Annotated in this window: 206 protein-coding genes, 4 tRNA genes and 2 pseudogenes (2 of these 212 running past the window's edge); 124 read left to right on the forward strand and 88 right to left on the reverse strand. The window is 64.9% G+C overall.

The window, feature by feature from the left end; translation table 11 throughout:
* The 3 genes from lpdA to QA635_RS21485 form a co-directional block, all read left to right on the forward strand.
* A protein-coding gene (lpdA, locus tag QA635_RS21475) for a dihydrolipoyl dehydrogenase (protein WP_283061351.1) crosses the window boundary here: on the forward strand, nt 1-906 show its 3' portion. It extends 516 nt beyond the left edge of the window; only the last 906 of its 1,422 coding nucleotides appear in the window; its start codon lies beyond the left edge, outside the window; it ends in the stop codon at nt 904-906.
* A gap of 179 nt (nt 907-1,085) precedes the next feature.
* The gene (locus tag QA635_RS21480) at nt 1,086-2,327 is read left to right on the forward strand and encodes a threonine synthase (protein WP_283061352.1); all 1,242 of its coding nucleotides are present in this window, start codon (nt 1,086-1,088) and stop codon (nt 2,325-2,327) included.
* Nucleotides 2,328-2,406: 79 nt separating this feature from the next.
* A complete protein-coding gene (locus QA635_RS21485) occupies nt 2,407-3,375 on the forward strand; it encodes a tripartite tricarboxylate transporter substrate binding protein BugD (RefSeq protein WP_283061353.1) in 969 nt (322 codons plus the stop codon).
* A 48-nt stretch (nt 3,376-3,423) separates the two neighbouring features.
* Here QA635_RS21485 and QA635_RS21490 read toward each other — a convergent pair whose 3' ends face one another.
* Nucleotides 3,424-5,643 carry a lytic transglycosylase domain-containing protein gene (locus QA635_RS21490; RefSeq protein WP_283061354.1) on the reverse strand — a complete coding sequence of 740 codons (2,220 nt, stop codon included), beginning with the start codon at nt 5,641-5,643 and terminating at the stop codon, nt 3,424-3,426.
* 298 nt (nt 5,644-5,941) lie between these two features.
* On the opposite strand from QA635_RS21490, the gene QA635_RS21495 reads away from it, so the two are divergent.
* Nucleotides 5,942-6,790 (forward strand): SMP-30/gluconolactonase/LRE family protein, encoded by an 849-nt coding sequence (locus QA635_RS21495; RefSeq protein WP_283061355.1) that lies wholly within the window; start codon nt 5,942-5,944, stop codon nt 6,788-6,790.
* Between the two features lie 18 nt (nt 6,791-6,808).
* Here the strand turns inward: QA635_RS21495 and QA635_RS21500 are convergent, their stop codons facing one another.
* Nucleotides 6,809-7,009, reverse strand: coding sequence for a hypothetical protein (locus QA635_RS21500; RefSeq protein ID WP_283061356.1), 201 nt, complete (start codon nt 7,007-7,009; stop codon nt 6,809-6,811).
* 85 nt (nt 7,010-7,094) lie between these two features.
* Between QA635_RS21500 and QA635_RS21505 the strand changes: the two genes are divergently transcribed.
* Nucleotides 7,095-7,232: a hypothetical protein gene (locus tag QA635_RS21505; RefSeq protein ID WP_283061357.1), complete on the forward strand. Its 138-nt coding sequence runs from the start codon at nt 7,095-7,097 to the stop codon at nt 7,230-7,232.
* A gap of 39 nt (nt 7,233-7,271) precedes the next feature.
* Here the strand turns inward: QA635_RS21505 and QA635_RS21510 are convergent, their stop codons facing one another.
* The 3 genes from QA635_RS21510 to dctP are packed head-to-tail and all read right to left on the reverse strand — an operon-like array spanning nt 7,272 to nt 10,200.
* Entirely contained in the window at nt 7,272-8,630 is a 1,359-nt protein-coding gene (locus tag QA635_RS21510; protein WP_283061358.1) for a TRAP transporter large permease, read from the reverse strand.
* On the reverse strand, nt 8,627-9,181 hold the full coding sequence (locus QA635_RS21515; RefSeq protein WP_283061359.1) for a TRAP transporter small permease: 555 nt from the start codon (nt 9,179-9,181) through the stop codon (nt 8,627-8,629). The genes QA635_RS21510 and QA635_RS21515 overlap by 4 nt, the downstream gene beginning before the upstream one ends.
* Nucleotides 9,178-10,200 (reverse strand): TRAP transporter substrate-binding protein DctP, encoded by a 1,023-nt coding sequence (gene dctP / locus QA635_RS21520; RefSeq protein ID WP_057016540.1) that lies wholly within the window; start codon nt 10,198-10,200, stop codon nt 9,178-9,180. The genes QA635_RS21515 and dctP overlap by 4 nt, the downstream gene beginning before the upstream one ends.
* Nucleotides 10,201-10,570: 370 nt before the next feature.
* On the opposite strand from dctP, the gene QA635_RS21525 reads away from it, so the two are divergent.
* The gene (locus QA635_RS21525) at nt 10,571-10,804 is read left to right on the forward strand and encodes a pentapeptide MXKDX repeat protein (RefSeq protein ID WP_092083897.1); all 234 of its coding nucleotides are present in this window, start codon (nt 10,571-10,573) and stop codon (nt 10,802-10,804) included.
* Nucleotides 10,805-10,860: 56 nt separating this feature from the next.
* Here the strand turns inward: QA635_RS21525 and QA635_RS21530 are convergent, their stop codons facing one another.
* Both QA635_RS21530 and QA635_RS21535 read right to left on the reverse strand, forming a co-directional pair.
* Nucleotides 10,861-11,217, reverse strand: coding sequence for a DUF6481 family protein (locus tag QA635_RS21530; protein ID WP_225161949.1), 357 nt, complete (start codon nt 11,215-11,217; stop codon nt 10,861-10,863).
* Between the two features lie 208 nt (nt 11,218-11,425).
* Nucleotides 11,426-11,650: a hypothetical protein gene (locus QA635_RS21535; protein ID WP_225161950.1), complete on the reverse strand. Its 225-nt coding sequence runs from the start codon at nt 11,648-11,650 to the stop codon at nt 11,426-11,428.
* A 188-nt stretch (nt 11,651-11,838) separates the two neighbouring features.
* On the opposite strand from QA635_RS21535, the gene QA635_RS21540 reads away from it, so the two are divergent.
* Both QA635_RS21540 and QA635_RS21545 read left to right on the forward strand, forming a co-directional pair.
* A complete protein-coding gene (locus QA635_RS21540) occupies nt 11,839-12,015 on the forward strand; it encodes a hypothetical protein (protein WP_283061361.1) in 177 nt (58 codons plus the stop codon).
* Nucleotides 12,016-12,154: 139 nt separating this feature from the next.
* A complete protein-coding gene (locus tag QA635_RS21545; protein ID WP_283061362.1) occupies nt 12,155-12,436 on the forward strand; it encodes a hypothetical protein in 282 nt (93 codons plus the stop codon).
* Between the two features lie 15 nt (nt 12,437-12,451).
* Here QA635_RS21545 and QA635_RS21550 read toward each other — a convergent pair whose 3' ends face one another.
* Nucleotides 12,452-12,628, reverse strand: a complete 177-nt coding sequence (locus QA635_RS21550) for a hypothetical protein (RefSeq protein ID WP_166205288.1) — start codon at nt 12,626-12,628, stop codon at nt 12,452-12,454.
* Nucleotides 12,629-12,836: 208 nt separating this feature from the next.
* Here QA635_RS21550 and QA635_RS21555 point away from each other — a divergent pair, with 208 nt between their 5' ends.
* From QA635_RS21555 to QA635_RS21565, 3 genes are all read left to right on the forward strand, one after another.
* Nucleotides 12,837-13,052, forward strand: a complete 216-nt coding sequence (locus QA635_RS21555) for a hypothetical protein (RefSeq protein ID WP_026192800.1) — start codon at nt 12,837-12,839, stop codon at nt 13,050-13,052.
* 140 nt (nt 13,053-13,192) lie between these two features.
* The gene (locus tag QA635_RS21560; RefSeq protein ID WP_283061364.1) at nt 13,193-14,107 is read left to right on the forward strand and encodes a 2-dehydro-3-deoxygalactonokinase; all 915 of its coding nucleotides are present in this window, start codon (nt 13,193-13,195) and stop codon (nt 14,105-14,107) included.
* A gap of 11 nt (nt 14,108-14,118) precedes the next feature.
* On the forward strand, nt 14,119-14,754 hold the full coding sequence (locus QA635_RS21565; protein WP_283061365.1) for a 2-dehydro-3-deoxy-6-phosphogalactonate aldolase: 636 nt from the start codon (nt 14,119-14,121) through the stop codon (nt 14,752-14,754).
* Between the two features lie 16 nt (nt 14,755-14,770).
* Here QA635_RS21565 and QA635_RS21570 read toward each other — a convergent pair whose 3' ends face one another.
* Nucleotides 14,771-15,076: a hypothetical protein gene (locus tag QA635_RS21570; protein WP_026192799.1), complete on the reverse strand. Its 306-nt coding sequence runs from the start codon at nt 15,074-15,076 to the stop codon at nt 14,771-14,773.
* A 232-nt stretch (nt 15,077-15,308) separates the two neighbouring features.
* Between QA635_RS21570 and QA635_RS21575 the strand changes: the two genes are divergently transcribed.
* Nucleotides 15,309-15,722 carry an SRPBCC family protein gene (locus QA635_RS21575; RefSeq protein ID WP_283061367.1) on the forward strand — a complete coding sequence of 138 codons (414 nt, stop codon included), beginning with the start codon at nt 15,309-15,311 and terminating at the stop codon, nt 15,720-15,722.
* A gap of 26 nt (nt 15,723-15,748) precedes the next feature.
* Complete coding sequence (locus QA635_RS21580) at nt 15,749-15,982, forward strand: YdeI/OmpD-associated family protein (protein ID WP_341850442.1); 234 nt, start codon at nt 15,749-15,751, stop codon at nt 15,980-15,982.
* Nucleotides 15,983-16,642: 660 nt separating this feature from the next.
* On the opposite strand, the gene QA635_RS21585 is transcribed toward QA635_RS21580, so the two are convergent.
* Together QA635_RS21585 and QA635_RS21590 are read right to left on the reverse strand one after the other, a co-directional pair.
* The gene (locus QA635_RS21585) at nt 16,643-16,825 is read right to left on the reverse strand and encodes a hypothetical protein (protein WP_283072184.1); all 183 of its coding nucleotides are present in this window, start codon (nt 16,823-16,825) and stop codon (nt 16,643-16,645) included.
* A gap of 52 nt (nt 16,826-16,877) precedes the next feature.
* Nucleotides 16,878-17,105 (reverse strand): annotated as a pseudogene (locus tag QA635_RS21590) (DUF992 domain-containing protein); the annotation flags it as partial.
* Nucleotides 17,106-18,789: 1,684 nt separating this feature from the next.
* Here QA635_RS21590 and QA635_RS21595 point away from each other — a divergent pair.
* Nucleotides 18,790-19,308 carry a hypothetical protein gene (locus QA635_RS21595; RefSeq protein WP_253592013.1) on the forward strand — a complete coding sequence of 173 codons (519 nt, stop codon included), beginning with the start codon at nt 18,790-18,792 and terminating at the stop codon, nt 19,306-19,308.
* Nucleotides 19,309-19,448: 140 nt separating this feature from the next.
* Nucleotides 19,449-21,035 carry an alpha/beta hydrolase domain-containing protein gene (locus tag QA635_RS21600; RefSeq protein WP_283061370.1) on the forward strand — a complete coding sequence of 529 codons (1,587 nt, stop codon included), beginning with the start codon at nt 19,449-19,451 and terminating at the stop codon, nt 21,033-21,035.
* Nucleotides 21,036-21,286: 251 nt separating this feature from the next.
* Here the strand turns inward: QA635_RS21600 and QA635_RS21605 are convergent.
* Nucleotides 21,287-21,445 (reverse strand): annotated as a pseudogene (locus QA635_RS21605) (transposase); the annotation flags it as partial.
* 128 nt (nt 21,446-21,573) lie between these two features.
* Between QA635_RS21605 and acuR the strand changes: the two are divergent.
* Nucleotides 21,574-22,206 carry an acrylate utilization transcriptional regulator AcuR gene (gene acuR / locus QA635_RS21610; protein ID WP_283061371.1) on the forward strand — a complete coding sequence of 211 codons (633 nt, stop codon included), beginning with the start codon at nt 21,574-21,576 and terminating at the stop codon, nt 22,204-22,206.
* 191 nt (nt 22,207-22,397) lie between these two features.
* On the opposite strand, the gene QA635_RS21615 is transcribed toward acuR, so the two are convergent.
* Nucleotides 22,398-22,474, reverse strand: a tRNA-Arg gene (locus QA635_RS21615).
* Between the two features lie 287 nt (nt 22,475-22,761).
* Between QA635_RS21615 and QA635_RS21620 the strand changes: the two genes are divergently transcribed.
* The 7 genes from QA635_RS21620 to QA635_RS21650 all read left to right on the forward strand — a co-directional run bounded on the left by QA635_RS21620 (nt 22,762) and on the right by QA635_RS21650 (nt 36,022).
* Nucleotides 22,762-27,969, forward strand: a complete 5,208-nt coding sequence (locus tag QA635_RS21620; protein ID WP_283061372.1) for an alpha-2-macroglobulin family protein — start codon at nt 22,762-22,764, stop codon at nt 27,967-27,969.
* Between the two features lie 80 nt (nt 27,970-28,049).
* On the forward strand, nt 28,050-30,161 hold the full coding sequence (gene pbpC / locus QA635_RS21625; RefSeq protein WP_283061373.1) for a penicillin-binding protein 1C: 2,112 nt from the start codon (nt 28,050-28,052) through the stop codon (nt 30,159-30,161).
* 82 nt (nt 30,162-30,243) lie between these two features.
* Nucleotides 30,244-31,989 (forward strand): ArnT family glycosyltransferase, encoded by a 1,746-nt coding sequence (locus QA635_RS21630; RefSeq protein WP_425249043.1) that lies wholly within the window; start codon nt 30,244-30,246, stop codon nt 31,987-31,989.
* Between the two features lie 10 nt (nt 31,990-31,999).
* Nucleotides 32,000-32,836 carry a phosphatase PAP2 family protein gene (locus tag QA635_RS21635; RefSeq protein WP_425249199.1) on the forward strand — a complete coding sequence of 279 codons (837 nt, stop codon included), beginning with the start codon at nt 32,000-32,002 and terminating at the stop codon, nt 32,834-32,836.
* 84 nt (nt 32,837-32,920) lie between these two features.
* On the forward strand, nt 32,921-33,682 hold the full coding sequence (locus QA635_RS21640) for a glycosyltransferase family 2 protein (protein ID WP_283071743.1): 762 nt from the start codon (nt 32,921-32,923) through the stop codon (nt 33,680-33,682).
* Nucleotides 33,682-34,020, forward strand: coding sequence for a lipid-A-disaccharide synthase N-terminal domain-containing protein (locus QA635_RS21645; protein ID WP_016845896.1), 339 nt, complete (start codon nt 33,682-33,684; stop codon nt 34,018-34,020). Before QA635_RS21640 ends, QA635_RS21645 begins: the two co-directional genes overlap by 1 nt.
* Before the next feature lie 202 nt (nt 34,021-34,222).
* Nucleotides 34,223-36,022 carry a M23 family metallopeptidase gene (locus QA635_RS21650; RefSeq protein WP_283061378.1) on the forward strand — a complete coding sequence of 600 codons (1,800 nt, stop codon included), beginning with the start codon at nt 34,223-34,225 and terminating at the stop codon, nt 36,020-36,022.
* A 49-nt stretch (nt 36,023-36,071) separates the two neighbouring features.
* Here the strand turns inward: QA635_RS21650 and QA635_RS21655 are convergent, their stop codons facing one another.
* Entirely contained in the window at nt 36,072-37,772 is a 1,701-nt protein-coding gene (locus QA635_RS21655) for a Na/Pi cotransporter family protein (RefSeq protein WP_283061379.1), read from the reverse strand.
* Nucleotides 37,773-38,108: 336 nt separating this feature from the next.
* Between QA635_RS21655 and QA635_RS21660 the strand changes: the two genes are divergently transcribed.
* Together QA635_RS21660 and QA635_RS21665 are read left to right on the forward strand one after the other, a co-directional pair.
* Entirely contained in the window at nt 38,109-38,354 is a 246-nt protein-coding gene (locus QA635_RS21660; protein ID WP_076828746.1) for a PilZ domain-containing protein, read from the forward strand.
* 140 nt (nt 38,355-38,494) lie between these two features.
* The gene (locus QA635_RS21665; RefSeq protein ID WP_283061380.1) at nt 38,495-39,319 is read left to right on the forward strand and encodes a tetratricopeptide repeat protein; all 825 of its coding nucleotides are present in this window, start codon (nt 38,495-38,497) and stop codon (nt 39,317-39,319) included.
* 15 nt (nt 39,320-39,334) lie between these two features.
* On the opposite strand, the gene QA635_RS21670 is transcribed toward QA635_RS21665, so the two are convergent.
* The 5 genes from QA635_RS21670 to metC all read right to left on the reverse strand — a co-directional run bounded on the left by QA635_RS21670 (nt 39,335) and on the right by metC (nt 45,132).
* On the reverse strand, nt 39,335-40,603 hold the full coding sequence (locus QA635_RS21670) for a CpaE/TadZ family protein (RefSeq protein WP_283061381.1): 1,269 nt from the start codon (nt 40,601-40,603) through the stop codon (nt 39,335-39,337).
* Nucleotides 40,600-41,337, reverse strand: coding sequence for a CpaD family pilus assembly protein (locus QA635_RS21675; protein ID WP_283071746.1), 738 nt, complete (start codon nt 41,335-41,337; stop codon nt 40,600-40,602). The genes QA635_RS21670 and QA635_RS21675 overlap by 4 nt, the downstream gene beginning before the upstream one ends.
* 33 nt (nt 41,338-41,370) lie before the next feature.
* Entirely contained in the window at nt 41,371-42,819 is a 1,449-nt protein-coding gene (locus tag QA635_RS21680) for a type II and III secretion system protein family protein (protein WP_038386716.1), read from the reverse strand.
* 34 nt (nt 42,820-42,853) lie between these two features.
* The gene (cpaB, locus tag QA635_RS21685) at nt 42,854-43,654 is read right to left on the reverse strand and encodes a Flp pilus assembly protein CpaB (RefSeq protein WP_283061382.1); all 801 of its coding nucleotides are present in this window, start codon (nt 43,652-43,654) and stop codon (nt 42,854-42,856) included.
* Nucleotides 43,655-43,935: 281 nt separating this feature from the next.
* Nucleotides 43,936-45,132 carry a cystathionine beta-lyase gene (metC, locus tag QA635_RS21690; protein ID WP_283061383.1) on the reverse strand — a complete coding sequence of 399 codons (1,197 nt, stop codon included), beginning with the start codon at nt 45,130-45,132 and terminating at the stop codon, nt 43,936-43,938.
* A 328-nt stretch (nt 45,133-45,460) separates the two neighbouring features.
* On the opposite strand from metC, the gene QA635_RS21695 reads away from it, so the two are divergent.
* Genes QA635_RS21695 through QA635_RS21710 form a run of 4 tightly spaced genes read left to right on the forward strand, consistent with a single transcriptional unit; the run spans nt 45,461 to nt 49,975 of the window.
* Entirely contained in the window at nt 45,461-46,477 is a 1,017-nt protein-coding gene (locus QA635_RS21695; RefSeq protein WP_028339759.1) for an amino acid ABC transporter substrate-binding protein, read from the forward strand.
* Between the two features lie 23 nt (nt 46,478-46,500).
* Complete coding sequence (locus QA635_RS21700) at nt 46,501-47,706, forward strand: amino acid ABC transporter permease (RefSeq protein ID WP_283061384.1); 1,206 nt, start codon at nt 46,501-46,503, stop codon at nt 47,704-47,706.
* Complete coding sequence (locus tag QA635_RS21705; protein WP_283061385.1) at nt 47,703-49,223, forward strand: amino acid ABC transporter permease; 1,521 nt, start codon at nt 47,703-47,705, stop codon at nt 49,221-49,223. The genes QA635_RS21700 and QA635_RS21705 overlap by 4 nt, the downstream gene beginning before the upstream one ends.
* An 11-nt stretch (nt 49,224-49,234) precedes the next feature.
* Nucleotides 49,235-49,975 (forward strand): amino acid ABC transporter ATP-binding protein, encoded by a 741-nt coding sequence (locus QA635_RS21710; protein ID WP_028331915.1) that lies wholly within the window; start codon nt 49,235-49,237, stop codon nt 49,973-49,975.
* A gap of 149 nt (nt 49,976-50,124) precedes the next feature.
* Here the strand turns inward: QA635_RS21710 and QA635_RS21715 are convergent, their stop codons facing one another.
* Nucleotides 50,125-51,159 carry a cysteine synthase A gene (locus tag QA635_RS21715; RefSeq protein WP_076828754.1) on the reverse strand — a complete coding sequence of 345 codons (1,035 nt, stop codon included), beginning with the start codon at nt 51,157-51,159 and terminating at the stop codon, nt 50,125-50,127.
* 613 nt (nt 51,160-51,772) lie between these two features.
* On the opposite strand from QA635_RS21715, the gene QA635_RS21720 reads away from it, so the two are divergent.
* From QA635_RS21720 to QA635_RS21745, 6 genes are all read left to right on the forward strand, one after another.
* Complete coding sequence (locus QA635_RS21720; protein ID WP_283071750.1) at nt 51,773-53,242, forward strand: efflux transporter outer membrane subunit; 1,470 nt, start codon at nt 51,773-51,775, stop codon at nt 53,240-53,242.
* Nucleotides 53,232-54,677: an efflux RND transporter periplasmic adaptor subunit gene (locus tag QA635_RS21725; RefSeq protein ID WP_283061388.1), complete on the forward strand. Its 1,446-nt coding sequence runs from the start codon at nt 53,232-53,234 to the stop codon at nt 54,675-54,677. Before QA635_RS21720 ends, QA635_RS21725 begins: the two co-directional genes overlap by 11 nt.
* 51 nt (nt 54,678-54,728) lie before the next feature.
* Nucleotides 54,729-57,857 (forward strand): efflux RND transporter permease subunit, encoded by a 3,129-nt coding sequence (locus QA635_RS21730; RefSeq protein ID WP_283061389.1) that lies wholly within the window; start codon nt 54,729-54,731, stop codon nt 57,855-57,857.
* A complete protein-coding gene (locus tag QA635_RS21735) occupies nt 57,854-60,958 on the forward strand; it encodes an efflux RND transporter permease subunit (RefSeq protein ID WP_283061390.1) in 3,105 nt (1,034 codons plus the stop codon). The genes QA635_RS21730 and QA635_RS21735 overlap by 4 nt, the downstream gene beginning before the upstream one ends.
* 35 nt (nt 60,959-60,993) lie before the next feature.
* Nucleotides 60,994-61,719, forward strand: coding sequence for a tRNA-uridine aminocarboxypropyltransferase (locus QA635_RS21740; RefSeq protein WP_283061391.1), 726 nt, complete (start codon nt 60,994-60,996; stop codon nt 61,717-61,719).
* Between the two features lie 55 nt (nt 61,720-61,774).
* A tRNA-Cys gene (locus QA635_RS21745) sits at nt 61,775-61,848 on the forward strand.
* 43 nt (nt 61,849-61,891) lie between these two features.
* Here QA635_RS21745 and QA635_RS21750 read toward each other — a convergent pair.
* Both QA635_RS21750 and QA635_RS21755 read right to left on the reverse strand, forming a co-directional pair.
* Nucleotides 61,892-62,074, reverse strand: coding sequence for a hypothetical protein (locus QA635_RS21750; RefSeq protein WP_016842103.1), 183 nt, complete (start codon nt 62,072-62,074; stop codon nt 61,892-61,894).
* Between the two features lie 396 nt (nt 62,075-62,470).
* Nucleotides 62,471-63,115, reverse strand: coding sequence for a TetR/AcrR family transcriptional regulator (locus QA635_RS21755; protein ID WP_283061392.1), 645 nt, complete (start codon nt 63,113-63,115; stop codon nt 62,471-62,473).
* A 94-nt stretch (nt 63,116-63,209) separates the two neighbouring features.
* On the opposite strand from QA635_RS21755, the gene QA635_RS21760 reads away from it, so the two are divergent.
* The 7 genes from QA635_RS21760 (at nt 63,210) to QA635_RS21790 (ending at nt 70,874) form a co-directional block, all read left to right on the forward strand.
* Nucleotides 63,210-63,695, forward strand: coding sequence for an anthrone oxygenase family protein (locus QA635_RS21760; RefSeq protein WP_283061393.1), 486 nt, complete (start codon nt 63,210-63,212; stop codon nt 63,693-63,695).
* A 272-nt stretch (nt 63,696-63,967) separates the two neighbouring features.
* Nucleotides 63,968-64,042 (forward strand) — tRNA-Asn (locus QA635_RS21765).
* Nucleotides 64,043-64,177: 135 nt separating this feature from the next.
* On the forward strand, nt 64,178-64,357 hold the full coding sequence (locus QA635_RS21770; protein ID WP_016842100.1) for a hypothetical protein: 180 nt from the start codon (nt 64,178-64,180) through the stop codon (nt 64,355-64,357).
* 136 nt (nt 64,358-64,493) lie between these two features.
* Entirely contained in the window at nt 64,494-65,159 is a 666-nt protein-coding gene (locus QA635_RS21775) for a protein-L-isoaspartate O-methyltransferase family protein (protein WP_283061394.1), read from the forward strand.
* 216 nt (nt 65,160-65,375) lie between these two features.
* On the forward strand, nt 65,376-66,779 hold the full coding sequence (locus QA635_RS21780; RefSeq protein WP_283061395.1) for a TolC family outer membrane protein: 1,404 nt from the start codon (nt 65,376-65,378) through the stop codon (nt 66,777-66,779).
* A gap of 336 nt (nt 66,780-67,115) precedes the next feature.
* Nucleotides 67,116-67,850, forward strand: coding sequence for a PopZ family protein (locus QA635_RS21785; protein ID WP_225646695.1), 735 nt, complete (start codon nt 67,116-67,118; stop codon nt 67,848-67,850).
* Between the two features lie 156 nt (nt 67,851-68,006).
* Nucleotides 68,007-70,874, forward strand: coding sequence for a valine--tRNA ligase (locus QA635_RS21790; RefSeq protein ID WP_283061396.1), 2,868 nt, complete (start codon nt 68,007-68,009; stop codon nt 70,872-70,874).
* Nucleotides 70,875-70,892: 18 nt separating this feature from the next.
* Here the strand turns inward: QA635_RS21790 and QA635_RS21795 are convergent, their stop codons facing one another.
* A complete protein-coding gene (locus tag QA635_RS21795) occupies nt 70,893-71,498 on the reverse strand; it encodes a DNA-3-methyladenine glycosylase (protein WP_050385336.1) in 606 nt (201 codons plus the stop codon).
* Between the two features lie 165 nt (nt 71,499-71,663).
* On the opposite strand from QA635_RS21795, the gene lipA reads away from it, so the two are divergent.
* The 3 genes from lipA (at nt 71,664) to QA635_RS21810 (ending at nt 73,720) form a co-directional block, all read left to right on the forward strand.
* A complete protein-coding gene (gene lipA, locus QA635_RS21800; protein ID WP_283061397.1) occupies nt 71,664-72,623 on the forward strand; it encodes a lipoyl synthase in 960 nt (319 codons plus the stop codon).
* Nucleotides 72,624-72,713: 90 nt separating this feature from the next.
* Complete coding sequence (locus QA635_RS21805; RefSeq protein WP_092084131.1) at nt 72,714-73,253, forward strand: P-loop NTPase family protein; 540 nt, start codon at nt 72,714-72,716, stop codon at nt 73,251-73,253.
* Nucleotides 73,253-73,720, forward strand: a complete 468-nt coding sequence (locus QA635_RS21810; RefSeq protein ID WP_283061398.1) for a type II toxin-antitoxin system RatA family toxin — start codon at nt 73,253-73,255, stop codon at nt 73,718-73,720. Before QA635_RS21805 ends, QA635_RS21810 begins: the two co-directional genes overlap by 1 nt.
* A gap of 86 nt (nt 73,721-73,806) precedes the next feature.
* Here QA635_RS21810 and QA635_RS21815 read toward each other — a convergent pair whose 3' ends face one another.
* The 3 genes from QA635_RS21815 to QA635_RS21825 all read right to left on the reverse strand — a co-directional run bounded on the left by QA635_RS21815 (nt 73,807) and on the right by QA635_RS21825 (nt 76,203).
* Nucleotides 73,807-74,202, reverse strand: a complete 396-nt coding sequence (locus QA635_RS21815; RefSeq protein ID WP_283061399.1) for a BA14K family protein — start codon at nt 74,200-74,202, stop codon at nt 73,807-73,809.
* 173 nt (nt 74,203-74,375) lie between these two features.
* A complete protein-coding gene (locus QA635_RS21820; RefSeq protein WP_038386736.1) occupies nt 74,376-74,975 on the reverse strand; it encodes a CinA family protein in 600 nt (199 codons plus the stop codon).
* A 1-nt stretch (nt 74,976) separates the two neighbouring features.
* Nucleotides 74,977-76,203: a bifunctional 2-C-methyl-D-erythritol 4-phosphate cytidylyltransferase/2-C-methyl-D-erythritol 2,4-cyclodiphosphate synthase gene (locus QA635_RS21825; protein ID WP_283061400.1), complete on the reverse strand. Its 1,227-nt coding sequence runs from the start codon at nt 76,201-76,203 to the stop codon at nt 74,977-74,979.
* A gap of 333 nt (nt 76,204-76,536) precedes the next feature.
* Here QA635_RS21825 and dusB point away from each other — a divergent pair, with 333 nt between their 5' ends.
* From dusB to mgtE, 8 genes are all read left to right on the forward strand, one after another.
* Nucleotides 76,537-77,490 carry a tRNA dihydrouridine synthase DusB gene (gene dusB / locus QA635_RS21830; RefSeq protein WP_283061401.1) on the forward strand — a complete coding sequence of 318 codons (954 nt, stop codon included), beginning with the start codon at nt 76,537-76,539 and terminating at the stop codon, nt 77,488-77,490.
* Entirely contained in the window at nt 77,487-78,662 is a 1,176-nt protein-coding gene (locus QA635_RS21835) for a two-component system sensor histidine kinase NtrB (RefSeq protein ID WP_026192783.1), read from the forward strand. Before dusB ends, QA635_RS21835 begins: the two co-directional genes overlap by 4 nt.
* A 9-nt stretch (nt 78,663-78,671) precedes the next feature.
* Nucleotides 78,672-80,114: a nitrogen regulation protein NR(I) gene (gene ntrC, locus QA635_RS21840; protein WP_024584178.1), complete on the forward strand. Its 1,443-nt coding sequence runs from the start codon at nt 78,672-78,674 to the stop codon at nt 80,112-80,114.
* A gap of 188 nt (nt 80,115-80,302) precedes the next feature.
* Nucleotides 80,303-82,786 (forward strand): sensor histidine kinase NtrY-like, encoded by a 2,484-nt coding sequence (locus QA635_RS21845; RefSeq protein ID WP_283061402.1) that lies wholly within the window; start codon nt 80,303-80,305, stop codon nt 82,784-82,786.
* Nucleotides 82,787-82,803: 17 nt separating this feature from the next.
* Nucleotides 82,804-84,174, forward strand: coding sequence for a nitrogen assimilation response regulator NtrX (gene ntrX, locus QA635_RS21850; protein ID WP_028331957.1), 1,371 nt, complete (start codon nt 82,804-82,806; stop codon nt 84,172-84,174).
* Between the two features lie 375 nt (nt 84,175-84,549).
* Nucleotides 84,550-84,798 carry an RNA chaperone Hfq gene (gene hfq / locus QA635_RS21855; RefSeq protein ID WP_006020546.1) on the forward strand — a complete coding sequence of 83 codons (249 nt, stop codon included), beginning with the start codon at nt 84,550-84,552 and terminating at the stop codon, nt 84,796-84,798.
* 11 nt (nt 84,799-84,809) lie between these two features.
* Nucleotides 84,810-86,192, forward strand: a complete 1,383-nt coding sequence (gene hflX, locus QA635_RS21860; RefSeq protein WP_283061403.1) for a GTPase HflX — start codon at nt 84,810-84,812, stop codon at nt 86,190-86,192.
* 154 nt (nt 86,193-86,346) lie between these two features.
* Nucleotides 86,347-87,717 carry a magnesium transporter gene (mgtE, locus tag QA635_RS21865; RefSeq protein WP_283061404.1) on the forward strand — a complete coding sequence of 457 codons (1,371 nt, stop codon included), beginning with the start codon at nt 86,347-86,349 and terminating at the stop codon, nt 87,715-87,717.
* 147 nt (nt 87,718-87,864) lie between these two features.
* Here the strand turns inward: mgtE and mazG are convergent, their stop codons facing one another.
* Entirely contained in the window at nt 87,865-88,719 is an 855-nt protein-coding gene (gene mazG, locus QA635_RS21870; protein WP_283061405.1) for a nucleoside triphosphate pyrophosphohydrolase, read from the reverse strand.
* A 128-nt stretch (nt 88,720-88,847) separates the two neighbouring features.
* Between mazG and queC the strand changes: the two genes are divergently transcribed.
* Nucleotides 88,848-89,567: a 7-cyano-7-deazaguanine synthase QueC gene (gene queC / locus QA635_RS21875; RefSeq protein WP_283061406.1), complete on the forward strand. Its 720-nt coding sequence runs from the start codon at nt 88,848-88,850 to the stop codon at nt 89,565-89,567.
* 447 nt (nt 89,568-90,014) lie between these two features.
* On the opposite strand, the gene QA635_RS21880 is transcribed toward queC, so the two are convergent.
* From QA635_RS21880 to nthA, 3 genes are read right to left on the reverse strand one after another with little or no spacing between them, the layout of a single operon-like run.
* Nucleotides 90,015-90,392: a nitrile hydratase accessory protein gene (locus QA635_RS21880; RefSeq protein ID WP_283061407.1), complete on the reverse strand. Its 378-nt coding sequence runs from the start codon at nt 90,390-90,392 to the stop codon at nt 90,015-90,017.
* On the reverse strand, nt 90,392-91,051 hold the full coding sequence (gene nthB, locus QA635_RS21885) for a nitrile hydratase subunit beta (protein ID WP_283061408.1): 660 nt from the start codon (nt 91,049-91,051) through the stop codon (nt 90,392-90,394). Before nthB ends, QA635_RS21880 begins: the two co-directional genes overlap by 1 nt.
* Nucleotides 91,048-91,677 carry a nitrile hydratase subunit alpha gene (gene nthA / locus QA635_RS21890; RefSeq protein ID WP_283061409.1) on the reverse strand — a complete coding sequence of 210 codons (630 nt, stop codon included), beginning with the start codon at nt 91,675-91,677 and terminating at the stop codon, nt 91,048-91,050. The genes nthB and nthA overlap by 4 nt, the downstream gene beginning before the upstream one ends.
* Nucleotides 91,678-91,751: 74 nt before the next feature.
* On the opposite strand from nthA, the gene QA635_RS21895 reads away from it, so the two are divergent.
* Nucleotides 91,752-92,558, forward strand: coding sequence for an enoyl-CoA hydratase/isomerase family protein (locus QA635_RS21895; RefSeq protein WP_283061410.1), 807 nt, complete (start codon nt 91,752-91,754; stop codon nt 92,556-92,558).
* Nucleotides 92,559-92,785: 227 nt separating this feature from the next.
* On the opposite strand, the gene QA635_RS21900 is transcribed toward QA635_RS21895, so the two are convergent.
* Nucleotides 92,786-93,970, reverse strand: a complete 1,185-nt coding sequence (locus QA635_RS21900; RefSeq protein ID WP_283061411.1) for an acetate/propionate family kinase — start codon at nt 93,968-93,970, stop codon at nt 92,786-92,788.
* Between the two features lie 3 nt (nt 93,971-93,973).
* A complete protein-coding gene (locus QA635_RS21905) occupies nt 93,974-96,385 on the reverse strand; it encodes a phosphoketolase family protein (protein ID WP_283061412.1) in 2,412 nt (803 codons plus the stop codon).
* A 559-nt stretch (nt 96,386-96,944) separates the two neighbouring features.
* On the opposite strand from QA635_RS21905, the gene QA635_RS21910 reads away from it, so the two are divergent.
* From QA635_RS21910 to QA635_RS21925, 4 genes are all read left to right on the forward strand, one after another.
* A complete protein-coding gene (locus tag QA635_RS21910) occupies nt 96,945-97,397 on the forward strand; it encodes a response regulator (protein ID WP_283061413.1) in 453 nt (150 codons plus the stop codon).
* 376 nt (nt 97,398-97,773) lie between these two features.
* A complete protein-coding gene (locus tag QA635_RS21915; protein ID WP_283061414.1) occupies nt 97,774-97,962 on the forward strand; it encodes a hypothetical protein in 189 nt (62 codons plus the stop codon).
* A 37-nt stretch (nt 97,963-97,999) separates the two neighbouring features.
* Complete coding sequence (locus QA635_RS21920; protein WP_283061415.1) at nt 98,000-98,188, forward strand: hypothetical protein; 189 nt, start codon at nt 98,000-98,002, stop codon at nt 98,186-98,188.
* A 12-nt stretch (nt 98,189-98,200) separates the two neighbouring features.
* The gene (locus tag QA635_RS21925; protein WP_283061416.1) at nt 98,201-98,380 is read left to right on the forward strand and encodes a hypothetical protein; all 180 of its coding nucleotides are present in this window, start codon (nt 98,201-98,203) and stop codon (nt 98,378-98,380) included.
* A 54-nt stretch (nt 98,381-98,434) separates the two neighbouring features.
* Here QA635_RS21925 and QA635_RS21930 read toward each other — a convergent pair whose 3' ends face one another.
* From QA635_RS21930 to QA635_RS21940, 3 genes are all read right to left on the reverse strand, one after another.
* Nucleotides 98,435-98,623, reverse strand: coding sequence for a hypothetical protein (locus QA635_RS21930; protein WP_283061417.1), 189 nt, complete (start codon nt 98,621-98,623; stop codon nt 98,435-98,437).
* A 77-nt stretch (nt 98,624-98,700) separates the two neighbouring features.
* A complete protein-coding gene (locus tag QA635_RS21935; protein ID WP_283061419.1) occupies nt 98,701-98,880 on the reverse strand; it encodes a hypothetical protein in 180 nt (59 codons plus the stop codon).
* Nucleotides 98,881-99,001: 121 nt separating this feature from the next.
* On the reverse strand, nt 99,002-99,427 hold the full coding sequence (locus QA635_RS21940) for a response regulator (RefSeq protein ID WP_283061420.1): 426 nt from the start codon (nt 99,425-99,427) through the stop codon (nt 99,002-99,004).
* Between the two features lie 98 nt (nt 99,428-99,525).
* Here QA635_RS21940 and QA635_RS21945 point away from each other — a divergent pair, with 98 nt between their 5' ends.
* The 13 genes from QA635_RS21945 to QA635_RS22005 all read left to right on the forward strand — a co-directional run bounded on the left by QA635_RS21945 (nt 99,526) and on the right by QA635_RS22005 (nt 110,196).
* Nucleotides 99,526-100,536, forward strand: coding sequence for a chemotaxis protein CheB (locus QA635_RS21945; protein WP_283061421.1), 1,011 nt, complete (start codon nt 99,526-99,528; stop codon nt 100,534-100,536).
* Entirely contained in the window at nt 100,536-100,805 is a 270-nt protein-coding gene (locus tag QA635_RS21950) for a hypothetical protein (protein ID WP_283061423.1), read from the forward strand. The genes QA635_RS21945 and QA635_RS21950 overlap by 1 nt, the downstream gene beginning before the upstream one ends.
* Nucleotides 100,806-101,048: 243 nt before the next feature.
* The gene (locus QA635_RS21955) at nt 101,049-104,219 is read left to right on the forward strand and encodes a CheR family methyltransferase (protein ID WP_283061424.1); all 3,171 of its coding nucleotides are present in this window, start codon (nt 101,049-101,051) and stop codon (nt 104,217-104,219) included.
* The gene (locus QA635_RS21960) at nt 104,220-104,966 is read left to right on the forward strand and encodes a Crp/Fnr family transcriptional regulator (RefSeq protein WP_092084640.1); all 747 of its coding nucleotides are present in this window, start codon (nt 104,220-104,222) and stop codon (nt 104,964-104,966) included.
* 308 nt (nt 104,967-105,274) lie between these two features.
* A complete protein-coding gene (locus tag QA635_RS21965; RefSeq protein WP_028331978.1) occupies nt 105,275-105,475 on the forward strand; it encodes a hypothetical protein in 201 nt (66 codons plus the stop codon).
* A gap of 355 nt (nt 105,476-105,830) precedes the next feature.
* Nucleotides 105,831-106,085, forward strand: a complete 255-nt coding sequence (locus QA635_RS21970; RefSeq protein WP_283061425.1) for a hypothetical protein — start codon at nt 105,831-105,833, stop codon at nt 106,083-106,085.
* Between the two features lie 245 nt (nt 106,086-106,330).
* Nucleotides 106,331-107,179 carry a hypothetical protein gene (locus tag QA635_RS21975; RefSeq protein ID WP_283061426.1) on the forward strand — a complete coding sequence of 283 codons (849 nt, stop codon included), beginning with the start codon at nt 106,331-106,333 and terminating at the stop codon, nt 107,177-107,179.
* Between the two features lie 33 nt (nt 107,180-107,212).
* Nucleotides 107,213-107,434 (forward strand): hypothetical protein, encoded by a 222-nt coding sequence (locus QA635_RS21980; RefSeq protein WP_050385371.1) that lies wholly within the window; start codon nt 107,213-107,215, stop codon nt 107,432-107,434.
* A gap of 4 nt (nt 107,435-107,438) precedes the next feature.
* Nucleotides 107,439-107,882 (forward strand): hypothetical protein, encoded by a 444-nt coding sequence (locus QA635_RS21985; RefSeq protein ID WP_283061427.1) that lies wholly within the window; start codon nt 107,439-107,441, stop codon nt 107,880-107,882.
* Nucleotides 107,883-107,978: 96 nt separating this feature from the next.
* Nucleotides 107,979-108,491, forward strand: a complete 513-nt coding sequence (locus QA635_RS21990; RefSeq protein WP_283061428.1) for a hypothetical protein — start codon at nt 107,979-107,981, stop codon at nt 108,489-108,491.
* 2 nt (nt 108,492-108,493) lie between these two features.
* On the forward strand, nt 108,494-109,579 hold the full coding sequence (locus QA635_RS21995; protein ID WP_283061429.1) for a YihY/virulence factor BrkB family protein: 1,086 nt from the start codon (nt 108,494-108,496) through the stop codon (nt 109,577-109,579).
* Between the two features lie 53 nt (nt 109,580-109,632).
* The gene (locus tag QA635_RS22000) at nt 109,633-109,857 is read left to right on the forward strand and encodes a hypothetical protein (protein WP_028331984.1); all 225 of its coding nucleotides are present in this window, start codon (nt 109,633-109,635) and stop codon (nt 109,855-109,857) included.
* A gap of 9 nt (nt 109,858-109,866) precedes the next feature.
* Nucleotides 109,867-110,196, forward strand: coding sequence for a four-helix bundle copper-binding protein (locus QA635_RS22005; protein ID WP_283061431.1), 330 nt, complete (start codon nt 109,867-109,869; stop codon nt 110,194-110,196).
* A 192-nt stretch (nt 110,197-110,388) separates the two neighbouring features.
* On the opposite strand, the gene QA635_RS22010 is transcribed toward QA635_RS22005, so the two are convergent.
* The 3 genes from QA635_RS22010 to QA635_RS22020 form a co-directional block, all read right to left on the reverse strand.
* Nucleotides 110,389-110,820, reverse strand: coding sequence for a CBS domain-containing protein (locus QA635_RS22010; protein ID WP_283061432.1), 432 nt, complete (start codon nt 110,818-110,820; stop codon nt 110,389-110,391).
* A gap of 286 nt (nt 110,821-111,106) precedes the next feature.
* The gene (locus QA635_RS22015; RefSeq protein ID WP_283061433.1) at nt 111,107-112,354 is read right to left on the reverse strand and encodes a DUF763 domain-containing protein; all 1,248 of its coding nucleotides are present in this window, start codon (nt 112,352-112,354) and stop codon (nt 111,107-111,109) included.
* A gap of 87 nt (nt 112,355-112,441) precedes the next feature.
* On the reverse strand, nt 112,442-112,930 hold the full coding sequence (locus tag QA635_RS22020; RefSeq protein ID WP_283061435.1) for a YciE/YciF ferroxidase family protein: 489 nt from the start codon (nt 112,928-112,930) through the stop codon (nt 112,442-112,444).
* A 238-nt stretch (nt 112,931-113,168) separates the two neighbouring features.
* Here QA635_RS22020 and QA635_RS22025 point away from each other — a divergent pair, with 238 nt between their 5' ends.
* The 5 genes from QA635_RS22025 (at nt 113,169) to QA635_RS22045 (ending at nt 119,496) form a co-directional block, all read left to right on the forward strand.
* Nucleotides 113,169-113,372 carry a CsbD family protein gene (locus QA635_RS22025; RefSeq protein ID WP_028331989.1) on the forward strand — a complete coding sequence of 68 codons (204 nt, stop codon included), beginning with the start codon at nt 113,169-113,171 and terminating at the stop codon, nt 113,370-113,372.
* A gap of 101 nt (nt 113,373-113,473) precedes the next feature.
* A complete protein-coding gene (locus tag QA635_RS22030; protein WP_283061436.1) occupies nt 113,474-114,082 on the forward strand; it encodes a cysteine hydrolase family protein in 609 nt (202 codons plus the stop codon).
* Nucleotides 114,083-114,887: 805 nt separating this feature from the next.
* Nucleotides 114,888-115,907: a TRAP transporter substrate-binding protein gene (locus tag QA635_RS22035; protein WP_018271684.1), complete on the forward strand. Its 1,020-nt coding sequence runs from the start codon at nt 114,888-114,890 to the stop codon at nt 115,905-115,907.
* A 27-nt stretch (nt 115,908-115,934) separates the two neighbouring features.
* Entirely contained in the window at nt 115,935-117,821 is a 1,887-nt protein-coding gene (locus QA635_RS22040) for a TRAP transporter large permease (RefSeq protein ID WP_283061438.1), read from the forward strand.
* A 25-nt stretch (nt 117,822-117,846) separates the two neighbouring features.
* Nucleotides 117,847-119,496 carry an acyl-CoA synthetase gene (locus QA635_RS22045; RefSeq protein ID WP_283061440.1) on the forward strand — a complete coding sequence of 550 codons (1,650 nt, stop codon included), beginning with the start codon at nt 117,847-117,849 and terminating at the stop codon, nt 119,494-119,496.
* A 4-nt stretch (nt 119,497-119,500) separates the two neighbouring features.
* Here the strand turns inward: QA635_RS22045 and QA635_RS22050 are convergent, their stop codons facing one another.
* The 6 genes from QA635_RS22050 to QA635_RS22075 all read right to left on the reverse strand — a co-directional run bounded on the left by QA635_RS22050 (nt 119,501) and on the right by QA635_RS22075 (nt 126,117).
* Nucleotides 119,501-120,307, reverse strand: coding sequence for an MBL fold metallo-hydrolase (locus QA635_RS22050; RefSeq protein WP_092084660.1), 807 nt, complete (start codon nt 120,305-120,307; stop codon nt 119,501-119,503).
* Entirely contained in the window at nt 120,304-121,095 is a 792-nt protein-coding gene (locus tag QA635_RS22055; RefSeq protein WP_283071752.1) for a TatD family hydrolase, read from the reverse strand. Before QA635_RS22055 ends, QA635_RS22050 begins: the two co-directional genes overlap by 4 nt.
* Before the next feature lie 14 nt (nt 121,096-121,109).
* Complete coding sequence (gene metG, locus QA635_RS22060; protein ID WP_283061443.1) at nt 121,110-123,059, reverse strand: methionine--tRNA ligase; 1,950 nt, start codon at nt 123,057-123,059, stop codon at nt 121,110-121,112.
* A gap of 73 nt (nt 123,060-123,132) precedes the next feature.
* A complete protein-coding gene (locus QA635_RS22065; RefSeq protein WP_283061444.1) occupies nt 123,133-124,173 on the reverse strand; it encodes a DNA polymerase III subunit delta' in 1,041 nt (346 codons plus the stop codon).
* Nucleotides 124,170-124,856 (reverse strand): dTMP kinase, encoded by a 687-nt coding sequence (gene tmk, locus QA635_RS22070; RefSeq protein WP_283061445.1) that lies wholly within the window; start codon nt 124,854-124,856, stop codon nt 124,170-124,172. The genes QA635_RS22065 and tmk overlap by 4 nt, the downstream gene beginning before the upstream one ends.
* A 1-nt stretch (nt 124,857) precedes the next feature.
* Nucleotides 124,858-126,117, reverse strand: coding sequence for a D-alanyl-D-alanine carboxypeptidase family protein (locus QA635_RS22075; RefSeq protein WP_283061446.1), 1,260 nt, complete (start codon nt 126,115-126,117; stop codon nt 124,858-124,860).
* 162 nt (nt 126,118-126,279) lie between these two features.
* Between QA635_RS22075 and QA635_RS22080 the strand changes: the two genes are divergently transcribed.
* Nucleotides 126,280-127,215, forward strand: coding sequence for an alpha/beta fold hydrolase (locus QA635_RS22080; protein WP_076828838.1), 936 nt, complete (start codon nt 126,280-126,282; stop codon nt 127,213-127,215).
* Between the two features lie 33 nt (nt 127,216-127,248).
* Here the strand turns inward: QA635_RS22080 and QA635_RS22085 are convergent, their stop codons facing one another.
* Entirely contained in the window at nt 127,249-128,181 is a 933-nt protein-coding gene (locus QA635_RS22085) for a septal ring lytic transglycosylase RlpA family protein (RefSeq protein ID WP_425249044.1), read from the reverse strand.
* Nucleotides 128,182-128,876: 695 nt separating this feature from the next.
* Nucleotides 128,877-130,127, reverse strand: a complete 1,251-nt coding sequence (locus QA635_RS22090; protein WP_283061449.1) for a matrixin family metalloprotease — start codon at nt 130,125-130,127, stop codon at nt 128,877-128,879.
* Nucleotides 130,128-130,363: 236 nt separating this feature from the next.
* Between QA635_RS22090 and QA635_RS22095 the strand changes: the two genes are divergently transcribed.
* Nucleotides 130,364-130,798, forward strand: a complete 435-nt coding sequence (locus QA635_RS22095; protein ID WP_283061450.1) for an NUDIX domain-containing protein — start codon at nt 130,364-130,366, stop codon at nt 130,796-130,798.
* Here QA635_RS22095 and QA635_RS22100 read toward each other — a convergent pair.
* From QA635_RS22100 to QA635_RS22110, 3 genes are all read right to left on the reverse strand, one after another.
* Complete coding sequence (locus QA635_RS22100; RefSeq protein ID WP_283071754.1) at nt 130,752-131,231, reverse strand: arsenate-mycothiol transferase ArsC; 480 nt, start codon at nt 131,229-131,231, stop codon at nt 130,752-130,754. The genes QA635_RS22095 and QA635_RS22100 overlap by 47 nt on opposite strands.
* Nucleotides 131,232-131,846: 615 nt before the next feature.
* Nucleotides 131,847-132,092, reverse strand: a complete 246-nt coding sequence (locus QA635_RS22105; RefSeq protein ID WP_225162154.1) for a hypothetical protein — start codon at nt 132,090-132,092, stop codon at nt 131,847-131,849.
* Between the two features lie 432 nt (nt 132,093-132,524).
* Nucleotides 132,525-132,896: a hypothetical protein gene (locus tag QA635_RS22110; protein ID WP_225162153.1), complete on the reverse strand. Its 372-nt coding sequence runs from the start codon at nt 132,894-132,896 to the stop codon at nt 132,525-132,527.
* Nucleotides 132,897-133,340: 444 nt separating this feature from the next.
* Here QA635_RS22110 and QA635_RS22115 point away from each other — a divergent pair, with 444 nt between their 5' ends.
* The 4 genes from QA635_RS22115 (at nt 133,341) to QA635_RS22130 (ending at nt 135,386) form a co-directional block, all read left to right on the forward strand.
* A complete protein-coding gene (locus tag QA635_RS22115; protein WP_225162152.1) occupies nt 133,341-133,487 on the forward strand; it encodes a hypothetical protein in 147 nt (48 codons plus the stop codon).
* 662 nt (nt 133,488-134,149) lie between these two features.
* Nucleotides 134,150-134,389: a tyrosine-type recombinase/integrase gene (locus tag QA635_RS22120; protein WP_283061453.1), complete on the forward strand. Its 240-nt coding sequence runs from the start codon at nt 134,150-134,152 to the stop codon at nt 134,387-134,389.
* A gap of 68 nt (nt 134,390-134,457) precedes the next feature.
* A tRNA-Ser gene (locus QA635_RS22125) sits at nt 134,458-134,547 on the forward strand.
* A gap of 284 nt (nt 134,548-134,831) precedes the next feature.
* Nucleotides 134,832-135,386: an SGNH/GDSL hydrolase family protein gene (locus tag QA635_RS22130; protein ID WP_283061455.1), complete on the forward strand. Its 555-nt coding sequence runs from the start codon at nt 134,832-134,834 to the stop codon at nt 135,384-135,386.
* A gap of 7 nt (nt 135,387-135,393) precedes the next feature.
* On the opposite strand, the gene QA635_RS22135 is transcribed toward QA635_RS22130, so the two are convergent.
* A complete protein-coding gene (locus tag QA635_RS22135) occupies nt 135,394-136,185 on the reverse strand; it encodes an alpha/beta fold hydrolase (RefSeq protein ID WP_283061457.1) in 792 nt (263 codons plus the stop codon).
* Between the two features lie 268 nt (nt 136,186-136,453).
* Between QA635_RS22135 and QA635_RS22140 the strand changes: the two genes are divergently transcribed.
* Together QA635_RS22140 and QA635_RS22145 are read left to right on the forward strand one after the other, a co-directional pair.
* Nucleotides 136,454-136,912 (forward strand): winged helix-turn-helix transcriptional regulator, encoded by a 459-nt coding sequence (locus QA635_RS22140; protein ID WP_028340657.1) that lies wholly within the window; start codon nt 136,454-136,456, stop codon nt 136,910-136,912.
* 86 nt (nt 136,913-136,998) lie between these two features.
* The gene (locus QA635_RS22145) at nt 136,999-137,166 is read left to right on the forward strand and encodes a hypothetical protein (RefSeq protein ID WP_016847764.1); all 168 of its coding nucleotides are present in this window, start codon (nt 136,999-137,001) and stop codon (nt 137,164-137,166) included.
* Nucleotides 137,167-137,178: 12 nt separating this feature from the next.
* Here the strand turns inward: QA635_RS22145 and QA635_RS22150 are convergent, their stop codons facing one another.
* Complete coding sequence (locus QA635_RS22150) at nt 137,179-137,997, reverse strand: aminoglycoside phosphotransferase family protein (RefSeq protein ID WP_283061458.1); 819 nt, start codon at nt 137,995-137,997, stop codon at nt 137,179-137,181.
* A 200-nt stretch (nt 137,998-138,197) separates the two neighbouring features.
* Between QA635_RS22150 and QA635_RS22155 the strand changes: the two genes are divergently transcribed.
* Nucleotides 138,198-138,455 (forward strand): hypothetical protein, encoded by a 258-nt coding sequence (locus tag QA635_RS22155; RefSeq protein WP_028332011.1) that lies wholly within the window; start codon nt 138,198-138,200, stop codon nt 138,453-138,455.
* A gap of 18 nt (nt 138,456-138,473) precedes the next feature.
* Here QA635_RS22155 and QA635_RS22160 read toward each other — a convergent pair whose 3' ends face one another.
* The 5 genes from QA635_RS22160 to QA635_RS22180 form a co-directional block, all read right to left on the reverse strand.
* On the reverse strand, nt 138,474-139,817 hold the full coding sequence (locus QA635_RS22160) for a PQQ-dependent sugar dehydrogenase (RefSeq protein ID WP_283061459.1): 1,344 nt from the start codon (nt 139,815-139,817) through the stop codon (nt 138,474-138,476).
* An 80-nt stretch (nt 139,818-139,897) separates the two neighbouring features.
* A complete protein-coding gene (locus QA635_RS22165; RefSeq protein WP_283061460.1) occupies nt 139,898-141,511 on the reverse strand; it encodes a DHA2 family efflux MFS transporter permease subunit in 1,614 nt (537 codons plus the stop codon).
* Nucleotides 141,508-142,536, reverse strand: coding sequence for an HlyD family secretion protein (locus QA635_RS22170; protein ID WP_425249045.1), 1,029 nt, complete (start codon nt 142,534-142,536; stop codon nt 141,508-141,510). Before QA635_RS22170 ends, QA635_RS22165 begins: the two co-directional genes overlap by 4 nt.
* A 213-nt stretch (nt 142,537-142,749) precedes the next feature.
* Nucleotides 142,750-144,246, reverse strand: a complete 1,497-nt coding sequence (locus QA635_RS22175; protein ID WP_038377200.1) for a sensor histidine kinase — start codon at nt 144,244-144,246, stop codon at nt 142,750-142,752.
* Nucleotides 144,247-144,262: 16 nt separating this feature from the next.
* Nucleotides 144,263-150,445 carry a HAMP domain-containing protein gene (locus QA635_RS22180; RefSeq protein WP_425249201.1) on the reverse strand — a complete coding sequence of 2,061 codons (6,183 nt, stop codon included), beginning with the start codon at nt 150,443-150,445 and terminating at the stop codon, nt 144,263-144,265.
* Nucleotides 150,446-150,826: 381 nt separating this feature from the next.
* On the opposite strand from QA635_RS22180, the gene QA635_RS22190 reads away from it, so the two are divergent.
* Nucleotides 150,827-152,815, forward strand: a complete 1,989-nt coding sequence (locus QA635_RS22190; protein WP_341850379.1) for a hybrid sensor histidine kinase/response regulator — start codon at nt 150,827-150,829, stop codon at nt 152,813-152,815.
* A 176-nt stretch (nt 152,816-152,991) separates the two neighbouring features.
* Here QA635_RS22190 and QA635_RS22195 read toward each other — a convergent pair whose 3' ends face one another.
* Both QA635_RS22195 and QA635_RS22200 read right to left on the reverse strand, forming a co-directional pair.
* A complete protein-coding gene (locus tag QA635_RS22195; RefSeq protein WP_016845796.1) occupies nt 152,992-153,210 on the reverse strand; it encodes a hypothetical protein in 219 nt (72 codons plus the stop codon).
* 133 nt (nt 153,211-153,343) lie between these two features.
* On the reverse strand, nt 153,344-153,655 hold the full coding sequence (locus QA635_RS22200; protein WP_283061464.1) for a hypothetical protein: 312 nt from the start codon (nt 153,653-153,655) through the stop codon (nt 153,344-153,346).
* A 61-nt stretch (nt 153,656-153,716) separates the two neighbouring features.
* Here QA635_RS22200 and QA635_RS22205 point away from each other — a divergent pair, with 61 nt between their 5' ends.
* A complete protein-coding gene (locus QA635_RS22205) occupies nt 153,717-153,917 on the forward strand; it encodes a DUF3072 domain-containing protein (protein ID WP_026192767.1) in 201 nt (66 codons plus the stop codon).
* 118 nt (nt 153,918-154,035) lie between these two features.
* Nucleotides 154,036-154,290, forward strand: a complete 255-nt coding sequence (locus QA635_RS22210; protein WP_283061466.1) for a hypothetical protein — start codon at nt 154,036-154,038, stop codon at nt 154,288-154,290.
* Between the two features lie 173 nt (nt 154,291-154,463).
* On the opposite strand, the gene QA635_RS22215 is transcribed toward QA635_RS22210, so the two are convergent.
* Entirely contained in the window at nt 154,464-154,721 is a 258-nt protein-coding gene (locus tag QA635_RS22215; protein ID WP_057018676.1) for a hypothetical protein, read from the reverse strand.
* A 112-nt stretch (nt 154,722-154,833) separates the two neighbouring features.
* Here QA635_RS22215 and QA635_RS22220 point away from each other — a divergent pair, with 112 nt between their 5' ends.
* Nucleotides 154,834-156,903 (forward strand): ATP-dependent helicase, encoded by a 2,070-nt coding sequence (locus QA635_RS22220; protein WP_283061467.1) that lies wholly within the window; start codon nt 154,834-154,836, stop codon nt 156,901-156,903.
* Nucleotides 156,904-157,062: 159 nt separating this feature from the next.
* Here QA635_RS22220 and QA635_RS22225 read toward each other — a convergent pair whose 3' ends face one another.
* Both QA635_RS22225 and QA635_RS22230 read right to left on the reverse strand, forming a co-directional pair.
* Nucleotides 157,063-157,794, reverse strand: a complete 732-nt coding sequence (locus tag QA635_RS22225; protein WP_225646743.1) for an adenylate/guanylate cyclase domain-containing protein — start codon at nt 157,792-157,794, stop codon at nt 157,063-157,065.
* 85 nt (nt 157,795-157,879) lie between these two features.
* Nucleotides 157,880-158,176, reverse strand: coding sequence for a PilZ domain-containing protein (locus tag QA635_RS22230; RefSeq protein ID WP_249794477.1), 297 nt, complete (start codon nt 158,174-158,176; stop codon nt 157,880-157,882).
* Nucleotides 158,177-158,395: 219 nt separating this feature from the next.
* On the opposite strand from QA635_RS22230, the gene QA635_RS22235 reads away from it, so the two are divergent.
* Genes QA635_RS22235 through QA635_RS22245 form a run of 3 tightly spaced genes read left to right on the forward strand, consistent with a single transcriptional unit; the run spans nt 158,396 to nt 161,427 of the window.
* Nucleotides 158,396-159,802: an MFS transporter gene (locus QA635_RS22235; RefSeq protein ID WP_283061469.1), complete on the forward strand. Its 1,407-nt coding sequence runs from the start codon at nt 158,396-158,398 to the stop codon at nt 159,800-159,802.
* A gap of 11 nt (nt 159,803-159,813) precedes the next feature.
* The gene (locus tag QA635_RS22240; protein WP_283061471.1) at nt 159,814-161,001 is read left to right on the forward strand and encodes an acyl-CoA dehydrogenase family protein; all 1,188 of its coding nucleotides are present in this window, start codon (nt 159,814-159,816) and stop codon (nt 160,999-161,001) included.
* 24 nt (nt 161,002-161,025) lie between these two features.
* Nucleotides 161,026-161,427 carry a VOC family protein gene (locus tag QA635_RS22245; protein ID WP_283061472.1) on the forward strand — a complete coding sequence of 134 codons (402 nt, stop codon included), beginning with the start codon at nt 161,026-161,028 and terminating at the stop codon, nt 161,425-161,427.
* Between the two features lie 301 nt (nt 161,428-161,728).
* Here QA635_RS22245 and QA635_RS22250 read toward each other — a convergent pair whose 3' ends face one another.
* Complete coding sequence (locus QA635_RS22250) at nt 161,729-162,469, reverse strand: Spy/CpxP family protein refolding chaperone (protein WP_425249046.1); 741 nt, start codon at nt 162,467-162,469, stop codon at nt 161,729-161,731.
* Nucleotides 162,470-162,922: 453 nt separating this feature from the next.
* Here QA635_RS22250 and QA635_RS22255 point away from each other — a divergent pair, with 453 nt between their 5' ends.
* The 9 genes from QA635_RS22255 (at nt 162,923) to QA635_RS22295 (ending at nt 172,478) form a co-directional block, all read left to right on the forward strand.
* Nucleotides 162,923-164,263 carry an ABC transporter substrate-binding protein gene (locus tag QA635_RS22255; RefSeq protein ID WP_028340671.1) on the forward strand — a complete coding sequence of 447 codons (1,341 nt, stop codon included), beginning with the start codon at nt 162,923-162,925 and terminating at the stop codon, nt 164,261-164,263.
* A 116-nt stretch (nt 164,264-164,379) separates the two neighbouring features.
* Nucleotides 164,380-165,318, forward strand: a complete 939-nt coding sequence (locus QA635_RS22260; RefSeq protein WP_028340672.1) for a carbohydrate ABC transporter permease — start codon at nt 164,380-164,382, stop codon at nt 165,316-165,318.
* Nucleotides 165,318-166,229 (forward strand): carbohydrate ABC transporter permease, encoded by a 912-nt coding sequence (locus tag QA635_RS22265; protein ID WP_225164406.1) that lies wholly within the window; start codon nt 165,318-165,320, stop codon nt 166,227-166,229. Before QA635_RS22260 ends, QA635_RS22265 begins: the two co-directional genes overlap by 1 nt.
* A 4-nt stretch (nt 166,230-166,233) precedes the next feature.
* Complete coding sequence (locus QA635_RS22270) at nt 166,234-167,334, forward strand: ABC transporter ATP-binding protein (protein ID WP_253608630.1); 1,101 nt, start codon at nt 166,234-166,236, stop codon at nt 167,332-167,334.
* Between the two features lie 29 nt (nt 167,335-167,363).
* Nucleotides 167,364-168,353, forward strand: coding sequence for a hydroxyacid dehydrogenase (locus QA635_RS22275; RefSeq protein ID WP_283061473.1), 990 nt, complete (start codon nt 167,364-167,366; stop codon nt 168,351-168,353).
* Between the two features lie 69 nt (nt 168,354-168,422).
* Nucleotides 168,423-169,847, forward strand: coding sequence for an amidase (locus tag QA635_RS22280; RefSeq protein ID WP_168856371.1), 1,425 nt, complete (start codon nt 168,423-168,425; stop codon nt 169,845-169,847).
* 142 nt (nt 169,848-169,989) lie between these two features.
* Complete coding sequence (locus tag QA635_RS22285; RefSeq protein WP_283061475.1) at nt 169,990-170,640, forward strand: hypothetical protein; 651 nt, start codon at nt 169,990-169,992, stop codon at nt 170,638-170,640.
* 55 nt (nt 170,641-170,695) lie between these two features.
* A complete protein-coding gene (locus tag QA635_RS22290; RefSeq protein ID WP_283061477.1) occupies nt 170,696-171,469 on the forward strand; it encodes a transporter substrate-binding domain-containing protein in 774 nt (257 codons plus the stop codon).
* A gap of 172 nt (nt 171,470-171,641) precedes the next feature.
* Nucleotides 171,642-172,478, forward strand: a complete 837-nt coding sequence (locus tag QA635_RS22295; protein ID WP_283061478.1) for a DUF2147 domain-containing protein — start codon at nt 171,642-171,644, stop codon at nt 172,476-172,478.
* Between the two features lie 164 nt (nt 172,479-172,642).
* Here the strand turns inward: QA635_RS22295 and QA635_RS22300 are convergent, their stop codons facing one another.
* Together QA635_RS22300 and QA635_RS22305 are read right to left on the reverse strand one after the other, a co-directional pair.
* The gene (locus tag QA635_RS22300) at nt 172,643-173,047 is read right to left on the reverse strand and encodes a (R)-mandelonitrile lyase (RefSeq protein ID WP_016847553.1); all 405 of its coding nucleotides are present in this window, start codon (nt 173,045-173,047) and stop codon (nt 172,643-172,645) included.
* Between the two features lie 23 nt (nt 173,048-173,070).
* A complete protein-coding gene (locus QA635_RS22305) occupies nt 173,071-173,769 on the reverse strand; it encodes a ribonuclease activity regulator RraA (RefSeq protein WP_076828879.1) in 699 nt (232 codons plus the stop codon).
* A 212-nt stretch (nt 173,770-173,981) separates the two neighbouring features.
* Between QA635_RS22305 and pxpB the strand changes: the two genes are divergently transcribed.
* From pxpB to QA635_RS22325, 4 genes are all read left to right on the forward strand, one after another.
* The gene (pxpB, locus tag QA635_RS22310) at nt 173,982-174,713 is read left to right on the forward strand and encodes a 5-oxoprolinase subunit PxpB (RefSeq protein ID WP_283061483.1); all 732 of its coding nucleotides are present in this window, start codon (nt 173,982-173,984) and stop codon (nt 174,711-174,713) included.
* Nucleotides 174,710-175,744, forward strand: coding sequence for a 5-oxoprolinase subunit C family protein (locus QA635_RS22315; RefSeq protein WP_283061485.1), 1,035 nt, complete (start codon nt 174,710-174,712; stop codon nt 175,742-175,744). Before pxpB ends, QA635_RS22315 begins: the two co-directional genes overlap by 4 nt.
* 30 nt (nt 175,745-175,774) lie before the next feature.
* Complete coding sequence (locus QA635_RS22320) at nt 175,775-176,548, forward strand: LamB/YcsF family protein (protein ID WP_225161694.1); 774 nt, start codon at nt 175,775-175,777, stop codon at nt 176,546-176,548.
* A gap of 151 nt (nt 176,549-176,699) precedes the next feature.
* Nucleotides 176,700-177,116 (forward strand): hypothetical protein, encoded by a 417-nt coding sequence (locus QA635_RS22325; protein ID WP_283061487.1) that lies wholly within the window; start codon nt 176,700-176,702, stop codon nt 177,114-177,116.
* Nucleotides 177,117-177,190: 74 nt separating this feature from the next.
* Here QA635_RS22325 and QA635_RS22330 read toward each other — a convergent pair whose 3' ends face one another.
* The 3 genes from QA635_RS22330 to QA635_RS22340 form a co-directional block, all read right to left on the reverse strand.
* Nucleotides 177,191-177,343 (reverse strand): hypothetical protein, encoded by a 153-nt coding sequence (locus QA635_RS22330; protein WP_211986830.1) that lies wholly within the window; start codon nt 177,341-177,343, stop codon nt 177,191-177,193.
* Nucleotides 177,344-177,674: 331 nt separating this feature from the next.
* On the reverse strand, nt 177,675-178,832 hold the full coding sequence (locus tag QA635_RS22335) for a CmpA/NrtA family ABC transporter substrate-binding protein (protein ID WP_283061488.1): 1,158 nt from the start codon (nt 178,830-178,832) through the stop codon (nt 177,675-177,677).
* Nucleotides 178,829-179,419, reverse strand: a complete 591-nt coding sequence (locus tag QA635_RS22340; protein ID WP_028332037.1) for an ANTAR domain-containing response regulator — start codon at nt 179,417-179,419, stop codon at nt 178,829-178,831. The genes QA635_RS22335 and QA635_RS22340 overlap by 4 nt, the downstream gene beginning before the upstream one ends.
* Before the next feature lie 116 nt (nt 179,420-179,535).
* On the opposite strand from QA635_RS22340, the gene rimO reads away from it, so the two are divergent.
* The 3 genes from rimO to QA635_RS22355 all read left to right on the forward strand — a co-directional run bounded on the left by rimO (nt 179,536) and on the right by QA635_RS22355 (nt 182,644).
* A complete protein-coding gene (gene rimO / locus QA635_RS22345; RefSeq protein ID WP_283061490.1) occupies nt 179,536-180,861 on the forward strand; it encodes a 30S ribosomal protein S12 methylthiotransferase RimO in 1,326 nt (441 codons plus the stop codon).
* A gap of 62 nt (nt 180,862-180,923) precedes the next feature.
* Nucleotides 180,924-181,187, forward strand: coding sequence for a hypothetical protein (locus QA635_RS22350; protein ID WP_283061491.1), 264 nt, complete (start codon nt 180,924-180,926; stop codon nt 181,185-181,187).
* A gap of 260 nt (nt 181,188-181,447) precedes the next feature.
* The gene (locus tag QA635_RS22355) at nt 181,448-182,644 is read left to right on the forward strand and encodes an acetylornithine transaminase (protein ID WP_283061492.1); all 1,197 of its coding nucleotides are present in this window, start codon (nt 181,448-181,450) and stop codon (nt 182,642-182,644) included.
* A gap of 138 nt (nt 182,645-182,782) precedes the next feature.
* Here the strand turns inward: QA635_RS22355 and QA635_RS22360 are convergent, their stop codons facing one another.
* The 3 genes from QA635_RS22360 to pcsA all read right to left on the reverse strand — a co-directional run bounded on the left by QA635_RS22360 (nt 182,783) and on the right by pcsA (nt 185,366).
* A complete protein-coding gene (locus QA635_RS22360; protein ID WP_283061493.1) occupies nt 182,783-183,757 on the reverse strand; it encodes a quinone oxidoreductase family protein in 975 nt (324 codons plus the stop codon).
* Nucleotides 183,758-183,915: 158 nt separating this feature from the next.
* Complete coding sequence (locus QA635_RS22365; protein WP_283061494.1) at nt 183,916-184,641, reverse strand: TerC family protein; 726 nt, start codon at nt 184,639-184,641, stop codon at nt 183,916-183,918.
* Nucleotides 184,638-185,366, reverse strand: coding sequence for a phosphatidylcholine synthase (pcsA, locus tag QA635_RS22370; RefSeq protein WP_283061495.1), 729 nt, complete (start codon nt 185,364-185,366; stop codon nt 184,638-184,640). The genes QA635_RS22365 and pcsA overlap by 4 nt, the downstream gene beginning before the upstream one ends.
* A gap of 132 nt (nt 185,367-185,498) precedes the next feature.
* Between pcsA and QA635_RS22375 the strand changes: the two genes are divergently transcribed.
* Entirely contained in the window at nt 185,499-186,683 is a 1,185-nt protein-coding gene (locus QA635_RS22375) for a UbiH/UbiF family hydroxylase (RefSeq protein WP_283061496.1), read from the forward strand.
* Nucleotides 186,684-186,695: 12 nt separating this feature from the next.
* Here QA635_RS22375 and QA635_RS22380 read toward each other — a convergent pair whose 3' ends face one another.
* Entirely contained in the window at nt 186,696-187,649 is a 954-nt protein-coding gene (locus QA635_RS22380; RefSeq protein ID WP_016845765.1) for an AEC family transporter, read from the reverse strand.
* A 121-nt stretch (nt 187,650-187,770) separates the two neighbouring features.
* Here QA635_RS22380 and hspQ point away from each other — a divergent pair, with 121 nt between their 5' ends.
* Nucleotides 187,771-188,103, forward strand: coding sequence for a heat shock protein HspQ (gene hspQ / locus QA635_RS22385; RefSeq protein WP_021081543.1), 333 nt, complete (start codon nt 187,771-187,773; stop codon nt 188,101-188,103).
* 47 nt (nt 188,104-188,150) lie between these two features.
* On the opposite strand, the gene QA635_RS22390 is transcribed toward hspQ, so the two are convergent.
* Nucleotides 188,151-189,425 carry an MFS transporter gene (locus tag QA635_RS22390; RefSeq protein WP_283061497.1) on the reverse strand — a complete coding sequence of 425 codons (1,275 nt, stop codon included), beginning with the start codon at nt 189,423-189,425 and terminating at the stop codon, nt 188,151-188,153.
* Between the two features lie 339 nt (nt 189,426-189,764).
* Complete coding sequence (locus tag QA635_RS22395; protein WP_028340693.1) at nt 189,765-190,595, reverse strand: invasion associated locus B family protein; 831 nt, start codon at nt 190,593-190,595, stop codon at nt 189,765-189,767.
* A 385-nt stretch (nt 190,596-190,980) separates the two neighbouring features.
* Between QA635_RS22395 and QA635_RS22400 the strand changes: the two genes are divergently transcribed.
* The 3 genes from QA635_RS22400 to QA635_RS22410 all read left to right on the forward strand — a co-directional run bounded on the left by QA635_RS22400 (nt 190,981) and on the right by QA635_RS22410 (nt 195,629).
* Nucleotides 190,981-192,714: an extracellular solute-binding protein gene (locus QA635_RS22400; protein ID WP_283071759.1), complete on the forward strand. Its 1,734-nt coding sequence runs from the start codon at nt 190,981-190,983 to the stop codon at nt 192,712-192,714.
* A gap of 28 nt (nt 192,715-192,742) precedes the next feature.
* Entirely contained in the window at nt 192,743-194,296 is a 1,554-nt protein-coding gene (locus tag QA635_RS22405; RefSeq protein ID WP_283061498.1) for an AMP-binding protein, read from the forward strand.
* Between the two features lie 106 nt (nt 194,297-194,402).
* Nucleotides 194,403-195,629 (forward strand): GGDEF domain-containing protein, encoded by a 1,227-nt coding sequence (locus tag QA635_RS22410; RefSeq protein ID WP_283061499.1) that lies wholly within the window; start codon nt 194,403-194,405, stop codon nt 195,627-195,629.
* 63 nt (nt 195,630-195,692) lie between these two features.
* On the opposite strand, the gene QA635_RS22415 is transcribed toward QA635_RS22410, so the two are convergent.
* Genes QA635_RS22415 through QA635_RS22435 form a run of 5 tightly spaced genes read right to left on the reverse strand, consistent with a single transcriptional unit; the run spans nt 195,693 to nt 200,140 of the window.
* The gene (locus tag QA635_RS22415; RefSeq protein WP_197971312.1) at nt 195,693-196,628 is read right to left on the reverse strand and encodes an arginase family protein; all 936 of its coding nucleotides are present in this window, start codon (nt 196,626-196,628) and stop codon (nt 195,693-195,695) included.
* On the reverse strand, nt 196,625-197,881 hold the full coding sequence (locus QA635_RS22420) for a M20/M25/M40 family metallo-hydrolase (RefSeq protein WP_283061501.1): 1,257 nt from the start codon (nt 197,879-197,881) through the stop codon (nt 196,625-196,627). The genes QA635_RS22415 and QA635_RS22420 overlap by 4 nt, the downstream gene beginning before the upstream one ends.
* On the reverse strand, nt 197,868-198,533 hold the full coding sequence (locus tag QA635_RS22425; RefSeq protein WP_283061502.1) for an amino acid ABC transporter permease: 666 nt from the start codon (nt 198,531-198,533) through the stop codon (nt 197,868-197,870). The genes QA635_RS22420 and QA635_RS22425 overlap by 14 nt, the downstream gene beginning before the upstream one ends.
* Nucleotides 198,534-198,541: 8 nt before the next feature.
* Entirely contained in the window at nt 198,542-199,336 is a 795-nt protein-coding gene (locus tag QA635_RS22430; protein ID WP_283061503.1) for an ABC transporter substrate-binding protein, read from the reverse strand.
* 27 nt (nt 199,337-199,363) lie between these two features.
* A complete protein-coding gene (locus tag QA635_RS22435; protein WP_253608653.1) occupies nt 199,364-200,140 on the reverse strand; it encodes an amino acid ABC transporter ATP-binding protein in 777 nt (258 codons plus the stop codon).
* A 227-nt stretch (nt 200,141-200,367) separates the two neighbouring features.
* Between QA635_RS22435 and QA635_RS22440 the strand changes: the two genes are divergently transcribed.
* Complete coding sequence (locus tag QA635_RS22440) at nt 200,368-201,237, forward strand: LysR family transcriptional regulator (protein WP_057018709.1); 870 nt, start codon at nt 200,368-200,370, stop codon at nt 201,235-201,237.
* Between the two features lie 25 nt (nt 201,238-201,262).
* On the opposite strand, the gene mfd is transcribed toward QA635_RS22440, so the two are convergent.
* Together mfd and QA635_RS22450 are read right to left on the reverse strand one after the other, a co-directional pair.
* On the reverse strand, nt 201,263-204,781 hold the full coding sequence (mfd, locus tag QA635_RS22445) for a transcription-repair coupling factor (protein ID WP_283061506.1): 3,519 nt from the start codon (nt 204,779-204,781) through the stop codon (nt 201,263-201,265).
* Nucleotides 204,778-205,068, reverse strand: coding sequence for an FAD assembly factor SdhE (locus QA635_RS22450; RefSeq protein WP_283061507.1), 291 nt, complete (start codon nt 205,066-205,068; stop codon nt 204,778-204,780). Before QA635_RS22450 ends, mfd begins: the two co-directional genes overlap by 4 nt.
* Nucleotides 205,069-205,332: 264 nt before the next feature.
* Here QA635_RS22450 and recG point away from each other — a divergent pair, with 264 nt between their 5' ends.
* Together recG and QA635_RS22460 are read left to right on the forward strand one after the other, a co-directional pair.
* Nucleotides 205,333-207,441, forward strand: a complete 2,109-nt coding sequence (gene recG, locus QA635_RS22455) for an ATP-dependent DNA helicase RecG (protein WP_283061508.1) — start codon at nt 205,333-205,335, stop codon at nt 207,439-207,441.
* A 267-nt stretch (nt 207,442-207,708) separates the two neighbouring features.
* On the forward strand, nt 207,709-208,545 hold the full coding sequence (locus tag QA635_RS22460) for an IS5 family transposase (protein ID WP_225164260.1): 837 nt from the start codon (nt 207,709-207,711) through the stop codon (nt 208,543-208,545).
* A 78-nt stretch (nt 208,546-208,623) separates the two neighbouring features.
* Here QA635_RS22460 and QA635_RS22465 read toward each other — a convergent pair whose 3' ends face one another.
* From QA635_RS22465 to QA635_RS22490, 6 genes are all read right to left on the reverse strand, one after another.
* The gene (locus QA635_RS22465) at nt 208,624-209,421 is read right to left on the reverse strand and encodes a DUF502 domain-containing protein (protein ID WP_283061510.1); all 798 of its coding nucleotides are present in this window, start codon (nt 209,419-209,421) and stop codon (nt 208,624-208,626) included.
* A gap of 106 nt (nt 209,422-209,527) precedes the next feature.
* Nucleotides 209,528-211,354, reverse strand: a complete 1,827-nt coding sequence (gene glmS / locus QA635_RS22470; RefSeq protein ID WP_283061511.1) for a glutamine--fructose-6-phosphate transaminase (isomerizing) — start codon at nt 211,352-211,354, stop codon at nt 209,528-209,530.
* Nucleotides 211,355-211,529: 175 nt separating this feature from the next.
* Complete coding sequence (locus QA635_RS22475) at nt 211,530-212,177, reverse strand: hypothetical protein (protein WP_283061512.1); 648 nt, start codon at nt 212,175-212,177, stop codon at nt 211,530-211,532.
* The gene (locus QA635_RS22480) at nt 212,174-212,449 is read right to left on the reverse strand and encodes a hypothetical protein (protein ID WP_283061513.1); all 276 of its coding nucleotides are present in this window, start codon (nt 212,447-212,449) and stop codon (nt 212,174-212,176) included. Before QA635_RS22480 ends, QA635_RS22475 begins: the two co-directional genes overlap by 4 nt.
* 143 nt (nt 212,450-212,592) lie before the next feature.
* Complete coding sequence (locus QA635_RS22485; protein ID WP_038376465.1) at nt 212,593-213,387, reverse strand: adenylate/guanylate cyclase domain-containing protein; 795 nt, start codon at nt 213,385-213,387, stop codon at nt 212,593-212,595.
* A 174-nt stretch (nt 213,388-213,561) separates the two neighbouring features.
* The gene (locus QA635_RS22490) at nt 213,562-214,626 is read right to left on the reverse strand and encodes a carbon-nitrogen hydrolase family protein (RefSeq protein ID WP_283061516.1); all 1,065 of its coding nucleotides are present in this window, start codon (nt 214,624-214,626) and stop codon (nt 213,562-213,564) included.
* A gap of 175 nt (nt 214,627-214,801) precedes the next feature.
* Between QA635_RS22490 and QA635_RS22495 the strand changes: the two genes are divergently transcribed.
* The 3 genes from QA635_RS22495 (at nt 214,802) to QA635_RS22505 (ending at nt 217,740) form a co-directional block, all read left to right on the forward strand.
* On the forward strand, nt 214,802-215,752 hold the full coding sequence (locus QA635_RS22495; protein WP_028332060.1) for a LysR family transcriptional regulator: 951 nt from the start codon (nt 214,802-214,804) through the stop codon (nt 215,750-215,752).
* Between the two features lie 78 nt (nt 215,753-215,830).
* Nucleotides 215,831-216,145 carry a DUF485 domain-containing protein gene (locus QA635_RS22500; protein WP_283061518.1) on the forward strand — a complete coding sequence of 105 codons (315 nt, stop codon included), beginning with the start codon at nt 215,831-215,833 and terminating at the stop codon, nt 216,143-216,145.
* A gap of 11 nt (nt 216,146-216,156) precedes the next feature.
* A complete protein-coding gene (locus QA635_RS22505) occupies nt 216,157-217,740 on the forward strand; it encodes a solute symporter family protein (protein ID WP_283061519.1) in 1,584 nt (527 codons plus the stop codon).
* Between the two features lie 257 nt (nt 217,741-217,997).
* Here QA635_RS22505 and glmU read toward each other — a convergent pair whose 3' ends face one another.
* Nucleotides 217,998-219,356 (reverse strand): bifunctional UDP-N-acetylglucosamine diphosphorylase/glucosamine-1-phosphate N-acetyltransferase GlmU, encoded by a 1,359-nt coding sequence (gene glmU, locus QA635_RS22510; protein ID WP_283061520.1) that lies wholly within the window; start codon nt 219,354-219,356, stop codon nt 217,998-218,000.
* A 183-nt stretch (nt 219,357-219,539) separates the two neighbouring features.
* Between glmU and QA635_RS22515 the strand changes: the two genes are divergently transcribed.
* Nucleotides 219,540-220,910 (forward strand): hypothetical protein, encoded by a 1,371-nt coding sequence (locus tag QA635_RS22515; RefSeq protein WP_283061521.1) that lies wholly within the window; start codon nt 219,540-219,542, stop codon nt 220,908-220,910.
* Nucleotides 220,911-221,004: 94 nt separating this feature from the next.
* The gene (locus tag QA635_RS22520; RefSeq protein WP_016844836.1) at nt 221,005-221,385 is read left to right on the forward strand and encodes a hypothetical protein; all 381 of its coding nucleotides are present in this window, start codon (nt 221,005-221,007) and stop codon (nt 221,383-221,385) included.
* On the opposite strand, the gene QA635_RS22525 is transcribed toward QA635_RS22520, so the two are convergent.
* Entirely contained in the window at nt 221,345-222,973 is a 1,629-nt protein-coding gene (locus QA635_RS22525) for a glycoside hydrolase family 17 protein (protein WP_283061522.1), read from the reverse strand. The genes QA635_RS22520 and QA635_RS22525 overlap by 41 nt on opposite strands.
* 245 nt (nt 222,974-223,218) lie before the next feature.
* Between QA635_RS22525 and QA635_RS22530 the strand changes: the two genes are divergently transcribed.
* Together QA635_RS22530 and QA635_RS22535 are read left to right on the forward strand one after the other, a co-directional pair.
* Complete coding sequence (locus tag QA635_RS22530; RefSeq protein WP_283061523.1) at nt 223,219-223,830, forward strand: beta-1-3, beta-1-6-glucan biosynthesis protein; 612 nt, start codon at nt 223,219-223,221, stop codon at nt 223,828-223,830.
* A gap of 194 nt (nt 223,831-224,024) precedes the next feature.
* On the forward strand, nt 224,025-226,640 hold the 5' portion of the coding sequence (locus tag QA635_RS22535) for a glycosyltransferase (protein WP_283061524.1). The gene runs 234 nt beyond the window's last position; only the first 2,616 of its 2,850 coding nucleotides appear in the window; the start codon lies at nt 224,025-224,027; the stop codon falls past the right edge of the window.

Consider the following 226,640-nt stretch of genomic DNA (forward strand, 5'->3'; position numbering starts at 1 on the left):
GAGGCGATGGTGCCGGAGCGGATGCCGAAGTCGCTGCTGGTGGTCGGCTCCGGCGCGATCGGCATCGAGTTCGCCTCGTTCTTCCACACCATGGGCGCCGACGTCACCGTGGTCGAGGTGCTGCCGCAGATTCTCCCGGTCGAGGATGCGGAAATCGCAGGGCTCGCCCGCAAGCGGTTTGAGAAGATGGGGATCAAGATACTCACCTCGACCAAGGTGACAAAGCTCGAGAAGAAGGCCGACAGCGTGGTTGCGACCATCGACGACGGCAAGGAGAAGCCGCAAGCGGTGGAGTTCGAGCGCGTGATTTCGGCGGTCGGCGTGGTCGGCAATATCGAGAATCTTGGGCTGGAGAAGCTTGGCGTCAAAACCGATCGCGGCTGCATCGTGATCGACGGCCTCGGCAAGACCAACGTTCCCGGCATCTATGCGATCGGCGACGTCGCGGGACCGCCGATGCTCGCGCACAAGGCCGAGCATGAGGGCGTGATCTGCATCGAGGCGATCAAGGGCCTGCATCCGCATCCGATGGACAAGCTGATGATCCCGGGCTGCACCTACTGCAACCCGCAGGTCGCCTCCGTCGGCCTCACCGAGGCCAAGGCCAAGGAAGACGGCCGCGAGATCCGGGTCGGCCGCTTCCCGTTCGTCGGCAACGGCAAGGCGATCGCGCTCGGCGAGGACCAGGGCCTCGTCAAGGTGGTGTTCGACAAGAAGACCGGGCAGCTGCTCGGCGCGCACATGATCGGCGCCGAGGTCACCGAGCTGATCCAGGGCTATGTGGTGGCGATGAATCTGGAGACCACGGAAGAGGAATTGATGCACACTGTCTTCCCGCATCCGACCTTGTCGGAAATGATGAAGGAAGCAGTGCTCGATGCCTACGGGCGGGTGCTGAATATCTGAGGCTGAGGACGGCGGCCACGGTCCCGTCATCCTGAGGAGCGCGGAGCGCGTCTCGAAGGATGCACGGCCCGGAGCGAGCAGCGGGGCTCGTCGCCCTTCGCGACGGCCGCTGCGCGGCCTCCTCAGGGTGACGGGTCCGACAAAACGAATTCGCAAAGAAAAAGGAAAGAGCGCATCTCGTGAAAGACAACGACAACCTCACCATCGAACGCCCGACCTTTGTCACCCATCTCGAATGCGCGATGGAGGGCGATCACTATCCCGCGGACCAGGTGCACAACCTCTCCAAGGCCGGCAAGCCGCTGCTGGTCCGCTATGACCTCGCCGGGGTGAAGAAGGCGCTCACCAAAGACGCGCTGGCCGAGCGCCCCGCCGATCTGTGGCGCTACCGCGAGCTGCTGCCGGTGCGCAAATGCAAGGACATCGTCTCGCTCGGCGAGGTCACGACACCGCTGATCCGGCTGCCGCGGCTCGGCGCCAGGCTTGGCGGCGGCGAGATCATTGTGAAAGATGAGGGGCGGCTGCCGACCGGCTCGTTCAAGGCACGCGGCCTCGTGATGGCGGTGTCGATGGGCAAGGCGCTCGGCATCAAGCACATGGCGATGCCGACCAACGGCAATGCCGGCGCGGCGCTGGCGGCCTACGCGACCTCCTGCGGCATCAAGACCACGATCTTCTGCCCGGCGGACACGCCGGAGGTGAATGTCAGCGAGATCGAGCTGCAGGGCGCCACCGTCTATCGCGTCAACGGCTATATCGATGACTGCGGCAAGATCGTCGGCGAGGGCAAGGCGAAGGTCGGCTGGTTCGATACCTCGACCCTGAAGGAGCCGTACCGGATCGAGGGCAAGAAGACGATGGGGCTTGAACTTGCCGAGCAGCTCGGCTGGGACGTGCCCGACGTGATCTTCTACCCGACCGGCGGCGGCACCGGCCTGATCGGCATGTGGAAGGCGTTCGACGAGCTCGAGAAGATCGGCTTCATCGGTTCGAAGCGGCCGCGTATGGTCGCGGTGCAGGCCTCCGGCTGCGCGCCGATGGTGCGGGCCTATGAGGCCGGCACCGAACACGCCGCGCGCTGGGAGGACGCCCACACCATCGCCTCGGGCATCCGCGTACCGCAGGCGATCGGCGACTTCCTCATTTTGCGCGCGGTGCGCGAGAGCAAGGGCTTTGCGATCGCCGTCGACGACGACAAGATCAGCGTTGCCCTCAACGAGGTCGCGCGCGAGGAGGGGCTGCTGCTGTGCCCCGAGGGCGCCGCGACCTATGCCGCCTACAAGGAGAGCCTCGCCGACGGCCGCGTCAGCAAGAGCGACCGCGTGATGCTGTTCAACTGCGCCAGCGGCCTGAAATACCCGCTGCCGCCGATCACCCGCACGCTCGACCGGCACAAGCCGATCGACTTCTCGCAGTTCTGACGCCTCATCCGAAGGGCCATCTTGTCGAGAGGTGGCCCTTCAAAAATAATTGGAAACAAGAAAATTGAGGGAGAGCGTGATGCGGAAGCTGGTTCTGGCCGTATTGGCGATGTTGGCGTTGACGGGGATCGTTTCCGCGGAAACCTATCCCGCGCACCCGATCACCATCGTGGTGCCGTTTGCTGCCGGCGGCCCCTCGGATGCGATGGCGCGCATCCTCGGCGAGCGCATGAAGCAGTCGCTGGGCGAGGTGCTTCTGATCGAGAACGTGACCGGGGCGGGCGGCTCGATCGGCGTCGGCCGTGCGGTGCGCTCGGCGCCCGACGGCTACACCATCTCGTTCGGCCATCTCGGCACCCATGTCGCCAACGGCGCGATCTACAAGCTCGGCTACGACCTCGTCACCGATCTCGAGCCGGTGGTGCTGCTGCCGAGCAACCCGATGATCATCGTCAGCAAGAACGCCGTGCCGGCGAAATCGCTGAAGGAATTGCTGGAGTGGCTGAAGTCGCGGCCGGCGCCGCCGACCGCGGGCACCGCCGGCGCCGGCAGCGGCAGCCATATCGCCGGGCTCTATTTCGAGAACGTCTCCGGCATCAAGTTGCAATATGTGCCGTATCGCGGCACCGGGCCGGCGCTGAACGACCTCGTCGCCGGCCAGATCGACATCATCGTCGACCAGACCTCGAACTCGATCAACCAGGTCCGCGCCGGCAATATCCGCGCCTATGCGGTCACCGATTCCAAGCGGGTCGCGAATGCGCCCGACGTCCCGACGGTCGACGAGGCCGGCCTGCCGGGCTTCCACATGACGCTGTGGTCCGGTCTCTGGGTGCCGAAGGGTACCCCGAAGGAGATCGTGGCCAAGCTCAATGCCGCGGCGGTCGAGGCGATGGCCAATCCGGCCGTGCAGAAGCAGCTCGAAAATTTGGGCTTGCAGATGCCGCCGAAGGACCAGCTCACGCCGGATGCACTCGGCGCCTGGCAGAAGGCGGAAATCGCGAAGTGGTGGCCGATGATCAAGGCCGCCAACGTGAAGGTGGATTGAAACTTGTCATCCCGGCCGCGCGCAATTGCGCGCTAGGCCGGGACGACGTTATTGCGACGGCATTGCCTCAGCCGGCGCCGCGTTGCTCTCCTGCGTCACGACGCGCTCGCCGTTCTTGGCCACTGCCGTGTCGGCGTCCTCGAACCGCGCCTGGTAGACCGCGAAATTCTCCATCACGCGCTGCACGTAGTTGCGCGTCTCGGAGATCGGGATCCGCTCCACCCAGTCGACCGGATCGACCTTGGGATCGCGCGGGTCGCCGTAGGCCTTGATCCAGTCGCGGACGCGGCCGCGGCCGGCGTTGTAGCCGGCAAAGGTCATGATGTGGCAGTTGCGATATTCCGACAGCAGCGCGCTCAATTCGGCTGCGCCCATCTGGGTGTTGTAGACCGGATCGGACACCATCCGGCTCCAGTCATAGCTGACGCCGAAGCGCTTGGCGGTGTCGCGGCCGGCTTCCGGCGTCACCTGCATCAGGCCGACGGCGTTGGCCGCCGACTTGTCGCGCTGGTCGAACGCGCTTTCGGTCCGCGCGATCGAGTACGTCATGCTGCGCCCGATATCGGGCGCGATCGGCGTGTGCTTGGGAATGCCGATCACCGGGAAAGCATAATGGTCGAAGGCAAAGCCGCGCGCGAGCGCGATCTTGCCGATCTGCAGCATGGCGCGGGCATCGTTGCGGCGGCCGGTCAGCTCGCCGAGCGCCTCGAGCATCCCGACATCGGTGCTTTCCTCGGCGAGGTCGGCGGCGAAATAGAGTACGACGTCGGGCTCGCCGATCGCATAGAGCATATCGGCGGCGCGGACCCGCTCGTCGGCCGCCATGCTGCCGGCGCTGGCGGCCGGCGAGGGCGCGCGCAGCTCGACGCCACCATCACGGCCGAGCTTGGCCAGCGCGAGCTGACCGTAATAGGCCGTCGGGTAGCGCGCGGCGGCCTGGTAGTCGGCCTGCATCGCCGCGGAATTGCCGAGAGCCTCTGCGGCGCGGCCACGCCAATAGGCGGCGCGCGCCAGCACGGTCGGGTTGGTCTGGCCCTCGTCGATATGCGCGAAGTGCGCCGCGGCGGCCTTGGCGTCGTTGAGATAACGCAGCGCGATCCAGCCGCGCATGAAGTGCATGTCGGAGCGGTAATAAGGATTGTCCGGCGCAGCCGCGGGCCGGATCACGTCATAGGCCGCCTGGTACTCGCCCTGGTCGAGCAGCTTGCGGGACAGGATGCGGCGCTCGCGCCACCACTGGTCGGTGTCCTGCTGCGCCATCGTCTCGGGCTCAGCCGCGATCGTCACGCGCGCGGCTTCGTCGACCTTGTTCTTCGCAAGCAGCCACTGAATTCGGCACAGCGTGTAGCCGAGATCGCGGCGGGCATCGGCCGGCACATCGTTGAGTGTGTCCTCTGCCTTGCTGGATTGTCCGCGGACCGCGCCGCAGGCTTTCACGATCGCCAGATCGTCGCTGCCGAGTCGCTGCGCCGCGCGCCTCGCGCCGGCGAGATCCTTGGCGCCGATCCGCTTGTCCATGCGCGCGCGATGGTCGTCGCGCGTCAGCAGGTCCTTGAAGGCATCATAGGCGTCGCTCTCGGAGCGATCGGACAGATCCTCCGAGCGCCAGGCTTCGCGCACCAGCCGGGTGGCGCCGTCGCGGTCGCCTTCGGCCAGCAGCGTGCGGGCGAGCGCGAACTTGCCCTTGGCGCTGATCGGCTGATCGAGGGTGAAGCCGTGCACCGTGGCCGGATCGCTGCGCTCCTGCCAGATCCGCGCTTCGGCGCGCTTACGCAACAGCGTGACGCTAGGCCAATCCGGATTGGCCGTCACGAATGCCGCATAGCGGCTGAACGGCGCGCTCGATTCCGAGTGGCGCAGCAGATACCACTCGACGAGTTTTCGCCCGACCGGGTCGGTGATCCTGGCCTGGATGTCGGTCGCGTCGCTGGTCCTGCCTCTGCGCGCGGCGAGGATCGCATCCCTGATCGTGGCGAGATCGCCCGACAATTGCGGCCCGGCGGGTTTCTCCGGCTCGGGCGCCTTCTCGGCGGATTTGGAAGGAGCGGATTTGGCCTTCGCGGATTTGCGTTTATCGGCGCCATGTCTGGCGTGCCGCCGCTTGCCGGAGGCACTCTCGCGCGCGGCCTTGCCGCCATGCGCCTTCTTGTCCCCGTGGCCGCTTTTGGCCTGGTGCTGGTGATGCGGCTTGGCGGTCGCCTGGACCGGAAGCAGCGCGAGCGCGGCGGCTGTGGCGAAGCACGCCAGCGGACGTAGGCAACGGTTCATTCCCTGGTCCCCCCTGAGAAACCATGAGGCACAACAGAACGCGTCATACGGCGGCACAACCGCCGCAGATTATCACTACCCTCGATTCTCGAGTCTTAATGCAGCTGCAACTCAACAGGGAAAACGCGGCGAAATATGGAATATGGCGTGTGGAACCCGCGGGAACCGGGGTTTTTACGGCGGAAACGGACGGCCGCACCGTGCTTTGACCGGTTCCGCGTGAGTTGTATCGTCGTCGCGAGCGCACGTGGGGGCTGCCGATGTCACTGCCACATCACTTTTCTCGAGCCGGTGCGTCATGACGGCTCGCCTCAGAACGATCCTGGACGGCGGCCGCTATTTCGAAGGCCCGCGCTGGCATCGCGGGCGGCTCTGGTTCGTCGATTGCATGGCGCGGGCGCTTCTGAGCATCAGCTCGTCGGGCGAGTTGCAGGAGCATGCTGCGCTGACCGGCGACACGCCGTGTGGTCTCGGCGTCCTGCCTGATGGCGACATCGTCGTGCTGACGATGTTCAGGAAGCGGCTGCTGCGGCTTTCCGATGGAGCGCTGTCGATCTATGCCGATCTCTCCGAGGTCGCGACCGGCACGATCGACGACATGATCATCGACGGGCAGGGACGCGCCTATGTCGGCGATCTCGGCTTCGACCTGCCGCCGCCGGAGCGCCGCGGTGCGGTCGGCCGGATTATCCTCGTGACGCCCGACGGCAGTGCGCGCGTCGTCGCGGAAGGCTTGCGGTTTCCCAACGGCATTGCCGTTTCCTCCGACCATCGCCGGCTCGTCGTTGCCGAAATGGATGGCGCAGGTCTCGCCGAATACGACATCGCGCCGGACGGCGGCCTGAGCCTGCGCGGGCGGTTCGGCAGCATCAACGATCCCGACGGCATCTGCCTCGATACCGACGGGGCGACCTGGGTCGCGTCTTTCACGGAAGATGCTTTTGTCCGGATCGATCGCACCGGTGTGGAGCGCGAGCGCATCACGGTGTCCAGCCGCCGCGCACTTGCCTGCGCGCTCGGTGGCGCGGACCGCAGGACGCTGTTCTGCCTGAGCGCGGAGACGTCCTACGAGGAGCTACGCAAGGGCAGGTCCGCGTCGCGGATCGATGTGGTCGAGGTCGGTACGCCGGGTGATGGCTATCCCTGACCCGACCGCAGGCGCGTCTCACTTCTTCTTTTTCTTCTCTTTCTTCTTCAGGATATCGGCCTGGCTCCTGAAGGCGCGGGCGAGGGAGCGCATCTGGTTGGCGACAATTGTGTCGGCGGTCGTCAATGCAACCCGCTCCGCGGTCTGCGCCTGCCTGCGAATTGCCTTGGCCATTTTCATGAAGGAACCAATCGCGCCGCGTCGCTCTGGTTCCTGCACGCGCGACGGCGGCTTGAAGCCATCTCGCGGCCTTGAGTTCTGTTCTTGTTTCGTTCATATTGGCGCGCTCCGGGGGAGGGCCGCCATGGACGCCGAGCGAGACCGCGAAATCATCAGGCTGTGGAACGAGCTCCGCCGGCTGCAGCGCGAGGGGCGCCCGACGGCGTTGCTGGTCCGCCGGATCGAGAGGGCGCTCGCGGAACGCGAGCAGGAGGCCGCCTGAAGCTCCGGTCCTGCCGCGTCCCCTCTGCGCGACAACGGTCTAGCGCCCGCCGTCCGGCCCCATGATCAGATTCGGCAGCCAGGTCGAGATCTCCGGAAAGAAGCAGAGCAACAGCACTGCGAACATCATCAGCAGCACGAATGGCAGCGTGCCCCAGATCACCTCGCTCAGCGGGATGTCGGGCGCGACGTTGCGGATGACGAAGATGTTGAGGCCGACCGGCGGATGGATCAGGCCCATCTCCATCACGATGGTCATGACGACGCCGAACCAGATGATGTCGAACTCGGCCGCGCGCAGCGGCGGCAGGATGATCGGCGCGGTCATCAGGATGATCGAGACCGGCGGCAGGAAGAAGCCGAGCACGATCACCATCACGAGGATCGCAAACAAGAGCTCCCAGCGCGGCAGGTGCATCGCGACGATCGCCTCCGCCGCCGACTGCGAGATGTGCAGGTAGCTCATCACATAGGAATAGAGCAGCGACATGCCGATGATCAGCATCAGCATGGTGGACTCGCGGATGGTCGATTTCAGGATCGGCGACAGGTCGCTGGGTGTCCACACGCTGTAGATCACGGCGATCAGCCCGAGCGCCAGGAGGCCGCCGAGGCCGGCGGTTTCCGATGGCGTGGCGTAGCCGCCATAGAGCGCGATCATCACGCCGGTCAGCAGCAGCACGAACGGGATCACGCGCGGCAGCGCGCTGAAGCGCTCGGCCATGGTGAATTCATCGTGCTGCAGGATCGCCGCGTCCTTGCCGGTCGCGTCATAGACGGTGCGGGCCATGGCGTATTCCTTGCGGAAGCGGAACACGGCGTAGAGGCCGAACAGCGTCACCAGCAGCAGGCCGGGGCCGATGCCGGCGAGAAACAGCCGTCCCAGGGATTTCTCCGCTGCGACGGCGAACAGGATCATCGTGATCGAGGGCGGCAGCAGGATGCCGAGCGTGCCGCCGGCGGCGATGATCCCCGCGGCAAAGCCGCCGGAATAGCCGCGCTTGCGCATCTCCGGAATGCCGGCCGAACCGATCGCCGAGCAGGTCGCCGGCGAGGAGCCGGCCATCGCCGCGAACAGGGCGCAGGCGAACACATTGGCGACACCGAGGCCGCCAGGCACGCGGTGCAGCCAGGCGTGCAGCGCCGAATAGAGATCCTGGCCGGCGCGCGATTTGCCGATCGCCGCGCCCTTCAGGATGAACAGCGGGATCGACAGCAGCGTGATCGAGGCCATCTCCTCGTAGACGTTCTGCGTCACCGTATCGAGCGAGGCCGCCGGCATGAAGATCGCCATGAACACGACCGCGACCGCACCGAGCGCGAACGCGATCGGCATGCCGGAGAACATCGCAAACAGGGTGGCAAGTCCGTAGGAGATACCAATACCAAACACGGTCATCGGCGCGCGCCACCCGTCAGCGGAATGATGATTTGCAGGAGGATCTGCAGGCAGAGCAGCGTCATGCCCAGCGCCATCAGCACGTAGGGGATGGCGAGCGGCGGCGACCACATCGAGTTGGACACCTGGCCGTCGACATAGGCTTCATGCGCCAGGGTCCAGGACTTCCAGGCGAAGAAGGCACAGAACGCGAAGCTCGCGACATCGACCAGCCACAGCCTGATGGCGTTAGCGCGGGCCGAGAGCAGCCCGACGAACGCCTCGATGCTGACATGGCCGCGCTGGCTCTGCACATAGGCCGAGGTCATGAAGGTGGCGCCGACCAGGAGGAAGACGGCCGCCTCGTCCTGCCAGTAGTTCGGGCTGTGGAACAGGGCGCGGCCGAGCACGCTGTAGCTCAGGATCACGCAGGCCGCGACCAGGGCGAGCGCGGCGAACACCACGATGATGTTGTTGCAGATCGACAGCGCGCGCCCAAGCAAGGCCACGGGCGTGTTGCCCGCGGCGATGCTTGCGGTTTCTGCCTGATCCGCGACCGGACCATGGATCATGCGGCGACGTCGCTAGCGAGCTTCAGCAGGTTGGCGGCGGTGGCGGTCTTGGCGCCATAGTCCTTCCACGCGGTATCGCGCGCGATGTCGCGCCACTTGCCGACAATGGTCGCATCGAGGGCGCTGACCTTGGCACCGGCCTTCTCATAGACCTTGGCGACTTCGGTATCGTCGTCCTGCGCCCCCTTGCGGCCGAACGCCTCGAGCTCGGTGCCGACGGCGAGGATGATGTCCTGCTGGTTCTTCGGCAGCTTGTCGAAGATCGCCTTCGACATCATCAACGGCTCCAGCATGAACCAGTAGGAGGCGCCGGCGCCCGAGGTCAGCGACTTCGCGACCTCCTCGAGGCGGAACGAGATCAGGCTGGTGGAGGAGGTGATGCCGGCGTCGCAGGCGCCGGTCTGCATCGCGGCGTAGAGCTCGTTCGACGGCACCGAGAGCACGGCGGCGCCGGCGGTCTGCAGCACCATGTCCATCTCGCGCGAGCCGCCGCGCACCTTGAGGCCCTTGGCATCTTCAGGCGCCACGATCGCCCTGGAGCGGCTGGCGACGCCGCCGGCCTGCCAGACCCAGGAGATCAGCAGAATGCCCTTGTCGGCGAGGAAGTCGCTCAAGGCCTTGCCGACCGGCTCCTTCTTCCAGCGCAGGCCCTGATCGTAGGTGGTGACGAGGCCCGGCATCAGGCCGATATTGGTCTCCGGCAATTCGCCGCCGGCATAGGGCATCGGATACAGGCTGAGGTCGAGCGCGCCCTTGCGCATCGCCGAGAACTGCGCGTTGGTCTTGATCAGCGACGAGTTCGGATAGACCTCGGCGGTCAGCTCGCCGCCCGAGCGCTTGGCGACCTCGGCCGCGAACATCCTGCACAGCCGGTCGCGGAAGTCGCCCTTGTCGATGGTGCCGCCGGGGAACTGGTGCGAGATCTTCAGCGTGGTCGCGGCATGCGCGGTCCCGATGCCCATCCGCAGGACGGCGGGTGCGGCGAGGGCGGAAGCGAGGACGTGGCGGCGTGTAAGCATTGTTCTCCCCTGAGAGCTTCTTGAGTGGCTGTTAGGCCGGCGCGGAGCTTTAGCTTAGCCGGTCTTCGCGTGAATATTCTCTAGTCTGATAGTTCGAGGCGCCCTGATAGTGCGAGCCGATACGGGGCTGCAAGTCCTGACGTTCAAGTCCTGACGTTCAAGTCCTGACGTTCAAGCCTTGCCGTTGCTGCGGCGCACACAATCGTGCGCCGGCCCGTGGCTATTCAACCGTCGCGCGACCATCCGTCGGTGATCGCGCCGCGCCGCTTCAAGAATTTGTTATTGGAGGTAACGACGGCCGGCGCAAGTGCGTCGAGTAGAGAGCGGCAAGTCGTCGCGCTCACATTCGACCACACAAGGGATCATCACCATGACCACCAAGACCCGCCTCGGCCTTTCCGCCGCGCTGCTCTCGTTCAGCCTGGCGCTGGCGCCCGCCGCCTTCGCTCAGGACAAGATGGGCAAGGATGACGCGATGAAGAAGGAAGACTCGATGTCCAAGGATGCCATGAAGAAGGACGGTGGCATGATGAAGAAGGACGATGCCATGAAGAAGGACGGCGGCGCGATGATGAAGAAAGACGACGGCATGAAGAAGAACTGACTGCCGTCATCGCCCGCTGTCCGCAGGCCCGCCGCTCTGGCGGGCCTGGTTGCGCCTTAGCGCTTCTTCTTGCCGCGCTCCTTGCGTGCCGCGTAGCGGGCATCGCGTTTGGCCTTCTGCTCGGCGAGCAGCGCCTCCTCGCGGGCGGCTTCCTCTTCCTTCTCGCGCGCAATGCGGGCGGCGTCGGCGGCGGCGGCCTCTTCCTCGCGGCGCTTCTGCTCGGCCTTTTCGGCCTCACGGGCCTCCTTGGCCTTGGTGCGGCGTTCGGCGATCGCCGCGCGCTCCTCGGCACGTGCCTTCACAGCGGGATCGTCAGCTCCCGGCTGGGCGCGAAACTTGTTGAGGAGGTTTTGCCGCGCCTGCAGGGCCGCTTTCTGGCGGTCGGCAAAACCCGGTTCCTTGAAGCCACTCATAGAGGAAGCCTTGCTGCTTTCTGTTCGGGTGATGGATGGGGTTGGTTCGGCGTTTCAATAAGTGAATGGCGACGAAATTGCCAGTGGTGAACGGAGGGCTGTGGAGCAAGGGAGATATGAGCCAGCGTCAAGCGGCCATCGTTCGCCCCGCGGACGCGTGGTGAGTGGCTGGTCACCAAGGGCTGTTGAACAAGGGCTGTTGAAAAGTTCAGCCGCGCTGGAGGTGCTCGCGTCGTCCGTTACCCAGGACCTTGGCGACCGTCTCGGCGGTCATTGCGCTCCGGTCCGAGGCGCGCTGGGCTTCCAGCCTGTCGCGCGCCTTTTCGACGATCAGTAGGCTGATCAGCCGCTGCCTGCTGCTCTCATCGACAGCCTCCGAGAGCAACTGCCTGTAACGCTGATAGTCGTACGTCGTCGCTTCCTGTTCGCTCATCGGCACGCCCCGCATACGCGCTCCACTTCAACGAGTAGTCTTTCGCGAGTCGCCCCTGGCGCGCAACGGAATTGCGGTGCCGACGGCCGCGGCCGTGCATTTCGTTGCGCGACTGTTGCAGAATTGATCGCACGCAACCATGCAAAGGGTCATGATGCGGACCGTGGCAACCGGGAACCGAAGCGGGCATGAGCGAATCCGACGACGGAGGCAGCAGAAGGGGCGCGCTGATCGGACTGCTGGTCGCAGCGGTCATGCTCGCGGTCGGCCTCTGGCTCGCGCATGACCTGACGGCGGCGAGCAAGATGCAGGACTGCCTGATGTCGGGCCGGACCAACTGTAATGTGATCGAGCCGGCGCACTGACCCCGTCTTGCGGCAGTGCAATATCGATCCCACATCAAGCCCAAAGACTCGGGCTGAACTGTTTGATCCCGGTTGTGATTCCGATCACACGCGGACAGGCGGGCTGCCTCGTCTCCTGAAGATGGCGGGAACCAAGGCCATGATGTCCAAGCTGCGGTCCGGAAAGGGCGCGGCGCTGGCTGCCGCAGGCGCGGCGGGTGCCGTTTTGGTGGCGTATCTATCCCTGACACTGGCGTCGCCCGAGCCGGTGTCCAATGCGGCGCTCGGGCCGGAATGGCAATGCAGCCGGGTTGCTTTCGTGCTGACCACCTGCACCAGGGGGACCGAGGCGGAAGCTGAGGCTGAGGCTGAGGCCAAGCCGCAGGGCGAGGTCAGAGCGATCCCGGTGCGGGCGAAGGACGATTGTCCGCCAGAACTCTAGCGGCCGTATTTCAAGTCATTTCTTGGTGGTACTGCGCGGCTTGATCGACAGGCCGAGGCGCATCGCCATCTTCTTGATCCGCTCCGGCGAGCGGCCGGTCGCCTTGACGACCTCCTCCAGCGACTTCGAGGAGCGTGCCAGTTCCATCAGTCGTCGGTCCTCCTTGAACGACCACCGCGGCTTTCGGGCCATCTTGTTGGTTTCCTTGTGCATTGCTGGGCAACAAAGCCGCCAGGCGGGGTCGCCTGACGGCCTTGCCGGTGTGGGCCCGGACCTTGGGGAAATGTCCGGTGGATAAGCAATACTGCTTCCGAATAAGGCCGCAATTGAAACCGGAATTTAACCTAACCCATCAAGGTTACTTGCAACATTACTCGGATACGGCGTGGCAGGAGGCCTTATGCGCAAGGTCGCCATTTTGAGTGCCGCAGCATTTTTACTGTCCGGTTGCTGGTCCGACCCGGAGGTTACGGGATCGACCAACAGCTGTGCGGCCAATCTTTACAGTCAGTACAATCCCAAGGTCATGGATCAGTGCGTCAACGCCTGCATCAAATGTGACCGCGGCAACGTGACGACCTGCACGACCTCCTGCACGCTGAAGGGCGCGCGGTAATCGATCCGCGCGTCTGATGCCAGCGAGGCTTCGTGGCGTCACGCCACCGAGCCGCCTTGCGTGGCGCGATGATCGCCTTTATCGCGTCTGGCAGTGGCGCCGTCGGCGCGCGGGACACTGAGAGCGTGGAACAGGGCGCGATGAGCGGGCTTTCCTATGTCGCGGTCGACTGGGGCACCAGCAGCTTCCGGCTCTGGCTGACGGGCGCCGGTGGCAAGGTGCTCGGTGAGCGCCGCAGCGATGAAGGCATGACCGCGGCAGCCAGGACCGGCTTTGCGGCCGTGCTGCAATCGCATCTCGATGCGCTGGGCGCGGCGGCCGACCTGCCGGTCGTGATCTGCGGCATGGCCGGCGCGCGGCAGGGCTGGGTCGAGGCCGGCTATATCGATACGCCGGCGCATCTGATGGACATCCTCAACGGCGCCGTCGTGGTCGGCGGGCAGGCGCGCGAGATCCGTATCCTGCCTGGGATCGCGCAGCGTGATACCGCCGCGCCTGACGTCATGCGCGGCGAGGAGACTCAGCTGCTGGGGGCGCTCGGCTTGAACGCGCCGGGCGAGGCGCTCGTCTGCATGCCGGGAACGCATTCCAAATGGGTGAGGGTCCGCGGCGGAACGGTCGAGCGCTTTGCGACCTTCATGACCGGAGAGTTGTTCAGCGCGGTCGCGCGCGACACCATCCTGTCGCACGCCGTCGCCGGCGCCGAGGAAGCTGTTGACGGCGATGCGTTCCGAACGGCGGTCGCGGCGGCGTTCGCCGCGCCGGCGCTGGCGGCCAATCTGCTGTTTCGCGTGCGGTCGCGCCAACTGCTGTTCGGCGGCAACGCACAGGCTGCGCGCGAGACGATCTCGGGCACGTTGATCGGCGTCGAGCTCGCGGCGGGCCTTGCGGAACGGGAGCAGGGAGCGGCGGTTACGCTGATTGCCTCGGGCCGGTTGCAGCGGCTCTATCAGACGGCGCTCGAAGCCCTTTCGATTCCGCTCAATGTCATGGATGCGGAGGAGGCGGTTTGCCGCGGCCTCGCCGGCGCAGCGGCGGCGATCTGGAAGAAGTGAGGGATCAACGCATGAGTATTCCGTTTCCGCCGATGAAGCGGCCGCTGGTCGCGATCCTGCGCGGCGTCAAGCCGGACGAGGTGCTGGGCATCGTCGGCGCGCTGCTCGACGCCGGCATGACCGCGATCGAGATTCCGCTGAACTCGCCAGAGCCGTTCCGCTCGATCGAGATCGCGGCGAAGCGCGCGCCGGCCGATGTTCTGATCGGCGCGGGCACGGTGCTGACTGCAGCCGACGTCGATCGCCTGCACGACGTCGGCGGCCGCCTCATGGTGTCGCCGAATGTCGATGTCGAGGTGCTGGCGCGTGCCCGGGACCACGCGATGATCACGATGCCAGGCGTGTTCTCGCCGACGGAAGCGCTGCTCGCCGCGCGCGCGGGCGCGTCGAGCCTGAAATTCTTTCCGGCCAGCGTGCTCGGTGCCGCCGGCATCACCGCGATCCGCGCCGTGCTGCCGCCGGATGTGATGATCGCCGCGGTCGGCGGCGTCTCGGACCAGAATTTTGCCGAGTATGTGAAGGCGGGCATTCGCGCCTTCGGTCTCGGCAGCAGCCTCTACAAGCCGGGCATGACGGGTGCGGATATTGCGGTCAGGGCAAGAGTGACGATCGAGGCGTATGACAAGGCCGTGCAGGGTACCGGCTAGGCTCGGCGCAAGCGCGCTAATCGTCCCGCCTGCCGCCGTCGATCACCCTGAACAGCGGGGCCGCCTCGCGGGGATTCTCAAGCAGCTCTTCGACCATGGCGATCGCGGCCGCGACGTATTTCCCGGTCGCGGCGTCCAGCGGTCGTTCGGCTTCGTCCGAGAGTGCAAGCTTTGCGCCTTCGAGCAGCTTGCGGGTGCGGACGGCGGACTCGTCGCCGGCGGTGAGGGCGGCGCGCGCGATCGATCGCAGCACGAACAGTTCGCCCTCCAGCCGCAGCAGGCGGTCGTTCAGCTTGCTCAGGACGGTGTTCAGGTTCCGCATGACGGGCTCTCCGGGCATTGGACCCGTCTTGCATACACGGTCATTCCTGACGAAATTCTTGTGGCGACCACGCACCATTTGGTTGGTTGAATGGCATCTCGGATCTCCTCATGTTCCCGGTGGCCCGGGCATTGCCATTTGACGGAGGCGTCCATGGCCCTAATAGAATGGCCGCGGTCCGGCGCCGCCCGGAAGGCGCGTCAGCTTCACCCATCGCGACGAGGGAATTGATATGAGGATTGCTGTCGAAACGACCGTTGCCGCGCCGATCGCGGATGTCTGGCGCGCCTATACGACGCCCGACGACATCAAGCAGTGGAACGCGGCTTCCGACGATTGGCACACGACCGCCGCGACGGTCGACCTGCGCACCGGCGGCGCCTTTTCGTCGCGGATGGAAGCCAAGGACGGCAGCATGGGGTTCGATTTCGCCGGCACCTACACCAGGGTCGAGGAGCCCCGGCTGCTCGAATATTCGTTCGGCGATCGCAGCGCGCAGGTCGCATTCACGCCGGAGACCGGCGGCGTCAAGGTGCAAGTTAGCTTCGACAGCGAGGATACCCATTCGGTCGAGCAGCAGCGCGGCGGTTGGCAGGCGATCCTGGATAACTTCAAGTGTTACGTCGAAGCCAAGCGGCGGTCCTGATCCGGCGATCGGAGGGCGGCGTGACGATGAAGCGACCGCGCGCGGCGATGCCGGCGAGCATCCGTCGCGAGCTTGATGCGACCGGTCTGATGCAGGCGTTCAACGCGCGCCCGCCGTATCAGCGCAACGACTATCTGCACTGGATCGGCCGCAGCGTGCGAACTGCAACACGGCGCAAGCGGATCGACCAGATGCTGGCGGAATTGAAAGCCGGTGGGGTGTATATGGGAATGGCGCATCGGCCGAGTAAACCAAAGTGAGACTCTCGCGGCGTGATCGCTGCGCGTCCTCATCGCTCGCTTGATGTTTTGGTCGAGCGAATCCTCATCGAAGAAGAAGGACGATTTCGGAATCGTCCATCGCGGTCCTGAAAAATATCGACGACCGACGCGCGCGCTCACAATCTTCCAGAGAAACATTCTTGGATTAAGAAATTGCGAAACGCGCTGCCGGCGCTCACGGCAAGTGTTGGAACCTGCAATCGCACGAACGGAAAGCGATCAGTCCCTCAATCGCCGCCGGAACTTTGTTCACGCACGGAGAACTACGGAATCGTTTCGTGCGCTGAATGATAAAAACGGCGAGTGATCTCACGGCACACGGCAAACATCGAAAAAGAAAGGCCTCAGCGCGTGGGCCACGCTGAGGCCAAGTAGACACTTTGGTCGTGAGGCACCGTCGCCGGCGCCTCGCTGCCTAACCTATCTTTGTTTCTGTGTTTCCAAATGGCCCATTTGGGCCATGCCGCGTGATAGCCAATTTGGGACATGCGCCGCTGGCACAAAATGTGCAAACTTGGAGCTGTCAGGATTTTGCATCACCTTCCTGGGGCTAGGGCCAGCGCCGTCCGCATGTATTTCAAGCGGACGGCGTTGTGCATTCTGGCGACCGCGCGGGCCATCGCCTGGCTGCGCTCAGGGTCAGCGGTCCACCGGCCGAATCTCGAGGTTCTCGATTTTCAGGGGCGGCATTGAGGGGACGTTCTGCTCGTTCAACGGATGCAGCGTGATCGGCGTATTCGTGCCGCCGGCGAGAACGTTGACGCCGGCGCCGTCGGCATGGGCGTAGCCGCCGGCGAGATCGTCGCTTCCAAGCCACGGCACGGGCGCGCGCCATCACCTTCCAGGTCATGGCGACTTCTTGATCTCCGATCAAAACGCCGAGGTTGCGGATGGCCGCGACATAACGACTGTCCGGCGCGCTATCGACGTGCAGCACGCAATTGAGATTGGTCACCGGACCCACGACGAACCCGGTATCGGGGCCGCCACGACACTCAAGCGTTCCGGCCTGCACCTGCTGCGCATTGGCGGCTGCGAGCGGCGCAGCGAGAACCGCCGCACCACACACAGCAGAGGCGATCGCACGGCTTGTCATACGCATGGTGCCGGACAACGCGGATCGACGCGCGATCGGCCCATGCCCCCGCGTGCGGCCTTCGTTTGTGGTTAAGAGAGCCTTAGAGATGGGTTTGATTGCTGTCGACGGTCGACGTTCGCGAGCGATCGACCAGGAAGACGACGACCAACCAACGGCGATGCTTTTTCATCGCCGTCCCGGCTGACACCTCGATGGTGGATCTATCGACGTCGAACGAGCGTGCCCGATTTCCAGGCAGGAGAGGCCGCGGGCGAAGCAAGGGAGCGGTCCTGGCACTGACGCCGGGCCGTTCGGATCATGGCGGTGAGCCCGTCCCGAAAAATTACGCCGCCGGGCTAGAAATGCATTGTCCCGGCGGCGCCTGTTCCAATCTGGGCCCGCAATCCCAGTCATGTTTGTGTCTGCAAGACAGGCGCCAAGGTTCGAGCGCCCCCGTAATCATACGGGGACTGGGGGGCCCGCGATGGATTGGTGTTGGCGGCTTGTGCGATGGCGAAGGTCCGATTGTCCGGGTGATCCAAGCCGCGATACGAGAACGGCTGATCGCCACCGATGCTCCGCCCGATCAGCTATGGTGCTCCAGCTTCCGCATCTCCTGCAGGCGAGCGAGGCAAAAATCCCGATACAACTCGTTGATGAAATCCCACATGACCTAATCCCCTTGGTCCAATGCTGGCACGCTACGCCGGGTTTGTTTCCGGCCGGCTTCGCGGCTTCTGGAAAATGGTTTCATCGAGGAGGGAGGGTGGCGATCCCGGCAGGACATCCCGCAGCGAACAAAATCAATCGCTTATCGGCAAGTGGGTTGGGCGCGTCGGAAACTCTTCCTCAACCCGTAGATGTTGTAAATTTCTCAACCACCCAAGGAGCGGAATGTCCAGATGGGAGCCTCGATTAACGACACCGCCTCCACAATCCTGTCGATCACGCTCCTTGTTCTGGGGTTCGTCGCAACGGTCCTATGGGGCCGTCCTTCGAGCGGCTCGGCGACGACGTTGAGGCCCCGTATATCTTCAAGCTGGTCGGCATCGGGCTGATCGTGTTCTTCTTGATCGCAATCACCTTCAGGCTCATCTGAACAAAACCTCTGGAGGGCGGCTCCGGGGTTAGTGGGCGGCCCGAGGATGATGGTCACCGCCCGGGCGCGCGCCAGTTCTTTCGTTGGCGCTTGCGATCGCCGCCTGACAGCGGCATCGGGTGATGTATCGGGGCCATTGCCTATGATCGCGCTGAATCGCGCACGAGAGAAGCCGCTACACTTTGGGCCACTAGCGACTGCTGTGCGACCCTTTGGTCAACAAGCGACCTTTCAATCTGTCCGTCGAAGTCGCTCTCGCTGCAGCTCGCGCGTCCGCAGGTCAGGTGCCGTACCTGATCCGCGCGTGGCGCTCGCCTTCGTCGTTGACGTCGGGCATCGAGACGCTGCCTTCGCGGCAGGAAACGTGTCCCGACGCGTCGTCAATAAAGAGTGATTCGCGAAATCGCTCCCAGCCAAATACTAGACGATCGGTCTAATTTAATGGGTCTCGGTAAAATGCAGTGATATCGGCTTTGGCGGAGTTCGGTCGCTGCCGAGCGCCGACGGATTGATCGAGACATCTTCAATAAACAGCGTCCGCCGATCTTCAATAAACAGCGTCCGCCGACTCCTTCGCGGTTGGCTGGTTTCCAACAAGAGAGGTCACGTATGGTTCGCAAGATCGCACTTGGAATGACGATCGCTCTCGCAATGGCTCTGACCGCTCCGGTGGCCATGGCCCAGCAGAAGCACCATGTCAGCTATGATACCCCGGCAACTCAGACGACATACACCCAACAACATGTCATCGATGTTGGCGATATTCCGGGACATCAAGCTCGGCTCTTCGAAATTCGGCGGATCTATGGGAACGATGCCCCCATGATCAACGGGTCGAAGTTGAAGGAGCAGTGGACGCGCGGCATGTCGGACTACATCGATAACAATGGTCCGGCCCTCATCTACAACGTCTGGATACTGGAGAATGGCGACAAGTTTTTTGTCAGGACATCTCTGGTCGCCCAAAGCAGTGGAGACGGGAAGCTTACAAACATGACATCGGGCGTCATTACTGGAGGCACAGGTAGCCTCGCCAGGATTCGTGGCATCATTAGCAGCCATGGGCCGTCCGAGCCGAAGGCCGGCGTCAATGCCAATCAGACCGACATCGACTATTGGATGGAGTGAGAAGGTCTTCGCGACAGGCGATGGTCCGGTGAGAAATTGCCGGTCCATTATGTCCGTTTCCACGATGTCTCCCCCAGTGACGATATCTGGACAACGGCGACACCAAAAACGTCATGGCGATCAAGCCGGGAGGATTCCAAATGTTGCACCTGAACAGGCCCATCGTATCGTTTCTGCTCTGCCTGCTCAGCCTCATCGCTGTGACGCGATATGCGTCCGCGGAAGTCACCAAAATCGAATTCACCTCGAAGCAGCCGTACGGTACGTTTCGCACCGGCGACTATGTGATCTGGCAGGGCATGATCCATGGCGACCTGGCGCCGCAAGAGGCCATTCCGGGCATCGACAAGGCGGCGCGCAATGAACGCGGGCGCATCGACTACGCGGCAAAGATCATTCTCATGATGCCGGCGGCTCTGCGCGCCGGCAACGGCGCATTGCTGGTGGATGTGCCCAACCGCGGTCGCGTCTACGCCGAGGCGCTCTACAACTCGCCGCGCGACGCGCCGTTTCTCTCCGGCACGCTGGAGCAGGGCACCGGCTTTCTCCAGGACCACGGTTTTGCGATCGCCGAGGTGCATTGGGAGCTCGGACAGGGCGCGGAGCTACCTTCGTTCGCCGACAGCGACGGCAAAACGCGCTACGTCGAGGGGGTAGGCTTTGCGATCGTGCGCGATGCCGCGGATTTCCTCGCGCACGCAGCCGCTGACGCCGGAGGAACGCCGAACCCGCTCAAGGGCGCTATCAGCCGCGTGCTCGCGAGCGGCAAATCCCAGGACGGACGCTTCCTGAAGACCTTTCTCTTGAACGGCTTCAACATGGTGGGCAACCGGCGCGTCTTCGACGGCATGCATGTGTTCGTCTCGGCCGCTGGCCTTCTTCCGATCCTGCAGACCGGCCTTGGGCCGAAATCGAGCGGCGAAGAGGCTCCCACCTTCGCCAATCCGGACTTTCCCGGCGTGAATGACGGGCCGTTCACGATCGGCGAGATCACCGCCAAGGTCGCGGCGCGCAGCGAGGTGCCGCCGAAGATGATGCTGGTCAACTCGACCACGGATTACTACTCGCTGCGCGCTTCGCTCGGCCGCACCGGCGCGTCCGGTACCGCGGACCAGCCGCTCCCCGCCAATGTGCGGATGTACGATGTCGCCGGCGGCTCGCATGTGGTGGTTCTAAAGGCGCCCACGTGCGCGCAATCGCCCGGCCGTCTCGATTGGGCTCCCTTGTCGCGGGCCTTGTTGCTGCATCTCGATGACTGGGTGAGCCGCAACGCCGAGCCGCCCGCCAGCGAACTGATGCCGCTCGATACCGCGAGCGGCGATCCGCCCGCGCTGCGCGCACCAACCGCGCTTTCCGCTGCCGTGATCCAGGTGCCGAAGCGCGATCAGGACGGCAACGCGCTCGGCGGCGTCCGGCTGCCTGACATCGCGGTGCCGACCGGCACCAATGGCGGACAGAACCAGCCGCAGACGTTCACCTGCATGCTGGTTGGATCCTTCTCGCCCTTCGCTGCGACGAAAGCGGAACGTGAACGCACGCCCGACACCCGTCCGTCGATCGAGGAGCGCTATCGCACCCGCGACGATTACGTGAACCGGATCCGCATCGCCGCGCGGGACCTCGTGACGCGCGGCCTCATGCTGCCGGAAGATGCCGCGGTGATCGTTCAGGAAGCCGCGTCGAGCAAACTGTTCGCACCCGCCCCTGCGAATGACGCGCCACGCTGAGGGACGCCGGGTCACGTGCGCTATCTCGACGAGTATGACGATTGTTAGTGGCACTTTCGAACCTGAGCCGGCGAAAGATGTCCGTTTCCGGGGATAAAACGGATCTCCCTGTCACGCTGGTCGATGTCTGAAAAATAGCTCGGACTGGGCCGAACCCCAAGCCTAGCCTGAGTGTAGCTCATTATGCTCCTTTAGCGGACAACCGACCCAGCCCAGCGCTTGCGGTTTTCCTCTTCAAGGCCCTTCAGCTAACGGGTGTCGGAGATCTCCATCCCGCCATAGCGATCGCCACTTGTAGAACGTCGCATCACTGATGCCGTGCTTGCGACACAGATCACCTGGCGACGACCGGCAGCATGCTGCTTCAGCACCTTGATGATCTGCTCTTCCGAGAACCTGCTCTTACGCATGGTCGTCTCTTCACTGGAGAACAGAACCGTAACTTAAAACCGGGGCGTTTCAGGGGAGCAGGTCAATCCAAGCAGGCGCCGTCACTTGCTGCTTCCTTCTCCTAGACGATCGGTCTATTATAATCTGCGTGAGCAAGACGCTGCCTCTTCGCCGCCGCGGGCGACCATCGAAAGAACTTGCCGGCACTAGCGCGACCCGTGACGCGCTGGTCCGTGCTGGTGTCGTCATGCTGACGGAGAAGGGCTATTCCGCGACGGGAATCGAGGAAGTCTTGCGTAGCGTCGGCGTGCCAAAGGGTTCGTTCTACCACTACTTTCCGAGCAAGGAAGCATTTGGAGCGGAACTGATCGACAGCTACGCTGCCTATTTTTCGCGGAAGCTCGACAGCTTCTTCCTGAACGAGCAACACCCCCCGCTGGAGAGGCTTAGGGGTTTTACCGACGATGCTGCGTTTGCCATGAAGCGCTTCCGCTATACGCGCGGCTGTTTGGTCGGCAATCTTGGCCAGGAGATGGGCGCGCTTCCACAATCTTTTCGTCAGCAACTATTCGCTGTGTTCATCGACTGGCAGCAGCGCACAGCCAAGTGCTTGAGGTCTGCTCAAACCATGGGTGCGATCTCTTCCAGCCACGATTGCGATTGGCTTGCCGAATTCTTCTGGATCGGCTGGGAGGGCGCGGTCCTGCGCGCCAAACTCGAGCGCCGTTCCGAGCCGCTTCAGTCCTTCTCGAACGGTTTTTTCAAGCTCCTCAGTAAATGAGCCTTTTGTCATGGGTCGTTCAATATCAAACAATCGTTTCGCTATGCGGAATTGGTTCGGGGATTTGGTGCAACATTTGGCGTCAAACAGCTGCATTGATCGGCATCTGTTCTACACAAAGCATGAATTAGCTTTGCACCGCAAACCAGCTAAAAGCCTTTGATATCCAAGGAATTTTGGCCTCTGAAATCTGGCGATCCCGGCAGGATTCGAACCTGCAACCCGCGGAGTAGAAATCCGCTACTCTATCCAGTTGAGCTACGGGACCGTGGCGGCCTTGTAGCATCGCCAATATGAAAAATCCGCCTTTCCGCCAAGTCCGTCCGAACCGATTTTTGTGGTCGAACGACAAAGGCGAGCAGGGCGCCCGCCCTGCGTTGGCCTGTCCAGCCCGCCGAGCCGCACGACGCTGCCGCCGGGGCTGGTCAAAGGAATGTCGGCAATGCGATCTGCGACGTTTTCGTCCGTTCATGTCCGCGCCTTCACTCCGTCACCTTTTCGCGCACGTTTGGCCCCAACGCGGCGATCGACCGCGGGGCGTTCAGGAGCTCCATCATGATCGGATTGGTTCGTGCCGCCACGATATGCGCCACGCTGCTGCTCGCCCTGGTGGGCGCCCAGGCCGCGGACAAGGCCTTCAAGCGCGACGATCTCGCCGATTCCGCGATCAAGCTGGAAGGCCAGATCAAGAGCGAGGCCGGCGCGGTCAACAAATCGGCCGCGACCCTGCGCACCGACGCCGACACCGCCTTCAAGCGCAATGATTTCCGCGGCGGGCTGCAGATCCTCGGCCAGATCGCGGCGACCACGCCGGAGGACGGCGCCAACTGGCTGCGCCTCGCCAGGACGATCTTCCAGATCCGCTCGGCGAGCTCCAGCGAACAGACGTTCCTGATGGAGCGCGCCTCCACTGCCGCCTACATCGCCTATCAGCGCGCCGGCAATGCGGGCGAGGAGGCGGACGCGCTGGCCGTGCTCGGCAAAGCGCTTGCCGAGCGCAAGCTGTGGCGCCCGGCGCTGGACAGCTTGCGGCTGTCGCTCGACATGCGCGAGGTCGCCGATGTCCGCGGCCAGTACGAGAAGATGCGCGACGAGCACGGTTTCCGGCTGCTCGATTATACCGTCGATTCCGACGCCGCCTCGCCGCGGGCCTGCTTCCAGTTCTCGGAAGAGCTCGCCAAGCGCGTCGACTTCGCGCCGTATCTCGCGCTCGCCGGCACCGACAAGCCGGCCTTGTCGGCGGAAGGCCAGCAGCTCTGCGTCGACGGGCTGAAGCACGGCGAGCGCTACAACATCAATCTGCGCGCCGGCCTGCCGTCGACCGTCAAGGAGACCCTGCCGAAATCGGCCGAGTTCAACATCTATGTCCGCGACCGCAAGCCGTTCGTGCGGTTCACCGGGCGGGCCTATGTGCTGCCGCGGACCGGACAGCGCGGTATCCCGGTGGTCAGCGTCAACACGCCGGCGGTGAAGGTCGACGTCTTCCGGATCGGTGACCGCAACCTGATCAACACGGTGATCGACAGCGACTTCCAGAGCACGCTGAGCCGCTACCAGCTCTCCGATCTCGGTGACCAGCGCGGCGTCAAGGTGTGGTCCGGCGAGCTTGCGACAGCGACCACGCTGAACCAGGACGTCGTCACGGCGTTTCCGGTCGACCAGGCGCTCGGCGACCTGCAACCCGGTGTCTATGTCATGACCGCCGCGGCCAAGGGGCCGGGCACCGACGACGACGGCACGCTGGCGACGCAATGGTTCATCGTCTCGGACATGGGCCTGTCGGCCTTCTCCGGCAATGACGGTATCCACGTCTTCGTCAACTCGCTGGCTTCGACCGAACCGGTCGCTAACGCCGACGTGAAGCTGGTCGCCCGCAACAACGAGATCCTGGCCACCCGCAAGACCGATGCGGCCGGCCACGTGCTGTTCGAGCAAGGCCTGGCCCGCGGCGAGGGCGGGTTGTCGCCGGCGCTGCTGACGGTCACGGGCGAGAAGGCCGACTACGCCTTCCTGAGCCTGAAGACCAATGCGTTCGACCTCACCGACCGCGGCGTCGCGGGCCGGGCGATCCCGGCCGGCGCGGACGCCTTCGTCTACGCCGAGCGTGGCGTCTACCGCTCCAACGAGACCGTCTATCTGACCGCGCTGCTGCGCGACGGGCAGGGCAACGCCCTGACCGGGACGCCGCTGACCATGGTGATCGAGCGCCCCGACGGCGTCGAATTCCGCCGCGCCGTGCTACCCGACCAGGGGGCCGGCGGCCGGATGCTGGCGGTGGCGCTCAATTCGGCGGTGCCGACCGGTACCTGGCGCGCCCGGGTCTTCACCGACCCGAAGGGCTCGTCGGTCGGCGAGACCACCTTCATGGTCGAGGATTACATCCCCGAACGGGTCGAATTCGATCTGACCAGCAAGGAGACGGTGATCAAAGCTGAAGTTCCAGTGGAACTTCAGGTCTCCGGCCACTTCCTCTACGGCGCGCCGGCCTCGGGCCTGCAGCTCGAGGGCGATATGCTGGTGGCGCCCGCGACGAACGGCCGGCCCGGTTATGCCGGCTATCAGTTCGGCGTCGACGATGAGCAAACCGCGAGCAACGAGCGGACCCCGATCGAGGATCTGCCGGAGGCCGATGCCAACGGCGCCGCCACGTTCCCGGTGAAGCTTGAGAAGGTGCCGACTTCGACGCGGCCACAGGAAGCCCAGATCTACATCCGCATGGCCGAGACCGGCGGACGCTCGGTGGAGCGCAAGATCGTGCTGCCGGTGGCCCCTGGCGCCTCGCTGATCGGCGTCAAGCCGCTGTTCGGAGACAAGAGCGTGGCCGAGGGCGACAAGGCCGAGTTCGACGTCGTGTTCGTCGCGCCGGACGGCAAGCAGCTGCCGCGCAACGGGCTGCGCTACGAGCTGTTGAAGCTGGAGTCGCGCTACCAGTGGTACCGGCAGAATTCGTCCTGGCAGTATGAGCCGGTCAAGTCGACCCGCCGCGTTGCCGATGGCGACGTCAACCTTGCCGCCGACAAGCCGATGCGCCTGACCTTCCAGCCGCAGCCCGGTCGCTACCGGCTCGACGTGAAATCGACCGACGCCGACGGCCCCGTCACCTCGGTGCAGTTCGACGTCGGCTGGTATTCCGACGGCAGCGCCGACACGCCCGATCTATTGGAAACCTCGATCGACAAGCCGCAATATGCCTCGGGCGACACCATGACCGTGTCGGTCAATGCGCGCACATCAGGCAAGCTGACGGTCTATGTGCTCGGCGACCGGTTGTTGACCACCCAAAGCGTCGACGTCACGGAGGGCACCCAGCAGGTCAAGCTTGCGGTCGGCAAGGACTGGGGCACCGGCGCGTATGTCATGACGACGTTGCGCCGTCCGCTCGATGCCGCCGCCGGGCGCATGCCCGGCCGCGCGATCGGACTGAAATGGTTTGGCATCGACAAGAAGGCGCGCACGCTTGCCGTCGAGCTTTCGCCGCCCGCGTTGGTGCGGCCGGGCTCGACGCTGAAGATCCCGGTCAAGCTCGGCGGGCTCAATCCCGGCGAGGATGCCAAGGTGGTGCTGGCCGCGGTCGATGTCGGCATTCTCAATTTGACCAATTACAAGCCGCCGGCGCCGGATGATTACTATCTCGGCCAGCGCCGCCTGACCGCCGAGATCCGCGACCTCTACGGCCAGCTGATCGACGGCATGCAGGGCACCCGCGGCCAGATCCGCAGCGGCGGCGACTCCGCCGGCGCCGAGCTGCAGGGCTCGCCGCCGACGCAGAGGCCGCTCGCGCTCTATTCAGGCATCGTCACGGTCGGGGCTGACGGGACTGCCGAGGTGAGCTTCGACATCCCGGAATTCGCCGGCACCGCGCGGGTGATGGCGGTGGCGTGGAGCGCAACCAAGGTTGGCCGCGCGAATGTCGACGTGATCGTGCGCGATCCCGTGGTGGTGACCGCGACATTGCCGCGCTTCCTGCTGACCGGTGACAAGGGCACCATCAGCATGGATATCGACAATGTCGAAGGCGCAGCCGGCAACTACGCCATCAGCGTCAAGGCGAGCGGCCCGATCAAGGCTTCGGGCAATTCGACCACGACGGTGAAGCTCGCCGCCAAGCAGCGCTCCTCGCTGTCGCTGGGTCTTGAGGCCGGCGGCGCCGGACGTGCCGAGTTCGACGTCGACATCTCCGGGCCGAACGGGCTGACGCTGGCGCGGCATTATGCGCTCGACGTCAAGCCGGCGACGCAAGTCCTGGCGCGCCGCTCGATCCGCACGCTGGCGAAGGGCGAGAGCCTGACACTGACCTCGGACATGTTCTCCGATCTCGTGCCGGGCACCGGCAGCGTGTCGGTCTCGGCGAGCCTGTCGACCGCGCTCGATGCCGCGAGCATTCTGAAGGCGCTCGATCGCTATCCCTATGGCTGCTCCGAGCAGATCACGAGCCGCGCGCTGCCGCTGCTCTATGTCAATGATCTCGCCGCCGGCGCCCATCTCGCGATGGATACCGCGGTCGACCAGCGCATCCGCGACGCGATCGAACGGCTCCTCGCTCGACAAGGGTCCAACGGCTCGTTTGGTCTGTGGTCGGCGGGCGGCGACGATGCCTGGCTCGATGCCTACGTCACAGACTTCCTGACCCGGGCCCGCGAAAAGGGCTTTGCGGTGCCGGACGTGCTGTTCAAGAACGCGCTCGACCGCGTCAGGAACTCGGTGGTCAATGCCAACGAGCCGGAGAAGGACGGCGGCCGCGATCTGGCCTACGGCCTCTACGTGCTCGCGCGCAACGGCGCAGCACCGATCGGTGATCTGCGCTATCTCGCCGACACCAAGCTGAACAACCTGGCGACGCCGATCTCCAAGGCCCAGCTTGCCGCGGCGCTCGCGCTGGTCGGCGACAAGGCGAGGGCCGAGCGGGTCTATGGTGCCGCGCTCGATGCGCTGAACCCGAAACCCGTGATCGAGTTCGGCCGGGTCGACTACGGCTCGGCGCTGCGCGATGCGGCGGCGCTGGTCTCGCTCGCCGGCGAGGGCAATGCACCGCGCACCACGCTGACCCAGGCCGTGCTGCGGGTCGAGGCGGCGCGGGGACTGTCGCCCTACACCTCGACGCAGGAAAATGCGTGGATGGTGCTGGCGGCGCGGGCGCTCGCAAAGGAAACGCTGGCCCTCGACATCAATGGCCAGCCGGTCAAGACTGCGGTCTATCGCAGCTACAAGGCCGAGGAGATGACCGGCCAGCCGCTCAGGATCACCAATACCGGAGACGCACCGGTGCAGGCGGTGATCTCGGTGTCGGGCTCGCCGGTCACGCCGGAGCCGGCGGCCTCCAACGGTTTCAAGATCGAGCGCAGCTATTTCACGCTCGACGGCAAGCCGGCCGATGTCACCAAGGCGAAACAGAATGACCGCTTCGCGGTTGTCCTGAAGGTCACGGAAGCAAAACCGGAGTTTGGGCACATCATGGTGGCCGACTATCTGCCGGCCGGGCTCGAGATCGACAACCCGAACCTGGTGTCGTCGGGCGACTCCGGTACGCTCGCGTGGATCGAGGACGGCGTCGAGCCGAAGAACACCGAGTTCCGCGATGACCGCTTCACGGCGGCGATCGATCGGGGCGCCAACGACAAAGCGGTGTTTACGGTCGCCTATGTCGTGCGCGCGGTGTCGCCGGGCAAATATGTGCTGCCGCAGTCCTATGTCGAGGACATGTACAATCCCTCGCGCTATGGCCGCAGCGGAACCGGCGCGGTCGAGGTGAAGCCGGCGAAATGAGTGAGAGGGCGAACCAGCAACGATCGTCATGGCCGGGCTTGACCCGGCCATCCTTGCAAGTGTCCGCAGGAACGAAAGACGTGGATGCCCGGGTCAAGCCCGGGCATGACAAGCGCAGCGGGCGGCTGGCGCTCCGCGTCGCGGCCGCAATGGCCGTCGCGCTTATTGCGATCATCGGCGCCTTCGCCGCCTGGATCGTTTCGCTCGGGCCGCTGCCGCTCGACAAGGCCCGGCAGGTCTCAACCACGGTGATCGATCGCAACGGCAAGCTGCTCCGCGCCTATGCGATGGCGGACGGGCGCTGGCGGCTGCTGGTCGACGCGAAGGCGTCGGTCGATCCCACCTATCTGAAGCTGTTGTTCGCCTATGAGGACAAGCGCTTCTATGAGCATCACGGCATCGATCCGCTGGCGCTGTCGCGCGCCGCATTCCAGCTGCTCACCAGCGGCCATATCGTCTCGGGCGGTTCGACGATCACGATGCAACTGGCGCGGCTGATCGAGCCGCGTCACCAGCGCTCGGTCTACGCAAAACTGCGGCAGATGGTGCGCGCGGTCGAACTGGAGCGGCAGCTCTCGAAAGACCAGATCCTCGATCTCTATCTCGCGCTGGCACCGTTCGGCGGCAATCTCGAGGGCGTCCGCGCCGCCTCGATCGCCTATTTCGGCAAGGAGCCGAAGCGGCTGTCGCTCGCCGAAGCCGCGCTGCTGGTAGCGCTGCCGCAATCGCCGGAGCGGCGGCGGCTCGACCGTTACCCGGACGCGGCCCACGCCGCCCGCGACCGCGTGCTCGAGCGCATGGTCGAGGATGGCGTCGTGTCGAAGGACGATGCCGTGCAAGCCACGGCGACGGCGGTGCCGAAGATGCGCAAGCAGATTCCCATCCTGGCGCCGCATTCGTCCGATCAGGCGATCGCGACGATGAAGGATGCGCCCGTCATCAAGCTGACGCTCGACGCCACGCTGCAGCGGAATCTGGAGGCGCTGGCGCGCGACCGCGCCATTGCGCAGGGGCCCGATGTCTCGGTTGCGATCGTCGTGGTCGACAATGAGACGGGCGACGTGCTCGCGCGCGTCGGCTCGGCGGATTATTTCGACGAGCGGCGGGCCGGGCAGGTCGATATGACGCGCGCGGTGCGCTCGCCGGGCTCGACCTTGAAGCCGTTCATCTATGGCCTTGCCTTCGAGGATGGCTTTGTTCATCCCGACAGCCTGATCGAGGATCGGCCGATCCGCTTCGGCACCTACGCGCCGGAGAATTTCGACATGACGTTCCAGGGTACGGTGCCGATCCGCAAGGCGCTGCAATTGTCGCTGAACGTGCCGGCGATCGCGCTGCTCGACCGGGTCGGTGCCAGCCGGTTGTCGTCGCGGCTGAAGCAGGCCGGCACCAGTCTCGTGCTGCCGAAGGACGAGGCGCCGGGCCTTGCGATGGGTCTCGGCGGTGTCGGCATCACGTTGCAGGATCTCGCTCAGCTCTATTCCGGCCTGGCACGGCTCGGCGCGACTAAACCGTTGCGCGAGATCATGCAGGAGAATGACAGCCGCGACACGATGCGGCTGATGGATCAGGCTGCGGCCTGGCAGGTCGGCAACGTCCTGCTCGGCACGCCGCCGCCGGAGAACGGCGCGCACAACCGGATCGCGTTCAAGACCGGCACCAGCTACGGCTATCGCGATGCCTGGTCGGTCGGCTTCGACGGCCGCGTCACGATCGGCGTCTGGGTCGGCCGTCCCGACGGCGCGCCGGTGCCGGGTCTGGTTGGCCGCACCGCCGCGGCGCCGATCCTGTTCGACGCCTTTGCACGCACCGGCAAAATCCCGGCGGCATTGCCGAAGCCGCCACGCGGCGTGCTGGTCGCATCCAACGCGAAACTGCCGCCGCCGCTGCGCCGCTTCCGGCCGCTCGGCGAGCTGGTCCGTAGCGGCAACGACCAGGCCCCGCACATCCAGTTTCCGCTGAACGGCTCGCGCATCGACGTCGATCTATCCGACGGCGGCCGCAATGCCGCCCTGCCGGTCAAGGTCGCCGGCGGGGTGCTGCCGCTGACGGTGCTTGTGAATGGTGTCTCAGCCGGGGACATCGACAGCCGGCGCCAGCGCCTGATCGAGCCGCCCGGGCCGGGCTTTGCGCGGCTCACCGTGATCGACGCCACGGGGGCCGCGGATACCGTTGTGATCCGCGTGCAATGATCGCACGGGAAAGCGGATCGGCAGGGTCGGAAAGCGGAACAGCACAGTTGTTTGCGGTGCGGTTTCATCGTATGCGAAACCCATGGTGGATGGCCTCCAACCCCGGCGCTTCGGAGCAGGGCAACAGTCTGTAAAACCTGCGCATTCGAGCCGCAGGCTGTTCATGGCGTTCGAGTTCGCAACGGCCAGCCAATGGCGTTCGATCCTGTTCCTGACGCTGACCTGCCTGGTGCTGTTCCTGCCGGGGTTCTTCACCATCCCGCCGATCGACCGTGACGAGGTCCGCTTTGCCCAGGCGACCAAGCAGATGGTCGAGAGTGGCGATTTCGTCGACATCCGCTTCCAGGACGACGTCCGTTACAAGAAACCGGTTGGCATCTACTGGATGCAGGCGGCTGCGCTGAAGACCGTCTCCGCGCTCGGGGTGCCGCGCGCCCAGGTCCGCATCTGGGTGTACCGCCTGCCGTCCCTGATCGGCGCCATCGGCGCCGTTTTGCTGACCTATTGGACGGCGCTGGCCTTCGTGACGCGGCAGGGAGCCGTGCTGGCCGCCCTGATGATGGCAAGCTGCGTGTTGCTCGGGGTCGAAGCGCGGCTCGCCAAGACCGACGCGATGCTGCTGCTGACCGTCACCGCGGCGATGGGCGCGATGGCGCGAGTCTATCTGTCGTGGCAGCGCGGCGAGGATCCCGCACACCCGTCATGGGGCCCGCCCGCGGTCTTCTGGACAGCACTGGCGGTCGGCATCCTGCTCAAGGGGCCGCTGATCCTGATGTTCGTCGGCCTTGCGATGGCGGGGCTTGCGATTCTCGATCGGTCGGCGGCCTGGTTCTGGCGCATGCGCCCGGTCTGGGGCCTGATGTGGACCCTGGTGCTGGTGCTGCCGTGGTTCGTGCTGATCTTCCTGCGCGCCGGCGAGACCTTCTTTGCCGACTCGGTCGGCGGCGACATGCTGAGCAAGCTCGGTGCGCAGGAATCCCATGGCGCGCCGCCTGGAATCTATCTGCTGCTGTTCTGGATCACGTTCTGGCCCGGTGCGCCGCTCGCCGGCATGGCGGCGCCTGCGATCTGGCGGGCGCGGCGCGAGCCCGGTGCGCAGTTCCTGCTGGCCTGGCTGATCCCGTCCTGGATTGTGTTCGAGGCGGTGCTGACCAAGCTGCCGCACTACGTGCTGCCGCTTTATCCGGCAATCGCGATCCTGACCGTCGGCGCGCTGGAGCGGCGCGTGCTGTCGCGCTCGCCCTGGCTGTTGCGGGGCGCCGCCTGGTGGTTCGCCATCCCCGCATTCGGCGCGGTGCTGGTGATCGTCGGCGCCATCAAGGCGATCCATCAGCCGGTGTTTCCGGCCTGGCCGTTGTTCGCCGTCGCGATGGTGTTCGGCCTGATCGCGTGGTGGCTGTTCGAGGACAGCCGCGCCGAGCGCTCGCTGCTCAATGCGGTGATTGCCGCGGCGCTGATGGCAGCCGGCACCTATGGCGTGGTGCTGCCGCGGCTCACCACCGTATTTCCGAGCCAGGAGGTCGCACGCGCCTTGCGCAACGTGACCTGCGTCGGCCCGAAGGCGGCAGCCGCCGGCTTCCACGAGCCGAGCCTCGTGTTCATGACCGATACCTCGACGCTGCTCACCGACGGATCGGGCGCCGCGGATTTCCTCAGGCAGGGCTCCTGCCGCTTCGCGCTGGTCGAACAGCGCTCGGAGCGCGCCTTCGTGCAGCGCGCCGAGGCGATCGGCCTGCGCTACAACGCGCCGGTGCGCGTCGAGGGCTACAACATCTCGCAGGGCAAGGCGGTCTCGATCGCGATCTTCCGTTCCGAAGGGACGGAATGACATGCCGGCGCTGCCAGCCCCCCCGGAATCCGCCAACTATTTCGGACGATTGCTGACGCTGGTTTGGCTGTCCTTTGCCCAGCTCGTGCGGGCGCCGTCGCATTCGCGCCGCGCCGAGGCGGCGCGCCGCTCCGCGCGCCACGGACTTTTGCTCGTCGTCATCGTCGGCGCCGTGATCATCACGCTGATGTATGCGTTCGATGTCACCGAGATCAGTCTGATGCCGCCACGCGGCACGCCGGGTCTGTGGTGGGTGAAGACGCTCACCGATTTCGGCAAGGACGAGTATGTGCTGTGCGCGCTTGGCCTGCTGCTGATCGTGGTCGCGCTGGCGGCGCCTGCGCTGCGCGGCGTGCCGCGCGCCACCTTGCTTGGCTTCGGGACAAGGCTGCAATACCTGTTTCTGTCGGTCGTGCTCTCGGTCGCTGTCGGCGAATTGATCAAGTGGATCGTCGGCCGCGGGCGGCCCTTTGTCGGCGGCAAGGCCAATGCCTTCAACTTCCAGCATTTCGCCGGCACCGAGGCCTATTCGAGCTTTCCGTCGGGACATTCGATTACGGCGTTCGCACTTGCCTTTGCGGTTTCCGCGGTGTGGCCGGGCGCGCGGTTCGCGATGCTGGTCTATGCGCTGGTCATCGCCGCGACCCGGCTCGTGCTGCTGGCGCATCATCCGAGCGACGTGGTGGCCGGCGCGCTGGTCGGGGTGATCGGCGCAATGGTCGTGCGCTACTGGTTCGCCGCCCGCCGCCTTGGTTTTGCCATTCATCGCGACGGCACTGTGGTGGCGCTGTCAGGACCGTCGGACGGGCGTCTCAAAAGGGTTGCGAGGAGCGCCTTCGCCCCATAAAAGCGGTCGCCCGACGGCCGGATCGGGCTGGTTCCATCGCCGACAACACCAACCACGAGTGCCGATTTGCCTGCTCCCGACCAGATGCCGGTCGCCGTTTCCATCGTCGTGCCCGTGCGCAACGAGGCGGACAACATCGCGCCGTTGATCGCCGAGATCGCGGCCGCGCTCGACGGACGCTGGGCCTACGAGATCATCTATGTCAATGACGGTTCGACGGATGCCACCGGTGCGCGGCTGGACGCGATCATGGCCAAGCGGCGCAATCTCCGGCAGCTCCGCCACGCAGACTCGTCGGGCCAGTCGGCGGCCGTGCGCAGCGGCGTGCGCGCCGCGCGCGGCGCGATCGTGGCGACGCTCGACGGTGACGGGCAGAACAATCCCGCCTTCCTGCCGGACCTGATCGCGGCGGTCGAGAGCGGCAACGGCCGCGTCGGCCTCGCCGCGGGCCAGCGCGTCGGGCGCAAGGACACCGGCTTCAAGAAGCTGCAATCGCGCATCGCCAACGCGGTGCGCGGCATCATCCTGCGCGACGGCACCCGCGACACCGGATGCGGCCTGAAGGCGTTTCCGCGCGAGGTGTTTCTGGCGATGCCTTACTTCGACGGGCTGCATCGTTTTCTCCCGGCACTGGTCCGCCGCGAGGGGCTGGCGATTGCCTATGTCGACGTCGTCGATCGGCCGCGCCATTCCGGCGTGTCGAACTATGGATTTTTCGACCGGCTCTGGATCGGGATCATGGATCTCGCCGGCGTGTGGTGGCTGATCCGCCGCAAGAAGCCGACGCCGGTCGTCACTGAAGTGCCCGATGTCGCTGGCGTGCCAGGCGTGACCGAGGTGAAGTGATGCTGATTCAGTACGGTCAGGCGCTGAGCGCCTATCTCTACGACGTGTTCATCGCCAAGTTCGACTTCTGGCTGGCGTTCGGCCTGATCGCGCAACTGTTCTTCACCGCGCGCTTCCTCGTGCAGTGGATTTCCAGCGAACGCGCCGGCCAGAGCGTGGTGCCGATGGCGTTCTGGTTCTTTTCGATGGGCGGCGGCCTGATGACGCTGATCTACGGGCTTGCCAAGCGCGAGCCTGTCATCATCATCGGGCAGGGTCTCGCCACGCTGATCTACATCCGCAACATCATGCTGATCGTGAAGAACCGCGGCCGCGGGTCGAAGACACTCGATAGCTGATTGCCGTCATCGCCGGAGCGGCGAGCGGTATGCCGGGCCTTGTTCGGGCATCTCGATAGATTCCAGCATCGGCTCAGCCCGGCATCAATCGCGACCGAATCTGAACCAAGGTCAAACATTCGCCCCAAGCCGCATGGCATCTACGGCCTGCCGTGGGCGTGGCGGCATCTCGAGACCGTGCCCCAGGGGATGAGGGGCGTTGATGACCAGCCGTGACGAAGCGACGAAAGCGGGTGGTTATCTATCGAGCGTCCGCGATATTCCGTCGGTTGACGAGCCGCCGCTGACCGGCGAGCGCAAATTGCCTGACCGGCGCGCCGTCAGTCTCCGCTGGATGGCGGGGACGATTCTGATCGGATCCGCCGCTGTCGCTCTTCTGGCCGGCGCGCTTCGCGGGGCGTTTGGCGATGACGCGCGATTCGCAGCCGCGCCGGTCGTGTCACTTCCGCGCTTCGCAGGGCAGGTAGTTGACGAGGCGCGGCGCGGCGATCGTCTCGACCGGAGGCTCGGCCCGCAGGGCAATTCCGCTGCGCTCAAGATTGAGCAGCTGAGCGATGCCGGCGCGGTCCGTCGATTTACCCGCGTGTCAGCGCGGCTCGCGGAGATCGATCTCGAGCCACACCAGGAAGCGCGGGGAGACGAAAAGGACGACGCGCGAGCGGGCTCGCAGCGCGACCTGCTGTCGGAGCTGCCAGCCATCATACGGACAGGTCCATCGCGCCGCCCACTGCCGGGCGGCACCAGCGCCTATGCTGACGGTGAAGACGTGCCGCATCCGCCGGCTCCGATCGGTGAGGCTGTCAACGTCACCAACCTTCCGAAGTCGCCTTCGTCGTCGCGTCACCGTCGACATGTCATTATCGCGAGAAGCGGCGACACGCTGTCCGCTATTCTGCGGGCGCTGGCGGCGGCCGCGGAGGACGCGCCGGCGATCCTTGCCGCTTTCCCGTCGCCCAGCGCTCGAGAGACGCTGTCCGGTGGCGAGAAAATCACGGTCATCGAACGAGGCGAAGACTCCGGTTCGCCGCGCGGCCATGTCGCGAAGGTGTCGATCGAACGGGCCGGCTCCGATGTGTCGGCCGTCGGTCGCACCGATGGCGGCCAATACCAGCCGATCGTACCGGAACAGCCCGACATCGCCGTGCGGAGCGACAGCCCGCTGCGTGAGTCGATCGATACGCATTCTGTTCCGGGCGAAACGCTCCGTGACGGCCTTGACGCGCTTGCGCGTTCCAACCACGTCGACCAGGGGATCGTTGCTGAACTGATGCGGCTCTGTGGCCGCGATTTCGACCTCGACGAGCCGCTCGGCGACGCCGATGTGGCTGAGATCATTTACGCACCGAACGACATCGGTCAGCCGGAGTTGGTGTTCATCGATTTGACGGCGGGCGGACAGACCCGCAGGTACTATCGCTTCACGGCGCCGGACGATGGCAGCTCCGATTTCTATGATGAGACCGGCCAGTCGATTACCAAATTCCTGTTGCGCAAGCCGGTGGTGAGCGGGCGGCTCGGCGATGGCTTTGGTTGGCGGATTCATCCGATCCTTGGCGACCGCCGTTTCCATGAGGGCGTCGATTATGCGGCGCCCTATGGTTCGCCCATCGCGGCCGCGGGCGCCGGCGTGGTCGAGACCGAAGGGTACGAACGCGGGTACGGGAAATATATCCGCGTGCGGCACGACCGCGGCTATGAGACGACCTATGCCCACGTCGCGAGCTTCCCGCCCGGGCTGAAGATCGGAGACCGCGTTCGTCAGGGCGAGACGATCGCCTTTGTCGGATCGACCGGGCTCTCGACCGGACCGCACCTTTATTACGAGGTGCGGATCAACGGCCGCAACGTTGATCCGCTTCGGATGAAGCTGTCGGGCGGCCGGTTGCTGCAAGGCGATCTGCTCGGGGCCTTCGATCGCCAGCGTGACAGCATCGACCAACTCGCCGCTGTCTCCGCGCTTCCCCAGCGTCGTTTCGGTTCCGAGCATCGGCCGCCGACATAGCGAGCGCAGATCGCATCACGCCATGCCGGCGCGGCAGGCCTTGCCGGGGTCAGGAACCCGGAGAGCTCGAAGGCACGGGCGCCACAACGTCGGTCGCTTCCATGGTGGTGCTCTCGCGATCGGCGGCGGTCTCGCCGGCGGCATCGAGCACGGGATAGGCGACCGAGCAGATGTGCGAATGGATGCGGCGAAGGTCGCGCAGCACGTCGAGATGCAGCGAAGTGGTCTCGATGGTTTCGGGCCGGCCTTCGCGCAGGCGCTCCAGATGACGCTCGACGGCGGCCAATTCGGCCGCGCGCAGCGCCGCCTTTTCGGTGAGCAGCTTGCGCGCCTCGTTGGCGTCGCCCGACATGAACACGCCGAACGCGATCCGCAGCGAGTCGATCGTGCGCTTGTGGAATGCCGACAATTCCTCGGCGCCTTCGGTGGAGAATTGCAGGCGATGCTTGATCTTCTTGGTCGCGAGCTCGCTCAGGTTCTTGTCGACGATGTCGCCGATATGTTCGAGATTGATCGCGAACGCGACGATCTCCATCGCGCGCTGGCCCTCGCGCTCGTCCAGGCTGCCGCGGGTGAGTTTCGTGACGTAAAGCTTGATCGCCTCGTTCAGCCGGTCGACGGTGTTGTCCATCTTCGACACCTGGTCGACCAGGGCGCGATCGTTGGTCAGCATCGCCGCCATCACCTTGCGCAGCATGGCCTCGGTGTGATCACCCATATGCAGCACCTCGCGCGCCGCATCGGCCAGCGCCAGCGAAGGCGTCTCCAGCGCGCTCTCGTCGAGATAGCGCGGCCGTGAAGGATCGGTCTCCTGCGCTCGCTTCGGCAACAGACGCTCGAGCAGCCGCGCCATGTGATCGAGCACGCCGATGAACAGCAGCGCGGTCGCAACGTTGAAGGCGATGTGGAACAGCGCCGTCGCCTTGGCGAGATCGGGCTGCCAGGCGTAGATGATCTCGGTGATCGGGCGCAGGAACGGCACCACCAGCAGGATGCCGACGACGCGGTTGACGAGGTTGCCGACCGGCAGCCGGTAACTCGCCGGATTGTCGCGCCGGGCGCCCTCCAGCAACGGATTGATGGCGCTGCCGAGGTTGGCGCCGAGCACCAGCGCAAATGCGGCATAGGGCGAGATGAACTGGGAAAAGGCCAGCGACATCACCAGCAGCACGCTGGCGACACTGGAATGGACCAGCCAGGTGACGACGGCGCCGATCAGGATGCAGAGCACGGGATCGCCGGTGATCGCACCCAGGAACACGCGCACGCCCGGGGCATTCTCGGCGGGCGCCATCGTATCGAGCAGGATGTGCAGCGCCAGCAGCATCAGGCCGAGGCCGATCGAGACGCGGCCGAGATCCTTGATCCGGGAGCGCGGCCCGCTGCGGAACGCGACGAGGCCGACAATGAAAAGTACCGGCGCGATGGCGGCGACGTTGAACGACAGCACCTGCACGATCAGCGTGGTGCCGATATTGGCGCCGAGCATGATCGCGAGCGCCGGCACCAGGCTGACGATCTCTTCGGCGGCGAAGGAACTGGTAATCAGGGCAGTCGCGGTCGAACTCTGGAGCAGGGCGGTCAGGCCAAGGCCGGCGCCAAGGGCGGTAAAGCGATTGCGCAGCGCCCGGGCGAGCAGCAGCCGCAAATCCGGCCCGAAGGCGCGCAGAATCCCGCTATGGACCATGTGCAGGCCCCACAGCAGGAGCGCCACGCCCCCCATCAGATCGAGCAGAACAATGCTTCCCATGCTTCCTGGCATCCCGGCGAATTCGAGTCGAAAGAACATAGGTATCGTCTATCGACTGGCGATCAACCCCTTTTTGTTCTCATGCGACCACGGCGGGAACAACGCACGCGATCGAGTGGGGCGGCCCATCGGGGGGACGTCATTCGACCTGCAGCACAGATCATTCAACTATTCAATCTTTGATTGATCAAAGCTCGTGTCGCCGGGCGAGGCGCCGCCGGTAAACGAATCTCGAACGCGACCGCTCAATTGCGATGGGTTCCGCTAGGCAGTTTCCAATCTTTCCCCGCTATGACAATAGGCCAGGAAGTTGCCCAGAAAGGCTTGGGGATCAGAATGTTTATGAATCGCCGCAAGAGCGAACGCCGCCCGTGCCGGAGCGTCGCCAAAATTCAGCTGGGCACAGGGTCGCTGCCTCGCGACTGCATGATCACCGATATTTCGGCCGGCGGCGTCAAGGTGATCGCCGAATATTTGGAGATCCCGCCGGAATTCACCATCATCCTGTCGAGCGGCAGTCCGCGTCAGTGCCGGCTGGCCTGGCAAATCGGGCACGAGTTCGGCGCTCAGTTCGTCGACTGAAGCTGCCATTTGGCTCCTGTCTCGCCAGGCGTCCGGCACCGCATCTAGGCCGGATGACGGCGACATGATGGCATCCTTAACCGGACCTTAGGGTTAAGCTGTGAGCATCCCGGAACCTTCGCCGTTCCGAGTCTCGCTTTATGTTTGAGAAATTCCCCCGACCCTCAGGCCGCGCGCGCCGTCTCGCGGGCTCGGTATCTGCCGCGATCCTGCTGATCGGGTTGTCTGCCTGTCAAACCTCCGGCCCGTCTGACATCACCGGCTCATTGGGCGACACGGCGGAGGCCACGCCGGCGCCGGCCGATCCGCGGCGCGACATCGCGACCTACCACGAGCGCGTCCGCGCCAACCCGAAAGACACCGACGCCGCGCTGAAATATGCCCGGGCGTTGCGCGCCACCGGCCAGCGGGCCCAGGCGGTCGCGGTCATGGAGCAGGCGGTGCTGGCGCAGCCCAGCAACAAGGCACTTCTCGCAGGTTACGGACGGGCGCTCGCCGACAACGGCAATTTCCAGCAGGCATTCGACGTGCTCGGGCGCGCGCATACTCCGGAAGATCCCGACTGGCGCATCCTGTCGGCGCAGGGCGCCGTGCTCGACCAGCTCGATCGCCACGACGAGGCGCGGCAGTATTATGCGAGTGCGCTGAAGATCGTGCCTGACGATCCGTCAGTGCTCTCCAATATCGGGCTGTCCTATCTGCTGTCGAAGGACCTGCCGAAGGCCGAGGAGACGCTGCGCCGTGCCCGGGAGCGCGCCCCCGGCGACATGCGGGTGCGAACCAATCTCGCCGTCGTGGTTGGCTTGCAGGGCCGTCAGTCCGAGGCGGAAACCATCATGAAGGCCGATTTGCCGGCGGAGCAGGGCTCAGCCAACGTCGCCGCGCTGAAGCGGCTGTTGGCGCGCAGGGATGCGAGCCGCGCCGACGCCGAGAAGATCCCGGTCGCAGCCAGTCGCCGCGACTAGGGCGCTAGCGGGACACTAGCCGGCGGCCCGGCGCCCGTCGTTTCGGCGCGACTGCAGCTTCTTGAGGATCGGCGACAGGAACGACTCGCGGGCTTCGGCGAGATCGGGACGGCCGGTGAGGCGCTGCGCGATCTGCAGGAAAGTCCTTGTGGTGCGGTGACGCGCGGAGACTTCCGCGATCATCTGGCCGTTGTTGGCGGCTTCACCGAACAGCCTGCAGTCGAACGGGATCGCCGCGATCGGCTGGCTCTCGATTGTCTTGGCGAAATCCTTGACCTCGATCTCGGGGCGCTTCGACATGCCGACCTGGTTCAGGCAGTAGAGCGGCGGGCGGTCGTTCGGACGCGCGGTCCTCAACAGGTTCAGCATGTTCTTGGTGTTGCGCATGTTGGCGAGGTCGGGCTCGGCCACGATCAGGATATCGTCGGCACCGACCAGCACGCGTTTGGTCCAGGCGGTCCATTGATGCGGCACGTCGAGCACGATGCAGGACGTCGTCATGCGCATCGTATCGAAGATCGCATCGAACGCCTCGGCGCCGAAATCGTAGACCTGGTCGAGGGTGGCCGGCGCCGCCAGCAGGCTGAGATGATCGCCGCACTTTGCGAGCAGGCGTTCCATGAAGGCAGAGTCCGGACGTTCGGGCGAGAACACGGCGTTGGCGATGCCCTGCACCGGGTCCTGATTGTAGTCCAGGCCGGCGGTACCGAAGGCGAGGTCGAGATCGACGACGACCGAATCCAGCCCGAGGTCGCGCGCGATGGTCCAGGCGACATTGTGGGCAATGGTCGAGGCGCCGACGCCGCCCTTGGCGCCCGCGACCGCGATCAGGCGGCCGACCGAGACCGCTTCGGAAGCCGAGAACAGGCTGCAGATCGAGCGCACGATGTCGAGCACCTTGACCGGCCCGATGACGTAGTCGTTGACGCCGCGCCGGACCAGTTCGCGATACGGCGCAGTCTCGCCGGCCGTGCCGAGCACCACGACGCGGGTGCCGGGATCGCAGACGGTGGCGAGCTCGTCGAGACCGGCCAGGAAATCATGATCCGGCTCGGTCTCGAGCATGATGACGTTGGGCGTCGGCGCCTTGTGGTAGGCGTCGATCGCCGCGGCGATGCCGCCCATATGGACCGAGAGATGAGCCTTGGCGAGCCGGCGGTCGTCGGCAGCCGCGCGTGCGTTCGCGGCGGTCGCGACGCTGGCGCAGAAGGCCTGCACGGAAATCCGCGGCGCCGGCGCGATGTAATCGTTGGCGTGCTGCGGCTCGTCTTGTTGTTCGGTCATTTCGCGGCGTCGCTCAGCTTGGCTTTCTCGGCTTCGGGGTAGGCGGTCGCGGTCGACTCACCCTTGCGGTATTTATCGAACGCGATCGTACGGCGCGGCGTATAGGCGGCGGTCTCGGTTCGCGGCTGTTCGAGGTCGGACGGATTGGCGACCATGGCGGCAAGGTTACGCTGCGTTGCGCAGCCGAAATTGTCGTACTGCTTGTTCTCGTTGTAGCTCGGATTGTAGATCGAGGGACCGAGGTCGCTCGGCCACACTCCGCAGGGACCGGCGACGGCGGCCATCTTCGGATAGCTCAGCCGAATGGTCGGAAGCGCGCGCGGATCGTCGAGATGATAGGGACGCTTGGTGATGGCATGGGCGGGCACGCCCATCGACGCCAGCAGGCCGCGGATCTCCTGATACACTGCCTGTGCAGAGCGCGCGTTCGAGCTGTCGGCCGGCACGTCGATCGCAATCGCGCCGGTGCCTTCGCGGCGCCAGGTACGCGCCAGCCCCATGACGTCGTCGCGCTGCGTTTCGGTGAGGTTGCCGCGCGCGCGGCCGACGAAGACGACGATCGATTGCTCGCCTTCGGTGACGGCGATCGGATGCCGCTGCCGGTAGTCGTCGGGCACCGTGCCGGTGACAACATCGCCCGTCAGATTGCAGCCGCCGAGCGCGATCGCGCTGACGGCGAGGGCGCCGAACAGCGACAGCGTCCTGGCACGACCGGCTTGTGTGTTGCGTGTCATCATAGGATCCCCCAACCCCTTCAGGTCCGCGCCTCAGTCGATGATGAAGCCGAAATTGACCGGCGTGGCACCGATCGGCTCGCCGCGGGCGGCAACGCCGTAGATGCGATTGACGCGCGCCAGCAGTGCCGACTGCGCGTCGGAAGCCGGAGCAAATCCGTCGTCGGGACGGGACAGCTCCTTCTGCGCAACGGCGCGCACCACGTAGGGCGTCACGATGACCATGAGCTCGGTCTCGTTGTTGACGAAGTCCTGGCTCCGGAAGAGCTGGCCGAGGATAGGGATCTGATCGACGCCGGGCATGCCGTTGATGGCCTGCTTGGTCTGCTCCTGGATCAAACCGGCCATCGCGATCGAGCCACCGGAGGGCACCTCCAGCGTGGTATCGGCGCGGCGGGTCTTGATCGAGGGAATGGTCGTGCCGTTCTGGCCGCCGGTCAGGGCGTTTTCCATCGAGACTTCGGAGACCTCGGTCATCACCTTCAGGCTGATCCGGCCCTCGGTCAGCACCACAGGAGTGAAGTTGAGCGAGATGCCGAATTTCTTGAAGCTGACGGTCTGAACGCAATTGCCGATCGTGCCCGACGTCGTCGTCTGGCAGGTGACGCCGGTGGGAATCGGAAACTCGCCGCCTGAAATGAAAGTCGCCGACTCGCCGGAGATCGCGGTGAGGTTGGGTTCGGCCAGCGTCTTGACCACGCCGGCGCTCTCCATCGCGCGCAGCGTCGCGGTGACGGTCGGCACGCCGAGCTTGTTCAGGGCTGCGCCCGTCAGCCCGTTGTTGGGGGCGAGCGCACCGTTATTGGCGGTGAAGGCGTTGGCGTTGTTGAAGACCACCGCGGCGGTGCCGTAGTTCATGTTGGCGCTGAGATCGACGCCGAGCTGCTTGACGACGTCCCGGCGGACTTCGGCGACGGTGACTTTCAGCATCACCTGGTCGCGGCCGCGGACCACGATGGAATTGACGACCTTGTCGGCGCTGCCGACCAGTTTGGCGGCGATGTCGCCGGCCTGCTGGGCCTCGACCGGGCTTGCCACCGTGCCGGTCAGGACGACGCTGTCGCCGACGCCCTCGATCTGGACGCCGGGCAGCATCTGTTTCAGCGCGGCGCGCATGCCGTTGAGGTCGCGCTTGATCGCGATGTCGTAGGAAGCGACCTGGTTGCCGTCGGCGTCGAAGAACACCACGTTGGTCTGGCCGACCGCCGCGCCGATGATATAGGCGCGCTGCGCCGAGCGGATCACCGCGTTGGCGATCTTGGGATCCGCGACCAGAACGTCCTTGGCCTCGCGCGGCAGGTCGACCACGACCGACTTGCCAACGCCGAGCGAGACGGAGCGCGTCTTGGCGGCGATGCTGCTGGTCACCGCGACATCCGCGTTCTTGTCGGGATCGGTCGCGCTGGCAAGGGCAGGGATCAGCATCAGCGCGGTGATCGCCGAGAATGACAGCGCGCGGACCAGCGTGGTCGACGTCGCCATTTGTTTCGCACCCGTCGTCATATCGAAGCCCCCATCACTTCTGTGTCGTCAGAGAGCTCGGGATGCCGAAACGCACCACCTTGATGCTCTCGCCCCGCTTCGGGGCATGGTCTCTGGTCTCGTCGATCTGCTCGTTGACGTCGGCGATGCTGCGCAGCGCCAGCGCCAGCGTGCCGCTCTGCCGGGCGCGCGCCAGCGTCTCGGCCTGTTCGGGCTTGAGCTCGAGGGTCACGGTCTTGCCGACGAGGGAGTTGTTGCCGTCCTTCTCCTTCGGCGCCTGGTCGATCGCCAGCACGCGGACGTTGGACAGCAGGATTTCAGTGGTGACGATGTCGCGGCCGCCTTGCTGGTCGGGATTCTTGTCGCGACGCGACAGGATCACATCGACGCGGTCGTTCGGCAGAATGAAGCCGCCGGCGCCGGTCTCCGGCGAGATTTCGGTGGAGATCGCGCGCATGCCGGAGGGCAGGATCGCGGCCATGAAGCCGCTTCCGTTGGCCTTGACCAGCTTTTGCTCGCGGATCGGTTCGCCGACGATGAAGGGCGCGCGTGCGATCGAACCGATGACGTCGTTCATGGCATTGGCGTTGGCGTCGTGACGGATGAACGCGCTGCTTGCAGTTTCAGCCGGCCAGCGCTGCCACTGGATGTCTTCGGCCTTGACCGCTTGACCGAGCCCGATGTCGGACTTTGCGACCAGCACTTCGACGGTCGGCAGTTGCGCGACGGGCGGCGCGACGGGCGCCGGTTTGCGATCGCCAACGCTCGCGAGATACATGGCCGCGAGGCCTGCGACGCCGGCGATGCCGAGGACCACGATGCGTGCCGTTTTCATGCGATTGTCTGAATGCCCTTCACACAGGGCAATCGCGTCCTTGCGGCACTGACAGCCCTTCCCGAGGCATCACTACGGCCGCAAAAGTATAAGGGAACTTGATGGAAGGTCCGGACAATTAAGGGATTGGTGGGGATGGTGAACGGCGGGTTATCGGCGCCGTTGCATCTCCGCAGAATCCCGGAGATCGCGCGTGCTTAAGGCGTACGACGTTGGTCGCAACGCGGCGTCAGCGCCGGTGGAGCGTGGTTAATGTCGTCTAACGTGGCAGGGCGCGAGGATCAGAGCGCGGCCTTCAACGCCGCAAATCCACGGTCGAGATCGGCCTTGAGGTCGTCGAGATTCTCGAGCCCGATATGCAGCCGCAGCGTCGGCCCGCCCGGCGACCATTTGGTCGCGGTGCGATAGTCGCTGCAGTCGAACGGGATGGCGAGGCTTTCGAAGCCGCCCCAGGAAAAGCCCATGCCGAACAGGGTGAGCGCGTTCAGCATTGCATCGACCGCGGTCTGCGGCACCGGCTTCAGCACGATGCTGAACAGGCCGGAGGCGCCGGTGAAGTCGCGTTTCCAGATCGCGTGCCCGGGATCGGTGTCGAGGGCAGGGTGCAGCACGCGATCGACCTCGGGCCGCGCGCCGAGCCAGCGCGCGATCTCGAGTCCGGAGCGGTGGTGCTGCGCAAGCCGCACCGATAGCGTGCGAACCCCGCGCAGCGCGAGATAGACGTCGTCGGGGCCGGCGCAGACGCCGAGCAGGCGGATCGCCTCCTGGATCAGCGGCCAGGCTTTCGCATTGGCTGCGATGGTGCCGAACATGATGTCGGAGTGGCCGCCGACATATTTGGTGCCGGCCTGCATGCTGATGTCGACGCCCTGTTCGAGCGAGCGGTGATAGAGCGGCGTCGCCCAGGTGTTGTCGTCGATCATGAGCGCGCCGCGGGCGTGCGCCACGGCCGATATCGCCCGCACGTCCGGCATCTCGAACGTCTGCGAGCCGGGCGCTTCGATCAGCACCGCGCGGGTGTTCGGCCTGAACAGCGTCTCGATGCCGGCGCCGATCAGCGGATCGAAATAGCTGGTCTCGATGCCGTAGCGCTTGAGCATGTTGTCGCAGAAATTGCGGGTCGGCCGATAGGCATTGTCGCACACCAGGAGGTGATCGCCGGTTTTGAGCACGGCGAGCAGCGTGGTGCTGATCGCCGCCAGTCCCGACGGGGCAAGGCCGACGCCGGCGCATTGCGGGCCTTCCAGCGCCATCAGCACGTCCTGCAGCGCCCGCGTGGTCGGGCTGCCGTGGCGGCCATAGGTAAATTCGGCGCGATGGGCGTGGAGGTCCTCCGCGGTCGGATAGAGCACGGTCGAGCCGTGAAACACCGGCGGATTGACAAAGCCCTTCTGGGCCTTGGTGTCGCGGCCGGCCGTGACCAGGCGGGTGGCGGCCTGTTGCGGGTGGGAGGGCGTGGAGCCGTCGGAGGAGGTCATGGAGCGCTGCCGTTAAACTTTAGACTTTTTGCCGCAGCCGTACCGCGTCGGGAAGACGGGGCCGGGCCGGGAGGTGTTACTAACAAGAGGTAGAAGACATGCGTCAACCCCTTGACCCGGCTCGTCAGTCGCTATGTGATGCGGCGCAACTACCAGTCGCCGCACGTTGAGGGGCCTGCCGCGACCTACGATCCGTTGCCTGACCGGTTTGCACGTCAAACTGCCGGTCAAATCGGCATTTTTGCTGCAAGGGATCATTGGGATGGCCCGTGAACGCGAGGCGATCACAATGCAAACGTCCACCGGACGACCCTGAAAGGCCCCGCCCATGAAACGCGTATCCCTGGCTGTCACCCTTGCCGCTGCCGCCGCCCTGTCGGTCCAGGCCGCCTCGGCGCAAACCCTCAAGACGGTCAAGGACCGAGGCCAGCTGTCCTGCGGCGTCAGCGGCGGCCTGCCGGGCTTCTCGTCGCCGGACGACAAGGGGAACTGGACCGGCATCGACGTCGACATCTGCCGTGGCATCGCGGCGGCGATCTTCGACGATCCGTCCAAGGTCAAGTTCGTGCCCCTGTCGGCCAAGGACCGCTTCACCGCGCTGCAGTCGGGCGAGATCGACGTGCTGTCGCGCAACACCACCTGGACGCTGTCGCGCGATACCTCGCTCGGCGCCAACTTCACCGGCGTGACCTATTATGACGGGCAGGGCTTTCTGGTGAAGAAGTCGCTCAAGGTGAACTCGGCGCTGGAGCTGAACAGCGCGTCAGTCTGCGTGCAGACCGGCACCACGACCGAGCAGAACCTCGCCGACTACTTCAAGGGCAACAACATGAAGTACGAGGTGATCGCGTTCGCCGGCGCCGACGAGACCGTGAAGGCCTACGAGACCGGCCGCTGCGACGTGTTCACCTCCGACGTGTCCCAGCTCTATGCGCAGCGGCTGAAGCTCGCCAACCCGGCCGACCACGTCGTGCTGCCCGAGATCATCTCCAAGGAGCCGCTCGGCCCGATGGTTCGCCATGGCGACGACCAGTGGTTCGACATCGTGAAGTGGGCGCTGTTCGCCCAGATCAATGCCGAGGAACTCGGCGTCACCCAGAAGAACGTCGACGAGATGGCCAAGTCGGACAAGCCCGACCTCAAGCGCGCCTTCGGCACCGACGGCAATCTCGGTGAGCAGCTCGGCCTGACCAAGGACTGGTTCTCCCGCATCATCAAGGCCGTCGGCAATTACGGCGAGATGTACGATCGCAACGTCGGCGTCGGATCGAAGCTGCAGATCGCACGCGGGCTCAACAATCTCTGGAATAAGGGCGGCATCCAGTACGCGCCTCCGATCCGCTGATTGGCGACGAGGCGGCTGCGGCGATGACGACCGAGCCCCGAAAACCACCGCCGCAGTTCATCTTCCGCCTGAAGCGCGTGCTCGGCGGCCAGTCCGGCTGGACTGGCCTTGCCGTGCAGATCGTGTTCGCGGCGGTGTTGGCCTGGGTAGCCTATGAGATCGTGGCCAATGCCCGCGCCAACCTGGAGACGCAGCGCATTGCCTCCGGGTTCGGGTTTCTCAAGAACAATGCGGGCTTTGACGTCAGCCTGAACCTGATCCCGTATTCGGGATCGGACACCTATACGCGGGTGTTCTTTGTCGGCCTGTTCAACACGCTGCTGGTTGCGGGCATTGGCATCGTCTTCGCCACCATCATCGGCTTCATCATTGCGCTGTGCCGGCTGTCGCCGAACTGGCTGCTGGCGCGGCTCGGCGAGATCTATGTCGAGATCGTCCGCAATCTGCCGCTGCTGTTCCAGCTGTTATTCTGGTACCTCGCGGTGCTGGCGGCGCTGCCGGGGCCGCGCCAGAGCATCTCGCTGTTCAACGCCTTCTTCCTCTCCAATCGCGGGCTGGTGATCCCGCGGCCGATCGGCGAGCCCGGGCTTGATCCGTTTCTGATCGCGCTCGCGATCGCCGTCGCAGGCGCGCTGGCGCTGCGCGGCTACGCAAGGCGGGCGCTGTTTCAACGCGGGCAGGCGATACGAATCTGGCCCTATGTGCTCGGCCTGCTGGCTGGCTTGCCGCTGGTGACGATGCTGGTGTTCGGGCTGCCGGTGACCTTCGAGCTGCCGCAACTCAAGGGCTTCAACTTCGCCGGCGGTGCGCGGGTGATTCCGGAGCTGGTTGCGCTGGTGGTCGCGCTGTCGACCTATACGGCGGCCTTCATCGCCGAGATCGTCCGCGCCGGCATTCTGTCGGTCCATAAGGGACAGATGGAAGCCGGCTCGTCGCTCGGCCTGTCGCGCGGCACCACCTTGCGGCTGATCGTCGTGCCGCAGGCGATGCGCGTCATCGTTCCGCCGCTGACCAACCAGTACCTCAACCTGACCAAGAATTCGTCGCTGGCGGTCGCGATCGGCTATCCCGACCTGGTCTCGGTATTCGCCGGCACGACGCTGAGCCAGACCGGCCAGGCGATCGAGATCATCGCCATCACCATGGGCGTGTACCTCCTGATCTCGCTGGTCACCAGCGCGATCATGAGCGTCTATGGCTGGCGCATCAACCGGAGCCTTGGGGCATGACCGACGTCACCGCGTCATCCTTTGTCCGGCAAGACCTGGTGCCCGAACGCCGGGCGCCGGTGAAGACCACCGGCCTCGTCGGCTTCATCCGCACGCGGCTGTTGAATTCGCCGACCAACATCCTGCTGACGATCCTGGCGCTGGGGCTGCTCTGGTACACGATCGTACCCGCGTTCAAGTTCCTGCTGGTCGATGCGGTCTGGAGCGGCAAGGACCGCAATGCATGCCTCGCCGAGACCGCCGGCCGTCAGGTCGGCGCCTGCTGGCCCTACATCCAGGCCAAGCTCACCCAGCTGATCTACGGCTTCTACCCGGAAGCCGAGCGCTGGCGTGTCAACCTGACCTTCGTCCTCGCGGCCGTCCTGTTGCTGCCACTCCTTATTCCGCGCCTGCCGGCGAAGGGCCTGAATGCGAGCCTGTTCTTCTTCGCGTTCCCGGCGGTCGCCTTTTTCCTGCTGCGCGGCGGCGGACTAGCCGGTTTCGGCGTCAGCTGGGTCGCGAGCCTGTTGCAGCTGTTCGACGACAGCGTCGTCAATGCCGGCCAGGCGCTGGTCAATCTCAGCCGGAGTTCGGCGATCGGGCCGCTGCTGTGGGCCGTCGGCAACATCATCGTACTCGCCGGCAGCCTGATCGGCTGGCTGATCTTTCCGCTGACCTGGCTGCGCGAGCAGCTCCAGATGTCGGGCCAGCCGCTGTGGTTCGACTTCCTGCTGACCGCGGCGATCGTCTCGCTGATCCTGTTTTTCCTCGGCGGCGGCATGCGAACCGGACAACGGGCGCTGCTCGGGAGCCTCGCGAGCTTTGCCGGCATCGCGATCGTGATCAAGCTGATGGGGCTCGACCGCGGCGGACTGCCCATCGTCGACACCAGGCTGTGGGGCGGCCTCCTTGTGACGCTGGTGGTGTCGGTCACCGGCATCGTCACCTCGATGCCGATCGGGATCGCGCTGGCGCTGGGTCGCCGCTCGACCATTCCGCTGATCCGGATCTTCTCGATCGCCTTCATCGAGTTCTGGCGCGGCGTGCCGCTGATCACCGTGCTGTTCTTCGCAACCTATATGCTGCCGCTGTTCCTGCCGGGCAACTTCAACGTCGACGGGCTGGTCCGCGCGCTGATCGGCATTGCGCTGTTTGCCGGCGCCTACCAGGCCGAGGTGGTGCGCGGCGGCCTTGCCGCGATCCCGCGCGGGCAGGGCGAGGCGGCGAGCGCGCTCGGCCTGTCCTGGTGGAAGACCACGTCGCTGATCGTGATGCCGCAGGCGCTGCGCCACGTGATTCCGGGTCTCGTCAACAGCTTCATCGCGCTGTTCAAGGACACCTCGCTGGTCTCGATCGTCGCGCTGTTCGACCTCTTGGGATCGTTGCACGCGACGTTCTCCGATCCGACCTGGTCGACGCCGACCACGGCCTTTACCGGCTTCGCCTTCGCTGGAATGATCTACTTCGTGTTCTGCTTTGGAATGTCGCGCTACTCGCTGTTCGTCGAAAACCGGCTCAACGCTCACCGCCGCCACTGAACAAGGTCACCATGTCCACAACCCCGATCGTCAACATTTCCGCTCTCAACAAATGGTACGGCGACTTCCATGTGCTGCGCGACATCAACCTGGAGGTCGGCAAGGGCGAGCGCATCGTGATCTGCGGCCCATCCGGTTCGGGCAAGTCGACCCTGATCCGCTGCATCAACGCGCTGGAGGAGTTCCAGGAGGGCGAGATCGTGGTCGACGGCATCGACCTCGGCCCGAACCTTCGCCGTGTCGACGAAGTCCGCCGCGAGGTCGGCATGGTGTTCCAGAGCTTCAACCTGTTCCCGCATCTCACCGTGCTCGACAATTGCACGCTGGCGCCGATCTGGGTGCGCAACATCCCGAAGAAGGATGCCGAGGCCACCGCGATGAAGTTCCTCGAGCGGGTCAAGATCCCGCATCAGGCCAACAAGTTTCCCGGCCAGATGTCGGGCGGTCAACAGCAGCGCGTTGCGATCGCCCGCGCGCTGACCATGAACCCGAAGGTGATGCTGTTCGACGAGCCGACCTCGGCGCTCGACCCCGAGATGGTCAAGGAAGTGCTCGACACCATGGTCGATCTTGCCAAGGAGGGCATGACAATGCTGGTCGTCACCCATGAAATGGGCTTTGCCCGCGAGGTCGCCAACCGTGTCGTCTTCATGGACGCGGGCCAGATCATCGAATCGAACACGCCGCAGGAATTCTTCGCCAACCCGCAGCACGCGCGGTCGAAGCTGTTCCTAAGTCAGATTCTGCGGTGATTTCCGCCGTCATTGCGAGCCACCCGGTCGGCGCAAAGCGCCGCCGGATGACAGGCTCCGCGAAGCAATCCAATCTTCCGCATCGGAAGCATGGATTGCTTCGTCGCAATGGCTCCTCGCAATGACGTCTGCGGGACGCCATTCGCTCCCTAGACCAGCGGCAGCTCGATCTTGCTGCGCTTTTCCAGCCATTCCGGGACCGGCAGGTTCTTCGAGCGCATGAAGGCCGGGTTGAACAGCTTGGACTGATAGCGGTTGCCGGAGTCGCAGAGGATGGTGACGATGGTCTTGCCGGGGCCGAGCTGCTTGGCGAGCTGGATCGCGCCTGCGATGTTGACGCCGGTCGAGCCGCCGAGGCACAGGCCTTCGTGCTCCAAAAGCTCATAGATGATGGTCACGGCTTCCTCGTCGGAGATCAGGAACGCGGTGTCGACCTTCGCCGTCTCGACCACCGGCGTCACGCGTCCGAGCCCGATGCCTTCCGTGATCGAATCGCCCGGCGTCGATTTGACCTGCCCATTTTTGAACAGTTCGTACATCCCGAAGCCGTGCGGATCGGCACAGGCGGTGACGATGGCCGGGTTCTTTTCCTTCAGGTAACGGCTGATGCCGGCAAGCGTGCCGCCGGTGCCGACCGAGCAGATGAAGCCGTCGACCTTGCCGTCGGTCTGCTGCCAGATTTCAGGTCCGGTCGAGTCGTAATGCGCCTTGGGGTTATCGAGGTTGTTCCACTGGTCGGCGAACAGCACGCCGTTCGGTTCGGTCTTGCGCAGCTGTTCGGCGAGACGCCTGCCGAGATGCTGATAGTTGTTCGGATTGGCGAAGGGCAGCGCGGGCGCCTCGACCAGCTCGGCGCCGCACAGCCGCAGCATGTCCTTCTTTTCCTGGCTCTGCGTCTCCGGAATGACGATCAGGGTGCGGTAGCCGCGCGCACTCGCCACGACAGCAAGCCCGATCCCGGTATTGCCGGCGGTCGACTCCACCACGAGGCCGCCGGGCTTCAGCGTGCCGCGCCTCTCGGCCTCCAGGATCATCCATTTGCCGGCACGATCCTTCACCGACTGGCCCGGGTTCATGAATTCGGCCTTGCCGAGAATGGTGCAGCCGGTCAGTTCGGACGCCCGTTTCAGCTTGATGAGGGGGGTGTTGCCGATCGCTTCGATGACGTCTTTGTTGAATATCATGTCGGGGAATTTCTTTGCCGGTCTGTGTCTTGCTTGGCGAACCTAGTGTGCTGATCGAAAAAGGGAAGGGCTTTTGCACTGCGGCAAAAGGCGGGTCCAACGCGCTTGACCTCGCACGCGCGGATGTCTCGGGCGTGGGGAGAACGTCGTTTTGCGGCGGTCGGGTCGGCCAGAAGAATCATCCTGTGGTCCGCGGTTTCGCATGAGGTGCGCGCTCTCGGCCAATCGAGACCTGACGGCGCGGTGCGCGGTGGCGCGAGTCTGGCGCCGCGCCGGCACATCTTGCGGATTCAATGCAACAGCAGCCGAGAAATCCCCATGAAATCTTTGTAAGAATCGTGACTTCCGGCACGGGTCCGAAACGCGCGGAAATGCCTTAAAAAATAGGGAAAGTCGGCATTCAAGGTAGCCACGAATCGCTTGCGATGCGACGCCACACAATCGTGACGGGGCTGTCCGCCCCATTGTCCCAAGGGTAGGATGGGACAGGCAGGTTCCATTGAAAGCATACCCCCGTGAACGTCACCCAGACCGTCGCTGAACGCGTCATTCGTGCGCCACGGGCGAAGTCTGGCTTCGGCGGAGAACGGGTGTGACCCAGCCGGTGTCCGTGATGGTGCCTGGAGGCCGGTTCGGCCTCGCCGTCCGCGCGCGCCGCCTCGCGGCACGCTCGCTTGTTGCGCTCGGCCTGGCCGCCGGCTGCGCCGGCTGCATTCTGACCCAGGACCTTCCTGATCCGGCGCTCGACGTGCCGCAGGGCTACAAGGCCGCACGTCTCGGCCGGCCGGGCGACGCGCTTCCGACGCTCGATTGGTGGCGGGGCTTCCGCTCCAAGGAGCTGACGCAGCTGATGGAAGAGGCGCAGACCGTCAACCTCGACATCGCCGCTGCGGTTGCGCGCTTCCGCCAGGCCGACGCGCTGGCGCGGCAGGCCGGCGCGGCGCTGCTGCCGACCCTCAATCTCAACGGATCGGAAACCTACTCGCGCACCTCCGGCTCCAGCGCTAGCGGCCTCACCAATGGTGGGCGCGAGGTGGTGAACTACAACGCCTCGCTGAGCGCCAGCTATCAGCTCGACTTCTGGGGCCAGAACCGCGACGCCGCGCAGGCGGCGGAGGAGACCGCCGTTGCCAACCGGTTCGACCGCGAGGTGGTGGCGCTGACCACGCTGGCGAGCGTCGCCAATGCTTATTTCACCGTGCTGGCGACGCAGGACCGGCTTCGCACCGCGCAGCGCAACATCGCCAGCGCCGAGCGCATCCTCAATGCGATCATGGAGCGCTTCAAGGCCGGCACCGGCTCAGATCTCGACGTCGCGCAGCAGGAGAGCGTGCTCGCCAACCAGCGCGCGCTGGTGCCGCCGCTGCGGCAGACGCTCGCCCAGAATATCAACGCGCTCGCGGTGCTGGTGTCGCGCCCGCCGGAAAGCGTGCGCGTCTCCGGCGGCTCGCTCAACGCCGTTGCGATCCCGCGCGTCACGCCGGGCCTGCCGTCTGAATTGCTGACCCAGCGTCCCGATATCCGCCGGCAGGAGGCGCAGCTTGCATCCGCCACCGCCAATGTCGGCAGCGCGCGGGCGCAGTTCTTCCCGAGCATCCAGCTGACCGGGACGGGTGGCTACCAGAGCCAGGCGCTGGTCTCGCTGTTCCAACCGCATGCCGCCTTCTTCAACCTGGTCGGCAGCATGACCCAGCCGATCTTCGACGGCGGCCGGATCCTCGGCAATTTCGAATACACCAAGGCCAAGCAGGACGAGTTGCTGCAGACCTACCGCAAGACGGTGGTGCAGTCGTTCACCGACGTCGACAATGCGCTGGTCGCGATCCGCGAGACCACGCGCCGGCTGCAGCTGCAGCGCGACGTGCTGTCGTCGTCGCGGCGCGCCTTCGACCTCGCCGAGCAGCAGCTCAAGGCCGGCACCGCCGATATCGTAACTGTGCTAAACACGCAGCTGACCCTGTTCCAGGCGGAAGATGCCTATTCGCAGGCCCAACTGGCCCGGCTATTGGCGATCGTGAGCCTATATCAAGCATTAGGGGGCGGCTGGGAACCGAAGATGGAAAGACCGGTCGATGCTCTTTAAGCCCGACTCGACGGACGACGAGAAACGCACGGCGCCGCGCAAGCGGAGCCTTCTCTCGCGCGTGCTGGGGCGCATGGTGTCCTTGCTCATCACGCTCGTGATCCTCGGCGGGCTCGGCTATCTCGGCTGGCTCGCCTTCCAGCCCAAGCAAAATGGCGGCGGCGGGCGCGGCGCGGGCGCGCGGCCCGATCTGCCGGTGCCGGTGCTGGCGGCCACGCCGCAGGTGCATGACGTGCCTGTCTATCTCGACGGCGTCGGTTCGGTGAGGGCGCTGAATACCGTGACCGTGCGCTCACAGGTCGACGGCAAGCTGCTCAAGGTGAATTTCGTCGAGGGCCAGGACGTCAAGAAGGACGACGTTCTGGGCGAGATCGATCCTGCGATCTATCAGGCGCAATACGACCAGGCGGTGGCCACGAAGGCCAAGGACGAAGCGCTGCTCGCCAATCAGAAGATAGACCTTGCCCGCTATGAGCAGCTCGCTGCCACCAACGCGGGCTCCAAGCAGCAGGCCGATACGCAGCGTGCGCTGGTCGCGCAGCAGGAGGCCATCATCAAGGCCGACCAGGCCCAGATCGACAATGCGCGCACCACGCTCGGCTACACCAAGATCGTCGCGCCGATCGCGGGGCGCGCGGGCCTGCGCCAGGTCGACCAGGGCAACATCATCCACGCCGCCGATACCACGGGGCTCGTGATCCTGACCCAGTTGCGGCCGATCGCGGTGTGGTTCAGTTTGCCGCAGCAGCAGATCATGCGCGTCAACGCCGCGTCGGCGAAGGGCCAGCTTGCGGTCGATGTGTTCGGCAATGACGGCGTCACCGTGATCGATACCGGCAAGCTGACCGGCATCGACAACCAGGTCGATCCGACCACCGGCACGCTGAAGCTGAAGGCCGAATTGCCGAATGCCAGCTACCAGCTCTGGCCCGGCCAGTTCGTCAATGTCCGCCTCAAGGTCGAGACCTTGCCGCAGGCGATCGTGGTGCCGACCTCCGCGGTGCAGCGCGGTCCCGCTGGCACGTTCAGCTACGTGATCGGTGAGGGCGATATCGTCACCGCCAAGCCGGTCACGGTCACGCAGCAGAATGAGCATGAGGCCGTGATCGCCAGCGGCCTGACCACGTCGGACCGCGTCGTGACGACCGGCTTTGCCAATCTCGCCGATGGCGCGAAGGTCGTGGTCGGCAAGGACGACGGGCCGCCGGCCGCCGATCTCGCGCCGCGCAAGCGCAGCCGCAACCCTGACGGCAAGCGCGGGGCGCAAGGCGAAGGTCAAGGCAAGGACGGTAAGAAAGACTGGCAGGGCAAGGACGGCGAGCATCGCGGCCGGCACGAGCATAGCGAAGGCGATCAGAAAGGGCAGACCGGACCGGCGCCCGCGCCGGCAGCAGGGGGCGAACAGTCGGGCAGCGCGCCGAAGGCGCAGCCATGACTACTAGCATCCTGACTTCGTAATGTCCGATCTTACAGCGAGTACGCAGCCATGAGCGTCTCCGAACCGTTCATCCGCCGGCCGATCGCCACCTCCCTGCTCGGCATCGCCCTGATGATCGGCGGTGCGCTCGGCTATTGGGCGCTGCCGGTCTCCGCGCTGCCGCAGGTCGACTTCCCGACCGTGCAGGTGACGACGCAACTGCCGGGCGCCAGCCCCGACGTGGTGGCCTCGCTGATCACGGCGCCGCTGGAGCGGCAGCTCGGGCAGATCCCGTCGCTGTCGTCGATGAACTCGACCAGTTCGTTCGGCGTCAGCCAGATCTCGCTGCAGTTCGACCTCAACCGCGACATCGACGGCGCCACGCAGGATGTGCAGGCCGCGATCAACGCCGCCGCCGGCATTTTGCCGAAGACGCTGCCGTATCCACCTGTCTACGCCAAGGTGAACCCGGCGGACGCGCCGGTGATGACGCTGGCGCTGACCTCGGAGACGATCTCGCTGCGGGCGATGAGCGATCTCGCCGACACCATCCTGGGCCAACGGCTGAGCCAGATTTCCGGCGTCGGCAGGGTCTCGATCCTCGGCGGCCTGAAGCCGGCGGTGCGCGTGCAGGCCGATCTGGCCCGGCTTGCGGCCTACGGCATCGCGATGGAGGATCTCCGCAACGCGATCGCCGGCGCCAACGTGTCGGGGCCGAAGGGTTCGCTCGACGGCGCCCAGCAATCCTACACCATCGCCGCCAACGACCAGATCGCCGCCGCCGACGCCTACCGGCCGATCATTATCGCCTATCGCAACGGCTCGCCGGTCACGATCGGCGACGTCGCCCAGATCGTCGATGGGCTGGAGAACGACCGCACCGGCGGCTGGTACCAGGGCACACCGGCCGTCATCATCGACATCCAGCGCCAGCCGGGCGCCAATGTCATCGACGTCGTCAAGCAGATCCGCGGCGAAATCCCGCGGCTGCAGCGGGCGGTCCCGGCCGGCGTCAAGCTGACCATCGTCTCCGACCGTACCGTGACGATCCGCGCCTCGGTGCGCGACGTGCAGTTCACGCTGATCCTGAGCGTCGTGCTGGTGACGCTGGTGGTGCTCCTGTTCCTGCGGTCGCTGCGCGCGACCCTGATCGCCGGCGTCGCGTTGCCGCTGTCGCTGATCACGAGCTTCGGTATCATGTATTTCGCCGGCTTCAGCCTCGACAATCTTTCGCTGATGGCGCTGACCATCGGAACCGGGTTTGTGGTCGACGACGCCATCGTCATGATCGAGAACATCGTCCGCCACATGGAAGGCGGCGAGACGGTGATGGAGGCCTCGCTGAAGGGGGCCAGCGAGATCGGCTTCACCGTGATCTCGCTGACGGTGTCGCTGATCGCCGTGTTCATCCCGCTGCTGTTCATGTCCGGCCTGGTTGGCCGCATGTTCCGCGAATTCGCGCTCACCTTGACGATCGCGGTCGTGACCTCGGCGATCGTCTCGCTGACGCTGACGCCGATGATGTGCTCGCGGCTGCTCAAGAACATCCATGAGGAGATGGCGGTCCCGGGCCTTGCCGCGGTCAGCCATTTCATCGACCGCATGGTGGAGTTCTACCATCGGACGCTGCTCTGGGTGCTGCGGCGCCAGCGCGCGACGCTGCTGGTGACGTTCGCGACCATCGCGCTGACGCTGATCATGTATGTGCTGGCGCCGAAGGGTTTTCTGCCGCTGCAGGACACCTCATCGATCACGGCGGTGACTGAGGCCGGGCCCGACGTCTCGTTCGCCGAGATGCAGCGGCGGCAGAGCGCGGTCTCAAACATCATCAAGGCCGATCCTGATGTGGTCGGCGTTGTCTCGGTGATCGGTTCGGGTTCGGTCAATCCGACCACCAATGTCGGCCGTCTGGTGATGACGCTGAAGCCGCTCGACCAGCGGCGCGAGGGCGTCGTCAAGGTGATCGAGCGGCTGAAGGAGAAGATCGCGACGGTGCCCGGCATGACGGTCTACTTCCAGCCGGTGCAGGACGTGCAGATCTCGACCCAGTCGAGCCGCTCGCAATACCAGTACACGCTGACCGCGACCGACGCCGCCGAGGTCTCGCAATGGGCGCAAAAGCTCGTCGCCGAGATGCGGCGCGACCCGATCTTCCGCGATGTCTCCTCGGAGGCGCAGGAGGGCGGCCTGCGCGCGGCGCTCGACGTCAACCGCCAGCGCGCCGGCCAGCTCGGCGTCAGTCTGCAGGGCGTCACCGACACGCTGAACGACGCCTTCGCACAGCGGCAGATCTCGACGATCTACGGCCAAGCCAACCAGTACCGTGTCGTGCTCGAAGCGCTGCCGATGTATCAGCGCGACCCGTCGATTCTCGACAAGCTCTATCTGCCCGGCGCCAACGGCGCGCAGGTGCCGCTGTCGGCGGTGGCGACGCTGGTCCGGACAACGGCGCCGCTCGCGATCTCGCACCAGGCGCAATTCCCGTCGGTCTCGCTCAGCTTCAACCTGGCGCCGGGCGAGGCGCTGGGCGACGCGGTCGCGGCCGTGAAGGCGATCGAGAGCAGGATCGGAATGCCCGGCAGCATCGTCGGGATCTATTCCGGCGACGCCGCCGAATTCTCGCGCTCGCTCGCCGGCCAGCCGTGGCTGATCCTGGCGGCGATCATCACGATCTACATCGTGCTCGGCGTGCTCTATGAGAGCTATATCCATCCGATCACCATCCTCTCGACGCTGCCCTCCGCCGGCGTCGGCGCCATCCTCGCCTTGATGCTGTGCGGGCAGGATCTCTCGGTGATCGGCCTGATCGGCATCATCCTGTTGATGGGTATCGTCAAGAAGAACGCGATCATGATGATCGACTTCGCGCTGGAGGCCGAGCGTCACCAGGGCATGTCGTCCTATGACGCGATCGTGCAGGCCTGCCTGCTGCGCTTCCGCCCGATCATGATGACGACGCTGGCGGCGTTGTTCGGCGCGCTGCCGCTCGCGATCGAAAGCGGCACCGGCGCCGAACTGCGCTTCCCGCTCGGCATCTCGATCATCGGCGGCCTGCTGCTGAGCCAGCTGCTGACGCTCTACACCACGCCGGTGATCTATCTGGCGCTCGACCGCCTCAACCGCCGGATCGAGCGGGCCGTGCCGGAGCCGGGTCCCAGCGGCCCGCCGATCGCGGGCGCCACCGAGGGCATGCAGTGATCTCGATCTCCGAGCCCTTCATCCGCAGGCCGGTGGGCACCACACTGCTTGCGATCGGGCTGTTCCTGGTCGGGATCGTCGCCTACCAGTTCCTGCCGGTGTCGTCGGTTCCGAATGTCGATTTCCCGACCATTCGGGTGTCGGCGTCCAGGCCGGGGGCCGATCCCTCGGTGATGGCCGCGACCGTCGCCGCACCGCTGGAGCGCAAGCTCGGCACCATTTCGGGCGTCGACCAGATCACCTCGACGAGCTCGCTCGGCATCACCAGCATCCAGGTGCAGTTCTCGATCGGCCGCAATATCGACCGCGCCGCGCGCGACGTGCAGGCCGCGATCAACGCCTCGCTCGCCGATTTGCCGAGCGACCTGCCGTCGCTGCCCAAGTTCCGCAAGGCCAACCCGGCCGCGTCGCCGGTATTCGTGCTGGCGCTGACCTCGAAGACGATCTCGACCAGCGCGATGTACGACGTCGCCGACACGGTGCTGGCGCAGCGCATCTCGCAGGTGCCGGGAGTGGGCGAGGTGACCGTGAGCGGCGCCGACCAGCCGGCGGTGCGCATCGCGCTCAACCCGGTGTCGCTGGCGAACGCCGGAATCGCGACCGACGACGTCCGGCTCGCGATCATCAATGCCAACCCGCTGGGACCGGTCGGCATCTTCAATGGCGGCCGGCTGAGCGAAACGCTCTCGATCAACAAGCAGATGCGCACCGCGGCCGAATTCCGCGACATTGTCATCAAAAGCTCGAACGGCAATTACGTCCGCCTCGCCGACGTCGCCGAGGTCGAGGATTCCGTGCGTAACTCGCGCTCGATCGCCTGGTTCAACAAGCAGCCGGCGGTGCTGATCCAGATCACCAAGCAGGGCGACGCCAACGTCATCGACACCGTCGACGGCGTTCGCAGGATGCTGCCGGAACTGAGGAAATGGATTCCGGCGGGCGTCGAGATCTCCACCCTGGTCGATCGCACCGGAACGATCCGCGCCAGCGTCGAGGACATGCAGTTCACGCTGCTGGCGACCGCCGTGCTTGTGATGATCGTGGTGTTCGTGTTCCTGCGCCGGGTGGTGCCGACGATCGCCGCCGGCGTGTCGGTGCCGCTGGCGCTGGCCGGCACCTGCGCCGGGATGTGGCTCGCCGGCTTCTCGATCGACAATCTGTCGCTGATGGCGCTGGCGATCTCCGTCGGCTTCGTGGTCGACGACGCCATCGTGATGATCGAGAACATGTACCGCAATCTCGAGCAGGGCATGGCGCCATATCCGGCTGCCGTCGAAGGCGCCAAGCAGATCGGCTTCACGGTGCTGTCGATCTCGCTGTCGCTGATCGCGGCCTTCACGCCGCTGATCTTCATGGATGGCATCGTCGGGCGGCTGCTGCGCGAATTCTCGCTGACGCTGGTGTTTGCGATCGCGGTCTCGACCGTGGTGTCGCTGACCATCACGCCGATGATCTGCGCGCATTACATCAGGGAGGCGACCTCGGATCATGCCACCTGGTACGATCGCGTCATCGAGGGCACGCTGTCCCGTGTCGTGGCGTTCTACGCAGCGACGCTGCGGATCGTGCTCGGCTATCCCTTCCTGACCCTGGTGGTGTTCTTCGCCACCGTCGCGCTGACGGTGACGCTCTACATCAAGACGCCGAAGGGCTATTTCCCGACCGACGACAGCGGCTTCGTGATCGGCTCGACGCGGGCGTCGGCGGATATCTCGTTCCAGGCGATGCTTCAGCTGCAGCAGCGGCTCGCCGACATCGTGATGGCCGACCCCGCTGTCGCCGGCATCGGCTCGTCGGTCGGCTCCGGCGGCGGCCCGGGCGGCGCCACCTCCAACCGCGGCACCATGTTCATCAGCCTGAAGCCGCCGGAGGAGCGGGGCGGCCTGTCGACCGCGCAGGTGATCGACCGGCTGCGCCGCAACCTGTTCATGGTGCCGGGCATCCGCCTGTTCATGTTCGCCGCCCAGGATATCCGAACCGGCGGCCGGCAGAGCGATTCCGACTACCAGTACACGCTCGCCTCGACCGACCTCGAGCTGTTGCAGAAATGGGCGCCGATCGTGGCCAAGCGCATGGAGACGGTGGAGGGCATCACGGACGTCTCCTCCGACCGCGATCCCGGCGGCCTGCAGCTCAACCTCGTGATCGACCGCAAGACCGCCTCCAGCCTCGGCGTCCGCGTGCAGGACATCGACAACGCGCTTAACAACGCCTTCTCGCAGCGGCAGATCTCGTACATCTACACCCAGCGCAACCAGTACGTGGTGGTGCTCGAGATCGATCCGAAATTCCAGAGCGATCCGTCGAACCTCGAGCGCATCTACGTTGCCGGCGCCAACGACGTGCAGGTGCCGCTGTCGGCGCTGGTGCACTACCAGCGTGGATTATCGGCGCTCGCGGTCTATCACTCCGGCGGCTTCCCCTCGACCACGGTGTCGTTCAACCTGCTGCCGGACGTGCCGCTGGAGGTCGCGACGACGAACATCCAGCAGGCGGTCAACGAGTTGCACATGCCCGAGGGCATCCGCGGCAGCTTCGACGGCAATGCCGGCGATTTCAACAAGACCAGCGGGCGGCAGCCGCTGCTGATCCTCGGCGCGCTGGTCGCGATGTATATCGTGCTCGGCGTGCTCTATGAGAGCCTGGCGCATCCGATCACGATCATCTCGACACTGCCGTCGGCCGGCCTCGGCGCCTTGCTCGCCTTGCAGGTGACCAACACGCCGCTGACCGTGATCGCCTTCGTCGGCATCATCCTGTTGATCGGCATCGTCAAGAAGAACGGCATCATGATGGTCGACTTCGCGCTCGAGGCCGAGCGGCATCAGGGCCTGTCGTCGCGGGACGCGATCTTCGAGGCCTGCCGCGCGCGCTTCCGCCCCATCCTGATGACGACAATGGCCGCGCTGTTCGCCGGCATTCCGCTGGTCATCGCGACCGGCCCGGGCACCGAGCTTCGCCGGCCGCTCGGCATCACCATCATCGGCGGCCTGTTCGTGTCGCAGATCCTGACGCTCTACACGACACCGGTGATCTATCTGTTGATCGACCGGTTGCGCCAGCGCCGCGAGCCGTCAGGCGTGCACGCACCCGCGGAATAGTTTGAATTGCACGATTGCAAGCGTATAGCGGAGCGATGTCCGAACCGACCGAAGCAAAAACCACCATTGTCGCCGAGATCGAGGAGTGCGCGCATTGCGGCAAGCCGTTGCCGCTGTGCATCTGCGACAGCGTCACGCCGATCGAGAGCCGCATCCAGCTCCTGATCCTGATCCATCCGCAGGAGCAGGACAGGGCGCTCGGCACCGCGCGACTGTTGGCACAGCATTTCGAAAACGCCGTAGTGCGGATCGGGCTGTCCTGGCCGAGCCTGGCCAAGGCGCTCGGCCGGCCGGTACCCGATCCGTCACGCTGGGCGGTGCTCTATCTCGGCTCCGCCAAGGTCGAAGACCTCGATACCGATGCCGAGATCGTTGCGATCAACCGCAAGGGTGAGCTCGAGCCGCATCAGCGCGGGATCCTCGCCGACATCGAGGGCATCGTGCTGCTCGACGGCACCTGGAGCCAGGCCAAGGCGCTGTGGTGGCGCAATGCCTGGATGCTGAAGTGCCAGCGGGTGATTCTCGGGCCGAAACGGCCCTCGCTCTACGGCAGGCTGCGCCGGGAACCGCGGCGCGACGGCCTTTCCACCATCGAGGCGGCGGCGATCCTGCTGGCTGGGCTGGAGAAGCGGCCGGATATTGCCGCAACGTTAACTAATAGTTTCGAGCGGATGCTGGCGAGATTCCGCGAAGTGCAGGCCAAAATGCCGGAATTGGCGCCAAAACCGAAGAAGCGGGACTTTCGCAGACGCCGGCGTTAGCCGTCCGGCTTGGTTGCCTATCGCAGAGAGGGCGTATATGAAGTGCGCCGCAAGGGGCCACGTGGCGGAGTGGTTACGCAACGGTCTGCAAAACCGTGTACACCAGTTCAATTCTGGTCGTGGCCTCCACTCATCTCATCAATGGCTTGCAGCCAGTCAATGAGAAGTCGCATTAACTCGCGGCGTACCAACCTTCAGGAAACGGAATCAGCGGCCACGGCGCCTGGTTGTCATTGGCCGCGCGCGGTGGCGGCTGAATGCGGGGCGAGGGCTGAGCCACGAGATCCTCCTGAGCAATGGGCGCGATCGCCGTTCGCACGGCGTCCAGCAGCAGATCAAATTCGACTTCGCTCATCACGCTCTCCGAGGTTCGAGAGCGCCATGGTCGCAAAACTGTCTTCGGTCCGGATTGAGCGATTCGTTCGAATTTTATGAAAAGAACGATGGCGCCCGCTTTGGTTAATGAATCGTTGGTGATCCCTTCGGGAACCTAGGTCGGCATGGCCGCACCTCGTGTGAAACAAATCACAACTTTCTAAAAACTCTTGCCGGGATTCCCGGCGGTATTCATAGCCGTCAAATATCGCAGGAATTTTAGGGAGACGTGACAATGGAGGCAAGTATCGCACGGTGGGGACCAGTCGCATGCCGCACGATCCTCGGCTCCTGCTGACGCGAACGGCGTAAGCCGTATGCGCCTGTATCTATCGTTTCTGTACAGGGAATATTCCCAACGCTCGTGCCGGAGTCGTTACGTCAGCCCAGCGAGGTCGTGCGGCAGCATGGTCTTGAACTGCGTCAGCGCCTGCCGCGCCTTCCGCGGTGGCAGCGTGATCGCGTGACGCACGGCGGCTGCGATCAGCGTCATGGTCAGTGCTGAAAAGGTGGCGAGGGCCGCAGTCGGCACGTCGGGCGCAATCCGCCTGACCGCGTCGGACAGCAAGCCGGAGAGCACGGCCATGTCGTCCGCATCGAGCTTCTGCAGGGCGCGGTCGGCTTGCGTCGCCTGCCAGATGTCGCGCATGACGGGCTCACGCATGAACATCTCGTAGTAGCTGTCGACGATCCGGCAAAGCGCCGGGTGCAGGTCGCGCGCGGTCGTCACCGCGGCAAGATCGCGCCTGACGCAATCGCGCCCGACCGCGTTATGGCGTTCGGCCAGGGTGCCGATGATCGCGGCCTTGTCCGGGAAATATTGATAGAGCGAGCCGAATGCGACGCCGCTGCGCGCGACGACGTCGCTCATGCGGAAGGCCTCGCTGCCCTTTTCCGCCATGATCTCGGTCGCGCAGGCGAGGATGCGCTCGAAGCGCTCGCGGCTGCGCTGCTGGGTCGGGGCAAGCCGCGCCAGCCCGGGCAGGGGAACGTCCACGGGCGCGGCCTTTCGTCTCGACATCTCTCTCTTCCCTGCGATCGGGGTTGACGGCTCTAATACGAGAATTTATCGCATTTTATAAATACGAGTATATCTCGCATTTGGAGGCCGGACGATGCGCCAGATCCTGACCTCGGCCTTGCTGTGGTTTTCCGCGCTCGGCTGCGGCCTGCTCGCAGGGCTCTATTTCGCGTTCTCGGCTTTCGTCATGACCGCGCTCGGCCGCATCGATCAGGCCGCCGGCATCTCGGCGATGAACGCGATCAATGTCGATATCGTCCGCTCGTCGTTCATGCCGGTGTTCCTCGGCACCACGCTGTCCTGCGCCGTGCTGGTCGTGCTCGGCGGGCTCAGATGGCAGGAGCCTGGCGCGATTGCGATGATTTGCGGCGGCGCCCTCTACGTGGTCGGCATGTTCGTCGTGACCATCGTCTTCAATGTGCCGCTGAACGATCAGCTTGCGGCCTCTGACCCGGCGGGTACATCGGCGGCATCGGTCTGGGCGCGCTATCTGACCGACTGGACCTTCTGGAACCACGTGCGGACCATCGCCTCGCTGGCCGCGACCGCGCTGTTCATCGTTGCCATCGCCGGGCGGTAGCCAACCCCGTTTGCGCGAGGAGCTGGGCCGTGGCGCCCCTGACAGAATCGCGGGCGCCGCGTGGCCGCTGCGCTGGCGGTGGTTTCCAGGCGCCCGCAGGAGCGCGGCGGGGCCGGCGTGCTGGGCATGTTGCACGCCGGGCGATAGGTAAGCCCTTGTATCGCAGAGGCTTACCGTGCGCGCTAAAGTTTCGCCGGAGGGGCCATTTGGTTCTTTGCAAGGCCGAAAGGCTTTGTTATACGCTGCCCGCTCGCGAACAGATGTTCGCCTATTCCTCGGTAGCTCAGCGGTAGAGCATTCGACTGTTAATCGAATGGTCGCTGGTTCGAATCCAGCCCGGGGAGCCAGTTTGATCTGGCCCCATCGATCCCCCAAATCGCCATCACAAGCCCGTGGTCCGCAGCGGACAGGCCGAAAACGTCGTCAAATCGACTCAATAGCCGTCGACACTTGCTCCCGCCGGGTCTTGAGAGGTGATTTCGATGGCTATTAACCTGATCGACCTGTCGATGCCGCAGCCGACGCTCGTTCCGAATGATGCGCCCGACATCAGTGACGATGAGTGCGTCCGCCGGCTCGCGAGGGCCGTCGAGGAGCATGATTCCGAGCATCTCGATGAAGTGGCCCGCCTGATCGGCCGACTCGCCGTCACGATCGAATAGACCGCGCCTTGGAGCGCGTTTTGGGAGCGCGTTTTGCACGCCAGCGGCGTGTTGCGTTTTGGCAGAGCTTGTTCCAAAAGATGGCCCTGTTCTAGCTTCTCCAGCGGCAATGCCGCGACTTGCAGGGTCTCCGCCAATGACCGGTTTTTCGACCGCGCGCCAGTATATGGTCGATGGTCAGGTGCGTCCGAGCGACGTGACCGATGATCGTATTCTCGATGCCATGCTGACCGTGCCGCGCGAGGTTTTCGTGCCGGCCAGCAAGCAGGCGTTGGCCTATCTCGACCTCGACCTCGATGTCGCCGAGGGCGGTGCGACGAGGCGCTGCCTGATCACGCCGGCGCTGCTCGCCCGGATGCTCCAGGCCGCCGAGATCAAGGCCACCGACCGCGTCCTGGTGGTCGGCTGCGCGACCGGCTACGCCGCCGCCGTGGTGGCGCGCTTTGCCGCAGACGTCAGCGCGACCGAAAGCGATCCGGCCCTTGCTGCAAAGGCGACCACGACTTTCGCCGAACTCGGGATCCAGAATATCACCGTCAAAGCGGCCGCGGCCGCCGATGGCGATGCCGCGGGCGCCCCGTTTGACGTCATTTTCCTCAATGGTGCCACGGAGATCGTCCCGACCGGGCTGTTCGGCCAACTCAAGGAGGGGGGCCGGCTGGTCGGGGTGTTCGGCCTGCTGCCGCCGCCGCGCGCCACCCTGGTGACGCACTCCCACGGGGATTTCGGCCATCGCGAGCTGTTCGACGCCTCGGCCCCCGTTTTACCCGGATTCGAGCGAGTTCCCGCCTTCGTCTTCTGACCCTCTCCTGCGGCGCACGGGCTGATAAAATCCCGTTCCGAATCAGAAGTGTGGCCCGTTTGCCCCATGTGAAGAGTTTCGACCGTGTTCCGTTGCGGGGTAGTTCCGTTGGCCCTAGCTGCGGACTAAGGTGAGGCGGGACTCACTTCGACTGAAGCGACCGCCGGACTGATTTGCGTGTGGGAGACGGCGACTACAATGATTGGATTTCCGGGGATGCGTGGGGTGAAGGTTGTCACCGCGGCTGCGACTGCCGTCCTTCTGTTGGCGGAGATGGGCCCTGTGCCCGCACTCGCCGATACAATCGAGGCCGCGCTGGTGCGGTCCTACCAAAACAATCCCCAGCTGAACGCGCAACGCGCGCAGGTGCGGTCAACTGACGAGAACGTTCCGCAGGCACTGTCGGGCTACCGCCCGAAAGTCGCGCTGACGGCAAGCGCGGGGTACCAGTACACCGATACGCTGACGACACAGGGTGGCGACTCGAACAATCTTGTCCGCACCCAAATCCATGGCGCCAACGCGCCGCGCAGCGCAGGCCTCACGGTCAACCAATCGCTGTTCAACGCGCAGACCGCGCCCAGGGTGCGCGCGGCGGAAAGCCAGGTCTCGGCGGCCCGCGAGGGCCTTCGTGTGCTCGAGCAAACCGTGATCCTGAGCGCGGCCACGATCTACATGGACTATCTCCGCGACTCCGCCATCGTCGAAGTTCAGCGCAGCAACACGCGCGTGCTGGAACAAACGCTGAAGCAGACCCAGGACCGCTTCAACGTCGGCGAAGTGACGCGCACCGACGTCGCGCAATCCGAAGCGCAGCTCGCGGCAGGTAAGACCCAGCAGCTCACCGCCGAATCGAACCTGACGACGACGCGATCGAATTTCCGCCGCATCATCGGCAACGAGCCGCAGAATCTCGCGCCGGGCTCGCCGGTCGACCGCTTTCTGCCAACGACGCTAGCGTCCGCCGTCGATCTCAGCCTGACCCAGAATCCGAACGTCACCTCGGCGATGTACGGCGTCGACGTCAACTTCCTGCAGGTCAAGGTCAGCGAGGGGGCGCTGTTCCCGTCGGTCAACCTGCAAACGTCCGTGCAGCAGCAGTACGAGCAGACCCTGATCAGCCAGCGCGCATTCAGCGCGGGAACGGCGGTCCAGCTGTCGGTTCCGCTCTACCAGGGCGGTGCGGAATACTCGCTGATCCGCCAGTCCAAGGAATCGCTGGCGCAGCAGCGCCTCGTGCTCGAACAGACCCGCGATCAGGCGCGCGCCAACGTCGTCACCGCGTGGGGCCAACTGGTCGCCGGCAAGTCGCAGGTGGCATCGGCACAGGCGCAGGTGACCGCGTCCGAGATCGCCCTGAACGGCGTGCGCGAAGAGGCCAAGGCCGGTCAGCGCACCACGCTCGACGTGCTCAACGCGCAGCAGGCGCTCGTCAACGCGCGCAACGCGCTGGTGACCGCGCAGCATGACCGCGTCGTCGCGTCCTATAACGTGCTGAGCGCGGTTGGCCGCTTGTCGCCGCAGGTGCTCGGCCTTTCGACCAACGTCTACGATCCGAGCGTGCATTACCAGCAGGTTCGTGACAACTGGGCCGGCGTACGCACGCCCGACGGCCGCTAAACACCTTCGCATCATCATCGCTTGTCGCGTCATGTTTGTGGTTCTGAGTTAATCAGGATCACAAACAGGCGCGTTTGCTTGCATTCGATAATTGGCCTGACATACCGTTTTGTCGGGCAGCAAGGCGATTCGCGGCGCGCCGGCGTGGCGTGATGACAGGTGCGACGCCACACCTGTGATCACGCTGCATTGGACGACACGAAGCTTGCACAAAGCCTCGGGCGGGCTTGATCTGGGGACAAGTCGGGCGGGAGCAGTCAAAATCTCCGCCCGCATCATCGGAACCGGCGAATCCTCTCGGGCTTGATGTAAAATCGTTTCGATGTGGAGTCGGAGATGACGCAACCTGCGAAGGTCCAAGAGCCCTCGATGGAGGAGATCCTGGCGTCGATCCGTCGCATCATTGCCGACGACGAGGCGAAGCCGGCCGCCGCCGAGAAGCCTGCGGCTGCCGCTGCAGCGCCGGCGCCGAAGGTCGAGCCAGCACCAGCGGCCAAGCCCGCGATGAAGAGCCCGCCGCCCGCAGCGCCACCGGCCGCGAAGGCCGCCGCGCCCGCGCCGAAATCACCGCCGCCTGCGCCGGCACCGGCGGCCAGCAACAGTCAGGACGACATCGACTCGCTGCTCGCCAGCCTCGACGAGGCGACGCCCGCAGCCGAGATCAGGCCGTCGCCGCAGCCCGCGGCCCAGCCCGAAGCCGACGTGTTCGAACTCACCGACGAGATGGCGCTGCCGGACTCGGCCGCCGCGCCGTCGTTCCGCAAGGTCGAGCCGCAGGACGACCTCGAGTTCACGGAAGCGCGGAGCCGGGCGCCGGAACCGGCCCGGGAGCCGCCGGCAATCGAGACCGCGCCCATGCAGCAGATCATCTCGGGAACCACGATGCGGGCCGTCGAGTCGGCCTTCAACTCGTTGGCCAACACCGTGCTGAGCAACAATGCGCGGACGCTCGAGGATCTCGTCAAGGAGATGCTGCGGCCGATGCTGAAGTCCTGGCTGGACGACAATCTGCCCGGGCTGGTCGAGCGGATCGTCAAGGCCGAGATCGAGCGGGTATCCCGCGGGCGCTAGCACCGCAGCCGGCGCGAGGCTGGCTCCTGCCGTTGGGCCTGGCGGCCCTCAATCAGCTCCCCAAATGCCCTAAACGTCGATTTGACGTGCCGGTCCGGTTGACTTGGTGCGCTCCGGCGGCTTTCTAACGCTTTCCATGGCCCACAGCGCATTGTCATGATCGAGAAAAACTACCAGCCCGCCGATATCGAGCACCGGATGGCCCGGATCTGGGAGGAGAGCGGTGCGTTCAAGGCCGGCCGGCCTGAACGCAAGGACGCCGCGCCTTTCACCATTGTGATTCCGCCGCCGAACGTGACCGGCTCGCTGCACATGGGCCACGCGCTCAACAACACGCTGCAGGACATCCTGTGCCGCTTCGAGCGGATGCGCGGCCGTGACGTGCTGTGGCAGCCCGGCACCGATCACGCCGGCATCGCCACCCAGATGGTGGTCGAGCGTCAGCTGATGGAACGGCAGGAGCCGGGCCGGCGCGACATGGGCCGCGCCAAGTTCCTCGAGCGGGTCTGGCAGTGGAAGGCCGAGAGCGGCGGCACCATCGTCAACCAGCTCAAGCGCCTCGGCGCCTCCTGCGACTGGTCGCGCGAGCGCTTCACCATGGATGAGGGCCTGTCGCGCGCCGTCGTCAAGGTGTTCGTCGAGCTGCATCGCGATGGCCTGATCTACAAGGACAAGCGCCTGGTCAATTGGGACCCGAAGCTGCTCACCGCGATCTCCGACCTCGAAGTGCAGCAGGTCGAGGTCAGGGGCCATCTTTGGTACCTGCGCTACCCGATCGAGGGCCGCAGCTTCAGCCCGGAGGATCCGAAATCGTTCATCGTGGTCGCCACGACGCGCCCCGAAACGATGCTCGGCGACACCGCGGTCGCGGTGCATCCGGACGACGAGCGCTACACCGATCTGGTGGGCCAGCACGTCATCCTGCCGCTGGTCGGCCGCAGGATTCCGATCGTCGCCGACGACTATTCCGATCCGGAGAAGGGCTCGGGCGCGGTCAAAGTGACGCCTGCGCACGACTTCAACGACTTCGAGATCGGCAAGCGTCACGGCCTGCCGCAGATCAGCGTGCTCGACCAGGAAGGCAGCCTCAGCCTGGTGGGCAACGAGGATTATCTGCGCGGCCTGCCGATGGGCGCCGACGAGTTCGCCGCCGAGTTTGACAAGATCGAGCGCTTCGCGGCGCGCAAGAAGATCGTCGCAAGGCTGGAGGAGTTCGGCTTCCTCGAGCGGATCGAGCCCAACATCCACATGGTGCCGCATGGCGACCGCTCCGGTGTCGTGATCGAGCCGTATCTGACCGACCAGTGGTATGTCGACGCCAAGACGCTGGCACAGCCGGCGATCGCGGCGGTGCGCTCCGGCGAGACCACGTTCGTGCCGAAGAACTGGGAAAAGACCTATTTCGAGTGGATGGAGAACATCCAGCCCTGGTGCATCTCGCGCCAGCTCTGGTGGGGCCATCAGATCCCGGCGTGGTACGGACCCGACGGCAAGGTGTTCGTCGCCGAGACCGAGGAAGAGGCGGTCGGCCACGCGCTCGGCTATTACGTCGAGCAGGAAGTCATCACGCCGGAGCAGGGCCACGACATGGCGGTCGACCCCGCCAAGCGCGAGGGCTTCATCACGCGTGACGAGGACGTGCTCGACACCTGGTTCTCGTCGGCCCTGTGGCCGTTCTCGACGCTGGGCTGGCCGGACGACACGCCGGAGGTCGCGCGCTACTACCCGACCAATACGCTGGTTACCGGCTTCGACATCATTTTCTTCTGGGTCGCCCGCATGATGATGATGGGCCTCCATTTCATGAAGGAGGCGCCGTTCTCGACCGTCTACATCCACCGTCTCGTCCGCGACGAGAAGGGCGCCAAGATGTCGAAGTCGAAGGGCAACGTCATCGACCCGCTCGGCGTGATCGACGAATACGGCGCTGACGCGCTGCGCTTCGCGCTGACCCGCGAGGCGGCGCAAGGCCATGACATCCGCCTGTCGCCGCATCTGGTCGAGACCAACCGCAATTTCGCGACCAAGTTCTGGAACGCCTGCCGCTTCGCGGAGATGAACGAGTGCGTCAAGCCGGACGGTTTCGATCCGAAGGGCGCAAGGGAGACGTTGAACCGCTGGATCGCGCACGAAACCTCGCGCGTCACCCGCGAGGTGACCGAGACGATCGAGGATCATCGCTTCAACGATGCCGCGGGCGCGATCTACCGCTTCGTCTGGAACGTGTTCTGCGACTGGTATCTTGAGCTCGCGAAACCCGTGCTGATGGGCGAGGAGGGCGCGGCCAAGGCCGAGACCCGCGCCATGATCGCCTGGACCCGCGACGAGATCCTCAAGCTGCTGCATCCGTTCATGCCCTTCATCACGGAGGAGCTGTGGGCGGTGACCGCAAAGCGCGCCGGCCTGCTGGTGCTGGCGTCGTGGCCGCGCAAGTCGGGCGTGACCGGCGAGCAGCTGGCCGCGATTGCGACCGCCGGTCCGGTGGTCGATCCGATCATTCCGCCGGTCATTGCCGCGCTCGACGCCGACGAGTTCAGCGATCCCGCGGCCGAGGCCGAGATCGGCTGGGTGGTCGATCTCGTCACCGCGATGCGGTCGGTGAAGGCGGAAATGAACATCCCGCCGTCGACACTGACGCCGCTGGTGATCGCGGGCGCCTCCGACGAGACGCGGGACCGCGCGCAGCGCTGGAACGACACCATCAAGCGGCTCGCGCGATTGTCGGATATCTCGTTCGCCGATCACTCGCCGGAAGGCGCGGTGCAGCTCCTTGTCCGCGGCGAGGCGGTCGCGCTGCCGCTGAAGGGCGTGATCGATCTCGCGGCTGAACGCACGCGGCTGGAGAAGGAACTCGGCAAGGCCGACGCCGACATCAAGCGGGTCGATGCCAAGCTCGCCAACGAGAAGTTCGTCGCCAACGCGCCGGAAGAGCTCGTCGAGGAAGAGAAGGAAAAGCGTGCGGCAGCAGCGGAGCGCCGCGCCAAGATTCTCGAGGCGATCGAGCGGTTGAAGAAGGCGTCATAGCTGATAACGCCGTGGCGCTCAAAACCGCTTGCTGAGGAATTTCGATCCCTTCAGCCCGTAGCGCCAGGGCAGGTCGACCGCCTTGGTGATGCCGATCCGCACCCCGGTGATGATTTCGGGGGCTTCAGTCCGCGCATGGAGCGCGATCGGGGCGCGGTCGAGTGGCAATTCGCTGTGCGCGATGGTGATGCCGAGCGCCTCGCAGAGCTTGCCGGGCCCCGAGCACAGCGCGCGCTCGTCTTCCAGCCCGCGCCGCCTGCGCATCGCCGCGAGCCCATGGGTCGGCTCGATCGCGCGGATCAGCACGGCGCTGGCCGAGCCCGCTTCCTCGCAGACGAAGTTGACGCACCAATGGATGCCGTAGGAGCGGTAGACGTAGGAGAAGCCCGGCGGGCCGAACATCACCTGGTTGCGCGGGGTCGGCCCGCGGTAGGAATGCGCCGCCGGGTCGGTGTGATGATAGGCCTCGACCTCGGTGATGATGCCGCCGGCGCCGCCGACCAGGAAGGTCGCGCCGATCAGGTCGGGGGCGACCTCGTGGACGCTGCGATCGAAGAAGGAGCGTTTCAGCGCCTTGCCGAGGCGCGGCGCGGTCGCGCGGATGGATCGGGGTTTTTGAGCCATTTTGAGGTGGGAATCGGCATGGAACGGGCCGCAAGACTGCCAATATATGGGCAGGTCTGCTAGGGTCGCGGGGCGGGTTGCGAGCCGCGTCAACACCGATTAGGTAAGTTCCTTGGTTCGGAGCATGATCTGCCTGGATCATGCTCCCGCGACTTGCAGGCATCCATGGTCACCATCGTCGATACCATCTCCACCACTCAGCTCCGCCCGCGGCACCCCGAAAAGGTCAACCGGCCGGATGCCGTGTCGCCGCCGAAGCCGGACTGGATCCGCGTTCGTGCGCCGAACACGCGCGGCTATGCAGATACGCGCCGGATCGTGAAGGAGAACGGCCTCGTCACGGTGTGCGAGGAGGCGGGCTGCCCCAATATCGGTGAGTGCTGGGACAAGAAGCACGCCACCTTCATGATCATGGGCGACACCTGCACGCGCGCCTGCGCGTTCTGCAACGTCAAGACCGGCATGCCCGGCGCGCTCGAGGCAAGCGAGCCGGAATACGTCGCGGAGGCAACCGCCAAGCTCGGGCTCAGTCATGTCGTGGTCACTTCGGTCGACCGCGACGATCTCGCCGACGGCGGCGCCGAACATTTTGCCGAGACCATCCGCGCCATCCGCGCGCGCTGCCCGACCACCACGATCGAGATCCTGACACCGGACTTCCTGCGCAAGGACGGCGCGCTGGAGCGCGTGGTCGCGGCCAAGCCCGACGTCTTCAACCACAATCTGGAAACCGTGCCGTCGCGCTATCTGACGGTCCGTCCCGGCGCCCGCTATTTCCATTCGATTCGGCTGCTGCAGCGGGTCAAGGAGATCGATCCGACCATCTTCACCAAGTCGGGCATCATGGTCGGCCTCGGCGAGGAACGGCACGAGGTGCTGCAGGTGATGGACGATCTGCGCTCGGCCGAAGTCGATTTCCTCACCATCGGCCAGTACCTGCAGCCGACCCGCAAGCATCACGCCGTGATGCGCTACGTGACGCCGGACGAGTTCGCAGGCTACGAGCGGGTCGCCTATACCAAGGGCTTTTTGATGGTGTCGGCGAGCCCGTTGACGCGCTCGTCGCACCACGCCGGCGAGGATTTCGCCAAACTGCAGGCGGCATGTACGGCCCGCGGCCGCTAGATTTTTGCAAACGGCGGTAGGCCGGCGCCGTCGCGCGCCGTTGCTTGATCGGGCCTTGACCGAACCTTGAGCGAACCTTGGACTGGACCAATGCAGCGCGTTCTGGTGATGGGATCGTCGGGATCCGGCAAGTCGACCTTTGCGCGGCGGCTGTCCGCCATGACAGGGATTCCGACCGTGTCGATCGATGCACTGTTCTGGAAACCGGGCTGGGTCGAGTCGGGCAGGGACGAATTCGAGCGCCGCATGACCGAAGCAGCCCAGGAGCCGCGCTGGATCATGGATGGGAACTACATGAGGCATGGTGCAGGGCAATTGCGCCGGGAGCTCTCCGATACGATCATCTGGTTCGACCTGCCGCGGTCGACCTGCATGCTCGGTATCTTCAGGCGGATAGCCGGGAGCTATGGCGAGGTCCGCCCGGAGATGGCGGAAGGCTGCCCTGAGAAGATCGATCTCGAATTCTTCCGCTACGTCTGGACCTATCGCCGGCAGCAGCGGCCGAAGCTGATCGAGTATTTTGCCGGCTTGCGGCCCGATCAATCGCTGGTCTGCTTCACCGATCGGGCGCAGGCGGATGATTATCTGAAGCGCCTCGCACTCGGGCAAAACCGTGCGAGTATCCACTGATGCCACGATTCTCAAGCAAGCGGCGGGTCCGGCACACCGCACCTCAGATGTTCGATCTGGTCGCCGACGTCGAGCGTTATCCCGAATTCGTGCCGCTATGCCATTCGCTCAAGATCCGCCAGCGCACGCCCAAGGACCACGGCACCGAGGTCGTGGTGGCGGACATGACGGTGTCCTTCAAGCTGGTGCGGGAAACCTTCACCAGCAAGGTGACGCTCGACCGGCCCAATCTGACGATCCTGGTCGAATATCTGCGCGGCCCGTTCAGCAATCTTGAGAACCGCTGGAGTTTTGAGCCGAAGTCGGAAACCGAATGCGATGTCGGCTTCTTCCTGAACTACGAATTCAAGAGCCGGATGCTGGCGATGCTGATGGGCTCGATGTTCGACGCCGCATTCTCGCGCTTTGCCGCGGCGTTCGAGAAGCGCGCGGATCAGGTCTACGGCAAGCCTCAACTGTCGACGTAGCGAAGCCGTCTCGTCTACATCTCTGGAACGCAAATGCCCGGCACGAGGCCGGGCACGACGGATGATGCGGGAGACCGTTCGCCGACTTACGGGCAGGATCGCCGCACGCCGCCGGAAGCGATGTAGGTGCCGGAAGCGGGGTCGTAGGTACGGAAGCGCTGGGAGCAATAGGCGTCGTTATTGGCCTTCGCCTGGCTCGCCGCGATCGCGCCGCCGATGATCGCGCCGGCCGCCAGCCCGCCGATGATCGCCGCGCCGTTACTGCCGCGATCGCGATAGTAACCACCGCGGTAGCCGTATCCGTCGCGATAACCGTAACGCGGACCACCGTGCCAATGACGATACTGCACATGCTCGACGGAGGTAGGCTGGTCCTGCAATCGCGCGGGAGCGAGTGGTGCGGCGGACGAAGGCGCGACAGTCGACAGCGTCATGGCGCCAGCGCTGATGGCGGCCACGACCAAAGTTCCCAACTTCATCATTTTCTCCTTGTTGTGGGATTTTGCTGTTGGACGAACAATCGAAACAGCAGAGTTGGAACAACATAAAGCGGCGAAGCCGCTTCAAAGTTCCATTTCAGGTAAGCGTCACCGGGCCGCAGTTGACACAAGCCCGTGTAAGGTGGGCCGCGGCGCGACTCGACTTTGGGTTGGGCCTATCCGCGCGGCGGCCGGCGGCGTTTCGCAGCGTGGCTCCGCGGCGACCGGGCCACCCTTGGCCGCAACCGGCTGGCGGCCTCGCGGCGCGGCTTGGCGGCCTGCGGCGGGCGCGCGAGCTCCATCAGCATGCGCAAGGCTTCGACCACGGAGCGCTGCCGCACCGTGCTGCGGCCGATTGCGCCAAATCGCTGCTCACGATGAATGATGCGGCCGTCGCGCGCGGCGACGGCGAAATGCACCAGGCCGACCGGCTTGCCCGGTGTCGCACCGCCAGGGCCCGCGATGCCGGTGATCGAGACCGCAAGATCGACGCCGGCCTTTTCCAGCGCGCCGATCGCCATCGCGGTCGCGGTTTCCTTGCTCACCGCGCCGAACGTTTCCAGGGTGGCCGCCTTGACGCCGAGCATGACCCGCTTGGCCTCGTTCGAATAGGTCACGAAGCCGCGGTCGATTACGTCGGAAGAGCCGGGGATGTCGGTGAGCGCACCCGCGACCAGACCGCCGGTGCAGGATTCGGCGGTCGCGATGGTCAGCTTGCGCATCCGGCACAGGTCGAGCAGCGAGCGGGAGAGGGCACGAGCGTCGCTGCCGCCCATGTCAGGCACTCCGGCCTTTATCGTCCCAACCTTTATCGTCCCAGCCTTTATCATCCCACGGGAGACGGACCGTGGCGCTCGCGGTTGCCGCGATGCCTTCCTCGCGGCCGGTGAAGCCGAGCCGCTCGCTGGTGGTGGCCTTGACTGCCACGCGCGAGATGTGGACGCCGGAGATCTCCGCGATCTTCGCCCGCATGGTGTCGCGCAACGGCCCGATCTTCGGCCGCTCGCAGATCAGCGTCACTTCGAGATTGGCGATCCGTCCGCCACGCGCGGTGACGCGCTCGACCGCGTATTTCAGGAACTGGTCGGAGGAGGCGCCCTTCCACTTGGCGTCGCTCGGCGGAAAATGCGAGCCGATATCGCCGTCGGCCAGCGCGCCGAGGATCGCGTCGACCAGCGCATGCAGCCCGACATCGCCGTCGGAATGGGCCAGGAATCCTTTCGTGTGCGGCACGCGCACGCCGCAGATCATCACATGGTCACCGTCGCCAAAGGCATGCACGTCGTAGCCGGTGCCGGTTCTGATGTCGCCGAGCTGGCTCGCGAGCCGCGCTTCCTCGCGCGCGAAGTCCTCGGGTGTGGTGAGTTTCATGTTGGCAGCATCACCTTCAAACGTCGCAACCGTCAATCCCGCCCACTCGGCAAGCGCCGCATCGTCGGTGAAATCGGAGCGGCCATCGCGCGCTGCGCGACGATGCGCCTCCAATATTACGTCGAAACGAAAAGCCTGTGGCGTCTGCGCGATCCGCAGGCGCGCGCGCTCCGGCGTCGCCTCGACGTCACCGGCATCGCCGGTGAGCTTGATCGTGTCGGTGACGGGAATCACGGGGATCGCAGCGCCGGTCCGGCCGGCCGCGGCGATCGCGCGCGAGATCACGGCTGCGGTGACGAAGGGGCGCGCGGCATCGTGGATCAGCACGATATCCGGCTTCTCGCTTGCAAGCGCCTCGAGCCCGGCATGGACCGAGGCCTGCCGGGTCGCGCCGCCCGGCGTCGGCGGCCAATGGCGAAGGCCTGCGACTGCTTCATCGAACAGCGCGGTGTCGTCAGGATTGACCACAGGCTGCACTGCAAACACGTCCGGATGTCCGGAGAACGCCTCCATGGCGCGGTAGATCACCGTCTGTCCGCCGATCGTCCGGTATTGCTTCGGCCCGCCTGCGCCGGCGCGCAGTCCACGGCCGGCTGCGACAAGGATGGCTGCGGTACGCTCAGGCTTCGGCATTTTGAACCAGTGGCAGACGAATCGGGGATGAGGGGGACGGCGAGGATCGCCGCGCACAGCCCTTAGCATGACCGCTGCGCAAAAACAGAGCGTTTGCCGATGACTGTGGGAAAAGCAGATTTTGTTGCAGTGCACCTGCACTGATGATAGGAATGTCTAAACCGTAGGCATGAGCCTTGACTGCACAAGAATTGTGCGCAGAATAGGCGACGTCAGCTGCAATGGCGTGGCTGACAGAACGACGAGACGGCTGTGACCGGCGTGCAAAGTACTCCTCGTAACCCATTGAAGATCGGCGATATTGCTGTCGCCAACCGGGTTCTCCTCGCGCCCATGTCCGGCATTACCGATGCGCCCTTCCGGCGACTCGCTGCCGCTTTGGGCGCCGGCCTGGTGGTCTCCGAGATGACCGCCAGCAACGATCTGGTGAACGGCAAGCCGATGTCGAAGCTGCGTTGCGAGGCAGCCGGGGTCGGGCCGCATGTGGTCCAGCTGGCGGGCTGCGAGACCCACTGGATGGCGGAGGGCGCACGGATCGCCGAAGGCGCCGGCGCCGACGTCATCGACATCAACATGGGCTGTCCGGCCCGCCACGTGACCGGGGGCCAGTCGGGCTCGGCCCTGATGCGCGACCTCGACCATGCGATCACGCTGATCGAGGCGACGCTGTCGGCGGTCAAGGTGCCGGTGACGCTGAAGATGCGGCTCGGCTGGGATGACCGCTCGCTCAATGCGCCGGAACTGGCGCGCCGCGCCGAGGACGCCGGCGTGCAGATGATCACCGTGCATGGCCGGACCCGCTGCCAGTTCTACAAGGGCGACGCAAACTGGAACGCGGTGCGCGCCGTCAAGGACGCCGTCACCGTGCCGGTCGTGGTCAATGGCGACATCACCTCGTTCGACAAGGCTGTCAGCGCGCTCGAGATGTCGGGTGCCGACGCCGTCATGATCGGCCGCGGCGCGCAGGGGCAGCCCTGGCTGCCGGGACAGATCGGCCGCCGCCTCGAGACCGGGGTCGCCGAGGCCGCGCCGTCGCTCGCCGAGCAGCTCAAACACATTCGCGCGCTCTATGACGAGGTTTGCAGCCACTATGGCCTGCGCATCGGGCTCAAGCATGCACGCAAGCATCTCGGCTGGGCGCTGGAAGCTGCTGCAGCCTATAGCTGCGCGCCGGCCGCGACATTGAAGACCTGGCGGCAGACGATCCTGACCGCGGAAGAGCCGTCCAGCGTGCATCGCTCGCTCGCCGACGCCTACGACGATTTTGCCTGGAGTGCTGCCGCATGACGTCAGCCATGGAATTCCGCCGGCCGGTGCCGACTGACGGGGAGGCTATCCTCAATGCGCTGCCCAATCCGGTGCTGCTGGTCGCACCCGACGGGCGGATCGTCGACGCCAACATCGCAGCCGAATCCTTCTTCGAGATCTCGACCCAGTTCCTGCGCCGGCAGTCGCTGAAGGAGCTGGTGCCGTTCGGCAGCCCGCTGCTGGCGCTGATCGAGCAGGTGCGGACGAGCGGCTCGCCGGTCAACGAATACAAGGTCGATCTCGGCACGCCGCGGATCGGCGGCGATCGCCAGGTCGATCTGCACGTTGCGCCGCTGACCGAGCGGCCCGGGCATATCGTGGTGATGCTGCAGGAGCGCACCATCGCCGACAAAATGGATCGGCAGCTCACCCACCGCAGCGCGGCGCGCTCGGTGATCGCGCTGGCGGCGATGCTCGCCCACGAGATCAAGAACCCGCTGTCGGGCATCCGCGGCGCGGCGCAGCTTTTGGAGCAGCAGGCCTCCTCCGAGGACCGGCTCTTGACGCGGCTGATCTGCGACGAGGCGGACCGCATCGTGACGCTGGTCGACCGCATGGAAGTGTTCGGCGACGACCGCCCGGTGGCGCGCGGCCCGGTCAACATCCATTCCGTGCTCGATCATGTGAAGCGCCTGGCGCAGTCCGGTTTTGCCCGCAATGTCCGCTTCATCGAGGACTACGATCCGTCGCTGCCGCCGGTGCTGGCCAACCAGGACCAGCTGATCCAGGTGTTCCTCAACCTCGTGAAGAACGCGGCCGAAGCGGTGGCCGATCTCGGCACCGATGCCGAGATCCAGCTCACCACGGCGTTCCGGCCAGGCGTGCGGCTGTCGGTGCCCGGGAAGAAATCGCGGGTCTCGCTGCCGCTGGAATTCTGCGTCAAGGACAACGGCTCTGGCGTTCCGGAAGACCTGCTGCCGAACCTGTTCGATCCCTTCGTCACCACCAAGCAGACCGGCAGCGGGCTCGGCCTCGCGCTGGTCGCCAAGATCGTCGGCGATCACGGCGGCATCATCGAATGCGAGTCGCAGCCGCGCAAAACCACTTTCCGCGTGCTGATGCCGATGTACAGCGCCGCCAAGCAACTCGACCAAAGCAACCGCGATGACGTTCCGGGTACGTCATCGCCTGCCTCTCAGGATGCACGATGAGGAACACCAATGCCTGCAGGTAGCATACTTGTCGCTGACGACGACACCGCCATCCGGACCGTCCTGAACCAGGCGCTGTCGCGCGCCGGCTATGAGGTGCGCCTCACCGGCAACGCCGCAACGCTGTGGCGCTGGGTCAGCCAGGGCGAGGGCGATCTCGTCATCACCGACGTGGTGATGCCCGACGAGAACGCGTTCGATCTCCTGCCGCGGATCAAGAAGATGCGGCCGAATTTGCCGGTCATCGTGATGAGCGCGCAGAACACCTTCATGACCGCGATCCGCGCCTCCGAGCGCGGCGCCTACGAATATCTGCCGAAGCCGTTCGACCTGAAGGAGCTGATCACCATCGTCGGCCGCGCGCTGGCCGAGCCGAAGGAGCGGGTCGCCAGCCCCGCCGATGACGGTGAATTCGACTCGATCCCGCTGGTCGGCCGCTCGCCGGCGATGCAGGAAATCTACCGCGTGCTGGCGCGGCTGATGCAGACCGACCTCACCGTGATGATCTCGGGCGAATCAGGCACCGGCAAGGAGCTGGTCGCGCGTGCGCTGCACGACTACGGGCGGCGCCGCAACGGCCCGTTCGTCGCGGTCAACATGGCGGCGATCCCGCGCGACCTGATCGAATCGGAGCTGTTCGGCCATGAGCGCGGCGCCTTCACCGGCGCCAACACCCGCGCCTCCGGCCGCTTCGAGCAGGCCGAGGGCGGCACGCTGTTCCTCGACGAGATCGGCGACATGCCGATGGAGGCGCAGACCCGGCTGCTCCGCGTGCTGCAGCAGGGCGAATACACCACGGTCGGCGGCCGCACCCCGATCAAGACCGACGTCCGCATCGTTGCCGCCTCCAACAAGGACCTGCGCATCCTGATCCAGCAGGGGCTGTTCCGCGAAGACCTGTTCTTCCGCCTCAACGTGGTGCCGCTGCGGCTGCCGCCGCTGCGCGAGCGCATCGAGGATCTGCCCGACCTGATCAGGCACTTCTTCTCGCTCGCCGAGAAGGACGGCCTGCCGCCGAAGAAGCTCGACGCCCAGGCGCTGGAGCGGCTCAAGCAGCACCGCTGGCCGGGCAACGTTCGCGAGCTGGAAAACCTCGCCCGGCGGCTCGCCGCCCTCTATCCGCAGGACGTCATCACTTCTTCCGTCATCGACGGCGAACTGGCGCCGCCGGCGGTCACCTCGGGCAGCACGGCGACCGTCGGCGTCGACAATCTCGGCGGCGCGGTCGAGGCCTATCTGTCCTCGCACTTCTCCGGCTTCCCGAACGGCGTGCCGCCGCCGGGCCTCTACCACCGCATCCTCAAGGAGATCGAGATCCCGCTGTTGACCGCCGCGCTGGCGGCGACCCGCGGCAACCAGATCCGGGCCGCCGACCTGCTCGGGCTGAACCGCAATACGCTGCGCAAGAAGATTCGCGACCTCGATATCCAGGTCTACCGGAGCGGCGGGTAGGCTGCCGGGGCGGGGCGCAAGCCTCGCTTCAAGCCCGCTACCGTTATTGAGTAGTCACAAATGGTTTTGGGGACACGGCGCCGCAGCAGGGGTTTGCGCCGCGGAAATGTCGCAATTCGGCAACATTGTGATATGATTGCATCAGTTCGCAATTCCCGCGGGCGATCGCTCTCAGCTCAATTGCCGGTATGACCAGCGCAGAGACCACCGCTTCAACATTACGCGCCCCGTCGGCCGAGCCCAATGCAGAGGCGCGGGGCTTCCCGCTGCGGCGATGGCTGGCGCCATTTGCCGTGGCCATCGCGCTGCTGTCCGCCTTCCTGACCTTCGTGGTGCTGACCGGGCTGACCCCGATCGAGCCCACGTCCGAGGTGGTCCGCTCCTTCCTGATGATCAATGCCGGCACCATCCTGCTGCTGGTCGGCATCATCGTCCGGGAAGTCTGGCAGATGGTGCAGGCGAGGCGGCGCGGCCGGGCCGCGGCGCGGCTGCATGTCCAGATCGTCGGCCTGTTCTCGGTGATCGCGGTGCTGCCCGCCGTGCTGGTGTCGATCGTCGCCAACGTCACTATCGAGCGCGGCCTCGACCGGCTGTTCTCCGGCCCCACCAAGCAGGTGATCCAGAATTCGCTGACCATCGCCAGCGCCTACATGCAGGAGCACGCCCAGCTCATCAACGGCGACACGCTGGCGATGGCCAATGACCTCGCCCATGCCCGGCCGCTCTACGACCAGGATCGCATGACGTTCCTGCAGCTGATGACGGCCGGCGCCGAGTCGCGCAATCTTCCGGTCGCGGTGCTGATGGACAAGGACGGCAAGATCGTCGCCAGCGCCGAGACCGGCGTTCGCCTGAACTACGAGGCGCCGCCGCCCGACATCCTGAAGGACATCAACGAGATCGAGCCGAAGATCTCGGTCTTTCCGGAGAACTACGTCGCCTCCGTGGTCCGCCTGCGGGCCTATGACGACATGTTCCTGTATGTGGCGCGGCTGCTCGATCCGGCGGTGGTGGCCCAGCTCAAGCAGACCCAGACCAGCGCGGCCGAATATGCCCAGCTCGAGACCCGCAGGCTCGGCATCCAGGTCGCGTTCGCGCTGATGTTCGCGGTGATCGCGCTGACCATCCTGATGGCCTCGGTGCTGATCGGCCTGAACTTCGCCAACGGGCTGGTGTCGCCGATCCGCCAGCTGATGGGTGCGGCGAGCGAGGTCTCGACCGGCAATCTCAATGTCCAGGTGCCGGTCAACAAGTCGGAAAGCGACCTCGCGCTGCTCGGCGAAATCTTCAACAAGATGACCCAGGAGCTGCGCACCCAGCGCAACGAGCTGGTCGATGCCAGCGAAACCATCGACAGCCGCCGCCGCTTCATCGAAGCGGTGTTGTCGTCGGCCTCTGCCGGCATCATCGGGGTCGACGCCTCAGGCACCATCGGCGTTCTCAACCGCTCGGCGGAGAAGCTGATCGGGCACGCCGAGTCGGAGACGCTCGGCCATCCGCTCTCGGACGTGCTGCCCGAGCTCGACGAGATGATGAAGACCGCGCGCGAGGGAACGCAGCGCCTGGTGCAGGGACAGGTCACGATCCTGCGCGACGGCCATGAGCGCAATCTGTCGGTCCGCGTCTCGGCCGAGCAGACCAGCCAGTCGCGCGACAGCTACATCATCACACTCGACGACATCACCGAGCTGGTGTCGGCGCAGCGCACCTCGGCCTGGGGCGACGTCGCCCGCCGCATCGCCCACGAGATCAAGAACCCGCTGACCCCGATCCAGCTCTCCGCCGAGCGCATCCGCCGCAAGTTCGGCAAGACCATCACCGAGGAGAAGGACAAGTCGATCTTCGAGCAGTGCACCGACACCATCGTGCGCCAGGTCGACGACATCAGGCGGATGGTCGACGAGTTCTCGCGCTTTGCGCGGATGCCGAAGCCGGTGATGGAAGGTGAAGACGTCGCCGACGTGGTGCGCCAGGCGGTGTTCCTGATGAAGGTCGCCCATCCCGATCTCGACATCGAGGCCGACATCAAGCAGTCGCCGCTGCCAGCCCAGTTCGACCGCCGGCTGATCTCGCAGGCGCTGACCAACATCATCAAGAACGCCACCGAGGCGATCGAGCAGGTGCCGCGCGAGGAACTCGGCAAGGGCCGCATCGACGTCGTGGCGCAGCGCGAGAACGACGACATCCTGATCGACGTGGTCGACAACGGCATCGGCCTGCCCAAGGTCGCCCGCGCGCGCCTGCTCGAGCCCTATGTCACGACCCGGGCGAAGGGCACCGGCCTCGGCCTGGCGATCGTCGGCCGCGTTCTGGAGGACCATGGCGGCCGCATCGAGCTCAAGGATGCCTCCGATTTCCGCGACGGCCAGCGCGGCGCCTGGATGCGGCTGCGCTTTGCCGTCACGGGTCAGGCGGCCAAGCCGGAGAACAAGCCCGAAAGCAAGGACCAAAAACCGGACGTCAAACCGGACAAGACCGAACCGGACAGTGAAAAAAAACCGCCGGAGGAGCCGACCAACGGCCCGGCACAAGCGACCAACAATGAACCAAAAATCCAAGAACCGACCCAAGAACCAACCCAAGAACCTATCCGAGATCCCGCTGATCAGGGGCCAAACAATCAAGAGCCAAATGCGCAAAAGCCAAAATTCAAAGCCGCGACGAGCGACTGACAAGGCAGGTGTAACCCATGGCAAGTGACATTCTGATTGTCGACGACGAAGCTGACATTCGCGACCTCGTTGCGGGTATTCTGGACGATGAGGGCTTTTCCACGCGCACCGCGCGCGACAGCGACTCGGCGCTCGCCGAGATCGCCAACCGCCGGCCCAACCTGGTCTTCCTCGACATCTGGCTGCAGGGCTCCAAGCTCGACGGCCTGCAGTTGCTCGAGCAGATCAAGAAGGACAATGCCGATCTGCCCGTCGTGATGATCTCGGGCCACGGCAACATCGAGACCGCGGTCGCCGCGATCAAGCGCGGCGCCTACGACTTCATCGAGAAGCCGTTCAAGTCGGACCGGCTGATCCTGGTCGCGACCCGGGCGCTGGAGACCTCGCGGCTCAAGCGCGAGGTGAAGGAGCTCAAGCAGCTGGCTCCGGCGGCGAGCGTCCTGACCGGCCGCTCGGCTTGCATGAACCAGCTGCGCCAGACCATCGACCGCGCCGCCAAGGCCAACAGCCGCATCCTGATCGTCGGTCCCTCCGGCGCCGGCAAGGAGCTGGCCGCGCGCACGCTGCACCATGCCTCCGGGCGCGCGGAGGGGCCGTTCGTGGTGATCAATGCGGCCGCGATCACGCCGGAGCGCATGGAGATCGAGCTGTTCGGCATCGAGGGATCGAACGGCGAGCAGCAGCGCAAGGCCGGCGCGCTCGAGGAGGCGCACGGCGGCACGCTGTTCATCGACGAGATCGCGGACATGCCGCGCGAGACCCAGAACAAGATTCTGCGCGTGCTGGTCGATCAGACCTTCCAGCGCCAGGGCGGCACCGGCAAGGTTCATGTCGACGTCCGCATCATCTCCTCGACCGCGCGCAATCTCGAGGAGGAGATCGCCGCGGGCCGCTTCCGCGAGGACCTCTATCATCGCCTCTCGGTGGTGCCGATCCGCGTACCGCCGCTGTCGGAGCGCCGCGAGGACATCCCCGAGCTGATCGACTATTTCATGGACCAGATCTCGGCCGCCACCGGCCTGCCGAAGCGGCAGATCGGGCAGGACGCGATGGCGGTCCTGCAGTCGCACGTCTGGCCGGGTAACGTCCGCCAGCTCCGCAACAATGTCGAGCGCGTGATGATCCTGGCCGGCGGCGGGCCGGAGGCGATCATCACCGCCGACATGCTGCCGCAGGACGTCGGCTCGATGGTGCCGGCGATGCCGACCTCCAACAATGGCGAGCACATCATGGGTCTGCCGCTACGCGAGGCGCGCGAGGTGTTCGAGCGCGACTATCTGATCGCCCAGATCAGCCGCTTCTCCGGCAATATCTCGCGCACCGCGGAGTTCGTCGGCATGGAGCGCTCGGCGCTGCATCGCAAGCTGAAGGCGCTCGGGGTCGGCTGACCCCGGCGCGGCAGGCCGGCAGTCCGCTGGCGGCTCGGAGCGAAGCCCCGGCGGTCAGCCGCCGGGGAGCCCACAGGCGGCTCTCGGGGGTGGTTTGGATCGATCGGCGGGGCGAGGGCGGGGCCGGTGCAACCGGGGATTTATCCACTCTCCACGAGAATATTCGTCTCTTTCCCCGCACTTTCTTAGAATTGCCACCGTGTTCCTACCGACTGCACCGCGAACTGGCTTGCCTAAAAACCGCGCGTAGCCTCTAATCCTACCGCTATGCCTGCCGGAGGGGGATCTCGTGGCAGGTGGGCAGCCGGAGGAGGCTCCGTCAGAGAGCAACAACCGGTTCAATAAAAAGAAGCACAAGCTTGCGGGACAAAAACAATGGCGGCAGACCGCGCACAAAATCTACAAGACACCTTCCTTAATCACGTTCGTAAAACCAAGACGCCACTGACGATATTTCTGGTCAACGGAGTAAAGCTGCAGGGCATTGTCACATGGTTCGACAATTTCTGCTTGCTGCTGCGGCGCGATGGTCACTCGCAGCTGGTCTACAAGCACGCGATCTCGACCATCATGCCCGGAGCTCCGATTCAGTTGTTCGAAGGTGGTGAGGACGCACCGGCTTGAGAGTGAACTGATTGGAACCCTTCAATCGTGAAGGGGGCGCCGACCGTGCACGGTCGGCGGGGGACGGCAGCACCGGGCGGGTGATCGTCATCGGCCCGTACCTGCGCACGCGCCGTGGCGACGGCGATGCGCAAACGGATTCCTCTGTCCGCGATTATGAAGCGCGGATCGAGGAAGCCGCCGGCCTCGCTGCTGCGATCGACCTCACGGTGGTGGACTCCGTGATCGCGCCGATCAGCCAGATCCGGCCGGCGACCTATCTCGGCAAAGGCAAGGTCGAGGAGATCAACGGCCTCGTCGCCAGCAACCAGGTCGAGCTCGTGGTGATGGATTGCGCGCTGTCGCCAATCCAGCAGCGCAATCTCGAGAAGGCCTGGAGCACCAAGGTGCTCGACCGCACCGGCCTGATCCTGGAAATCTTCGGCCGCCGCGCCAAGACCAAGGAAGGCGCGCTGCAGGTCGAGCTCGCCCATCTCAACTACCAGCGCAGCCGTCTGGTGCGGTCCTGGACCCATCTCGAGCGCCAGCGCGGCGGGTTCGGCTTCATGGGTGGCCCCGGCGAAACTCAGATCGAGGCCGACCGCCGCCTGATCAGCGAGCGCATCACTAAGCTCGAAGGCGAGTTGAAGAAGGTGCAGGCGACGCGGCGGCTGCATCGCGCTGGCCGTCAGCGCGTGCCGTATCGCGTGGTGGCGCTGGTCGGCTACACCAATGCCGGCAAATCGACGCTGTTCAACCGCCTGACCCGCGCTGACGTGCAGGCCGCGGACATGCTGTTTGCGACGCTCGACCCGACCCTGCGCGCGCTCAACCTGCCGCATGGCGGCAAGGCGATGCTGTCGGACACGGTCGGCTTCATCTCCAATTTGCCGACCCAGCTGGTGGCCGCGTTCCGCGCCACGCTGGAAGAGGTGCTGGAAGCCGACATCATCCTGCATGTCCGCGACATCTCCCATGAGGACGCGGAGGCGCAGGAGCGCGACGTCGAGGCGGTGTTGCGCCAGCTCGGCATCGATCCCGATGCCGACGGTGGCCAGCGCATCATCGAGGTCTGGAACAAGATCGACCGCTTCGATCCCGAGGAGCGGGACAATTTGCGCAATATCGCCGCGCGCCGTCCGCCGGAGCGGCCATGCTTCCTGGTTTCGGCCGCGACAGGCGAGGGGATCGATGCGCTGCTCGCCGCGATCGAGGATCGCCTCGCGGCCAAGCGCTCGACGCTCAATCTTTCGATCGACGCCTCCGATGGCGCCGGCATCAGCTGGCTGCACCGCAATGCCGAGGTTCTGAACAAGGAGCTGCATGGCGAGCGCTTCGACATGACGGTGCGCGTCGACGAGACCAAGCGCGACATCGTGATGAGCCGGTTCGCCGCCGTCCCCTACGAGGCGTAAGCCCTCGAATACGGGCCCTGCAATCTTCCGAAATATGACGATGCCGTGACGTTGCAGGGCGCCGATGCGCCTGCGACGCAGCGTCGCACTTTCTGTTTGAAATCCGCGCCGCCTTGGTTCATTGCGCTGCAGAACGCAAAGCCGAGGCGGATCGATGCAGGACACCAGCGAAACCATCACGAAAGCGACGCTCGCCGGCCAGAGCGGTGATCTTGCCCAGGAGCGGGCGCCCGAAATCGTCGAGGCGCTCAATGCCCGGGAGCCCGCGGATGCCGCGAAGCTGCTGCGATCGCTGCCGGCCGAGAAGGCGATCGAGGTGCTTGACCTGCCTGGGCTCGACAACACCTGCGAGATCCTCGCCGAGCTGCCGAAAGATACCGCGGTCTCGCTGCTGTCGGGCGTCTCCGACGACCGTGCCGCCGATATCTTCAAGGAGCTGGTCGAGCCGCTGCGTACCACGCTGCTGAACGGGCTCAATCCGGAGACCCGCAATGTCATCTCGGGGCTATTGGCCTATCCCGAGCGCAGCGCCGGCAGCATCATGACGACCGAGTTCGTCAGCGTGCCCTCGAGCTGGACCATCGCCGAGGTCCTGCATCACATCCGGATGGTCGAGCGCACCCGCGAGACCGTCTACTCGATCTTCGTGATCGACCCCGTCAAGAAGACCCTGATCCAGGCCGTGCCGCTGCGCCGCCTGATCTCGGGCGATCCGCACGCCAATGTGCTGACCGCGGCGCCGGCGCGGAAGCCGCTGATGATCTCGCCGGAGGCCGACCGCATGGAGGCGGCGCGGCTGATCTCGCGCTACGACCTGCTCGCCGTCGCCGTCGTCGATGGCCCCGGCCATATCCTTGGCATCGTCACAGTCGACGACGTCATCGATGCCATCGTCGAGGAATCGACCGAGGACGCCCAGAAGTTCGGCGGCATGGAAGCGATCGACGAGCCGTATTTGCGGATCGGTTTCGGCGAGATGATCAAGAAGCGCGCCGGCTGGCTGTGCGCGCTGTTCCTGTCGGAAATGCTGACCGCGACCGCAATGCAGTCGTACCAGAGCGAGCTCGAGAGGGCGATCGTCCTGACGCTGTTCATCCCGTTGATCATGAGCTCGGGCGGCAATTCCGGCTCGCAGGCAACCTCGCTGCTGATCCGCTCGCTGGCGCTGCACGAGGTGCGGCTGCGCGACTGGTGGCGTGTCGCCGTGCGGGAATTGCCGACAGGCATCGTGCTCGGCGCCATTCTCGGCCTGATCGGCGTCGTCAGGATCACGCTCTGGCAGACGCTCGGCCTGTTCGACTACGGCCCGCATTGGGTGCTCGTCGCCGCGACCGTCGGCACCGCGCTGATCGGCATCGTCACCTTCGGATCGCTGTGCGGCTCGATGCTGCCCTTCATCCTCAAACGCATCGGCTTCGACCCGGCCAGCGCCTCCGCGCCATTCGTCGCGACACTGGTCGACGTCACCGGTCTCGTGATCTATTTCGGCGTTGCCGCGGTCATATTGCGTGGGACGCTGTTGTAGCAGACTGCGTGGGCAGAGCGCCGCGCTGCGTCCACAAACTCACCGTCGTCCCGGCGAAGGCCGGGACCCATAACCACAGGCCGTCGTGATTGAGCCGGTCGCAGTTCCACGTTTGCGTGCGACTGGCAGTCTCGATGAACCGTTAGATCACGCGGTATGGGTCCCTGCTTTCGCAGGGACAACAGCCAGGGTTGCGCTCTTCGCTTCATTCCACAACGCGTCCATCTCCTCCAGCGACGCACCATCGAGCGAACGCCCCTTCGCCGCCAGCGCCTTCTCGATATAGGCAAAGCGCCGCTCGAACTTGGCGTTGGTCGCGCGCAGCGCCGCTTCCGGATCGGCGTCGACGTGGCGGGCGAGGTTGACCAGCGCGAACATCAGGTCGCCGGTTTCCTCCGCGATCTCCGCCTTGTCGTTGCGGTCGAGCGCGGCCTCGATCTCGTCGGCCTCCTCGCGGATCTTGACGAGCACCGCGCGCGGGTCGTTCCAGTCGAAGCCGACGGTGGACGCCTTGCGCTGCAACTCCATCGCGCGCGTCAGGGCAGGCAGGCCCGCCTTCACGCTCGCCAGCAGCGATTTGTGCGCGGTCTCTTCGGGCGGCCGCCGCGCGGCGCGCTCGGCCTTCTCCTCGGCCTTGATCCGTTCCCAGGCGCTCTTGACGCCGGCCGGCTGGATACTGCCGTCCTTGTCGGCGAAGACGTGCGGGTGACGGCGGATCATCTTCCTGGTGATCGCCTCGACCACATCGCCGAACGCGAACGCGTTCTGCTCCTCGGCCATCCTGGCGTGATAGACCACCTGCAACAGCAGGTCGCCGAGCTCCTCGCGCAAATCGTCGAGATCGCCGCGCGTGATCGCATCCGCAACCTCATAGGCCTCCTCGATCGTGTAGGGCGCGATGGTCTCGAAATTCTGCACGAGGTCCCATGGGCAGCCGGTCACCGGCGTGCGCAGCGCAGCCATGATCTCGATCAGGCGGGAAATGTCGCGGGATGGGGTCATGGGGCACCGGCATCAAAGAGGTATTGGCTTTATGCCAAAACACCCCTCCCGATCCCAGTAAAACACGCCGGAATCGCGACGCTGTCCACGGATTGGCCACAGCGCCGTCAGGTGCTAAATCGCGTTCCATGACCGATCAGAACACTTCCGAGACCGCGCTGGTGCTGTTTTCCGGCGGTCAGGATTCCACCACCTGCCTTGCCTGGGCCTTGTCGCGCTTTGCCCGCGTCGAGATGCTCGGCTTCACCTACGGCCAACGCCACGCGATCGAGCTCGATTGCCGGGACCAGCTGCTGGCCGGGATCAGGCGGGTCCGGCCGGAATGGTCTGCGAAACTCGGCGACAGCCACACGCTTGATATTCCGACGCTGTCGGAGATTTCCGACACCGCGCTGACCCGCGACGTCGCGATCGAAATGGGCGCGGACGGCTTGCCGAACACCTTCGTGCCCGGCCGCAACCTCGTGTTCCTCACCTTCGCGGGGGCGCTGGCCTATCGGCGCGGCATCCGCCACATCATCGGCGGCATGTGCGAGACCGACTATTCCGGCTACCCGGATTGCCGCGACGAGACCATCAAGGCATTGCAGTCCGCGCTCAATCTCGGCATGGCCAGGGATTTCGAGCTGCACACGCCACTGATGTGGCTCGACAAGGCCGCGACCTGGCGGCTCGCGCACGAGCTCGGCGGAGCAGGGCTGGTCGACCTGATCCGCGAGCACTCGCACACCTGCTATCTCGGCGAGCGCGGCGCGCAGCACGATTGGGGCTATGGGTGCGGCGAATGCCCGGCCTGCAGCCTGCGGGCCAAGGGCTGGCGGGAGTACGTCGCGCAGGGTGGCCCGTAACCGTGGGCTGATGGCCCGGCAGGGGCGCGCGGCCAAAATATCGAAAACAACCCCATGCAAAGGAGTCGGCGGCTGCCGGCGTTCGACACCGCAACTTGACACGTCGGGCAACTCAGCGGTATTCTTCTCTTATCCAGAAATCTCGCAGGGCGACCCGACCGGGCGATCCGGTATGCTGCGGCTTCTCGGCTCCAGCACTCCCGTCTCTGGAATCCGTGCGCGCGGTTCTCTCCCCGTCGTCGTCCCGGCGAAGGCCGGGACCCATACGCCGCGGCAGGCGTTGTAGGTGGGACTCGTCGTTCCAGCATCGCGTAACAATTTGCATTTGGGGTTATGGGTCCCGGCCTTCGCCGGGACGACGATGAGGATGAGTTCGCGATTCAAGGCGACCCACCACGCGATGACATCACCCGCGCATGCGCATGTAGGTAATCATGGCATTCGAGGCTACGCGAAATCCCCGGCCGTCAGCACGATCGGCTGGCCGTGCGGGGTGCGGTCGGCGGCGTGGTCCCAGGCGTCGCGGTAGCGGTGCAGCGTCTCCGGTGTCGTGACGCCTTTGGCGGCCACGAGATGTTCGAGCGTCGCAAGCCAGTGCTGGTAATAGGTCTCGCCGGTGTCGGGATCGCCGGCGGCCTGCGCGCGCTTGATCTGGTCGGCGAGCGCAGCCGCCCATTCGGTCCAGGTGAACACGCCGCGGTCATGCAGCGTCAAGGCCATGGCGAACGCCTGCGCTTCCCAGGGGGCGCGGAATACCGGGCCGTCCTGGTCGCGGGGAATGCTGGACACGGCGCTGGTGGCGCGTGCGGCGGCACCTGCATCCATCACACGGCCTCCAGATACGGCTCGAACGCGTCGATCGAGATCTTGATGGTCGGATCGGAGTCCGGTCCCCACAGCTCGCGTCCGTCGAATACGACGGTGTACAGCCATTGCGGATGCTCGCCGGCGTCGTTGGCCACCGTATCGGGAAACACGTGACAGCCATGATCGCGCTCGACCACGCCGACGTGACCGCGCACGTAGCGCGGCAGCCGCGTGTGCGTGGCGGGATGGATATTCTTCGCACGCACCCGATCGCCGGCCTTGAATTTCGCAGGCCCCGGCGCGGCGCGGCCGAACTTGCCGCGCACCATGATGCGCTCGATGTCGGCCACCGAGAACTTGCCGTGCTTGAGCGATTTCGCCGGCGCGACCGAATGTCCGGCGGCGACGTCGTCCTTGGAGATATAGCCCTTGTCGAGCAGCAGGGCTTCCAGCCCGAGCAGCCACTTCCTGTAGTAGGAGCTCGACAGATAGACCTGCGGGGGCAGGGTCTCGCGATAGAAGCGCGACGCGTCGATGTTGAAGGCGCCGGCCGCGCCCATTGCGCGGACCATGGCGAGCACCCGGGATTCCCATTCCTCATGGAACATCGGCTCGTTCGGCTCGGGCTCGACCTTGCCGAACCCGTCCATGCCGCCCATGTCGTGGACGCCGTTCATGACGGCGCTCCCGGTTTTTTGGGAAAGCCGGTGCCGATCATGGAATCGCGCGTCACCAGCTCGGCGAGCTGGTCTTCGCTCCAGCCCTCGGTGCCTTCGGGCCGCATCGGCAGCACCAGGAAGCGCGTTTCCGCGGTCGAATCCCAGACCCGGATTTCCGTCTCCTTCGGCAGGCTGACGCCGAAATCGGCGAGCACGCCGCGCGGATCCTTGACCGCGCGCGAGCGATACGGCGAGGCCTTGTACCAGACCGGCGGCAGCCCGAGCATTTCCCAAGGATAACAGGAGCACAATGTGCAGACGACCATGTTGTGGCGGCCAGGCGTGTTCTCGATCGCGACCAGATGGTCGCCGACCCGGCTCACATGGCCGAGGGTGCCGACCGCTTTACTGGCGTCCTCGAGCAGCGCCTTCTTGAAGGGGGGATCGCTCCAGGCCTTGGCGACGACCCGGGCGCCGTTATGCGGGCCGATCTTGGTCTCATAGGCCTGCACGATGGCGTCGAGCGCGGCAGCCTCGACATAGCCCTTCTCGGTCAGGATCGATTCCAGCGCGCGGACGCGTAGTTCGGTCTCCGACAGTTCGGAATGGTCGTGATCGTGGTGGTGATGATCATGTTCGCTCATGCCCACAGAATAGGCGAAACCGTCGTGCTATGTCGAGGCAGGCAGTACACAAGAATGCGAGCGGGGAGGTATGCGTGGTTGACTATGTGACGATCGAGAAAGGCCTCGGGCCGGAGGGCCGCATCGCCGTGGTGCGGTTCGACCGCGGCGACGGTATCAACGCGCTGTCGCCGGAGGCGCTGCGGCAGCTGACTGACGCGGCGCGCAGTTTCGAGGACGATGGCGAGACCTCGGTAGTGGTGCTGACCGGCGGCGCCAAATCGTTCAGCGCCGGCTTCGACCTCAAGGATGCCGAAGGACGTTCGCGCCAGACCATGGATATGGGCACGCTGCGCCGGCACCTGAAGCTCGGGCCGCGGCTGACGCGCGCCTGGCAGGACATGGAGCAGGTCACGATCGGCGCGATCGAGGGCTTTTGCGTCGGCGGCGGCGTGGCACTCGCGGTCGCGCTGGATTTCCGCGTCATGGCGCGCGACGCGCATATGCGGGTGCCGGAAATCGCGCTCGGCATGAACATGAGCTGGCAGAGCGTGCCGCGCATGCTGCATCTGATGGGACCGGCGCGCACCAAGCAGGCGGTGATCCTGGCCGACGACCGGATCTCGGCCGAGGAGGCCTACGAGTGGGGCCTGGTGGAGCAGCTGACCGATCCTGGAAAGTCATATGACGTCGCGATGGCGCTCGCGGCCAAGGTCGCCGCCCAGCCGCCGATCTCGGTCGCGATGACCAAGCTGACGGTCAACCGGCTCGCGCATGCGCTCGACGATCTTGCCAGCCATATGGACCTCGACCAGTTCGCGCTGGCGAGCCTGACCGAGGATCACAAGGAAGGCGTCGCGGCCTTCCTCGGACGGCGGAAGCCGCGCTTCAAGGGGCGCTGATGCGTGTCGTTCAAGAGCCTTTCCAGGCTTCGGAATGGCGAAGGCCCTGACGCCGGGCCGGTGCGTCAGGGCCTTTGCGGTGCGGAGACGACCCCAGCACCTTTGCGGGCCCTGGGGCCGACGCTGGGGTCATCCGCCTGCACCGTTGTCGAGACCGAGCAGGCAGCGCGCACCATGCGCCCATCACCGGCATCCGCATTTGCCTATGTGAATCGCGCCTCTCGATCCTAGGTTCCCGAGATCAAGGCTGCGCAGTGGCGAGCGATCGTTGCTTCCTCGTTTGTCGCCATGACGAGCACGTCCACCGAACTGTCCTCGCCAGCAATGTGCAGCTGTGCCGCGGCGTTGGCGGATGGATCGAGCTGGACACCCAGCCATCGCAGTCGTTCGCAGACCTGGCTGCGAACTTCGCCCGCGTGCTCGCCGATACCGCCGGTGAACACCAGGCATTCCAATCCACCCAGCGTGCCAGCCATCGCGGCGACCTGTTGCGCGATGCGGAACGTGAAGAGATCAACCGCTTCCTTCGCGGCGGGCTCCTGGCTTGCGAGCAGAACACGCATGTCGGAGGAGATGCCCGAAACGCCGAGCAGCCCCGATTGGTGATAAAGCAGCTGCTCAAGGTCGCCGACCGACATGCCGTTCTGCTGCTGGAGGTAAAGCAGAACGCCCGGATCGATCGTGCCGCAACGGGTCCCCATGACCAGGCCGTCGAGAGGCGTCAGACCCATCGTGGTGTCGATGCTCCGGCCGTTGCGCATGGCGCACAGGCTCGCGCCATTGCCGAGATGCGCCACCACGGTGCGCTTCGAGGAAAACTCCGGCGAGATGTCGGCGAGGCGCCCTGCGACATATTCAAAGGAGAGGCCGTGAAAGCCGTAGCGCCGAATGCCGGCGCGTTCGAGATGTCTCGGGATCGCAAGCCGATTGACGGGCGGCGCGAGGCCATGATGGAACGACGTGTCGAAGCATGCGACCTGCATCAGTTCCGGCCGGATCGCGCTGATTGCCCGGATTGGCGTCAGGCAGCGAGGCTGATGCAGCGGCGCCAGCGGGGTGAGGGCGTCGAGGACGGCAAGCACCGTCCGATTGACTTCGACCGGTCGCGGAAATTCGCGGCCGCCGTGTACGACGCGATGCCCGACGGCACGCAGCCGCCCGCCAAGATGATGTTCGATCCGTGCCAGGACATCGGCGAACAGCCGATCGGGCGACGCATCTGGTTCGGCTTGCTCCAACGCGAACGACGCGCGGCCGGCCGGATCGGTGAAGACCAAGCGCGACGCGCCCTCGTGCTCGTCGATCTGTGCCTTGCAGATCAGCGCGGGATCGGCATGCGACGCATCGAAAACGCCGAACTTGATGCTCGACGAGCCGGAGTTGACGACCAGAACCGCATCGGACGTCGGCATGGCTCAACCGCCGGATTTGGCAGGTGTGGCGCCGCCGGTGCCGTTCGGCCAGACCCAGTCTCGAACCTCCGGCATGTCCTCGCCATGTTCGCGCACATATCGCGCATGCGCGATCAGGGCATCCCGGTATCCTTGCTTGATCTGTGCGGCCTTGGCGGCGAGCCCCGGCACGCGCTCGATCACCTCGATTGCGAGATGATAGCGGTCGAGCCCATTGAGAACGACCATGTCGAAAGGTGTGGTCGTCGTGCCTTCCTCTACAAAGCCGCGCACATGCATGTTGTGGTGATTGGCCCGGCCATAGGTGAGCCGATGGATGAGATACGGGTAGCCGTGGTAGGCGAAGATGACGGGGCGATCGCGCGTGAACAGGCTGTCGAAGTCGCGGTCGCTGAGGCCATGAGGGTGCTGTTGCCTCGGCTGCAGCGTCATCAGGTCGACGACGTTGACCACGCGGATCTTGAGGTCGGGGAGGGCCTTGTGCAGCAGATCAACGGCGGCGAGCGTCTCCAGCGTTGGGACGTCACCCGCGCAAGCCATCACGACATCGGGCTCGCTTGTGGCATCCTCGGTTCCGGCCCACGTCCAGATGCCGATGCCGGCATCGCAATGGGTGGCGGCGTCCTGCATCGAAAGCCATTGCGCGGACGGTTGTTTGCCGGCGACGATGACATTGATCCGATCGTAGGTCCGCAGGCAGTGATCGGCGACCCACAGCAGCGTGTTGGCGTCGGGCGGGAAATAGACACGGACGATGTCGGCTTTCTTGTTGGTGACCAGATCGACAAAGCCGGGATCCTGGTGGCTGAAACCGTTGTGATCCTGGCGCCAGACATGCGACGTCAGCAGATAATTGAGCGAGGCGATCGGACGCCGCCACGACAATTGGCGCGAGACCTTCAGCCATTTTGCGTGCTGGTTGAACATTGAATCCACGATGTGGATGAACGCTTCATAGCAGGAGAACAAGCCGTGGCGTCCGGTCAATAGATAGCCCTCCAGCCAGCCCTGGCAGAGGTGCTCGCTGAGGACTTCCATGACGCGGCCGTCTTGAGCGAGATGGACATCATACGGCTCGGTCGGCTCCATCCAGACCCGGTCTGTGGCATCGAATACGGCATCCAGCCGGTTCGAGGCGGTTTCGTCGGGGCCCATGATGCGGAAATTGCCGGCATCGGCATTCAGCTTGAGGACATCGCGCAGATATTTTCCAAGCTCGTGGGTCGCTGCGGCGATCGCCTGACCTGGCTGCTTTACCTCGACGGCAAATGCGCGGTAGTCCGGCAGCCGGAGCTCGCGTTTCAGAAGGCCGCCGTTGGCGTGCGGATTGGCGCCCATCCGGCGGTTCGCGGTCAGGGCCAGGGCCTGGAGCTCCGGGATCAGCGCACCATCCTTGTCGAACAGATCCTCGGGATGGTAGCTGCGCATCCAGTCTTCAAGCAGCTTCAGATGCGCTGGGTTGTCGCGGACTTGCGCGATCGGCACCTGGTGCGCGCGCCAAAAGCCCTCGACTTTGAGCCCGTCGACCTCCTTCGGACCGGTCCAACCCTTTGGACTGCGCAGCACGATCATCGGCCAGCGCGGCCGCTCCGATCGTTTGCCGCCGCGCGCCTCGGTTTGGATCTTGTGAATGGCTGCAAGCGCCTCATCCAGGGCAGCGGCCATGGCGCGATGCATCGGCATCGGATCGTCGCCCTCGACGAAAAGCGGCTCATGTCCGTAGCCGCGAAACAGGTTGCGGATTTCCTCGTCGCCCATCCGCCCGAGCACCGTCGGATTGGCGATCTTGTAGCCGTTGAGATGCAGGATCGGGAGTACCGCGCCGTCGCGCGCGGGATTCAAGAACTTGTTCGAGTGCCACGATGCAGCCAGCGGACCGGTTTCCGCCTCGCCATCGCCGACGACGCAGGCCACGATCAGATCCGGATTGTCGAACGCCGCGCCATAGGCGTGGACCAGCGAATAGCCGAGTTCGCCACCCTCATGAATGGAGCCGGGCGTTTCCGGTGCCGCGTGGCTTGGAATGCCGCCGGGGAAGGAAAACTGCCGGAACAGTTTGCGCAGACCGTCGGTGTCTCGGCCGACATCGGGATAGATCTCGCTATAGGTGCCTTCGAGATAAGTGTTCGCCACCATGCCCGGACCGCCGTGCCCGGGACCGCAAATGTAGATGACGTTCAGATCGCGCGCGCGAATGACACGGTTGAGATGGGCATAGACGAAATTCAGGCCCGGCGTGGTGCCCCAATGGCCGAGCAGGCGGGGCTTGATGTGTTCCTTGCGCAGCGGCTCGCTGAGCAGCGGATTGTCGAGAAGATAGATCTGGCCGACCGAAAGGTAATTGGCGGCGCGCCAGTAGCGGTCGAGCAGGTCGAGATTGCCGGCGGTCGTTCTTTGTTCGATCGTTGCTTTCATGGAGCCAACTCCTCCCCAAAACTATGACAACAGCTACAGGTTGATCCGTCCGGTGATGATCGTGCTCGACTGATGGCGAGGCCGGGCGGGACGTCGGGCCGCGATAGCGGCGGCGGTTCTGGGCTGCGGTTCTTGGCTGATGCATTGCGTTCGTTGGCTCCAACCGCAGGCGCCGATCCTCGTTCCCTCGTTTGCCGTCCTGGAGCGGCGCACCCGCACAGCCTAGCGGTGAGGGCGACTGGTGTGTTCTTCGACATCGGCAAGCAAGGCATCTCCGGGCGGGATCACCGATCACTCATATGTAAATGCCGGAACCGGGCAGAGAGATGACAAGCGGCAGCGACTGATGTTTCGACCGCGATTCGATATCCGCCATAGTCAGCCGAAGGTGCAGTTGATGAATCTCATCGACCGCTACTTTTTCGCCGCAACGATTACAGTGACAATTGTGCTCTGGCTGTACCTTGGGTTGCTGGTGGCCGGTAGCTGACGGCGCGTGCCTGGAAAACGGGACCAACCCCACCTTGGCATCGAAATTCCCCGCTGGTTGAAATAGGTCATGGCCGCTGTCCTGAAGGTGGGCGGAACGACGCGCCTTGGGAAACCCAACCGGCGGAACAACGTTAACACCTCGATCATCCGCGCAACTGGCAGAGGTGCTGCTATGCGTACGATCTTGATCGTGGAAGACGAATATTTCATTGCCGATGACTGTGCCACGCTGGCACGACAGGCCGGCTATCACGTCGTCGGCCCGTTTGCTTCGATCGATGAAGCCCGCCCGCATGCTTCCGCGGCCTCTGGCGCGCTGATCGACGTCAACGTCAATGGAACCTCGTCCTACAAGTTGATCGATGCCCTGCTTGAGATGGGAACACCGGTCACCCTGTACACCGGCTACGACGCCAGCACGCTGCCCGACAAGTATGCGCATCTCCCCGTGGTGACCAAGCCGCGCGGGTGTGCGGAAGCTCTCGGGATACTGTGCAAGCAGATGAGCTTCGCTGAATAGCTGGCGAGCTGAACGCAGATCAGTGAGCGCGCCGCGATGCGCAGCGGTGGTTATGGATCCTGGCCTCCGCGAGCGCTCGCTGCTCTTTCCACACGTCGTCCCTGCGAAACCAGGGACCCATAACCACAGGGCTGCGTTGTTGAAACAGGCTGTGGCTCCAGCGAAGCAAGCCAACTGACGTCGGCGGCAATGGGTCCTTGCTTTCGCAGAGACGACACCGCATGTATTGCGCTGTGGTTCCCTGCACGGCACCTTGTTGGCAACTTTCCTGGCCGAGGTTTATTGTCTTGTCATCACCGGCCGAGGCTCTGCCCGTAGGCGTCGGTGGCTGAGAGACCGATCTGTGCTCCCGCCTGCATAACCGGGGAGCGCGCCTATGCCCAACGAGCGGCGCATCTATCGCCTTGCCAATTTCCATGATCTCGACGACGCCGAGCGGACCATCCGGGTCGTCGGCCACGCACGCAAACTCCTCGCCGAAAGCCCCGCCAGCACGTTTCTGGGCCGCAAAACGCAGGAACCCTTTCCGCAAGAGGAAAGTCAGTACGGGAACCTGAAATCCTGACTTGCGTTGAGCTTTCGCAGCTTGCGGAGGCGGAACCATGCGGGATGGCGATTACGGGGACCAGTTCGCCAACTATCAGGCCATGAAACGGCGCATGGATGCAGGCCACGCACGCACGCTCGAACAATTTTCGAAGTCTCATGAACTGATCCGTTGGTCGTACCGCCTGCTGGGCAAGCCTGCCCCAGACTTATCCCATGACAGGGCGGACGCGGCGATCGAGTGACATGTTTCGTCGATGATCGACCCCCTGTTCGCTCGCGCTCAGCTTGCCATCGAAGAAAGTCACACTTTGCGCGCACAAAAGAAGTCGCTCGCCGATCAGCGAGACGATCAGCTCGCGGAGCTGCGGCAATCGGTGCGTAACTCCGCGAGCGCGCGGATGGAGATCAAGGCTCACCGCGACAACAGCAAGTAGGCTTTCGCTGGTGGGGGCGGGCATGGGCAATGTCTCGATCGGCCGGTCGGCCGACTAGCGGGCTTTGATGAAGCGTTCGAGATGCATAGAGAGTTCGTAGCTCAGCGCCAATCGTCGCCAGGATCGCGCCAGCAATTCGTAATCCTTGCGCGTCGTTTCGACGCTGGATGTCGAGGCCATGCGGTCGGCTTCGTCGGCCAGTTGCCGGCATTCCGCGATCCGATCCGTTGAATCGTGCGGCATCGCTGTGCTTCCTGAGGACGATGCGCCGGGAGGATGCATCACGCTGCCGGTTCGCCGGAGATCGCGGGCCGGGACAATCAGACAATATGAACGCCACCCGGCTTCAAGGTCCTGAGCTGCGCGACGGCGAGGCGCAACTCGTCGGCCAATTGGGCGTTACGGATGCGGGTTTCCGTGACGGTTGAGAGGTCGGCGATCAGCGTGCGTTCTGCGGCCGTCTGCTCAAGCTGCTCGATACGTCTTTCGATCTCGGTCATGACGCACCCCCGTCCGATATCCTCACTGGAGCATCGTGAGGCTCTCCGCAGATCTCCGCACTAACATTTGCAAATGCTCGAGCGGACTATTCGTGCGCGGCAGCGTCGTTGAGACAGGTGCTCAAGCCTGCGGATCAATCTGCTTCATAAGATCGCCGCGCAGGATCATGCCGGCGAGCCCTTGCGCCATGGCGCGATGGTCGAACGGCTTCTCCCAGAGCGGGACGTCCGCGAACTCGGTGCCGAGCACGATCTTGTCGTATCCCGAGGTGAACACGATCGGTACGCCGCGCGCCTGGAGCTCGCGCGCGACCGGATAGATCATCTGCTTGCGGATGTTCACATCGAGCACCGCACCATCGATCACGCCGCCGTCCTGCAGGATGCGAAGCGCATCGTCGATGTCGCCGGCCGGCCCGGCGATATCGGCACCAAGCGCGCGCAGCGCGCTGCGCATGTCGTCGGCAAGGAAATATTCGTCTTCGACGATCAGGACGCGCCGTCCTGTCAGGAGTGGGGGTTCGCGCAAATGTGCAAATTCGGACATTTCAATTCCGGCCGCGCCCGGCGTGATATCATCGCAAAATTGGAACATAGGACGAATGCTCGCCTTGTTGCAAACAATGTTAGAAAAAGGCGGGTTCCATGTCCAATCGGGACATCATCGTCATCGGCGGTTCGGCCGGGGCGACTGCGCCGTTGAAGGAGATTCTGGGCCGGCTGCCGACGGACTTGCCGGCCGCGGTCTTCATCGTGTTGCACATACCGTCTCACGGCATCGGCATTCTCTCCACCGTGGCGAGCGCGGCCGGCAAGCTGCCGGTCCGGCAGGCGGAAAGCGGCATGGTCATCGAGAATGGTCACGTCTATCTGGCGGCGCCGGACCGCCATCTCCTGATCCAGAACGGCCACCTGATGCTCGGCCGCGGGCCGCGCGAAAATCTGGTGCGGCCGGCGATCGACGCGCTATTTCGCTCGGCCGCACTGCACTACGGACCGCGGGTGATCGGCGTCGTGCTCAGCGGCCTGCTGTCCGACGGCGCGGCAGGCCTGAACGCGATCAAGCGCTGCGGTGGGGTCGCGCTGGTTCAGGACCCGCAGGATGCGATGTCCGACGAAATGCCGCTCCGGGCATTGGAAGCGACCACGGTCGATCTCTGTATCTCGGGCGCACAGCTTGGCGATGTGCTGTCCGAACTGGCCCGGGAACGGGCCGGCGCGGTGCTGCCGATCCCGCCCGAGATCGTGCTGGAGGTGAAGATCGCGGCAGGCGAGCGCATCGGCAGCGATACGCTGGTCGATATTGCCGATCCCGCGCCGCTGACCTGTCCGGGGTGCGGCGGCGTCCTTTCCGAGCTCAAGGTCGGGCGTCCGCTGCGATTTCGCTGCCAGGTCGGCCACGCCTATACCGCCGATGCCCTCGCCAAGGAGCAGGAAGGCCGGGTCGACGAAGCGCTTCGGGTCGCGCTACGCATCATCGAGGAGCGCGCCGAACTGGTGCACCGGATGGCCGAGGACGGCCGCCAGAGCGGGCGCCCGGCGATCGCACAAATGTACGACGCGCGCGCCGCTGAATACCGCGAATATGCCGATATGATCCGGCGTGTCGTGCTACAATCACTCGATCCGAAGCGACCGGTCCGGAAGGAACCGTGATGGTCAGCGCCGAGCATGCGAACTGGGCCGAACAGTTGCGGTCCGAGCGCGAGCTGCTGTCCAAGGCCGACATCGACATCGAGGAGGGCTGGCAGCGCGTCCGTAACCAGCAGGATTTGCTGGATTGGCTCCAGCGGGCCGGTCACGACACCGAGCAGGCCGAACGTCTCATCAGTCTGCTCAAGCGGACCCTGATCGAGTGGGAACGACACCGGACCCTGATTGAGCAGCGGGTCGCCTACCTGGAGGAGCAGGTCGCATCCCATTAGCGCTCGGGAAGAGCACGGGTCCGCGTTCGAGCATGCGGTTGGCCTGCCGCGGAAATCGCCGACGCCGGAGGTCATTTTCCGCCGAGGCGCCAACCACTCGTTCCCGCCGCAGCTGCCTTGGCGCCCGCATCAAGGTTCCCGGGGAGGTGGAGATTCCCTACTCATCCCATCGGGATAGGACTAAACTCTGCTATCAGCAGACGCAGGCGTGACGCCCGCAGGAAAGTGAGAGCCGCTGCAATCATGGATGACGTTGGCCAACCCGAGAGCGGAGACGAAGGGCGCCAGTCCAAGGCGCCGCTGATCGTAGGTGTGGGCGCGTCCGCCGGCGCCCTCGATAGCATCGAGCGGTTCTTCTCGAAACTGAGGCTCAATCCGGACCAGGCCGTCGTGCTCGTGTTGCAGTACCGGGATGCCATCGAGGACACCCGGTTGCGCGAAGCGTTGCAGCGATCGGAAGGTGCCCGACTGTCCGAGATCAGTGACGGACAGCGCGTCGAGGGCGGCGTGATCCATCTGTGTCCGTCCGACATGATCACCACCGTTCATGGCGACCGGTTCGCCGTCCGGCGCGCCGAGCAGGCGCGCGCCGAGCGGGCCACCATCGACAGCTTCCTGGTGTCGCTGGCGGAGGAGCGCGCCGAGGAATCGATCGGCGTGGTGCTGGCCGGCACGGGTGGCGACGGCACGCTCGGGGTCGGGACCTTGAAGGATCATGGCGGCCTGGCGATCGCCGAACGCATTGGCGGCGGTCAGTCCAACCCCCACGACGAAGGCAGTTCGGCCGCGGCGATCGCCGATTTTGTGCTGCCGCCGGAGGACATCCCGGAGCATATCGATGTCTATGCCCGCCACTTGCGCCGGCTCGAGGAGAAACAGGGCTTCGACGAGGTGCTGGCCGCGGCTGCAACCTCGCTTGCGCGCATTGCGGATATCCTTCGCAACAAGACCGGCAACGATTTCCACGGCTACAAGCAGAACACCTTCCTGCGCCGCGTCCAGCGCCGGATGCAGGTGGTGCAGATCGACGATATTTCCGCCTATGTCGATTTCCTGAGAAACGACAAGGACGAGGCGCAACATCTGTTCAACGACCTCCTGATCGGCGTCACGGAATTCTTCCGCGACAAGAAGGAGTTCGATGTCCTGGAAACCCAGGTCATCCCGAAGATATTCGAAGGGAAGGGCGCCGGCCGGCAGGTGCGTGTCTGGGTGCTCGGCTGCGCGACCGGCGAAGAGGCCTATTCGATCGGCATCCTGCTGCGCGAGCATATGGCCGGTCTCGACTCGGTGCCGCAGGTGCAGATCTTCGCGACCGACATCGACGGGCGCGCGCTCGCCGCCGCGCGGGTCGGGCGCTATCGCACCAGCATCGAGACTGACATGACGCCGGAGCGGCTGGCGCGCTGGTTCGTGCGCGAAGGCGACACTTACTGCGTCGTCAAGGAGCTGCGCGAGATGTGCATCTTCTCGCAGCACAACGTCATCAAGGACGCGCCGTTCTCCAAGCTCGACCTGATCTCGTGCCGCAACCTCCTGATCTACCTCAATGCCGAGCTGCAGAACCGCGTCATCCCGCTGTTCCATTTCGCGCTGCTGCCGGACCGGTTCCTGTTTCTCGGCAATTCCGAGAACGTCACCCGGCATCCGAAGCTGTTCGCGCCGGTCGACCGGCGCGCGCGCATCTTCAAGAAACTCGAGACCGGAACGCGGCTGCCGCCGGAATTTCCGATCACGACGGCGACCGGGCGGGCCGCGATCGACGTGCCGCCGGTGCGCTCCGTTGGCCACGATGTCGGCCTCGAGCGCCGCGCCCAGCGCATCGCCGAGCGCTATGCGCCGGCCTATGTGATCACCGACGACCACTTTCACATCCTGCATTTCTCCGGCCGCACCGGCCGCTATATCGAACCGACCGCAGGCACTGCGACGCTCGATCTGCTGCAGCTCGTGCATCGCGATCTCAGGCTGGAGCTGCGCACCGCGCTCAGCCGTGCCGCGGAAACCAACGAGGCCGCGCAAGCCGAGCAGGTGCAGCTCGGCGTCAACGGGCATCGCGTGCTGGTCGATATCACGGTCGAGCCGATCCAGGACGGTCCCGCCGGCCATCGCAACTTCGTCGTCTTGTTCAAGGATGGCCCGATCCGGCAGGCGGAGCAGGCCGAGACCAATCCCAACATTCTGGTCAGGACCGAGCATGTCGAGCGGCTGGAAAGCGAGCTGCGCGCCACCCGCGAGCGGCTGCAAGCCACGATCGAGGAGCTCGAAAGCACCAACGAGGAATTGAAATCCTCCAACGAGGAATATCAGTCGCTCAACGAGGAGCTGCAATCCGCCAACGAGGAACTGGAGACCTCGCGCGAGGAATTGCAGTCGGTCAATGAGGAGCTGACCACCGTCAATGGCGAGCTGGCGCACCGCGTGCAGGAATTGACCCGCGCCACCAGTGACCTGAAGAATTTCCTCGAGAGCACCCAGATCGCGACCGTGTTCCTGGACAACGATCTGAAGGTGATGAACTTCACGCCGGCGATCACGCATTTGCTGCATCTGGTCGAGACCGATGTCGGCCGCCCGATCGCGCATATCAAGGCGCGGATTCCGATCGAGGAGCTCTACGACGATGTGCGGCGCGTGCTGCGGACGCTGGCCAGCGCCGAGCGCGAGCTGACCGCGCCCGACAGCGGCACGCGCTATATCGTGCGCATCCTGCCGTACCGCAGCATCGATAATTTCATCGCCGGCGTCGTGATCACCTTCATCGACGTCACCGCAATCACGCGGGCCGAGGAACGGCAGCGGCTGCTGCTCGCCGAGCTGCAGCATCGCGTCCGCAACACGCTCGGCGTGGTCCGCTCGATCGCGCGCCGCTCGGCCGAGACAAGCGCGAACGTCGAGGACTATGCGTCGCATCTCGACGGCCGGCTCAACGCCTTCGCGCGGACCCAGTCGCTGGTGACCCGCGATCCGGAAGGCGGGGTCGACCTCGAATACCTCGTGGTCGAGGAATTGCTGGCGTACAACGCGCGGGAAGGCGAGCAACTGAGAGTGTCCGGCCCCGGGATCCGCCTGCAACCCAAGGCCGCGGAGACCTTCGCGCTGGCGATCCACGAGCTCGCAACCAACGCCTTGAAATATGGCGCGCTGAGCCAACGCGCCGGGCGCATCGACGTCTCATGGCGGGTCGATGACGCCGCCGAGCCACGGCAACTGGTGTTCGACTGGCGCGAGCGCAACGGGCCTGAAGTGACGCCGCCGAGCCGCAGGGGATTTGGATCCGATCTCCTGGAGCGGACGCTGGCGTTCGAGTTCAAGGGCAAGAGCACGCTTGAGTTCAATCCGTCGGGACTGCACTGCACGATCGCCATACCGATGAAACCGCAAGCCATCCATACGCCGAGCATGGGGAGCTAGATGCATCCCCCGATCCTCGAGGGAAATCTGGCGCAGCCGGTGATCCGGCGGCTCAATGCCCTGCGCCAATTGTCCGAACGCGGGATCGCGTTGCTGCAACAGGCGATCCAGGACGGGCTGCACCGCGCCCGCCCGGGCGAAGACCTCGCGACCGAGGGCGATCCGGTCGAGAGCGTCAGGATCATCCTGTCGGGCTGGCTCTGCCGCTACAAGACGCTGCCGGACGGCCGCCGCCAGATCGTCAATTTCATCCTGCCGGGCGACAGCTGCGACGCCTGCGTTTATCTGCTGTCGGTGATGGATCATTCGATCGGCGCACTGACCCCCGTCACCTATGCCGACATCAAGCGTCCGGCGTTCGAGCAGCTGCTGGCGAGCGACCGTTCGCTGGAGGAAGCGCTGTGGTGCGAAACCATGGTGAACAGCGCGATCCAGCGGGAATGGACGGTCAATATCGGACGGCGCGTGGCGCTGGAGCGGGTCGCACACTTGTTGTGCGAACTCCATGAGCGCCTGCTGCCGGTTGGAATGATCGACGGCGATTCCTGCCTGTTCCCGGTCACGCAGATGGATCTCGCCGATGCCACCGGCCTGTCGGTGGTCCATGTCAACAGGACGCTGCAGGAGCTGCGCGGCGCCGGCCTGATCGTGCTGCGCGACCGCATGCTGACGATCAACGACCTGAAGCTGCTCAAGGACACGGCGCTGTTTTCGGCCGACTATCTGCACACCAAGCGGCGCGGCTGAGACGCGGCAAGGCGGCTCTATGCTGCTCCCGTGAAATCGCGACGGATGCCGGCGCGGCTGGTGCGCGAGGCGCCGCAGGCGTTCGCTGATGCGATCCTTGAAATGTCGCAGCGAGACTGATGCTGATGCAGGCGCGTGTCATTTTGCAGAGCGTACTGACGATCTGAACGTGACAGTGATTTGTCACGACGAAGACAGCGCAACGGTCGGCCGCGCAAGATTTGGATACGGCTGTAAACATACTTGAACGCCTCTCGCGCGGTGTCGCGCTACGATGCGGTTCGATCCACGAGGGCAGGGAGGCAATCATGCTCGATGGAGAGACGGCGGCAGTGCTTCGCGCGGTGCTCGACGAGGTCTGCGGAGGCGTGCCGCGCTCGGATACGACGAAGCGGACCAACGTCGCCTCTGGATTGCTGCAAGCCATCCGCGAGGGACGCTCGTCAATCGATGAGCTGCGCATCGCAGGCCAGGCCGCGTTGCGCACCGCCCCGAGCATGTGGCGCTAAGCGGTCCGATCGGGCAATCGCAACGGCACGATTGTGCGTCGCACATTTGCAGACGTTAGTGCCGGAACTGATTGCGGCGCGCATGCTCTCGCGAGCTGACGCGCCGACCGGCCGTCAGCGCAACCAGGAGAACCCCGCTAAGACCCCAGCTCTCCATCCCTGAGCTGGGGTCACTTGTGTCGAACAGAGAGTGGAGCCACGCGATCGAGTAGAGCGTCGAGGGCTCCTCGATCTCGTGCGCCGGTCACGTCCAGCCGCCATGATGGTGAAGGAACGTTCAGGAAAGTTCCGATCCTGTTCCTGCAACATGCGCGGACGCCAGTCGTTATCACGGCGTACTAGAAAGGAGGCTGCCATGACGAAGCTTACTTACGCTCTTGCCGCGGTTGCGGCACTCTCGATAGCGGCACCGACCGTTGCGAGCGCGCAGGGTGTGGGCATCTATGTCGGCAGGGACCACGGGTACTACGGTGATCGATATTATGGTGGTCCGCGCGTCGACGTATACCGGCATGACCGGGGCTGGCACCACGGCTGGTACAAGCATCATCGCGACTACTACCGCGACCGCGGCTTCGTGATCCGTGGTCATGACTGGGACGACGACTAACGGTGTTGGTCGCACGTCGCGATCAGCAGATCGCGACGACCAATGAGGGCCTCGCTTCGGCGGGGCCCTTTTTATTGGCCTGCCGCATCGCGCCGGTTCGTCCGCGTAGGAACCTTGGCTTCTCCACCAGATTGTCAGGACGGGAAGGACGGAGGAGGTTTTCATGAACCAGTTGATTTATCTGGTCGGACTGATCGTGGTCATTTTGGCGATATTGTCGTTCTTCGGGCTGCGGTAGGCGCGTCATGGATAACGAGCGAGGGCTTGCCGTGTCCGCCGCCAACAGGATCGGGCTTCGGCTGCAATGGAGTCCGGTCATCGCCGGCGCGCTGGCTGCGGCGGCGCTGTCGGTGATCCTGATCGGCTTCGGCGCGGCGGTCGGGTTGGGTGTCAGTTCAAGCTCGCCGTCATGGCGCGACGCATCAGCCGCGCTCGCGTTGCTGTCGGGGCTGTATCTGATCCTGCAGGCATTGGTGAGCTTCGGCGTCGGCGGCTACATCGCCGGCCGGGCCCAGCGCGTGATCGGCGCGACGCCATCCGACGAGATCGACAGCCGCGACGGGCTTCACGGCCTGACCGCCTGGGCGCTCGCCGTCATCCTCGGTGCTACGATCGTCGCGCTGGTTGGCCTGTCAACCGCGCGGCCGGTGGTTCAGAACCGGCCATCTGCGACGGCCGCGGAGCCGTTGCTGAGCGCCGAGCTCGACCGCCTGTACCGGTCGCTGCGGCGTCCGACCAATATCGATATCGGCTATGAGCGGGCGGAGGCGGGCCGCATCCTGCTGACGAGTTCCGGCCGCAGCGGCGTCAGCGCCGACGATCGCAGCTATCTGATCCAGCAGGTCGCGGCCGCGACCGGTCTGCCTGCTGCGGAGGCGGAGAAGCGCGTCGACAGCGTGATGGGCGATGCCAGGACCGCCATCCAGGGGTCGCGGCGCAGCGCAGTGATTTTGGCGTTCTCGGTTGCGGCGGCACTGCTGTTCGGTGCGGTCGCTGCGTGGGCCGCGGCCGGCGCGGGCGGCCGTCACCGCGACGGCGCCGCGGTGCCGGAGTGGATGGGCGGCAGGCCGACGACGGCCGTGCCGATTGTCTGATGCAGTTGTGAATGTCCTTCAAGGGAGACGATGATGGCAACGATCTTGGTGATGGATCACTCCGGCGACACGCGGCAGCAGTTCGATCCCGACAACAGTGAGCAGTTGGCCTGGGCGAATGCTCGCTTCACCCAGCTCACGTCGGATGGCTACACCGCCGCAATCCGGCAAGCGACCGGAGAGGCGAAGTTGGTCCGCGCGCTTGATCCGACCGCCGAGGAAACCCTGTTCTATCCGAGGCTGGTCGGCGGCTGACGCCATGCTCGCCCGTCTGCGCGAGATGTCCCTGCGGTCCGTGCTCCGGCGCGCCGCCAGCACGCTGGGTGCGACGCTGGCCGCGATCTGGGATCGCTGGCAGGCCTATGAGCGAATTGAGGCGCGCGGACTTGCGCTGCTGTCCGCGTGGCTGTCACCCGAGCAGCGGGCGCAGTTCGAAAAGTATAAGCGCTTCGACGTCATCGGCTCGGAGTCCGGCAAGCGATACCGGATTTGCTACGGCACCTCGACCAACGTCTATGAGATGGACGGCGGTGACCGCATCGTGCTGGGCTGGTGCTTCCGGCCCGTCGGCGCGCTGGCGGCGGGCGACGTGATGCTGGCTCAGAAGATCGCGCTCGAAACCGACGAGCGCGGGACGCTCTTGGTCGCGAAGCCATTCCCGAGCTCCATGCCACCACGCACAAATCTCCCTCCGGTCAGTTAGCGCTCGGTCCGCGCTGTCCCGCATGGCGCGAACTGTTGCGCGTTGCCGGGGGAGGAACGTCGATCTTCCCGCCGGGTTGTCGGATGCCGACTTGCAATGGACCTCGTCATGCGCGTCAACACGTCGTCTTCGCTGAGCCTGATCTTCCGCTCCTACCTTGCGGACTTGCGACAATGGATGACGCGCCTCGTGACCGGCTACGCGTTTGCATGCAGCTTCATGCTGGCGGGTGCGGTCTCGCTTCTGATCGCGATCGGGATCGGGGTTGGCGCGGCTTTCCACGCCCTTGAAGTGCATTACGGCATCTGGATCGCATATGCCGCGATCGGGGGCGTCTTTGTCCTCCTCGGGATCCTGGGGTTGATCATGGGTCGCGTGCTGCTCGCGCGTCCTGGGCCGGCCGTGCCGCGCCCGGGCCGACAGGCCGACATGCTCAAGCGGGCGATCGCAGTGCCCGTCGCCGCGCGGCTGATCGCCACCACCCGGACGGGAGCAGGGGCGAGCGTAGATCCCACCACCCGCGCGCTGGCTGCCGGGGCTGCAATCATGCTTGTCGGCTGGTTTGCTGCATCGCGCGCCCGGCGTCAGCGCGACGCGATCCAGGACTAGCGATGGCTACGCTGCGCAACTGGCCGAACGACTTGATGCTCGCCGGTGCAACGGCTCTGGCGACGTTGGCGATCTCTCGCCAGCTGTCCCGATCGGAGCGGCCGTCCGCTCGGGAGCAGGGCGTCGAACCCGTGCTGGCGGAAACGCAAGATCGTGGACGGCTCGCCGACACGCCGCTCGAGATTCCGACTGCCGGCTGGAAGGACATCCTGCTGCGCACCTATCAGCAGATCGACGAGGACCGCCTGCTGGCAACCGCGGCCGGCGTCGTGTTCTACGGCCTGCTGGCGATCTTCCCGGCGATCACCGCGCTGGTCTCGAGCTACGGCCTGTTCGCCGATCCGTCCACGATCTCATCGAACCTGCAGAGCCTGGCGCTGATGCTGCCGGAAGGCTCGTTTGCGATTGTCCAGGACCAGATCGCCCGTGTGCTCGCGAAGGGGACCTCGACGCTCGGCCTGACCTTTGCCGCCGGCCTGCTGATCGCGATCTGGAGCGCCAATGCCGGCATGAAGGCGATCTTCGATGCGCTCAACGTCGTCTATGACGAGAAGGAAAAGCGCAGCTTCGTCAAACTCAATCTGATGTCCCTCTCGTTCACGATCGCCGGGCTGATTTCCATCATGCTGATGGTCGGAGCGGTGGTCGTCGTCCCGCTTTTGCTGCAGCAGGTCGGACTGGGCACGACGGCGGAACTCGTCATCCGGTTCGGACGGTGGCCGATCCTGGTGCTCCTGCTCCTCACCGCGCTCGCGGTGCTGTACCGCTATGGTCCGAGCCGAACCAGGCCGCGCTGGCAGTGGCTCAGCGTCGGCGCCGTCGCAGCGGCCGTGCTGTGGCTGGCCGGTTCGGTGCTGCTCTCCTGGTATCTGGCGAACTTCGGCGATTACAACGCGACCTATGGCTCGCTGGGAGCCGCCATCGGTCTGATGACGTGGATGTGGATGTCCGCCATCATCGTGCTGTGCGGGGCAGAGCTGAATTCAGAGATCGAGCATCAGACAATGCTCGATTCGACCGAGGGCCGCCGCAAGCCGCTCGGAGCGCGTGGCGCAACCATGGCCGACACGGTCGGCACGGCGTCTTAGCCGGCGCAGACCCCGCCGCAGCGCACCCGACAATGAGCATAGGAACCAATGGCATGACCCGGGCTTATGCCAAAATGGTTGAGATCAACGTGCTGGAAAAACCGATCGAGCGGATCAAGCAAACCTGCGAGTTGATGGGCATCGCGGACAGGTTCGACCGCGCGCTTCCCGAACTCGAGACCTTCCTCGAAGCCGAGATCGCGCAGGGCGAAGTCCGCGAGTCGAAGCTGACCCTTGACGGGCTCTGCTACCTGCGCCAGCTGCTGGCGCAGGCGTGAGGTATCGACATGGCATTCTCTGAGGAAATGAACCGAGGCGTCGAGACCTGTCTGTCCTGCTATAGGACCTGCCTCGGCACGGCCATGAACCATTGTCTCGTCACCGGCGGCAAGCATGTCGAGCCGGCGCATTTCCGATTGATGATGGCCTGTGCGGAAATGTGCCGGACGGCGGCGCATTTCATGCTGATCAACACCCCGCACCATAAGCACACCTGCCGGGAATGCGCGGAGATCTGCGGTGAATGCGCAGAGGATTGCGAGCGCGTCGGCGGCATGGACGAATGCGTAGCGATGTGCCGTGCCTGCGCGGAATCCTGCCGCAAGATGGCGGCCTGACGGCGCGAGCTCCCCGTTCGGTCAATCGGAGCTGACGTAATGGGCGCGCCAGAGCAGCGCCGTGACGATCAGGGCAATGACCCCGGCGGCAATCACAATCCACGGTACATAGTCGGCCATGGGCCCGCCTGACGCTCCGCTTCGCGAGCCGAGCCTTTGCGAGCCAGGGCCGCGAAGCGGAGCCGTGTAAGTCTAGAGTTGCGCGTGTTGGGTGGTCGGGCGTGAGATCTGGCTGAGCGCCATGCCCGTACCATCGCTGGCCTGGATCAGGGCGATATCCCCGAGAGCGATGATTCCGACCAGGCGCTTGTCCCGGTTCAGCACCGGCAGGCGCCGAACCTGGATCGCACCCATGTTCTGCGCGATGTCGTCGAGCTCCTGATCCTCGAAACAATACTTCACCTCGGCCGTCATGACGTCGCCGACCCGCGAGTCGGGGCCGCGCCCCATTCCGATGCCGCGAAGCGCGATGTCGCGGTCCGTGATCATGCCGACCAGGCGCTCGCTATCGGTAACCGGCAGCAGGCCGACACCGAGCGCTGCCATCGCTTCTGCGGCATCGCGGAGCGTATCGTCGGGGGTGCACAGCTGGACGTCAGGTGTCATCGCGTCGCAAACCTTCATGATAGCCTCTCCATTTGGCTGGTTGCGTCAACGGCCTAACGATGCCGCCCGGAACGGCGTTCCTAACATTGTCGCCGCGGCCAGGTCGCAGGCGTCCTCCGGGAACGAAGCGTCGGCGCCGGCCGGCCGCGGTGCTACTTGCCGCTCTCGGTGGTCACCTCGAAGGACCTGACGACGAAGTGCTTCTCGAGGACACGCAAAAGATCGCGGCATGGCCGCGAGCACCGCGGTCAAAGCCGATGATGGCATCGGCGAGAATGGTCAGGAGTTGGCTCAAGCCCTCGCTTTAGGGCTTGGTGATCCCGTCGCGCTCGGCAAGGTCGGCTTCCCAGCCGAACACCGAGCGACCGTCGAGCGCGGGCGAACGGGCGCGCTCGTTCGCGACAAACGCCTCGAAGGAGGGGCCGGTGGCGGTTCGTTCCATTCTGCGGGCCTGATCGTCGAGCCGCTTCAGGGCCTGCATCTCCTCATCGCGGCCGAGCTTTGCCTGCTGCACGGCCGACTTCAGCACGCGGATGGTCTCGTCATAGACCTTGATCGGGACCGGGAAGGGATGACGGTCCTTGCCGCCATGGGCGAGCGAGAAGCGCGCCGGGTCGCGGAAGCGGTAGGGCGTCCCGTGAACGACCTCGGCGACCATCGCGAGCGACTGCACCGTGCGGGCGCCGACGCCGGGCGTCAGCAGCAGTTCGGGAAAATCCAGCGGCCCGCGATCGGCAGCCGCGGCCAGGGTGCCGTGCAGGCGTCGGACGAACACGTCGCTCGAGCGCACGTCGTGATGCGCGGGCATGATCAGGTGCAGGAGATCCGGTTGCGCGGTCGCGCTCTGCGTCAGCTCGGCATATTCGCGCGTGATGCCGTCCGGCCCCAGCGCAGCGAGCAGATCGAGCTGCGCCTGGCGTGAGCCTTCGGCGCGGTGATCGGTGAGATTGACGATCTCGCCCTGCGTCGGGCCGTCGATCGCGCTGTGCGGCTCGTCGACGAAGCTACGCAGGCCTTCGGAGTGCCAGTGATAGCGGCGGGCCTGCCGCTTGTCGCCGTTCATGCCTTGCTGAACGACGGTCCATTTGCCGTCGTCGGTGACGAAGAAGCCGTGCAGGTAGAGCTCGAATCCGTCCTGCACCGCGGCGCTGTCGACCTTGGCCACCAGCCGGCTCGCGCGGGTCAGGGCGGCACCATCGAATCCGACGCGGTCGCCGAGGGCGGACAGTTCATCGGGCGTGCGGCGCGAATGCTTGCCGCGGCCGCCGCAGACGTGGATTCCGAGTTCGCCTTGCAGCGGCGCCAGACCTCGCTTCAACGCGCCGATGACGCTGGTGGTGATTCCGGACGAGTGCCAGTCCATACCCATCACGGCACCGAACGACTGGAACCAGAATGGATGCGACAGTCGCTGCAAAAAGGCGTCGCGGCCGTACTGGTGGACGATGGCCTGGGTGATGATGCCGCCCAGCACCGCCATGCGCGTCGCCAGCCATGGCGGCACGCGGCCACCATGGAGCGGAAGATCGGCGCTGCCGGTGCGTCGGGCCATTGGGCTCCCGGATGCTGAATCGGCGTCCAATCTACCAGCAAATGCGAGGGCGTGCACAAAGCGGACGTCGCTTCATCGCGCGTCTCGTCAGGCGGCTTCGGCGTTGATGCCGCCGACGGCGAGCTTGGTGAGCGCTTCATCCGTCTTCTTTTCCTCGGCCAGGGTCTGGTCGATGAGCTTGACCGCATCCTTCATGCTGAGCCGGTTCGCCCAGGCTTTCAGGGTGCCGTAGCGGGCGATCTCGTAATGCTCGACCGCCTGGGCCGCCGAGAGCAGGCCCGCGTCGAGCGCCGGCGTGTCGGCATACTCCTCCATGATCTCCTTGCCCTCGTCGATAATCCCCTCGATGGCGTCGCACTTCTTGCCGCGCGCCGGCTTGCCCATCAGGTCGAAGATCTGCTCGAGCCGCTCGATTTGTCCTTCGGTCTCGTCATGATGCTTCTCGAACGCCGCACGCAGATCGTCGGACTCGGCGGCCTTGGCCATCCGCGGCAACGCCTTCAGGATCTGCTTTTCCGCGTAGTAAATGTCCTTGAGGGTATCGAGGAAGAGGGCGCTGAGATCCTTGTCCGGCATTGGTCGCTCCGTGTGTTGGGTGATTAGTCCGGAGTGCCAACACGAGTGCGGAAAGCAAGTTCCTATCCTTGATCGATGCGCGGCAAAGCACATTCTCGGCTGTCGCGCATTCAAGCGCGTCACGATAGAGCTTGGTCGGATTGCGAAGTCTGGATTGCGAAGTCTTGCCGCAACGCGGCTTCGGAACGAAGCCTCGACCGGCCCGTTGGTCGGTCTCATCGTTCAAGGGAGAACCGCGATGGATTGGAATCGTGTCGAAGGCAACTGGAAGCAGGTCAAGGGTAAGGTCAAGGAGCAGTGGGGCAAGCTCACCGATGACGATCTCGATGTGATCGACGGCAAGCAGGACCAGCTCGAGGGCCGTCTGCAGCAGCGCTACGGCTATGCCAAGGATCAAGCCGCCAAGGAAGTAAACGACTGGTACGGCCGGCAGAAATGGTGAACGCGACCACGTCAGGGGCCCCGCTTCGGCGGGGCCTTTCGCGGCCTGGGCGGCTGAGCCTGCGTGTGACGGCATCCGGCCGGCGCGCGCAGGAGTGAACGATGGGACAGCTTCTGAGCCCGCCGGGTCCGCGCGCGGCGCACCTTTGCATCGACATGCAGCGGCTGTTCGAGCCGGGAGCACCCTGGGCGACGCCCTGGATGGACCGCGTGCTGCCGCGCATCATCAAGCTGGCGCAGCATGCGCCTGAACGTACCGTATTCACCCGCTTTATTCCGCCGCGCTCGAAGCGCGACGCGCGAGGGATTTGGCGGGCCTATTACGAGAAATGGGAATGCGTGACCCGCGAGCGGCTCGATCCGGAGTTGATCGAGCTCGTGCCGACGCTCGCCGCCTGTGTGCCGCCGGCCGCCATCGTCGACCGGCCGATCTACAACGCGTTCGGCAACGGGCGCCTGCAAGCTCATCTGGATGCGCATGGGACCGATACGGCCATCGTGTCGGGCGGCGAGACCGACGTGTGCGTGCTCGCCACCGTGCTGGCTGCGATCGATATCGGCTATCGAGTGATCGTGGCCGAGGACGCGCTGTGCAGCTCTTCCGATCAAAGCCATGATAGGCTGCTGCAGCTCTATGCCGAACGCTTCAGCATCCAGATCGAGGTGGCATCCACGGCCGATATCCTCCGGATGTGGACCCTCGACGACTGAAGCGACAACGCGCCGAAACGAGGTACAGGTATCAGGGCGGTCGGAGCAGGGGTGGCAATACCCGCTTCCTGGGGCTGAGCCGACGCTGGCGATCGGTAGCCGTAACCGGACCGCACAAGGTCTCGCAGTCCGCGGCATTCCAGACCGTCGGGACCCCGCCGAGAGCCAGGTCTTCAATGGCGCGGTCTCGTCGCGGTCTCCGCGGTCGGCATTTGCGCGCGCCTGGACGCGGCACGATCGCGGCTTGTGGTCCGGCTGCGACCGGCTGATGGCCATCGCGGGCACCGAGCAAGCCAAGTGCGCGCGCCAATCTTGCGAGCCCGGAGCGCGTGCCTGGCTGATACGGCTCATCGCTCACCGCTGGAAGGTAGGACTGGGCCGTCGATCTGCCCGACGGTGCCAAGGTTCCTGATTCTCGGCGTTGCGGCGAAGGTGAGCGGAGCTATGGGATAGCTGCCGGCAATCGCGGCCACGCCCGCATCCGTAATTCGCATAAGGTATATTATGGAATATTTATATCTACAATTAGATCAGATATTTAGTGGGAAATCTTCGCACTGGAGTGGGAAATCTTCGCACTGGTCCGCAAGTTGGCGTGTGTGCTGATATGCCCAAGCCGGTCGTCCCGCCGGTGCCGATGCCGCAGCGATCGACGCGCGCGCATCTCGTCTGAAAGCCGATATTGCCGCCGCGAACGGACGCTGCAATAAGCCCCAGCTGTGCAGAGATCGCTGGTGACCCCGCGGCATCAGGTCCGTATAGGATGGCATCTCAGAACAACAACAAGCCTCTTGAGGAGCAACCAATGAGCTTTTCACGACGCACGCTGCTGAAGGTTTCCGCCGCTTCCGCCGTCCTCGGCGGGATCGGCGCGCCCTATGTCGCGCGCGCCCAGTCGGCCGAATTCTCTTACAAGTTCGCCAACAATCTGCCGGAGTCGCATCCGTTCGTGGCGCGCGCCCGGGAGATGGCCGCGGCGATCAAGACCGAGACCAACGGCCGGTTTGATCTGCAGGTGTTCCCGAACAGCCAGCTTGGTTCCGATACCGACATGCTGAGCCAGGTGCGCTCCGGCGGCGTCGAGTTCTTCACGCTGTCCGGCCTGATCCTCGCGACCCTGGTGCCGGCCGCCTCGATCAACGGCATCGGCTTCGCATTCCCGGACTATCCCACGGTCTGGAAGGCCATGGACGGCGAGCTCGGCGCCTATGTGCGCGGCGAGATCAACAAGGCCGGCCTCGAGGTCATGGAAAAGATCTGGGACAACGGCTTCCGCCAGACCACGTCGTCGACCAAGCCGATCACCGGTCCCGACGACCTCAAGGGCTTCAAGATCCGCGTGCCGGTGTCGCCGCTGTGGACCTCGATGTTCAAGGCGTTCGATGCATCGCCCGCCTCGATCAATTTCAGCGAGGTCTATTCGGCGCTGCAGACCAAGATCGTCGAGGGCCAGGAGAACCCGCTGGCACTGATCTCGGCGGCGAAGCTCTACGAGGTGCAGAAATACTGCTCGATGACCAACCACATGTGGGACGGCTTCTGGTTCCTGATGAACCGCCGGGCCTGGGCGGCGCTGCCGGACGATATCAAGACCATCGTCGCCAAGAACGTCAACGCGGCGGCCGTCAAGGAGCGTGAGGATACCGAGAAGCTGAACGCCACCGTGAAGCAGGAGCTCACGGGCAAGGGGCTCGTCTTCAACCAGCCTGAGGTCGGGCCGTTCCGCGACAAGCTCCGCGCCGCCGGCTTCTACGCCGAGTGGAAGGGCAAGTACGGCGAGAAGGCCTGGGATCTGCTCGAGAAGTCCGTCGGCAAACTGTCCTGATCGATCAAATCAAGCAGGAGGCTTGCCATGGCTCATGTCGAGATGACGCCGGCCGTGGCCGGCGAGGCGGCGTCGCAGCCCCCTCGCCGCCGCTCCGTTCTCGGTTCCATCGATTCGGCGCTCGGGATGCTGGTCGAAATCCCGGCGGCGATCCTTGTGGTCGCCGAGGTCGTGATCCTGTTCGCCGGCGTGGTGTCGCGCTACGTGCTCCATGCGCCGCTGATCTGGTCCGACGAACTGGCGTCGATCCTGTTCCTGTGGCTCGCGATGCTGGGCTCGGCGGTGGCGTTCCGCCGCGGCGAGCACATGCGGATGACGGCGCTGGTCGCAAGCGCGGGACCGCGGCTGTGGGCCTATCTCGATGTGATCGCAACCTGCGCCGCACTGGCGTTCCTGATCCTGATCGTGCGGCCGGCGTATGAATATGCCTACGAGGAAAGCTTCATCACCACGCCGGCGCTGCAGATATCCAACACCTGGCGCGCGGCGGCGCTGCCGGTCGGCACCTGCCTGATGGCGCTGTTCGCGCTGCTGCGGCTGGCCCGGGTCGGCGATTTCAAGACCTTCCTGCTGGCCGCGCTCACCGTGGCGGCCTTGATCGGGCTGTTCTGGCTGGCGCAGCCGATGCTGCGGCCGCTCGGCAACCTCAACCTGGTCATCTTCTTCGTCGGCGTGGTCGGCTTTTGCGTGTTCGCCGGCGTGCCGATCGGCTTTGCCTTCGGCATGGCGATCTTCGGCTATCTGGCGCTGACCACCCGAACGCCGCTGATGGTGCTGGTCGGCCGGATGGACGAGGGCATGAGCCATCTGATCCTGCTGTCGGTGCCGCTGTTCGTCTTCCTCGGCCTCCTGATCGAGATGACCGGCATGGCGCGGGCCATGGTGGCGTTCCTGGCGAGCCTGCTCGGCCATGTCCGCGGCGGCCTGCATTACGTGCTGGTCGGCGCCATGTATCTGGTCTCCGGCATCTCCGGATCGAAGGCCGCCGACATGGCCGCGGTCGCGCCCGTGCTGTTCCCGGAAATGAAGCAGCGCGGCGCCAAGCCGGGCGATCTGGTCGCCCTGCTCGCCGCCACCGGCGCGCAGACCGAAACCATTCCGCCGAGCCTCGTGCTGATCACGATCGGCTCGGTGACCGGCGTCTCGATCTCGGCGCTGTTCACCGGCGGCCTGCTGCCCGGCGTGGTGCTGGCGATCACGCTGTCGGGGCTGGTGTGGTGGCGCTACCGCGGCGAAGACCGCAGCCACGTCCAGCGCGCCACCGGCAGCGAGATCGGCAAGGCGTTGGTGTTCGCCCTGCCCGCATTGGCCCTGCCCTTCGTGATCCGCTACGCCGTGGTCGAAGGCATCGCCACCGCCACCGAAGTGTCGACCATCGGCATCGTCTACGCCTTCGTCATCGGCCTCTTGATCTACCGCCAGTTCAACTGGCGACGTCTGTTGCCGATGCTGATCGACACGGCATGCCTGTCGGGGGCGATCCTGTTCATCATCGGTACCGCGACCGGCATGGCCTGGGGCCTGACGCAGTCCGGCTTCTCGCGGGCGCTGGCGGCGGCGATGACCGGGCTGCCCGGCGGGTCGGCGACCTTCATTGCGGTCTCGATCCTGGCCTTCGTGATCCTCGGCAGCGTGCTCGAGGGCATCCCGGCCATCGTGCTGTTCGGGCCGCTGCTGTTTCCGATTGCGCACCAGGTCGGCGTCCACGAGGTGCACTACGCCATGATCATCATCCTGGCGATGGGCATCGGCCTGTTCGCGCCGCCGTTCGGGGTCGGCTATTATGCCGCCTGCGCCATCGGGCGCGTCGATCCGGCCGAGGGTATCCGGCCGATCTGGGGTTACATGCTGGCGCTGTTGATCGGCCTGATCATCGTCGCCATCTTCCCCTGGATATCGATCGGCTTCCTGTAAAGCACCTTGCGGATGGGATAGGGCCATGAGTGCAGCTCAGAACCAGTACTCGATCGGGTTGGACAAGACGCCGGCCAATTACGTGCCGCTCTCGCCTTTGAGCTTCCTGGCGCGCTCGGCCGCCGTCTATCCCGACCATCTCAGCGCGGTCTATGAGGGCCGCAGCTTCACCTGGAAGGAGACCTACGAGCGCTGCAGGCGCTTTGCGTCCTATCTCGCGGGCCATGGCATCGGCCATGGCGACACGGTCGCGGCGATGCTGCCGAACATCCCGGCGATGAACGAATTGCACTTCGCGGTGCCGATGACCGGCGCGGTGCTCAATGCGCTCAACATCCGCCTCGACGCGGCATCGATCGCGTTCCAGCTCGAGCATGGCGGCGCAAAGATCATTCTGGTCGATCCCGAATTCTCCGGCGTGATCGCGGAGGCCCTGACCCTGATGAAGGGCGCAAAGCCGTTCGTGATCGACGTCGATGACGCGGCCTTCGGCGGCGGCAAGCGGATCGGCGAGATCGAGTATGAGGCGGCGGTCGCGGCGGGCGATCCCGGCTTCGTGGAACGGCCGCCGGCCGACGAATGGGATGCGATCGCGCTGAGCTACACGTCGGGCACGACGGGCAATCCCAAGGGCGTCGTGACGCATCACCGCGGCGCCTATCTCAACGCGGTCAGCAACATCCTCGCCGGCAATCTCGGCCAGCATCCGGTCTATCTCTGGACGCTGCCGATGTTTCATTGCAACGGCTGGTGCTTCCCCTGGACGATCGCGGCGGCCGCCGGCGTCAATGTCTGCCTGCGCAAGGTCGACCCGGCCAAGATCTTCCAACTGATCCCGAGGCACGGCGTCACCCACATGTGCGGCGCGCCGATCGTCTACAACACGCTGATCAACGCGCCCGATGCGCCAAAGGGCGGCAAGGCAAAGCCCGTCGTCGGCCTGATCGCCGGCGCGGCGCCGCCGGTTGCGGTGCTCGAGGGTGGCGAGCGCATCGGCATCAAGCTGACCCACGTCTACGGGCTGACCGAGGTCTATGGCCCCGCCTCGGTCTGCGCCGAGCAGCCGGGCTGGGACGAGCTGTCGGCTGATGCGCGCGCGCAGCTGAAGCGGCGCCAGGGCGTGTCCTATCCGCTGCAGGAAGGCGTCACGGTGCTCGATCCCGAGACCATGCGCGAGGTGCCGCGCGACGGCGAGACCATCGGCGAGGTCATGTTCCGCGGCAACATCGTGATGAAGGGCTATTTGAAGAACGCGAAGGCGACGCAGGAAGCCTTTGCCGGCGGCTGGTTTCACACCGGCGATCTCGGCGTGCTCGACGAGCACGGCTATGTGATCATCAAGGACCGCTCCAAGGACATCATCATCTCCGGCGGCGAGAACGTCTCCTCCGTCGAGGTCGAGGACATCCTCTACAAGCACCCGGCCGTGCTGTTCGCGGCGGTCGTAGCCAAGCCCGACCCGAAATGGGGTGAAGTGCCCTGCGCCTTCATCGAGCTGAAGGACGGCGCCAAGGCGACCGAGGCCGAGATCATCGCCTATTGCCGCGAGCACTTGTCGGGGTTCAAGACGCCGAAATCCGTGGTGTTCGGCGTGATCCCGAAGACCTCGACCGGCAAGATCCAGAAATTCCTGCTGCGCAACCAGGTCGGATCGGCCAAGGCGATCTCGGCCTGAGCCTTCAGCCTGCCCGGTCGAGCGTCAGCCGCATGCCGTCATGGGCCGGGATGACGTCGGCCGGCAGGCTCTGCCGCAGCACCTCGTAGTCGAGGTCGGAATGCATGTTGGTGATGACGGCGCGCTTCGGCTTGAAGCGCTCGATCCACGACAGCGCGTCCGCAACGCTGAAATGGCTGGGATGCTGCGCATAGCGCAAGCCGTCGACGATCCAGAGATCGAGACCTTCCAGCGCCGGCCAGCTCTCCTGGGGGATGTCGTGCAGATCGGGCGTGTAGGCGGCGCCGCCGATGCGGTAGCCTAGCGCCGGGATCTTGCCATGATGCACCAGGAAGGCCGCGAGCTTCAGCGGACCGCCCTTCCCCTGGACCGTATGGCTCTCGCCGGCCTCGATCGAATGCCGCGTCAGGATCGGCGGATAGTCGCTGCCTTCCGGCGAGATGAAGCAATAGGAGAACCGCGCCATCATGTCCTTGGCGGTCGACTGGTTGAAGTAGACCGGGATGCGGCGGCGCTGATGCAGCACGACCGAGCGCAAATCGTCGATGCCGTGGGTCTGGTCGGCATGCTCATGCGTCAGGAACACCGCGTCGATGTGCTCGACATTGCTGTCGATCAGCTGCTCGCGCAGATCGGGCGAAGTGTCGATCACGACCCGCGTGGTGCCGTGCTCCATGGTGCGCTCGGCCATGATCGAGCAGCGGCGGCGGCGGTTCTTGGGATTGCCGGGATCGCAGGCGCCCCAGCCGAGTGCCGGGCGCGGCACGCCGGCGGACGAGCCGCAGCCCAGAATGGTCAGTGTCAGCGTCATGCAGCAACCTTCGGCGCCGGCACCTTGGAGAACAGCCGGAAGAAGTTTTCGGTGGTCTGCCGCGAGATCTCCTCCAGGGAGACGCCGCGGGTTTCCGCGAGCACCCTGGCGACCTCGACGACATAGGACGGCTCGTTGCGCTTGCCGCGGAATTTGCCGGGCGCAAGATATGGCGCGTCGGTCTCGACCATGATGCGGTCGGCCGGCAGCTCGGCTGCCAGCGCGCGCAGCGCGTCCGACTTCTTGAAGGTCAGGATGCCCGTGAACGAGATCGACAGCCCAAGCGCGATCGCCTTCATCGCAAGCTCGCGCCCGCCGGTGTAGCAGTGCAGGACCGCCTTGAACGGGCCCTTCGCAACCTCGTCCTCCAGGATGCGGCCGCAATCCTCATCGGCCTCCCGGGTGTGAATGACGAGCGGCAGGCCGGTTTCGCGCGCCGCCGCGATGTGCGCGCGAAAGCCGCGCTCCTGGGCGTCGCGCGAACCGTGCTCGTAGAAATAGTCGAGCCCCGCCTCGCCGAGCGCCACGACCTTCGGATGCTTCGTCAACTCGATCAGTTCGCTGGCCGGGATGCCGTCCTCTTCGTCGGCATGATGCGGATGGGTGCCGACCGAGCAGTAGACGTCGGGAAAGCGCTCCGTGATCGCGAGCAGGCCGCCGAGCCGCCTCACCCGGGTCGAGATCGTGACCATGCGGCCAATGCCGGCCGCCTCGGCGCGCCCGACGATCCCGTCGAGATCGTCGGCAAAGTCGGGAAAATCCAGATGGCAATGACTGTCGACCAGCATGAATTTCGAACCACTCACTCGGTCTTCGGTTCCACATAGCGCGGAAAGACGCCGACAGGCGCCGGCAGGACGGTACCCGGTTTGATGCGCCCGGCGACCGCGGCAAAGCTGCGGGCGTCAGCAGCGATACCGAGGCTGTCGAGCATCTTGCCGCAGGACTCCGGCATCACGGCCTGCGCCATGATCGCGATCTGGCGCACGACCTCGGCGGTGACATACAGCACCGTCTTCTGGCGCGCGGGATCCGTCTTCGCCAGCGCCCACGGCGCTTCGCCGGCAAAATAGCGGTTGGCCTCGGCGACCACAGCCCAGACCGTGTTGAGCCATTGATGGATCTGCTGCGTCGCCATCGCGGTCCGCGACGTCTCCAGCATGGCGTCGGCCTGCGCCAGAATCGCCTTGTCGTTGTCGCTGAATTCGCCGGGCTCCGGCAGCACGCCGCCGAGTTGCTTGGCGATCATCGACAATGAACGCTGCGCCAGATTGCCGAAATCATTGGCGAGGTCGGCGTTGATGCGCGCGACGATGGCCTCGTGGTTGTAGTTGCCGTCCTGGCCGAACGGCACTTCGCGCAGAAAGAAGTAGCGCATCTGGTCGACGCCGTACTGCTCGGCGAGATTGAAGGGGTCGACCACGTTGCCGACCGACTTCGACATCTTCTCGCCCCTGTTGAACAGGAAGCCGTGCGCATAGACCCGCTTCTGCACGGGAATGCCTGCCGACATCAGGAAGGCCGGCCAGTACACGGCGTGGAAGCGGATGATGTCCTTGCCGATGATGTGCACGTCGGCTGGCCAGTAGCGCCAATGCTTGTCGTTCTCATCGGGATAGCCGACGCCGGTGATGTAGTTGGTCAGCGCGTCGACCCAGACATACATCACGTGCTCGGGATCGTCCGGGACCTTGACGCCCCAGTCGAACGTGGTGCGCGAGATCGAGAGGTCCTTGAGCCCGCCGCGCACGAAACTCATCACTTCGTTGCGGCGTGAATCCGGGCCGATGAAATCGGGCTGGCTCTCATAAAGGTGCAGCAGCTTGTCCTGGTAGGCCGACAGCTTGAAGAAATAGCTCTTCTCCTCGACCCATTCGACCGGCGTGCCCTGCGGGCCGCGGCGGACATTGTCCTCGCCGACGACGGTCTCCTCCTCGGCGTAATAGGCCTCGTCGCGCACCGAGTACCAGCCGGCATAGGTGTCGATATAGATGTCGCCATTGTCCTGCATACCGCGCCAGATCGCCTGCACCGACTCGTGATGCGCAGGCTCCGAGGTGCGGATGAAGCGGTCGAACGAAACGTTGAGACGCTCGTCCATCTCTTTGAACCGCGCCGCATTGCGGGTTGCGAGATCGTACGGCGTCATGCCCTCGCCGGCCGCAGTCTGGATCATCTTCTGTCCGTGCTCGTCGGTGCCGGTCAGGAAGAACACGTCCTTGCCGTCGAGCCGCTGGAAGCGCGCCAGCGCATCGGTGGCGATCGCCTCATAGGCGTGGCCGATATGCGGCTGACCGTTCGGATAAGCGATCGCGGTCGTGATGTAGAAGACGTTGCCGCGGTCCGCGGCGGGCACCGGAACGGAAGCGGCCGCAGGAGCCGCCGCTACGGGTTTGGGCTGCTTCGGCGCGCGAACCTTTGCCGGTCTCGGCGCCTTCTCGGTAACAGGAGCCATCGGCCGAGCGGGCTTCTTTGCCGCCGGTGCGGCTGCTGCTGCGGCAGCTTTCTTCGGCGGAGCCTTGGTGGCCTTCGCAGCAGCCTTCTTGGCCGTGCTCTTGGCCGTCTTCTTCACAGTCTTCTTCGCCGCCGATTTCCTGGCGCCCTTGGCTCCGGTCTTGGATTTGGACTTGGCGGCCTTCTTCGCTTTCTTGGCCGCGCGCGATTTCGCCGTGGCTTTGCTGGTCGCGCGAGCGGGCGATGCCTTCTTCGTCTTCTTGGCTTTTTTCGACGATTTCTTCTTAGCGGTCGCCACCACGGAATCCTTTGCAGATCGAAACGAGATTGTCGGGAGTGTTGTCAGACGGATGTGTTGTCAGACGCGGTGTCTATCGGGTTGCATCCGCGAGCATCGAAAACACCGAGAAAACCAGCGGCTTGCGCTCCAGATTGTAGGCTTCGGTATCGCGCGCGGCGCGGACGATCTTTTCCCATACCTCCGCCAGCCGTGCAAGGCGCGGCAGATTGGCATTGGCATCGCCCATGCGCATGCGCTCGCTCATCCAGCGATCGATGCCGTCGATGAAGGCAGCGAGCGCGACGCGGTCGCTGGTGCCGAGCGCTTCGCCCAGCGCATGCAGCTCACGCGGATCGACGCTCGGAAGCGTCGCGAGCAGCGCGGCGGTGCGTTGCTGCAGTTTCAGCGCATCGCCGCCGAGCAGCGACAGCGCCCGCCCGACGCTGCCTTCGGATGCTGCGGCGGCTTCCAGTAGCGCCGGATCGTCGGCTTCGATATCGGTTGCTGCCGCGGCCGCACGCACCACATCGTCCGTCTCCAGCGGCCGCAGCAGCAATTTGCGGCAGCGGGACAGAATGGTCGGCAGCACCCGTGACGGTGCGTGGCTGACTAGGAGGAACAGCGATTGCTGCGGCGGCTCCTCGAGGATTTTCAGCAGCGCGTTCGCGGCGTTGGGATTGAGCTCGTCGACGGTATCGACGATGCAGACGCGCCAGCCGTCGACCGCAGCGGTCGAGCCGAAGAACGAGATGGTCTCGCGCGTCTCGTCGACCGTGATGACGGTGCGCATCACGCCGCGATCGTTGAGGCCGCGCTCGAGCACAAGGAGCCCGCCATGAGCGCCTGCCGCGACCTGCCGCGCCACGGGGTCGGCCGGATCGACCCGCAGCGTCGGCGCCTGCTGCACCTGGGACGATTTCGGATTGCGAAACGCCAGCACGAGCCGCGCCATGCGGTAGGCCAGCGTCGCCTTGCCGATGCCCTGCGCCCCGCCGATCAGCCAGGCGTGCGGAATTCGCCCGCTGCGATAGGCATCGAGCAGCGCGGTCTCCGCCTCGCGATGCCCGAACAAATCCGGCGTTTCGCGCGGATGGCGGGCGGCGCTCTCCTGTTCGACCTTGCGCGCGCTCATGCGATGCTGTCCGCCGCAGCCGTTGCGCGCAGATGTTCGCGCAGCGCGGTCCATATCCTGGCCGTCACCGTGTCCGGATCGGCCGTCGCGTCGATCAGGACGCAGCGCTCCGGATCCTCGGCCGCGATCCGGCGGTACGCGTCACGCAAATCCTGATGGAACTTGATGCCTTCGGCTTCGAAGCGATCGGCGGTGGCGTCGCCGCGTCGCGCAGCGGCGCGTTGCAGTCCCACTTCGACCGGCACATCGAGGATGAAGGTCAGATCGGGCTTGAGATCGCCGATGGTCACGCGCTGCATGGCGTTGACGAGTTCGGGCGACACCTGCCCGAGCTGGCCCTGATAGGCACGCGTGGAATCGAAGAAGCGATCGCACAGCACCCAGATGCCCTGGTTGAGCGCCGGCAGGATTACGGTGCGGACATGGTCGTCGCGCGCAGCGGCAAACAGCAGCGTCTCGGCCTCCGGCCCGAGCAGCTTGCCCATCCCCGACAGCACGAGGTGACGGATGATCTCCGCCCCCGGCGAGCCGCCGGGCTCGCGGGTCACGATCGCGCGCAGCTTGGCGGCATCGAGCCGTTCAGCGAGCTTGCGGATCTGGGTCGATTTCCCCGACCCCTCGCCGCCCTCAAAGGTGATGAAGCGACCGCGCAAGCTCGGCCGTTGGACTGCTGCTTCCGCCATGTCAGAGCTTCTCGACCCCTGCGCGGAACATACCGATGACCAGCTCCTGGGCGCCATCGAGCGCGCGACGCATCGTCGATCCGGTGCCGACGGCGTCCGCTGCGAAGACCGGAGCCTCCATTGCGACATTGGCGCCGCGCCACACCCGCACCACCCCGATCTTCTGGCCGGCGGTGATCGGCGCCTTGACCGGGCCGCTATAGATGATGCGCGCGAGCAGCTTGTCGTTGCCGTTCTTCGACACCATCACCTTGATCGGATCGGGACTGACGAGCTTGACCGAACGGCTCTCGCCGCCGAACACCCGGGCATAGCCGACCGGCTGATTGGCCGCGATCAGGATCCGGGTCTCGAAGCTGCGGAACCCCCATTCCAGCATCTTCTTGGCTTCGGTCGCGCGGTCCTCGGAATCCTCGAGGCCATTGACCACGACGATCAGCCGCGTGTCGTTCTGCACCGCCGAGCCGACCATGCCGTAGCCGCCTTCCTTGGTGTAGCCGGTCTTCAGGCCGTCGGCACCGGGCAAGGCGTTCAGCAGCGGATTGCGGTTCTGCTGGCGGATCTTGTTCCAGGTGAATTCCTTCTCGCCGAACAGCTTGTACCTGTCCGGGTAGGTCAGGATGATGTGGCGCGCCAGCGTTGCGAGCTCCCGCACCGTCATCTTGTTGGCCGGGTCGGGCAGCCCGTTGGAATTGCCGAAGGTCGACTTGGTCATGCCGAGTTCGCGGGCGCGCTTGGTCATGACGTCGGTCGCAAAGCTATGCTCGTTGCCGGCAAGGCCTTCGGCGAGCGCGATGCAGGCATCGTTGCCGCTCGGGATGATCGCGCCATGCAGGAGATCGTCGATCGAGACCTTGCTGTTGATCGCCGCGAACATCGTCGAGGTGCCGGACGGCGCCCCGCCCCGTCGCCAGGCGTTCTCGCTGATCCGGTACTCGTCCGTGAGCTTGATGTCGCCCTTCTTGATGGCGTTGAACACCACCTCGGCCGTCATCAGCTTCATCATGCTGGAGGGCGCGCGGAGTTCATCGGCGTTCTTCTCGAACAGCACGCTGCCGCTACTGGCCTCGACCAGGATCGCGGTCGGCGCATCGCCGTCGAACCCGCCCTCTTCCTTCTTGGCGCCCTGGACGCTGTTGTTGGCGGCATAGACCATTCCGCCGCAACCGATCGCCAGCGCGACCGCGGCCGCGACCAGGCCGCGCCAGCAACGCCCGGCGCGAGCTGACAACGTGCGGGGAACTGCGGTCTGGGCTGCCATCGGCGATGTCCTGAAAGACTGCGTTCTAACAGCTGGAAGTATCGCAAACAACTGAGGTTTCTGCGCTTGTGCACGGCCGGCCGGATTGCCGGTTGCGTTGAACGTCCGTATCCTTGGAACCAGCTAACGTCAGCAGAACCGGCAAACAAGGCGGAAACGCGAATGTCATCCTCCCGCACCATTTCCGCCAACGGCATCGACATGTTCGTGCGCGAGGCCGGGCAAGGCCCGCTGGTCGTGCTCTGTCATGGCTGGCCGGAACTGTCCTATTCATGGCGGCACCAGATCGCGGCGCTGGCGGCGGCAGGCTTTCGGGTCGTCGCGCCTGACATGCGCGGCTTCGGCCGCACCGGAGCGCCGGCCGAGGTCGGCGCCTACACGATCTTCGATACGGTCGGAGACATGGTGGCGCTGGTTGCCGCGCTCGGCGAGACACGCGCGATGATCGTCGGCCATGACTGGGGCGCGCCGGTGGCCTGGCACGCGGCCCTGTTCCGTCCCGACATCTTCACGAAAGTCGCCGGCCTCAGCGTGCCGCCGCCGTTCCGCGGCCGTGGTCGCCCGCTCGAGACCCTGCGCGACAGCGGCATCACCAATTTCTATTGGCAGTACTTCCAGCCGCCCGGCGTGGCCGAGGCTGAGTTCGAGCGCGACATCGCCCACACCATGCGGCTGGTGCTCGGGCGTGGTGTCTCCGATCCGAGCTCGATGTTCGTCGACGAGGCCAAGGGCTTCCTCGGCAAGCTGCCGGCCGGAATGCCATTGCCGGCCTGGCTGACCGAGGCCGACATTGCCGAATTCGCCGAAGGCTATCGGCACTCCGGCTTCCGCGGCGGCCTGAACTGGTACCGCAATCTCGACCGCAACTGGGAGCTGACCGCGCCCTGGCAGGACGCGCAGATCCATCAGCCGTCGCTGTTCATCGCCGGCTCGAATGATTCGGTGATCACCGGGCTGATCGGCGCCAAGCGGGTCGCGGACATGGAGCGCGTGCTGCCGAATCTCAAGCAGAAGCTGATCATCGAGGGGGCCGGCCACTGGATCCAGCAGGAACGCCCCGACGAGGTCAACGCGGCGCTGATCGCGTTTCTGAAATGATCAGGCCAACAACCTGATCTGTAAGCGCATGGCTCAGTAGAGGCCGCGCCCGCTCAGGACTTCGGCCGGTCCGCGCGCGTCGATCGGGACATAGGCGGCCGCCGGGCTCGGGCTTGCGGCGTAGCGCGCATCACCTTCATAGGAGACTTCGCGCGGATTGTTCTGGGCGCGGCGGTGCGACCGGCTCGAGGCCGACATTTCCGAGGTGGCGCTCACCGAGGCGTAGTCGGCTTGGGTGTTGCCGAGGCTGTAGGGCCGCCCCTCCGGCAACGGAACGTCGCCACGGACCCGGCCCGAGGAGGACGACATCTCCGGCACGAACGGCCGTGCGGAGGCGACGCGGACCATCGACGGGGACGGCGCTGGAGTACCGGTGCGCAAGGTCGCCATCAGCTGGCGGTCGTCGGACCCTTCGAGCGGCGCCCGCCCGACATATTCGACGCGGACGCGTGCCACGCCATTGCCTTTGAATTCAAGCAGTTCTGCGGCTTTGTTCGAGACGTCTATGAGGCGATTGCCGTGGTACGGGCCGCGGTCATTGACCCGAACGACGAGCGATCGGCCATTGCTCAAATTGGTGACGCGGGCGTAGCTCGGCATCGGCAAGGTCGGATGGGCGGCCGTGAGCGAGCCCATGTCGAACACCTCGCCATTGGCGGTCAGGCGGCCATGGAAATCGTCGCCGTACCAGGACGCCATGCCCTCCGCGCGGTAGTTCTCATTCTCCTCCGGCACATAGGTGCGGCCGGCGACAACGTACGGCTTGCCGATGCGATAGGTGCCGCCGCCTTTCGGCACGGGATCACCCAGCGCCACCACGCGCGGGCTCGACGACACCCCGTATTTGGGGTCGACCCGGCTGGCGAACTTGTTCGAGGAGGCACAATTGGCGAGGACGAGGCACGTCGCCACCGCAACGGCGCCGCGTGCCGTCCGGATCATCGAATCTGGCCGTCTAATCCCCATCTGCCCCAAGTACCATTCTGCCGGACCAGCGCCCACTCCGAGGCGTCGAAGTCCCTTGCCGTCGCTGTGCGGCCCACCTCCGCACCAGAGCGTGACGATATCGCAACCGGAACACGGCGGAAATGGGGAGAGCCGGCTGGCGGTGGCGTCTTGGTGAATGGTCTGTTGCGCCGCCTCCGTCGTTCTACTGACCTTCGCCCCCGCCAAACCCCCTCGCCTGTCCCGCGATCAGACACACTGTTGCAGCAAATCATCAGTCGGGGGGCATCTTGGATTCCAACAATTGAATCTTTTTGACTGTGCAAGGCTGCAATCGTTTTCTCGTTCGCGTGGGGCGCAAAGGAAGTTTGCGATGATCGAGACGGTTACAGCGGTGATGGGCCTGGTGAGTGCGGCGATCTTCTTGGCGCACGCCGTGGAAGGCTATCGGTACCGGGCCTGACAGTCCGTTGAAGGCGGAAAGACGCGTCACCTCTTTCCAGGAGTGAATGTTCGGAAAGCTTTAATCAATTCGGATGAGCATCGAAGAAGGCAGGTGTATCATGCGTAATCACGATTTGGTCTCCGACGGGTTTCTGACCCTGACCGCAGCAAGCCTCGTGCTGCTGTGCTCGAGCCTGCTGGCGTTCGCTTTCGGCTGAACGTTTTTGAGGCGCGCCCAAGGGCCGGCTTTCGTCGTCGCCGCCCATGAACTCTCAGGTGAACAAGTGGCCGGCCGCACCTGCGGCATGAACAAGTGAAAGGCCGACCGCATCCAGTAGATGCGTACTTGTGACGTGGTTGCCGTCGAATACCAGTTCGGTCGTTGTTCCCGATGCGCTCTCAGTCAGAAAAACCGCTGAGCCGTTCTTCATATCGATGACATCGAGAACAGGGTCGTAGTTGCCCGGCAGCAAATTACTTGCAACGAACTTGAAGTTCTCGAAGTAGAGCAGATCGATCTCGCCCGACGAAGACTGCGTCACGATGTCGGCGTGCCCGTCTCCATTGACATCCGCAACCCCGACGACATTCCAGAATGCCAGGCTCGTTAGCGCACTCGTGGTGAGCTTGCCCGCACTATTGAAACCCAGGAAATCAATCTGCCCACTCGACGACTGAGTGACGAATTCGGCGTTCGCGGCTCCGCTGAACAGACCGGCGCCTTTAACGTCCCAATAGCTCCCCGTCATCAGCAGCGAGCTCGATAGCTGCCCCGCACTGAAGTTAAGCAAGTCAATTTGGCCGTTGGACTGGGTAATGACGGCAGGATTTCCGTTCGAAGCAAAGTCGACGTTGCCGACGACCTTCCAGAACGATTGCTGCGTCAGGGATGAAGCCGCGAGATGGCCGGACGAGTTGTATTGCAAAAAATCCAGACGTCCATCGGCGAGCTGGACGGCGGTCGAAACGGCGATGCCGGGAAGCACGCCGTAAAGGGCTCGCACGCCGTCGATGTCCGATTGGGTGAGATCTATGACTGCGGGATTGGTGACCGCATTCATGACCGCCGGACTGACATTGTAATGGTCTAGTCCGAGGCTATGTCCGATCTCGTGGAGCGCTACGACGTAGAAAGAAACTCCGCCGTTGCTGACAAGCTCACCATTGACGAGATGCCAGCCCTCATCCATGTCGAACGTAATATCAGCTGTAATCTCCGAACCGCCTGCATAGGAGTTCTGTTCCTTGCCGACGATGTTGTTCAGGCCGTCGATGTGACTTAGTCCAAGGCGTATTTGATTTCCGGCGGCGTCGGAGACTTCATGAAAGTCGATATTGGCCGCCGATTCCCACCGGTCGAATGCCTCCCTGATCTCGGTCTGGAACATCCCGGTCAGGAAGCTGTCGAACTGAATGAATTGGCCAGTGAAGTTAGCTGCGGCGAAGCTCCAATCAATTTCGCCGGAAGCGGTTCCAAGTGCGCTGGAGCCCCACTTGAAGCCCTCGAGGACGTAGTCAGCCATCAAACAATGCCCTTGGCTCGATGATGCCCCATGGCAGAGGGGAAGTCCCAGTCGTTGCGAGACGTCCCACATCACTGTCTGCACAATGCATAACTTTACCAGCGATTGTCGATTCTGGCCACGTTGGCCTTGGTTATCTTGACAGCACTACCCGGACTTTCCAGCTTGAGCCGGCGTCCTATCGCGGCAGAGAGTCTGGACCGCGCAGGACCATGATCGCAAGAGAGGAAACACGGATGAGGGACCGCCTGAGAGAGGGAACATCCGCGCTTCTCATCAGCACCGACGGTCGGTTGCTCATGCAGCTGCGCGATGATCTTCCACACGTCTCCGATCCCGGAAAGATCAGTCTCTTTGGCGGCCGGCGAGAGGGTGCCGAGTCGTTCCTGGAGTGCGTCGTTCGCGAAATCCACGAGGAGATTGGCTACTACTTGCCGCCCGAGCGTTTTGAGTTGATCGGCCGCTATTCCGGGCCCGATCATGCAACGCTAAACGGCACGCTTCGCGGCGAGATGTTCCTCGCGCGCGACGTGCCCATCGACCAATTGACGGTGACCGAAGGCCGCCTCGAGATCGTCGCCATCGACGACCTCGAACGCATCAGCGGCAGGCTCGCGCGCCCGGCTACGTTTGCGCTGGAGATCTTCCTGAAGCGCGAACCGATGAGCTGAGCGCCGAAACCAGCGTGCGGATGTGATCGTCGATCATGGCCAACGCGACTGACGGATGAGCAAAGTCGATATCGTCCACGTGCCAGTAAGTCACCCTGTCGGCGACCTCCGGGAACCGGCGCTCGATCAGCGGACGGTGCTCGGCCTCCTTGAGCGCGATCACGAGGTCGGCGTCGTCGAAGTCGGCCAATGAACAGGGCTGCGGAAAGCGCGCTGCGCCTTCCGGCACGATGCCGCTCGCGCGAAGACGATCGTCGGTGAAGACTGACATCGGCCCGACATTGTCGGGCGATCCCCGCTCGGCCGCGCCTCTGGAAGATGCGCGCCACGCCAGTTGTTCGGCTCTTGCAAGATGATTGAACAGTTCCTCGGCGTATCGACTGCGATAATAGTTGCCGGTGCAGAGAAAGAGGACACGCTTCATGGGCGTCATGATGGCCAAGGTGGGCCCTCGCGGTCAACGGCGTTGCGAGCATGGGCCCTTGCTAATCCTCATCCCTGCCCGTCCCGTTGAGTTGGGTGCCAATTGCGGTTCCAATTTTGAGCGGCGGGCGGCAACCGAAAACGGCCTCAGCGTGGGGTTGCTGAGGCCGTCATTCCATCTGCTGGGGGCGCGGGCGCCAGTGAGCAGGCCGCCTCAGGTTCAGCAGATCGCGCCGGTACATCCGCGGCAGCCTGAATTGTACTCGACGTCGCAGCGCACTTGCCGAGATCTCACGGGGTACCCCACAGGGCGCATCCGGAAATTGGGGTTCGTTAGCAAATCAACAACCCCATTGGCGCAGGCTTCTCTGAGGGACGGGACCGTTGGGGACGCAGCACGGTCACGTTTCGGAGGAGTTGGCGCGCCGGCCCTGAGCCGTCGGCTCCTCTTTTTGACCTTATGTGAGTAGGCAACAGCCGACACTCCGTGTACCTGCTAAGGAATTGGCATTGGGAATTTCAGGGCCCAAGCGCTGGGAATGACAGGGCGCCGCCGGGACAAACCATTTCGGTCCCGGCGGCTTAGTCTCCTTCGGAGATTGGGCACTGTCGCTTTAGGCTGGCGTCATTCGAGCGGTAGAGAAAGCGCCGGCAGCGGCTTATTGCCCTGCTCGCAGCCTGTTCGCCCCTTGAGCGGTAGAACCGGCGTCGAGGCATCCGGGGCAGTCCGGCCCATGAACTGGGTCAGATTAACGCCCGATGACCACTCCACATAACCAACAGCCGCAAAGGCAACCGCTCCCACGATGACAATACTGGGAACTGAAGCCGCGGCTGCTGACGACAAGCTTTGGCTGCTGAAATACGGCATCACAATTCTCCGAGCTGCCACCCGCCCGTGCGTTAGGCCAGCTCGCGATGATCGAGTGTGAACGGCCTCACATTTCACGGACACTTGATGCCGAGACCAGGACCGCCGACGCCGGTTCGCGCCCGGCGGGCCGATTTCGCTAATTCAGATTCAGGCCGTGGCCCAGTCGGGCAGACGATCTGGAAGTGGCTTGTCGAGTAGGCCGGCCGCGAACGCCGCGCCTTCGATAGCGCCTCGGCGTACTCGACGTGCCATTCCATTCGAAATGAAGGACCGTTGAGGCGATGGCTCGCATTCCCTCGGCAGTATTGGGGCGCATTGCGATCATTCGAGCGATTGATCGCAGCTGATCCACGGCGTCGTTAAATGCATCTTCGGCCGCGGCCTGGCCTGCTGCTCGTCAGCCCCGAGCATTTGAGCCGACGGGCACGCCTAAAATTTGCGTCCGGACGATTCCATTTTTTTGCATTCCCCGCTGACTGTGAGGGATTTCCCTTCCGACCTCAGCGTTTTGGTAGCTTTGCCTGACTGTCGGGAAATAATGATCGAAAGCGAAGCTGCGCTATCCTTTCCACCGATAGTAATTTTTGTCGGACCATCGAAGGAGAAGGAATCTTCGTTCACTCTCCAACCTCCTGCTGTATCGATATAGTACTGGAGGGTCGATGCGGCCATGTTCCAATCACCCGTTGAAGCTCGCGGAAAATCGCACTCCAATGCTGCGACCACAGTTTGCGCGTGACCTTCCAGGGTCAACGCTCCCAAGGCCAGCAGCGATAAAAATCCAATCCGTATGACTTGCACGTAAAAACTCCTCGTGGCGCTCATCGCATATCGATTGGCGATCTCACCAAAGCTGCATTTTAGCCTATTCTCCTCACCCGAAAGTCCCGTGTTTCTACGGCCATCGTCGCCATTTCGCAAAGCGCGGAACGCTTATCTTCGAGCCGTGCTCAAACGAAGGCCTCTCGAGACCCGTCCGAAAGCGCTCGGCAATTTGCCGCCGATATGCGGGCGTTCCACGCCGGGCGCGACCGATGAAGCGTGACGAGTTAGCGGCTAATACCCGGGCATCCTCCTGCAATATATGCCTAAAGGCACGACGCTCCGGCTTGCCGATGTCATCGAGCTGTTCAAGCTGATGCGATCACAGTCCCAAAGACAATGACTGACGGGAAACTTTGTCCTTGATAGCAGCCTGCGGTTGACTCAGAATCTCGGAAGAAGATCACCGGGAGCAAGACTACGATGGCAACCATCGGCACCGTGACTTTTCTCGTAATTGTGGGCATTCCGATCGCGCTGATCATTGCCGCCCGTTTCAGCGTGCGCGCGGCCTATCAGAAGCAAATGACAGACAACGCGATGCGCTCCATGGGCAACCAGAGCACATGAAACTTGTCTGGGCGGTCGCAGTTTCGCTCATGCCTTGCGTACTTGCCGCGAATGCCAATGCCCAAAACTGTTTCACCGGCCCCATCAAAACGAAGGACGGCTCTTTGCAGACTTGGACTGTCGTCAATCGCTGTGGCGCACCGGTAACGATGCAATATTCGCTAAAGCGACCCGACGGCAACAGCACAAAAAGCGCAGTCGTCCCAGCCTGCAGCAGACAGCGAATCATTCAGACTTTCGAGGCAGATCAGATCGAATTTCTAGGCACAGCCTATGGTGTAGGCTGGGAGAAGATATGCCCATCATCGAACGATGAGATTCGTTTCGAGAAACGACTAGAGAAATCAATCAATGGAGCGGATCAAATCCCCTTTCCGTCCATGAGCCCTCCACCCCTAGCCGGCCCCAAGCCAATAGGCCCTGCGGGGCGGAAATCCATTCCCTAACAAGCCGCCGTTGGCGACTCCCTCGAAAGGGTACCCGGCGAGGCTCCGGCTTGCTGATGCCTTCCAGCACAGAGCAGACCATGGCGGTCGAAGTCCTGCGCCGTTGGCGCGCGGCTCAGGCTGAGGAATTGCTTCGCCTTTGAGTTGGACCGCCGAGCTTCACGTCGTCACCCAGCGGACGACAGCCGGCTCCAGCCGCAAAGCCTGACGCACGTCGTGTCCGACTTCCTGAGGGGATGGGACGTCACCCTGCATAGCCTACGGCACAGACACGCCAGCCACATGCTGGCATCCAACATCTACCCCAAGGTGGTGCAGAAACGGCTCGGACATTCGTCCGTCGCGATCACGATGGATCTCAGCCACCTGATGCCGAATATGCAGGATGAAGCTGCCCCGGCGGTTGACGGGGTACTGCGCGCGGCCATAAACAAGCGCGCCGACGACGTTGGGTAGCAAGACGGTAGCAAAGTCCTAGCTTTGTTCTCACCTGCCAGCTAGAAACCTCAACGATTACAAGGCCTGGAAGGGTGGCCGAGTGGTTTAAGGCACCGGTCTTGAAAACCGGCGTGCCCGCAAGGGTACCGTGGGTTCGAATCCCACCCCTTCCGCCACTGCTTTCGATTGGGCGACGTCCTGCCGGGCTCGGAGCTGCAGCGATAGCCAACCACCAGATGGGCAGCGGAGGTAACGGGTTGCGCGCCGCCGTATCCGGCCACCTCCCGCAGGGCGTGATCCGCAGAAAGTGATCGCTTCGGCGTTGTGCGGTTGTTTCCGAATATTGCTCGGGCTGGAGCCGCGATGATAGCTCTGAGGAGCAATGCGTCGCGCACTACCTTGGGTTTTGGCCGTTACTTTTCTGATTAGTTTTGTCGCTTCCTTTGCGGAGCTGCAGAGGATGCGCAACCGCTTCGGCGAAGTGTCTCAGCACGCCTTTCACGATCATGCGGCTGTGCGCGAATTCATGATACGCGCTGCGCTCGCCGACGCGCCGGCGCCGATCGTCGTGCTTGGCGACAGCATCACCGAAATGGCTCCGCTGCCCCGGCAGCTCTGCGGACGTCCGGTCGTCAATGCCGGCGTTGGCGGTCAGACCATCGCGAAGGCAAAGCAGCTCGCCGGGCGCGTGCTGCAGGACCAGGGCGCGTTCTTGCTCGTCCTCGCGGTCGGCGCGAACGACGCCGGATCGCCAACGGCGCAACGCGACTTCACCAACCTCATCGAGACCGTCAAGTCGCTGTCGACGCGGCCAATGGTGGCCATCGCCGTCGCAGTTGACGAATCGACCAACCGGGCGATCGAAGCCGCCGCAGTTGCGCGTGGCGTTCGGTTCATCGATGCGCATCTGCCGCCCGGCGCGAAAATGGCCGACGGCATTCACTTCACCGCGGCCGCCTACAAGGCCTGGGTGCCGGCACTTGAGGCTGCGATCTCGGCGGAATGCACGATGTGACGCGCAGTCACGTTTGTTGGATGAACTCCGCGATCAAGCCGGTGATTTCCCCAGGCGCATCCTCGAAGCAGTAATGCCCGACACCGGCAAGGCGCCTGACCGACGCCGTCGGGAAGATTGCGGAAAACAGCGGCAGGAAATGCTCCGCGCGCAGCGTGCGGTCCGCCTCGCCCCAGATCGCGAGAGCAGGCTTGCTGCGGATCAAGCGGTCGGCGGCGGGATCGGGCGTCTGGAATTGATGCGCGCCGGTCGCAAAGCCCTTGGCCCAGCCGATCGCACCGAGGCAGTCCGCCGGACGGGCGAAGTGCGGGCCGTAGGCGGCGAGCCAGGCGTCCGTGATGACGGCGTTGTTCTCGAATCCGTTGAGCTTCAGCGTGCTCAAAATGTTGAAACCGAGCTGTCCGAGAACCGGCTCAAGGTCGCCGCTCGCCTCGGCCTTTGCGATCCATTGAAACCACGGCGAGACCTGCGCGTTGGCGGCGACGCGATCGAACAGATCGCTCTGCCCGAACGGCGTTGGCCCATTGGCGGAGACGATGCGGCGGATCCGGCCCGGATGCCGGGCCGCCAGCCCCATGCCGACCGGGCCGCCGAAATCATGCATGACGAGCGTGATGTCGGTGAGATCGAGCGCGCGGACCAGCGCTTCGAGATTGACGACATGATCCTGCAGCCAATAGCTGCGGTGCGCCGGCGTCGCGCTCTTGCCAAAACCCATGTGATCCGGAACGACCACCCGGTGCGTCGCGCTGAGGCCCGGCACGAGGTGGCGGAACAGATTGGTTCGCCGTGCAGGCAATGCACCACCTCGCCGTCCCGCGGACCTTCGTCGACATAATGCATCTGAAAGCCCGGCGCCGCGCTGAAATGCGGTGCGAATGGAAAGGTGCCGTCGAACGCGGCGTCGGCTTGGATCATGGTGGACCTCGGGAGGTTTTAATTTGAAACCATCATGTATCGCTTGAGGTTTTACTTTGCAACCAATATATCGAACCTACGATCGGGTGGTTTTCCGGCCGCGGCTCTAAGCGCCGATCATCCCTAGGGAATGAGTGTTGAGGATCACGATGGCCAAGCGAGTGAGCCACAGGGACTCGATGTGCGGCGTTGCCCGGCCGCTGGATGCGATCGGCGACTGGTGGTCGCTGCTGATCGTCCGCGATGCGTTCGACGGGCTGCGCCGCTTCGGCGAGTTTCAGAAGAGCCTCGGGCTTGCCAAGAACATCCTCTCGGCCCGGCTCCGCAATCTTCTGGCGCACGGCATCATGGAGACGGTGCCCGCAAGCGACGGCAGCCCCTACCAGGAATATGTGCTGACCGAAAAGGGACGCGGCCTCTTTCCCCTCCTCGTTGCGCTCCGGCAGTGGGGTGAGGATTTCTTCTTTGAGCCCGATGAGGCGCATGTGCTGCTGGTCGACCGCAAGAACGGGCTGCCGGTGCGACGGCTCGAGTTGCGCGCGCAAGATGGACGCGTCGTTGGCGCGGAGGACACGATGGTGCGGCTGCCGCCGGCTTCACCTGAGTGAGAGAAGCGACCGTGTCGCGCGCGCCGTCAACGGCAACCGGATGTTAACCCCCCGTGCCGCAGCATCCGCGCGTGGAGGTTAGACCAATGCAGACATTCCGGATTTCGCTGAGCGATGGGACGCGGCAATTCCACACCGCGATTCAGGCGCCGGACCCTGCTTCCGCGCGCATCAAGGCCGCCTACTTCTTCGATATCTCGAAGTGGCGGATTCTGAGCGTGTCGCTGAGTGGAGCCAGTGCCGCTGCGGCGTAGTCGCTGCGCGCTCTACGCCATCCGGTCGAGCTCGGCGGCGGCGAGCTGCGCGATCGTAAGGTCGATTTCGGCGAGCGGATCGCCATCCCCCAGAAACCATGCGGCCGACAAGCCGGTCCAGGCCACGATCCATGACAGCAGGCGCCGGCGATCCAGCCGAGCCGCTTCGACGACGATGTCGAGCCGCCGCGCAAAGCGTCCGGGTTCGGTCGCGACCGGCCGTGTCGGATCCGCAAGATCCGGATTGGTGAAGATGTTGGCGAAGTCGAAGCTGCGCTCGCCGACGAGATGCTTCGGATCGATCGCAAGCCAGCCGCGCGCGCCGAAGTCGAGCACGTTGTCATGGTGCAGGTCGCCATGCAGGACCACGATCTCGCGCTGACTGCCGAGCAGAGCTTCGGCAACTTCCGCCGATCGGTTCAGAATGCCGCTATGCGCCCTCGCCGCGGGCCACAACTCACGAAACCAGTGCGTCAGCGGCGTCAGATCCGGCCGCGGCTTCGCTCTCTCGGCGTGAAGCCGATCAGCCGTTGCGCAGAGAATCCTGCAGGCCTCGTCGTCCCGGCCGGTTCGCGCCATTTCGCTGAGCGAAGCCGATCCCGTCGCCCTCTCGAGCAGAAGGGCGTCGCCGTCACGAGCAAGAACCCGCGCCGCACCTTCGCCGTCCCACCACTCCATCACGACGGCACCGAGGCGTTCGTCCGGCTCGTGCGAGAGCTTGAGCATGGCCGGCTCCCCATGCCGGCGCACCGGCAGCAACCGTGCGGCGTGCGTCACGATCGGGTCGCCGTCGGGGACAAGACTCCAGGCCGAGAGATAGGGAGCGAACATTTGGGTGGACTGACCGGGGACGAAGAAACGAGCCTCGTGGTTCTAATCATTGCTTCCGCGCGCTGCCACGCCGGTTCCCTGCGGCGCATCGTGGCAGGGTCACGCGAACCGGTTCCCCGCTGCCTGCCCATGTTGGCTGATGACAGCCCCCACCCATCTCGCGCTACAATGTCGCAGCCGGTGCTACGGAGGGTGTGGCGATGCCGCGAAAGGGAATTACCGGACACGACGAATGGGTGGTCACGGAGGCCCTGGCCACAGCGCTGGTGGCACTCGAACAGCTGCCGACAAAGCATCAGCCGCGCGCGCATATGGAGGATGTCCGAAAAATCCTGACCGCCAGATGTGAGGCCGGCGCCGTCACGCTGCATCTTGCGCAGGCCAAGTGCCGGTTGTTTCCCGACACCGATCCCCTGACCATCTACGAGGAGTATGGCCTCAAGGACGGGCTCGGCTAGCGCGCGCCGCCTGCAGTATTAGTCGCGGCTGACGCGCCAGATCGTGCCGTTGCCGTCTTCGGAGACCAGCAGTGCGCCGTCGCGCGCGACCGTCACACCGACCGGACGGCCCCAGACCTCATTGTCGCCGATGACGAAGCCGGTGACGAAATCCTCGTACTCGCCGGTCGGCACGCCATCCTTCAGCCTGATGCGAATGACCTTGTAGCCGGTGCGCTTCGACCGATTCCACGAGCCGTGTTCGGCGGCAAACGCATCGCCGCGATATTCCGGCGGAAAACTGCTGCCGGTGTAGAAGGTCAGGCCGAGCGACGCCGAGTGGGCCTGCAACAGCACGTCGGGGACCGTCACCTTGTCCTTCAGGTCGGGCCGCGCGCCGGCATGCGCCGGGTCTTCGTTGCCGCCGATGTAGTACCAGGGCCAGCCATAGAACGCGCCCTCGCGGACCCGTGTCACATAGTCGGGCACGAGGTTGTCGCCGCGGCCGTCGCGCTCGTTGGTCGAGCACCACGGCGTGCCGCTTCCGGGCTGGATCGCAAGTCCGACGCAGTTGCGGATCCCGGTGGCAAACAGCTTCTGGTTCTTGCCGTCGGAATCGAAGGCGAGCACGGCGGCGCGATCGGTCTCGTCGCCCCAGGCAGCGCCGAGCGCATGGTCGCGGCTCCAGGCCTGGATGCCCTTCGGCGGGCGACCCAGCCCCTCGCCTGCGTTGCCGGCGGAGCCGACCGACACCAGCATCCGCTTGTCGTCCGGCGTGAACACGATATCACGCGTGGAATGGCCGTAGCCGGGCGGCAGCCGGGCGACGATCGTCTCGGGCATTCCCGACGCCTTGAGATCGCCGTTACGGTAGGCAAAGCGCACGATGCTGTCGGTGTTGGCGACATAGAGCCATTGCGGATTGTCACCGCTCGGGAAGAATGCGATGCCGAACGGCTGGTTCAAGCCGGTTGCGTAGACTTCATTGGTCGCAGGCCTGGTGGCGCCGTCGGCGCTGCGCAGGATACGAATGCGGCCGGAGCCGGTTTCCACCACGAAGATATCGCCATTGGGCGCGGTCCGGATGATCCGCGGGCCGCTGAGCCCGCTCGCAAACAGTTCGACCTTGAACCCTGCCGGCACCTGCGGCGTGGCCGATGCAGGTCTCGGCATGACGCGCGGAAACTTGCTGCTCGACGCCGTTGCCCCGGGCTTGGGCAAGTCCTGCGGCGTGATCAGGCGCACCGTGCCCGGCTTGTCGCGTTGCCAGTCGCCAAAGGCTTCCGCGCCTTTCAGCACGGGCTCGGCGCCCGACCGCGTGATGCTGATCGCCGCGAGGAAGACGACCGACAGACCCGCACCGGCAAGACTCGTCCTGGGCATATGCTCCTCGCGCGATTTCCCTTCGGCCACGCCGTTCATAGCGCGGTTCGGCCGCTCCCGCGTTCACAATGTCGTCTGCTCTAATGTCCCTTGGGTGGTGCCGTCAGATCGACCGGTTTGATGATCAGCGCCAGCGGGATCATCACGAGGCCGATGATCGAGAGCATCCAGAACACGTCGATATAAGCGAGCAGGTCGACCTGCCGCTGCAAGGTCTGGCCGACCCAGGCGACCGCCTGGGACGCGGCGTCCGATGCGTTCGACCCCTGCGCCTGAAAGAAGCGCGTCATCGTGTCGATGGTCTGCTGATACCCGATGTCGGACGGCGCGGCATGTTCGACCAGCCGGCTCTGGTGGAATTGCTGGCGTTGCGCCAGTGCGGTCTGGGCGAGTGCGACGCCCATCGACCCGCCGATATTGCGCGCGACGTTGATCAGTGCCGAGGCCTGGTTGGTCTTGTCCGGCGGCACGCCGTCATATGACGCTGTCGTGACCGGCAAGAACAGGAACGGAAGGCCGGCGGAGAGAAAGATGCGTGCGAGCGCGGCATAGCCATAGGTGATGTCGCCGTTCAGTCCCGTCAGGTGCCACATCGAGAATGCGACGATGCAGCCGCCGATCGCGATCAGATATTTCGGCTGGACGCGGCTGACGAGATGGCCGACCACCGGCATCAAGATCAGCGTGACGATGCCGCCGGGCGACAGTGCGAGCCCTGCCAGCAGCGCGGTATAGTTCAGCTCGGTCTGCAACAGCTGCGGCAGGAGCTGCGTCGACGAGATCAGCACCGCGCCGGTGCACAGCATCACCAGGAAACACGATCCGAACTGGCGGCGTCCCAGCAGGCGGAGATCGACGATCGGCTCCTTGCGCGTCAGCTCCCAGGGAACCAGCGCGATCAGGCAAATCGCCGAGGCCAGCGCGAAGCCGACGATCATGTTGGAGCCGAACCAGTCCTTGCGCTGACCTTCGTCGAGCACGAATTCGAGCGAACCGAGCCCGATCGCGACCAGCACGAAGCCGATGTAGTCGACGCGCAAACCGTCCTTGAGGAGCTCCCTGCGCTCCCGCTCGGCGCCGGACGGCTCCTTGACCAGCGCCCCGACCAGGAACAGCGAGAGCAAGCCCATCGGCACGTTGATGAGAAAGATCCAGTGCCAGCTATAGGTATCGGTGATCCAGCCGCCGAGCGTCGGCCCGACCACGGGAGCGACCACCACCGCGACGCCGTAGATCGCGAACGCCTGGCCACGCTTGGGCGGCGGAAAGGAGTCGGCGAGGATCGCCTGCTCGCTCGTCGCCATCCCGCCGCCGCCGAGGCCCTGGATGATCCGGAACAGAACCAGCGCCTCCAGGCTCCAGGCAAGCCCGCACAGCAGGGACGCGAACGCGAAGGTGCCGACGCAGATCATGTAGAAGCGCTTGCGGCCGATCACGGTCGAGAGCCAGCCCGAGATCGACAGCACGATCGCGTTGGCGACCAGATAGCTGGTGATGACATAGGTGCTCTCGTCGATGCCGACCGCCAGGCCGCCCGCGATATGGCGCAAGGCCACATTGGCGATCGTGGTGTCCAGCACCTCCATGAACGTCGCGATCGAGACGACGAAGGCAATCAGGTAGGGATTATGTCCGCCGGCAGCCGAACGCTCCGGCGACCAGGCTGCGCCGCCGCCTGCCGCAACGTCGCTCATCGCACCCTGGTCCAGGGCACGACCGACATGCCCGGCCCGATCGGAAGGTCATTCGGCCAATTGTCGATCACGATCTTCACGGGAACGCGCTGCACGACCTTGACGAAATTGCCGGTCGCGTTCTCCGCCGGCAGCAAACTGAACGCAGTGCCCGAGCCCGGCTGAACCGAAGCCACGCGGCCGGTGAGCTTGCGCCCCGGATACGCATCGATCCTGATCTCGACCGGCTGGCCCGGGCGCATGTCCGTCAGCTGCGTTTCCTTGTAGTTGGCGGTGATCCAGACCTCGTCAGGAACGAACATCATGACGCTCTGGGCCGGCGCCACATAAGTGCCGACCGCGCCGCTCAGCTTGACGACGCGTCCGGATTGCGCTGCGACGATGCTTGTATATTGCAGGTTCAATTTGGCCTGATCGAGCTGGGCCTGCGCCTGCTCCAGCGATGCCTTGCTGCTCTTGAGCTGAGCCTCGAGCGTCTTGACGCCGAGCTCTGCGGCAGTCACTGCCGTTCTGGCGCGGCTGGCATTGGCCTGCTGGGCGTCGAGATCCGAGCGGGTCTGCTGCTGCCGCTGCACCGTGCCCGCGCCCTTTTCGACGAGGTTCTGGGCGCGCTCCGCCTCCTCCCGCGCGAACTTCAATTGCGCCTCGGCCTGTTGCTGCTGCGCCTTGGCTTCCTTGATCTGCTCCTGCTGGCTGTCGATCTGGGCCTCGACATTGGCGATATTGGCCTCTGCGACCGCGACCTGTGCGCTGGCCTGATCGACGGCGATCTTGTAGTCGCGCTCGTCGATCCTCGCGAGGAGATCGCCGGCATTGACGTGCTGGTTGTCGGTGACGGGGACCTCGACGACATAGCCGCCGACCTTCGCCGCCACCGCAAAGCTGCGTGCGGCCACGAACGCGTCATCGGTCGATTCATAGTGACGCGCGTTGAGCCAATAGCTCACGCCACCGATGATCGCGAGCAGGAGCAGACAGGCGCCGACTGTGGCAAGCAGCCAGTGCTCGCGGAGCCGGTCGCGCATCGATGGCTTGCGCTCGGTTTCCTGCTCTGGCGAGGATGCGCGTTCAGGTCGCGATTCTTGCTTGGGATTGCGCTCGGGCTGCCGCGGCTCCTCCCCGGACGGCCCGCGCTCTTGGGTTTGGGCATCCACGGTAGCACCTCAAGCCACGAATGGAGCGATCAAGCCCCGTTAACCGCAGCGTCCGGCGCTTGGTTCCTGTTCGGGTGGGATGCGCTACACGGCCCTGGAACTGACCATGGGCTGGCGCTGCTCGGCCGTCGACAAATCGCGGTAGGCCGCGGGCTCTCCAGCCAGCGCCTTGAGCGGAACCGTGAGCCGGCACACCAGGCCCTCGGTGCGCCAATCGAAGTCGGCGCGGCCGCCGAGTTGGGTCTCGATGCTGGCGATGACGCTTCTCGTGCCGAACCCCCTCTGCTTCGGCTTGGTCACGGGAGGTCCGCCGGATTCCACCCAGGCCAGGATCAACGTTTCGTCGTGCAGTTCCCAGGTGATCGCAAGCCGGCCCGACAGCACCGACAGGCTACCGTATTTGGCGGAGTTGGTGACGAGCTCATGCAGCGCCAGCGCCAAGGTCTGCGCGGTCGCGGGCTGCAACTGCACCTCTTCGCCATCGATCTGGATCTGTCCGGCTTCCGAATACGGCGCGATCTCCTCGGTGACCAGCCGCCGGATTTCGGCGCCCTGCCAGCTCGACAGCGACAGCACGGTGTGAACGCGTGCCAGCGCCGTGATGCGGCCCTCGACCGCCCGCACATAGGCGGTCACGTTCTGCGCGCGCGTCAGCCGCACGATCGATTGCGCCAGCGCGAGCGCGTTCTTGGCGCGATGGTCGACCTCGCGGGTCAGCAGGCTCTGCCGCTCCTCGGCCTTCTTGCGATCGGTGATGTCGACGGTGACGCCGCTCACCCGTACCACCTTGCCGTTGCGGTCGCTGGTGGCCGCGGCTGTGCCGACGCACCAGCGCACTTCACCGTCCGGCCGCATGACGCGGAATTCGGTTTCATAGGACGTCTGGCCCTTGCCGAAGCCGGTCCAGGCTTGCCGGAGGTGTTCGACATCGTCGGGATGAAACAGCGCCTGTATATTGTCGGAGGTCAGCTTGAAGGATTTCGGGTCGACGCCGAAGATCTTGTATTGCCCCTCGTCCCACATCCAGTCGCCATTGACCCAATCCCAGTCCCACGAGCCCATCTTGCCGGCCGCAATCGCCATGCTGCGGCGCGCCTCGCTTTCGACCAGCCGCGTGGTCGACTGCTCGAGCTCGGCAGTGCGTGCGCGCACGCGGTCCTCGAGCTCCGCGTTGAGGCGTTCGAGCTGCCGTGTCTTGCGGTAGAGCTCGGCGAACACGCGGATCTTTGCCCGCAGCACCTCGGGCACGACGGGCACCGGCACGTAATCGACCGCGCCCATCTCGTAGCCGCGGAGCCGGTCGATATCGCTGACCTGGATTGCCGAGATGAAGATCATCGCGGTCTTCTGGAAGCGTGGATGCTCGCGGATCATCGCCGCGAGCTCGAAGCCGTCGAGCTCTGGCATGCAGACGTCGACCAGGATGACCGCGACTTCGTTCTTGAGGAGGAACTCCAGCGCCTCGCGACCCGACGACGCGGCGACCAGCGTCTCGCCGAGCTCCTTCAGGATGACCTCATAGGCCAGCAGCTTCGCCGGCTGGTCATCGACCAGAAGGATATTTACCTTTTCGTGGTCCATCATGTTCGATCGCCGATCAGCGGTGCAGCCACATGCGGATCGCCAGCAGCAGTTGCTCGGTGTTCACGGGTTTCGCCAGATAGTCGGACGCGCCTGCCTCCAGGCATTTCTCTCGATCGCCTTTCATCGCCTTCGCGGTCAGCGCGATGATCGGCAGCCGCGCGAAGGCGGAGTTTTGCCGGATGGCGCCGATGGTCTGGTAACCGTCCATCTGCGGCATCATGATGTCCATCAGCACGATCGCAATCTTGGGATTGGATTCGACCAGCGAGATGGCCTCGTGACCGGTTGTCGCAGTCAACACCTTCATACCTCGCCGCTCCAACACGCTCGAGAGCGCGAAGATGTTGCGGGCATCGTCGTCGACCAGCAGTGCGGTCTTGCCAATAAGATCCTCGTCGGAACTATTGAGCTTCTCCAGCATCCTCTGTTTTTCGACGGGCAATTCCGTGATCACACGGTGCAGGAACAGTGACGTTTCGTCGAGCAGACGCTCCGGCGATTCCACGCCCTTGACGACGATGCTGCGCGCCATCGTATGCAGTTCCGCGTCTTCTTCCGCTGAGAGTTCCCGGCCGGTAAACACGACAACGGGAATATTGGAGAGCGTCTCGTCCTTGCGGATCTGGTCCAGCACTTCGAAACCGCTCATGTCGGGCAGGCGCAGGTCGAGCACGACGCAGTCGCACGGATTTTCGCGCATCGTTGAGAGCGCTCCTGCCCCGGTGCCGCTGGTCACGATCTCGATATCCTCGTGCCCGAGCAGTTCGGTAATGCTGAGCTGCTCCGCCGCATTGTCCTCCACGATCAGCAGGCGCTTGCGGCGTGGTCTGGCGTATTCCTTGATCTGCGACAGCGCAGCGCTGACGCCTTCCGTCGTCGTCGGCTTGTTGACGAAGGAGAACGCGCCGCGCGCCAGCGCGTGCTGCCGGTCCTCGTCGAGCGTGATGATCTGAACCGGAATGTGACGGGTCAGCGGATTGTGCTTGAGCTGGCTCAGCACCGTCCAACCCAGCATGTCGGGCAGGAAGACGTCGAGCGACACCGCGCTCGGCTGGAACTGCTTGGCCAGATCCAGAGCTTCGGCACCGCGGCTTGCGACCAGCACCTTGAAGCCCTTGTCGCGCGCCAGATCGATCAGCACCCGTGCGTAATGCGGATCGTCCTCGACGATCAGCAGGATGGTGTCGCCGGGCTCGAGATTGAGCCGGTCGTCCGGAAGCTGCTCGATCACACGCTCCTGCGCGCCTGACACCTGCAGCGCCGGAGCCGGTGTATGCGGCATCGCTATCGGCTGAGCCTGCTGACGCAGTGCCACCGAGGGGCCGGCATATTTCAGCGGCAGATAGAGCGTGAAGGTCGAGCCCTTGCCCGTCGCACTGCGCAGATGGATCTCGCCGCCGAGCAGACCCGCGAGCTCACGGCTGATCGCCAGTCCAAGACCGGTGCCGCCATATTTGCGGCTGGTGCCGGCGTCGGCTTGCTGGAACGCCTCGAAGATCAGCTTCTGCTTGTCCTGTGGAATGCCGATGCCGGTATCCGACACCTCGAACGCAACGACCGCGGGCGCCGCATTGAGGATCGGATGCTCCACACTCCAGCCGCCGAGCGCGGCCGACACGGTCAGGCTGACGCCGCCTTCCGCGGTGAACTTGAACGCATTCGACAACAGGTTCTTGAGCACCTGCTGCAGCCGCTTGGAGTCGGTCACCATGCTGCGCGCAAGATTGGCATCGACATCGATGCTGAACGAGAGATGCCGGTTCTCCGCCTCGTGCCGGAACGGCCGTCCGACGGTCTCGAGCAGGCTCGATGTCAGAATTTCCTCGGCGTCGACCGTCACCGTGCCGGACTCGATCTTGGAGAGATCGAGGATGTCGCTGATCAGGTTCAACAGGTCGGTGCCGGCGCCGTGAATGGTGCGGGCAAACTCGACCTGCTTGCCGGTCAGATTGCCGTCGGGATTTTCGGTGAGCTGCTGGCCCAGGATCAGGATCGAGTTCAGCGGCGTCCGCAACTCGTGCGACATGTTGGCGAGGAATTCGGATTTGTACTTCGAAGTCAGCGACAGCTCGGTCGCCTTCTCTTCCAGCGCGCGCCGCGCCTGCTCGATTTCCTGGTTCTTGCGCTCGACGTCGACATTGCGTTCGGCCAGCTGCTGGGCCTTCTGCTCCAGCTGATCGTTGGTCTGCTGCAATTCCTTCTGCTGGGTCTGCAACTCGCCGGCGAGCTGTTGCGACTGCTTGAGCAGCGCCTCGGTCTGCATCGTCGCCTCGATGCTATTGAGCACGATGCCGATGCTGTCGGTCAACTGTTCGAGGAAGGTGATCTGCGAGGTCGTGAACGAGGAGATCGAGGACAGCTCGATCACCGCCTTGACCTGGTTCTCGAACTGCACCGGAAACACGACGAGGTTCTTCGGCATGATCCGCATCAAGGCCGAATTGATCGGCACCGCATCGCCGGGAATCTCGGAGACTAGACGCTGGCGCTTGTCGAGCGCGCATTGGCCGATCAATCCCTCCCCGAACTGGACGATCTGCGGATGCGGATTACTGCTGTCGCTGGCATAGGCCGACAACAGGCGCAACTGCGCATTCTCGGGATTGTCGACCTGGTAGATCACGCCCATATGCGCGTTGATCAGCGGTGCAAGCTCGGTCAGCAGCAGCCGGCCGACGGTCGCAAGATCGCGCTGGCCCTGCAGCATGTTGGTGAAGCGCGCCAGATTGGTCTTCAGCCAGTCCTGTTCGGTGTTGCGCTCCGTGGTGAGACGGAGGTTGCCGATCATCGTGTTGATGTTGTCCTTGAGCTCGGCGACCTCGCCGCGGACGTCGACCTGGATCGAGCGCGTCAGGTCGCCCTTGGTCACCGCGGTCGCCACTTCCGCGATCGCGCGCACCTGCGAGGTCAGGTTGGCCGCGAGCAGGTTGACGTTGCCGGTGAGATCCTTCCAGGTGCCGGCCGTGCCGGGCACGTTGGCCTGACCGCCGAGCCGTCCCTCGACGCCGACCTCGCGCGCCACGCTGGTGACCTGTTCGGCAAAGGTCGCAAGCGTCTCGGTCATGTTGTTGATGGTGTCGGCGAGCGCGGCCACCTCGCCCTTCGACTTCACCGTCAGGTTCTGCTTCAGATCGCCGTTGGCGACCGCGGTCACCACCTTGACGATGCCGCGCACCTGCTCGGTCAGGTTGACCGCCATGACGTTGACGGTGTCGGTGAGGTCCTTCCAGGTGCCGGCAACGCCGCGCACCTCGGCCTGGCCGCCAAGCTTACCCTCGGTGCCGACCTCGCGCGCCACGCGCGTCACCTCGCCGGCGAAGGCGTTGAGCTGGTCGACCATGGTGTTGATGGTGTTCTTGAGCTCGAGGATTTCGCCCTTCACGTCGACCGTGATCTTGCGCGACAGGTCGCCGCGCGCCACCGCGGTGGTGACTTCGGCGATGTTGCGCACCTGGGTGGTCAGGTTCGCGGCCAGCAGGTTGACGTTGTCGGTGAGATCCTTCCAGGTGCCGCCGACGCCGGGCACCACGGCCTGGCCGCCGAGCCGTCCCTCGGTGCCGACCTCGCGCGCCACGCGTGTCACTTCGGCGGCGAACGAGCGCAGCTGCTCGACCATCGTGTTCAGGGTGTCCTTGAGCAGCAGGATCTCGCCGCGCACGTCCACGGTGATCTTCTTCGACAAGTCACCGCCGGCGATCGCGCTCGCGACCTCGGCGATGTTGCGGACCTGCGCGGTCAGGTTCGACGCCATGAAGTTGACGTTGTCGGTCAGATCCTTCCAGGTGCCGGCGACGCCGGGCACTTCGGCCTGGCCGCCGAGCTTGCCCTCGGTGCCGACCTCGCGCGCCACGCGCGTCACCTCGCCTGCAAACGCATTGAGCTGGTCCACCATCGTGTTGATGGTGTTCTTGAGCTCGAGGATTTCGCCCTTCACGTCGACCGTGATCTTGCGCGACAGGTCGCCGCGCGCCACGGCGGTCGTCACCTCGGCGATGTTGCGGACCTGCGCGGTCAGGTTGCCGGCCATCGAGTTGACGTTGTCGGTCAAGTCCTTCCAGGTGCCGGCGACGCCGGGCACGTTGGCCTGGCCGCCGAGGCTGCCGTCAGTGCCGACCTCGCGCGCCACGCGCGTCACCTCGCCCGCGAAGCGGTTGAGCTGGTCCACCATCGTGTTCAGCGTTTGCTTCAGCTGAAGAATCTCGCCGCGCACGTCGACCGTGATCTTGCGCGACAGGTCGCCGCCGGCGATCGCGGTCGCGACCTCGGCGATGTTACGCACCTGCGCCGTGAGATTGCCGGCCATCGAGTTGACGCTGTCCGTCAGGTCCTTCCAGGTGCCGGCGACGCCGGGCACCTCGGCCTGGCCGCCGAGCTTGCCGTCGGTGCCGACCTCGCGCGCCACGCGCGTCACCTCGCCGGCGAACGCGTTGAGCTGGTCCACCATCGTGTTCAGCGTTTCCTTCAGCTGAAGGATTTCGCCCGACACGTTCACCGTGATCTTCTTCGACAGGTCGCCCTTCGCCACCGCGGTCGCGACCTCAGCGATGTTGCGCACCTGCGCGGTCAAGTTCGAGGCCATCGAGTTGACGCTGTCGGTGAGATCCTTCCAGGTGCCGGCGACGCCGCGCACCTCGGCCTGGCCGCCGAGCTTGCCTTCGGTGCCGACCTCGCGCGCCACGCGCGTCACCTCGCCGGCGAAGGCGTTGAGCTGGTCGACCATCGTGTTGATGGTGTCCTTCAGCTCGAGGATTTCGCCGCGCACGTCGACCGTGATCTTCTTGGAGAGGTCGCCGCCCGCGACCGCCGTCGTCACCGCGGCGATGTTGCGCACCTGCGCGGTCAGGTTCGACGCCATGAAGTTGACGTTGTCGGTCAGATCCTTCCAGGTGCCGGCGACGCCGAGCACGTTAGCCTGGCCGCCGAGCTTGCCTTCGGTGCCGACCTCGCGCGCCACGCGCGTCACTTCCGACGCAAACGCGTTGAGCTGGTCCACCATCGTGTTCAGCGTTTCCTTCAGCTGAAGGATCTCGCCCGACACGTTGACCGTGATCTTCTTCGAGAGGTCGCCGCCGGCGATCGCGGTCGCGACGTCGGCGATGTTGCGCACCTGCGCGGTCAGGTTCGACGCCATGAAGTTGACGTTGTCGGTCAGATCCTTCCAGGTGCCGGCAACGCCGGGCACCTGGGCCTGGCCGCCGAGCTTGCCCTCGGTGCCGACCTCGCGCGCCACGCGCGTCACTTCCGAGGCGAACGAGTTGAGCTGGTCCACCATCGTGTTGATGGTGTCCTTCAGCTCCAAAATCTCGCCGCTGACGTCGACCGTGATCTTGCGCGACAGGTCGCCGCGCGCCACGGCCGTGGTCACGTTGGCGATGTTGCGCACCTGGGCGGTCAGGTTGCCGCACATCGCGTTCACCGAGTCGGTGAGGTCCTTCCAGGTACCGGCGACGCCGGGCACGATTGCCTGGCCGCCGAGCTTGCCGTCGGTGCCGACCTCGCGCGCCACGCGCGTCACTTCGGAAGCGAACGAACGCAGCTGATCGACCATCGTGTTGATGGCTTCCTTCAGCTGCAGGATCTCGCCGCGAACGTCGACCGTGATCTTCTTGGACAGGTCGCCGTTGGCGACCGCGATCGTCACCTCGGCGATGTTGCGGACCTGGCCGGTCAAATTGTTGGCCATCGAGTTGACGCTCTCGGTCAGGTCCTTCCAGACGCCGGTCACTTCCGGGACCTGGGCCTGGCCGCCGAGCTTGCCCTCGGTGCCGACTTCGCGCGCCACGCGCGTGACCTCCGAGGTGAACACCGAGAGCTGCTTGATCATCGTGTTGACGATGTTCGCCGACTGCAGGAATTCGCCGCGCAGCGGCCGGCCCTCGACGTCGAGCTGCACGGTCTGCAGCAGGTCGCCTTGCGCCACCGCAGCGACCGCGCGGGTGACCTCGCGGGTCGGCCACAGCAGATCGTCGATCAGCGTATTGACCGAGCTCTCCATATCGGCCCAGGCGCCGCTGGCGAGGCCGAAATTGACGCGCTGGCGGGTCTGTCCCTCGCGGCCGACGACCTGGCCGACGCGCGCCAATTGCTGCGCCATGCGCTCGTTGGCGGCTGCGATTTCGTTGAAGGCGTCCGCGATCTTGCCGTCGATGCCGAGATAGTCGCCACGCATCCGGACCGAGAAGTCGCCGGCGCGCATCGCCTGCAGCGATTGCAGCAGGTCATGCGAGGAATCGAGGCTTCCGTTTGATTGCTGGCTGCGGCGTGTATCAGCACGGGGACGAGGCGACGAACCGACATCGGTCATGTAATTTCCCCTACGCGCTGGCCGCGAATCCAGAGACTCGGAAAAGCCAGTGTGACCATAAGAATGACTGCCCTTGATCTATTCAAGCGGGAAAACGCCAAAACCGCAATTTGTGACGCAAACCGAGTACCTTAATCGCGATTGGAACCAAAAGTTCCGACCGTTGGCCGAACTTTTCCGAAGAACGACGGAGCCGGCCCTGATCGCCCGGTCCTCGTGCTCGCATGGAACATTGACCATCCCCGCGCGTTTCGGGCGGGGGCAGGATCGGTGATGGTTAAGAAATCAGAACAACTCAAACGGGGCATCGTCGAGAGCCGGCACGATCGTCGGCCGGTGGCTGGCGGCGTGGTCGACTACGCCATTTGCACGCTCGGCCCCGATGGCCGGGTCATCGACTGGAACAAGGGCGCCGAGCGCATCACGGGCTATCCGGCCAAGACGATCCTCGGCCAGCACTTCTCGGTCTTCTATCCTGCCGAGGACCGCGCATCCGGCGTTCCGGCGAGAGCGCTGCAGTTGGCGCGGAAGGAAAAGCACTCGGCGGCCGACGGCTGGTCTGTCCGCAAGGACGGGTCGCAATTCTACGCCGCTGTGGTCATCGATCCGATCTACGAGAAGCGCAAGCTCGTCGGCTACGCAATGGTTACCCGCGACATCACCGAGCGGCATCAGGCGCGCGCGGATCTCGAGGCCAGCGAAAGCCAGTTCCGCCTGCTGGTGAGCAATGTCACCGACTACGCGCTCTATATGCTGACGCCGGCCGGCATCGTCGCCAATTGGAACGCCGGCGGCGAGCGCATCAAGGGCTATTCGCCCGGCGAAATCATCGGCCAGCACTTCTCGCGGTTCTATACGCCGGCCGACCAGGCTGCCGGCAAGCCCGCCCATGCGCTCAAGATCGCGGAAGAGACCGGGCATTACGTGGAGGAAGGCTGGCGGGTCCGCAAGGACGGTTCGTTCTTCTGGGCGAGCGTCGTGATCGATCCGATCCGCGATACCGACGGCAGCCTGGTCGGCTTCGCCAAGATCACCCGGGATATTTCCGAGCGGCGCGACGCGCATCAGAAGCTCGAACAGGTGCAGCGTCAGCTTGCGGAATCGCAAAAGATGGATGCGCTCGGCCAACTGACCGGCGGCGTCGCGCACGACTTCAACAACCTGCTGATGATCATCTCCGGCAATCTGCACCGGATCAAGCGCGAGGTGACGAGCGAACGGGGCACGCTTGCACTCGGCGCGATCGAAACCGCATCCGAGCGTGCCGCGTCCCTCACCAGGCAGCTCCTCACCTTCGCGCGTCGGCAGAGTGTCAATCCGCAGACCATCAACGTCGCCGACAGGATCGCCGCGGTGCGAGAGGTTTTGACCAGCGCGCTCGGCGGCGCGATCAAGCTGAACATGGAGATCGGACCGGATCTCTGGCCGATCTTCGTCGATCCGACGGAATTTGAGACCGCGCTGATCAACCTCGTGGTCAATGCCCGGGATGCGATGACCGGCGGCGGCACGCTGACCGTCGCGGCGCGCAATGTCCCGGAAGCCGCCCAGGTGGTCGTCAGCATTACCGACACCGGCGAAGGCATTCCAGACGATGTCATGAACAAGGTCTTTGATCCCTTCTTTACCACCAAGCCGGTCGGCAAAGGGACCGGCCTTGGGCTGTCCCAGGTTCACGGTTTCGCGCACCAGGCGGATGGCCGGGTCGAGATTACAAGCGCGCTCGGCAAGGGCACGACGGTCAGCATCTATCTCCCGCGCGGGACTGCGGCCGCAAAGCGCACGGCTACGGGGCACAGCACGCCCGGCTTGGCCACGATCCTGCTGATCGAGGACAATCCTGCCGTCGCCGATGCGAGTACGGGCCTGCTCGAACAGCTCGGCTACACCGTGCGCTGGGCCTCGAACGCGGAGGCCGCCTTGTCGGAAATCGACGCCAACGGGATCGATGTGGTGTTCAGCGACATCGTCATGCCCGGCAGGATCGATGGACTGAAGCTGGCGCGCACGATCCGGGACAGAAAGCCCGAGCTGCCGATCCTGCTGACGACAGGCTACAGCGCGAGCGCACGCGACGTGAGGTCCGACTTTCCGGTGTTACGCAAGCCGTACCACATCCACGACCTCAGCCGCGAACTCGCAAAGTTGACGGGGCACGGCGTCGGCAGCACGACGAGCGGGCCATCCGGCAACGCTTCGAGCGAGTTCGATGCCACCGCGCAAGACGTCGCGGCAAGACCAAAGGCGAACGCCCGCTCCTAGTGTGCTGAATGCGAAGTTCGTGCGATTTCGCGGCAGCCACTTTCACGAACTTCGCATTCATAAAGCACACTAGAATCATAAGTTTGCTAGTGTCCTTATCGAATCCGAAGTTCGCTCCGAAGGTGCGGCAAATGATGCGAACTTCGGATTCGGGACACTAGTTCAAAATCGACAGGCTAGCGTTCCGCCGGCCAGCTTCGCCGCACCAACTGCACCCGCTCGATGCGGCTGCATTGCTCGCAGCGGTACTGAAGAATATCCCTGCCCTCGCTGCCCGGATGGCTGCTCTCGAGCCGCATCGTCCTGATGCAGCTGATGCAGGAGATCAGCGTCAGCAGTGGACTGCGATCGTCATTCATCGATGCCCGCGGTGGCGCGGTCGGATCGGCGATCATGGCGTTGGGCGATGCTATGGTATTGGCTCTCACCACAAGAAAATGCAGATCCTGCGGTCCGGGTTCCGTCCTTGAAACCTGATTTGGGCCTGAGCCGGTGTTCGAGGCTCCCTTCTTTGGACAAACCCCCGGATCACACCCGAGCGTTGCTGTGACCGGGCGTAGGCTTCGCCTTGTCCTTGTCCACCTTGACCTTCGTGCCGGCGCGGTCCTCGAAGCTCCGACTGAGCCGCTCCCGGACCGTGGGGAGACGCTCGCCGCCGCCGGCGGCCTTCCACCGGCCGACCAGTTGGGCCACTTCGGCTCGCATCGCCATCAACCGGTACGACGCTTCACTGCAATCGAGGTCGCGGTTGACCTGATCCCGGATCGACGCCTCGATCAGGGTCATCTCAGCTCGCAACGTGCTGATCTTGCGCCGAATTTCATTGATCTTGTTGTCCATGGCCTGTTAGAACAAAAATAGAACATATTGTCAAGTCACGATCCAGCAAGCGAGGCAAGCAATGAGCGTGGCAGCGGTAAGATATGGTGGGGTTGCGGAGCGGCTTGGCGGGCTGATGACCCGTGCCCAGGCGCTGCGGTTGAGGAGCCTCGCCGAGGAGGCCTATCAGCCGAACCAGTACGCACGCGACCTGACGTCCGAGGAAGCCGAACGGCGCATCGATGCGCTGAAGGCGGAGATCGCGCTGGCGGATTCTTTCTGAACCGTCCGCTCCAGCCAGGCCGGACGTCCCCTTAAGGCTTTGATATAGCGGCGCAGCTAGGTCTGTTCCTGTTATTGCTGCTTTGTCTTATTGCTGCTTGGTCCTGGGGGAGCCTGACGTGCTGGAGCTGGAGAAGCGGTCGCCGCTTGCGTTCCCGATTGCGCTGAAGGACGGGCGAACGCTCGCGACGGTCGGCGACGCCGCGGACTACCTGTCCGCGCTGAACCTGGATCAGCGCGAGCGCGGCTACTGGAAGACGGCGATCATGATGTTCAACAACGCCATGCGCGAGCCGAGCTATCTGAAGATCGCAACCATGAACCTCCGGTCTGCGCTCGTGTATGACCGCCTGGTCGACGACGTTGGCTCCTGATTGTGGTGCGGCGGCTACAGCCGAATCGGCCGTGGTTGCGTAAGGCCCTGCTCGTTATGGCCGCAAACAAGGTAACGGCGGTACACGCGACGGCCGGGTGCGTGATGCGCTTCAGCCGCACTCTCGGGCCGCCTTGGAGGGCCAAGGGAACACCAAGGCGGCTCATTTTCTTTTCAAAGCAATTTCGCGCGGACGAACAGCATCCGCAAAGCGTTGGTCGCTTGCACCGTCAGCATGGCGTTACCGGCCGCTCTCTCGAGCGCAACCAATGCCTCGTCATGCAGCGAGCGGAACTCCATCCATTCGACGGCGCTGAGATTGCTGATGAAGCTATAGGCCTGGCCCACGGTCGCGAGCGTCACCGTCTCGCCGTTCAGCCGCACCTTGAACGTCGCCTTCAGCGGCGTGTCGGATTTGGATACGTCACCCATGGCGGGGTTGTGCGCCGCGCCGCGTTAATGTCAATCTAATTTCTCTGCGTCCGCCTCGGCGCGTCGGCCCCAATGAATCGCAATGTCTGTTAGCGTTTCGTGGGGGTGATTCGTGACTGATCTTGCCAACACAGCCTATCTCGATGCGCTCAATGCCGAGCAGCGCCGCGCTGTCGAGCACGGGGTCGGCAAGGATTGCATCGTCGGCGCGCCGCTGTTGGTGATTGCGGGCGCGGGGTCCGGCAAGACCAACACCCTCGCTCATCGCGTCGCGCATCTGATCGTCGCTGGCGCCGATCCGCGCCGCATCCTGTTGATGACCTTTTCGCGACGCGCCGCCGCCGAGATGGCCGGCCGCGTCGAGCGCATTGCGCGCCGCGTGCTCGGCGATCGCGCCTCGGTCATGACCGATGCACTGAGCTGGGCCGGCACGTTCCACGGCATCGGCGCGCGGCTGCTGCGCGAATTCGCCGAGCGTATCGGCCTCGACCCGGCCTTCACGATCCATGACCGCGAGGATTCCGCCGACCTGATCAATCTGGTCCGCCACGATCTCGGGTTCTCCCGCACCGAAAGCCGGTTCCCCACCAAGGGCACCTGCCTTGCGATCTATTCGCGCTGCGTGAACGCGGAAATGCCGGTCGAAGCCGTGCTCGGCCAGTTCTTCCCGTGGTGCTCCGGCTGGGCCAGTGAATTGAAACAGCTGTTCGGGGCCTATGTCGAAGCCAAGCAGCGGCAGAACGTGCTCGATTACGACGACCTCCTGCTCTACTGGGCCCAGATGGTGACGGACACTGCGCTGGCCGAGGAGATCGGCGGCCGCTTCAACCATGTGATGGTCGACGAATATCAGGACACCAACCGCCTGCAGTCCTCGATCCTGCTCGCACTCAAGCCCGCGGGCCGCGGGCTCACCGTGGTCGGTGACGACGCGCAGTCGATCTATTCGTTCCGCGCCGCCACCGTGCGCAACATCCTCGACTTTCCGGCCCAGTTCAGCCCGGCCGCCGAGATCGTCACGCTAGACCGCAACTATCGCTCGACGCAGCCGATCCTGTCGGCCGCCAATGGCGTGATCTCGCTCGCCAAGGAACGCTTCACCAAGAACCTGTGGACCGACCGGACCTCGACCCGCAAGCCGCTACTCGTCACGATCCGCGACGAGGCCGATCAGGCCCGTTACATCGTCGAGCAGGTGCTGGCCAATCGTGAGGAAGGCACCCTGTTGAAGCACCAGGCGGTGCTGTTCCGCACCTCCTCGCACAGCGGACCGCTGGAGGTCGAACTGACCCGCCGCAACATTCCGTTCGTGAAATTCGGCGGCCTCAAATTCCTCGACGCCGCGCATGTCAAGGACATGCTGGCGCTGCTGCGCTTCGCCGCCAATCCACGCGACCGGGTTGCAGGTTTCCGCATCCTGCATCTGTTGCCCGGCGTCGGACCGGCCTCGGCGCAGCGGGTGCTCGACCGCATGACCGAGGCCGCCGATCCGATTGCTGCGCTCGTCGCACTGCCCGCCCCGCCCCGCGCCGGTGCAGACTGGCGGCTGTTCGTGGAGGCCATCGAGAACCTCCGCTACTCGGAATGGCCCGTCGACATCGAACGCGCCCGCCTCTGGTACGAACCGCATCTCGATCGCATCCACGAGGACAGCGAGGTGCGCCGCGCCGATCTCATTCAGCTCGAGCAGATCGCCGCCGGCTACCCGTCACGCGAGCGTTTTCTCACCGAACTCACGCTCGATCCACCCGATGCGACCAGCGACCAGGCTGGCGTGCCGCTGCTCGATGAGGATTATCTGATCCTGTCGACGATTCATTCCGCCAAAGGGCAGGAGTGGAAATCCGTCTATGTGCTCAATGTTGTCGACGGCTGCATGCCCTCCGACCTCGGCGCCGGCACGTCGGCCGAACTCGAGGAGGAGCGCCGCCTGCTCTATGTCGCGATGACCCGCGCCAAGGACGATCTGCATCTGCTGGTGCCGCAGCGCTTCTTCGTCCACGGCCAGGCCGCCAAGGGCGACCGCCACATGTATGCCTCGCGCACCCGCTTCATCCCGGAACGACTGCTGCCGATGTTCGAACGGACCACCTGGCCGCGCGCCGCGACCGCGCAGGCATCCGCGGCCAATCGCGCGCCGCCGATCGACATCGGCGCCCGGATGCGTGGCATGTGGCGCTGATGCCGGTTCGAAGCTTTTCATCCGGGCTGGAACCAAGCCGCCGACCTTGCGTTGAGGCGGCGTTCGTAATCGGCAAACGACCATCCCCGACGGCTTCGGCGCGCAGTTGCACGCTGGAGCCGTCTTTTTTGCGCCGCGTCAATTCACGCGAAAGCCGATTCACGCAGGAAACAATGTGACGGGCTGGTCGAAGCCCTTCAGGGTGTAATCGGCACCAGCTGCCGTGATCATGTCGCGGGTTCGATCCCGCACGGCCGTCGTCACAAGGATCTCGCCTGACCTGGCGGCCGCCTGCGCGCGTGCCGCGCGATTGACCACCGTGCCGACTGCCGTCAGGTCGCGGTGGGCCTGGCCGAACTCACCGAAATTGGTGTCACCGCTATCCATTCCGATTCCGATGCCGATCTCGATGTCGCCGGCGCCGATCGCCCGCACCAGCGCATCGTGCCTGTCGCGAAAACTGCGCTGGATCTGGCGCGCAGCGAGCAAGGCCTGCACGGCATGATCGTCGCGCCGCACCGGGAAATTGAAGATTGCGAACACGGCGTCGCCGATGGTCTTGTTGAGGATGCCGTCATAGCGCCAGATCGCGGCGGCGCAGTCGTCGTAGAACGCGTCGAGCAGCGAGGTCAGCCCGTCCTGCGCGATGGTCTGCGTCAGCGTGGTGTAGCCGCGCAGATCGGCGAACAGGATGGTGGCGTCGATGGTCACGGCGCGCGCCTTCATGATCTTCGAGAAGGCCATCTCGCAGAGCGTGCATGTGTTCGGGTTCATGCGGCTCGGCCGGACGCCGAACAGACGGAACGGCGCCGCCAAAGGACCGCGCAACGGGATCGGCATATGCAGATTTTGCCAGCAGCCAAGGCAGATCGTTGCAGGTTCCGGAGTCATCGGCGGATCACCTGCTGTTCCAGCAACGAAACCCGGGCTCCTTGGCATGCTGGTTCATGGGCGTCCCCAATCGAGATTGCCGCGCTCAGGCGGTCGCCACGAAACTCACTCCAATTCGCGTCTTCTTGCTCCAGATCACCTGACACTCATAGACGACAGAGGCGTCGCGGGCCATCACCAGGCGGAATCTATGCGGGACGAAGGCCGGATTCTCGACCTCGATGGCCGCCCCTTCCGGCGAGATGTTCACGATCGTGCAATGCATGACCGAACCGCCCGACGAGACATAGCCGGGTTCATTGACCTCGGTTCGCGGATGCTTACGCTTTTCGTCCACCCGGCCTCCCCAAATGTTCTTCACGCAAACGTGGGCGATCGGCATTGCAGGAGTCAACGGCTCCGGCGGCTCGCATCGGGCTTTCGCACCACCATTTGTGCGCAGCAGTACGCCGAACCGCTTATCGCGACAATGCAGATGAGCCCCGCGTCGGCGCGGGCTTGTCGTTCGCGCTGGCGCGAGGATAGCCTCATCCTATGGGCGATGCGCTGGCGCGACGCACGCTCCGGGGAATAATGAACAGGCGCCATGGGGAGACGCGCCATGTTCGAGATTCTCGATCGCCGGACGACTCTGACCGGCAACCAGATCAAGATCCTTGCGGCGGCCATCATCGGCGATGCGCTGGAATTCTTCGACTACTTCCTGATCGGCTTCGTGCTCGCGTTCCTGATCGGACCGTGGAAGCTCACCTTCGGCCAGTCGGCCACCGTGCTGATGAGTTCCGGTATCGGCGCCATCCTCGGCGCCTACCTCTGGGGCTGGCTCGCCGACCGGGTCGGGCGGCGTATCGTCTTCATCGGCACGGTGCTGAACTTCTCGATCGCGACCGGCCTGCTCTATTTCACGCCCGATAACGGCTGGGTCTATCTGGCGATCCTGCGCTTCTTCGTCGGCACCGGCGTCGGCGGTCTTTATTGTGTCGACCTGCCGCTGGTGCAGGAGTTCATGCCGTCGCACAAGCGCGGCTGGGTCGGCGGCCTCGTCACCTGCGTGATCCCGCTCGGCGTCGGCCTCGGCGCGGTGCTGGGGGCTGTCATGGGAACCGATCAATGGCGGCTGCTGTTTGCGATCGGCGTGCTGCCGTCGGTCCTGGTGCTGCTGGTTCGGATCTGGGTCCCGGAGTCGCCGCGCTGGCTGTGCCGGCAAGGACGCTATGACGAAGCCCGCAAGTCGCTGGCCTGGGCGCTGCAAGTGCCGCCGTCGGAGCTGCCGCTGCCGAGCGCAGCCGACGCCGGTCCGGTCGTCACGACGAGCTGGTTCGATCTGTTCAAATATCCGCGCAGCCTGATCGTCTCCTGGCTCGGCAATGCCGGCGCGCAAACCGGCGTCTACGGCATCACGCTATGGGCCCCCGCGCTGTTCGTGCTGCTCCTGAAGGTGACGCCGCAGGAAGCCGCCAAGATGATGATCCTGCTCAGCGTCACCGGCTTCCTCGGCCGCATCTCGTTCTCCTGGTTCTCTGAGCTGCTCGGACGGCGTGTTGCCGGCGGCCTGCTCGGCCTCGGCGCCGGCGCGCTGACCATCATTGCCGGCTACCACTACGACGCGACTTTGTTCGGCATGTCGGCGTTCTGGCTGCTGCTGGCCGCCGCCTTCTTCTTCGCCGACGGCGGCTTTGCGATCGTCGGTCCCTACGCGGCGGAGGTCTGGCCGTCGCATCTGCGTACCACGGGGATGGGCTCTGCCTATGGCTTCGGCGGGATCGGCAAGATCATCGGGCCGGTCGGGCTTGCGCTGATCGTCGGTTCGAACAACTACCTCAAGCCCGACGTGCCACTGACCCAGATCCCGACCGCCTTTGTCTATCTCGGCTGCTGGTTCCTGATGGCGGGTGCCGTCTATTTGTTCTTCGGGCTCGAGACCCGGGGCAAATCGATCGAGCAGATCGACAAGGAGCTCAACGCGACGGTCGACGTCGCGGCCTCCGCAACGATCCGGCGCGCCTGAGGGAGGCGAACATGAATGTGACTTCTGCGGACCTCATCGGCGATCGCGACGTGATCACCCGCGCCGAGGCGATCAGGGACGCGGTGGCGGCCGCCTCCAACGATATCGAAACGACGCGCCGCCTGCCGCCCGACCTGCTCGACCGGCTGCATGAGGCGCGGCTGTTCCGCCTGCTGCTGCCGCGTTCAACCAACGGGATCGAAACCGATCCCGTCACCTTTTTCCATGCCATCGAGACCATCGCCAAGGCGGATGCCTCGACGGCGTGGTGCCTGAGCCAGGCCGGCGGTTGCGCGATGTCGGCGGCCTATCTCGACCTGCCGGTCGCGCAGGAAGTGTTTGCCGACCCGCGTGCCGTGCTCGCCTGGGGCCCCGGCCCGAAGGTCAAGGCCATTGAGTGCGAGGGCGGCTACCGCGTCACCGGGGTCTGGTCGTTTGCCTCGGGCGGACGGCACGCCACCTGGCTCGGCGCGCACTGCCCGGTCTATGCCGCGGACGGCTCGCCGCGCCGGGATGCCAATGGCGAGCAGGTCGAGCGCACCATGCTGGTGCGGACCGAGGACGTCGCATGGACCGACATCTGGAACACGGTCGGATTGCGCGGTACCGCCAGCGACCAGTTCGCGCTCGATGACTTCTTCGTCCGCGCGGACCATTCGATCACCCGCGAATTCGACCGCGAGTGTCGCGAGGATGGCCCGCTGTATCGGATGAGCAACCACACCTGCTACCAGATCGGCTTTGCCGGGGTCGCCTGCGGCATTGCCCGCAGCGCGCTCGACAATTTCGTCGACGTCGCCCGCAACAAGGTGCCGCGCGGCATGAAGAAGACGCTGCGGGACAATGCCGTGGTGCAGTCCGGCCTCGCCCAGGCCGAGGTCAATCTGCGCGCCGCCCGCGCTTTCCTGCTGCAGTCGATGGCCGACATCTGGAAGGACCTGGTTGCCGGCCACAGCATCACGGTCGCACAGCGCATGACGATCCGGATGGCGGCCACGCACGCCATCCACAAAGCGCGGGAGGCCGTCGATTTCGCCTACAACACCGCCGGTGCCACCGCGATCTTCGACGGTCATCCGCTGGAGCGGCGCTTCCGCGACATCCACACCGTGACGCAGCAATTGCAGGGCCGCTTCAGCCATTTCGAGACGGTCGGCGCCTGGATGCTGGGCGTCGATGCCGACCTCAGCTTCGTTTAACCCGATTTCTCAAGGAGAAGAACCATGCCATTGGGTGGACTACAGCATTACACCATCGAGCCGCAGGATCTGGAGAAGACCAAGGCGTTCTATTGTGATGTGCTCGGGCTCGAGAACGGCGAACGGCCGCCGCTCGATTTCCCCGGCTACTGGCTCTATTCGGGCGGCCAGGCCACAGTCCATCTGATGGGCACGCGCAAGCCGCGCGACGGCATCGTGGTGCGCGGCACCGCGAAGAAATATGAGGACACCGGCCGCCTCGACCATATCGCCTTTGCCGCCAGCGACGTCGAAGCCGTGCGCAAGCGCCTGCAGTCGAAGAACGTCACCTTCCGTGAGCAGATCGTGCCGCGCACCGGCGACATCCAGATATTCCTCTACGATCCGGACGGCGTCGGCGTGGAGCTGAACTTCCCGAAGAGCTAAGCGCCGGCTTTTCCGGATCGCTGGTTGCCGGCATAGAATCCGAAGGACATCGCCGCTTTTGCGCGCCGATGTCCCGACCGTTGACGGCTCAATCCGCGCTGGCCTCAGGCGCTGTGGATGGTTCCCGACAAGGCCCTGACTCGGCCATCACTCGGGCGTGATCCGGTCCGTTTTTCTTCAACATTGAATGACGAATTAACCGGGCCGCGCCGCTGCGGCAGAATAGCCGGGTGCTGCGCCTTTAACCTACCCCAGGGCTTGGTGGCCCGGCTATTCGTCCCCACTTGGCCGGCGAGACCTCTCAGTCGAGGCCGCGTTCGTGGCTCAGGCGGACCATTTCGTTGATGAAGATTTGTTTCTGCTTGTCGTCAAGGCTGGCAAACAGCGGCTCGGCGGCGTCGGCAACGCCGCGCTGATCGACCGCCCTGTCATTGAGGAACTGGGCCTCGTTGCGCATCTGCTCGATGATGTCATCCGGCGGATCGCGCTGCGCCCGCGCGATGCGCAGGTTGAGGCGGTCGGCGCCGTTGTGGCCGAGATAGTGCATCGCACTGTTGAAGCCGGCCCAGTTCTTCTCCTGCTCCGGCGTCAGGTTGAGCTCCTTCTTGATCCGTTCGATGTTGGCGTCGCTGTTGGCGACGATCTGTTCGGCCGTCAGCTGCGGCGCGCCGGCCTGGGTCAGCACGGTCGGCGCTTGCTTCGCGCCCTTGTCCTTGGCGGCGGCCTTGGCCGACTTGGAGGCCTTGGCGCCGGCCGCCGCGCCCTGGGCGTTCTTGCCGCTGCCGGCATTGGCGTTGTTGCCATTGTTGCCGGTGAACACCCCGGTTACGCCGGTCACCACCCCGACAACGCCGCCGATGGCTCCGCCGAGAACGCCGCCGACCGGCCCGGCGGCCTTGTTGCCCTCGCGCGCACCCTTTTCGACGCCCTGCACGATCTGCGCATCGACCATATGAGGCACCGCGAGCAACGTGACGGTGGCGGCCCCAACCGCGGCGCACAATCTCCATTGCGCTCGCAGCTTCGCTACCGGGATGAGCATGATCGGGTCTCCGTGATCGGTGGTGGATTGCGGAATTGATGCGGGGTTAGGTTCGACGAATCCGGACTTTAGCGTTTCCGGCTTCGGCAAGTCTATCGGCCGCGCCGGGCATCACCATGGCGGAACAGAGTTCGCTGAGGCTTGACCGGAAAGCTGCGGCTCAACCGCGCACCGTCTGCTTCCTTGTCTGCGTCACCCTCCGCGTGCGTCGCAACATGATCGCAAGACGCGCGGCAAACCGCCGGCAACTGCAATGATGCGAACGACACTGCCTGCTATTTGACCACAACGTTAGTTCTAGTTGGCATCAGCATCTCGTTTCTCGACAGATGCCGGCAATTCTGTTCTGATCGGTGTCAACGCAATCCCGCGACGTCGCGCAAACGCGACGCACAAAAACAACAACGGGATTCAAAAAGTCTTTTGTCCGTTGGCTACCAGGGAGGGAATGCCATGTCACGGAAGAAGCTCTCGCGCCGAGAATTCGTCGCAGCGACAGCGCTGTCATCGGCCGCGCTGATTACAGCCCCCTACGTGCGTGGCGCCTACGCAGCCGGAAAGCTCTCGATGGGCTTCTGGGATCACTGGGTGCCCGGCGCGAACAGTGCGTCCACCGAGCTGGTCAATGAATGGGCTGCCAAGGAGAAGGTCGAGGTCCAGATCGACTACATCACCAGCCAGGGCAACAAGAACATCGTCACCATCGCCGCCGAGGCGCAGGCGAAATCCGGTCACGATATTTTCCAGATGCCGACATGGTGGCCGCAGGCCAACGCCGAGTTGCTCGAGCCGGTCAACGACATCATGGATCCGCTCCTCAAGCTGAACGGCGATGTCAACGGCACGGTGAAATATCTCGGCCAGGCCGGCGGCAAATGGCTCGGCGTTCCCGCCAGCGTCGGGAGCCAGATCAAGGGTCCCTGCTCACGCATCGACCTGATGAAGAAACACGCCAACATCGACGTGCAGGAGATGTATCCGGTCGGAAGCGAGCCGAAAGCCGATAACTGGACCCTCGATACGTTCCTCAAGGCGGCTGAAGCCTGCCACAAGGCCGGATTCCCGTTCGGTATCGGCCTCGGCGAAACCAGCGACAGCGTCGACACCGCCGGCGCGATCTTCCAGTCGTTCGGCGCGCAGCTGGTCGATGCGAAGGGCAATCTCACCGTCAAGACCGACGCGGTGCGCCAGGCCCTCGACTACTACAAGAAGCTGCTCGCCTTCCTGCCGCCCGATGTGGCGGCATGGGACGACGCGTCCAACAACAAGTGGCTGGTCGCCGGCAAGGGCGCGATGATCCTGAATCCGCCGAGCGCGTGGGCGGTCGCCAAGCGCGATGCTCCGCAAGTCGCGGAGCAGTGCTGGACGCACGGGTTCCCGGCGGGGCCGAAGGGACGCTTCGCGCCCTATCTGCCGTTCTTCTGGTCGATCTGGTCGTTCTCGAAGAACAAGGAGGCGGCCAAGAGCCTGCTGTCCCACCTGTCGCAACCCGCATCGATCGAGAAGATGGTGGTCGCAAGCGGTGGCTATGACCTGCCGGCCTACGAAAAGCTCACGACCTTGAAGGTCTGGGCGGAGCAAGCGCCGCCAAAGGGGACGCTCTACCACTATCCGAACCCCTACAAGCACCAGACGCTGTCGATTGCGGCCTCGCCCGCGCCGCCCAAGATCGCGCAGCAGATCTACTTCCAGGCCACGCTGACCAAGATGTGCCTGCGGTACTACCAGGGTGAAAGCATGGAAAAGACACTCGCCTGGGCCGAGGGCGAGTGCGAAGGCTTCATGCGAAGCTGACGACAAGCGAGGTCTCGCGCGACCACCCGTAATGTTGGCCGCGCGAGGTCCCGTCTTCACATCCCAGCCGTCGGACCGGCGAGCTGTGCAACCAACCCGCGCGAGGGACCTGCGTTATGGTTGATGTCGCATTCCAATCCAACCGCGCAGCCGCTGCCCAGACGGGACGAAGGCGCGTCGGCCTGCGCAACGCGCTGCGGCGCAAGTCGATGGCCGCGTTCCTGATGACCTTGCCGCTGATCCTCCTGATCGCGATCCTGGTGCTCTACCCGGCCCTCTACTCCTTGCACCTTGCAACGCTGAACAAGGCGATGACGAAGTTCGTCGGGTTCGGCAATTTCGAGTTCCTGTTCAAGCGCGACACCTTCTGGCTGGTGGTCAAGCAATCCTGCATTTTCGCGATCTCGGCGGTGATCTTCAAAGCCCTGATCGGCTTCATCGTCGCGCATTTCGTGCACAACGTACCCGCCAACAAGCAGCGCAAGTGGCGCGGCATGCTGCTGGTGCCATGGGTAATCCCGCCGGCGATGAGCACGCTGGCGTGGCTCTGGCTGTTCGACCCCTCCTACAGCGCCTTCAACTACACGCTTTCCTTCTTCGGCATCGGGCCGATCCCGTGGACCGGCGATGCGATGTGGGCGCGCTTCTCGGTGATCCTGGTCAACGTCTGGTACGGCGCGCCATTCTTCATGATCATGTATCTGGCGGCGTTGAAATCGGTACCCGACCAGCTTTATGAGGCGGCCGCGATCGACGGCGCCAATTGGTGGCAGCGCATCTGGTACGTGACCCTGCCGATGATGCGCAACATCATCGCGATCACGACGCTGTTCTCGCTGATCGTGACCTTCGCCAATTTCGACATCGTGCGCATCCTGACCGCGGGCGGGCCGCTCGACCACACCCATATCTTCGCCACCTGGGCGTTCCGCGTCGGCATCGAGGGCAGCGATGTGCCGCTCGGCGCCAGCGTTTCGCTGTTCATGGTGCCGATCCTCGCGGTCGCGGCGATCTTCATCCTGCGCGACATCACCAAACGCGGGAACGAAGCCTGATGAGCTCCCTGACGATCGACAAGTCCGGACCGACCCGCAAGGTCAAGTACGGCAGCATGAGCCGCGACCGCGCCTGGGCGCTACGCTGGTCTTATTTTTTCCTGGTGCTGTTTGCGATCTTCTCGCTGACGCCGCCGATCTACATGCTGATCACCTCGCTGAAGAGCAGCGCCGAGATCTCGGCCGCGACCAATCCGTGGTGGGTCTATCACCCGACACTCAGCAACTACACCGAGCTCCTGACCTCGAACCAGTTCCTGCGCTTCTTCTGGAACTCGGCCTGGGTCTCGATCATCGTGGTCACCATCACGATGCTGATCAGCGTGCCGGCGGCCTTTGCGCTGGCGCGGATGAAATTCTGGGGTTCGGCGACGCTCGCGACCGGCGTGTTCCTCACCTATCTCATTCCGGACAGCCTGCTGTTCATTCCGCTGTTCAAGATGTTCGCCGTGTTCGGCGACTGGACCGGCATCCAGCTGGTCAATCGCTGGTACGTGCTGCTGTTCATCTACCCGACGCTGACGGTGCCGTTCTGCACCTGGATCATGATCGGCTATTTCGCCTCGATCCCGAAGGAGCTCGACGAGGCGGCGATCATCGACGGCGCGAGCTGGTTCCAGACGCTGACCCGGATCTTCATCCCGGTCGCGCTGCCCGGCCTGATCGCGGCCACGATCTTTGCCTTCACCGTCTCCTGGGCTCAGTTCCTCTATCCGCTGGTGTTCACGACATCGACCGATCAGCTGGTGCTGCCGGTCGGCATCATCACGACCCTGATCAAGGGTGACGTCTTCAACTGGGGACAGATCATGACCGGCGCCCTGCTCGGCGCCGCGCCGCCGCTGATCATCTATGCCTTCCTGATGGACTACTACATTGCCGGCCTGACCGCCGGTGCGACAAAGGGTTGAACTTATGGCTGATGTCAGTTTGCGGAAGGTTGTGAAGCGTTACGACGAGGTCGAGGCGGTGCGCGGCATCGACCTTGATATCGCCGACCATGAGTTCGTGGTGCTGGTCGGGCCGAGCGGCTGCGGCAAGTCGACGACGCTGCGGATGATCGCCGGCCTCGAGGACATTTCCGACGGCGACATCATGATCGGCGGCGACGTCGTCAACGACGTGCCGCCGAAGGACCGCGACATCGCGATGGTGTTCCAGAACTATGCGCTCTATCCGCATATGACCGTTGCCGAGAACATGTCGTTCGGTCTGCGGCTGAAGCACTATCCCAAGGCGGAGATCAAGAGCCGGGTCACCGAGGCCGCCCGCATGCTCGACATCACCGATCTGATCGACCGCAAGCCGAAGCAGCTCTCCGGCGGCCAGCGCCAGCGCGTCGCGATGGGACGGGCGATCGTGCGCAATCCGAAGGTGTTTCTGTTCGACGAGCCGCTGTCCAACCTCGACGCCAAGCTGCGCGTGCAGATGCGGATCGAGATCAAGAAGGTGCATCAGAAGGTCCGCACCACGACCGTCTACGTCACCCACGACCAGGTCGAGGCGATGACGCTCGCCGACCGCGTGGTGGTGATGAATCACGGCAGGATCGAGCAGATCGGCACGCCCAACGAGCTCTATCACAAGCCGGCGACCCGGTTCGTCGCAAGCTTCATCGGCTCGCCCGCGATGAATTTCGTGCCCTGTCGGCTCGAGGACACCGGCGGCAAGCTCAACGTGCGGCTGACCGATCGCCTCGCCTTCGCGCTGCCGCCGGCACGCGCCGCCCGCTACCAGGCTCTCCCCCGCACCGACAAGCTGTTGCTGGGCATTCGGCCCGAGCACGTCATGGAGGCGCGGCCGCATGCCGAACCCGGCATCGAGCCGTTCGACGCGATGCTCGACGTCACCGAGCCGATGGGGATGGAGACCCTGGTCTATTTCACGCTCGAGGGCACCCAGGTCTGCGGCCGGGTCAATCCCAATGCCGGTGCGCAGGATGGCAGCCCGCTCCGATTGGCTGTGGACCTCAACAATATGCATTTGCTAAACGAGGTGACCGGCGTCGTCCTTTGACGGCGCACAAGAAACCTCAAGGGCAGGAAATGGCCACCAACAAGAAGAAGATTTTCGTCACCCAGACTTTGTCACCGGGGGCACGGGTGCTCCTCAACGAGCGGGATGACGTAGAACTCATCGAATTTCCCAACCTGATCTCCGCCAAGGACTTTCAGACCATGCTCGAGCAGCATGCGCCGGTCCATGGCGTGGCGCTGGGCGCAACCCGCTTCGGCGAGGCGGAGCTGGAGGCGTCCAAGGGCATGATGGTGGTGACCCGGATCGGTGTCGGCTATGACGCCGTCGACGTTCCGGCGCTGTCGCGCCGCAAGGTGCCGCTGATGGTCGCTGGCACGGCGAACTCGCCGTCGGTCGCCGAACAAGCTGTGTTCATGATGCTGACGCTGGCCAAGCGCGCGCAGGAAATGCACACGATGGTCAAGGACGGCACCTGGGCGAGCCGGCTCGGCGTGCTGCCGTTCGATCTCTACGGCAAGACCGTCCTGATCGTTGGCTTCGGCCGCATCGGCACCCGCACCGCCAAGCGCTGCCTCGCCATGGAAATGAACGTGCTGGTCTACGATCCCTACAAGCCCGCCAGCGAGATCACGGCAGCCGGCTGCGAGGCCGTGTCGAGCCTCGAAGCGGCGCTGCCGCGGGCGGACTTCGTCACGATCCATTGCCCGAAGAATCCCGAAACCGTCGGGCTGTTCAACGCCGCGCGGATCAGGCTGATGAAGCCGACCGCCTATCTCATCAACACCGCCCGCGGCGGCATCGTCGACGAGACGGCGCTGCACGACGCGCTGGTGTCGGGCAAGCTCGCCGGCGCCGGCCTCGACGTGTTCGAGGTCGAACCGCCGCCGGTCGGCCAGCCCCTGCACGCTTTGCCCAACGTGATCATGGCGCCGCACGTGGCAGGCGTCACGGTCGAGGCCGTCGACCGCATGAGCGAGCAGACCGCACGCAATATCCTGAGCGTGCTGGATGGCAATCCGCTGCGCCAGAACGTGATCAACCAGGACGTCCTCGGCTGAGCTTTCAGCCTTCCTCGTTTGCGCCGCGGCCGATCCGAAAGGATCGGCCCGGCGATGCGGAGTACCCACATGGCTTTCAAGGAATTCGGCAACTACGATGCGGTCGGTCTCGCCGAACTCGTCCGCAACAAGGACGTGACGCCGAAGGAACTGCTCGACGAGGCGATCGCGCGCACCGCCGCCGTCGATCCGAAGATCAACGCTGTGGTCGTCAAGCACTACGACTATGCCGAGCGCCAGATCGCCAAGGGGCTGCCTGACGGTCCCTTCACCGGCGTGCCGTTCCTGCTGAAGGACCTAGATCTGCTCGAGGGCACACGCACCACGTCGGGCGCCAGCCTGCTGAAGGACTTCGTCGCCGATCACAACGGCACCCTGGCCCAGCGTTTCCTCGATGCCGGGCTTGCAATCTTCGGCAAGAGCTCGAGCCCGGAATTCGGCCTGATGCCGACGACTGAATCCCGTCTGTTCGGCCCCACCCGCAATCCCTGGAATCTCGACCATTCCTCCGGCGGCTCGTCCGGCGGCGCTGGGGCTGCGGTCGCGGCCCGCATCCTGCCCGTCGCGCATGCCAGCGACGGCGGCGGGTCGATTCGGATCCCCGCCTCCGCCTCCGGCGTGTTCGGCATGAAGCCGACGCGTGCCCGCAACCCCTGCGGGCCCGATCGCGGCGAAGGCTGGGGCGGCTTCTCCGTCGGCCATGTGCTCAGCATCAGCGTCCGCGACAGCGCGGTGATGATGGATGCGATCCACGGTCCGGAGCCGTCGAGCCTCTATGTCGCGCCGCCGCCGGAGCGACCGTTCTCGCAGGAAGTCGGCCGCGATCCCGGCCATTTGCGCATCAGCTTCACCGACAAGTCGCCCTACGGCGATGCCATCGATCCCGAGATCGCCGCGGCGGTCCGCGACGTAGCCAAGCTGCTGGCGGGGCTCGGCCATCATGTCGAGGAGCGTGCGCCGCCGCTGGCGGCCGATCCCGCCGCGGTCATGACGACCATCGTCGGCGGCAACACGGCGCTGACGATCCGTCTACTCGAGCAGCGCGTCGGGCGCACCCTGACGTCGGACGATGTCGAGCGGCTGACGCTCGCCAGCGCCCAGAATGCGACCAAGATGAACCCGGCCGACTACGTCGCCGCGCAGCTTGCGGCGTTCCAGATCTCGCGCGCGCTTGCGACCTTCTTCGAAGGTTGCGACATCTTCCTCAGCCCGACGCTGTGCGCACCGCCGCTCCGCCTCGGCGAGCTGAACACGATGTCCGAAGACCTCGGCCACATCGCGCCGGTGCTGCGCCGCTACATGCCGGGCACCTCGATGTTCAACATGTCCGGACAGCCGGCAATGTCGGTGCCGCTGGCCTGGAACAAGGCCGGTCTGCCGCTCGGCATGATGTTCGCGGCCAAGCTCGGCGAAGAAGGACTGCTGTTCCGCCTGGCCGGCCAGCTCGAGCAGGTTCGCCCTTGGAAGGACCGACGTCCGCCGGTTTGTGCCTAGCGACGCTTTCAGGCGAAACGGATCCCGCTTCGCCTCAAGACTGCGCGCCAGAACCGCCGGGGCTGACAAACGATAGTTAGATCAGGTAGATAGGGAGAGCGTCGCCACGATTCCGCGCGCCGTCAGCCTGGGAGACCAAACCGTGAATGACCCGACCGACAATGCGCTGGCCGCAATCGCGAGCATTCTCGACCAGACGACCACACCTCCCGAGACCTCCAAGTCGACCGACAAGACGGCGGGCAAGCCAGTTGAGCCCGCCGCGGAGCCGCCGGCGTCCATAGCGATGCCGCCGCCTTTGCCGCCGTCCATCCAGGTCGAGTCCATCGCGGCCGTGTCCGTCGATGCCGCGCCTGCCGAGCCGACGGCGGTCGAGCCGCCTCCGATCGAGGCGCCCGAGCCGGTCGAACAGCCTGAGCCAAGTAAAGCTGAGGCAAGTGAACCGGAGCCAACCGAACCGGAGCCGAGCGAGCCGGAAGTGGAGCCGGAGTCGATCCAGCCGCCGCCCCAATCGATCGAGGCCAATGGCTATTCCAAGTCCGGCCCGGGCCCGATGGCCGCGCTGCGCTTCCGCTGGACGGTGCGCCAGGACGGCGCCGAATATTATGTCGACGAGACCGTCGGCGAGGCATCGACCCCGCTCGTCAACGGCCCGATGGAGCGGGACGCCGCGATCAAATTCGTCGACGATCGCGAGGCCCACGCGCGGCGGCGTTTCGAGCATTTCAAGCACGAGATGCTCAGCCGCACTGCGACCATCAATCAGGCGAGCAAGGACAGCAACGAGGCCTGAGACGCGATACGTGCCCTTCGGGCATCGCAATCAAATGCGGATGGAGAAGACCCCGATGTTTCGCGCGCTGGCCGGCCTCGCCTTCGCCTTGCTCCTGTCCACCGCGCACGCGCAGCAGGCACCGTCTCGGCTCGATGAGATCGTCAAGCGCGGTATCCTGCGCGTCGGCATGACCGGCGACTATTTGCCCTTCACCTATCTCGACAAGGAGACCAAGGCTTTCCGCGGCTTCGACGTCGACATGGCGCAGTCACTCGGCAAGGCGCTCGGCGTCAAGGTCGAGTTCGTGCCGACATCGTGGCCGCAGATGACCAGGGATTTCGAGGCCGACGATTTCGACATCGCGATGGGTGGCGTATCCATCACCTTCGATCGGCAGAAGAAGGGTCTGTTCTCGACGCCGATCATGCGCGAGGGCAAGACGCCAATCGCGCGCTGCGCCGACAAGGGCAAGTTTGAGACGATCGCCGAAATCGACAAACCCGGCACCCGAATCATCGTCAATCCCGGCGGCACCAATGAGCGCTTCGCGCGCGCCCATGTGAAAACCGCTGAGATCCGCGTCTTCAACGACAACACCAAGATCTTCGACGAGATCGCCAAGGGCGACGCCGACCTGATGATGACCGATGCATCCGAGACGCGCTATCAGCAGAAGCTGCATCCCGGCGTGCTGTGCGCCGTGCATCCCGACAAGCCGTTCGACTTCGCGGAAAAGGCCTATTGGATGCAGCGCGACGTCGCCTTGAAAGCGTTCGTCGACCAATGGCTTCACATCGCGCGCGAAGATGGCAGCTACGCGAAGATCTACGCCACGTGGTTCGAATAGCCCGCGCCACGCTCAGAATTTGAAGCGCACGGCCTGAAACCAGACCGCAATCCAGCGATTTGAACCTAGACCGCGAGGCTACGACTCATGTTCTGACCGTGATCTGGAACACGTTCAACGGGGTGGTCACCGGATAGCCTTGCGAACGAGGCTCCCTGCACCGGAGGTCGGGATGAGAAAGCTTCTGGCGATCGCCACGCTCGTGCTGGCAAGCACGGCCGCAGCGCAGGCGCAGTACACATTCGATTACGGCGGCCGCACTATTCGCATCGATCCCGATCGCGGCACGGTTTCGATCCCCGGCGTCTACGACAATACTCCCCGCCGCACCAAACGCGCCAAAAGCGAGGACACCGAGCAGAAGCGCAAGGCTCCGAAGGAAGCCAACACGGACGCCAAGTCGGACACTAAGACGGACGCTAAGACGAATTCCCAGGCCGCGCCGCCCAGCGCGCCAGCAGCGGCTGCTCCGCCTGCCGTCGATCAGGCCGCCGTCCCGCCGGCGCCTGCCGCAACAACGACAGATCCGGCCAGCACGGGCGTTGCGGCCACGCCGCCTTCAGCTACAGCCGCGACCACACCGCCGCCGCCCGCGGCGCCAGCCGTCCAGCAAACTGCGCCGGCTGCAAAGCCCACCACCGCTCCAACGGTTGGCGCCGCCTCGCCGAGCGCTCCAGCGCCCAAGCCGCTCGCCAATCCCGTGCAAGCAGCGAACTCGCCGCTCGGCGTCTGGCTCACCGAAGAGAAGGAAGGCAAAATCCGCATCGAGCAATGCGGCGCCAATCTCTGCGGCTACGCCGTCGACAAGAAATCGAACGCCAACGGCGAACAGGTTCTAATCAACATGAAGCCGGGCAAGGACAAATGGAGCGGCCGCATCTTCGATCCGAACAGCGGCAGCACCTACGATTCCACGATCGCGATGAAGCGCCCGGACACGCTGCGCGTCCAGGGCTGCGCGTTCGGCGGCATGTTCTGCGGCGGCCAGACCTGGACGCGGGTGAATTGATTGCCTGCAAATCGTAGCCCGGATGGAGCGAAGCGTAATCCGGGATTTTCACCATGGGAGAGACCGCCCCGGATTGCGCTTCGCTCCATCCGGGCTACGGTCTCATAAAATCAAAAGCCCCGCCTGATAAGCGGGGCTTTCATCTTTTGAACTGCTGCGGCTGCTCAGCCGACCTTGCCGTTGTATTCCTCGTCGGTGACGTGCTCCATCCAGGTCGAATAGACGCCATCGAGCGCCTCCTGCATGGCGATGTGGGTCATGCTGTTGTCCGGCGAGGCCCCATGCCAGTGCTTCTCGTTCGGCGGAATCCAGACGACATCGCCGGGACGAATCTCCCTGATCGGGCCGCCCTTGGCCTGCACGCGCCCGATGCCGGAGATCACATACAGCGTCTGCCCGAGCGGATGGGTGTGCCAGGCGGTGCGTGCGCCGGGCTCGAACGACACGCGCGAGGCGTTGAGCCGCGCCGGCGCAGGCGCCATGTTGATCGGGTCCTGCAGCACGGTGCCGGTAAAGTTCTCCTTTGGCGCGCGGCGGGTCGGCCGCGAGCCGGAAACGTGGATGTCCATGGGGTTACCTCCCTTTCTTGACGTTATTTCTTGGTGGCGGCGTAGCGCGCCTTGGTCTCGGCATTCATCGGATACAGGCCGGGCAGCTGGGCGCCATTGTTCACCTCGTTGACGATCCAGGCTTCCATCCGTTCCTGCTCCGGCCCCTCGGCCAGCACGTGATCGAGGAACGCCTGCGGGATCAGCACCGCGCCGTCCTGGTCGGCCACCACCACGTCGTTCGGGAATACGGCAACGCCGCCGCAGCCGATCGGTTCGCCCCAGCCGACGAAGGTCAGACCTGCAACCGACGGCGGAGCCGCGTAGCCGTCGCACCACACCGGCAGGCCGGTGCCGAGCACGCCCTCGACGTCGCGCACCACGCCATCGGTGATCAGCGCCGTCACCCCGCGCTTGGCCATGCGGGCGCAGAGGATGTCGCCGAAAATGCCGGCATCGGTGATGCCCATGGCATCGACCACGGCAATGCAGCCCGCCGGCATCGCCTCGATCGCGGTGCGGGTCGAGATCGGCGACGACCAGGATTCCGGCGTCGCCAGATCCTCACGGGCCGGCACGAAACGCAGCGTGAAGGCCGGTCCGACCAGCCGCTTCTGCCCGGGCTTCAAGGGCTTGGTGCCGCGCATCCAGATGTTGCGCAGGCCCTTCTTGAGCAGGACGGTGGTGATGGTGGCGGTGGACACGTGCGACAGCGTCGCGATCGCTTCGGCGGACAGTGACATCTGGAAAGCTTGCTCCGATGGGAGGAAAAGACTGGCGCATGTTGCCGGGCAAAGGCCTTGCGTCAAGGGCTGCGCGAAAAAGCTGCGATCATCCAAATTTATCGCCGGCATGCCGATTAATTTATTGAAGTTGCTGCATCATTTTGCACGAAGCGAATTCCGTTTTATCTCGAAACACGCTAGCTTGATGGCTGACGACAGCGCTTGACCCAATGGCCGAACCCTTAAGTCCTCCCCGCCTTTTGCCGAGTGGCGACAGCGCCATCACGGTGGAATTCAGCCGCACCATCGACGACGCCGCCAACCGGCGGGTGCTGGCGCTCGACCGCGTGATATCCGCCGAGCCGATCGCCGGCATCACCGAGACCGTGCCGACCTACCGGTCGCTGCTGGTGCATTACGACCCCGTGCAGATCACTTTCGATGGGCTGGGCGAGCAGCTGCTCGCACGCGCCGCCAAGGCGCCGCCAACCGAGACCGGAACGCGGCGCTGGCGGATTCCCGTGACCTATGGCGGTGAGCACGGCATCGATCTCGAGGATGTCGCGAAGGCGCTCCAAACCACGCCCGACCAGATCGTGGCACGCCACGTCGCCGGCGACTATCGCGTCGCCATGATCGGCTTCACACCGGGCTGGTCCTATCTCAGCGGACTGGAGACCTTCCTGCACATGCCGCGGCGCAAGGATCCGCGGCTCCTGACCCCGGCTGGCACCATTTCGATCGGCGGCATCCAGACCGGCGTGCAGTGTCTGGCCGGCCCGAGCGGCTGGCACCTGCTCGGCCGCACGCCAGTGAGGACCTACCAGTTGCATCGCGATCCGACCTTCCTGCTGGAGCCGGGCGACGCCATCACCTTCACGGCGGTCGACGCCAAGACCTTTGCCGAACAGGACCGCGCCGCCGAGGCCGGCGAGTTCGTCGCCGAACTGGTGACGCCATGAGCAAGCTCGTCGTCACCTCGATCGGCCCGGCAAGCTCGGTGCAGGACGGCGGGCGTCCGGGCTCGCAGCGCTACGGTCTCGTGCCGAGCGGCGCAATGGACCGGCTTTCGCTGGCGGCCGCCAACACGCTGGTCGGCAATGACCTGTTCGCCGCCGCGGTCGAGATCGGCCCGTTCGGCGCCAGCTTCACCGCGCGCGGCGGCGCGGTGCGCGTCGCCCTCGCCGGCGCGTCGCGCAATGCCGATATCGGCGGCCGGCCAGTCGCGTTCGACAGCTCGGCGACGCTCGCCGAAGGTGAGACGCTCACTCTCGGCTTCGCGCGCGGCGGCTCGTTCAGCTATCTCGCGATCGAGCACGGCATCGAAGGCGAGCCGATGTTCGGCAGCCTCGCCGTCAACGCCCGCGCCGGGCTCGGCAGCCCCTACCCGCGGCCGCTGCAAAGCGGCGACGAGTTGACGACGCAGGCCGCAAGTGGCGCGCCCGAACGCCGCATCGAATTGCCGGCCGCGACCGATGCACCGATCCGCATCGTGTTCGGCCCGCAGGACGACGAGTTCGCCGAGGACCACAAGAAGCTGCTGGTCGACAGCGAGTGGAAGATCTCGGCGACCAGCGACCGCATGGGCTATCGCCTCGAAGGTCCCGCCATCAAGCATCTCGACGGCCACAACATCGTCTCCGACGGCACCGTGAACGGCAGCATCCAGGTGCCCGGCAACGGCCAGCCGATCGTGCTGATGCCGGACCGCGGCACCAGCGGCGGCTATCCGAAGATCGCAACCGTGATCACGGCCGATTTCGGTCGCTTCGCGCAGATATCGGCCGGCCGGCCGTTCCGCTTCAGGGCGGTGACGATGGCGGAAGCGCAGGCCGAGGCGATCAAGTTCCACGAACTGCTGCGTTCCCTGCCCGACCGCCTCCGTGGCATTGAGGATTTTGGCCTCAACATCGAAGCGCTGCGGGATGCGAATGTCGCGGGTCAGGCCGTCAACGCTGTCGATGTGTCGACCTGGCAAGTTGCGCTACCCTGAATCTGTACAACAACAGACGGATCGATCGTCATGACTTCAACTATCGACCTCAATTGCGATCTCGGCGAAAGCTTTGGCCCCTGGGAAATGGGCAATGATGTCGCGATGATCGAGCTTGCGACCTCGGTCAACGTCGCCTGCGGCTTTCATGCCGGCGACGCCGACATCATGCGCAAGACGGTCGAGCTGGCGAAGGCGCGCGGCGTCAGCGTCGGCGCCCATCCCGGCTATCGCGACCTGCACGGCTTTGGCCGCCGTCCGATGCCGGGACTGACGTCCTCGGAGATCGAGAACCTGATCGCCTACCAGATCGGCGCCCTGCAGGCGATCGCGACCGCGGCCGGCCACAAGGTCACCCATGTGAAGGCCCATGGCGCGATTTCCAACGTCGCCTGCGAGGACGACATGACTGCAAGGGCGATCGCCAATGCGATCAAGGCAGTCGACCGCAATCTCATCTTCGTGGTGCTTGCCAACTCGAAGCTGGTGCGCGCGGGTGAAGCGGCGAATCTGCGGATGGCGCATGAGGTGTTCGCCGATCGCGCCTATGAGGACGACGGCAACCTGGTGTCGCGCAAGAAGCCCGGCGCGGTGCTGCACGATCCCAAGGCGATTGCCGATCGCGTGGTGCGGATGGTGCAGGACGGTGCGGTCGTCTCGGTCACCGGCAAGGTGATCAAGATGCAGACCGATACCGTCTGCATCCATGGCGATACGCGTGGCGCCGTCGAGATCGCGCGCGGCCTGCGCGAGGCGCTGAAGCAGGCGGGCATCACCGTTGCGCCGTTCAAGACCGCGCATTGAGCCGCGAACGCATCGATCAAAAAAGGGCCGGTCGCCGCGCCGGCCCTTTTAGATTCCGTTAAGAGTCTTCTTAAACCCAAACTTGCCGTTTGATTGTTAGGTGCAGCTTCCGAGCCTTTGATTGTCCTCTTAGGAAATTGGGTACGAAAGCATGTTCCGCACCAGCCTCTCTCTCACCATTGCCGCGGTTGCTACCGCCGCCTTCACCAGCGCGGCATCCGCCGGCTGCTACAGCTGCTATACGCCGCCGCCCCAGCCGTGCACGACCTGCTATCAGGTGCAGAGCGTGCCGCCGCAGTATCGCACGGTGCAGGAGACCGTCATGGTGGCGCCGGGCCGCGTCGTCGCGCATCGCACGCCGGCACAGTATCGCACCGTGATGGTGCCGAGGACGGTGATGGTCGCGCCCGAAGGCGTCGCCTATGAGCGCATCCCGCCGCAATACGCCACCCAGGAGCGCACCCAGATGGTCTCGCCGGGCTATTCCTACTACGCGCCGGTTCAGCCGACCTGCAGCACCTGCGGCGGCGGCTACGGATACGGATATGGTCGCGGCTACGGCTACTGAGCTGTCAGCATCCAGCCAACACAAAGCCGCCGCCTGAGGATATCAGGCGGCGGCTTTTGAATTTTCCGAAGGGCTCAGAACGGGTGGACGGACAGCGTGCCGAACACGATGGCCGCGATCACCGCAAAGGCGCTGTACAGCGCCGCGGTGTGAACTCCGGTTCCGGACTTCCGTGAAATGTTTCGCGCGTAAAGGTGCAGGCGGGCTTCCGCCGATAGCTCGCGCATGGTCGATCTCCAACGCCCCATTCTCGGGCATATGGAATATCGTTCGCGTCCGGATTCAAGCGGGCGGCAAAAATAGCGATGCCGCCGCCTTCGGGAACTCGGTTCCGAGAGGAATATTCCTTCTCGCGCGCCCGGCCGAGAATCCTATTCGCCGCAATTCGAGGCGTCCGGAACCCCGCGATAACCGAAAATCTCGAAAACAACCCCATGCAAAGTAGCCGGAGGTCGATAGCCGAGGCGCTGCCGCCGCCGCGCCTGTTGCCCATCCTTGTCCCGGCAACAAGACGCACCGGTCGTGCACGTGCCGCCTGACGCGGCCGCTGCGTCGCGCTCAGGCCTTCCAGCGCCCGATCTTGAACGCCGCCAGATGCCCGGGAACGTCGCTCGGGTCGAACGGCGGGCCGGCGAACGCCCCGATGGCGCTGGAGGTGACGGCCGGGCGATCCGATGCGGCGTCGTAGAGGTCGGGCCTGAACACGGCCATGGCGGTTTTCAGCGCTTCCGGCCGGTACGGCGTCTGGCCCCAGCGAACCATCTGCGCATAGAGCCAGGCCGCCTGCCCCGGATCAGGCCGCGCCGCCGCCTCGCGCCCGACCAGCAAATAGCGATTGCTCTCGCGCATGGTGCCGTCGGGCGAAATCTTCAGGTGGCCATCGAGCGTGCGCTGGATGACGCTGGCATCGACGCCGATCCGCTCGGGCTGCGCCAGGATGCGCGCGACCTCGGACCGGTTCTCGGGCCGCTCGATGAACTCCACGGCGCGCAGATGTGCACGCACCAGCGCCGCCACGATGTCGGGATGCTTCTCCGACCAGTTCTGCCGCACTGCCAGCACCTTTTCCACCGCGCTGAGCAGGATGTCCGAGACGAAATGCAGGATGTGGCCGATGCCAAGATCGACCGCGATCGAATTCCAGGGTGCGCCGACGCAGAACGCGTCGACATGACCGTTGGCAAGACTGTCGACCATGTAGGGCGGCGGCAGCACCACAAGCTGGACATCCTCATCGGGATCGACGCCGCCGGCGGCCATCCAGAACCGCAACTGGTAATTGTGGGTCGAGAACGGGAAGGTCATGCCGAACGTCAGCGGCTCCGCCCCGCTCTTGCGCCGCTTGGCCACCACGCGGGCAAGCGCGTGTGCGGTTGCCATCGGATCGAAGCGGTCGCCGTCGATCTCTTCCATCAGCGCGGCGTGCAGCGCCGGCGATACGGTGATGGCATTGCCGTTGAGCCCGAGGTTGAAAGGCGCCGCGATCGGCACCTTGACGTGACCGAGCCCGAGGCTCGAGGCGATCGCCACCGGCGCCAGCAGATGAGCGGCGTCGAACAGGCCGATATTGAGCTTGTCGCGGACGTTCGACCACGACACTTCCCGCACCAGCGTGACGTCGAGGCCTTCGGCCGCCGCGAATCCCTTGTCGACGGCAACGATCAGCGCGGCAGCGTCGACCAGCGGAATGAACCCGATGCGCAATGGTGTGGTCATTTCAGGAGCTCCGACGCCGTCAGGATCGATTGCGCGATCTCGCCGATTTTCTTTTTCTCGCGCATCGCGGTCGAGCGCATCAGCACGTAGGCCTCCTCCTCGGTCAGTCCCTTCACCTTCATCAGGATGCCCTTGGCGCGATCGATCACCTTACGCTCCTCCAGCGCGTGCTTGGTGCGGTCGAGCTCGTCCTGCAGCTTGGCGAAGGCATTGAAGCGGGAGACGCACAGATCGAGGATCGGCTTCATCCGCTCCTTCTTGAGACCGTCGACGATGTAGGCGGAGACGCCCGCCTCGACCGAGGCCTGGATCGAGGCGGCGTCGCTCTGGTCAACGAACATTGCGATCGGCCGGCGGACGGCACGGCTGACCTGGAACATTTGTTCCAGCACGTCGCGACTGGGGTTCTCGAGGTCGATGACGATGATCTCGGGGTCGAGAGCATAGATTCGCGAGAGCAGGCTCTGCATCTCGCTGATATGCACGACGTCCGTATACCCGGCCTCCCGCAGTCCCTCCTCCAGGATGGCCGCACGGATCGGGCTCTCGTCGACTATGACGATCTTGGGAGACGATTCAGCGCTCATCGACAACTCTTAAGGCCCGGCAGATGCATCCATATCATGCCGTAAGCCCCGGGAAAGGGTTGTAATTCTCGGCAATTGGGACTAGCTCCTGCCCATTCATCAGGCAGATCAGAGATATGCAAGAGGCCGCCGCGCCGAAAGTGAGCTTTGTGTCCTTGGGGTGCCCCAAGGCGCTGGTCGATTCCGAGCGCATCATCACCCGGCTGCGCGCGGAGGGCTATGAGCTCGCGCGCAAGCATGACGGCGCCGACATCGTCATCGTCAACACCTGCGGCTTCCTCGACAGCGCCAAGCAGGAATCGCTCGCCGCGATCGGCGAGGCGATGGCCGAGAACGGCAAGGTCATCGTCACCGGCTGCATGGGCGCCGAGCCCGAGCAGATCGAAAGCGCCTATCCCGGCGTGCTCTCGATCACGGGGCCGCAGCAATATGAGAGCGTGCTCGACGCCGTGCACCGCGCGCTGCCGCCGGCGCACAACCCGCATATCGACCTGGTGCCGCCGCAGGGCGTCAAGCTGACGCCGCGGCACTACGCGTATTTGAAGATTTCCGAAGGCTGCAACAACCGCTGCAGCTTCTGCATCATCCCGAAGCTGCGCGGCGATCTGGTGTCGCGGCCGGCCAATGACGTGCTGCGCGAGGCCGAGAAGCTGGTGAAGGCCGGCGTCAAGGAATTGCTCGTCATCTCGCAGGACACCTCGGCCTATGGCGTCGACCTGAAATACGCCGAGAGCCCGTGGCAGGACCGCAGCGTCCGCGCAAAATTCTTCGATCTCGCCAAGGAGCTCGGTGAGTTCGGCGCCTGGGTGCGGCTGCAATATGTCTACCCCTACCCGCATGTCGACGAGGTCATCGGCCTGATGACCGACGGCAAGGTGCTGCCCTATCTCGACATCCCGTTCCAGCATGCGAGCCCGGACGTGCTGCGCGCGATGAAGCGCCCGGCTGCGCAGGAGAAGACGCTGGCACGCATCCAGAAATGGCGCGAGCAGTGCCCCGAGCTGACGCTGCGCTCGACCTTCATCGTCGGTTTCCCCGGCGAGACCGATTCCGATTTCGCCTATCTGCTCGACTGGCTCGATGAAGCGGAAATCGATCGCCTCGGCTGCTTCAAATACGAGCCGGTTGCCGGTGCCGCGTCGAACGCGATTGGCAATGCCGTGCCCGACGAGATCAAGCAGGAGCGCTGGAATGCGCTGATGGCGCGGCAGCAGAAGATCTCCGCGAGGCGCCTCAAGCGCAAGGTCGGCACCCGCCAGCAGGTCATCATCGACGAGGTCGGTCCGACGGTGGCGAAGGGCCGGTCAAAGGCCGACGCGCCGGAGATCGACGGCGCCGTCTACCTCACCAGCCGCCGCCCGCTGAAGGTCGGCGAGATCGTGACCGCCAAGATCGAGCGCTCCGACCAATACGACCTGCACGGCAGCGTCGCCGGATTTTGACGCTGTTGCGCGTCTGCCATGCTGCTAGCAACTCGTCCAATGGGGTAGCAGGATCGCGCATAATGTCGGTTTCCCTGTTCGAGATGGGTCAAGGGGGCGTTTCGTTGGAATTCGATGATGCCGACGTGATCGAAGTCAGAGCAACGATCGCAGGCCAGTACGGCGCAATCCGTGTGATCGAATCCGCCGCGACGTACGACGAGGTGGAGTTCGGAGGAGAGCGCTTTCTCCACTACCATGAATGGACGCCTTGCCTGATTTCTCAGTCGGATAAGGGGAGAGAGATGCTCCGGCTGATTGCAACCAGCTTCCCCGCAAGACCGTAGTAAGCACCCTCGCCATCGCGGTGCCCGCTTGACACCACCGCCCCTCTCGCTGTATGGCCCTCCGCCATGAAGCTGAACCGGACCCACCGCCGCGCCATCTGCCGTCGTCGCACCCGCGACGATGCTGGGCTGCGCCGTGTCCGACGCCATCGCTGATCCTATAAATCAGCCAAGGTTTTCGAGAAGGCCGCGCCCCCAAAGCGCGGCCTTCTCGCTTTTCGGCCTGCCCTTTCCCAACACCGACCCCAGAGGAGAACGACATGACCAACGCTACCCATCCGTTCGATGCGCTGATGGCCATCACCGCTCGCCCCGAGGTCGTGTTCGTGCGCGGCGCCGGCTCGTATTTGTGGGACAGCAACCGCAACCGCTATCTCGACTTCGTGCAGGGCTGGGCCGTGAACCCTCTCGGCCACTCGCCGGTCATCGTGGCCGACGCGCTGGCCGCGCAGGCGAGACGGCTGCTGACGCCAAGCCCGGCGTTCTACAACGAGCAGAGCCTGAAACTGGCAAAGTTGCTGGTCGACAACAGCTGCTTCGACCAGGTGTTCTTTGCCAATTCGGGCGCCGAGGCCAATGAAGGCGCGATCAAGCTCGCGCGAAAATTCGGCGCCAAATACAAGAATGGCGCCCACGAGATCATCACCTTCGAAGGCGGCTTCCACGGCCGCACGCTCGCGACCATGTCGGCCTCGGGCAAGAAGGCGTTCGAGCCGCTGTTCGAGCCGAAGGTCTCGGGCTTCCGCAAGGCCAGGCTGAACGACATCGAGTCGGTGCGAAGGCTGATCTCGTCGTCGACGGTCGCGGTCATGCTGGAGCCGATCCAGGGCGAGGCCGGCGTCTGGCCCGCGACGGATGAGTTCTTGCAGGAGTTGCGGGCGCTGACCCAGCAGCGCGGCCTGCTGCTCATTGTCGACGAGATCCAGACCGGCATCGGCCGGACCGGAAAGCTGTTCGGCTATCAGCACGCCGGGGTCGAGCCCGACATCATGACGCTCGGCAAGGGCATCGGCGGCGGCGTGCCGCTCGCGGCCCTGCTCGCGACCGAGCATGCCTCGTGCTTCGATCACGGCGATCAGGGCGGCACCTTCAACGGCAATCCGCTGATGTGCGCCGCGGGGCTTGTCGTGCTCGATCAGATCGGAAAGCCCGATTTCCTGAAATCGGTCGTCGATGCCGGCCTTTTGCTCGAGCGCGAATTGCAGCGGCTGTCGTCGCGGCACGGTCTCGGCGAGATCAGGGGGCGCGGCCTCCTGCTGGCGCTCGACCTGAAGATGCCGATCGGCGCGGCCGTGGTTGCCGAGGCGTTCGCGGCCGGCGTGCTGATCAACTCGCCGCAGCCGGACACGCTGCGCTTCATGCCGGCCCTGAACGTGACGCGGGAGGAGATTTCCCTTGTCATCGACTGCCTGGATACGGTGCTGACCAAGGTCGGCGCGGCGCGGCGGGTGGCGTAGGACCCTCCCCGCTCGTCATTGCGAGGAGCGAAGCGACGAAGCAATCCATCTTCCCGGGTGGAGAGGTGGATTGCTTCGCGGAGCCTGTCATCCGGCTGCGCTTTGCGCCGACCGGGTGGCTCGCAATGACGGCGAGAATTACGGCCGTAGGATCGCTGCGCCGGTGGTCGCCCTGCTCTCCAGATCGATATGCGCCTTGGCGGCGTCCTTGAGCGCATAGGCGTGGTTGATCGGCACATGCAGCTTGCCGTTGATCACGGCGGCGAACAGCGTGTCGGCGCCTTCGAGCAATTCCTTGCGGGTACCGACATAGTCGTTGAGCTTGGGCCGCGTCGCGAACAGCGAACCGTGGTTGTTGAGCTCGGCGAGCGGGAACGGCGGCACCGGACCCGACGCGTTGCCGAAGGAGACGAACAGACCGCGCGGCCTGAGGCAGGCCAGCGATCCCGGGAACGTGGTCTTGCCGACGCCGTCATAGACGACGTCGCAGAGCTCGCCGCGGCTGATCTGCTTGACGCGTTCGACGAAGTTCTCCTCGTTGTAGAGGATGACGTGATCGCAGCCATTGGCGAGCGCGAGATCGGCCTTCGCCTTCGAGCCGACGGTACCGATGACATGCGCGCCGAGTGCCCGCGCCCATTGGCAGGCCAGCAGCCCGATGCCGCCCGCCGCGGCGTGGATCAGCACGCGATGGCCGTGCTCGACCTTGAAGGTCTTGTGCAGCAGATACCAGACCGTGAGGCCCTTCAGCATCAGCACCGCGCCCTGCTCGTAGGTGATATGGTCGGGCAGCTTGACCAGCTTGTCGGCCGGGATGACGCGCTCGGACGCGTAGCCGCCGAGATTGTAGTAGTAGGCGACGCGATCGCCGGGGTGGAAATTGGTCACGCCCGGCCCCACGGCCAACACCTCGCCGGCAGCCTCATTGCCGGCAATGAACGGCAGGCCGGGCGCCTTGTAGAGGCCGGTGCGGAAATAGACGTCGATGAAGTTCAGGCCGACCGCGTGCTGGCGGATCCGGACCTCGCCCGTCCCCGGCGCGCCCACCTCGACGTCCTCATAGGTCAGGACTTCCGGGCCCCCCACCTGGTGCACGCGCACAGCCTTGGTCATGTCGTCGCTCCCCTCAATATCAGCGTCAAGCGAGCGAATGCCATCGCGGCCGGCTTGTCAACCAAGCGGGCCGGAACCGGCTACGGCACGATCCGGAAAAGTGCGAAGCGGCTTTCCTTCGCGACAAACGCGCAGCGTTGGCGCGGAGATCATGCCCATCAGCGCGCCGGCTTCCTGCGGTTGCGCTTGGCCATGACGTTGAACGCCTCGACGGCGGCCGAGAAGGCAATCGCGAAATAGATGTAGCCGCGCGGGATGTGGAATTTGAAGCCGTCGGCCACCAGCGCCACGCCGATCAGCACCAGGAAGGCCAGCGCCAGCATCTTGGTGGTCGGATGCTCGGCGACAAACCGCGCCACCGGTCCCGACGAGATGTACATGATGACGCAGGCGATCACGACAGCCGCGATCATGATCTCGATGTCCTGCGCCATGCCGATCGCGGTGATGATCGAATCCAGCGAGAACACCAGGTCGATGATAATGATCTGCACGATCACCCAGAAAAACGCACTGGCGCTCGGCCTGTCGTCGGCTTCCGCCTCGCGCGCCTCGACCTCGCCGTGGATCTCATGGGTTGCTTTCGCAATCAGGAACAGGCCGCCGCCGATCAGGATGATGTCGCGCCACGACAGCGCGACGTCGCTGACTGATATCACCGGTTGGGTCAGCCCGATCAGCCAGACCAGGATCGAGAGCAGCACAATGCGGAACACCAGCGCCAGCAGCAGGCCGATCTGCCGCGCGCGCTTGGCCTGCGCCGGCGGAATCCGCGACACGATCACCGACAGGAAAATCACGTTGTCGATGCCGAGCACGATCTCGAGCGCAGTCAGGGTCAGCAGCGCCGCCCAGGCTTCCGGGCTGGTGATCAGTTGCATCATGCTCTGAAGGCTTTCATCCGGCGGATCACGGTATCGCTGCCGATGATGTAGACGGCGATGGCGCAGAGACCGAAGGTGATCGGGGCTCCGACCACGAAATCGTTGGCAAGCGTGTACATGCCGAGCAGTGCCCATGCGCCGAGCAGCCACAGCGTCAGCCAGCGCAGCCGCACCACACGCAGCGGATGCAGCACGTGGAACGGCGCGAAGGTCAGCGCGATCAGGAGCGCGACCACGATCGTCGACAGCACCGGCGGCAGGTGCAGCAGGAACAGGTAGAACGCCGCCGCATTCCACAGCGCCGGGAAGCCGCGGAAATGGTTGTCATCGGCCTTCATGCGGCGGTCGGCGAAATACAGCGCGCTGGAGACCACGATGCCGATGCCGAGGATCGGCGCCGCCAGCGGCAGCAGCATGCCGCTCGCGGTGATCGCATAGGCCGGCACGAACACATACGTGACGAAATCAACCACCAGGTCGAGCACCTCGCCCGACCAGTTCGGCTGCAGCCGCACCACGTCGAGCCGGCGCGCCAGCGGGCCGTCGATCCCGTCGATGACCAGCGCGACCCCGAGCCAAGCGAACATGTTGGCCCAGTGCTCGCGCACCGCCTCCAGCATCGCCAGCAGCGCGACCCCGGCGCCGAGCGCCGTGAAAATATGAACGGTGAATGCGGCGGTCCGCATCCGTTCTGGCAACGCATCGGGCTGGCTCGAATGCTCCATCGGCCGAGTGCTATCAGGAATCGGACCGGTTTGCATATGCGGTCTTGCGGCGTTCCGCCGCGCAAAGCGTTGGAAACTCTTGGTGGTTACCGATGGCTTGAAAATCGGGCCAAGCATGTCAAATGTCCTGATATGACCGACAGCTCGCTGGATTATGACGTTATCGTAATAGGCGGCGGTCCGGCCGGATTGACGGCTGCGATTGCCCTTGCCGACGCAGGTGCGCGGACCGCGCTGCTGGCGCGCCGCGCGCCCTATGCCGACAACCGGACCACCGCGCTGCTCGGTGCCTCGACCGATATCCTGGATCGGCTCGACGTCTGGCGGCGCTGCAGCGACCGAGCGGCGGCGCTCAAGACCATGCGCCTCGTCGACGACACCGGCCGCCTGATCCGTGCGCCCGAGGTGCGCTTCTCGTCCGACGAGATCGGCCGCGAGCAATTCGGCTTCAACATCGACAACCGCTCGCTGGTCGCGGCGCTCGAGGACCGCGCCGGCGAAATGTCCGCGCTGACGCGGTTCGACGATGAAGCCGCCTCGGTGCGGCCGGACGATGCCGCGGTCACCGTGGTGACGCGGCAGGGCCAGTCGCTTCAGGCCCGGCTCGTGGTCGGTGCCGACGGGCGCAATTCATTGTCCCGCGAGGCCGCCGGCATCGAGGTGACAAGCCGCGAGCTCGGGCAGTCCGCCCTCACCTTCAACGTCACCCACACCCGGCCGCACCACAACATCTCGACCGAGTTCCACACCGAGCACGGCCCCTGCGTGTTCGTGCCGCTCAGCGGCGTCAGAAGCAGCGTGGTCTGGGTCTCGGCGCCCAAGGAGGCCGAGCGGCTGATGGCACTCGGCGACGACGAATTGTCCCTCGCCGCCGAGCGGCAATCGCATTCGATCCTCGGCCGCATCGAAGTCCAGAGCGGCCGTCACGTGTTTCCGCTGGCGATCGAGCGGCCGCGGCAATTCGCCAAGGACCGGATCGCGCTGGTCGGGGAATCCGCCCATGTGCTGCCGCCGATCGGCGCCCAGGGTCTCAATATGGGACTGCGAGATGCCGCTGATATCGCCGAGATCACGGGTCAGGCGATCGGTCGCGGCGAAGATCCCGGCGCGCCCAATGTGCTGTCGCGCTACCAGGCGGCGCGGCGCCCCGATGTCGCCAGCCGGACCTGGGCGATCGACATCGCCAACCGGTCGCTGCTGAGCGACTTCCTCGGCATGCAGACGGCGCGCGCTGCCGGCCTGCATCTGCTCGGCGCATTCGGCCCGCTGCGGCGGCTCGCGATGCGCGAGGGCCTCGCGCCGTCGTGGCGGCGGTGAGAACGGCGTGCGTTAAGGAAACACCAGCCGTCCGCTCTGGATGAACCACATCACGCTGGTCAGCGTGACCACCGAGGCGAAGGTGCCGATCAGCACCGCGACCGACGCCGGCTCGATCCAGGTGTCGTTCTGCCGCGCGATCACGAACACGTTGAGCGCCGGCGGCAGCGAAGCCATCAGCACCGCTGTCGCAGCCCAAGGCTGCGCGAACGGGCCGAACAGCAGCATCAGGCCGAACGCCAGCAGCGGATGGATCAAGAGCTTGATCGCGACCACGCCCGGGACCTCCCACGGCACCCGCTCGAACGGCCGCAGCGCCACCGTGATGCCGAGCACGAACAGCGCCGTCGGCGCGGCGGCGTTCTCCAGGAACTGGATGGTGCGATCGAGCGCGACCGGGATCGGGATGTGAAACGCGGCGACCAGCGCCCCGAACACCGCCGACATGATCAGCGGGTTCTGCACGATCTGCCGCAGCACCACGCCGAGTGCGTGCAGCAGCGAGGGATGGTCGCGGTCGGTGAGCTCGATAAGCAGCGGCACGATCGAGAACAGGAAGATGCTGTCGCAGCAAAAGATCAGCGCGGTCGGCGCCGCCGCCTTGGCACCGAGCACGGCGAGCGCGAGGCCAGGCCCCATATAGCCGATATTGCCGTAGGCGCCCGACAGGCCGGCCAGCGTCGCCTCGCGCAGCGTGAGCCCGCCGATCACCTTGCCCGCGACCATCGCGAGGAAGAATGCGAGCACGGTTCCGAGCGTGGTGGCGATCAGGAATGGCGGGTTGTTCAGCTCCGCAAACGGCGTCTTGGACATGATCCCGAACAGCAGCGCCGGCAACGAAACGTAAAGCAGGAAGAAATTCATCCAGGCGAGCCCGCTCTCGGGCAAACCCTTGGCCTTGCCGCACGCGTAGCCGATGAAGATCAAGCCGAAATACGGCAACGCCAGATTGAGGATATCGATCATTCTGAAAGTAGTTTCTCGGCCGGATTTCGGGTCGTTTTTGCAGGGCTGGAATCGGTAAAGCGCGGGCTAATTCGGGCCTTAGCCCCTAGCATCGGCCACAATGTTGGTCTATCGACGAGCCATGATCAAAGCGCGCACCGCCAAGTTTCAGATCGGGCAGATCGTCCGTCACCGGGTGTTCTCCTTCCGGGGCGTGATTTTTGATATCGACCCGGAGTTCAACAACACCGAGGAATGGTGGCTGTCGATCCCCGAGGACATGCGGCCCCACAAGGACCAGCCGTTCTACCATCTGCTCGCGGAAAACTCGGAAACCGAGTACGTCGCCTATGTCTCGGAGCAGAACCTCTTGCCCGACGAGTCCGGCGAGCCGATCCGGCATTCGCAGGTGGCGGAGATCTTCATCAAGGACAAATCGGGCGGCTACCGTCCACGCAATCCGTCGCTGAACTGAGGTTCGCCGGCTATCCGGCGAATGCCACGGCGTTCGCGCTGCCACGCTCACACCCCCTCGCGCCTGGCCAGGACAACCGCGATCGCCCAGACGACAAATCCCGCCAGCGCCAGCCCCGCGCCGACGAGGCCGGTCGACGTCCAGCCATAACCTGCAGCAACCGCCATTCCGCCGAGCCACGGCCCCAGCGCATTGGCGACGTTGAAGGCGGAGTGGTTGAGTGCGGCCGCGAGGCTCTGTGCCTCGCCCGCGACGTCCATCAGGCGGGTCTGCAACACGGTGGCGAGCGCCCCGCCCAGCCCGATCAGGAACACGTCGGCGGTCAGCGTCCAGAAATTTCCGGCCGCCAACGGATAGAGCGCGAGCGTCGCCGCCGACCACAGCAGGAGCCCGCCCGCGGTTGCCATCAGCGCGCGGTCGGCGAAGCGCGGCACGATGATGTTGCCGGCGGTAAGGCCGGCGCCGAACACGCACAGTGTAACCGGCACCAGCGCGGGCGAGGTGTGGGTCACCGCCAGCATGGTCGAGGCCAGATAGGTGTAGACCGAGAACAGCCCGCCGAAACCGATGGCGCCGATCGCCAGCGTCAGCCAGACATGCTTGCGCCCGAGTGCCGACAGTTCACGCAGCGGGCTCGCCTTGCTGTTGGCGGCATCACGCGGGGCGAAGATCAGGACCATGATCGCTGTCAACAGCGCAAGGCCGGCGACGATCGCGAAGGCCCAGCGCCAGCCGATTGCCTGCCCGACCCCGTTGGCGAGCGGAACGCCGATCGTCGTCGCGATGGTGAGCCCCAGCAGCACGCGGCCGACAGCCGCCGTGCGCTTGTCCGTCGGGACCAGCGAGGCCGCGACCAGCATGGCGATGCCGAAATAGGCGCCGTGCGGCAACCCCGCCAGGAAGCGCAGCGCCAGCATGGTGTGATAATCGGGCGCGAGCCCCGAAAGGCCGTTCATCAGCGCGAAGAAGCCCATCAGCGCGATCAGCAGTGTCCGCCGCGTCATGCGCGCCGACAGCACCGCGATCACCGGCGCACCGACGACGACGCCCAGCGCGTAGGCGCTGATCGCGTGGCCGGCCTGGGGCTCGCTGATGTGCATGTCGTGGGCGAAGAACGGCAACAAGCTCATGGTCGCGAATTCGGCGATGCCGATCGCAAAGCCGCCCATCGCCAGCGCGAGATGGATGATGCCGGGATGAAAGCTACCGGGGATGTTGTCCTGGCTGACGCGAACGCCAGCGTCGACCGACGCACCGCCGGTCGGCTGCTCCCGAGGCCGGGAGCGCGGTTCCCGCCGTTGCGTGCTGGCTTGCTGGGACATCGCGCGACTTCCATGACTGCGAGCGGCGGCCAGGATTCGCGGAAGAACCACGCGCGCATTTGCGCATCGAAGGCGCTGTTCGCGCTTTCGTCTGGCCTCCCGTATCGGATTTATGATTGTGCTTCGACGCCGGACTTGTCCGGACAAGGCACGAACGATGCGCGCTCATCGCGCGACGCAATCGAAGCACCCTGCGGCGACCATCGCACACGATCTGCGCGATCACCAGCGCAGCAGGCTGCCAGCAGCCAGTCTGTTTCGCATGACAAAAAAGGCGCCCTTGCGGGCGCCTTTTGATCGCGATGATCTCGCGTTTTCTTGAACGCGTGATTGAAGTGTTTACTTGGCTGCCGGGTTGGCCGGCGCCGGAGCCTGCGCAGAGCCACCGCCCGCGCCTTCCAGCTTCTTGCGCTGCTCTTCGGCGCGCTTCTGCAACTCTTCCTGCAGCTTCTTCGAGTTTTCCTCGAACACCTTCGGATCGGTCGGCGGGCCGTCATAGGCCTTGGCGAATTCGGTGTTGAGCGGCAGCGGCAGCGTCAGCGGCGCGCCGTTCGAATTGATCGCCTGGACCACGAGGTTCTGGCCCTTCTTCATGTTGGCGATCAGCTCGGGCGTTGCTTCATAGTCGGACATGCAGCCGTTCTGGAAGCAGATCACATAGGGCGCCTGCTGCGGCGGGTTGCCGTCGACGATGATGCGGGTGCCGTGCACGAGCTGCATGCCGAGCGGCAGCGTGACGCGCAGGATCTTCTTCGGCTCGCCTTCCGGCTCGATGATCACGGCGGCGATCACCGGCTGGCCGGACTCGATGCGGCCGTCCTTGCCGGTGAAGCAGACCTGCTTGGCGTTGGCTTCCTGGCCCTTCAGGCAGAACTTGGTCCAGGGGGCGTAGATCAGCTGGATCTGCTGATCCTGCGCCGGCGGCTGGGCGGCCGCAGCGGGCGGCTGGCCGGCGGCCGGTGCTTGGGCGGGCGCCTGGGCTGCCGGAGCCTTCGGAGCTGCCTTGGGTGCCGCCTTGGGCGCAGCCTTCGGTGCCGCAGGCGCCGGCGCTGCCGGCTGCTGGGCCCGAGCGGCAGGAACCAGGAGCGCTGCAGAGAATGCCGTCGCCGCCATCAGGGCAACAATTCGCCCATGCGGCCGGACCGGGGCGGCCAAGATACGGAAATTCATTGCGGAAAACCCTTTCTGAACGGAAGCCCGAAACCGCTGCAGGCGCCGACACATAGCCGTTTGGGCGGCTGTCTCCTAGTCAATTGAGGCGGATACGTGACAGGCGTTCCCGCCTTCGAATTGCACGCCTTCAATACAGCGGCGCGCGGAAAGATCAATGCCGACAAGCGGATTTGCGCCCATCTCGCGGCGAGTTTCAGCGGCCTGTGATAAACCTCCGGACGTGACGTTTCGCGAATCAAATCCGGCGCCTCACGCACGTGTTCCCGGGCACACTTGGCGCGCCGCATGGGCCGCCATCTGGCTGGTGTTGGGATTCCTGGGCTTGGCATTCCTGACGAGCGGGCTGGTCCCTGCGGCCGCCGCCGAGAGCCACGCGATCGCGATGCATGGCGCCCCCGCGCTGCCACCCGACTTTACCCACCTGCCCTATGCCAATCCCGATGCTCCCAAGGGCGGCCGCCTGGTCCAGGGTGTGATCGGCACCTTCGACAGCCTCAATCCCCTGATCATCAGGGGCATCGCCGTGCAGCAGGTCAGGGGCTACGGCTACGAGCGCGGTTATATCTACGAAAGCCTGATGGCGCGGGGCAATAACGAGCCGTTCACGCTGTACGGCCTGCTCGCGCGCAGCGTCGAGACCGACGACGCCAGAAGCTATGTGACGTTCCACATCGATCCACGCGCCCGCTTCTCAGATGGCCGGCCGGTGCTGGCCGACGACGTGCTGTTCTCGCTGGCGCTGCTGCGCGACCACGGCCGTCCGATGCACCGCCAGTATTATTCGAAAGTCGCAAAGGCCGAGGCACTCGACCCGCTCACGGTCCGGTTCGATTTCGGCGGCGTGGCGGATCGCGAATTGCCGCTGATCCTCGGCCTGATGCCGATCCTGCCGCGGCACGCCATCGACCCCGAAAAGTTCGAGGAAACCACCTTGGCGCCGCCGATCGGGTCCGGCCCCTACCGCGTGACGGCAGTCAAGCCCGGCGCCAGCGTGACCTTCACGCGGGATCCCAATTATTGGGGCCGCGATCTGCCCATCAACCGCGGCCTCTGGAACTTCGACGAGATCAGGCTCGATTACTACCGCGAGGCCAACGGCATGTTCGAGGCCTTCAAGCGCGGCCTGTATGATTTCCGGACCGAGACCGAGCCGTTGCGCTGGCACGACGGCTACGACTTCCCGGCGGCGCGCAACGGCGAGGTGATCCGCGACACCATCAAGATCGGCACGCCGCGGCCGTCCGAATTCCTGGTTTTCAACAGCCGGCGGCCAAAATTCGCCGACCTGCGGGTGCGTCAGGCATTGGCGATGCTGTTCGATTTCGAATGGGTCAACCGCAACTATTATTTCGGACTGTTCTCGCGCGCCGGCGGTTTCTTCGCCGGATCGGATCTGTCCGCCTATGGCCGCCCCGCCGACGATCGCGAGCGCGAGCTGCTCAAGCCATATCTGTCGCACATCCAGCCCGATATCCTCGACGGCCGCTATCGTCTGCCGGTCACCGACGGGTCGGGGCGCGACCGCGGCCTCCTGCGCACTGCGCTCGCGCTGCTCGCCGAGGCGGGCTACGCGCTCGACGGCACGGTCTTGAAGCAGCGCTCGACAGGGACGCCGCTGCGCATCGAGATCCTGGTGACGACGCGCGAGCATGAGCGGATCGCCCTCGCCTATCAGCGTGACCTGAAGCGGGCCGGCATCGAAGCCGCGGTGCGGGTGGTCGACGCGGTGCAGTTCGAGCAGCGCCGGGTCGGCTATGACTTCGACATGATCCCCATCCGCTGGGACCAGTCGCTGTCGCCGGGCAACGAGCAGTGGTTCTACTGGAGCAGCCAGGCCGCCGATGTGCCGGGCACAAGGAATTACATGGGCGCCAAGGATCCCGCCATCGACGCCATGATCGCGGCGCTGCTCGCGGCGCGCGAGCGGCCGGCCTTCGTCTCGGCGGTGCGGGCGCTGGACCGGGCCCTGATGTCGGGCTTCTACGCCATCCCCCTATTTAACTTGGGAGAGCAATGGATCGCGCGCTGGAATCGGATAGAACGGCCTTCGACCACGGCGTTGACGGGCTACCTGCCGGAGACTTGGTGGCAGAAGCCCGCCGCGCAGTCCAGATGATTTGCCGAGTGATACGACCCGACGCGGCATGACCTGGTCCGAGCGAAGCGATGCAACCGACGTTGAACCCGTGAACCAGTCGATCACCTCGCCAACGCTCGATACCCTGTTCAAGCGCACGTTGTCGCGGCAGCCCGAGGCGCTGGCGCTGGTCGACCCGCTCAACAAGCAGCGCATCACCGGACAGACCCGCAAGCGCCTGACCTATGCCCAGGCCGACCGCGCGATCTCGGCGATCGCCGCCCACTTCGTGCAGAGCGGATTGCCGGCCAACACGGTGATCGCCGTGCAGCTGCCCGGCACGGTTGAATTCGCCCTGACGGTCCTTGCCGCGCATCGGGTCGGCCTCGTGGTGGTGCCGCTGCCGCTGCTGTGGCGGCAGGCCGAGCTGACGTCCGTGCTCAACCGTACCGCGGCGCGGGCGATCGTCAGCTGCGGCCGGATCGACGGCGTCTCCTATGCCGACATCGCCATGAACGCCGCGGCGGAAGCGTTCTCGATCCGCCATGTCTGCGGCTTCGGGAGCGATCTGCCCGAAGGCATGGCGTCGCTCGACCAGGCGATCCTGGAGGACTCCCGGGCCTCGCGCCCGATGATCCAGGACGGCCGCAAGCCGGCGCTGATCTCCTTCGACGTCACCAGCGAAGGTCTTCGTCCGGTGCCGCGGGCGCATTTCGGCCTGATCGCCGGCGGGCTCGCGATGTCGCTGGAGAGCGATCTGCCGCAAGGCGCCACCATCATGTCGGCGTTCGCGCCGATGTCGTTCGCGGGCATCTGCGCGTCGCTGGTGACCTGGCTGCTGTCGGGCGGAACGCTGGTGCTGCACCACCCCTTCGACGAGGACGCGTTCGAGACCCAGTTCAACGATCACACCTGCAACACGCTGATCGCGCCGGCGCAGCTCGCATTGCGGCTCGACGAGCGCGGCCTGTCGGAGCGCCTGCCCAGCCTGCGCACGGTGATTGGCCTCTGGCGTACGCCCGAGCAGGTTGCCTCCAGCGCGCACTGGAGCTCGCGGCGGGTGACCATGACCGACGTCTATCTGTTCGGCGAGGCCGGGCTGTTCGGCGCCCGCCGCACCGCCGAGGACGGATCGCCGGCCGTGATCAAGCCGGGGCCGCACAGTGCGCCGCGCGAAGCGCCCGGCGCATCGGTCGCCGGCGAGATCCTGCTGACGCCGAAGGGCACGCTCGGCCTGCGCGGCCCGATGGTGCCGGTCGCCGCCTATGCGCCGCCGCCTCCGCCCGGCGACAGCCTGATTGCGCCGCCGCCGCGCGATTTCGTCGACACCGAATATGCCGCGCGGGTCGATCGCGCGACCGGGGCCGTCAACATCACCGCGCCGCCGTCGGGGGTGATGACGGTCGGCGGCTACCGCTTCCTCGCCCAGGAGCTGCAGGAGTGGTCGCGCCGCCTCGGCCAGGGGGCGCTGCTCACCGCATTGCCGGACCGTCTCAGCGGCCACCGGCTGGCCGGACGGGCACAGGACAATGCGCGCGCCCGCGACGCCCTCACAGAACTTGGTCTTAACCCCTTGATGGTCGAGGCATTTCGCGACTGTGGCGGCGCCGGGTTGAGTTAAAATCTTATCATTGTGTTAGTCTTATCATTGTGTTGACGCCGCATTAAGCCATGCGAACTAGCATCGCAGCCGTTGCTGATCTTAAGCATTGGTTTCGAGCGTTCGAATGTCCCAGCAAGGTCCGGTCCTCATCGTATCGGCGTCGACAAAGCCGTCGTTTGCCGCAGCCCTCGATGAGACGAAACTCTTCCCGGTCGTGGTCACCGACTGGAACGAGGTCGGACGGGCCATCGAGCAGGTCAAGCCGGCCGCGATCATCGCGGCCGCCGAGGGCGTCGACTTCGTCACCCTGTCGGGTCTCGCCAAGCGCGCCGCCGCCCGCGCGCCGTATCTGCCGCTGATCGCGGTCGATCCCGCGACCACCCTGCCCGACACCGTGATCGCATTCTTCCAGAGCAAGGGTCTGCCGGATCGGCTGGTCGCCCGGCTCAACGCGTCCTTACGCGTTCGCGCGCTGCATGCAACCGTGATGCGCCGCCTGGTACCGCCTGCGCCGATCGCCTTGTCTGACATCGATCCGATCGGAGAGGCCACCGCGCTGTTGATCGGCCGCGGCGGCGCTTATCCGACGCTGTCGGTCGCGCTCGGCGAACGCGCCGGCGTGGTCGGCGCGCTCAGCATCGAGGCCGCCGCCAAGCATCTCAGTAGCCGCGACATCGACGGCATCGTGCTGGCGGAAGGCTTCACGCCGCGGGTGATGGATGCGTTCCTGACCGTGCTGACCGAGGATGTCCGCTTCCGCCCGTTGCCCGTGATCGTCGCCTCGGGCGAGCTGACGCCGCGATACGAGCTGCCCAATCTCGAGATCGTCACGGCCGGGCCGACCCGCATCGCCGACATGGCGCTGCCGATGATCCGCCAGCACGCCTTCGAGGCGCGGCTCGGCCGCATGCTGAAGGCGATCGACGCCAAGGGCCTGATCGATGCCCGCACCGGCCTGCTCACCAAGGTCGCGTTCGAGCGCGATTTCGCGACCGCCGTCTACCAGACCGCCGAGCGCGGCGGCGCGCTCTCGGTGGCGCGCTTCACCTTCGACGACACGCAGCCGCGCGCGCAGTTCGACGGCGCACGGATCATCAGCCGGCTGATGCGCCGGGCCGATTTCGGCGCGGTGCATGACGACCGCTCGCTGGTCGTGGCATTCGCCGGCACCGACCTGCGCAACGCGCAAGCGATCACGCGGCGTCTGGCGAGCGTGATGCGGCACACCCAGAACGGGCGCCGCGATGCCCGCTCCGAGCCCGCCGTCAGCGTCGCAACGCTGATGCCGGGCGATTCCGCGCTATCGCTGCTGGGCCGTTTGTTCGGGACGCCGGAGCGCGCGGCGTCGTAAGGCCCGCGGATTTTAGGGCACGGTCATCGCCGGCGCAGCATGACCGATCAAGCCGCTGCGATTTCAGTCCGGCAACAGCCCCATGCCCGCGGCAAGCAGCACGAGAGCCTCCATGATCATATGGGCGCAGAGCTGGGCGGCCATCCCCTGAACGTCCTGTGGCGGGCTGACCGTGTTGAAATCCATCGCGACGATATTCAAGCCTGAAAGGCTGCGCAGCAATTCGATCCCCTCGCGGGCCGACAGGCCTCCCCAGGCGGGCGTGCAGACGCCGGGCGCAACCGATGGATCGAACACATCCATGTCCCAGCACAGATAGACCGGCCGCGCGCCGACCACCTGGCTGAATTCCGCGACGGTCTGCGCGAAACCACGCCGCATCAGCTCCTCGATCGTGACGACGCGAAATCCGAGCGACCGCGTATGTTCGAGCACACCCGGGCAATAGGTGAATCCGCGCACGCCGATGTGCCAGGATCGGCCGGCGTTCACCACGCCCTCCTGCGCTGCGTTGGTGAACTGCGTGGCCGCATTGTACCGATCGTCCGGCGTATACGGATATGCATCGGTATGGCTGTCGATATGCAATGCGACGAGATCCTTGTGATACCGGGCGGCGGCGCGCATCAGCGGAAGCGAAACCGAACCGTCGCCGCCGATCCCGACCGGCACCGCGCCAAGCTCGAGAATCTGGCCAGCGGCAGCCTCGATCTTGACAAAGGCGTCTTCAATGCGTCCCGGCACCAAGGCAACATCGCCGGCATCGACCGCCCCCAGCAATGACAGCACATCGACGTCGGCGAGCGACGGATGATAGCGGCGAATGAGCCGCGACTCCCGCCGGACCTCCAGGGGACCTTGCCGGGCGCCGACGCGGAACGGATGCGTGCCGCAGTCGAACGGCACGCCGAGCACGGCAGCGCGGCTGCCCGGCCGCGGTAACCCCGCCGGCAATCCCATGAATGTTTCCGGACCCACGAAACCCGCCACGTCGCTCATTCTATGTTCTCTCTTGTCAGCATGTCGAAGGCGGTCAGCGCGTGCACGCGCGACACCGTCGCCAGTTCGGCGATGTCAGCGTACTCGTCCGGCGCGCCCATGTTGTGAGGTGTCGGTCCATAGACGACCGTCGGGATTCCGGCCATGCGAAACCAGCGCGCATCGGAGCCGCCGACGCGCATATTGATCGCCGGCGCCCTGCCGATGATGTCCGTCGCCGCAGTTGCGCAGCGCGTGACGATCTCGTCACCGGGATCGGTGTGATTGGGTTCGAAGCAGCGCAACACGCGCCATGTGATGCCGGGCAGATCGAGCACCTCTCGCAACAGCCCGAGAACAGCTTCCGACGTGACGCCGACCGGCAGACGCAGGTCGATGGCCGCTCGCGCCTGGCTCGGCACCAGGTTCGGTGACGAACCGCCACTCACCGTTCCGATGTTGACCGTGACGCTCGACAGGACGTCGGCTTCGCCGGCGCCGCACAACGGTTCGGAGACAGGCCTTGCGCGGCGGATGGCGTCGGCGACATTGACCGGCATCGCAACGGCCAGGCTGCGCAGCTCACTCACTCTGTCCAGCGCTTCGCGCAAGCGATCGATCGCATTGATGCCGAGATGGACATGCGCGCCGTGCGCCGCGCTGCCCTCCGCCTCGATCTCGATCCAGAGGAATCCCTTCTCGCCGAAGCGCAGCACCATCGGCGAACCGGCGTCGCCAATGATCACGGCGTCGCCGCTGGCATGGGAGACCTGGTCGAGCAGGTATTTGGTCCCGTACGGACCCATGCTTTCCTCGTCGCCGGCGAGCGTCAGCACCACCTCTCCCGCCCATGCCTCGCGCTGCTCGGCCAGTGCGGCCATCGCGGCCATCGATGCCGCAATGCCGCCCTTCATGTCGGCCGCGCCGCGGCCGTAAAGGCGGCCGCCCACGACCTCTCCGTCGGGATTGACCGACCAGCTCATCCGCTCGCCCAACGGATAGGTGTCGAGATGGCCGTTGAACACGATGCGGCGGCCGGGGGCATGGCCTTTGATCCGCGCGACGACGTTGACGATCTCGGCTGTCCCCGGATGCAGCTCAACCGCAACGCCCGGCACATGCGCCCTGAGAAGATCGGCCGCCAGCGCCGCCACGGCGCGCGTGTCGCCGTCCGGATTTGGCGACGGCACTCCGATCAGCCGCATCGCGAGCTCGACGACCTGGCTGGTCCGATCGCTCGAAACCGCGCGGCGAACTTGATCAACGTCGTGCAAGGCGCGCTTCCCATATGCGGATTGAGTGGGTGAGCGGCCAGCAGATCGCGAAATACACCACCGCGATGAAGGTGAATATTTCCAGCGGCCTGAACGTCGACGACGACAACTCCATCCCGCGCCGCGTGACCTCGCCGACCGACACCACGGACGCAAGCGAGGAATATTTGATGAGCTGGACGAAATTGGCGGCCAGCGGCGGCAGCACGCTGCGAATCGCCTGCGGGCCAACGATCCGCACAAAGCTCTGCGCGGGCGTCAGGCCGAGCACCTGCGCCGCTTCGCGGTGCCCGACCGGAACGGTCTGGATGCCCGCCCTGAAGACCTCGGAGATGAACACCGCCGAATAGAGCGAGAGACCGAGAATCGACGCGGCCAGCGCATCGATCCTCACATTGAAGACGATCGGCAGCACGTAATAGACCCATAGCAGTTGCACGAGGATTGGCGTATTGCGGACGATTTCGCCGACCGAAAGCGCGATGATGCGTGCCAAGCGGAAACGGGACATCTGCATGATCGCGATGACAAGCCCCAACAGGGTCGCCACCACGAGCGTCACAATTGAAATGAAAAGGGTCATTTCCATGCCGGAGGCAAGAAAACCCAGATTGTTCGGGATGACGTCCCAGCGAAAGCTGTAGCTTTGCATCTGATGTCTCAGGGCGCGACGATCGGTCCGAGCTTGTTCTTCTCGGCGGCGGCCTTGAGCCGGCCGTCGAGCTTGATGGTGCGTACGAACAGGTTCACGTAGTTCAGCCAGATCTGGTCACCCTGGTTCATGACGTACGCGTAAGGCGTCACGGACAGGTTTTCCGGCGGCGCCACCGTCGTGGTCCAGTCGAACTGGGCATTCATTTTGATCGAGGCCGGATAATCGGTCATGACGACGTCGACGCGTTGCGCCATCAGCTCAGCCGGGGTCGTGGCCGGAGGTGCGACCGCGATGGTCTTGGCGTTCTTGAAGTAGGACCTCATGAAGTTCTCGACATAGCTGCCGAGCGAGACGCCGGCGTTGACGCCCGGCTTGTCGATATCCGCCCAGGATGTGATCGGGCCGCCTTTGCGCACGACGGCATAGACGCCGCTCGTCAGATACGGGTCCGAGAACGCGACGGCCTGCGCACGCTTCATCGTCGCCCCGACGCCGAACATGCCGAGATCGCATTTGTTGGCCTGCAGGTCGGCGATGAAACTGCCAAAGCTGGTCTCCACATAGTCCAGCTTCACGCCCATGTCCTTTGCGAGCTCCCTGGAGAGATCGATGTCGATCCCCTCGAGCTGTCCGCTATCTGGATTGCGGAACGAAATCGAATAGTACATGGGCCAGATGCAGACCCTGAGTACCCCGCTCTTGGTGATCTCGTAGAGACGCGACTGCGTTTGCTGGGCAGCCGCCGGCGTCATCGAGAGAAAGAGCGCGCAAACGAAGGCAAGTCGGCGCAGATTTGGCATGAGCTTCAATCTCCTGTCGTGCAGTGATCACTCGTCAAACTGATTGAGAAAGCGCTTGGCGCGCTCGGTTGTCGGCCGTTCGAAAAAGGCGGCCGGCGTGCCGTGCTCAACGATCATCCCCTCGTCCATGAACACGACATGGCTCGCCACGCGGCGGGCGAAGCCCATCTCGTGCGTCACCACGAGCATCGTCATGCCTTCGAGCGCGAGCGTGCGCATCACCTGCAGCACCTCGCGGCGAAGTTCGGGGTCGAGCGCCGACGTCGGCTCGTCGAACAGGAGTATCTTCGGCTGCATGGCAAGCGCCCGGGCGATCGCGACGCGTTGTTGCTGGCCTCCGGACAGCCTGGCCGGATAGGCATCGCGCTTCGCCTCCATGCCGACCTTCTGAAGCAGCCGTTCGGCCGTGACGACCGCCTCATCCCGGCTGACCCCGCGCACCCGCATCGGGGCCTCGATGATATTTCCCAGCACCGTCATGTGCGGCCACAGATTGAACTGCTGGAACACCATTCCGATTTCCGGCCGCACCTTGCGGGCAGCGAGCCGCACACCCGACGATGGCCGGGCCTGCGAGACCGTCGCCCCCTCCATCACGACGCGCCCGTCGGAAGGAGCCTCCAGCAGCGCCATGCATCGCAGAAGGGTCGTCTTGCCGGAGCCGCTTGGACCGATGATGCAGGTCGACTGCCCGGTGCCCAGCGCAAGATCCACGCCGTTCAGAACGGTGTGGGCGCCGAAGCGTTTGACCACCGCTTCGGCGGCCAGGACCGACGCGGCACATGATGCGTGGCTTGTGTTCATCCCCGCAGACCCTCCAGACGACTTCATCTCGAAACATAAGCAAATATAATGCCAATGCTCGTCACGCTCAGGATTGCGGTAACATTATCTGGAATTTCGCCGGCGTGATGTGCGAAAATTCCTTGTATTATTGGCATTTCCCTTCATGCTCATACCACGAGCGACATCGCAGCGATATATAGATACTGGTTATGGATCGACGTCTTGTGGAAATTTTCCATGCTGTAATGCAGCATCGCTCGGCAACCGAGGCCGCGCGTGCACTCGGCGTATCGCAGCCGGCTGTGAGTGCGGCCTTGAAACGGCTGGAGGCGGATGTCGGGTTTGCGCTGTTTCGCCGGGAGAGCCGCCATATCGTGCCTACGCCGGAGGCGCATCTGCTGCACAATGAAGCGATCCGGGCGCTCGCCGGGTTTGCCGAACTGGAGGACGCCGCTGCCGGAATCTCCGCAGGCAAGCGCGGCGTTCTGACGATCGCGAGTCCGGGACCTGGGATAGTCTGGCTTCCGGGCGTCGTCAGCCGATTCCAGCGCGAGCGCCCGTCAACAACGATCAGGCTCCTGACCCGAAGCTCCGAGAATGTCCGGAGCCTGGTCTCGGCGCGTGCATTCGACTTCGGAGTCGCCGAGCCGCCGTTCGACCGCACCAATGTCGTGTTGCGGCGCTACCGAATGTCGCTCGACTGCGTGATGCCTGCAACGCATGCACTGGCTGACCGGAAAGTCGTCACTCCCGATCTTCTCGAGCGACATGATCTGATCATCACCTCGCAGAGCCGATCGACCTATGCCGCGGTATCGCGCGCCTTCGAAGCCAGCGGTACGCCGTTTCATCCGGCGATCGAGTGTGAATTCTTTGCCGTCGCGCTCAACCTCGTCATCGATGGCGCGGGTGTCTGCCTCGTCGACGCGCTCAGCGCGTCCGAAACGCTCAGGCGAACCAGCGGTGCGAGCAAGCTCGTCGTCCGCCCCTTCGCGCCGGCGATCCACTACGAGGTCGGGGTCCTCAAGCCGACGATCGGCGAACTCAGCGTTCTCGCCGAGCAGTTCCTGAAACTGCTCGACGACCACGTTGCGCCATATTTGATCCGATCCTGAGCGGGGGCTTGCGTCGAACCGCGTGTCAAGCCGCCTTCTTGCTCTCGGCGAGATTGGCGAGCTGGCGCAGGATCTCGGTGGTGCCGGCGAGCCGCTCTTCCGGCGTATCCCACTCCTGGAAGAACACCACCTTCATGTCGGGCCGTACCTTGGCGGCCTGGCCGTGCTGGCGGATGAAGCTGACCAGCCGCTCCGGATGGGCGAAGCTGTTGTCGCGGAATGCGATCACGGCGCCCTTCGGGCCGGCGTCGACCTTCCCGACATTGGCCCTTCGGCAATAGGCCTTGATCGCCGCGACCTTGAACAGATAGCGCACCTCGTCCGGCAGCACGCCGAAGCGGTCGCGCATCTCGGCGGCGAAGGCGTCGATGTCCTCGTCGGTGTCGAGATCGGCGAGCCGGCGATACAGCGACAGCCGCACGCTGAGGTCGTTGACATAGTCCTCGGGGATCAGGACCGGCATGCCGATCGTGATCTGCGGCGACCAGCGGTCGGCAGCCGGCTCGGCGACGCCGGCCTTGAGGTTGACGATCGCCTCCTCCAGCATCGACTGGTACAGCTCGAAGCCGACTTCCTTGATGTGGCCGGATTGCTCTTCGCCGAGCAGATTGCCGGCGCCGCGGATGTCGAGGTCATGCGAGGCGAGCTGGAAGCCGGCGCCCAGCGTCTCCAGCGATTGCAGCACCTTGAGCCGCCGCTCCGCCTGCGCCGTGATCTTCTGCTGCGCCGGCAGCGTGAACAGCGCATAGGCGCGCAGCTTGGACCGGCCGACACGGCCGCGCAGCTGGTAGAGCTGGGCGAGGCCGAACATGTCGGCGCGGTGCACGATCAGCGTGTTGGCGTTCGGGATGTCGAGGCCGGACTCCACGATCGTGGTCGAGAGCAGGATGTCGTACTTGCCGTCGTAGAACGCGGACATGATGTCCTCGATCACGGTCGGCGGCATCTGGCCGTGGGCGACCGCGACCTTCATCTCCGGCACGTTCTTGTCGAGGAAATCCTTGACGCCGGCGAGGTCCTCGATCCGCGGCACGACATAGAACGCCTGGCCGCCACGGTAACGTTCGCGCAGCAGCGCCTCGCGGATCATCAGGGGATCATGCGGCGCGACGAAGGTGCGCACCGCAAGGCGATCGACCGGCGGCGAGGCAATGATCGAGAGCTCGCGGACGCCGGTCAATGCCAATTGAAGCGTGCGCGGGATCGGGGTTGCCGACAGCGTCAGCACATGGACCTGGGCGCGCAGCTGCTTCAGCCGCTCCTTGTGGCTGACGCCGAAATGCTGCTCCTCGTCCACGATCAACAGGCCGAGGTCCTTGAACTTGATGGTCTTGCCGAGCAGCGCATGGGTGCCGACGACGATGTCGACGCTGCCGTCGGTGAGCCCCTTCTTGACCTGGCTGAGTTCCTTGGTCGACACCAACCGCGACGCTTGCGCGACATTGACCGGGAAGCCGCGGAAGCGCTCGGTGAAGGTTCTGGAGTGCTGACGCGCCAGCAGCGTGGTCGGCACCACCACCGCGACCTGCCTGCCCTCCAGCGCCACGGCGAACGCCGCGCGCAGCGCCACCTCGGTCTTGCCGAAGCCGACGTCGCCGCAGATCAGCCGGTCCATCGGGCGGCCGATTTCGAGGTCCTTCAAGGTCGAGGTGATGGCCCCTAACTGATCCTCGGTCTCCTCATAGGGGAAGCGCGCGCAGAACTCGTCATAGACGTGCGGCTGCAGCGGGAATTTCGGCGCCTCGTGCAGCTGCCGCTCGGCTGCGATCTTGATCAACTCGCCCGCGATCTCGCGGATCCGGTTCTTGAGCTTTGCCTTCCGCGCCTGCCAGCCGCCGCCGCCGAGACGATCGAGCTCGACATTGGCGCTGTCGGAGCCGTAACGCGACAACAGCTCGATGTTCTCGACCGGCAGGAACAGTTTTGTTTCGGCGGCATAATGCAGTTCGAGACAGTCATGCGGTGCGCCGGAGACTTCGAGCGTCTGCAGCCCGACGAAGCGGCCGATGCCGTGCTCGACATGAACCACGAGATCGCCGGTCGCAAGGCTCGTCACCTCCGAGATGAAATTGTCGAGCTTGCGGCTCGCCTTGCGCGGCCGCACCAGGCGGTCGCCGAGAATGTCCTGCTCGCTGATGACGGCGAACTCGTCGGTCTCGAAGCCGGATTCCATGCCGAGCACCGCCAGCATGGTCTCGTTGCGCGGCGTCGCCTGCACGATCCGCCAGGTGTTGACGCTGGTCGTGTTCACGAGCTTGTGGTCGCGCAGCATCGCGCCCATGCGGTCGCGCGAGCCCTCGCTCCACAACGCGATCACCACCTTCTTGCGCTGTGACTGCAGCGCGCCGACATGGCCGACCACGGCCTCGAACACGTTGACATTGCTGTCGGCGCGTTCGGGGGCGAAGTTGCGGCCCTGCCGCGCGCCAGCGTCGAACACGTCGGGCGTGCCTTCGGGCACCGCGAACGGCGTCAGCCGCGCCAGCGGCGCATCGCCGAGCAGCTTGGTCCATTCGGCCTCGGTCAGATAGAGCTGGTCCGGCGGCAGCGGCTTGTAGACCGCGCCGCTGCCCGGATGCTCCAGCGCCTCGCGCCGTGCGTCATAGTAGTCAACGATCTGCGAGAAGCGTTCGCGCGCCGCGTCCTCGCCCTGCGGCTCGATCGTAACCGTCGCCCCGTCGAGATAATCGAACAGCGTGTCCATCCGCTCCTGGAACAGCGGCAGCCAATGCTCCATGCCGGGGTGACGCCGTCCCTCGGAGACGGCTTCATAGAGCTGATCGTCGCGCCCCGGCGCGCCGAACGCGGCGACATAGCCCATGCGGAAACGCCGGATGGTCTCGGTCGTGAGCTGGAATTCCGAGACCGGCACGAGATCGAGCCCGCGCATGTCGAGCAGCGTACGCTGGGTCTCGGCATCGAAAGTGCGGATCGATTCCAGGCTGTCGCCGAAGAAGTCGAAGCGCACCGGCTGGTCGAGGCCGGCCGGAAACAGATCGAGGATGCCGCCGCGCACGGCATATTCGCCGGGCTCGCGCACCGTGGACGAGCGGGTGTAGCCATTGTGCTCGAGCCAGGCCACGACCGAATCCATCGGCACCACATTGCCGGGCGCAACCGACAGCGCTTGCGCTGCGACCTGATCGCGCGCCGGGACCCGCTGCACGGCCGCATTCACCGTGGTGAGCACAATCAGCGGCTTGTCGCTGCCGACCAGCCGCGACAACTTTGCCAGCGCTGTGAGCCGTTGCGCCAAGATGCCGGCATGCGGCGAGACGCGGTCGTAGGGCTGGCAGTCCCAGGCCGGAACCTGCATCACGGCGATATCGGGCGCAAAGAACTCCAGCGCGCGGGCGAGCTGCTGCATCCGCGCGCCGTCGCGGCACACCACGGCAAGGCTCACCGCCGGACGCTTCGGCTGCGCCGCGATCGCGCGCGCCAGATCCGAGATGACGAGCCCCTCGGCGCCCTCGGCGACATTGGCGATAGTGAGCACCCGGCCGGGCGCGAGCATCGCGGCCGGTGATTTCATCGGCTGTTTCATGCGCTGGGATCCGCGACCCGGAACGCCTTGATGCGGGCAAACAGCGTGGTGGCATATTCGGCCGGCAGCACCTTGTCGCCGGTCAGCGCCGCATAGAGGTCCGGATCCGGGACCTCGATCAAATGCTCGAGCTCGCCGAGCTCGTGGTCGGACAGGTCGCCAATGGTCGCGTCGGCGAAGCGGCCGAGGATCAGGTCCATCTCCCGGGTGCCGCGATGCCAGCAGCGAAACAAAAGCCGCTTGCGGCGTTCATCGAGCCCGTTGCTCGATCGTGTCGATCCCGTCATGTCCCAAAATCCATCCAACGCCAAAAGCCCGGACGTGCCGGGCGGGCTTGATATAGCCATGGCGATGGCCGATGTCAGCCCTCATTCGCCGCGTTTTGGGGTTTCCCTGGGCGCATGCCGTCACCGGGCTTGCGCGCCCGTCGAAGCCTTTGGCGTAAGCCTTGGCGTAGACGGGACCCGGCCCCATTCATGCTCGCTTAAAAAAGACGTGGATGCCCGGCATAAGGCCGGGCATGACGGTGTGAAACGGTCTTGGATTCGTCGATGCGCCCAGCCCTGCTCAATCCGCTGTTTGCCCAGGTCACGACCCTGCAAGGGGTCGGCCCGAAGCAGGACAAGCTGCTGCGCTATCTGCTCGACCGCAGCGAGACGCCGCGGCTGGTTGACCTGCTGCTGCATCTGCCGGCGAGCGTGATCGACCGCCGCGCCCGGCCGAAGATCCGCGACGCCGCGGTCGGAACCATGGTGACGCTCGAGGTCACCGTCGACCGCCATCGCCCGCCGCCGCCGCGCAATTCGCGCGCGCCCTACCTTGTCTATGCCAGCGACGACACCGGCGACGTCGTGCTGACCTTCTTCCGTGCCCAGCCCGGCTATGTCGAGAAGCTGCTGCCGGTCGGCGAGAAGCGCTACGTCTCCGGCACGCTGGCGATGTATGACGGCATCCCGCAGATCGTGCATCCCGATCGCGTCGTCGATGAAGCAGGCTTTGCAAAACTGTCCGGCATCGATCCGGTCTATCCGCTGACCGAGGGGCTTGCGATCGGCTCGCTCCGCCGCGCCATCGCGCAGGCGCTCACCAGGCTGCCCGAGCTGCCGGAGTGGATCAGCCCCGAGGTGCTGCGCCGCTGCAACTTCCCGCCGATCAGGGAGGCGCTGACCCGCGTGCATGTGCCGGTCGAGCTGACCGATATCCTGCCCGACGGTCCGTTCTGGTCACGTCTCGCATTCGACGAGCTGCTGGCCGGCCAGCTCGCGCTCGCCCTGATCCGCGCCACGCTGCGACGCCCCGCCGGTGTGCGCAACGCCGGCGATGGTCATCTGCGCCGGAAGATCATCGATGCCCTGCCCTATGCGCTGACCAGGTCGCAGCGAGAGGCGGTCGCGGCAATCATCGCGGACCTGCAGCAGCCGGTGCGGATGCTGCGCCTCGTGCAGGGCGATGTCGGTTCCGGCAAAACCGTGGTGGCACTGCTGGCAGCCGCCGCGGTTGCGGAAGCCGGCAAGCAGGCCGCGCTGATGGCGCCGACCGAAATCCTGGCGCGCCAGCACATCAAGACCATCGCACCGCTCGCCGAGAGCGCCGGCCTGCGCGTTGCGATCCTGACCGGCCGCGAGAAAGGCAAGGAGCGCCGCGAGCTGCTGGCACAGCTCGAGGCCGGCGAAATCGATCTGTTGGTCGGCACCCACGCGCTGATCCAGGACGACGTGATCTATAAGGCGCTGGCGCTTGCCGTGGTCGACGAGCAGCATCGCTTCGGCGTGCGCGAGCGCCTCGCGCTGACCTCCAAGGGCGAGGCCGTCGACGTGCTGGTGCTGAGCGCCACGCCGATTCCGCGCACGCTGGTGCTGACTTACTTCGGCGACATGGACGTCTCGGAGCTGCGCGAAAAGCCCGCCGGCCGCCAGCCGATCGACACCCGCGCCGTGCCGATGAGCCGGATCGAGGACGTCATGGACGGCGTCGGCCGCGCGCTCGGCGCCGGCAAGCTGGTTTACTGGATCTGTCCGCTGGTCGATGAATCCGAGGCCGAGGGCACCGAGCATCTCACCAACGCGACCGAACGTTTCGAGAGCCTGCAGAAGCGGTTCGGCGATCGCGTCGGTCTCGTGCACGGCCAGATGAAGGGCACCGAGAAGGACCGCGTGATGGCGCAATTCGCCGCGCACGAGATCGGCCTCCTGGTCGCGACCACGGTGGTCGAGGTCGGCGTCGATGTGCCGGCAGCGACCATCATGGTGATCGAGAACGCCGAACGTTTCGGGCTTGCGCAGCTGCATCAACTGCGCGGGCGCATCGGCCGCGGCTCGGAAGCCTCGACCTGCCTGCTGCTCTACAAGGAGCCGCTCGGCGAGATGTCGAAGGCGCGGCTGAAGGTGATCCGCGAGACCACGGATGGATTCCGGATCGCCGAGGAGGATCTGAAGCTGCGCGGCGAAGGCGACGTGCTCGGCATCCGCCAGAGCGGCCTGCCCGGCTACCGCATCGCGCGCTCCGAGGTGCACGGCCAGCTGATCACCCAGGCCCGCGACGAGGCGCTGCGGATCATGAAGGACAATCCGAAGCTGAAGGGCGAACGCGGCGAAGCGCTGCGCGTCCTGCTCTACCTCTACGAACGCGACGAAGCCGTGCCGCTGATCGGCGCGGGGTGATTCAGCGCGACACACGCCGTCGTCCGTCCCGTCATCCCCGCGCAAAGGCTTCGCCTTTGTCGCTGGAGGAGCGCCAACGGGTCCGCGCAAAGCGCGGCCCGATGACAGGCTCCGCGCGTCTCGAAGGATCGACGGCCACCAGCGGGGCCGATTCATCCTTCGAGACGCGCGCAAGAGCGCGCTCCTCAGAGCCTGACTGAAAAATGGGTGAGTGATCTCAGTGGGGTGTGATTCCATCGGATTTGCAAAGATTCGAGGGAGAGCACGATGCCCTGGACCAAGATCACTCGGGAGCAATATCGGCGGGACGATCTGCGTTATGCAAGCGATATGACCGATGCGGAGTGGGCGCTGATCAGACGCCTGTTGCCGCGAGCGAACCGGCGCGGCCGGCCGCGTAAGACGGAGCTGCGTCGTGTGATCGAAGCGATCCTCTATATCGTTTCGACTGGCTGTCAGTGGCGGGCGTTGCCGCAGGAGTTCCCGCCCTATTCGACGGTGCAGGGCTATTTTTATAGATGGCGGGATACAGGCCGGTGGCAGAGGATTGTCAGCGTGCTTGTCCGACGGGCGCGAAAAAAGCTTGGACGGACACCGAAGCCGACGGCAGCCGTGATCGACAGTCAAAGTGCGCCAACCACGCAAGCTGGCGGACCGCGCGGCTACGATGCAGGCAAGCGCATCTACGGCCGCAAGCGGCATATCGTGACGGATACCAATGGCCTCCTCCTTGGGGTTCATGTTCATCCGGCCAACGTTCAGGACTGCCATGGCGCCGTACCGCTGCTGAAGAACGTGCGGATGAACTTCCCCCGGCTGCGCCACGTCTTTGCCGACCGGATCTACCGCGGAAATCAACTCCTCGACGCGCTCTCAGACTGCGGTCCATGGACTGTCGAGATCGTCGAGCGGCCTCAAGGCGTCAAAGGCTTCCAGCTTCTGCCGAGGCGGTGGGTGGTTGAACGCACATTCGCTTGGTTCGGCAGATGCCGCCGCCTCGCCAAGGACTTCGAGGCGACGGTCGCAACCGAAGCTGCCTGGCTGCTGATTGCACACATCAGGCTCCTGACCCGCAGACTCGCGGCTGCAGCTAAGGTTGGGTGATTTATGAGTCAGACTCTCAGGATGACGGTGCGATAGTGCGATGGTACAGCTAGACACGCCGCATGGATGCGCCGGCCCCTACTCCACCTTCGCCGGTGCGGGCTGTGTGGCCGGCTGCAGCGAGGCCTGATTGGTCGAGGCCTGGCTGGCAATGCGCGCGGCGTTGGCCATGCCGGCGAGCGCCGCGGCGCGCTTCTGGTCGTTGGCGCCGGGCTGCACCACGCCGGCCGACATGATCAGCGTCGCGGCATCCTCGGTGCTCATCTCGATCTCGATGATCTTGCTCTTCGGCACATAGAAGAAGAAGCCGGTGGTCGGGTTCGGCGCGCACGGCAGGAACACCGAAATATGCTCCTCCTCTCCGGGGAAGCTGGCGGCGAGTTCGGTGCTCGGCGCCTGCGAGATCAGCACGATCGACCACATGCCGGGCGAGGGAAACTCGACCAGGCCGACGCGGCGGAAGCTCGAGCCGTTGCCGGAGAACAGCGTTTCGAACACCTGCTTCAGGCCGCGATAGATCGCGCGCACCGCAGGGATGCGGCCAAGCAGCCGTTCGCCGAGATCGACCAGGGTTCGCCCGATCAGGTTGGCGGTGAGGAAGCCGAGCAGCGTCAGCGCGATGACCGCGACGATCAGGCCGGAACCCGGCAGTCCGAACGGCAGATAGGTTTCCGGCCGATAGGCCGTGGGCACGAACGGCCGGACCAGATTGTCGACCCAGTTCACGAACCACCAGGTCAGATACAGGGTGATCGCAACCGGACCGGCCACCACGAGGCCGGTGAGGAAATAGTTGCGAAACCGCGCCATCAGCCCGCGCGGGGCATCCGGGGGCAATTCACCGGTCGAGGCGGGAGGCACTTGGTTGGAGGTCATTGCGGTTCCAAGGTCGTCGAAGCGGCGTCGGAGCGGCCGTAGTCCATCACCCAGCTAAGCCATTCTAGCAGCTTTTTGAAGGGCCGCGTGAAGCCGCGGCTTGCGACTATTCGACCGTGACCGATTTGGCCAGATTCCGGGGCTGATCGACGTCGGTGCCCATCACGACAGCGGTATGATAGGCGAGCAGTTGCACCGGAACGGCGTAGACCATCGGCGCGAAGGTCGCCCCCATGTCCGGCATCACGATCGTCACCAGCGACTGGATGGTCGCCTCCGCCGCGCCCTTGGCGTCAGTCATCAGGATGATCTTGCCGCCGCGGGCGGCGACCTCCTGCATGTTGGAGACGGTCTTCTCGAACACCTTGTCGTAGGGCGCGATCACCACGACCGGCATGTGCTCGTCGATCAGCGCGATCGGCCCGTGCTTGAGCTCGCCGGCGGCGTAGCCCTCGGCATGGATGTAGGAGATTTCCTTCAGCTTCAGCGCGCCCTCCAGCGCCAGCGGATAGCTGGTGCCGCGGCCGAGATAGAGCACGTCGCGCGACTTCGAGATCTCGCGCGCCAGCTTCTCGATCTGCACTTCGGTGGTCAGCGCTTCCGACATCAGGCGCGGGATCTCGACCAGGCCATGCACCAGCTTGGCCTCGTCGGCATCGGACAACTCGCCGCGCGCCTTGCCGGCGGCGACCGCGAGCGAGGCCAGCACCATCAGCTGGCAGGTGAACGCCTTGGTCGAAGCGACCCCGATCTCGGGGCCGGCGAGCGTCTGCAGCACGGTCTCGCTCTCGCGCGCGATCGTCGAGGTCGGCACGTTGACGACCGAGAGCGTGTGCGCGCCCTGCGCCTTGGCGTAGCGCAGCGCCGCCAGCGTGTCGGCGGTCTCGCCCGATTGCGAGATGAAGATCGCAAGATCGCCCTTGCGCAGCGGTGCCTCGCGGTAGCGGAATTCGGAGGCGACATCGAGCTCGACCGGCAGCCGGGCCAGCCGCTCCAGCCAGTATTTCGCGACGAAGCCGGCATAGCTCGCGGTGCCGCAGGCCGTGACCGAGACGCGCTGGATATCCTTGAAGTCGAACGGCAGCTTCACCGGCATGGTGACGCGCTCGGTCGCCATGTCGACATAGCGCGCCAGCGTGTGCCCGACCACTTCCGGCTGCTCGTGGATCTCCTTCGCCATGAAGTGGCGGTAGTTCGCCTTGTCGACCAGCGCCGTTGCCGTCGTGTGCTTGATCGCCTCGCGGTGGACGATGGCGTTGTCCTTGTCGAAGATCGTGGCGCCCTTGCGGTTCAGCACCACCCAGTCGCCGTCCTCGAGATAGCTGATCGTGTCGGTGAACGGCCCGAGCGCGATCGCATCGGAGCCGAGATACATCTCGCCCTCGCCATGGCCGACCGCGAGCGGCGGACCGTTGCGCGCGCCGATCATCAAATCGTCCTCGCCGGCGAAGATGAAGCCGAGCGCGAACGCGCCGCGCAGCTGCGACAGCACCGCCCTCACCGCCTCGATCGGCTTGACGCCGCCCTTGAGCAGGTTGTCGACCAGATGCACCACGACCTCGGTGTCGGTCTCGGTCGAGAACGCCGCGCCCTTGGCCTCGAGCTCCTCGCGCAGCTCGCGGAAATTCTCGATGATGCCGTTATGCACCACGGCGACGCGTTCGGTGGCGTGCGGATGCGCGTTGTTCTCGGTCGGCCGCCCGTGCGTGGCCCAGCGGGTGTGGCCGATGCCGGTGTGGCCGCCGAGCGGCTTGGCCTCGAGCCGGGCCTCGAGGTTCTTCAGCTTGCCCTCGGCACGGCGCCGCGCCAGGCCGCCATTCTCCAGCGTGGCGACACCGGCGGAATCATAGCCGCGATATTCGAGCCGCTTGAGCGAATCCACCAATTGCTCCGCGACCGGAGCGCGTCCAAGAATGCCGACGATGCCGCACATGCGGTTCAATGTCCCCAAAAATCGCCGAAAATTTGCCAAAGCGGCGACACGGTCCCTTAACGGGAATCGCCGGCCGCAAGATACTCAATAATTATTGCCGATTGCGACAGTCTTAAACGGCAAGGTTGATGCGAAAGGCTGGTTAATCGGGGCTAACCATTTTGGCAAGAGCGCGTCAGCGCGGATCCGCCGGCGCGGGCCACGGTTTCGCCTCCCAGATCGTGGTCCATTCCTGACCCGCGCCGCACGCAGGCGCGCTGACCTCGACGCGAACCACGACAAAGCTTTCGCGATTGGTCACGTCTAGCCGATAGGCATGCCGCAGGTGTGGGCTGGGACACAGGTCCGATCCGGTTTCGGCCTGAAACAAGCCGGCCTCCTCCCTCCATGTGATGAAACCCGGAGTGTCCGTCGTACCGAAGCCGTTCAGCGCGACGTACGGAAATTCCATTGGCTTTGGTCTGCTGACGTCGGAAAGATCGAACGCGCGATGCGATCCGGTCACGGAAAAGCGACAGAACATCAGCGCGAGACGGTGCCCGGCCACTTTCATGAAGCGAACCGGCAACTTTTCGATGTCATCACTGTATTTGCAGCCGGATTGCTCGGCCGCAAGCGCGAGCATCCTTGGCACCAAAGCCGGATCGGAAATTTCAAAGTCCGTGCGTCCATTGGCAAGGCTGCTCCATTCGCGAAGCGCCTCGCGTCGTGCAATGATGCTCGAAGTTTCGTCGCCGCGCGCGACCGACACGAGCGGCGGACCGGCCGTGAGAAGACCTCCGAGCAGCACCTTGATCAATCCAGCGATCAGCCGCGCGCTCACGGTTCCCATCCCCGGCCACGCAGCCAGACGTCGCGGCAGGTAACCAGCATGCCGAGCAGTCCGTTCTTGAGGAAAAACAGATAGAGCGCGAACAGCAGCACGAAGCTGGGCCGATCGTCGCCCCAGGAAACGAACTCAGGTTGGTCGTGTGTCTTCCGGGACAGCACCGCCAACTGTCCGGTCTCGGCCCATTGGTAGAGTCGTGCGGCGCTGAAGTACGTCACCAGGCTGCAAAAGACTCCAATCAGAACGGTCGCGGCATGTTTGCGCATGCCGTGTTTTGCCTCGTCGCCTCCTAAGAGCGATGAAACCGCAGACGGCAAACGTCGTTAACCGCATCAATATGTCATTAACGCCTTTCGGCGAGGCCAGCCGACGCTGGCGGTAGTCGGCGCTGCCAGGACGTCCTGACGTCCTAATGCTCAACCCGGTAGAGCCGCCATCGCTCCGGCACGCCTTTGAGCTGGTGCGCGCCGCGGTCCTTGAAGCGGATTTCGGACTTTGACATCAGGTCCTTGACGGCGCTCGAGACCAGCACTTCGCCGGCCCGCGCTTTCGCTGCGACGCGCGCGCCGATGTGAAACGCAAGACCGATCACCTCCGCCCCACTCACCTGGTATTCGCCCGCGTGCAGTCCAACCCTGATCTCCAGCCCCAGCGTGCGCACGGACTCGCGGATCGCGGTCGCGCAACGGATCCCGGCTGCCGGCGCGCGGAACGTCGCCAGCACCCCGTCCCCCGTCGTCACGACTTCCTTCCCCCGCAAGGCCTTCAGCTCCCTGCGCACAGCGACGTAGTAGTGATTCATCACCGTCGCCCAGCGCGTGTCGCCGAGCCGCGCGGCCTTTTCGGTGGATCGGACGATATCGACATAGAGGATGGTGGCGAGCGCCTGCTTGAGCTGCGAGTCCCGATCGGCGGTTCGGCGCCGGTTCGCGATATTCCCAGCCAGCGGTTCATAGCGATGGCTGCGTCGCCGCGCGATGGCGGCCTTGGTGTAATCCTGAGCGCGCTGCACCGTGCGGCAGCGAATGGTTTTCTCCTGCGGTGGAAACGTCCAGTAGACCTTTCGCCCGTCGCCCGCGCCATCAACCTGCACGGCGCCCCACTTCAGGAAAACCGTCGAGCCGGCCCGTCGAATGCACCATGCCTTCGACGTGTATCCGGAAACGTTCGACTGATGGACTCCGATGCGAAGGAATTTTGGCATGAGCGTCCGGCCGATCGAAGAAGCGTTTGGCAGCCTACCCAGAGTAAAGCGTAGCCATACATTCCCGCGTTGGCAACGGTGCAGGTTTGCGGACTATCGAGAATGCCGGACTGCGATGTCCGCATCGGGTCCCGCAAGCGGACGAAGAATTATACGAGCAGCACCAGCTCTTCGTCAGCTCCGGCAGTCGCGCCCCTGCCCGTTCGAACCGGCGTCGGCATCGACCGACAGAATTGCCGCGTCTTGCACGTCCGCTATCGGCTGCTCTGGATCGCGGAATCGAGCCGGGGTCAACCGGCTGCGGTCGACCGTCACGCCGAAGATGTCGAAGCGGTTATAGTAACCGACCACGTCGTGAAACTGTTTCGGCTCGACGCAGCGATTGAGATCGATCTCCGCGTAGGCGATCCCCTCCTCGTCCTGCAATCCATCGCCGAAGACGCTGCCGGTCGGATCGACGAAGAAGCTCGCCGCACGTGGTGTCTGGTCGATCACGTCGGCGATCGTTCGATCGCGTTCAATGAGGAAGGCGCGCAACGCCTGGTCCATGTAGCCGGCGGTGACGATCCCGAATACCTTGGCTTCGAAGCAATGGGCGCTGGCCCGGATGCGGTTGGCGGCCACGTTGTCGAAATTGCCGCCGCCTGCCGGGCGCCGGGTGGGCCACATCGGCGGCCAGCTCGAAATGTGCACCTGCTCGCCCTGCGCCATCAGCGCGAAGCGGGCCAATGGATTGGTATTCTCGCCGCAAATCAACCCGCCGATCCGGCCCTGCCGCGTCTCCGCGACTTTAAGGCCCGCACCATCCCCGGACGACCACACCAGCTTCTCATAGAAGGTCGGAACCAGCTTGCGGTGATGGATGAGAATTTCTCCGGTCTCGCCGATCAGCAGGTTCGAGTTCCACAGCCCCCCGACGCTGACGGCCGAGCGCTCGCTGATGCCGATCGAGACCGTGACGCCGAGGGCGCGCGCCTCGGCGCAAAGCCGCGCCACTTCCGGTCCGTCCGCCAGCACGGATTGCTCCGCCATGCGCACGAACAGGTCGTGGTTGTCGATTGGAGGCCACAGCGCGGCCCAGACCGGAAAGGCGGGAATATAGGTTTCGGGAAACGCGATCAGCTCGGCGCCGGCCCTGGCCGCCTCGCGAATGATGGCGATCGCCTTTTCGGTGGTCGCCCAGCTGTCGAGGAAGACGGGCGCGGCGTGGACGGCAGCAGCCTTGAAACGAGGAAGCATGTCGAAAATCCCGGCTAGGACTAGGGGAGCGAAGCGGTATCATCCCTGCCTTGCCGGCGTGCATGGGAATTGTCGCAAGGTCGGTTGCGAAGGATCGGAACCGCCACGCGCTGGAACGGGAATTGCTTTGCAGACAAGGGCCGCAATTTCAACGGCCGCAACCTGGAGGCAGGTGATGTTCGACACGATCAACTGGGACGATCTGCGGGTGTTTCTGTGCGCCGCCCGCGCTGGCAATCTCAGCCAGACCGCGAAACGGCTGCGGCTCGACCATTCCACCGTCAGCCGGCGCATCGCCCAAATGGAAGCTTCCCTCGGGGTTGCGGTGTTCGAACGCCACCGCACCGGCCTCAAGCTCAACGAAGTCGGCGAGCGGTTGCTGCGTCATGCCGAGCGGGTCGAGAGCGCGGTGATCGCGATCCGCGAGGAGGCCAGCGCCAGCGACACCCAGGAGCTTGTCGGGACCGTGCGGCTCGCCACCATGGAGGGGATCGCCTCGCTCTATTTGGCGCAACGCTTTGCCAAACTGCGACGCACCACGCCGCAGCTCACCGTCGAACTCGTCACGTCCGCCCAGACGGTCTACGTCCATAAGCGCGAGGCCGATCTGTTCGTGTCCTTCTTCCGGCCGCCCGGTCCGGGCCTGATCTCCGAGCGCATCGGCAAGTTTCGGCTTGGGCTATTCGCGAGCCAGGACTATCTCGACCACCATGGGATGCCCGCAAGCCTGCGCGACCTGCAGGATCATTGGTTCGTGTCGTATATCGAGGACCTGATCCAGGTCGATTCGGTGCGCTGGCTCGCCGATGTCATCGAAGAGCCGAAAATCGCCTTCCACTCGAACAGCATGATCGCGCAGATGAACGCCGCGGCGGGCGGCCTCGGCATCGTGATGCTTCCGAGCTTTGCCACAAGGGACCGGCCCGACCTGATACCGGTGCTGCCGGCTCTCGCCGGCACCGTTCGCGAGGTCTGGCTCAATGTCCACAGCGACCTGCAATTCGCCCCGCGCATCCGCGCCGTCCGCGCCTTCCTGAAAAATACCCTGAAGCAGGATCCCGACATGCAGGTCACGCTGGCCGATGTCGTGCCGCAGCCGCGCACAGCAGATTGCAAAAATCCATAATTCCCTTCCGTCGGACCCCGGCTGAAGCTCGTCAGATTGGCGCCAAGCAGAGCGCGCTGAGTTTTTGAGGGGGCCGATATGAACGTGGTTATTCCCGGCAATGCCGATCCGGCGCCGAGCGGCGGCGCATTGGCCAAGAAACAGGCTGAGCAACTGGCCAAGAAGCGGCTGACGGTCGCGCTCGTTCTGAGCGTCGCGATGATCGTGATCTATTTCGGATTCATGGGGCTTTTCGCGTTCGACAAGCCGCTGCTCGGCACCATCCTGATGCCCGGCCTGTCGCTTTGCATTGTGCTCGGCCCGCTCGTCATCATCTCTTCCTTCTTGCTCTGCTTGGTCTACGTGCTGTGGGCGAACCGGGTGTTCGACGCAGGCGTTCGCGAGCTTCGCTAAGGGGACAGGCAATGGGCAGCAGCACACTTTCGATCGGGTTCTTCTTCGCCTTCATGGCGTTGACGCTGGCGATCACCTATTGGGCCGCGCGGCGCACGCGCACCACCGAGCACTTCTTTGCCGCCGGCGGCCAGGTCACGCCGTGGCAGAACGGCTGGGCACTCGCGGGAGACTTCCTGAGCGCCGCGGCCCTGCTCGGAATTGCCGGCATCGTCACCTCGAACGGCTTCGACGGCATGATCTATTCGATCGGGTGGCTGGTCGGCTGGCCGATCATTCTGTTCCTGATCGTCGAGCCATTGCGCAATGTCGGCCGTTTCACCTTCGCCGACGTCGTGGCCTATCGCCTGCGCCAGCGCCCGGTGCGCCTCGCCGGCGCCATCGGTACACTTGCCGTGATCCTGTTCTACCTGATCGCCCAGATGGTCGCGACGGGATCGCTGATCAAACTGCTGTTCGGCCTGCCCTACACCTGGTCGGTCGTCGTCGTCGGCAGCGTGATGCTGGTCTATGTGCTGTTCGGCGGCATGTTGGCGACGACCTGGGTGCAGGTGGTCAAGGCTGTGCTGCTGATGGGCGGCGGCATCCTGCTCGCCCTCCTCGTGTTGACCCATTTCGACATGAACCCGCTGAAGCTGTTCGCCGCGGCGTCCGAGAAATACGGCACCAAGGTGCTGCAGCCGGGATCGAAGGTGGTCTCGGGTCAATGGGATGCCATCTCGCTCGGGCTCGGACTGATGTTCGGAACCGCCGCGATGCCGCATGTGCTGATGCGGGCCTACACGGTGAAGGATTCCAAAGCCGCACGGCTGTCGATCCTCTATGCCACCGGCCTGATCGGCGTCTTTCACCTCATGGTCTTCATCATCGGCTTCGGCGCCATGGTGCTGGTCGGCGCCGAGGCGGTGGCCAAGGCCGGCGGCGGCGGCAACATGGCAGCGCCCCTGCTCGCACTCACCGTCGGCGGCAATGCGTTCTTCGGCTTCATCTGTGCGGTCGCGTTCGCGACCATGCTCGCGGTCGTCGCGGGGTTGACGCTGTCGGGCGTCGCCACGCTCTGCCACGACGTCTGGACCAATGTGATCCGAAGCGGCACCGCTTCCGAGGCCGAGCAGCTCAAGGTCGCGCGGGTCGCGACCGTTCTGATTTCCATCCTCGCTATCGGCCTGGGCATCGCGTTCGAAGGCCAGAATGTCGCCTTCATGGCGGGACTTGCGTTCTCGATCGCCTGCGCCGCCAACTTCCCGTCGCTCGTGCTCGCCATCACCTGGCGCCGCTTCACGACGCCTGCTGCCGTGGCGAGCATCCTCGTCGGCACACTGAGCTCGCTGGTGCTGATCTATCTGTCCCCGACCATCCAGGTCGACATTCTCGGCAAGCCGCTCGCCGCGGTCGAGCATCAATGGTGGTTCGTGTCGCTGCGCAATCCCGCGATCATCAGCATGCCGCTATCCTTTGCGGTCGCGATCCTGCTGTCGCTGGTGACACGGGAGAAGAACGCAAACCTCGCCTTCGACGAGATGCAGCGGCGCATCCTGCTCGGACCGGTAGAGCCGAAGACCGACGAGCCGCGCCAGGCGAAGAATGCGGCATGAACCGCGGCGACCGATCGACGTTGCGATCAGCCCGTTGCGAACCCCGTCACCCGATGCGCATGTGTGACTCACAGATCGCGCAACACACTCAGTGTCGTCCCGGCGAAAGCCGGGACCCATAACCACCGACGGTCATTGCTTCACGATGCTGGAACGACGAGTCCTGTCCCCAACTTCCGCCGCGGAGTATGGGTCCCGGCTTTCGCCGGGACGACACCTTATGGTCGAGACAGGCTCGCAAATATGTCGCGAGAAGATCACTTCCCCTTCGCCGCCTTCTCCTTCAGCTTCGCCGTACGGTAGCGCGCGGCGCCGCCTTCGCGGATGGACTGCTCGCTGCGCTCGAGCGCCATCGCATCGTCGGGAACGTCCTTGGTGATCACGGAGCCCGAGCCGATATAGGCGCCCTTGCCGATCGTGACCGGCGCGACCAGCGAGGTATTGGTGCCGATGAAGGCGCCCTCGCCGATCAGCGTCTTGTGCTTGAGGAAGCCGTCATAGTTGCAGGTGATGGTGCCGGCACCGAGGTTGGAATTGGCACCGACATGGGCGTCGCCGACATAGGAGAGATGGTTGACCTTGACGCCGGCCTCCAGCCTCGAACCCTTGGTCTCGACGAAATTGCCGATCTTCACGCCGTCGCCGAGCGAGGTGCCGGGCCGCAGCCGCGCGTAGGGTCCGAGCTCCACCTTCTTGCCGATCGTAGCTTGGGTGATGTGCGAGAAGGAATGGATCACGGCGCCGTCGTCGATCGACACGCCGGGTCCGATCACCACGAACGGCTCGATCGTGACGTCCTTGCCGAATTTGGTATCGGCGGCGAGATAGACGGTCTCCGGTGCGATCAGGGTCACGCCGGCCTCGAGCGCCTGGTTGCGCAGCCGCGCCTGCATCACGGCCTCGGCCTCGGCGAGCTGCGCCTTGGTGTTGATGCCGCGCACTTCGTCTTCGCTGGTCTCGATCACGACGGCCTCCAGTCCGAGTTCCCTGACAATGCCGACGGCATCGGTCAGATAATATTCACCCTTGGCGTTGGCATTGCCGATCTTCTCGATGATCGCGAGCGCCTTCTTGCCGTCGAACGCCATCACGCCGGCATTGCACAGCGTGATCTTGCGCTCCTCGGCACTCGCATCGGCCTGTTCGCGGATTGCAACCAGCTTGCCGTTCTCGGCCACCAGGCGGCCGTAGCCGGTCGGGTCGGCGGCATGGAAGCCAAGCACCGCAAGGGCTGCGCCGTCGCGCAGCGGCGCGCGCATACGGGCAAAGGTCTCGGCCGTGATCAGCGGCGTGTCGCCGAACGCGACCAGAAGGTCGTCGGCGCCGCGGGCGATCGCCTCGCGCGCCGCCAGCACCGCATGCGCGGTGCCGAGCCGTTCGCTCTGCACGAAGGTCTGCGCATCGGGCCGCACCCGGCGCGCCTCGGCGGCGACTGCGTCATGATCCGGGCCGACCACGACCGCCAGCTGCGATCCCTCGCCGGAGGCCGCGGCGTTGAGCACGTGCGCCAGCAGCGGCTGCCCGGCCACGGGGTGGAGCACCTTCGGCAGCGACGAGCGCATCCGCGTGCCCTCACCGGCCGCAAGCACCACTGTCAGGCTCGTTCGCGCAGTCATTCGCAATCCTCGATGTCGCGCGCAGTTCGCTGCGCAAAGCTGTCTTCGAGGCCGTCTTTAATTGTTTTCCCCGGCAGAAGAAACCGATTCGCCTCCGTGGCGCTCCGGATTCAAGTTCCCGGTCCATTTCCTGTTAATCTTTGCCTCGTGATTCGGCGGGCCTTGAGGAGGGCCAAGCGGGCTTTGGCCAAAGATCGCGACAATCTGGCGGCGGAATTCGACACCGAGAGCACCACTGGCTTTTTGGCCGAGGAGGATACTCTGGATCGCCGCATGCTGTGGCGGCTCGGCTCGTGGGGCGTTGCCGCGGTCGGCGCCGTCACCATCGCGGTGATGGCCAACCAGTCGGCGTTGACGCTGCGGCGCGACCAGGTTGCCGCAGCGGATCTCGCGCGACAGGCCCAGCAGTTGCAGACGCTGGCGAAGGAGAGCCACAACGAGACGCGCCGGCTGGCGTCCGCGATCGATACGCTCAACGGCGACCGCGACCGGCTGTATTCGCGCGTCACCACGCTGGAGCAGGGTCTCGACTCCGTGACCGGCGCGATCGCCAGGCAGCCGCCGGCACCATCGCCCTTGGCAGCGGCGCCCGGCACCTCGCCCGCAACCGCCAGTTCGTCGCCCGCCGTCTCCGCGCCAACCGTTGCCGCCGTCGCAACGACGCCGCCGGTCGCATTGGACAAGCCGGCGGCGACCGACAAGCTGGCCACAGCCGGCGACAGCAAGGCGACTGGGCCGATCGAGAAGCCGGTTGCGGCGGCCGAAAAGCCGGCAACGGCCGACAAGAAACCGGCGCCCGCGGCCGCCAAGCCGCAGGCCGTCGCGGAGAAGCCGCCAGCCTCCGACAATTCGCCGCCGAATTCCGCCACGGCCGCATCGATCGCAAGTCCAATGAGCGCCGCGGCGGCCAGCGCCGAGGATGCACCCGCTGCGCCGGCACCGGTCGCGGACAAGCCGCTTGCCGACAAGCCGGTCCTGGCATCGCTCGATCCCGCGGCGAACAAGGCAACCGAAACGGTCAGGCCGCCGACCGCCAACGATGTCGCCGCCGCGCCGATGCCGCCGCTGGTGATCACAGCGGATCCGGACGCCGAGGACGATGCGCCGCAGGCACAGATTCACCGAACCGAGTTCGGCGTCGATCTCGGCACGGCCAATTCGGTCAATGGACTGCGCGCGCTGTGGCGCGGCCTGTTGAAGTCGAAGGCCAACGCGCCGCTGGCGGCGCTGCGGCCGATCATCGTGATCAAGGAGAACAGCAACGGGCTCGGCATGCAGTTGCGCCTGGTGGCCGGACCGCTGAACGACGCCGGCACCGCCGCCAGGATCTGCGCGGGCCTCAACCTGGCGCAGCGAACCTGCGAGACGGCGATCTATGACGGCCAGCGACTGGCCCTCAACGAGCCGGCCGCCGGAGCCAAGCCGGCGCCGTCGCATCGCCGGGCCGTGCCGAAGCGCGCCGTCGCGCCGCCGCAGCAGCAGCAGCCGGTCGCCGAGGACAAGAAGCCGGAGCCGACCACGATCTCCTCGATATTCCGGCGGAACAGCCAATAATCATGTGAGCCGAGGGATTGTGGCCGGATTTTCAACCGATTTCGATGATCCGACCGAACTTGTCCCGCAACCCGATCCCGACCATAGTGCCGCGATGACAAAACCTCCGTTCCGCCTCTCCCCCTATCAGGTCCAGTTCCTGATGGTCGTGGGCTTCGTCACCGTCGGCTACGCGCTCTACGTGCGCTATCTGGCAATCGAGTTCTCTCCCGTTGCGCTGGCCTGCGACGCCGGCGCGCAGACCATGCTCTGCAAGGCTCGCGCGCTGTCGACCGTACTGTTCAAGAACTCGGTGTTCGGGATCACCGCGCTGGTAATCGCGGTGCTCAACCTGACGCGGCCGTCGATCGTGCTGCTCACCGTCGGCTTGATCGCCGCGGGGCTCGGGATCGTGCTCTACAATGTCGTGCTGTCGGGGCTCGCGATCGGGCTGTTCATCCTGGGTTTTGCGCGGCCCGCGCCCGCCACAGCGTAGCGGCAAGCAAAAGGTACATCACGCAGGTCCAGTCCGACTGCCAGTTGATCGTGCCCTCGTTGTAGATCGTGTAGCCGGCAGCGATCACCAGCAGGCCGGCGAATACGGATTCCGCGAGCGGCCGGATGCCTTCCTTCGGGCGATTGAGCATGGTCAGCAGCGCGAATGGCACCACCGCCATGGTCAGCGAGGCATACGGGAAATCGCGGTAGCGCGGATCGAAGGTGAAGCCGAGCGCGGTTTCGGCAGCAATCACCGTGGTGATGATCAGCACAATCGCCAGCACCGCGCCGATCACGCCCTTGCCGCGATAGTCGCGCGGCCCGACCAGTTCCAGGAAGGTCGGCAGTGACCGCCCGGCGATCAGCGCATGCGCCGTCAGGAGTGGTGCGGCAATGCCCGCCGCGAGCAGCACGCCCCAATGCAGCCAGCCGCCGACGCCGTAGCTCTCGTAATACATCTTGTCGCCGGCAATCCCGAGCAGCGCCCCTGCCGTCGTCGCCGAAATGGCGACCGCGATCCAGGCCGACGGCCGCGGCGTCCAGGGCCGGCGGCGCAGCGTCAGCCAGGCCGCGAGGAAGGTGGCGACGGACAGCGCCATGCCGCCCACCATCTGCAGCTTCCAGTCCGGATAGTTCGTGATAGCAACGCCGGGCGGATATTTCACCTGCCGCTTGACCGAATCGAACAGGCCCCAATTGCCGCCGACGGTGCCCTCGAGCGTGCGCTTCCAGGGCTGGTCGTAGGCCTCGATCAGGTTGACCCGAAAGCCCTCGCGCTTGGCGAGGTCGAGGATCTCGGACACCACCCGCGCCTGGTTGGTGCGCGACGGCAATGCGCCCTCCCGCATCCGCCCCTGGCTCGGCCAGCCGGTCTCGCCGATCAGGATCTCCTTGCCCGGGAATGTCACCGCCATCCGCTTGCGGATATCGTCGACATGCGCCGCGGCGTACTTCGCCTTGACCGGGATGTCCTCCCAATACGGCAGGATGTGAATGGTGACGAAATCGACCGCGTCATAAATCTCGCGGTTCTTCACCCAGTATTCCCAGACGTCGGCATAGGTGACAGGAAGATTGCCCGCTGCCGCCTTCACCGCGCGGATGTTGCCGGCAAGATCGGTGGCGGTCATCTCGCCGCGCAGCAGCACCTCGTTGCCGACGATCAGCGAGGTGACGACGCCGGGATACTCCTTGGCGAGCCGGACCGCGATCGCGATCTGCTGCAAATTCTTGAAGCGGTTGCTGCTGAGCCAGATGCCCTGCATCACCTTCAGGCCGACCTTGGCCGCAACGCCGGGGACCTGGTCGAGGCCGTTCTCGATCGAATAGGTGCGCACGCAGTCGGTGACCTTGGCGAGATCGGTCAGATCCTGCTCGATCTGCTCGACTGGAATCTGCGTGGTGGGATCCAGCGGCGTCTGCGCGCCGCGGAACGGCGTATAGGACACGCATTGCAGCTTTGCAGCGGGATCGATCGGCGCGCGCACGAGCGTAATCGGCGTGGCGAGCCACCACCACACGGATGCAATCACGGCGAGCGAGATCAGGAGAAGCGCCAGCGGCGTACGAAGCGAAATCGGTTCCATCCTCCGGGGGACCGTCGAATTAGCCGGTCACAGCCCATCTGCCAAGAGCGGGATTAGGTCAATACCATGGTTGTCCTGCGACAGTTTTGCGCTGGGTCGATAAAGTTGTGAGTTTGCTGGACAAAATACCAAATTCCAGTCATCAGATTTCGCCAGAGTCTCCGCCGCACTGGAGACCTATTTGGACGGCATCACGCGAGCCGTTAGGATGATCCCGCGGGGGCAGGAACATTATCGGGGAATACATGCGTCGACGGCTGCTTGAGTTGAAGAACACTACTTTGCGCCATCTTGCCGTAACGGGCCTTGTCACGGGCCTTGCGCTCCTCATTGGGGCCGGCGGCGCGTTCGCCCAGAGCGGCACGCCGAATCCGCCGGATCAGGCGAAACAGCAGCCTGGACAGCCCGACGCCAACGCAAATGCCGCACGGGAAGCCAACCAGCGCAAGGTCGAGGAATTCGTCGAGGCCCAGCAGGCCATCAACGGCCCGGCCGGCAACCCGGAATGCGTCTGGCTCGGCCGCCGCGTCGTCCGCCTGATGTGGAACGACGACCTCGACACCGCGTTCCGCCATCTCGACCTCTACGACCGATTCGGCTGCCCCGGCGGCCACGTCCAGGCGGCGTTCCGCTGCCTGACCCGGTTCGGCGCCCAGATCGACGACAAGGTGCGCGGCAGCCTCGACGGCCGGATCCACGCCTGCTGGATCAACCCGGGCGCCCAGCCCCAGGCCGCGGCAGCCGCCGCTGCGCCCACCCCGGCGCCGGCGACGGCCGGCAACGCCGCACCCACGCCGGCAGCCTCGCCCTCGCCTGCACCGGCCCCGTCGGCGTCACCTGCGCCGGCGTCAAAATAGCCGCATCCCGCGACCGGGTCCGGCCGCGATTTTTTTTCGCGGCTGGAACGGCTTGCGCCCTTAAAACGCCATCGCGGCACACCAGTTGTTAAATCGGATGGTGGAGATATCTTTCCCTCCGCCGTCGTGTTGGTCGAACCCAGGGGACGGGTTCGCTTAGTCCTCAATCTCAGGCCCCGTATGGTTTAACCGCGATGCGCGCCGTCGTCGCCGTCCTGTTGCTTGTCACCGCCGCCCACGCCGCCCTGTGGGGTCTCTTCCAGGAGAAGCAGCCGGCGCCCGATTTCCGTGGCACGCTGCCGAGCCTGTCCTACGCTCCGTTCGAGTCCGGCCACACCGTCGCCGACGTCGCCGCCGACACCGAGAAGGTGCGCACCGACCTGCGAAAGCTCTCCACGCTCACCAAGGCAGTCCGTCTCTATTCATCGACCGAAGGCAACGAGCTGGTGCCGCCGGTCGCCGCCGAATTCGGCATGAAGGTCACGGTCGGCGCGTGGATCGACAAGGACGCCAACCGCAACAACCGCGAGATCGAAGCCGCGATCAACCTGGCCAAGCGCAACAGCAACGTCATCGGCATCGTGGTCGGCAACGAAACCGTATTCCGTGGCGAGCAGGTGCCGCTGGAAAACCTCGGCTCGGTTCCGGAGATCGGCGTGCCGCCCGAGGAGTCCGAGAGGATTCTTCGCGAGGAAGCGCAGCGTCTCCGCGACGCGGAAATGCAGCCGGATGAAGATGGCAGCAGCGGCTTGAGCAAGCGCGCTGAAGCGATCAAGTGGGCGATCGCCGAGAACAACGTGCACCGGCTGATCAAGGTGATCCAGCGGGTCAAGAAGTCGGTCAACGTCCCCGTCACGACCGGCGAAATCTGGAACATCTGGCGCGACCATCCGCAGCTCGCCAACTCCGCAGACTTCATCGCCGCGCACGTGCTGCCCTATTGGGAAAACTTCACCGACAAGCAGGCGGTGGATCAGGCGGTCGACCGCTACAACCTGTTGCGCGATTCCTTCCCCGGCAAGCGCATCCTGATCGCCGAATTCGGCTGGCCGAGCCAGGGCTACAATCTGCGCAGCGCCGTTCCCGGCCCGTTCCAGCAGGCCACCGTGCTGCGCAACTTCGTCACCCGCGCCGAAGCCATCGGCATGGACTACAACATCGTCGAGGCGATCGATCAGCCCTGGAAGTTCTTCGAAGGCGGCGTCGGCCCCTACTGGGGCATCCTCAATGCCGACCGCGAGCCAAAGTTCTCCTGGACCGGTCCGATCACCGATCCGAACTTCTGGAAGATCGCACTGGTCGCCGTCCTGGTCGGCCTGTTCATGTCGCTGCCGATCCTGCGGCTGGACCAGCCGACCGTGATGCAGGCGCTGCTCTTGTCGGCGGCCGCCAACGGCGTCGGCGCGTGGGTCGCGACCGTGTTCTCGTACTGGACGACGCACTACTTCGTCTGGGGCTCGGCCTTCGCACTCAGCCTCGGCCTGGTGCTGCTGGTTCCGCTGGTCCTGATCGCGATGGCGCGGATCGAGGAGATCGCGGCGGTGGCGTTCGGCCGCGGCCCGCGCCGGTTGATCGGCAAGAGCGCGCCGCTTGCGCCCGCCACGCTCGGCGAGAACGTGAAGTTTCCGAAGGTCTCGATCCACATCCCGGCCTATTTCGAGCCGGTCGAGATGCTGAAGCAGACGCTCGATGCGGTGTCGCGGCTCGACTATCCGAACTTCGAGTGCGTCTGCATCATCAACAACACGCCCGATCCCGATTTCTGGCGGCCGATCCAGGATCACTGCCGGCTGCTCGGCGAGCGTTTCAAGTTCATCAATGCCGAGAAGGTGCAGGGCTTCAAGGCCGGCGCGCTGCGCATCGCGATGGACCGCACCGCGGCGGATGCCGAGATCATCGGCATCATCGACGCCGATTATGTCGTGCATCCGGACTGGCTGAAGGATCTCGTGCCGGCGTTCGCCGATCCGCGCGTCGGCCTCGTGCAGGCGCCGCAGGAGCATCGCGACGGCGATCGCTCGCTGATGCACTACATCATGAACGGCGAATATGCCGGGTTCTTCGACATCGGCATGGTCCAGCGCAACGAGTTCAACGCCATCATCGTGCACGGCACGATGTGCCTGATCCGCCGCGCCGCGATGGACAAGGCCGGCGGCTGGTCCTCTGACACGATCTGCGAGGACACCGATCTCGGCCTCTCGATCCAGCAGCAGGGCTGGCTCACGCATTACACCAATGTGCGTTACGGCGAAGGCCTGCTGCCCGACACCTACGAGGCCTTCAAGAAGCAGCGCCATCGCTGGGCCTATGGCGGCTTCCAGATCGTCAAGAAGCATTGGCGGCGCTTCCTGCCCGGCGCCAGCCGGCTGACGCCCGATCAGCGCCGCGAGTTCTCGCTGGGCTGGCTCAACTGGCTCGGCGCCGAAAGCCTCGGCGTCGTGGTTGCGATCCTCAACCTGATCTGGGTGCCGATCGTCGCCTTCGCCGACATCGCGATCCCCGACAAGATTTTGACGCTGCCGATCATCGCCTCCTTCATCGTCTCGCTTGTGCATTTCGTCGCGCTTTACCGGCTGCGCGTGAACATCAAGGCCGGTCAGATGTTGGGAGCCATGATCGCGGCGATGAGCGTACAGTGGACGGTGTCACGCGCGGTGGCGCAGGGCCTGATCACGGAGCATCTCGCGTTCGCCCGCACCTCCAAAGGCGGCCTGTCGCGGATGTCGATCGAGTTCCAGGCGTTCTGGGAAGCCGTGATCGGCGTGTTGCTGCTGATCGGCGCCGTCGTGCTTGTCGTCACCAACGGC

Source organism: Bradyrhizobium brasilense, from assembly GCF_029714345.1.
Lineage (GTDB): Bacteria > Pseudomonadota > Alphaproteobacteria > Rhizobiales > Xanthobacteraceae > Bradyrhizobium > Bradyrhizobium australafricanum.

What these genes read in the sequence shown, in the direction of transcription:
- QA635_RS21490 (WP_283061354.1), bottom strand. Translation starts at nt 5,643, where the DNA reads ATGAACCGTTGCCTACGTCCGCTGGCGTGCTTCGCCACAGCCGCCGCG.
- QA635_RS21910 (WP_283061413.1), top strand. Translation starts at nt 96,945, where the DNA reads ATGGCCGCTGTCCTGAAGGTGGGCGGAACGACGCGCCTTGGGAAACCC.
- QA635_RS21550 (WP_166205288.1), bottom strand. Translation starts at nt 12,628, where the DNA reads ATGGCCCGAAAGCCGCGGTGGTCGTTCAAGGAGGACCGACGACTGATG.
- QA635_RS21945 (WP_283061421.1), top strand. Translation starts at nt 99,526, where the DNA reads ATGTCCAATCGGGACATCATCGTCATCGGCGGTTCGGCCGGGGCGACT.
- QA635_RS21960 (WP_092084640.1), top strand. Translation starts at nt 104,220, where the DNA reads ATGCATCCCCCGATCCTCGAGGGAAATCTGGCGCAGCCGGTGATCCGG.
- QA635_RS21665 (WP_283061380.1), top strand. Translation starts at nt 38,495, where the DNA reads ATGTTTGAGAAATTCCCCCGACCCTCAGGCCGCGCGCGCCGTCTCGCG.
- QA635_RS22255 (WP_028340671.1), top strand. Translation starts at nt 162,923, where the DNA reads ATGTCACGGAAGAAGCTCTCGCGCCGAGAATTCGTCGCAGCGACAGCG.
- QA635_RS22305 (WP_076828879.1), bottom strand. Translation starts at nt 173,769, where the DNA reads ATGTCACTGTCCGCCGAAGCGATCGCGACGCTGTCGCACGTGTCCACC.
- QA635_RS21580 (WP_341850442.1), top strand. Translation starts at nt 15,749, where the DNA reads ATGAAGCGACCGCGCGCGGCGATGCCGGCGAGCATCCGTCGCGAGCTT.
- QA635_RS22030 (WP_283061436.1), top strand. Translation starts at nt 113,474, where the DNA reads ATGGGACAGCTTCTGAGCCCGCCGGGTCCGCGCGCGGCGCACCTTTGC.
- QA635_RS21950 (WP_283061423.1), top strand. Translation starts at nt 100,536, where the DNA reads ATGGTCAGCGCCGAGCATGCGAACTGGGCCGAACAGTTGCGGTCCGAG.
- QA635_RS22465 (WP_283061510.1), bottom strand. Translation starts at nt 209,421, where the DNA reads ATGACCTCCAACCAAGTGCCTCCCGCCTCGACCGGTGAATTGCCCCCG.
- QA635_RS21750 (WP_016842103.1), bottom strand. Translation starts at nt 62,074, where the DNA reads ATGAGCGAAGTCGAATTTGATCTGCTGCTGGACGCCGTGCGAACGGCG.
- QA635_RS22080 (WP_076828838.1), top strand. Translation starts at nt 126,280, where the DNA reads ATGTCATCCTCCCGCACCATTTCCGCCAACGGCATCGACATGTTCGTG.
- QA635_RS21595 (WP_253592013.1), top strand. Translation starts at nt 18,790, where the DNA reads ATGGTTCGCAAGATCGCACTTGGAATGACGATCGCTCTCGCAATGGCT.
- ntrC (WP_024584178.1), top strand. Translation starts at nt 78,672, where the DNA reads ATGCCTGCAGGTAGCATACTTGTCGCTGACGACGACACCGCCATCCGG.
- QA635_RS21815 (WP_283061399.1), bottom strand. Translation starts at nt 74,202, where the DNA reads ATGATGAAGTTGGGAACTTTGGTCGTGGCCGCCATCAGCGCTGGCGCC.
- QA635_RS21930 (WP_283061417.1), bottom strand. Translation starts at nt 98,623, where the DNA reads ATGCCGCACGATTCAACGGATCGGATCGCGGAATGCCGGCAACTGGCC.
- QA635_RS21790 (WP_283061396.1), top strand. Translation starts at nt 68,007, where the DNA reads ATGATCGAGAAAAACTACCAGCCCGCCGATATCGAGCACCGGATGGCC.
- QA635_RS22290 (WP_283061477.1), top strand. Translation starts at nt 170,696, where the DNA reads ATGTTTCGCGCGCTGGCCGGCCTCGCCTTCGCCTTGCTCCTGTCCACC.
- QA635_RS22155 (WP_028332011.1), top strand. Translation starts at nt 138,198, where the DNA reads ATGCCGCGAAAGGGAATTACCGGACACGACGAATGGGTGGTCACGGAG.
- QA635_RS22265 (WP_225164406.1), top strand. Translation starts at nt 165,318, where the DNA reads ATGAGCTCCCTGACGATCGACAAGTCCGGACCGACCCGCAAGGTCAAG.
- QA635_RS22145 (WP_016847764.1), top strand. Translation starts at nt 136,999, where the DNA reads ATGCAGACATTCCGGATTTCGCTGAGCGATGGGACGCGGCAATTCCAC.
- QA635_RS21530 (WP_225161949.1), bottom strand. Translation starts at nt 11,217, where the DNA reads ATGAGTGGCTTCAAGGAACCGGGTTTTGCCGACCGCCAGAAAGCGGCC.
- QA635_RS22330 (WP_211986830.1), bottom strand. Translation starts at nt 177,343, where the DNA reads ATGCGCGAGCTATCGGCGGAAGCCCGCCTGCACCTTTACGCGCGAAAC.
- QA635_RS21995 (WP_283061429.1), top strand. Translation starts at nt 108,494, where the DNA reads ATGGCTACGCTGCGCAACTGGCCGAACGACTTGATGCTCGCCGGTGCA.
- QA635_RS21985 (WP_283061427.1), top strand. Translation starts at nt 107,439, where the DNA reads ATGCTCGCCCGTCTGCGCGAGATGTCCCTGCGGTCCGTGCTCCGGCGC.
- hspQ (WP_021081543.1), top strand. Translation starts at nt 187,771, where the DNA reads ATGATCAAAGCGCGCACCGCCAAGTTTCAGATCGGGCAGATCGTCCGT.
- QA635_RS21940 (WP_283061420.1), bottom strand. Translation starts at nt 99,427, where the DNA reads ATGTCCGAATTTGCACATTTGCGCGAACCCCCACTCCTGACAGGACGG.
- QA635_RS21725 (WP_283061388.1), top strand. Translation starts at nt 53,232, where the DNA reads ATGCTCTTTAAGCCCGACTCGACGGACGACGAGAAACGCACGGCGCCG.
- QA635_RS21770 (WP_016842100.1), top strand. Translation starts at nt 64,178, where the DNA reads ATGGCTATTAACCTGATCGACCTGTCGATGCCGCAGCCGACGCTCGTT.
- QA635_RS22085 (WP_425249044.1), bottom strand. Translation starts at nt 128,181, where the DNA reads ATGGGGATTAGACGGCCAGATTCGATGATCCGGACGGCACGCGGCGCC.
- QA635_RS22415 (WP_197971312.1), bottom strand. Translation starts at nt 196,628, where the DNA reads ATGAGCGACGTGGCGGGTTTCGTGGGTCCGGAAACATTCATGGGATTG.
- QA635_RS22315 (WP_283061485.1), top strand. Translation starts at nt 174,710, where the DNA reads ATGAGCAAGCTCGTCGTCACCTCGATCGGCCCGGCAAGCTCGGTGCAG.
- QA635_RS21710 (WP_028331915.1), top strand. Translation starts at nt 49,235, where the DNA reads ATGTCCACAACCCCGATCGTCAACATTTCCGCTCTCAACAAATGGTAC.
- QA635_RS22055 (WP_283071752.1), bottom strand. Translation starts at nt 121,095, where the DNA reads ATGCTGGTCGACAGTCATTGCCATCTGGATTTTCCCGACTTTGCCGAC.
- QA635_RS21730 (WP_283061389.1), top strand. Translation starts at nt 54,729, where the DNA reads ATGAGCGTCTCCGAACCGTTCATCCGCCGGCCGATCGCCACCTCCCTG.
- QA635_RS22430 (WP_283061503.1), bottom strand. Translation starts at nt 199,336, where the DNA reads ATGCCAAATCTGCGCCGACTTGCCTTCGTTTGCGCGCTCTTTCTCTCG.
- QA635_RS21775 (WP_283061394.1), top strand. Translation starts at nt 64,494, where the DNA reads ATGACCGGTTTTTCGACCGCGCGCCAGTATATGGTCGATGGTCAGGTG.
- QA635_RS21525 (WP_092083897.1), top strand. Translation starts at nt 10,571, where the DNA reads ATGACCACCAAGACCCGCCTCGGCCTTTCCGCCGCGCTGCTCTCGTTC.
- QA635_RS22355 (WP_283061492.1), top strand. Translation starts at nt 181,448, where the DNA reads ATGACCAACGCTACCCATCCGTTCGATGCGCTGATGGCCATCACCGCT.
- QA635_RS22035 (WP_018271684.1), top strand. Translation starts at nt 114,888, where the DNA reads ATGAGCTTTTCACGACGCACGCTGCTGAAGGTTTCCGCCGCTTCCGCC.
- QA635_RS21955 (WP_283061424.1), top strand. Translation starts at nt 101,049, where the DNA reads ATGGATGACGTTGGCCAACCCGAGAGCGGAGACGAAGGGCGCCAGTCC.
- QA635_RS22015 (WP_283061433.1), bottom strand. Translation starts at nt 112,354, where the DNA reads ATGGCCCGACGCACCGGCAGCGCCGATCTTCCGCTCCATGGTGGCCGC.
- QA635_RS21555 (WP_026192800.1), top strand. Translation starts at nt 12,837, where the DNA reads ATGCGCAAGGTCGCCATTTTGAGTGCCGCAGCATTTTTACTGTCCGGT.
- QA635_RS21510 (WP_283061358.1), bottom strand. Translation starts at nt 8,630, where the DNA reads ATGACCGTGTTTGGTATTGGTATCTCCTACGGACTTGCCACCCTGTTT.
- QA635_RS21495 (WP_283061355.1), top strand. Translation starts at nt 5,942, where the DNA reads ATGACGGCTCGCCTCAGAACGATCCTGGACGGCGGCCGCTATTTCGAA.
- QA635_RS22215 (WP_057018676.1), bottom strand. Translation starts at nt 154,721, where the DNA reads ATGGGTGACGTATCCAAATCCGACACGCCGCTGAAGGCGACGTTCAAG.
- QA635_RS22200 (WP_283061464.1), bottom strand. Translation starts at nt 153,655, where the DNA reads ATGGACAACAAGATCAATGAAATTCGGCGCAAGATCAGCACGTTGCGA.
- QA635_RS21805 (WP_092084131.1), top strand. Translation starts at nt 72,714, where the DNA reads ATGCAGCGCGTTCTGGTGATGGGATCGTCGGGATCCGGCAAGTCGACC.
- dusB (WP_283061401.1), top strand. Translation starts at nt 76,537, where the DNA reads ATGTCCGGCATTACCGATGCGCCCTTCCGGCGACTCGCTGCCGCTTTG.
- QA635_RS21880 (WP_283061407.1), bottom strand. Translation starts at nt 90,392, where the DNA reads ATGGATGCAGGTGCCGCCGCACGCGCCACCAGCGCCGTGTCCAGCATT.
- QA635_RS22350 (WP_283061491.1), top strand. Translation starts at nt 180,924, where the DNA reads ATGTCGGTTTCCCTGTTCGAGATGGGTCAAGGGGGCGTTTCGTTGGAA.
- QA635_RS21965 (WP_028331978.1), top strand. Translation starts at nt 105,275, where the DNA reads ATGCTCGATGGAGAGACGGCGGCAGTGCTTCGCGCGGTGCTCGACGAG.
- QA635_RS21820 (WP_038386736.1), bottom strand. Translation starts at nt 74,975, where the DNA reads ATGGGCGGCAGCGACGCTCGTGCCCTCTCCCGCTCGCTGCTCGACCTG.
- QA635_RS22090 (WP_283061449.1), bottom strand. Translation starts at nt 130,127, where the DNA reads ATGGCTGACTACGTCCTCGAGGGCTTCAAGTGGGGCTCCAGCGCACTT.
- QA635_RS21570 (WP_026192799.1), bottom strand. Translation starts at nt 15,076, where the DNA reads ATGCGGAACCTGAACACCGTCCTGAGCAAGCTGAACGACCGCCTGCTG.
- QA635_RS22380 (WP_016845765.1), bottom strand. Translation starts at nt 187,649, where the DNA reads ATGATCGATATCCTCAATCTGGCGTTGCCGTATTTCGGCTTGATCTTC.
- QA635_RS21825 (WP_283061400.1), bottom strand. Translation starts at nt 76,203, where the DNA reads ATGCCGAAGCCTGAGCGTACCGCAGCCATCCTTGTCGCAGCCGGCCGT.
- queC (WP_283061406.1), top strand. Translation starts at nt 88,848, where the DNA reads ATGACCGATCAGAACACTTCCGAGACCGCGCTGGTGCTGTTTTCCGGC.
- QA635_RS22435 (WP_253608653.1), bottom strand. Translation starts at nt 200,140, where the DNA reads ATGAACACAAGCCACGCATCATGTGCCGCGTCGGTCCTGGCCGCCGAA.
- QA635_RS22230 (WP_249794477.1), bottom strand. Translation starts at nt 158,176, where the DNA reads ATGCCGATCGCCCACGTTTGCGTGAAGAACATTTGGGGAGGCCGGGTG.
- dctP (WP_057016540.1), bottom strand. Translation starts at nt 10,200, where the DNA reads ATGCTTACACGCCGCCACGTCCTCGCTTCCGCCCTCGCCGCACCCGCC.
- QA635_RS21915 (WP_283061414.1), top strand. Translation starts at nt 97,774, where the DNA reads ATGCCCAACGAGCGGCGCATCTATCGCCTTGCCAATTTCCATGATCTC.
- QA635_RS21650 (WP_283061378.1), top strand. Translation starts at nt 34,223, where the DNA reads ATGACCAGCCGTGACGAAGCGACGAAAGCGGGTGGTTATCTATCGAGC.
- QA635_RS22520 (WP_016844836.1), top strand. Translation starts at nt 221,005, where the DNA reads ATGACAAAACCTCCGTTCCGCCTCTCCCCCTATCAGGTCCAGTTCCTG.
- QA635_RS21695 (WP_028339759.1), top strand. Translation starts at nt 45,461, where the DNA reads ATGAAACGCGTATCCCTGGCTGTCACCCTTGCCGCTGCCGCCGCCCTG.
- QA635_RS22490 (WP_283061516.1), bottom strand. Translation starts at nt 214,626, where the DNA reads ATGCTTCCTCGTTTCAAGGCTGCTGCCGTCCACGCCGCGCCCGTCTTC.
- QA635_RS21700 (WP_283061384.1), top strand. Translation starts at nt 46,501, where the DNA reads ATGACGACCGAGCCCCGAAAACCACCGCCGCAGTTCATCTTCCGCCTG.
- QA635_RS21660 (WP_076828746.1), top strand. Translation starts at nt 38,109, where the DNA reads ATGTTTATGAATCGCCGCAAGAGCGAACGCCGCCCGTGCCGGAGCGTC.
- QA635_RS21565 (WP_283061365.1), top strand. Translation starts at nt 14,119, where the DNA reads ATGAGTATTCCGTTTCCGCCGATGAAGCGGCCGCTGGTCGCGATCCTG.
- QA635_RS21705 (WP_283061385.1), top strand. Translation starts at nt 47,703, where the DNA reads ATGACCGACGTCACCGCGTCATCCTTTGTCCGGCAAGACCTGGTGCCC.
- QA635_RS22460 (WP_225164260.1), top strand. Translation starts at nt 207,709, where the DNA reads ATGCCCTGGACCAAGATCACTCGGGAGCAATATCGGCGGGACGATCTG.
- QA635_RS21845 (WP_283061402.1), top strand. Translation starts at nt 80,303, where the DNA reads ATGACCAGCGCAGAGACCACCGCTTCAACATTACGCGCCCCGTCGGCC.
- QA635_RS22065 (WP_283061444.1), bottom strand. Translation starts at nt 124,173, where the DNA reads ATGAGCGCGCGCAAGGTCGAACAGGAGAGCGCCGCCCGCCATCCGCGC.
- mazG (WP_283061405.1), bottom strand. Translation starts at nt 88,719, where the DNA reads ATGACCCCATCCCGCGACATTTCCCGCCTGATCGAGATCATGGCTGCG.
- QA635_RS21780 (WP_283061395.1), top strand. Translation starts at nt 65,376, where the DNA reads ATGCGTGGGGTGAAGGTTGTCACCGCGGCTGCGACTGCCGTCCTTCTG.
- QA635_RS22405 (WP_283061498.1), top strand. Translation starts at nt 192,743, where the DNA reads ATGACCTGGTCCGAGCGAAGCGATGCAACCGACGTTGAACCCGTGAAC.
- QA635_RS21935 (WP_283061419.1), bottom strand. Translation starts at nt 98,880, where the DNA reads ATGACCGAGATCGAAAGACGTATCGAGCAGCTTGAGCAGACGGCCGCA.
- QA635_RS22440 (WP_057018709.1), top strand. Translation starts at nt 200,368, where the DNA reads ATGCAGCATCGCTCGGCAACCGAGGCCGCGCGTGCACTCGGCGTATCG.
- QA635_RS22180 (WP_425249201.1), bottom strand. Translation starts at nt 150,445, where the DNA reads ATGCGCGCCGGCGACTTCTCGGTCCGGATGCGTGGCGACTATCTCGGC.
- QA635_RS22485 (WP_038376465.1), bottom strand. Translation starts at nt 213,387, where the DNA reads ATGCCAAAATTCCTTCGCATCGGAGTCCATCAGTCGAACGTTTCCGGA.
- QA635_RS21515 (WP_283061359.1), bottom strand. Translation starts at nt 9,181, where the DNA reads ATGATCCATGGTCCGGTCGCGGATCAGGCAGAAACCGCAAGCATCGCC.
- QA635_RS21535 (WP_225161950.1), bottom strand. Translation starts at nt 11,650, where the DNA reads ATGAGCGAACAGGAAGCGACGACGTACGACTATCAGCGTTACAGGCAG.
- QA635_RS22040 (WP_283061438.1), top strand. Translation starts at nt 115,935, where the DNA reads ATGGCTCATGTCGAGATGACGCCGGCCGTGGCCGGCGAGGCGGCGTCG.
- lipA (WP_283061397.1), top strand. Translation starts at nt 71,664, where the DNA reads ATGGTCACCATCGTCGATACCATCTCCACCACTCAGCTCCGCCCGCGG.
- QA635_RS22205 (WP_026192767.1), top strand. Translation starts at nt 153,717, where the DNA reads ATGAGCGTGGCAGCGGTAAGATATGGTGGGGTTGCGGAGCGGCTTGGC.
- glmS (WP_283061511.1), bottom strand. Translation starts at nt 211,354, where the DNA reads ATGTGCGGCATCGTCGGCATTCTTGGACGCGCTCCGGTCGCGGAGCAA.
- QA635_RS22300 (WP_016847553.1), bottom strand. Translation starts at nt 173,047, where the DNA reads ATGGACATCCACGTTTCCGGCTCGCGGCCGACCCGCCGCGCGCCAAAG.
- QA635_RS22500 (WP_283061518.1), top strand. Translation starts at nt 215,831, where the DNA reads ATGAACGTGGTTATTCCCGGCAATGCCGATCCGGCGCCGAGCGGCGGC.
- QA635_RS22190 (WP_341850379.1), top strand. Translation starts at nt 150,827, where the DNA reads ATGGTTAAGAAATCAGAACAACTCAAACGGGGCATCGTCGAGAGCCGG.
- QA635_RS22450 (WP_283061507.1), bottom strand. Translation starts at nt 205,068, where the DNA reads ATGACGGGATCGACACGATCGAGCAACGGGCTCGATGAACGCCGCAAG.
- QA635_RS21810 (WP_283061398.1), top strand. Translation starts at nt 73,253, where the DNA reads ATGCCACGATTCTCAAGCAAGCGGCGGGTCCGGCACACCGCACCTCAG.
- mgtE (WP_283061404.1), top strand. Translation starts at nt 86,347, where the DNA reads ATGCAGGACACCAGCGAAACCATCACGAAAGCGACGCTCGCCGGCCAG.
- QA635_RS22270 (WP_253608630.1), top strand. Translation starts at nt 166,234, where the DNA reads ATGGCTGATGTCAGTTTGCGGAAGGTTGTGAAGCGTTACGACGAGGTC.
- QA635_RS22020 (WP_283061435.1), bottom strand. Translation starts at nt 112,930, where the DNA reads ATGCCGGACAAGGATCTCAGCGCCCTCTTCCTCGATACCCTCAAGGAC.
- QA635_RS22000 (WP_028331984.1), top strand. Translation starts at nt 109,633, where the DNA reads ATGACCCGGGCTTATGCCAAAATGGTTGAGATCAACGTGCTGGAAAAA.
- QA635_RS22165 (WP_283061460.1), bottom strand. Translation starts at nt 141,511, where the DNA reads ATGAGCGACGTTGCGGCAGGCGGCGGCGCAGCCTGGTCGCCGGAGCGT.
- QA635_RS21485 (WP_283061353.1), top strand. Translation starts at nt 2,407, where the DNA reads ATGCGGAAGCTGGTTCTGGCCGTATTGGCGATGTTGGCGTTGACGGGG.
- QA635_RS22340 (WP_028332037.1), bottom strand. Translation starts at nt 179,419, where the DNA reads ATGAGCGCTGAATCGTCTCCCAAGATCGTCATAGTCGACGAGAGCCCG.
- QA635_RS22005 (WP_283061431.1), top strand. Translation starts at nt 109,867, where the DNA reads ATGGCATTCTCTGAGGAAATGAACCGAGGCGTCGAGACCTGTCTGTCC.
- QA635_RS21675 (WP_283071746.1), bottom strand. Translation starts at nt 41,337, where the DNA reads ATGACACGCAACACACAAGCCGGTCGTGCCAGGACGCTGTCGCTGTTC.
- QA635_RS22275 (WP_283061473.1), top strand. Translation starts at nt 167,364, where the DNA reads ATGGCCACCAACAAGAAGAAGATTTTCGTCACCCAGACTTTGTCACCG.
- QA635_RS21990 (WP_283061428.1), top strand. Translation starts at nt 107,979, where the DNA reads ATGGACCTCGTCATGCGCGTCAACACGTCGTCTTCGCTGAGCCTGATC.
- QA635_RS21540 (WP_283061361.1), top strand. Translation starts at nt 11,839, where the DNA reads ATGAGCGAATCCGACGACGGAGGCAGCAGAAGGGGCGCGCTGATCGGA.
- QA635_RS21680 (WP_038386716.1), bottom strand. Translation starts at nt 42,819, where the DNA reads ATGGCGACGTCGACCACGCTGGTCCGCGCGCTGTCATTCTCGGCGATC.
- QA635_RS22425 (WP_283061502.1), bottom strand. Translation starts at nt 198,533, where the DNA reads ATGCAAAGCTACAGCTTTCGCTGGGACGTCATCCCGAACAATCTGGGT.
- QA635_RS21640 (WP_283071743.1), top strand. Translation starts at nt 32,921, where the DNA reads ATGCCGGTCGCCGTTTCCATCGTCGTGCCCGTGCGCAACGAGGCGGAC.
- nthB (WP_283061408.1), bottom strand. Translation starts at nt 91,051, where the DNA reads ATGAACGGCGTCCACGACATGGGCGGCATGGACGGGTTCGGCAAGGTC.
- QA635_RS22175 (WP_038377200.1), bottom strand. Translation starts at nt 144,246, where the DNA reads ATGGACCACGAAAAGGTAAATATCCTTCTGGTCGATGACCAGCCGGCG.
- recG (WP_283061508.1), top strand. Translation starts at nt 205,333, where the DNA reads ATGCGCCCAGCCCTGCTCAATCCGCTGTTTGCCCAGGTCACGACCCTG.
- QA635_RS21755 (WP_283061392.1), bottom strand. Translation starts at nt 63,115, where the DNA reads ATGTCGAGACGAAAGGCCGCGCCCGTGGACGTTCCCCTGCCCGGGCTG.
- QA635_RS21545 (WP_283061362.1), top strand. Translation starts at nt 12,155, where the DNA reads ATGATGTCCAAGCTGCGGTCCGGAAAGGGCGCGGCGCTGGCTGCCGCA.
- QA635_RS22245 (WP_283061472.1), top strand. Translation starts at nt 161,026, where the DNA reads ATGCCATTGGGTGGACTACAGCATTACACCATCGAGCCGCAGGATCTG.
- QA635_RS22115 (WP_225162152.1), top strand. Translation starts at nt 133,341, where the DNA reads ATGGCAACCATCGGCACCGTGACTTTTCTCGTAATTGTGGGCATTCCG.
- QA635_RS22075 (WP_283061446.1), bottom strand. Translation starts at nt 126,117, where the DNA reads ATGGCAGCCCAGACCGCAGTTCCCCGCACGTTGTCAGCTCGCGCCGGG.
- metC (WP_283061383.1), bottom strand. Translation starts at nt 45,132, where the DNA reads ATGACCTCCTCCGACGGCTCCACGCCCTCCCACCCGCAACAGGCCGCC.
- mfd (WP_283061506.1), bottom strand. Translation starts at nt 204,781, where the DNA reads ATGAAACAGCCGATGAAATCACCGGCCGCGATGCTCGCGCCCGGCCGG.
- QA635_RS21975 (WP_283061426.1), top strand. Translation starts at nt 106,331, where the DNA reads ATGGATAACGAGCGAGGGCTTGCCGTGTCCGCCGCCAACAGGATCGGG.
- QA635_RS22410 (WP_283061499.1), top strand. Translation starts at nt 194,403, where the DNA reads ATGTCCCAGCAAGGTCCGGTCCTCATCGTATCGGCGTCGACAAAGCCG.
- QA635_RS21670 (WP_283061381.1), bottom strand. Translation starts at nt 40,603, where the DNA reads ATGACCGAACAACAAGACGAGCCGCAGCACGCCAACGATTACATCGCG.
- QA635_RS22335 (WP_283061488.1), bottom strand. Translation starts at nt 178,832, where the DNA reads ATGACCACACCATTGCGCATCGGGTTCATTCCGCTGGTCGACGCTGCC.
- QA635_RS22525 (WP_283061522.1), bottom strand. Translation starts at nt 222,973, where the DNA reads ATGGAACCGATTTCGCTTCGTACGCCGCTGGCGCTTCTCCTGATCTCG.
- QA635_RS22010 (WP_283061432.1), bottom strand. Translation starts at nt 110,820, where the DNA reads ATGAAGGTTTGCGACGCGATGACACCTGACGTCCAGCTGTGCACCCCC.
- QA635_RS21560 (WP_283061364.1), top strand. Translation starts at nt 13,193, where the DNA reads ATGAGCGGGCTTTCCTATGTCGCGGTCGACTGGGGCACCAGCAGCTTC.
- pxpB (WP_283061483.1), top strand. Translation starts at nt 173,982, where the DNA reads ATGGCCGAACCCTTAAGTCCTCCCCGCCTTTTGCCGAGTGGCGACAGC.
- QA635_RS22400 (WP_283071759.1), top strand. Translation starts at nt 190,981, where the DNA reads ATGCATGGCGCCCCCGCGCTGCCACCCGACTTTACCCACCTGCCCTAT.
- QA635_RS22365 (WP_283061494.1), bottom strand. Translation starts at nt 184,641, where the DNA reads ATGATGCAACTGATCACCAGCCCGGAAGCCTGGGCGGCGCTGCTGACC.
- QA635_RS22095 (WP_283061450.1), top strand. Translation starts at nt 130,364, where the DNA reads ATGAGGGACCGCCTGAGAGAGGGAACATCCGCGCTTCTCATCAGCACC.
- QA635_RS22530 (WP_283061523.1), top strand. Translation starts at nt 223,219, where the DNA reads ATGCGTCGACGGCTGCTTGAGTTGAAGAACACTACTTTGCGCCATCTT.
- QA635_RS22390 (WP_283061497.1), bottom strand. Translation starts at nt 189,425, where the DNA reads ATGTCCCAGCAAGCCAGCACGCAACGGCGGGAACCGCGCTCCCGGCCT.
- QA635_RS21925 (WP_283061416.1), top strand. Translation starts at nt 98,201, where the DNA reads ATGATCGACCCCCTGTTCGCTCGCGCTCAGCTTGCCATCGAAGAAAGT.
- QA635_RS22025 (WP_028331989.1), top strand. Translation starts at nt 113,169, where the DNA reads ATGGATTGGAATCGTGTCGAAGGCAACTGGAAGCAGGTCAAGGGTAAG.
- nthA (WP_283061409.1), bottom strand. Translation starts at nt 91,677, where the DNA reads ATGAGCGAACATGATCATCACCACCACGATCACGACCATTCCGAACTG.
- QA635_RS21795 (WP_050385336.1), bottom strand. Translation starts at nt 71,498, where the DNA reads ATGGCTCAAAAACCCCGATCCATCCGCGCGACCGCGCCGCGCCTCGGC.
- QA635_RS21760 (WP_283061393.1), top strand. Translation starts at nt 63,210, where the DNA reads ATGCGCCAGATCCTGACCTCGGCCTTGCTGTGGTTTTCCGCGCTCGGC.
- QA635_RS21655 (WP_283061379.1), bottom strand. Translation starts at nt 37,772, where the DNA reads ATGGGAAGCATTGTTCTGCTCGATCTGATGGGGGGCGTGGCGCTCCTG.
- QA635_RS22375 (WP_283061496.1), top strand. Translation starts at nt 185,499, where the DNA reads ATGACCGACAGCTCGCTGGATTATGACGTTATCGTAATAGGCGGCGGT.
- QA635_RS22505 (WP_283061519.1), top strand. Translation starts at nt 216,157, where the DNA reads ATGGGCAGCAGCACACTTTCGATCGGGTTCTTCTTCGCCTTCATGGCG.
- QA635_RS21620 (WP_283061372.1), top strand. Translation starts at nt 22,762, where the DNA reads ATGATCGGATTGGTTCGTGCCGCCACGATATGCGCCACGCTGCTGCTC.
- QA635_RS22140 (WP_028340657.1), top strand. Translation starts at nt 136,454, where the DNA reads ATGGCCAAGCGAGTGAGCCACAGGGACTCGATGTGCGGCGTTGCCCGG.
- QA635_RS22480 (WP_283061513.1), bottom strand. Translation starts at nt 212,449, where the DNA reads ATGCGCAAACATGCCGCGACCGTTCTGATTGGAGTCTTTTGCAGCCTG.
- QA635_RS21740 (WP_283061391.1), top strand. Translation starts at nt 60,994, where the DNA reads ATGTCCGAACCGACCGAAGCAAAAACCACCATTGTCGCCGAGATCGAG.
- QA635_RS22295 (WP_283061478.1), top strand. Translation starts at nt 171,642, where the DNA reads ATGAGAAAGCTTCTGGCGATCGCCACGCTCGTGCTGGCAAGCACGGCC.
- cpaB (WP_283061382.1), bottom strand. Translation starts at nt 43,654, where the DNA reads ATGAAAACGGCACGCATCGTGGTCCTCGGCATCGCCGGCGTCGCAGGC.
- QA635_RS22225 (WP_225646743.1), bottom strand. Translation starts at nt 157,794, where the DNA reads ATGACTCCGGAACCTGCAACGATCTGCCTTGGCTGCTGGCAAAATCTG.
- QA635_RS22150 (WP_283061458.1), bottom strand. Translation starts at nt 137,997, where the DNA reads ATGTTCGCTCCCTATCTCTCGGCCTGGAGTCTTGTCCCCGACGGCGAC.
- QA635_RS22050 (WP_092084660.1), bottom strand. Translation starts at nt 120,307, where the DNA reads ATGACGCTGACACTGACCATTCTGGGCTGCGGCTCGTCCGCCGGCGTG.
- QA635_RS22240 (WP_283061471.1), top strand. Translation starts at nt 159,814, where the DNA reads ATGAATGTGACTTCTGCGGACCTCATCGGCGATCGCGACGTGATCACC.
- QA635_RS22250 (WP_425249046.1), bottom strand. Translation starts at nt 162,469, where the DNA reads ATGCTCATCCCGGTAGCGAAGCTGCGAGCGCAATGGAGATTGTGCGCC.
- QA635_RS22195 (WP_016845796.1), bottom strand. Translation starts at nt 153,210, where the DNA reads ATGATCGCCGATCCGACCGCGCCACCGCGGGCATCGATGAATGACGAT.
- QA635_RS22495 (WP_028332060.1), top strand. Translation starts at nt 214,802, where the DNA reads ATGTTCGACACGATCAACTGGGACGATCTGCGGGTGTTTCTGTGCGCC.
- QA635_RS22105 (WP_225162154.1), bottom strand. Translation starts at nt 132,092, where the DNA reads ATGCCGTATTTCAGCAGCCAAAGCTTGTCGTCAGCAGCCGCGGCTTCA.
- QA635_RS22360 (WP_283061493.1), bottom strand. Translation starts at nt 183,757, where the DNA reads ATGACCAAGGCTGTGCGCGTGCACCAGGTGGGGGGCCCGGAAGTCCTG.
- QA635_RS22395 (WP_028340693.1), bottom strand. Translation starts at nt 190,595, where the DNA reads ATGAATTTCCGTATCTTGGCCGCCCCGGTCCGGCCGCATGGGCGAATT.
- QA635_RS21505 (WP_283061357.1), top strand. Translation starts at nt 7,095, where the DNA reads ATGGACGCCGAGCGAGACCGCGAAATCATCAGGCTGTGGAACGAGCTC.
- QA635_RS21720 (WP_283071750.1), top strand. Translation starts at nt 51,773, where the DNA reads ATGGTGCCTGGAGGCCGGTTCGGCCTCGCCGTCCGCGCGCGCCGCCTC.
- QA635_RS21785 (WP_225646695.1), top strand. Translation starts at nt 67,116, where the DNA reads ATGACGCAACCTGCGAAGGTCCAAGAGCCCTCGATGGAGGAGATCCTG.
- QA635_RS22045 (WP_283061440.1), top strand. Translation starts at nt 117,847, where the DNA reads ATGAGTGCAGCTCAGAACCAGTACTCGATCGGGTTGGACAAGACGCCG.
- QA635_RS22280 (WP_168856371.1), top strand. Translation starts at nt 168,423, where the DNA reads ATGGCTTTCAAGGAATTCGGCAACTACGATGCGGTCGGTCTCGCCGAA.
- QA635_RS22320 (WP_225161694.1), top strand. Translation starts at nt 175,775, where the DNA reads ATGACTTCAACTATCGACCTCAATTGCGATCTCGGCGAAAGCTTTGGC.
- QA635_RS21600 (WP_283061370.1), top strand. Translation starts at nt 19,449, where the DNA reads ATGTTGCACCTGAACAGGCCCATCGTATCGTTTCTGCTCTGCCTGCTC.
- QA635_RS22235 (WP_283061469.1), top strand. Translation starts at nt 158,396, where the DNA reads ATGTTCGAGATTCTCGATCGCCGGACGACTCTGACCGGCAACCAGATC.
- pcsA (WP_283061495.1), bottom strand. Translation starts at nt 185,366, where the DNA reads ATGGAGCATTCGAGCCAGCCCGATGCGTTGCCAGAACGGATGCGGACC.
- QA635_RS22100 (WP_283071754.1), bottom strand. Translation starts at nt 131,231, where the DNA reads ATGACGCCCATGAAGCGTGTCCTCTTTCTCTGCACCGGCAACTATTAT.
- QA635_RS21920 (WP_283061415.1), top strand. Translation starts at nt 98,000, where the DNA reads ATGCGGGATGGCGATTACGGGGACCAGTTCGCCAACTATCAGGCCATG.
- QA635_RS22160 (WP_283061459.1), bottom strand. Translation starts at nt 139,817, where the DNA reads ATGCCCAGGACGAGTCTTGCCGGTGCGGGTCTGTCGGTCGTCTTCCTC.
- QA635_RS21905 (WP_283061412.1), bottom strand. Translation starts at nt 96,385, where the DNA reads ATGAAAGCAACGATCGAACAAAGAACGACCGCCGGCAATCTCGACCTG.
- QA635_RS22130 (WP_283061455.1), top strand. Translation starts at nt 134,832, where the DNA reads ATGCGCAACCGCTTCGGCGAAGTGTCTCAGCACGCCTTTCACGATCAT.
- QA635_RS21645 (WP_016845896.1), top strand. Translation starts at nt 33,682, where the DNA reads ATGCTGATTCAGTACGGTCAGGCGCTGAGCGCCTATCTCTACGACGTG.
- QA635_RS22170 (WP_425249045.1), bottom strand. Translation starts at nt 142,536, where the DNA reads ATGCGCGACCGGCTCCGCGAGCACTGGCTGCTTGCCACAGTCGGCGCC.
- hfq (WP_006020546.1), top strand. Translation starts at nt 84,550, where the DNA reads ATGGCGGCAGACCGCGCACAAAATCTACAAGACACCTTCCTTAATCAC.
- QA635_RS21970 (WP_283061425.1), top strand. Translation starts at nt 105,831, where the DNA reads ATGACGAAGCTTACTTACGCTCTTGCCGCGGTTGCGGCACTCTCGATA.
- QA635_RS21630 (WP_425249043.1), top strand. Translation starts at nt 30,244, where the DNA reads ATGGTGGATGGCCTCCAACCCCGGCGCTTCGGAGCAGGGCAACAGTCT.
- rimO (WP_283061490.1), top strand. Translation starts at nt 179,536, where the DNA reads ATGCAAGAGGCCGCCGCGCCGAAAGTGAGCTTTGTGTCCTTGGGGTGC.
- QA635_RS21900 (WP_283061411.1), bottom strand. Translation starts at nt 93,970, where the DNA reads ATGCCGACGTCCGATGCGGTTCTGGTCGTCAACTCCGGCTCGTCGAGC.
- ntrX (WP_028331957.1), top strand. Translation starts at nt 82,804, where the DNA reads ATGGCAAGTGACATTCTGATTGTCGACGACGAAGCTGACATTCGCGAC.
- QA635_RS21715 (WP_076828754.1), bottom strand. Translation starts at nt 51,159, where the DNA reads ATGATATTCAACAAAGACGTCATCGAAGCGATCGGCAACACCCCCCTC.
- QA635_RS21575 (WP_283061367.1), top strand. Translation starts at nt 15,309, where the DNA reads ATGAGGATTGCTGTCGAAACGACCGTTGCCGCGCCGATCGCGGATGTC.
- tmk (WP_283061445.1), bottom strand. Translation starts at nt 124,856, where the DNA reads ATGGCGGAAGCAGCAGTCCAACGGCCGAGCTTGCGCGGTCGCTTCATC.
- QA635_RS22325 (WP_283061487.1), top strand. Translation starts at nt 176,700, where the DNA reads ATGTTCCGCACCAGCCTCTCTCTCACCATTGCCGCGGTTGCTACCGCC.
- QA635_RS22260 (WP_028340672.1), top strand. Translation starts at nt 164,380, where the DNA reads ATGGTTGATGTCGCATTCCAATCCAACCGCGCAGCCGCTGCCCAGACG.
- QA635_RS21980 (WP_050385371.1), top strand. Translation starts at nt 107,213, where the DNA reads ATGGCAACGATCTTGGTGATGGATCACTCCGGCGACACGCGGCAGCAG.
- QA635_RS21835 (WP_026192783.1), top strand. Translation starts at nt 77,487, where the DNA reads ATGACGTCAGCCATGGAATTCCGCCGGCCGGTGCCGACTGACGGGGAG.
- glmU (WP_283061520.1), bottom strand. Translation starts at nt 219,356, where the DNA reads ATGACTGCGCGAACGAGCCTGACAGTGGTGCTTGCGGCCGGTGAGGGC.